At 65.7% G+C, this 224804-nt stretch carries 198 protein-coding genes and 3 pseudogenes (2 of these 201 running past the window's edge); 99 read left to right on the plus strand and 102 right to left on the minus strand.

Annotated elements, in window-relative coordinates:
* Window positions 1-799 carry the 5' portion of an urea ABC transporter permease subunit UrtB gene (gene urtB / locus AC2YJX_RS08935; RefSeq protein WP_057228085.1) on the minus strand. Its footprint begins 116 nt before the window's first position, so the window shows 799 of its 915 coding nt (coding positions 1-799); its start codon is at window positions 797-799; the stop codon falls past the left edge of the window.
* Window positions 800-957: 158 nt separating this feature from the next.
* Entirely contained in the window at window positions 958-2223 is a 1266-nt protein-coding gene (gene urtA / locus AC2YJX_RS08940; protein WP_487255829.1) for an urea ABC transporter substrate-binding protein, read from the minus strand.
* Between the two features lie 245 nt (window positions 2224-2468).
* Between urtA and AC2YJX_RS08945 the strand changes: the two genes are divergently transcribed.
* Together AC2YJX_RS08945 and AC2YJX_RS08950 are read left to right on the plus strand one after the other, a co-directional pair.
* Window positions 2469-5909 carry a hybrid sensor histidine kinase/response regulator gene (locus AC2YJX_RS08945; protein WP_487255830.1) on the plus strand — a complete coding sequence of 1147 codons (3441 nt, stop codon included), beginning with the start codon at window positions 2469-2471 and terminating at the stop codon, window positions 5907-5909.
* The gene (locus AC2YJX_RS08950) at window positions 5906-6817 is read left to right on the plus strand and encodes a response regulator transcription factor (protein ID WP_121507922.1); all 912 of its coding nucleotides are present in this window, start codon (window positions 5906-5908) and stop codon (window positions 6815-6817) included. Before AC2YJX_RS08945 ends, AC2YJX_RS08950 begins: the two co-directional genes overlap by 4 nt.
* A 209-nt stretch (window positions 6818-7026) precedes the next feature.
* Here AC2YJX_RS08950 and AC2YJX_RS08955 read toward each other — a convergent pair whose 3' ends face one another.
* Complete coding sequence (locus AC2YJX_RS08955) at window positions 7027-7488, minus strand: PACE efflux transporter (RefSeq protein WP_199727052.1); 462 nt, start codon at window positions 7486-7488, stop codon at window positions 7027-7029.
* 72 nt (window positions 7489-7560) lie between these two features.
* Here AC2YJX_RS08955 and AC2YJX_RS08960 point away from each other — a divergent pair, with 72 nt between their 5' ends.
* Entirely contained in the window at window positions 7561-8496 is a 936-nt protein-coding gene (locus tag AC2YJX_RS08960) for a LysR family transcriptional regulator (RefSeq protein ID WP_121421883.1), read from the plus strand.
* A gap of 219 nt (window positions 8497-8715) precedes the next feature.
* Window positions 8716-10878: a TonB-dependent siderophore receptor gene (locus AC2YJX_RS08965; protein ID WP_487255831.1), complete on the plus strand. Its 2163-nt coding sequence runs from the start codon at window positions 8716-8718 to the stop codon at window positions 10876-10878.
* Window positions 10879-10927: 49 nt separating this feature from the next.
* On the opposite strand, the gene AC2YJX_RS08970 is transcribed toward AC2YJX_RS08965, so the two are convergent.
* The gene (locus AC2YJX_RS08970; protein ID WP_487255832.1) at window positions 10928-11740 is read right to left on the minus strand and encodes an MBL fold metallo-hydrolase; all 813 of its coding nucleotides are present in this window, start codon (window positions 11738-11740) and stop codon (window positions 10928-10930) included.
* A gap of 114 nt (window positions 11741-11854) precedes the next feature.
* Here AC2YJX_RS08970 and AC2YJX_RS08975 point away from each other — a divergent pair, with 114 nt between their 5' ends.
* The 6 genes from AC2YJX_RS08975 to AC2YJX_RS09000 all read left to right on the plus strand — a co-directional run bounded on the left by AC2YJX_RS08975 (window position 11855) and on the right by AC2YJX_RS09000 (window position 19226).
* On the plus strand, window positions 11855-12844 hold the full coding sequence (locus tag AC2YJX_RS08975) for a GlxA family transcriptional regulator (protein ID WP_487255833.1): 990 nt from the start codon (window positions 11855-11857) through the stop codon (window positions 12842-12844).
* A gap of 127 nt (window positions 12845-12971) precedes the next feature.
* The gene (locus tag AC2YJX_RS08980) at window positions 12972-13376 is read left to right on the plus strand and encodes a GFA family protein (RefSeq protein ID WP_487255834.1); all 405 of its coding nucleotides are present in this window, start codon (window positions 12972-12974) and stop codon (window positions 13374-13376) included.
* Window positions 13377-13429: 53 nt separating this feature from the next.
* Complete coding sequence (locus AC2YJX_RS08985) at window positions 13430-14317, plus strand: PPK2 family polyphosphate kinase (RefSeq protein WP_487255835.1); 888 nt, start codon at window positions 13430-13432, stop codon at window positions 14315-14317.
* Between the two features lie 194 nt (window positions 14318-14511).
* Window positions 14512-15819: a Glu/Leu/Phe/Val family dehydrogenase gene (locus tag AC2YJX_RS08990; RefSeq protein WP_055398770.1), complete on the plus strand. Its 1308-nt coding sequence runs from the start codon at window positions 14512-14514 to the stop codon at window positions 15817-15819.
* 378 nt (window positions 15820-16197) lie between these two features.
* Window positions 16198-17853 (plus strand): class I adenylate-forming enzyme family protein, encoded by a 1656-nt coding sequence (locus AC2YJX_RS08995; RefSeq protein WP_487255836.1) that lies wholly within the window; start codon window positions 16198-16200, stop codon window positions 17851-17853.
* Window positions 17850-19226: an MFS transporter gene (locus AC2YJX_RS09000; RefSeq protein WP_228896934.1), complete on the plus strand. Its 1377-nt coding sequence runs from the start codon at window positions 17850-17852 to the stop codon at window positions 19224-19226. The genes AC2YJX_RS08995 and AC2YJX_RS09000 overlap by 4 nt, the downstream gene beginning before the upstream one ends.
* A gap of 54 nt (window positions 19227-19280) precedes the next feature.
* Here the strand turns inward: AC2YJX_RS09000 and AC2YJX_RS09005 are convergent, their stop codons facing one another.
* Complete coding sequence (locus AC2YJX_RS09005) at window positions 19281-19700, minus strand: BLUF domain-containing protein (RefSeq protein WP_055398776.1); 420 nt, start codon at window positions 19698-19700, stop codon at window positions 19281-19283.
* A gap of 224 nt (window positions 19701-19924) precedes the next feature.
* On the opposite strand from AC2YJX_RS09005, the gene AC2YJX_RS09010 reads away from it, so the two are divergent.
* Complete coding sequence (locus AC2YJX_RS09010; protein WP_055398778.1) at window positions 19925-21013, plus strand: sensor domain-containing diguanylate cyclase; 1089 nt, start codon at window positions 19925-19927, stop codon at window positions 21011-21013.
* Window positions 21014-21028: 15 nt separating this feature from the next.
* Here the strand turns inward: AC2YJX_RS09010 and AC2YJX_RS09015 are convergent, their stop codons facing one another.
* The gene (locus AC2YJX_RS09015; protein ID WP_487255837.1) at window positions 21029-21853 is read right to left on the minus strand and encodes an EAL domain-containing protein; all 825 of its coding nucleotides are present in this window, start codon (window positions 21851-21853) and stop codon (window positions 21029-21031) included.
* 119 nt (window positions 21854-21972) lie between these two features.
* The gene (locus AC2YJX_RS09020) at window positions 21973-23115 is read right to left on the minus strand and encodes a hypothetical protein (RefSeq protein ID WP_487255838.1); all 1143 of its coding nucleotides are present in this window, start codon (window positions 23113-23115) and stop codon (window positions 21973-21975) included.
* A 207-nt stretch (window positions 23116-23322) separates the two neighbouring features.
* Between AC2YJX_RS09020 and AC2YJX_RS09025 the strand changes: the two genes are divergently transcribed.
* Window positions 23323-23970, plus strand: coding sequence for a hypothetical protein (locus AC2YJX_RS09025; protein WP_487255839.1), 648 nt, complete (start codon window positions 23323-23325; stop codon window positions 23968-23970).
* Window positions 23971-23973: 3 nt separating this feature from the next.
* On the opposite strand, the gene AC2YJX_RS09030 is transcribed toward AC2YJX_RS09025, so the two are convergent.
* From AC2YJX_RS09030 to AC2YJX_RS09040, 3 genes are all read right to left on the minus strand, one after another.
* Window positions 23974-24456 (minus strand): hypothetical protein, encoded by a 483-nt coding sequence (locus tag AC2YJX_RS09030; protein WP_487255840.1) that lies wholly within the window; start codon window positions 24454-24456, stop codon window positions 23974-23976.
* 272 nt (window positions 24457-24728) lie between these two features.
* The gene (locus tag AC2YJX_RS09035) at window positions 24729-26129 is read right to left on the minus strand and encodes an SH3 domain-containing protein (RefSeq protein ID WP_487255841.1); all 1401 of its coding nucleotides are present in this window, start codon (window positions 26127-26129) and stop codon (window positions 24729-24731) included.
* 105 nt (window positions 26130-26234) lie between these two features.
* On the minus strand, window positions 26235-27875 hold the full coding sequence (locus tag AC2YJX_RS09040) for an argininosuccinate lyase (RefSeq protein ID WP_487255842.1): 1641 nt from the start codon (window positions 27873-27875) through the stop codon (window positions 26235-26237).
* A gap of 176 nt (window positions 27876-28051) precedes the next feature.
* Between AC2YJX_RS09040 and AC2YJX_RS09045 the strand changes: the two genes are divergently transcribed.
* On the plus strand, window positions 28052-29044 hold the full coding sequence (locus AC2YJX_RS09045; protein ID WP_255577872.1) for a LysR family transcriptional regulator: 993 nt from the start codon (window positions 28052-28054) through the stop codon (window positions 29042-29044).
* A 150-nt stretch (window positions 29045-29194) separates the two neighbouring features.
* Window positions 29195-29506: a hypothetical protein gene (locus tag AC2YJX_RS09050; protein WP_147433788.1), complete on the plus strand. Its 312-nt coding sequence runs from the start codon at window positions 29195-29197 to the stop codon at window positions 29504-29506.
* A 64-nt stretch (window positions 29507-29570) separates the two neighbouring features.
* Here AC2YJX_RS09050 and trhP read toward each other — a convergent pair whose 3' ends face one another.
* The 5 genes from trhP to AC2YJX_RS09075 all read right to left on the minus strand — a co-directional run bounded on the left by trhP (window position 29571) and on the right by AC2YJX_RS09075 (window position 34319).
* Window positions 29571-31010 (minus strand): prephenate-dependent tRNA uridine(34) hydroxylase TrhP, encoded by a 1440-nt coding sequence (gene trhP, locus AC2YJX_RS09055; RefSeq protein ID WP_487255843.1) that lies wholly within the window; start codon window positions 31008-31010, stop codon window positions 29571-29573.
* A 36-nt stretch (window positions 31011-31046) separates the two neighbouring features.
* Entirely contained in the window at window positions 31047-31982 is a 936-nt protein-coding gene (gene ttcA, locus AC2YJX_RS09060; RefSeq protein WP_487255844.1) for a tRNA 2-thiocytidine(32) synthetase TtcA, read from the minus strand.
* A 284-nt stretch (window positions 31983-32266) separates the two neighbouring features.
* On the minus strand, window positions 32267-33331 hold the full coding sequence (locus AC2YJX_RS09065; protein ID WP_436129557.1) for a homocysteine S-methyltransferase family protein: 1065 nt from the start codon (window positions 33329-33331) through the stop codon (window positions 32267-32269).
* A 50-nt stretch (window positions 33332-33381) separates the two neighbouring features.
* Window positions 33382-33852, minus strand: coding sequence for an N-acetyltransferase family protein (locus AC2YJX_RS09070; protein WP_487255845.1), 471 nt, complete (start codon window positions 33850-33852; stop codon window positions 33382-33384).
* Window positions 33846-34319 (minus strand): rhodanese-like domain-containing protein, encoded by a 474-nt coding sequence (locus AC2YJX_RS09075; RefSeq protein WP_487255846.1) that lies wholly within the window; start codon window positions 34317-34319, stop codon window positions 33846-33848. The genes AC2YJX_RS09070 and AC2YJX_RS09075 overlap by 7 nt, the downstream gene beginning before the upstream one ends.
* Before the next feature lie 108 nt (window positions 34320-34427).
* Between AC2YJX_RS09075 and pdxR the strand changes: the two genes are divergently transcribed.
* Window positions 34428-35882, plus strand: a complete 1455-nt coding sequence (gene pdxR / locus AC2YJX_RS09080) for a MocR-like pyridoxine biosynthesis transcription factor PdxR (protein WP_487255847.1) — start codon at window positions 34428-34430, stop codon at window positions 35880-35882.
* Between the two features lie 173 nt (window positions 35883-36055).
* A complete protein-coding gene (gene recQ / locus AC2YJX_RS09085; protein ID WP_431153165.1) occupies window positions 36056-37927 on the plus strand; it encodes a DNA helicase RecQ in 1872 nt (623 codons plus the stop codon).
* A 68-nt stretch (window positions 37928-37995) separates the two neighbouring features.
* Here the strand turns inward: recQ and ipdC are convergent, their stop codons facing one another.
* From ipdC to AC2YJX_RS09115, 6 genes are all read right to left on the minus strand, one after another.
* Entirely contained in the window at window positions 37996-39654 is a 1659-nt protein-coding gene (ipdC, locus tag AC2YJX_RS09090) for an indolepyruvate/phenylpyruvate decarboxylase (RefSeq protein ID WP_487255848.1), read from the minus strand.
* 188 nt (window positions 39655-39842) lie between these two features.
* Window positions 39843-40490: an anaerobic ribonucleoside-triphosphate reductase activating protein gene (locus tag AC2YJX_RS09095; protein ID WP_299146776.1), complete on the minus strand. Its 648-nt coding sequence runs from the start codon at window positions 40488-40490 to the stop codon at window positions 39843-39845.
* Between the two features lie 34 nt (window positions 40491-40524).
* A complete protein-coding gene (gene nrdD, locus AC2YJX_RS09100) occupies window positions 40525-40734 on the minus strand; it encodes an anaerobic ribonucleoside-triphosphate reductase (protein WP_218301327.1) in 210 nt (69 codons plus the stop codon).
* A gap of 98 nt (window positions 40735-40832) precedes the next feature.
* On the minus strand, window positions 40833-42851 hold the full coding sequence (locus AC2YJX_RS09105) for a ribonucleoside triphosphate reductase (RefSeq protein WP_487255849.1): 2019 nt from the start codon (window positions 42849-42851) through the stop codon (window positions 40833-40835).
* Between the two features lie 218 nt (window positions 42852-43069).
* A complete protein-coding gene (locus tag AC2YJX_RS09110) occupies window positions 43070-43498 on the minus strand; it encodes a hemerythrin domain-containing protein (protein WP_055402463.1) in 429 nt (142 codons plus the stop codon).
* 71 nt (window positions 43499-43569) lie between these two features.
* Window positions 43570-45852: a nitric-oxide reductase large subunit gene (locus AC2YJX_RS09115; RefSeq protein ID WP_487255850.1), complete on the minus strand. Its 2283-nt coding sequence runs from the start codon at window positions 45850-45852 to the stop codon at window positions 43570-43572.
* A gap of 238 nt (window positions 45853-46090) precedes the next feature.
* Here AC2YJX_RS09115 and norR point away from each other — a divergent pair, with 238 nt between their 5' ends.
* The 5 genes from norR to AC2YJX_RS09140 all read left to right on the plus strand — a co-directional run bounded on the left by norR (window position 46091) and on the right by AC2YJX_RS09140 (window position 52157).
* The gene (gene norR / locus AC2YJX_RS09120) at window positions 46091-47656 is read left to right on the plus strand and encodes a nitric oxide reductase transcriptional regulator NorR (RefSeq protein WP_487255851.1); all 1566 of its coding nucleotides are present in this window, start codon (window positions 46091-46093) and stop codon (window positions 47654-47656) included.
* A gap of 114 nt (window positions 47657-47770) precedes the next feature.
* Window positions 47771-48970, plus strand: a complete 1200-nt coding sequence (locus AC2YJX_RS09125) for a threonine ammonia-lyase (protein WP_487255852.1) — start codon at window positions 47771-47773, stop codon at window positions 48968-48970.
* 76 nt (window positions 48971-49046) lie between these two features.
* The gene (locus tag AC2YJX_RS09130; RefSeq protein WP_199727054.1) at window positions 49047-49193 is read left to right on the plus strand and encodes a hypothetical protein; all 147 of its coding nucleotides are present in this window, start codon (window positions 49047-49049) and stop codon (window positions 49191-49193) included.
* Window positions 49194-49281: 88 nt separating this feature from the next.
* Window positions 49282-49992: a 7-cyano-7-deazaguanine synthase QueC gene (gene queC / locus AC2YJX_RS09135; RefSeq protein WP_121507950.1), complete on the plus strand. Its 711-nt coding sequence runs from the start codon at window positions 49282-49284 to the stop codon at window positions 49990-49992.
* 293 nt (window positions 49993-50285) lie between these two features.
* Window positions 50286-52157: a phosphoenolpyruvate carboxykinase (GTP) gene (locus AC2YJX_RS09140; RefSeq protein WP_487255853.1), complete on the plus strand. Its 1872-nt coding sequence runs from the start codon at window positions 50286-50288 to the stop codon at window positions 52155-52157.
* A gap of 182 nt (window positions 52158-52339) precedes the next feature.
* On the opposite strand, the gene AC2YJX_RS09145 is transcribed toward AC2YJX_RS09140, so the two are convergent.
* Window positions 52340-52780: a hypothetical protein gene (locus AC2YJX_RS09145; protein ID WP_055397233.1), complete on the minus strand. Its 441-nt coding sequence runs from the start codon at window positions 52778-52780 to the stop codon at window positions 52340-52342.
* 126 nt (window positions 52781-52906) lie between these two features.
* Between AC2YJX_RS09145 and AC2YJX_RS09150 the strand changes: the two genes are divergently transcribed.
* From AC2YJX_RS09150 to AC2YJX_RS09170, 5 genes are all read left to right on the plus strand, one after another.
* The gene (locus tag AC2YJX_RS09150) at window positions 52907-53866 is read left to right on the plus strand and encodes a LysR family transcriptional regulator (protein WP_487255854.1); all 960 of its coding nucleotides are present in this window, start codon (window positions 52907-52909) and stop codon (window positions 53864-53866) included.
* A gap of 34 nt (window positions 53867-53900) precedes the next feature.
* Entirely contained in the window at window positions 53901-54746 is an 846-nt protein-coding gene (locus AC2YJX_RS09155; RefSeq protein WP_487255855.1) for a metallophosphoesterase, read from the plus strand.
* A 111-nt stretch (window positions 54747-54857) separates the two neighbouring features.
* Window positions 54858-55280, plus strand: a complete 423-nt coding sequence (locus AC2YJX_RS09160; RefSeq protein WP_055397239.1) for a universal stress protein — start codon at window positions 54858-54860, stop codon at window positions 55278-55280.
* A gap of 179 nt (window positions 55281-55459) precedes the next feature.
* Window positions 55460-55915 carry a fasciclin domain-containing protein gene (locus AC2YJX_RS09165; RefSeq protein ID WP_121421847.1) on the plus strand — a complete coding sequence of 152 codons (456 nt, stop codon included), beginning with the start codon at window positions 55460-55462 and terminating at the stop codon, window positions 55913-55915.
* A 57-nt stretch (window positions 55916-55972) separates the two neighbouring features.
* On the plus strand, window positions 55973-56911 hold the full coding sequence (locus AC2YJX_RS09170) for a fasciclin domain-containing protein (RefSeq protein ID WP_487255856.1): 939 nt from the start codon (window positions 55973-55975) through the stop codon (window positions 56909-56911).
* A 97-nt stretch (window positions 56912-57008) separates the two neighbouring features.
* Here AC2YJX_RS09170 and AC2YJX_RS09175 read toward each other — a convergent pair whose 3' ends face one another.
* Window positions 57009-57623, minus strand: coding sequence for a TetR/AcrR family transcriptional regulator (locus AC2YJX_RS09175; protein WP_055397245.1), 615 nt, complete (start codon window positions 57621-57623; stop codon window positions 57009-57011).
* 84 nt (window positions 57624-57707) lie between these two features.
* Window positions 57708-58628 (minus strand): LysR family transcriptional regulator ArgP, encoded by a 921-nt coding sequence (locus AC2YJX_RS09180; protein ID WP_055397292.1) that lies wholly within the window; start codon window positions 58626-58628, stop codon window positions 57708-57710.
* A 176-nt stretch (window positions 58629-58804) separates the two neighbouring features.
* Between AC2YJX_RS09180 and AC2YJX_RS09185 the strand changes: the two genes are divergently transcribed.
* Complete coding sequence (locus tag AC2YJX_RS09185; protein WP_121507954.1) at window positions 58805-60148, plus strand: D-amino acid dehydrogenase; 1344 nt, start codon at window positions 58805-58807, stop codon at window positions 60146-60148.
* Window positions 60149-60216: 68 nt separating this feature from the next.
* Here AC2YJX_RS09185 and AC2YJX_RS09190 read toward each other — a convergent pair whose 3' ends face one another.
* Window positions 60217-60921, minus strand: coding sequence for an SDR family oxidoreductase (locus tag AC2YJX_RS09190; protein ID WP_487255857.1), 705 nt, complete (start codon window positions 60919-60921; stop codon window positions 60217-60219).
* Between the two features lie 113 nt (window positions 60922-61034).
* Between AC2YJX_RS09190 and AC2YJX_RS09195 the strand changes: the two genes are divergently transcribed.
* Window positions 61035-61934, plus strand: a complete 900-nt coding sequence (locus AC2YJX_RS09195) for a LysR substrate-binding domain-containing protein (protein ID WP_487255858.1) — start codon at window positions 61035-61037, stop codon at window positions 61932-61934.
* A 40-nt stretch (window positions 61935-61974) separates the two neighbouring features.
* On the opposite strand, the gene AC2YJX_RS09200 is transcribed toward AC2YJX_RS09195, so the two are convergent.
* Window positions 61975-62667: a hypothetical protein gene (locus AC2YJX_RS09200; protein ID WP_487255859.1), complete on the minus strand. Its 693-nt coding sequence runs from the start codon at window positions 62665-62667 to the stop codon at window positions 61975-61977.
* A gap of 88 nt (window positions 62668-62755) precedes the next feature.
* Here AC2YJX_RS09200 and AC2YJX_RS09205 point away from each other — a divergent pair, with 88 nt between their 5' ends.
* Window positions 62756-63415 carry a TetR/AcrR family transcriptional regulator gene (locus AC2YJX_RS09205; protein WP_487255860.1) on the plus strand — a complete coding sequence of 220 codons (660 nt, stop codon included), beginning with the start codon at window positions 62756-62758 and terminating at the stop codon, window positions 63413-63415.
* On the plus strand, window positions 63412-63987 hold the full coding sequence (locus AC2YJX_RS09210) for a flavodoxin family protein (protein ID WP_121421841.1): 576 nt from the start codon (window positions 63412-63414) through the stop codon (window positions 63985-63987). Before AC2YJX_RS09205 ends, AC2YJX_RS09210 begins: the two co-directional genes overlap by 4 nt.
* A gap of 4 nt (window positions 63988-63991) precedes the next feature.
* Here AC2YJX_RS09210 and AC2YJX_RS09215 read toward each other — a convergent pair whose 3' ends face one another.
* Together AC2YJX_RS09215 and AC2YJX_RS09220 are read right to left on the minus strand one after the other, a co-directional pair.
* On the minus strand, window positions 63992-64750 hold the full coding sequence (locus tag AC2YJX_RS09215; protein WP_176887804.1) for a YdcF family protein: 759 nt from the start codon (window positions 64748-64750) through the stop codon (window positions 63992-63994).
* A gap of 113 nt (window positions 64751-64863) precedes the next feature.
* Entirely contained in the window at window positions 64864-65652 is a 789-nt protein-coding gene (locus AC2YJX_RS09220) for an alpha/beta fold hydrolase (protein ID WP_431151468.1), read from the minus strand.
* 94 nt (window positions 65653-65746) lie between these two features.
* Between AC2YJX_RS09220 and AC2YJX_RS09225 the strand changes: the two genes are divergently transcribed.
* Window positions 65747-66268, plus strand: coding sequence for a flavin reductase family protein (locus AC2YJX_RS09225; protein ID WP_055397294.1), 522 nt, complete (start codon window positions 65747-65749; stop codon window positions 66266-66268).
* On the plus strand, window positions 66265-66855 hold the full coding sequence (locus tag AC2YJX_RS09230; RefSeq protein WP_431151467.1) for an MOSC domain-containing protein: 591 nt from the start codon (window positions 66265-66267) through the stop codon (window positions 66853-66855). The genes AC2YJX_RS09225 and AC2YJX_RS09230 overlap by 4 nt, the downstream gene beginning before the upstream one ends.
* An 87-nt stretch (window positions 66856-66942) precedes the next feature.
* On the opposite strand, the gene minE is transcribed toward AC2YJX_RS09230, so the two are convergent.
* From minE to AC2YJX_RS09255, 5 genes are all read right to left on the minus strand, one after another.
* A complete protein-coding gene (gene minE, locus AC2YJX_RS09235) occupies window positions 66943-67209 on the minus strand; it encodes a cell division topological specificity factor MinE (protein WP_010465263.1) in 267 nt (88 codons plus the stop codon).
* Window positions 67210-67212: 3 nt separating this feature from the next.
* Window positions 67213-68031 (minus strand): septum site-determining protein MinD, encoded by an 819-nt coding sequence (gene minD / locus AC2YJX_RS09240; protein ID WP_055397265.1) that lies wholly within the window; start codon window positions 68029-68031, stop codon window positions 67213-67215.
* A gap of 44 nt (window positions 68032-68075) precedes the next feature.
* Entirely contained in the window at window positions 68076-68837 is a 762-nt protein-coding gene (minC, locus tag AC2YJX_RS09245) for a septum site-determining protein MinC (protein WP_431151466.1), read from the minus strand.
* Between the two features lie 165 nt (window positions 68838-69002).
* Window positions 69003-69305 (minus strand): hypothetical protein, encoded by a 303-nt coding sequence (locus tag AC2YJX_RS09250; protein WP_055397269.1) that lies wholly within the window; start codon window positions 69303-69305, stop codon window positions 69003-69005.
* A 207-nt stretch (window positions 69306-69512) separates the two neighbouring features.
* Entirely contained in the window at window positions 69513-70346 is an 834-nt protein-coding gene (locus tag AC2YJX_RS09255) for a hypothetical protein (RefSeq protein WP_487255861.1), read from the minus strand.
* A 242-nt stretch (window positions 70347-70588) separates the two neighbouring features.
* Here AC2YJX_RS09255 and AC2YJX_RS09260 point away from each other — a divergent pair, with 242 nt between their 5' ends.
* From AC2YJX_RS09260 to AC2YJX_RS09280, 5 genes and pseudogenes are all read left to right on the plus strand, one after another.
* Entirely contained in the window at window positions 70589-71530 is a 942-nt protein-coding gene (locus AC2YJX_RS09260; protein WP_487255862.1) for a DMT family transporter, read from the plus strand.
* Window positions 71531-71761: 231 nt separating this feature from the next.
* Window positions 71762-73252 carry a hypothetical protein gene (locus AC2YJX_RS09265; RefSeq protein ID WP_487255863.1) on the plus strand — a complete coding sequence of 497 codons (1491 nt, stop codon included), beginning with the start codon at window positions 71762-71764 and terminating at the stop codon, window positions 73250-73252.
* Between the two features lie 392 nt (window positions 73253-73644).
* A pseudogene (locus tag AC2YJX_RS09270) lies at window positions 73645-74030 on the plus strand (EamA family transporter); the annotation flags it as partial.
* Between the two features lie 190 nt (window positions 74031-74220).
* The gene (locus tag AC2YJX_RS09275) at window positions 74221-75678 is read left to right on the plus strand and encodes a hypothetical protein (RefSeq protein WP_487255864.1); all 1458 of its coding nucleotides are present in this window, start codon (window positions 74221-74223) and stop codon (window positions 75676-75678) included.
* A 295-nt stretch (window positions 75679-75973) separates the two neighbouring features.
* A pseudogene (locus AC2YJX_RS09280) lies at window positions 75974-76369 on the plus strand (EamA family transporter); the annotation flags it as partial.
* Window positions 76370-76471: 102 nt separating this feature from the next.
* On the opposite strand, the gene AC2YJX_RS09285 reads toward AC2YJX_RS09280, so the two are convergent.
* Together AC2YJX_RS09285 and AC2YJX_RS09290 are read right to left on the minus strand one after the other, a co-directional pair.
* Window positions 76472-76984, minus strand: a complete 513-nt coding sequence (locus AC2YJX_RS09285) for a hypothetical protein (protein WP_487255865.1) — start codon at window positions 76982-76984, stop codon at window positions 76472-76474.
* Between the two features lie 55 nt (window positions 76985-77039).
* Window positions 77040-78185 carry an MFS transporter gene (locus AC2YJX_RS09290; protein ID WP_487255866.1) on the minus strand — a complete coding sequence of 382 codons (1146 nt, stop codon included), beginning with the start codon at window positions 78183-78185 and terminating at the stop codon, window positions 77040-77042.
* A gap of 66 nt (window positions 78186-78251) precedes the next feature.
* Here AC2YJX_RS09290 and AC2YJX_RS09295 point away from each other — a divergent pair, with 66 nt between their 5' ends.
* Window positions 78252-79199, plus strand: a complete 948-nt coding sequence (locus AC2YJX_RS09295) for a LysR substrate-binding domain-containing protein (RefSeq protein ID WP_487256096.1) — start codon at window positions 78252-78254, stop codon at window positions 79197-79199.
* Window positions 79200-79247: 48 nt separating this feature from the next.
* Here AC2YJX_RS09295 and AC2YJX_RS09300 read toward each other — a convergent pair whose 3' ends face one another.
* Window positions 79248-80090 (minus strand): PhzF family phenazine biosynthesis protein, encoded by an 843-nt coding sequence (locus tag AC2YJX_RS09300; RefSeq protein ID WP_487255867.1) that lies wholly within the window; start codon window positions 80088-80090, stop codon window positions 79248-79250.
* A 52-nt stretch (window positions 80091-80142) separates the two neighbouring features.
* Window positions 80143-80769, minus strand: a complete 627-nt coding sequence (pssA, locus tag AC2YJX_RS09305; protein ID WP_055397283.1) for a CDP-diacylglycerol--serine O-phosphatidyltransferase — start codon at window positions 80767-80769, stop codon at window positions 80143-80145.
* 258 nt (window positions 80770-81027) lie between these two features.
* On the opposite strand from pssA, the gene AC2YJX_RS09310 reads away from it, so the two are divergent.
* Window positions 81028-82983: an acyl-CoA synthetase gene (locus tag AC2YJX_RS09310; protein WP_487255868.1), complete on the plus strand. Its 1956-nt coding sequence runs from the start codon at window positions 81028-81030 to the stop codon at window positions 82981-82983.
* A 91-nt stretch (window positions 82984-83074) separates the two neighbouring features.
* A complete protein-coding gene (locus AC2YJX_RS09315) occupies window positions 83075-84070 on the plus strand; it encodes a Bug family tripartite tricarboxylate transporter substrate binding protein (RefSeq protein WP_487255869.1) in 996 nt (331 codons plus the stop codon).
* 212 nt (window positions 84071-84282) lie between these two features.
* On the opposite strand, the gene AC2YJX_RS09320 is transcribed toward AC2YJX_RS09315, so the two are convergent.
* Window positions 84283-86358, minus strand: a complete 2076-nt coding sequence (locus AC2YJX_RS09320; protein ID WP_487255870.1) for an acetoacetate--CoA ligase — start codon at window positions 86356-86358, stop codon at window positions 84283-84285.
* Window positions 86359-86672: 314 nt separating this feature from the next.
* Between AC2YJX_RS09320 and AC2YJX_RS09325 the strand changes: the two genes are divergently transcribed.
* The 3 genes from AC2YJX_RS09325 to AC2YJX_RS09335 all read left to right on the plus strand — a co-directional run bounded on the left by AC2YJX_RS09325 (window position 86673) and on the right by AC2YJX_RS09335 (window position 90916).
* Window positions 86673-89057: a LamG-like jellyroll fold domain-containing protein gene (locus AC2YJX_RS09325; protein WP_487255871.1), complete on the plus strand. Its 2385-nt coding sequence runs from the start codon at window positions 86673-86675 to the stop codon at window positions 89055-89057.
* Between the two features lie 111 nt (window positions 89058-89168).
* Window positions 89169-89780, plus strand: a complete 612-nt coding sequence (locus AC2YJX_RS09330; RefSeq protein WP_487255872.1) for a TetR/AcrR family transcriptional regulator — start codon at window positions 89169-89171, stop codon at window positions 89778-89780.
* A 236-nt stretch (window positions 89781-90016) separates the two neighbouring features.
* Entirely contained in the window at window positions 90017-90916 is a 900-nt protein-coding gene (locus tag AC2YJX_RS09335) for an alpha/beta fold hydrolase (protein ID WP_487255873.1), read from the plus strand.
* A 169-nt stretch (window positions 90917-91085) separates the two neighbouring features.
* On the opposite strand, the gene metC is transcribed toward AC2YJX_RS09335, so the two are convergent.
* Window positions 91086-92240: a cystathionine beta-lyase gene (gene metC / locus AC2YJX_RS09340; protein ID WP_487255874.1), complete on the minus strand. Its 1155-nt coding sequence runs from the start codon at window positions 92238-92240 to the stop codon at window positions 91086-91088.
* Between the two features lie 59 nt (window positions 92241-92299).
* On the opposite strand from metC, the gene AC2YJX_RS09345 reads away from it, so the two are divergent.
* The 3 genes from AC2YJX_RS09345 (at window position 92300) to ubiM (ending at window position 95124) form a co-directional block, all read left to right on the plus strand.
* Window positions 92300-93103 (plus strand): AraC family transcriptional regulator, encoded by an 804-nt coding sequence (locus tag AC2YJX_RS09345; RefSeq protein ID WP_487255875.1) that lies wholly within the window; start codon window positions 92300-92302, stop codon window positions 93101-93103.
* Window positions 93104-93237: 134 nt separating this feature from the next.
* Window positions 93238-93654 carry a hypothetical protein gene (locus AC2YJX_RS09350; RefSeq protein ID WP_487255876.1) on the plus strand — a complete coding sequence of 139 codons (417 nt, stop codon included), beginning with the start codon at window positions 93238-93240 and terminating at the stop codon, window positions 93652-93654.
* A 192-nt stretch (window positions 93655-93846) separates the two neighbouring features.
* Window positions 93847-95124 (plus strand): 5-demethoxyubiquinol-8 5-hydroxylase UbiM, encoded by a 1278-nt coding sequence (ubiM, locus tag AC2YJX_RS09355; protein ID WP_487255877.1) that lies wholly within the window; start codon window positions 93847-93849, stop codon window positions 95122-95124.
* A gap of 34 nt (window positions 95125-95158) precedes the next feature.
* Here the strand turns inward: ubiM and AC2YJX_RS09360 are convergent, their stop codons facing one another.
* A complete protein-coding gene (locus tag AC2YJX_RS09360; RefSeq protein ID WP_487255878.1) occupies window positions 95159-96118 on the minus strand; it encodes a class I SAM-dependent methyltransferase in 960 nt (319 codons plus the stop codon).
* Between the two features lie 346 nt (window positions 96119-96464).
* On the opposite strand from AC2YJX_RS09360, the gene AC2YJX_RS09365 reads away from it, so the two are divergent.
* Window positions 96465-96800, plus strand: a complete 336-nt coding sequence (locus tag AC2YJX_RS09365) for a DMT family transporter (RefSeq protein ID WP_121421825.1) — start codon at window positions 96465-96467, stop codon at window positions 96798-96800.
* Here AC2YJX_RS09365 and AC2YJX_RS09370 read toward each other — a convergent pair.
* Window positions 96794-97510: a hypothetical protein gene (locus AC2YJX_RS09370; RefSeq protein WP_487256097.1), complete on the minus strand. Its 717-nt coding sequence runs from the start codon at window positions 97508-97510 to the stop codon at window positions 96794-96796. The genes AC2YJX_RS09365 and AC2YJX_RS09370 overlap by 7 nt on opposite strands.
* 185 nt (window positions 97511-97695) lie before the next feature.
* Between AC2YJX_RS09370 and AC2YJX_RS09375 the strand changes: the two genes are divergently transcribed.
* The 5 genes from AC2YJX_RS09375 (at window position 97696) to AC2YJX_RS09395 (ending at window position 103552) form a co-directional block, all read left to right on the plus strand.
* Window positions 97696-98985: a solute carrier family 23 protein gene (locus tag AC2YJX_RS09375; protein WP_121421824.1), complete on the plus strand. Its 1290-nt coding sequence runs from the start codon at window positions 97696-97698 to the stop codon at window positions 98983-98985.
* A gap of 142 nt (window positions 98986-99127) precedes the next feature.
* Window positions 99128-100669, plus strand: coding sequence for a succinyl-CoA:acetate CoA-transferase ScpC (gene scpC / locus AC2YJX_RS09380; RefSeq protein WP_121422979.1), 1542 nt, complete (start codon window positions 99128-99130; stop codon window positions 100667-100669).
* Window positions 100670-100827: 158 nt separating this feature from the next.
* The gene (locus AC2YJX_RS09385; RefSeq protein WP_121421823.1) at window positions 100828-101979 is read left to right on the plus strand and encodes an ABC transporter substrate-binding protein; all 1152 of its coding nucleotides are present in this window, start codon (window positions 100828-100830) and stop codon (window positions 101977-101979) included.
* 102 nt (window positions 101980-102081) lie between these two features.
* Window positions 102082-102990, plus strand: coding sequence for a hypothetical protein (locus AC2YJX_RS09390; RefSeq protein WP_487255879.1), 909 nt, complete (start codon window positions 102082-102084; stop codon window positions 102988-102990).
* Window positions 102991-103129: 139 nt separating this feature from the next.
* Complete coding sequence (locus AC2YJX_RS09395) at window positions 103130-103552, plus strand: hotdog fold thioesterase (RefSeq protein ID WP_055396185.1); 423 nt, start codon at window positions 103130-103132, stop codon at window positions 103550-103552.
* Window positions 103553-103752: 200 nt separating this feature from the next.
* On the opposite strand, the gene AC2YJX_RS09400 is transcribed toward AC2YJX_RS09395, so the two are convergent.
* Window positions 103753-104322: a cob(I)yrinic acid a,c-diamide adenosyltransferase gene (locus AC2YJX_RS09400; RefSeq protein WP_121421821.1), complete on the minus strand. Its 570-nt coding sequence runs from the start codon at window positions 104320-104322 to the stop codon at window positions 103753-103755.
* 238 nt (window positions 104323-104560) lie between these two features.
* Entirely contained in the window at window positions 104561-105001 is a 441-nt protein-coding gene (locus AC2YJX_RS09405; RefSeq protein WP_121421820.1) for a hypothetical protein, read from the minus strand.
* Between the two features lie 347 nt (window positions 105002-105348).
* Here AC2YJX_RS09405 and AC2YJX_RS09410 point away from each other — a divergent pair, with 347 nt between their 5' ends.
* Window positions 105349-105711 (plus strand): EF-hand domain-containing protein, encoded by a 363-nt coding sequence (locus AC2YJX_RS09410; RefSeq protein ID WP_487255880.1) that lies wholly within the window; start codon window positions 105349-105351, stop codon window positions 105709-105711.
* Between the two features lie 130 nt (window positions 105712-105841).
* Here the strand turns inward: AC2YJX_RS09410 and AC2YJX_RS09415 are convergent, their stop codons facing one another.
* The 10 genes from AC2YJX_RS09415 to AC2YJX_RS09460 all read right to left on the minus strand — a co-directional run bounded on the left by AC2YJX_RS09415 (window position 105842) and on the right by AC2YJX_RS09460 (window position 114249).
* Window positions 105842-106645, minus strand: a complete 804-nt coding sequence (locus tag AC2YJX_RS09415) for an amino acid ABC transporter ATP-binding protein (RefSeq protein WP_255577867.1) — start codon at window positions 106643-106645, stop codon at window positions 105842-105844.
* Entirely contained in the window at window positions 106629-107282 is a 654-nt protein-coding gene (locus tag AC2YJX_RS09420) for an amino acid ABC transporter permease (RefSeq protein ID WP_487255881.1), read from the minus strand. The genes AC2YJX_RS09415 and AC2YJX_RS09420 overlap by 17 nt, the downstream gene beginning before the upstream one ends.
* A 3-nt stretch (window positions 107283-107285) precedes the next feature.
* Complete coding sequence (locus AC2YJX_RS09425) at window positions 107286-107960, minus strand: amino acid ABC transporter permease (protein ID WP_487255882.1); 675 nt, start codon at window positions 107958-107960, stop codon at window positions 107286-107288.
* 72 nt (window positions 107961-108032) lie between these two features.
* On the minus strand, window positions 108033-108854 hold the full coding sequence (locus AC2YJX_RS09430) for a transporter substrate-binding domain-containing protein (RefSeq protein WP_487255883.1): 822 nt from the start codon (window positions 108852-108854) through the stop codon (window positions 108033-108035).
* Complete coding sequence (locus tag AC2YJX_RS09435) at window positions 108851-109648, minus strand: GntR family transcriptional regulator (protein ID WP_228896988.1); 798 nt, start codon at window positions 109646-109648, stop codon at window positions 108851-108853. Before AC2YJX_RS09435 ends, AC2YJX_RS09430 begins: the two co-directional genes overlap by 4 nt.
* Before the next feature lie 213 nt (window positions 109649-109861).
* The gene (locus AC2YJX_RS09440) at window positions 109862-110275 is read right to left on the minus strand and encodes a DUF2752 domain-containing protein (protein WP_242421937.1); all 414 of its coding nucleotides are present in this window, start codon (window positions 110273-110275) and stop codon (window positions 109862-109864) included.
* A 22-nt stretch (window positions 110276-110297) separates the two neighbouring features.
* Window positions 110298-110870, minus strand: a complete 573-nt coding sequence (locus AC2YJX_RS09445; RefSeq protein WP_487255884.1) for a hypothetical protein — start codon at window positions 110868-110870, stop codon at window positions 110298-110300.
* Between the two features lie 100 nt (window positions 110871-110970).
* Entirely contained in the window at window positions 110971-112500 is a 1530-nt protein-coding gene (locus AC2YJX_RS09450) for a carboxylesterase/lipase family protein (protein WP_487255885.1), read from the minus strand.
* On the minus strand, window positions 112497-113495 hold the full coding sequence (locus tag AC2YJX_RS09455; protein ID WP_121421814.1) for a Bug family tripartite tricarboxylate transporter substrate binding protein: 999 nt from the start codon (window positions 113493-113495) through the stop codon (window positions 112497-112499). The genes AC2YJX_RS09450 and AC2YJX_RS09455 overlap by 4 nt, the downstream gene beginning before the upstream one ends.
* Window positions 113496-113562: 67 nt before the next feature.
* The gene (locus AC2YJX_RS09460; RefSeq protein WP_487255886.1) at window positions 113563-114249 is read right to left on the minus strand and encodes a TetR/AcrR family transcriptional regulator; all 687 of its coding nucleotides are present in this window, start codon (window positions 114247-114249) and stop codon (window positions 113563-113565) included.
* 170 nt (window positions 114250-114419) lie between these two features.
* Here AC2YJX_RS09460 and AC2YJX_RS09465 point away from each other — a divergent pair, with 170 nt between their 5' ends.
* The 4 genes from AC2YJX_RS09465 (at window position 114420) to AC2YJX_RS09480 (ending at window position 118766) form a co-directional block, all read left to right on the plus strand.
* Window positions 114420-115844 (plus strand): FAD-binding oxidoreductase, encoded by a 1425-nt coding sequence (locus AC2YJX_RS09465; protein ID WP_487255887.1) that lies wholly within the window; start codon window positions 114420-114422, stop codon window positions 115842-115844.
* 742 nt (window positions 115845-116586) lie between these two features.
* Entirely contained in the window at window positions 116587-117246 is a 660-nt protein-coding gene (locus AC2YJX_RS09470) for a class I SAM-dependent methyltransferase (RefSeq protein WP_055396210.1), read from the plus strand.
* A 184-nt stretch (window positions 117247-117430) separates the two neighbouring features.
* Complete coding sequence (locus AC2YJX_RS09475; protein ID WP_121421810.1) at window positions 117431-117988, plus strand: GNAT family N-acetyltransferase; 558 nt, start codon at window positions 117431-117433, stop codon at window positions 117986-117988.
* A 28-nt stretch (window positions 117989-118016) separates the two neighbouring features.
* Window positions 118017-118766 carry a hypothetical protein gene (locus AC2YJX_RS09480; RefSeq protein ID WP_487255888.1) on the plus strand — a complete coding sequence of 250 codons (750 nt, stop codon included), beginning with the start codon at window positions 118017-118019 and terminating at the stop codon, window positions 118764-118766.
* 185 nt (window positions 118767-118951) lie between these two features.
* Here the strand turns inward: AC2YJX_RS09480 and AC2YJX_RS09485 are convergent, their stop codons facing one another.
* Both AC2YJX_RS09485 and AC2YJX_RS09490 read right to left on the minus strand, forming a co-directional pair.
* Window positions 118952-119296: an antibiotic biosynthesis monooxygenase family protein gene (locus AC2YJX_RS09485; RefSeq protein WP_487255889.1), complete on the minus strand. Its 345-nt coding sequence runs from the start codon at window positions 119294-119296 to the stop codon at window positions 118952-118954.
* Window positions 119293-119637, minus strand: coding sequence for an NIPSNAP family protein (locus AC2YJX_RS09490; RefSeq protein ID WP_010465174.1), 345 nt, complete (start codon window positions 119635-119637; stop codon window positions 119293-119295). The genes AC2YJX_RS09485 and AC2YJX_RS09490 overlap by 4 nt, the downstream gene beginning before the upstream one ends.
* Before the next feature lie 78 nt (window positions 119638-119715).
* On the opposite strand from AC2YJX_RS09490, the gene AC2YJX_RS09495 reads away from it, so the two are divergent.
* From AC2YJX_RS09495 to AC2YJX_RS09510, 4 genes are all read left to right on the plus strand, one after another.
* On the plus strand, window positions 119716-120441 hold the full coding sequence (locus AC2YJX_RS09495; RefSeq protein ID WP_228896999.1) for an ArsR/SmtB family transcription factor: 726 nt from the start codon (window positions 119716-119718) through the stop codon (window positions 120439-120441).
* A complete protein-coding gene (locus tag AC2YJX_RS09500) occupies window positions 120441-120764 on the plus strand; it encodes a YnfA family protein (RefSeq protein WP_487255890.1) in 324 nt (107 codons plus the stop codon). The genes AC2YJX_RS09495 and AC2YJX_RS09500 overlap by 1 nt, the downstream gene beginning before the upstream one ends.
* A gap of 139 nt (window positions 120765-120903) precedes the next feature.
* Window positions 120904-123021, plus strand: a complete 2118-nt coding sequence (locus AC2YJX_RS09505) for a hypothetical protein (protein WP_487255891.1) — start codon at window positions 120904-120906, stop codon at window positions 123019-123021.
* A 380-nt stretch (window positions 123022-123401) separates the two neighbouring features.
* On the plus strand, window positions 123402-125207 hold the full coding sequence (locus tag AC2YJX_RS09510; protein WP_487256098.1) for a hypothetical protein: 1806 nt from the start codon (window positions 123402-123404) through the stop codon (window positions 125205-125207).
* A gap of 51 nt (window positions 125208-125258) precedes the next feature.
* On the opposite strand, the gene AC2YJX_RS09515 is transcribed toward AC2YJX_RS09510, so the two are convergent.
* The 3 genes from AC2YJX_RS09515 to AC2YJX_RS09525 form a co-directional block, all read right to left on the minus strand.
* Window positions 125259-126845, minus strand: a complete 1587-nt coding sequence (locus AC2YJX_RS09515; protein WP_487255892.1) for an ABC transporter substrate-binding protein — start codon at window positions 126843-126845, stop codon at window positions 125259-125261.
* 169 nt (window positions 126846-127014) lie between these two features.
* Window positions 127015-127545 carry a BON domain-containing protein gene (locus tag AC2YJX_RS09520; RefSeq protein ID WP_370641409.1) on the minus strand — a complete coding sequence of 177 codons (531 nt, stop codon included), beginning with the start codon at window positions 127543-127545 and terminating at the stop codon, window positions 127015-127017.
* 34 nt (window positions 127546-127579) lie between these two features.
* On the minus strand, window positions 127580-128062 hold the full coding sequence (locus tag AC2YJX_RS09525; protein WP_487255893.1) for a GNAT family N-acetyltransferase: 483 nt from the start codon (window positions 128060-128062) through the stop codon (window positions 127580-127582).
* Window positions 128063-128298: 236 nt separating this feature from the next.
* On the opposite strand from AC2YJX_RS09525, the gene AC2YJX_RS09530 reads away from it, so the two are divergent.
* From AC2YJX_RS09530 to AC2YJX_RS09550, 5 genes are all read left to right on the plus strand, one after another.
* The gene (locus AC2YJX_RS09530; RefSeq protein WP_487255894.1) at window positions 128299-129363 is read left to right on the plus strand and encodes a ligase-associated DNA damage response exonuclease; all 1065 of its coding nucleotides are present in this window, start codon (window positions 128299-128301) and stop codon (window positions 129361-129363) included.
* The gene (locus AC2YJX_RS09535) at window positions 129360-131057 is read left to right on the plus strand and encodes an ATP-dependent DNA ligase (RefSeq protein WP_487255895.1); all 1698 of its coding nucleotides are present in this window, start codon (window positions 129360-129362) and stop codon (window positions 131055-131057) included. The genes AC2YJX_RS09530 and AC2YJX_RS09535 overlap by 4 nt, the downstream gene beginning before the upstream one ends.
* Window positions 131054-133777 (plus strand): ligase-associated DNA damage response DEXH box helicase, encoded by a 2724-nt coding sequence (locus AC2YJX_RS09540; protein ID WP_487255896.1) that lies wholly within the window; start codon window positions 131054-131056, stop codon window positions 133775-133777. The genes AC2YJX_RS09535 and AC2YJX_RS09540 overlap by 4 nt, the downstream gene beginning before the upstream one ends.
* A 5-nt stretch (window positions 133778-133782) precedes the next feature.
* Window positions 133783-134490 (plus strand): ligase-associated DNA damage response endonuclease PdeM, encoded by a 708-nt coding sequence (gene pdeM, locus AC2YJX_RS09545; RefSeq protein WP_487255897.1) that lies wholly within the window; start codon window positions 133783-133785, stop codon window positions 134488-134490.
* 241 nt (window positions 134491-134731) lie between these two features.
* A complete protein-coding gene (locus AC2YJX_RS09550) occupies window positions 134732-136966 on the plus strand; it encodes an NADP-dependent isocitrate dehydrogenase (protein WP_055395789.1) in 2235 nt (744 codons plus the stop codon).
* 192 nt (window positions 136967-137158) lie between these two features.
* Here AC2YJX_RS09550 and AC2YJX_RS09555 read toward each other — a convergent pair whose 3' ends face one another.
* On the minus strand, window positions 137159-138553 hold the full coding sequence (locus AC2YJX_RS09555) for a hypothetical protein (protein ID WP_487255898.1): 1395 nt from the start codon (window positions 138551-138553) through the stop codon (window positions 137159-137161).
* Between the two features lie 154 nt (window positions 138554-138707).
* Here AC2YJX_RS09555 and AC2YJX_RS09560 point away from each other — a divergent pair, with 154 nt between their 5' ends.
* Complete coding sequence (locus AC2YJX_RS09560) at window positions 138708-139667, plus strand: LysR family transcriptional regulator (protein ID WP_487255899.1); 960 nt, start codon at window positions 138708-138710, stop codon at window positions 139665-139667.
* A gap of 71 nt (window positions 139668-139738) precedes the next feature.
* On the opposite strand, the gene ggt is transcribed toward AC2YJX_RS09560, so the two are convergent.
* Window positions 139739-141616, minus strand: coding sequence for a gamma-glutamyltransferase (gene ggt / locus AC2YJX_RS09565; protein ID WP_487255900.1), 1878 nt, complete (start codon window positions 141614-141616; stop codon window positions 139739-139741).
* Between the two features lie 235 nt (window positions 141617-141851).
* Here ggt and AC2YJX_RS09570 point away from each other — a divergent pair, with 235 nt between their 5' ends.
* The gene (locus AC2YJX_RS09570) at window positions 141852-142313 is read left to right on the plus strand and encodes an Lrp/AsnC family transcriptional regulator (protein WP_055395804.1); all 462 of its coding nucleotides are present in this window, start codon (window positions 141852-141854) and stop codon (window positions 142311-142313) included.
* Window positions 142314-142349: 36 nt separating this feature from the next.
* Here AC2YJX_RS09570 and AC2YJX_RS09575 read toward each other — a convergent pair whose 3' ends face one another.
* The 4 genes from AC2YJX_RS09575 to AC2YJX_RS09590 form a co-directional block, all read right to left on the minus strand.
* On the minus strand, window positions 142350-142862 hold the full coding sequence (locus tag AC2YJX_RS09575; protein WP_055395783.1) for a DUF1993 domain-containing protein: 513 nt from the start codon (window positions 142860-142862) through the stop codon (window positions 142350-142352).
* A 101-nt stretch (window positions 142863-142963) separates the two neighbouring features.
* Window positions 142964-143203 (minus strand): hypothetical protein, encoded by a 240-nt coding sequence (locus AC2YJX_RS09580; RefSeq protein WP_055395781.1) that lies wholly within the window; start codon window positions 143201-143203, stop codon window positions 142964-142966.
* Between the two features lie 72 nt (window positions 143204-143275).
* Window positions 143276-143719: a hypothetical protein gene (locus AC2YJX_RS09585; protein WP_487255901.1), complete on the minus strand. Its 444-nt coding sequence runs from the start codon at window positions 143717-143719 to the stop codon at window positions 143276-143278.
* A 183-nt stretch (window positions 143720-143902) separates the two neighbouring features.
* The gene (locus tag AC2YJX_RS09590) at window positions 143903-145171 is read right to left on the minus strand and encodes an MFS transporter (RefSeq protein WP_121422976.1); all 1269 of its coding nucleotides are present in this window, start codon (window positions 145169-145171) and stop codon (window positions 143903-143905) included.
* Between the two features lie 65 nt (window positions 145172-145236).
* Here AC2YJX_RS09590 and AC2YJX_RS09595 point away from each other — a divergent pair, with 65 nt between their 5' ends.
* The 3 genes from AC2YJX_RS09595 (at window position 145237) to AC2YJX_RS09605 (ending at window position 148751) form a co-directional block, all read left to right on the plus strand.
* The gene (locus tag AC2YJX_RS09595) at window positions 145237-146253 is read left to right on the plus strand and encodes an AraC family transcriptional regulator (protein WP_487255902.1); all 1017 of its coding nucleotides are present in this window, start codon (window positions 145237-145239) and stop codon (window positions 146251-146253) included.
* A gap of 171 nt (window positions 146254-146424) precedes the next feature.
* Complete coding sequence (locus AC2YJX_RS09600; protein ID WP_487255903.1) at window positions 146425-147744, plus strand: hypothetical protein; 1320 nt, start codon at window positions 146425-146427, stop codon at window positions 147742-147744.
* A 368-nt stretch (window positions 147745-148112) separates the two neighbouring features.
* Window positions 148113-148751 (plus strand): flavin reductase family protein, encoded by a 639-nt coding sequence (locus AC2YJX_RS09605; protein ID WP_487255904.1) that lies wholly within the window; start codon window positions 148113-148115, stop codon window positions 148749-148751.
* A 13-nt stretch (window positions 148752-148764) separates the two neighbouring features.
* On the opposite strand, the gene AC2YJX_RS09610 is transcribed toward AC2YJX_RS09605, so the two are convergent.
* Complete coding sequence (locus tag AC2YJX_RS09610; RefSeq protein WP_487255905.1) at window positions 148765-149169, minus strand: tautomerase family protein; 405 nt, start codon at window positions 149167-149169, stop codon at window positions 148765-148767.
* 167 nt (window positions 149170-149336) lie between these two features.
* On the opposite strand from AC2YJX_RS09610, the gene AC2YJX_RS09615 reads away from it, so the two are divergent.
* A complete protein-coding gene (locus tag AC2YJX_RS09615; protein WP_487255906.1) occupies window positions 149337-150278 on the plus strand; it encodes a LysR substrate-binding domain-containing protein in 942 nt (313 codons plus the stop codon).
* 57 nt (window positions 150279-150335) lie between these two features.
* Here AC2YJX_RS09615 and AC2YJX_RS09620 read toward each other — a convergent pair whose 3' ends face one another.
* From AC2YJX_RS09620 to mnmG, 14 genes are all read right to left on the minus strand, one after another.
* Window positions 150336-151460 (minus strand): alpha/beta fold hydrolase, encoded by a 1125-nt coding sequence (locus AC2YJX_RS09620; RefSeq protein ID WP_487255907.1) that lies wholly within the window; start codon window positions 151458-151460, stop codon window positions 150336-150338.
* A 183-nt stretch (window positions 151461-151643) separates the two neighbouring features.
* Complete coding sequence (locus AC2YJX_RS09625) at window positions 151644-152600, minus strand: hypothetical protein (RefSeq protein ID WP_487255908.1); 957 nt, start codon at window positions 152598-152600, stop codon at window positions 151644-151646.
* A 192-nt stretch (window positions 152601-152792) separates the two neighbouring features.
* Window positions 152793-153410 (minus strand): penicillin-binding protein activator LpoB, encoded by a 618-nt coding sequence (gene lpoB / locus AC2YJX_RS09630; protein ID WP_487255909.1) that lies wholly within the window; start codon window positions 153408-153410, stop codon window positions 152793-152795.
* A gap of 42 nt (window positions 153411-153452) precedes the next feature.
* Window positions 153453-153866: a YcfL family putative periplasmic lipoprotein gene (locus tag AC2YJX_RS09635; protein ID WP_055395763.1), complete on the minus strand. Its 414-nt coding sequence runs from the start codon at window positions 153864-153866 to the stop codon at window positions 153453-153455.
* 35 nt (window positions 153867-153901) lie between these two features.
* On the minus strand, window positions 153902-155428 hold the full coding sequence (locus tag AC2YJX_RS09640) for a COG3014 family protein (RefSeq protein ID WP_055395761.1): 1527 nt from the start codon (window positions 155426-155428) through the stop codon (window positions 153902-153904).
* A gap of 327 nt (window positions 155429-155755) precedes the next feature.
* On the minus strand, window positions 155756-156499 hold the full coding sequence (locus tag AC2YJX_RS09645) for a class I SAM-dependent methyltransferase (protein WP_055395759.1): 744 nt from the start codon (window positions 156497-156499) through the stop codon (window positions 155756-155758).
* 6 nt (window positions 156500-156505) lie between these two features.
* Window positions 156506-157861, minus strand: a complete 1356-nt coding sequence (locus AC2YJX_RS09650; protein WP_487255910.1) for a hypothetical protein — start codon at window positions 157859-157861, stop codon at window positions 156506-156508.
* A gap of 237 nt (window positions 157862-158098) precedes the next feature.
* A complete protein-coding gene (locus AC2YJX_RS09655) occupies window positions 158099-159016 on the minus strand; it encodes a ParB/RepB/Spo0J family partition protein (protein WP_010465109.1) in 918 nt (305 codons plus the stop codon).
* A 38-nt stretch (window positions 159017-159054) separates the two neighbouring features.
* Window positions 159055-159351, minus strand: coding sequence for a cupin domain-containing protein (locus tag AC2YJX_RS09660; RefSeq protein WP_121508013.1), 297 nt, complete (start codon window positions 159349-159351; stop codon window positions 159055-159057).
* Window positions 159352-159421: 70 nt separating this feature from the next.
* Window positions 159422-159964, minus strand: a complete 543-nt coding sequence (locus AC2YJX_RS09665) for an RBBP9/YdeN family alpha/beta hydrolase (RefSeq protein ID WP_431151414.1) — start codon at window positions 159962-159964, stop codon at window positions 159422-159424.
* A gap of 34 nt (window positions 159965-159998) precedes the next feature.
* The gene (locus AC2YJX_RS09670) at window positions 159999-160811 is read right to left on the minus strand and encodes a ParA family protein (protein WP_121421778.1); all 813 of its coding nucleotides are present in this window, start codon (window positions 160809-160811) and stop codon (window positions 159999-160001) included.
* 45 nt (window positions 160812-160856) lie between these two features.
* Window positions 160857-161471, minus strand: a complete 615-nt coding sequence (locus AC2YJX_RS09675; RefSeq protein ID WP_487255911.1) for a LysE family transporter — start codon at window positions 161469-161471, stop codon at window positions 160857-160859.
* 197 nt (window positions 161472-161668) lie between these two features.
* The gene (gene rsmG, locus AC2YJX_RS09680) at window positions 161669-162346 is read right to left on the minus strand and encodes a 16S rRNA (guanine(527)-N(7))-methyltransferase RsmG (RefSeq protein WP_487255912.1); all 678 of its coding nucleotides are present in this window, start codon (window positions 162344-162346) and stop codon (window positions 161669-161671) included.
* A complete protein-coding gene (mnmG, locus tag AC2YJX_RS09685; RefSeq protein ID WP_487255913.1) occupies window positions 162343-164322 on the minus strand; it encodes a tRNA uridine-5-carboxymethylaminomethyl(34) synthesis enzyme MnmG in 1980 nt (659 codons plus the stop codon). The genes rsmG and mnmG overlap by 4 nt, the downstream gene beginning before the upstream one ends.
* A gap of 151 nt (window positions 164323-164473) precedes the next feature.
* Here mnmG and AC2YJX_RS09690 point away from each other — a divergent pair, with 151 nt between their 5' ends.
* The 4 genes from AC2YJX_RS09690 to AC2YJX_RS09705 all read left to right on the plus strand — a co-directional run bounded on the left by AC2YJX_RS09690 (window position 164474) and on the right by AC2YJX_RS09705 (window position 166734).
* On the plus strand, window positions 164474-165073 hold the full coding sequence (locus AC2YJX_RS09690) for a Crp/Fnr family transcriptional regulator (RefSeq protein WP_487255914.1): 600 nt from the start codon (window positions 164474-164476) through the stop codon (window positions 165071-165073).
* Between the two features lie 53 nt (window positions 165074-165126).
* On the plus strand, window positions 165127-165654 hold the full coding sequence (locus AC2YJX_RS09695) for an anthrone oxygenase family protein (protein WP_487255915.1): 528 nt from the start codon (window positions 165127-165129) through the stop codon (window positions 165652-165654).
* Between the two features lie 110 nt (window positions 165655-165764).
* Window positions 165765-166376 carry an NADPH-dependent FMN reductase gene (locus AC2YJX_RS09700; protein ID WP_055402197.1) on the plus strand — a complete coding sequence of 204 codons (612 nt, stop codon included), beginning with the start codon at window positions 165765-165767 and terminating at the stop codon, window positions 166374-166376.
* Window positions 166377-166455: 79 nt separating this feature from the next.
* Window positions 166456-166734: a YkgJ family cysteine cluster protein gene (locus AC2YJX_RS09705; RefSeq protein WP_487255916.1), complete on the plus strand. Its 279-nt coding sequence runs from the start codon at window positions 166456-166458 to the stop codon at window positions 166732-166734.
* A gap of 31 nt (window positions 166735-166765) precedes the next feature.
* Here AC2YJX_RS09705 and AC2YJX_RS09710 read toward each other — a convergent pair whose 3' ends face one another.
* Window positions 166766-167134, minus strand: a complete 369-nt coding sequence (locus tag AC2YJX_RS09710; protein ID WP_487255917.1) for a VOC family protein — start codon at window positions 167132-167134, stop codon at window positions 166766-166768.
* Between the two features lie 106 nt (window positions 167135-167240).
* On the minus strand, window positions 167241-167699 hold the full coding sequence (locus AC2YJX_RS09715; RefSeq protein ID WP_228897030.1) for a DUF4087 domain-containing protein: 459 nt from the start codon (window positions 167697-167699) through the stop codon (window positions 167241-167243).
* Window positions 167700-167854: 155 nt separating this feature from the next.
* Between AC2YJX_RS09715 and AC2YJX_RS09720 the strand changes: the two genes are divergently transcribed.
* The 6 genes from AC2YJX_RS09720 to AC2YJX_RS09745 all read left to right on the plus strand — a co-directional run bounded on the left by AC2YJX_RS09720 (window position 167855) and on the right by AC2YJX_RS09745 (window position 174955).
* Window positions 167855-168781 carry an RNA polymerase sigma-70 factor gene (locus AC2YJX_RS09720; protein ID WP_487255918.1) on the plus strand — a complete coding sequence of 309 codons (927 nt, stop codon included), beginning with the start codon at window positions 167855-167857 and terminating at the stop codon, window positions 168779-168781.
* Between the two features lie 146 nt (window positions 168782-168927).
* Entirely contained in the window at window positions 168928-169392 is a 465-nt protein-coding gene (locus AC2YJX_RS09725; RefSeq protein WP_431151395.1) for a carboxymuconolactone decarboxylase family protein, read from the plus strand.
* Between the two features lie 181 nt (window positions 169393-169573).
* Window positions 169574-171193, plus strand: coding sequence for a tail fiber domain-containing protein (locus AC2YJX_RS09730; RefSeq protein WP_487255919.1), 1620 nt, complete (start codon window positions 169574-169576; stop codon window positions 171191-171193).
* A 29-nt stretch (window positions 171194-171222) separates the two neighbouring features.
* A complete protein-coding gene (locus tag AC2YJX_RS09735; protein WP_487255920.1) occupies window positions 171223-172923 on the plus strand; it encodes a tail fiber domain-containing protein in 1701 nt (566 codons plus the stop codon).
* Window positions 172920-173624: an Ig domain-containing protein gene (locus AC2YJX_RS09740; RefSeq protein ID WP_487255921.1), complete on the plus strand. Its 705-nt coding sequence runs from the start codon at window positions 172920-172922 to the stop codon at window positions 173622-173624. The genes AC2YJX_RS09735 and AC2YJX_RS09740 overlap by 4 nt, the downstream gene beginning before the upstream one ends.
* Window positions 173625-174181: 557 nt before the next feature.
* Window positions 174182-174955, plus strand: coding sequence for a class II aldolase/adducin family protein (locus AC2YJX_RS09745; protein WP_487255922.1), 774 nt, complete (start codon window positions 174182-174184; stop codon window positions 174953-174955).
* A 219-nt stretch (window positions 174956-175174) separates the two neighbouring features.
* Here AC2YJX_RS09745 and AC2YJX_RS09750 read toward each other — a convergent pair whose 3' ends face one another.
* From AC2YJX_RS09750 to AC2YJX_RS09765, 4 genes are all read right to left on the minus strand, one after another.
* A complete protein-coding gene (locus AC2YJX_RS09750; protein WP_487255923.1) occupies window positions 175175-175576 on the minus strand; it encodes a hypothetical protein in 402 nt (133 codons plus the stop codon).
* A gap of 9 nt (window positions 175577-175585) precedes the next feature.
* A complete protein-coding gene (locus tag AC2YJX_RS09755) occupies window positions 175586-175993 on the minus strand; it encodes a hypothetical protein (protein WP_487255924.1) in 408 nt (135 codons plus the stop codon).
* Window positions 175994-176305: 312 nt separating this feature from the next.
* Entirely contained in the window at window positions 176306-176677 is a 372-nt protein-coding gene (locus AC2YJX_RS09760; RefSeq protein ID WP_487255925.1) for a hypothetical protein, read from the minus strand.
* The gene (locus tag AC2YJX_RS09765) at window positions 176659-179535 is read right to left on the minus strand and encodes a hypothetical protein (RefSeq protein WP_487255926.1); all 2877 of its coding nucleotides are present in this window, start codon (window positions 179533-179535) and stop codon (window positions 176659-176661) included. The genes AC2YJX_RS09760 and AC2YJX_RS09765 overlap by 19 nt, the downstream gene beginning before the upstream one ends.
* Before the next feature lie 355 nt (window positions 179536-179890).
* Here AC2YJX_RS09765 and gstA point away from each other — a divergent pair, with 355 nt between their 5' ends.
* Window positions 179891-180499: a glutathione transferase GstA gene (gene gstA / locus AC2YJX_RS09770; protein WP_121421762.1), complete on the plus strand. Its 609-nt coding sequence runs from the start codon at window positions 179891-179893 to the stop codon at window positions 180497-180499.
* Window positions 180500-180664: 165 nt separating this feature from the next.
* Here the strand turns inward: gstA and AC2YJX_RS09775 are convergent, their stop codons facing one another.
* Complete coding sequence (locus AC2YJX_RS09775) at window positions 180665-181891, minus strand: YbfB/YjiJ family MFS transporter (RefSeq protein ID WP_487255927.1); 1227 nt, start codon at window positions 181889-181891, stop codon at window positions 180665-180667.
* Window positions 181892-182061: 170 nt separating this feature from the next.
* Between AC2YJX_RS09775 and AC2YJX_RS09780 the strand changes: the two genes are divergently transcribed.
* Window positions 182062-183168: an alkene reductase gene (locus tag AC2YJX_RS09780; RefSeq protein WP_487255928.1), complete on the plus strand. Its 1107-nt coding sequence runs from the start codon at window positions 182062-182064 to the stop codon at window positions 183166-183168.
* A 135-nt stretch (window positions 183169-183303) separates the two neighbouring features.
* Here AC2YJX_RS09780 and AC2YJX_RS09785 read toward each other — a convergent pair whose 3' ends face one another.
* From AC2YJX_RS09785 to AC2YJX_RS09800, 4 genes and pseudogenes are all read right to left on the minus strand, one after another.
* The gene (locus AC2YJX_RS09785; protein WP_121421759.1) at window positions 183304-183891 is read right to left on the minus strand and encodes a hemerythrin domain-containing protein; all 588 of its coding nucleotides are present in this window, start codon (window positions 183889-183891) and stop codon (window positions 183304-183306) included.
* Window positions 183892-184061: 170 nt separating this feature from the next.
* Complete coding sequence (locus tag AC2YJX_RS09790; protein WP_228897296.1) at window positions 184062-184439, minus strand: CZB domain-containing protein; 378 nt, start codon at window positions 184437-184439, stop codon at window positions 184062-184064.
* A gap of 54 nt (window positions 184440-184493) precedes the next feature.
* Window positions 184494-186056: pseudogene (locus AC2YJX_RS09795) on the minus strand (methyl-accepting chemotaxis protein); the annotation flags it as partial.
* A gap of 120 nt (window positions 186057-186176) precedes the next feature.
* A complete protein-coding gene (locus AC2YJX_RS09800; protein ID WP_487255929.1) occupies window positions 186177-188438 on the minus strand; it encodes a heavy metal translocating P-type ATPase in 2262 nt (753 codons plus the stop codon).
* Between the two features lie 167 nt (window positions 188439-188605).
* Here AC2YJX_RS09800 and AC2YJX_RS09805 point away from each other — a divergent pair, with 167 nt between their 5' ends.
* Both AC2YJX_RS09805 and cueR read left to right on the plus strand, forming a co-directional pair.
* A complete protein-coding gene (locus AC2YJX_RS09805; protein WP_228897041.1) occupies window positions 188606-188809 on the plus strand; it encodes a heavy-metal-associated domain-containing protein in 204 nt (67 codons plus the stop codon).
* A 36-nt stretch (window positions 188810-188845) separates the two neighbouring features.
* Window positions 188846-189364 carry a Cu(I)-responsive transcriptional regulator gene (cueR, locus tag AC2YJX_RS09810; protein WP_487255930.1) on the plus strand — a complete coding sequence of 173 codons (519 nt, stop codon included), beginning with the start codon at window positions 188846-188848 and terminating at the stop codon, window positions 189362-189364.
* Between the two features lie 66 nt (window positions 189365-189430).
* Here cueR and AC2YJX_RS09815 read toward each other — a convergent pair whose 3' ends face one another.
* A complete protein-coding gene (locus tag AC2YJX_RS09815) occupies window positions 189431-190270 on the minus strand; it encodes a TetR/AcrR family transcriptional regulator (protein WP_487255931.1) in 840 nt (279 codons plus the stop codon).
* A gap of 156 nt (window positions 190271-190426) precedes the next feature.
* Here AC2YJX_RS09815 and AC2YJX_RS09820 point away from each other — a divergent pair, with 156 nt between their 5' ends.
* The 9 genes from AC2YJX_RS09820 to AC2YJX_RS09860 all read left to right on the plus strand — a co-directional run bounded on the left by AC2YJX_RS09820 (window position 190427) and on the right by AC2YJX_RS09860 (window position 201055).
* Complete coding sequence (locus AC2YJX_RS09820; RefSeq protein WP_487255932.1) at window positions 190427-191269, plus strand: ABC transporter ATP-binding protein; 843 nt, start codon at window positions 190427-190429, stop codon at window positions 191267-191269.
* Window positions 191266-192156, plus strand: coding sequence for a branched-chain amino acid ABC transporter permease (locus tag AC2YJX_RS09825; RefSeq protein WP_487255933.1), 891 nt, complete (start codon window positions 191266-191268; stop codon window positions 192154-192156). Before AC2YJX_RS09820 ends, AC2YJX_RS09825 begins: the two co-directional genes overlap by 4 nt.
* Before the next feature lie 176 nt (window positions 192157-192332).
* Entirely contained in the window at window positions 192333-193370 is a 1038-nt protein-coding gene (locus AC2YJX_RS09830) for a branched-chain amino acid ABC transporter permease (RefSeq protein ID WP_487255934.1), read from the plus strand.
* A gap of 17 nt (window positions 193371-193387) precedes the next feature.
* The gene (locus tag AC2YJX_RS09835) at window positions 193388-194569 is read left to right on the plus strand and encodes an ABC transporter substrate-binding protein (protein ID WP_487255935.1); all 1182 of its coding nucleotides are present in this window, start codon (window positions 193388-193390) and stop codon (window positions 194567-194569) included.
* A 13-nt stretch (window positions 194570-194582) separates the two neighbouring features.
* A complete protein-coding gene (locus AC2YJX_RS09840; protein WP_487255936.1) occupies window positions 194583-195401 on the plus strand; it encodes an ABC transporter ATP-binding protein in 819 nt (272 codons plus the stop codon).
* Entirely contained in the window at window positions 195398-197197 is a 1800-nt protein-coding gene (locus AC2YJX_RS09845) for an AMP-dependent synthetase/ligase (protein WP_487255937.1), read from the plus strand. The genes AC2YJX_RS09840 and AC2YJX_RS09845 overlap by 4 nt, the downstream gene beginning before the upstream one ends.
* 86 nt (window positions 197198-197283) lie before the next feature.
* A complete protein-coding gene (locus tag AC2YJX_RS09850) occupies window positions 197284-198081 on the plus strand; it encodes an enoyl-CoA hydratase/isomerase family protein (protein WP_487255938.1) in 798 nt (265 codons plus the stop codon).
* Window positions 198082-198254: 173 nt separating this feature from the next.
* Window positions 198255-198989, plus strand: coding sequence for a gamma-glutamylcyclotransferase (locus AC2YJX_RS09855; RefSeq protein WP_121422970.1), 735 nt, complete (start codon window positions 198255-198257; stop codon window positions 198987-198989).
* A 200-nt stretch (window positions 198990-199189) separates the two neighbouring features.
* Window positions 199190-201055 (plus strand): type 1 glutamine amidotransferase family protein, encoded by a 1866-nt coding sequence (locus AC2YJX_RS09860; protein WP_121421748.1) that lies wholly within the window; start codon window positions 199190-199192, stop codon window positions 201053-201055.
* A 50-nt stretch (window positions 201056-201105) separates the two neighbouring features.
* Here the strand turns inward: AC2YJX_RS09860 and AC2YJX_RS09865 are convergent, their stop codons facing one another.
* From AC2YJX_RS09865 to AC2YJX_RS09875, 3 genes are all read right to left on the minus strand, one after another.
* On the minus strand, window positions 201106-203037 hold the full coding sequence (locus tag AC2YJX_RS09865) for an acyltransferase family protein (protein WP_487255939.1): 1932 nt from the start codon (window positions 203035-203037) through the stop codon (window positions 201106-201108).
* 114 nt (window positions 203038-203151) lie between these two features.
* On the minus strand, window positions 203152-204237 hold the full coding sequence (locus tag AC2YJX_RS09870; protein ID WP_487255940.1) for an acyltransferase family protein: 1086 nt from the start codon (window positions 204235-204237) through the stop codon (window positions 203152-203154).
* Between the two features lie 213 nt (window positions 204238-204450).
* Complete coding sequence (locus AC2YJX_RS09875; RefSeq protein WP_487255941.1) at window positions 204451-205515, minus strand: recombination-associated protein RdgC; 1065 nt, start codon at window positions 205513-205515, stop codon at window positions 204451-204453.
* Between the two features lie 416 nt (window positions 205516-205931).
* On the opposite strand from AC2YJX_RS09875, the gene AC2YJX_RS09880 reads away from it, so the two are divergent.
* On the plus strand, window positions 205932-206528 hold the full coding sequence (locus AC2YJX_RS09880) for a Spy/CpxP family protein refolding chaperone (RefSeq protein WP_487255942.1): 597 nt from the start codon (window positions 205932-205934) through the stop codon (window positions 206526-206528).
* A 1011-nt stretch (window positions 206529-207539) separates the two neighbouring features.
* On the opposite strand, the gene AC2YJX_RS09885 is transcribed toward AC2YJX_RS09880, so the two are convergent.
* On the minus strand, window positions 207540-212426 hold the full coding sequence (locus AC2YJX_RS09885) for an EAL domain-containing protein (protein WP_487255943.1): 4887 nt from the start codon (window positions 212424-212426) through the stop codon (window positions 207540-207542).
* A gap of 333 nt (window positions 212427-212759) precedes the next feature.
* Between AC2YJX_RS09885 and AC2YJX_RS09890 the strand changes: the two genes are divergently transcribed.
* Window positions 212760-213203 (plus strand): MerR family DNA-binding transcriptional regulator, encoded by a 444-nt coding sequence (locus tag AC2YJX_RS09890; protein ID WP_176887661.1) that lies wholly within the window; start codon window positions 212760-212762, stop codon window positions 213201-213203.
* Entirely contained in the window at window positions 213200-213658 is a 459-nt protein-coding gene (locus AC2YJX_RS09895) for a PaaI family thioesterase (RefSeq protein WP_176887660.1), read from the plus strand. Before AC2YJX_RS09890 ends, AC2YJX_RS09895 begins: the two co-directional genes overlap by 4 nt.
* Window positions 213659-213687: 29 nt before the next feature.
* Here AC2YJX_RS09895 and AC2YJX_RS09900 read toward each other — a convergent pair whose 3' ends face one another.
* The 3 genes from AC2YJX_RS09900 to leuA form a co-directional block, all read right to left on the minus strand.
* Window positions 213688-214788, minus strand: a complete 1101-nt coding sequence (locus tag AC2YJX_RS09900) for a 3-deoxy-7-phosphoheptulonate synthase (protein WP_055393663.1) — start codon at window positions 214786-214788, stop codon at window positions 213688-213690.
* A 167-nt stretch (window positions 214789-214955) separates the two neighbouring features.
* Window positions 214956-215462: a C40 family peptidase gene (locus tag AC2YJX_RS09905; protein ID WP_055393665.1), complete on the minus strand. Its 507-nt coding sequence runs from the start codon at window positions 215460-215462 to the stop codon at window positions 214956-214958.
* Between the two features lie 132 nt (window positions 215463-215594).
* Window positions 215595-217274 carry a 2-isopropylmalate synthase gene (gene leuA, locus AC2YJX_RS09910; RefSeq protein WP_487255944.1) on the minus strand — a complete coding sequence of 560 codons (1680 nt, stop codon included), beginning with the start codon at window positions 217272-217274 and terminating at the stop codon, window positions 215595-215597.
* 412 nt (window positions 217275-217686) lie between these two features.
* On the opposite strand from leuA, the gene AC2YJX_RS09915 reads away from it, so the two are divergent.
* Window positions 217687-218061: a YciI family protein gene (locus tag AC2YJX_RS09915; RefSeq protein WP_487255945.1), complete on the plus strand. Its 375-nt coding sequence runs from the start codon at window positions 217687-217689 to the stop codon at window positions 218059-218061.
* A gap of 6 nt (window positions 218062-218067) precedes the next feature.
* Here the strand turns inward: AC2YJX_RS09915 and AC2YJX_RS09920 are convergent, their stop codons facing one another.
* From AC2YJX_RS09920 to AC2YJX_RS09935, 4 genes are all read right to left on the minus strand, one after another.
* Window positions 218068-219993 (minus strand): putative bifunctional diguanylate cyclase/phosphodiesterase, encoded by a 1926-nt coding sequence (locus AC2YJX_RS09920; RefSeq protein WP_487255946.1) that lies wholly within the window; start codon window positions 219991-219993, stop codon window positions 218068-218070.
* The gene (locus AC2YJX_RS09925) at window positions 219990-220535 is read right to left on the minus strand and encodes a YfiR family protein (protein WP_055393673.1); all 546 of its coding nucleotides are present in this window, start codon (window positions 220533-220535) and stop codon (window positions 219990-219992) included. Before AC2YJX_RS09925 ends, AC2YJX_RS09920 begins: the two co-directional genes overlap by 4 nt.
* Before the next feature lie 3 nt (window positions 220536-220538).
* Window positions 220539-222563, minus strand: a complete 2025-nt coding sequence (locus AC2YJX_RS09930; protein ID WP_487255947.1) for a TonB-dependent receptor plug domain-containing protein — start codon at window positions 222561-222563, stop codon at window positions 220539-220541.
* A 190-nt stretch (window positions 222564-222753) separates the two neighbouring features.
* Window positions 222754-224804 carry the 3' portion of a WG repeat-containing protein gene (locus tag AC2YJX_RS09935; protein WP_487255948.1) on the minus strand. The gene runs 757 nt beyond the window's last position, so 2051 of the gene's 2808 nt are visible here — the last part of the coding sequence; its start codon lies beyond the right edge, outside the window; the stop codon is at window positions 222754-222756.

Genomic DNA, 224804 nt, shown 5'->3' on the forward strand with positions numbered 1-224804 from the left:
ACTGCGTTTGCGCAATCCCGAAGGCCGACACCACAGTGCCCAGCAGGCTGGCCGCGCCGCCAAACGTCACCACCAGGAAGGCGTCCACGATGTAGAGCGAGCCCGACGTGGGGCCGGTGGAACCGATGGTGGTAAACGCCGCGCCCGCCACGCCGGCAATGCCGCAGCCGATGGCAAAGGTCAGGCGGTCGGTCTTCTGGGTGTCGATGCCGATGGCGTTGGCCATGACGCGGTTGCTCACCGTGGCGCGCACCCGCAGGCCCCAGCGGCTCTTGTGCAGGGCCAGCAGCACGCCCCCTGTGACCACCGCCGTCAGCGCCAGCACAAACAGGCCATTGATCGGGATGTCCAGCCCCTCGGCGGGCGCCCACGAACCCAGCAGCCAGTCGGGCAAGGTCGGGCTGACCTCCTTGGGGCCGATGAAGGTGCGAAACGATTGCTGCAGGGCCAGGCTGATGCCCCAGGTGGCCAGCAGGGTGTCGAGCGGGCGTTTGTACAGGTGGCGGATCAGTCCCCACTCCACCAGCCAGCCCGCCACAAACGCAAAGCCGAAGGCCGCCACGATGGCCAGCGGAAAGTAGTACGGAATCATTTGCGGCGCATGGTTGGCCGCGAGGGTGGAGCCCAGGTAGATCGTGTAGGCGCCGATGGTCATGAACTCGCCATGGGCCATGTTGATCACGCCCATCTGCCCAAAGATGATGGCCAGCCCCAGCCCCATGAGCAGCAGCACGGCAAACAGGCTCAGCCCCGCAAAGCCCTGCATCAGGCCGATGTTCATCATTTCGGAAAAGGTCATGTTGCAGCTCCTGCGTGGGCAGCGTTGGAAAACGAACAGCGGTGCCATGGGGCGGCCTCTTGCGAGGGACACCGAGGAAGGGCCGCCCCGCACCGAGGGTGTCGTCCCCCTCCCGCGCAGCGAGAGAGGGGGAAGGCGCGAAGCGCCTCAGGGGGTGTTTATTGATAACCTTTGGGAAATGGATCCGGCTTGATCAGCGCAGGCGACTCAGATACCACCTTGAACGAAGCATCCGGCATGCCCATGGCGATGCGCGACTTGCTCCACAGGTGGTGGTTGGCGTCCACCTTCACATAGCCCTCAGGCGCGGTGGTCAGCTCGATGCCGGGCGATGCGGCCACCACCTTGTCCACGTCAAAGCTCTTGGCTTTTTCGACCGCCGCCTTCCACAGCCAGGGGCCCAGGTAGCCCGCCTGCGTCACGTCGCCGATCACGGCGTCCTTGCCGTACTTGGCCTTGAAGGCGGCCACAAACTTCTTGTTGTTCTCGTTGTCGAGGGACTGGAAGTACTTCATCGACGAGTAGAAACCGTTGAAGTTCTCGCCACCCACGCCAGTCATCTCGTCTTCGGTGACCGACAGCGTGACCAGCAGTTGCTTGTCGCCCGTGATGCCCGCGGCCTTGAGCGCCTTGTAGAACGCTACGTTGGAGCCGCCCACCACCGCCACAAACAGGCAGTCGGGCTTTTGCACCTTGATCTTGTTCATCAGCGAGCCGAAGTTGGTGCTGCCCAGCGGGTAGTACTCCTCGCCCACGACCTTGCCCTTCTGGAAGTTCTCGATGTGCTTGCGCGCAATCTTCATCGAGGTGCGGGGCCAGATGTAGTCGGAGCCGATGAGGAAGAAGCTCTTGGCCTTCTTCTCGGTCTTGGCCCATTCCAGGCTGTACAGGATCTGCTGCGTGGCTTCCTGGCCGGTGTAGATCACGTTCTTGGACTGCTCCAGGCCTTCATAGAACGTGGGGTAGTAGAGCAGCCCGTTTTCCTTTTCGAACACCGGCAGCACGGCCTTGCGCGAGGCGCTGGTCCAGCAGCCAAACACGGCGGCGCAGCGGTCGTTGATGAGCAGCTTCTTGGACTTTTCGGCAAACGTGGGCCAGTCCGACGCACCGTCTTCCTTAATCACCTTGATCTTGCGGCCCAGCACACCGCCCATGGCATTGATCTGGTCAATGGCCAGCTGTTCGGCCTGGATGGAGCCGGTTTCGGAAATCGCCATGGTGCCGGTGGCGGAGTGCAGCTGGCCCACGGTGACTTCGGTGTCGGTGATGGCCAGCTTGGTGGTGTTGACCTGCGCAGTGGGCTGGCCAAACGACCAGGCAGGCAGGCCCGCCACGGATGCGGCGCCCAGCGCCTGCAGGATGCGACGGCGGCCGGGTTCGGCCTGGGCGGAGTCACTAAAGCGGGGGTCGGAAGGGTGGCTCATAAAGACGCTCCTTGCAGGATCGGTGTGAATGAAGGGACGGGACCAAAGCGGGTTGTGTGCGCTGTGGAATGAAGGTTAGGGACAACCCTTGAATGCGCCCATACGTCAATTAACGTAGGGCTGCGTACGCACCCCGGTGCATGCACTGCAAATACACCTGCACATGGACCTGCCCATGGCAATGCGTGCCCGTGCAACGCCCCAACGCGGTGCGCGCCTAGAACGCTTCTTGCTTTGTGCTGGGCATGGCCTCACCACAAGCACCCGATGCCCAGAGCGCACCACAAACGATTTTTCGTTTCCGGCGCGAGTACAACGCCTGGGTGGCCGACGAGACCATGGAGGACTACGCGCTGCGCTACACGCCCAAGAGCTTTCGGCGCTGGAGCGAATTCCGCGTGGCCAACACGGCGTTCGGTTCGCTGTCATTCCTGGCACTGGAGGCCATTGGTGGCGCGATTGCGCTGAACTACGGCTTCAGCAACGCCATGTGGGCCATCCTCACCGTGGGGTTGCTGATCTTTCTGACCGGCCTGCCCATTGCCTACTACGCAGCGCGCTATGGGCTGGACATGGACCTGCTCACGCGCGGCGCAGGCTTTGGCTACCTGGGCTCCACCATCACCTCGCTGATCTACGCAGTGTTCACCTTTATCTTCTTTGCCTTGGAGGCGGCCATCATGGCGTTGGCGCTGCAGATGGTGGTGGACTGGCCGCTGGAGTGGTGCTACATCGTCTCGTCGCTGGTGATCCTTCCGCTGGCCATGCGCGGCATCACGCTGATCTCGCGCCTGCAGGCCTGGACGCAGCCGCTGTGGCTGTTCTTGCTGCTGCTGCCCTTTGTGTGGATTGCGCTGGCCCAGCCGCAGCTGTACCACGACTTTGCGGGGCTCTCGGGCCTCAAGAGCGGCAGCAGCCAGTTTGACCCGCTCATGTTTGGTGCAGCCGCGGCGGTGATCTTTTCACTGGTGGTGCAGATTGGCGAGCAAGTGGACTTTTTGCGCTTTCTGCCCGAGCGCACTGCCGCCAACCGCCTGCGCTGGTGGGGCGCCGTGCTGGTGGCGGGGCCAGGCTGGGTGGTGATGGGCATGCTCAAGATGGCGGGTGGGGCCTTTCTGGCGTTTGCCGCGCTGCAGTTCGAGGTGGGCGCCCAGCGCGCCGCCGAGCCCACGCAGATGTTCCTCGCAGGCTTTCACCAGGTCATGCAGGCGCTGGGCCTGCCGGGGCTGGCGGTGGCGGTGACGGTGGTGTTTGTGGTGGTCTCGCAGATCAAGATCAACCTCACCAATGCCTACGCGGGCTCGCTGGCGTGGTCCAACTTTTTTGCGCGCGTGACGCGCAGCCACCCCGGGCGTGTGGTGTGGCTGGTGTTCAACGTGTTGATCGCCACCTTGCTGATGACGCTCGGGGTGTTTGGCGCGCTGGAGAAAGTGCTGGCCGTGTACAGCAACGTGGCCATTGCCTGGGTGGGTGCGCTGGTGGCAGACCTGGTCATCAACAAGCCACTGGGCCTGTCGCCCAAAGGCATCGAGTTTCGGCGCGCGCACCTGTATGACTTCAACCCCGTGGGCCTGGGCGCCATGGTGCTGGCGGCCACGGTGGCCTGCTGTGCCTATGCAGGGCTGCTGGGCGAAGAGGCGGCCGCGTTTTCGCCCTTCATTGCGCTGGTGCTGTCGATGGCGCTGGCGCCGCTGCTGGCCTGGCTGACGCAGGGCCGCTACTACCTGGCGCGCGCTCCCGGCAACGAGTGGCGGCCCGGCGAGATCGTGCGCTGCGCCGTGTGCGAGAACCAGTTCGAGTCCGAAGACATGGCGCGCTGTCCGGCCTATGCCGCGCCCATCTGCTCGCTGTGCTGCTCGCTCGAATCGCGCTGCCACGACCGCTGCAAGACCGGCTCGCGCGCGGCCGACCAGCTGCGCAGCGTGGTGGAAGCCTTGCTGCCGCAGCGCTGGGCCATCAAGGTGAACTTTCGCCTGGGGCAGTACCTGATGGTGATGGTGTCGCTGTGCGCGGTGATGGCGTTTCTGGTGGGCGTGGTGTATGTGCAGGAAAGCCTGCAGGCGCCGGTGCCCGGCCAAATGCTACAGATGCCGTTTCTCAAGGTGTTTGCGCTGCTGGCGCTGCTGGCCGCCGTGTGCGCGTGGTGGGTGGTGCTGAGCACCGACAGCCGGCGCATGGCGCAGGACGAGTCGGAACGGCAGACGCAGCTGCTGCTGCAGGAGATCGAGGCCCACAAGCGCACCGACGCCGAACTGCAGGCGGCCAAGGACCAGGCCGAGTCCGCCAACCAGGCCAAGACGCGCTACGTGGCAGGCATGACGCACGAGCTGCGTTCGCCGCTGAACAGCATCCTGGGCTACACACAGATCCTGCTCAAGAACCCGCATACCGAGGGCTGGATGCGCGAGACGTTGTCCACCATGCAGCACAGCGGCCAGCACATGCATGCGCTCATCGATGGATCGCTGGAGCTGGCGCGCATCGAGGCGGGGCGCCTGCGGCTGGACATGGCCCCCCTGCCACTACCCGAGCTGATCGAGAACATCGAAGCCATGCTGCGCCCGCAGGCCGAAGCCAAGGGCCTGCACTTTGTGGTGGAGACGCTGGGCACCATGCCGGGCTGGATACGGGCCGACGCCAAGCGGCTGCGGCAGATTCTGATCAACCTGCTGTCCAACGCCGTGCGGTTTACCGAGCGCGGCGAGGTGCGGCTGCGCATGGACTTTCGCCAGCATGTCTCGCGCATCGAGGTGATCGACACCGGCATCGGCATCGAGCCGCAAGACCTGGAGCGCATCTTTGTGCCGTTTGAGCGCGGCAGCGCCGGGCGCCGCGCCAGCGAGGCGGGCACGGGCCTGGGCCTGACCATCACGCACCTGCTTGCCGAACTGATGGGTGGCCAGCTCACGCTAACCAGCACCCCGGGCCAGGGCAGCACCTTTACCGTGCGGCTGTACCTGCCCAGCATTGCGGTAGACCCGGCCTGGACCACGCCCAGCCGCGCCACGCTGCGCCCTGTCATCGGGTACCTGGCGCCCCGGCGCACGCTGCTGGTGGTGGACGACCAGCCCCTGCAGCGCCAGCTGCTGGCCGGCCTGCTGGTGCCCCTAGGTTTTGAGGTGCGCGAGGCCGCCAGCGGGCGCGAATGCATCGAGATCGTGCGCCAGACACCGCCCGACCTGGTGCTGCTCGATATCACCATGGACGACCTTGACGGCTGGCAGACCGCCGCCCTGCTGCGCGAGTTGCGGCCTGCGTCGGAGCTGCCCATCGTGTTCGTATCGGCCAATCTGTTCGAGCACGAGGCCTCACGATTGGCGGCGCAGCAGTGCCAGGCTTTTGTGGGCAAGCCGGTGATCGAATCCGAACTGCTCCAGGCGCTGGAGCACGCGCTGCAGCTGGAATGGGTGCGCGACAACACGCCGCTTGCGCCCAGCCCCGAGCCCGCCGCGGGCCCCTCCAACCCGAACGACACCCCGGCCACGCTGCCCGACGAACTGCGCGAAGACCTGACCCGCCTGGCGCGGTCTGGCCAGGCCGCCGCGCTGCGCGAGCGGCTGCGGCGCGCACGCGGCGACCTGCCCGGCCATGCCGCCACGCTGGCGCTGCTGCAGGCCAGTGCCGACCGCTTCGACTTTGAGACCCTGGCCCACCACCTGCGCGAGCCCGAAGAGGGAACCCTATGAACGACGAATCCCATCCAGGCCAGCAGGTCAGCCAGCGCGTGATTCTGGTGGTGGACGACGCACTCGACACCCTGCGCATGCTGTGCGACGCCCTGGCCGCCGAGGGCTACGCCGTGCTGGCCGCGCGCGACGCCGAAGAAGCCCTGCAGCGCTTTGACCTGACCGTGCCGGACGGCGTGCTGCTGGACGCCGTGATGCCCGGCATGGACGGCTTTGCGCTGTGCCGCCGGTTGAAAGCCACGCCGCCCTGGTCGCACGTGCCGGTGGTGTTCATGACGGGCTTGTCGGACACCGAGCAGATCCTGCGGGGCTTTGCCAGTGGCGGGGTGGACTATGTGGTCAAGCCCCTGCGCATCCCCGAGGTGCTGGCCCGGCTCGCCACCCATGTGCGCAACGCCCAGGCCACGCGGCTGGCGCGCGAGGCGGTCGACGTGGCCGGGCTGGGCGTGGTGGTGCTGGACGGCCAGGGCCGCGTGGCCTGGCGCTCCCCGCAGGCATTGCGCTGGTTGGAAGCCGCCTTTGCCGCCGACCCCGCCCCCGCAGATGCCGCCGCTGCCTGGCTGGTGCGCGCGCAAGCCACCGGCGACCAGACCCTGGCGCTGGCCGACGGCCGCCAGTTGCTGGCCCGCCACCTGGGCGCGAGCGGCCTGGCGGAGTCGATGCTGCTGCTCAGCCGCACCACGCCCGAGGCCACCGCCCCGCGCCACCTGCAGCAGGTCGCGCTGACCCCACGCGAGACCGAGGTGCTGTCCTGGCTGAGCAAGGGCAAGACCAACCGCGACATCGCCGACATCCTGGGCATGAGCCCGCGCACGGTGAACAAACACCTGGAGCACATTTTTGAAAAGCTGGGGGTGGAGACACGCACCGCCGCTGCGGCCATTGCGGGGCAGCTACTGCAGGCCTGAGTTCGGATTTTCCGGATGGGCCACACCTGCCCCGTCCCTGCGAGCTGAGCCTGCCAAAGCCAGGGCCCTTCGACGGGCTCAGGGCGAACGATTCGTCCGATATTCCTGAGCCAGCGCCACATCAGGTGGTTTATGGGTCAAATTGGCATCTGACGCTTGTCTGAAGAGCACTCAAAGCTATTAAATCAATAGCACAATATTTTGCAACCTCAAACAGACACTGGCTCCATGGCCGACGCCGGCAGGCCGAACAGGTGGTCGAACACCCAGTTGAAAACAAAGGTGTAGCAAAGGAAGAACACGATCAGCCCCAGGTCCATCACAAACGCGTGCCACAGGGTGATGTCAAACCACCAGGCAAACAGCGGCACGAGGGTGAAGACCAGCCCGCCTTCAAAACCGATGGCATGCGCCACGCGCCGCGCAACGCTGCGACCGCGCACGGGCTGGCGAGCTTCCCAGCGCTCAAACGCCCAGTTGAAGACGATGTTCCAGACGATGGCAATCACCGAGGCTGCCACGGCCACCACGCTCGAATGGCCCGCACCCTGGCCCGAGAGCAAGGCCAGTCCGGCCGTGGCCGCCGCGATGGCGATCAGCTCGTACAGGCTCACATAGATCAGTCGGCGCTTGAGGCCCTGCAGGCCGAAAAGGGTGGGTTGCTTGTCCATGGCGGTGACTTTATGTGCCTGTAGCTGATATATAAAGTCAGCTTGTTTCAGTTTATTTGATAGACCACACCCATGGCCTTCTCTTCAGACAGCGTGCAGGTGTTCCTGGCAGCGCTGGACCACGGCTCATTTTCGGCGGCGGCGCGGGCGCTGTCGCGGGTGCCGTCGGCCGTGAGCATGACCATTGCCCACCTGGAAGCCGAGCTGGATGTGCAGCTGTTTGACCGCAGCGGTCGCGAGCCCCGGCCCACCGCCGCCGCCCGCGCGCTGGAACCGCAGGCCCGGTTGCTCGCCGGGCAGCTGCAACAGCTCAACGCCCAGGCGCTGGCGCTGACGCAGGGGCTGGAAGAGCGGCTGACGCTGGCCATCGCCCCCGAGCTGCTGGCCGCCCGCTGGACGGGCCCTCTGGCCACGCTGGCGTCGGAATACCCGCTGCTGCAGGTGGAGGTGCTGACCGCCCCGCAGGTGGATGCGCTGGCCCTGCTGCACAGCGGCCGCGCACAGCTGGCGCTGGTGTTCGAGCGGCCCAGCATCGACGGGCGCGAGGGTTTTCAGGAGGTGGGCACCGAAACCCTGGTGGCGGTGATGGCGCCGGATCATGCGGTATTGCAGGGCGCGCGCGCCTCGGCCCTGGCCCGGGGCGAGCCGCCCGAGCGCGCCATGCTGCGCGAAGAACACCTGACCACCACGCGCCAGATCGTGGTGGCCAGCCGTGACCTGGGGCAAACCGACCCCCGTTTTGTATTTGCCCGCCACCACTGGCGCACCGACAACCACCTGGCCGCGCTGGGCATGATCGAAGCAGGCCTGGGCTGGGGCTGGCAGCCCCGGGCGCTGGTGCAGCCGCGCATCGAGGCCGGGCGGCTGGTGGAGATGCCGTTTGAGAACCTGAGCAACGGCACCGCCCTGTGGGTGGATGTGGTGTGGTCGAAGGAGCGGCCGCTGGGCCTGGGCGCGGCGCGGTTTGTGGCGCTGATGGCCACGGCGGCCAAGGCAGCACCCCGCTGAGCGCTCCAGCAAGGCAGGCGCTGCCCGCCCCCATGCGCACCCAGAAGGCAAGGGAGCGTTGCTGCAAAGGCAAATGCGAATTGTTTGCATTTGTATGGATAATGGCGGCCTTTCATTTGCATCCGCCCGTGCCCCGTTCAACACGACCTCTCTCCCGTGCGGCGGTTTGCACGGCGCGCGGGAGCTAGCCCCGCCGTTTTCTCTCTACCGATCTGCACCATGCATCCCTCGATTCCCCGGCCCGCCCGGCCGACTGCTACGGCCCGCGCCACCCTGGCGCTGTGCGCCTTTACCGCCAGCGCCGCCATGGCCCAGACGGCACCCCCTGTTTCATCGGCTCTACCGACCGACGCCGTCCCCACCAGCCCCGCCCTGTCGGAAGTGCAGGTGCGTGACAGCAGCACCACCACCGGCTACCAGGGCGCGCAGCGCAACACCGCAGCCACACGCACCGACACGCCGCTGATCGAAACCCCGCAGTCCGTGCGCATGGTGCCCCAGCAGCTGATGGAAGACCTGGGCGCCACGCGCTTGGCCGACACCGTGGACTATGTGAGCGGCATCACCCGCCTGAACGACTTTGGCGGCACCTGGGACAACTATGCGATCCGTGGCTTCAGCAACACCGACGGCGGCCAGCTGCTCAACGGCTTTGCCTCCAACCGGGGCTATGGCCCGCAGCGCGACGTGAGCTCGGTCGAGCGCATTGAATTTCTCAAAGGCCCGGCGGCAGCGTTGTATGGCAGCAGCGAGCCGGGCGGCACGCTCAACATCGTCACCAAAAAGCCGCAGTTCACTCCCGCGCACAAGGCGGGTGTGCAGGTGGGCGGGCATGGCTACCGCCGTGCCACGCTCGACACCACCGGCCCGCTGGGCACGGACGTTGCCTACCGCCTGAACGTGGCGGCCGAGGACGGCGCGAGCCGTACCGCGCTGGTGGACAACCGCAAGATGGTGGTGGCCCCGTCCCTCACCTGGAACCTGGGCGCCAACACGGTGCTGAACTACGAGTCGGAGTTCATCCGCATCCGCACCCCGCTGGACCGGGGCATCGTGCAGGTGCGGGGCAACGTGGGCGCGCTGCCGTCCGACCGCTACCTGGGCGACCCCAGCCGCGAGAACCTGAATGTCAACGGCGACACACACCAGGTGACGCTGGACCACGACCTGGGCCAGGGCTGGCGAACCCGCGTGGGTGCGTCGTTCCGCGAGACGGACCTGTATGGCGCCGCCGTGGACCTGACCGGCACCCTGGCCGCCGACGGCCGTACCCTGACGCGCCGCGATAGCTGGCGCAGCCTGCCAGCGCGCGATGCATCGCTGCAGGGCGAAGTCGAAGGCAAGCTGCAAGCGGGCGGCTTCAGCCACACCGTGCTGGCAGGTGTGGAGACCTGGCGGCTCACTGCGGCGCAGGACATCCGCTACTCCAGCCTGGCCAGCCAGCCGTTTGCCATCGACATCTACAACCCGGTCTACAACCAGCCCGTGGGCAACCTCACGCCGGGTTTTGACCTGGTGGACCGGACCCGCGCCACGGGCGTATTTGTGCAGGACCAGATCGACCTGACCGAAAAATGGAAGCTGCTGGCGGGCGTGCGCTTTGACCGCTTTCACCAGGACAGCGAAAACCGCTTGGCCGCCACCCGCCAGGAGCAGGCGCATTCGGCCACCACGCCGCGCATCGGGCTCACCTACCTGGTCAACCCCAACACCTCGGTCTATGCCTCGGCCGGACGCTCGTTCCGCCCCAACGCAGGCACGGATGAAAGCGGCAAGGCGTTCGACCCGCAAAAGGGCAAAGCCCTGGAACTGGGCGCCAAGTGGCAGTCGGCCGACCAGCGCCTGAACGCGAGCGTGGCGCTGTTCGATATCCGCAAGACCAATGTGCTCACGCGCAGCCCCACCAACGCCAACTTCAGCATTGCGGCGGGCGAGGTGCAAAGCCGGGGCCTGGAGCTGGATGTGGCCGGGCAGATAGACACCCACTGGCGCATGACGGCCAACATGGCCTACACCGACACCGAGGTGACCCGCGACAACAACCCCGCCCTGCTGGGCAAGCGCCTGCTGAACGTGCCCCGCGTGAGCGCCGGCCTGTTCGCCATCCGCGAAGACCAGGCGCCCTGGGGCGGCCGCTACGGCATCGGCGGCGGCCTGGTGCATGTGGGCGAGCGCACAGGCACCGCTACCGACACCTACCGCCTGCCCGCCTACACCACGGCGCGCATCACAGGCTACTGGCAGATCGACAAGCGCACGCGCCTGACGCTGGATGTGCACAACCTGTTCGACAAGGCGTACTACACAGCCTCGTGGGGCGCACTCACCGTGATCCCGGGCCTGGGGCGCCAGGTTGTGGCGGGGGTGCAGGTGGTTTTTTGAGCCAAATAGGACTCTAGCGCTTGTTTATCAAGCGCCAATAGCTATACATTTAATAGCAATCAACTGCTGCACGACAAGGAAAACTTCTGCTTTCACCATCCTCCGGCACCCAGAGGCGGTCTGCCCAGCCACCGTCTACCGCCAATTGGCGCACCGCTGCGCGCGTGGTGGGGCAATGGTCCAGCGCCTGCAGGTGGTTCACCACCAGCGTGCCGTGGGCCAGCTGCGCGGCTTCGGCCATGTCGGCGGCATCCATGAGGATTTCTGCCCCCACATCGAACCGGGCCCCGCCCGCAGGCAACACCGACACCGTAGGCTGAAGGCGCGCCAGGCAGTCGCGCACCGTGGGCGTGAGCATGGTGTCGCCCGCCAGGTAGACGCTGGGCTCGCCCGGCAGCTCCAGCAGGTAGCCGTGGCCGTGCTCCATGAAGCGGCCCACCCAGCCGGTACCGTGCACACACGGGATCGGCGTGACATGGCCGCCCAGCGCCCACGGCTGGCGCGCTAGCCCCGCCAGCGGCCACACCAGCAGGCCGCGCTGCGTCAGGTAGTCGGCATCGCGTGGCATGCAGATCACCGGAATCTGCCGCTCGCGCAGAAAGCGCTTGCCAGCGCGGTCCAGGTGGTCGAAATGGCCGCGTTGACAGTGCGTGATGAGGGCGTGGGTCACACGCTCCAGCAGCGCATCGGTGCCCCCGGGCAGCTCCACAATGGGATTGCGCTGGCGCCCCGTGCCCAGATAGCGCAGCGCGGGCAGGCTGCCCCGGGGGGCGAGCATGGGGTCCACCAGCAGGCCCACGGGGCGTCCCTGGGATTGGAATTCAAGAAGGACGGTGGCGTTGCGCAATTGGGTGATCTGCATGGTGTGGGCTCCGAAGCCAGTGGGTATGCAGGGGATTGTTGGGAATCGAACGCCCGGCGAGAATGGCCTGGTTTGACAATTTCTTTCCATTTCTAGCCAAACTACCCTGCCACCATGCGCCGTACCACCGCACCACCTGCACCACCCTTGCGCCTGGCACTGTTGCTGTACCCCGGTTGCATGCCCGCAGGCCTCTTTGCCACCGCCGACCTGGCCCGCGCCGCCAACTTGCGTGCGCAGCGCCCGGTGATCACCACCTGCTGGGCCGGCGCAGACCTGCAGCCTGTGCCCACCTGGCAAGGCCCCGCCCTCACGCCCAGCGTCAGTCTGGCGCAGGCCGAGGTGGACGCGGTGCTGGTGCCAGGCCTGTGGCTGTCTTCGCCCGACGGACTGCAGGCGGCGCAGCAGCAACAGCACATCGCACCCGCCATCGCGGCACTGCGCGCCCTGCCCCGCCGCACCCAGGTGTGGAGCTATTGCGCCGGCGTAGCGCTGGCTGCGGCCAGCGGCCGGATGCGCGGGCGCGGCGCCACGGCCACCTGGTGGCTGCGGGCCCCGCTGCAACAGCAGTTTGGCGCGGTGCACTGGCGTTTTGACGAACCTTTGGTGGAAGACGGCCCCATCACCACCGCGGCAGGCGCCAACGGCTACTTGCCCCTGATGCTGCACGCACTGGCAACGCGGCTGGACGCTGAAGCCCTGGCAGATCTGCAGTCGCTGCTGATGCTGCCCCGCCCGCGCACCACCCACCCGGCGTTCGCCGGGCACGACCTCATGGCAGTGGCCGACGCCGAACTGCGGCGCGCGATGCTGTGGGTGCAGCGTTGCCCCGCCACCGCACTGCGCCTGCCCGCGCTGGCCGAGGCGCTGGGCCTGTCGCCCCGCACGCTGGCGCGGCGGGTGCAGGCGCACACGGGGCTTTCTGCCGCGCACTGGATGCGGCGCATCAAGCTGCGGCAGGTGAGCGAGGCCCTGTGCGACACACCCCTGCCCCTCAAGCGCATTGCCGAGGACCTGGGCTTTGCCAGCGAGGCGGGCCTGCACCGCGCTTTTCAACAGGCCACGGGGCAGACGCCGCTGGCCTACCGCATGGCGCACGGGTGAAGGCGCAGGGGGGGTGGAGCCAGCGCACGGGATCGTTCACAAGGAGGATGCCGCCGAGCGCAAAGTTTGCGATCATGCACCCGCTCCCTCTGCATCAACCCTCAGCACCACGACAGGACGAACACCCATGCCTGCTTCCACCTACACCGCTACCTGCCACTGCGGCGCCGTCGAAGTCGAGGCCACGCTGGACCTGGCCCAGCCCACCTACCGCTGCAACTGCAGCATCTGCCGCCGCACGCGCTTCTGGCCTGCCGTGGCACTGCCCGGGGGCTTTCGCATCACCCGGGGCGAAGGCGACCTCACGCGGTACACCTTCGGCAGCCACAAGAACCACCACTACTTCTGCCGCCACTGCGGCGTGCGCGTGTTCGGCCACGGCACCGACACACCGATGGGCGAAATGCACGGCGTGAACGTGGGATGTATCAATGGCCTGACCGACGAAGACCTTGCGCGCCTGGCCATCGTGCGGGTGGACGGGCTGCACGACCAGTGGCAGCAGGCACCTGCGCACAGCGGGTATCTTTGAGGGCCCCGCAGTGTTCCAATAGCGCCACTGCCGCTGCCCTGCCTGGAGTCTCCATGCCTTTTCCGCTTGATCCGAGCAAGTCCTCTTTGATGCAGCGCCTGCTGCCCTGGCAGCCTGCGCCTGCAGAGCCTGCGACCGACGAACGGCGCCGCGAGCCCCCCCGGCACACCGTGTCACTGGAAGACTTCGATCCCGGCGCCAAACCCTTCTCGCTGGGCGACAAGGCCCAGGACAAGGCAGCCGTCGAAGACCTGGCGGTGGAACTGGACGGGCTGCAGAACCTGTTCTACGCCGACAAGCGCTACAAGCTGCTCGTGGTGCTGCAAGGTACCGACACCTCGGGCAAGGACGGCACCATCCGTGGCGTGTTTGGCCGCATGAGCGCCCTGGGCGTACACGCCGTGGGCTGGAAGGCCCCCACCGAAACCGAGCGCGCACACGACTACCTCTGGCGCATCCACCAGCAGGTGCCGCAGGCGGGCGACATCACCGTGTTCAACCGCAGCCACTACGAGGACGTGCTGGTGCCCGTGGTCAACGGCTGGATCACGCCTGAGCAGCACCAGCAGCGTCTGGCGCACATCAACGACTTTGAACGCATGCTCAGCGAGACGGGCACCATCGTGCTCAAGTTTCTGCTGCACATCGGGTTTGACGAGCAGCGCGAGCGGCTGCAAGAGCGCCTGGACGACCCGGCCAAACACTGGAAGTTCAGCATGGGCGACATTGAAGTGCGCAAGCAGTGGGCGCAGTACCAAGATGCCTATGGCACCCTGCTGGCTGCCACCCACACGGCCTGGGCGCCTTGGACCATCGTGCCCGCCAACTCCAAGACGCATCGCAACCTGATGATCGCCACGGTGCTGCGCGAGGTGCTGCAGAAGCTGGACCTGCGCTACCCGGCTGGCGACCCCGCGCTGGCCGGCTTCACGGTGAAATGACCGCTCGTGCGGCACTGCAGCACGCTGCCTTCTCGGCGTTTTCACTGGCCACATTTTTGTTGCAGTGCCGCATTGGGCGGTGTTTTCCCGTGGTTATGCATTAATTGCATAGCACCAAAACACTACGGCCTTAGACAGCGTGCAGCGGCAGGCATAAGCTTCGCAGCCTGAACTGATCCCACAAGGAATTCACCATGTCGCAACCCGTCGGCGCCCCTGCCGCACAATCCCACCCCCTGCCCTCGTACCTGCAGGCCGACCACCTCGGCCCCTGGGGCAACTACCTGCAGCAGGTAGACCGCGTCACCCCCTACCTGGGCAGCCTGGCGCGTTGGGTGGAAACCCTCAAGCGTCCCAAGCGCATCCTGATCGTGGACGTGCCGATCGAGCTGGACAACGGCACCATCGCCCACTACGAAGGCTACCGCGTGCAGCACAACCTGAGCCGGGGCCCCGGCAAGGGCGGCGTGCGTTTTCACCAGGACGTGACGCTGTCGGAAGTGATGGCCCTGTCGGCCTGGATGTCGGTGAAGAACGCTGCGGTGAACGTGCCCTACGGCGGCGCCAAGGGCGGTATCCGCGTGGACCCCAAGAAGCTCTCGATGGGTGAGCTGGAGCGCCTGACGCGCCGCTACACCAGCGAGATCGGCCTGCTGATCGGCCCGTCCAAGGACATCCCTGCGCCTGACGTGAACACCAACGGCCAGATCATGGCCTGGATGATGGACACGTATTCCATGAACACCGGCGCCACCGCCACCGGCGTGGTCACCGGCAAGCCCGTGGACCTGGGCGGCTCGCTGGGCCGCGTCGAGGCCACCGGCCGCGGCGTGTACACCGTGGGCGTGGAAGCCGCCAAGCTGACCGGACTGGCGCTGGAAGGTGCCCGCATCGCAGTCCAAGGCTTTGGCAACGTGGGCGGCATTGCGGCCAAGCTCTTCGCCGAAGCAGGCGCCAAGGTGGTGGCTGTGCAAGATCACACCGGCACCATCTTCAACAGCAAGGGCCTCGATGTGCCCGCGCTGCTGGCGCATGTGAAGACCCGTGGCGGCGTCGGCGGCTTTGCCGGCGCCGATGTGATGAAGGCCGAGGAGTTCTGGGGCGTGGATTGCGAGATCCTGATCCCGGCAGCGCTGGAAGGCCAGATCACCAAGGACAACGCAGGCCAGATCAAGGCCAAGCTCGTGATCGAGGGTGCCAACGGCCCCACGACCACCGAGGCCGATGACATCCTGCACGACAAGGGCGTGCTGGTGCTGCCCGACGTGATCGCCAACGCGGGCGGTGTGACGGTGAGCTACTTTGAATGGGTGCAGGATTTTTCCAGTTTCTTCTGGAGCGAAGACGAGATCAACGCCCGCCTGGTGCGCATCATGCAGGAGGCCTTTGCGGGCATCTGGCAAGTGGCGCAAGAGCACAAGGTGAGCCTGCGCACCGCCACCTTCATCGTGGCCTGCCAGCGCATTCTCCATGCGCGCGAAATGCGCGGCCTGTATCCGTAAGCCCCCCTGAGCGGCTGCGCCGCTTCCCCCGAGGGGGACGCACCCGGTGGCCTGGCGGAGCCAGTTCCACGGGTGCACTGGTGTGAGGGCTGCGCGCCCCGCAAAGGCCACGCCCATCCAGGCGGCAAGTCCCTTTCAAAACCGCCAGCGCCGCGATCCGGTCCTGGCGGTTTTTTGCTTTTCTCCGTGTTGGCACACATTCGCTGTGGCGCTGTGGCGCCGCAGCGACGGTGCCGGGATGCCGTGTGCCGTTGGCTGGTCCAAACCGACCGCACAGCCGCACCAGAAACAACAAGATACGTGTACATACAAATTGTGGCGGCTTGCAACCTGCGCACATGAAAGACTGGCTGGCCATGCCTTCTGTCGGAGACTTCCGTGGCCTTTCCATCCCTGCGCAGCCTGGTGGTGCGCTTTCTGCTCAGCCGCCTGCGCACGGCGCGGTCGGTGGCGCGCCTGGCGTACCGACGCCATGCCCACAAACCCGCGCTCATCGACCGGCGTGGCACCCTCACCTACGCACAGCTGCAAGAGCGCGTGCAGCGGCTGCAGGCCTGGATGCAGGCGCAGGGCGTGAAGAAGGGCGACGTCGTGTTCACCCTGCTGCCCGAGACCGGTGAACAGTACGAAGCCCGGCTCGCCACGTTCGAGAACGGCACCATCTTCGCGAGCTTTCACAAACACCTGCCGGCCGATGCAGCGCTGGCCACCATGGTGCGCGTCCGGCCGGCGGTGCTCATCCACGAGCCGCTGCTGAGCGCGCCCATCCTCCAGGCCGTGCGCGAACAACTGCCAGGGATACACCTGCTGGCGCTGGGCGAAGACTACGAGCAGGCACTGGCGCAGCATGCGCCTGCCCCCGGCACGGCCGCGCTGCACGAAGACGATATCTTTGCGCTGCACATGACCTCGGGCACCACGGGGCTGCCCAAGTCCATCGGCTACAGCAACCGCAAGTACCTCGACAGCGTGCGGCTGATCTCCAAGTCCATCGATTTCCGCCCCCCCGCCAGCCGCCAGGATGTGAACATGCTGGGCCTGCCCCTCACCGGCCCTGGCTCGGGCCTGGTGCTGCCCACCCTGCTGGCGGGCGCCACGCTCGTGATGCCCGAAGACTTCAGCGCCGCCACGCTGGCCGCGTTGATCCAGAAGCACCGCGTCTCGCGCGCCTTTCTGTCGCCCTCGGCCATCATCGACCTGCTCGACGAGCCCACGCTGGGCCAGTACGACCTCTCGTCCCTTACGCATGTGCCCTATGGCTCCGAGATGATGCCGGCGCCCAAGATTGCCGAGGCCATCCGCCGTTTCGGGCCGATCTTCCAGCAAGGTTATGGCTGCCTGGAGGCGCTGCCGCCCATCACCTGGCTGCTGCCTCACCAGCATGTGGACGCGCAGGGCCAGCCACTGGGCAATGACATCCTCTCCACCGTGGGCCGGGTGATGCCCGGGGTGCAGGTGGTCATCCGCGACGAACAGTTTGCGCCCCTGCCGTTGGGCCAGATGGGCCTCATCACCGTGTTGACGCCGGTGCGTTTTGACGGCTATTGGCTCGACCCCGAAAAAACCCAGGAGACGCTGCGCGACGGCTGGGTGGTGATGGGCGATGTGGGCTATTTCGACGCGGCTGGCTACCTGCATGTGCTGGGCCGCAGCGCCGACCGCGTATTGCGCCACGGGCAGTGGCTCAACCCCCGCGAGGTGGAAGAGGTGGCGCACACCCACCCCGCCGTAAAGGAGGCCTGCCTGGTGCAGCACGGTGCCCGTGCTGTGCTGGTGCTGAGCCTGCGCCAGAGCTGGCGCACCGGGCATGACTGGCAAGCGCTGGAGCACGACATTGCCCAGTATCTGGCGCACAAGCTGCCCGCCGACCACCAGCCGGACGATGTACGCATCGTCGAAGAGATCCCGCGCAGCTTCCTCAACAAGATGCTGCGCCGCGAGGTGCGCCTGATGCTGGAGGCCGCCCCGCCCCGCGTGGCCCATGCTCCCACCACGGGGAGCCCGACGGCGTCTCTTTCGGCCGCGCATCCATGACGGGCCCCGCCACCCGGCTCTCGCTGGGCACCAAGCTGGGCTATGCCACCGGCAATGTCGGCCTGCAGATGCAGATTGCCGCCATGAACTTCATGCTCATGATCTTCTACACCGACGTGGCCCTGGTGGCGCCTGCCGTGGCCGGCGCGGCGCTGCTGGTGGGCAAGGTGTGGGACACCATCAACGACCCGCTGTTTGGCTGGATGACCGACCGCACCCGCTCGCGCCTTGGCCGCCACCGGGTCTATCTGATCTATGGTGCGGCTCCGCTCGCCATCGCTGCAGCAGCGGTGTGGATGGTGCCCCCGGGCCTCAGCCCGTGGGCCGCGTTCCTGTGGATCGCCCTGACCTACACCGTGTTCGACACGCTCATGACCCTGGTGCAGCTGCCCTACCAGGCCATGGCTGCCAACATGACCCGCGACTACGACGAGCGCACCAGCCTCACGGCCTATGCATCGATGGGCGCCCTGCTGGGCTTTTTTGCGGGCAGCGTTTTCATGCCCGTGCTGGTGCGCGCAGCCCCGGACGCCCGCACGGGCTATGCGCTGGCGGGCTCGTGTTTCGGGCTGGTCGCGGGCGTAGCCATCGCCGTGGTGGCCTGGCGCGTGCGCGAACCGGCAGAAAGTGTGGCGGAACAGGCGGTGCGGCCTGTGGATGCCGATACCCCCGCAATGTGGGAGTCGGTGCGCGAGACCTTGCGGACCACGCTGCACAACCGCCCCTTCCTGATGCTGATGGGCGCTGCAACGCTGGTGCGCCTAGGCCTCACGCTCGTGCAGGCCTCGCTCGCGTATTTCGTGATCTACCAGCTGCAGGGCGACAAGGGCGACCTGCCGCGCTTCATGGGCACCCTGCTGGGCGTGGTGGGCCTCTCGTTGTTCATGTGGAAGCGCGTGGTGGACCGCTGGGAAAAGAACCTGGCCTACATCCTGGGCCTGGTGTTCTGCGCGGCCGGGCTGGTGGCGCTGTACTGGGTGGGCCCGGGTGACCAGCGCCTGGTCACCGCCATTTTGGTGGTGGTCGGTATCGGCATGGGAGCCCACTGGATCGTGCCTTTTGCCATGGTGCCCGACACCATCGACCACGGCCACATGCAAACGGGCGAACGCAAGACCGGCATGTACTACGGCCTGTACGGCCTGATGGACAAGCTGGCACGCACGCTGGCCACCGTGCTGGTGGCGGGCATGCTGGACGTAACGGGCTATGTGCCCAACGTGGCGCAGTCCGCCACGGCGCTGCAGGGCATCACGCTGATGACGGGCATCCTGCCGGCGGTGTGCCTGGTGCTGGCCATTCCGCTGCTGGTGGCCTATCCGATCACCCGTTCACGCCACGCAGACATACTGGAGCGCAGTGGCAGGCACTGAGCCCCGGCAATCGCCCCGCCCTACACGGCCTGTTGCGGGCCATGGGTAGCCAGGTCATTCCAGCCAGCGTACGTTCTGCAGAATCTCGTCGAAGAAACTGCGCAAGGTGACTGCAGACATGCTGTAGGGATCGAAATCTGCAGTCCCTGAGTATTTCAGGAACAGCTGGCGATTGGATTCGAGTGACGCAATCAGCCCCATCGACCAGCCGGTGAAGCGCCGGCAAGGAATTTCGCTCATGTCCAGGACCGCCGTGTCGCGGTGGCGGCCGTCTTTCAGCAAGCGGTGGTACAGCGCGTTGACTGCAGCCCGGTCACCTTCGAGCAGCTGCAGAAAGATGCCGTTGTTCAGGCACAGGGCGCCCGTGATCCCGGCGCGGGTGTTGTTGCGCTGCGAGGCCCCCAAAATGTCCTTGACGTCTGCAGGCCCCAGCACACGCGAAGACCGGCTCGCGTAGATCAGTTGTATCAACATGTGTGTCTCCAAAACGCCGAGTGTGTCAGCGCTGGCCTTGCCCGGTGGCCCGCTCGGAAAAAACCCCTTAAAACCCATCGCCGAATTCCGCCCGAAGGGACTTCAAACGGACTTCGAATACCCAGGATGGGGCATGGGTGGAGGGTCTTTGCGCGCAAGAGCACCGCAGCCAGAGGGGATCGTGTAACTTTCGGTAGCTCAACTCGGTACCCGGTACGACACCCATGACGGAATTGCCGCCTCCCCTGCCTGCCGACGACGCCCGGATACAGGCGGCGCTCACCGACACGCTGCGGTTGGCTGCGGTGCGCGAAACCGGCTTGCTCGACAGCATCGCCGAAGAGAGCTTTGACCGATTGACCCGGCTGGCCTCCACGATCACTGGCGCTCCAGTCACCTTCATCTCGTTGCTCGACGCGCACCGCGACTTCTACAAAAGCACATTTGGCATGGGCGAGCCGTTGAGCACGCTGCGACAGCTCACCGGGCGGACGTTCTGCCACTACTCCATGGTGTCTGACGGGCCCCTGGTGCTGGAAGATGCCACGCAGTTGCCCGTGTTCCGCGACGTGCCCACCGTGGCCTCGCTGGGGGTGCGCGCCTACGCAGGCATCCCCCTGAAAACCGAAGCGGGCGAGGTTCTGGGCAGCTTTTGTGCGGTGGATTTCAAGGCCAAGCAGTGGACGGAAAAGGACATCGAAATCCTGGTCGAACTGGCCCACTCCACGATGCGCGAGATCCGGCTGCGCCGGGCATTGCGCGACGCCGAGGTGCTCAACCAGCAGCTGGTCGAACAAATCCAGAAGGTGGACGCACTGAACCTGGCGCTCAACGAGCTGGCCCGGACCGACCCGCTCACCGGCCTGCGCAACCGGCGCGCATTTGACGACAGCCTGGAGCTGGAACTGGCCGTGGTGGAGCGCACGCAGTCGCCCCTGAGCCTGCTCATGCTGGACGTGGACCATTTCAAGCAGATCAACGACAACTTCGGCCATGAGGCTGGCGACAAGGTGCTGCGGTCCATCGCGCAGGTGCTCAGCGGCTGCGTCAGGATCATCGACATCGTGGCCAGGGTGGGCGGCGAGGAGTTTGCCGTGATCCTGCCCCACACGGATGCACAGGGCGCCCACGAAGTCGCCCAGCGCATGCGTGTTGCGGTGGCCCAGGCGGGCTGGCTGAGCCAGCCCACCACCATCAGCATTGGTGCGGCCAGCTTGCGGGATGCAGAGAGCGCGTGCAGCCTCTTTGCACGGGCGGATGCAGCGCTGTACGCCGCCAAGAAATCCGGGCGAAACCGCGTGGTGACGGCGTAAATCGCCTGAGGGTGTTCAGCGCGATGCGCTGCCGTACGCCGAAGCGTCCACCATGGCCACCGAACGAAAAGCCGGCTTGGCAAACAGATAGCCCTGCATCAGGTGTATCCCCACATCGAACAGAAAGTCACGCTCGGCCGGTGTCTCGATGCCTTCGGCGACGACCTTGATGTTCATTTCCTCGCACAGCCGCACAAGACTGCGCACGATGGCCTGGCGGGCGCGGTTGGCATCCACGTTGCGGATCAGGTCCATGTCGATCTTGATGATGTCGGGCTGAAAATCCGACAGCAGCTTCATGCCCGCATAGCCTGCACCGAAGTCGTCAATGGCAGTCTGGAAACCGCAGCGCTTGTACTCGCGCAGGATCTGGGCAAACCAGGGGCCGTCTTCAATGCGCTCGCCCTCGGTCACCTCAAAGATGATCTGAGAAAGCGGAAAGCCGTGCGCCCTGGCAGCCTCCAGGGTCGTGCGGATGCACACCTCGGGTTTGTAGATCGCATTGGGCAGGAAATTGATCGACACCGGCTGCGCCAGCCCCAGCTCTGCCGCGCCCTTGATGGCTTTGACCCGGCAGGCCTGGTCAAAGCGGTAGCGGTTGTGGTCGTTGACCTGCGCCAACACGGTCATCGCGCCCTCGCCACCAGGCCCCCTCACCAGTGCTTCGTGCGCAAACACCACACGGCGCTCCACGTCCACGATGGGCTGGTACGCGTAGTCAAACTGAAACCCCAGCCCCACGGCCTTGCCGCAATCCTCGCAGTCCTTCGGAGTGCCGTCCAACGGGACGAAACCGACGGGGAAAGAGGCATTGGTCGGGGAGAGGGGAAGCACGCGCATGGCCAGGATTCTCCGTTCGATTCACCAAACAAGGGGGTTGGGCTGGATTTGACCTCACACAGGCCACTGCTTGCAAATGACCTGTGTGCAAAGAGCTTGATTGGCACCCCGCATTGCCATTAAGCGCTGGACGCCGGGCCCACCGGTTCGGGCGGCAGCACGCCGCGCATTGCCAGGCAAAACGGTTGCACACATTCAGCCCGCGCGGCATAGGGGCAGCCCACCGTTTCGCACAGGCCGGATGCGCCATTGCGCGCACGCTCATCCTCACGCGGCACCTGGCCGCTGGCCTGCAGCACGGCCATCTGCGTCCACGGGTCCAGACGGCCCGTGGCCTGCTGGAGCATGTCGCGGCCGTACACCGTGGCGGCCAGTTGCGGCTGCAGGTCCAGCACCAGCAGCGCACTGGTGCGCGGTGCGGCGGCGTCCATGCCCTGCAACACCAAAGCCATCACGCCCGACTGCAGCGGCTGGCCGCCCCCGGCAAACGGCACCTGCAGCGCGCCGCCTGCAGCACTGGCGTTTGCGCTGGCCTGTGCTGCGGCTGCACCGGTCGCTGGCGACGCCTGCGTCGCCAGCCATGGCACCGGTGCACGCAAGGTCAGCGCCAGCCCGCGCGGCCCCTCGGGTGTCAACACCACGCCCTGACGTACCAGCCAGGTCTGCAGCGGCGGCTGGTCGGCATCCAGCGCCCCACTCTCCAGCGCCTGCGCCATGCCAATGGGCCAGGGCTGCGCGGCCACTACGCGCTGCGGCACCCCGGCCTGGGCCGTGACCTGCGCCACGAGCGCGCTCACCAAACGCTGCAGCGGCGCACCCAGCCCCGTGGCAGGCCAGTCAGCGCCTGACAACGACGCCGCCGAAGGGGTGGACACGGCGGGTGCCGACGTTGGCGCCCCCGCGGGAAGTGGGGGCGGCGCCAGCGGCGTTAACGGCCCACGCGGCGCAGGTCCCGCCTTCACCCCTGAAGCGGCAGCATGGCCCGCTACTTCGCGCCGTGGGTCAAAACCCGCGCCCAACTGCTCGCGCGCCTGGGCTGAAATGCTGGCCTTGTCGGCCGGTGCGGGCAAAGGCCCAGCGGGGGGGCTGGGCGAGGTGGTTGTGGGCGGCGGCGCGCTCGGGTCGGCCGTGGGCAGCGGTGCGGGCGCAGGCGTGGGTTTGTCCAGCCCCAGCAGTGCGCTCTGCCGCTGCAGCGCCGCCTCGGCCAGAAACTGGGCCACGGGCGGAAGCGCGTTGCGGGAGGGGTCGATGGGGAGGGACATACCGTACGTGCAAAGGGATGCCCGATTCTGTAGCGATTCCGCCAGTGTGAACAGGGCGCGCTGCCCACAGCACGGCAGTTCATTAATACGCTATCAAATACATAGCATTTAATACAATACAGTAAAGCGCCAGCGGCCTATTTGATTCAAAATCTTATCGCCCGCCTGCCTGCCCGACGCCAGCACCCCGTGGTTGCAGACCCCGCCATGCCCCAGCACCCCACCCTCCCGTTGTCCGACAACACGCCAGGCCCCAGACCAGCGCCTCACCGCTGGGTCGCACCCGCCCTGCTGGGCGCGGTGGCGGGATTTCTGCTGTTCAGCGCGTGGATCTTTTCACCGGGCTGGGAGCGCGCATTCCGCTCCGACAACTCGCCCGCATCGTGGCTATCGAGCGCGCTGCTGCTCACGCTGTGCGTCACCGCGCTGCGCCTCACGGCCGAACGCTGTCTGCCCTGGCGGCTGGGTGTGTGGCTGGTGCTGGCCTTTGGCGCGCTGGCGCTGGACGAACAGTTCATGCTGCACGAGCTGTGGAAGTTCCGCTGCCACGAATGGATGGATGCATGCCGCTGGAGCGCCGTGCGCGAGGTGCCGATGCTGGCGGTGCCCTTGGTGGGGTTGGTCACGCTGGCCCGGCTGCACCGGGCACTGAGCCACCGCAGCACCCGTGCCCTGCTGTGGGCGGGATTCGCGGTGGGGTTGGCGGCAATTGGCGTGGACCAGTGGCCGGAGGTACAGCCGCATGCGCCCACGCTGCCGGAGTTGCCTGTGCTGCTGGCCACGCTGGAGGAAGCGCTGGAAGTGGTGGCAGAGGCGCTGGTGTTGGCGGCGTTGTTGCGGCAACCGAAAGCCTAGGCCCTACCCTCGGGTTATTCGCGCCCGAACCATATCTTCCACACGCTCTCTCACGACAAACCGAACAATCCGTGACTGGATACTTCCCTGAAGTGCCATACCTGCAAAGACCGGGACAGCTGGTTTCCCAAGACTGCGCGAAATCGCGAAAACAGGTCCACCGCTAAAACCTGAAAACGTTGATAGTGGCGGAGGATTCGGCACAGTCAGCTGGTGAATCCAAGGGCTCTGAGCAGGTCCGATGTAGTTGGCCTCTAGAGTGACAAGCCCTTCCACAACCTCTCCGCGGTCGTAGTCCATATAGGTATGGTCATTAGGAAAGCCCAGCACTCTAAATGGCGAGATCTCTCGGTAGCTCATCCAATCTCGCTCACTGTGGTCAAGGGGAAGAATGGGTGTTTCTCCCAAATCTCTCCCCAGCTTCTGCAGGTTGAGTTCAATTACTGCAATGTCGAAATGGTCCTCGCCGTAGGCTTCGAGGGGCATGTAGAAAACATCAATCAGCTCGAACAGGCGGCCCTTTGGACTGGCGACACACAACGGAGAAAGATCCTCGTATGGGCGAAGTCCGTGCCGTGTAGTGACCAAAAAGCACCTTCGGTTCAAACCGACAAGAAACGAACTTGCCCAAACACGGTGGGGGACTTCCTCGATTCCTGTCTCGGCGACTAGAGGACGGACACAAGACGCCAGGCTTTTACTCAGGATCATTGCGCTGCGGCTTGATTCGTTCTAACACTCACCTTTTGCAGAGTGCCTCACGTGCACTCCTCATCCACCCAGTGCCCCGCCCGGAACCACTGGCCGCCGATATTGAGGTACCAGCGCCATTCAAAGATCGGCTCGAAGCTCATGCCGCCGGGCGAAGGGGTGTCGATGCGCAGGATGTCCGCCACGCCGTCACGGTCCAGGTCGATCTCGTGCACCAGCACGGCAGTGCTCTTGCGCTGGGGCTTGTCCCGGATGGGGGGGTCGGCGGGCTGCATCCAGCTCGTGGCGTATCGCCGGGTCTTCACCTTCACCGCGTCAGGCGGCAGCTTTCCGGGCAGCACCAGGCGGGTCAGCACCTCGGCACTGTCGGACAGCTTGGCATAGCCGCGCACGGGCTGGGCTTCTTCGCCAGGGTCGTTGAACCCACGGCCGGGGTAGTGGCCGCCGCAGTAATGGTCTTCGTTGCTGATGTCCCAATAGCGCTGGCGCACGGTGTGGGCCCCCACCAGGCCCTGGTGGGTGATGGCATAAAGGGTCAGCGCAGGGGCAAAGGCCTGGTCGGCAGAGCCCACGTCCCAGAAGCCGGTGATGTATTCGATTTCAGGCCCATTGTGGCGGTTGAACCGGCCCACGGGCGCCCCGGTAGGAATGACGCTGATGCGGGCGCCCGCCACGGCAGCCAGGCCGTCGGCATCGGTCTCATGCAGCAGGGCCACGCTGGTGTGGCTGCGAAAGTACGACGGGGCAATCGTCGGCAAGGTCGGCTTGGCGGCCAAAGGGGTCACGGCGGGAATGTGGTCCACGGCACGGGTGGCCAGCTTCAGGTCGTCCAGCGGGTTGACGGGGCGGTCCCGGTCGATCTCCTGCTCGGGCCGCAGCACCACGCCAGCGCGCATGAGCTTCTTGGCAGCTTCCCACTCAGCTCGGGTGGGGTACTGCACCGGCATTTCATGTGCGTGGCTCTTGACCAGCGCGGGCAGCTGCAGGGCTGGCGGACGCGGCAGAGCGTTGCCGTAAGCGCGCAGGCGGTTGGGTGACGGCGCAACCCAAAAGGCGCGGGCCGCGTCCTTGCCCGCCTGGGCCAGGGTGAGGGGCTGGTCGGCCAGCAAATTGCAGGCGATGTGAGCCTGGAGCGGCTCTGCCAGCGGGGTCCCCAGGCGGGCATCGCCCGTATAGAGCACTGCACACCAGCCGTCGCGCTCGGTGAGCTGTTGCAGCACGGTGTTGGCGGGTACTTGGGCGACGATGCGGGCCTGGGATTGAGCCGACTCGCGCAGGTTGACCCACGAGCCTTGCACATAGCGCTGCTTGGCGGGTGCTACAGCCGGGGCCGGGGCCTGGGCCCACGCACTGGCGCCCGTCAGCGCGGCAACCGCCGCAGCCGCCATGGCGACCGCTAACGCGGCGGGAACTCGGAAGCGTTGCTGGGCTTTCGATGTCGTGCTCATGTGTGTTGACTCCCTTCGCGATGGGCGTGAGTATCGCCCGCCCGGGAGACCCACTCCGGTCGGGCCCTTCGGCCTGTCTGAAGCACACAGCCCGCGAGCCCACACTCAAGGCAACGACTTCACACCCTCAAACGCCGCATTCAAGGCAGCCTCAGCCGCCAGCAGCCGCTGCCGCGCTTCGCCCGACCACACGCGGTCTTTGGCTAGGGTGTCCTTGGCAACGGTCGCCATGCGCGTGACCTCCTGCGGCTGCGGCCCGCCTGCGCCGGTGCGTGTGGTCACCATGTCTGCGGGCGACAAAGCGCGGCGGAATGCGGCTTCACCCAGCGGCAGGCGCTGGTCCTTGAGGTCGTATTTCTTGCCCGCTTCGCGGTAGATGCGCACGGCTTCGGCGTACGGAAAATCCTTGGGGCGAATGTTGCGCTCCTTGGCAAACAGCACCACATCCGACGCAAAGTGGTGCCCCACCCGGAACGGCACGCCATGGCTGCGTTGCAGCGCTTCGGCCAGCTCCATCGAGGTGGTCCACTCGGATTCGAGTTCGTCCAACGCGCGTGCGGGGTCGATGCGCAATGAGTCCAGCACATCGGCAAACTGCTGCAGCATCTCCACGCCCTGCACAAAGGTCTTGGCGCTGGTCGGGCTCCAGGTGTTCTTGTAGTCGATCATGCCGGGCGTCACGTTATGCGCCCGCCACAGTGACGCCTGGGCTGAGGCCACCACATCGCTGGCCTTGGCCCGCGTGTTCTGGATGATGCCGGGGTTGGCCTTTTGCGGCATGGCGCTGCTGGTGTAGGTCTTGCCGCTGGCCAGCAGCAGCCAAGGCCGCGTCTGGTGGTACTGGGTGTGCACATCCTGCATGAACGCGCCTACGCGGATGGCGGTGGAGCTGGCGATGGACGTGGCCTCGATGGGGATGTCGTAGGTGCTGATCTGCCCCGCGTCCAGCGAGTTCACAATGAGACCGTCGAACCCCAGCAACTGCGCCAGGCGCTCGCGGTTGATGCCCCAGCTGGAGTTGGACAGCACCGCCGTGCCCATGGGGCTGAGGTTGATGCGGGCGTAGGCCTCGCGAATGCGCGCCGAGTCGCGCGCGAACGAGTCGGCCCAGGCCATCAGGTAGTGCCCATAGCTGATGGGCATGGCCTGCACGCCATTGGTGTAGGCGGGCACATAGGTGGCGGTGTGGGCCTGCGCCGTGTTGATGAGCCGTGCGCGCACCTGGTCCAGCGCATCGGCAAAGTCCAGCATCTCCAGGCGCAACTGCGCGGCATTCAAGGTGGAATGGATGTCCTGGCGGCTGCGCCCGGTGTGGATCAGCGTTGCCTCGGGGCCCACGGCATCCGTGATGATCTTCTCGACCTGCAGCACATCGGTGGGGCGCTTGCCACCAGGCGTAGCGGCCTGGGTGATCGAATGCTCAACGCCGCGCGCGATGCGGCCGGCCTGGGCCTTGGGGATGATGCCTTGCTCCATATTCACCACGGTCGATGCCATGTTGATACGGCCGAACCAGTAGAACGTGTCTTGCGACTTTGCCAAGGCGCTGGTGGCGTCCCCTTTGACCACCCCCTGGATCTTGGCCACCTGCGCCTGGCACTCGGCCGTGGTCTTGCACGCGGTGTCGAGGGTATCGGCGGCGTTGGCCTGGCCCATGGCGAAGATGGCCGCCATCACCGGGGCGATGAGGAAACGGGACGGGCGCGAAGTGATCTCGCCCAAGGTGGGGCGCTGCAATGACGGCATGAAGTTTTGTCTCCTGAGTTCCTGCGCACTGGCTTGCACACGGTGCGGGAATAAGATTCGTTAGTTGAATGAACCCCGGGCAGGCTTGCGTCCACCTGAAGGCACGCGATCGTTGCACAGCAGTCACCACAGGGCCAATGCTTCTTTTTCAACAAGATTCAAATTTTGAATACCCCATGCCAGACCTGACGCCCTCCGTCCTGTTCAATCGCATCCTGGGCCGTGTGCGCCTCAAGCACCTGCAGTTGGCGATTGCGATTGCCGATTTGCAAAGCCTGCACCGCGCGGCCTCTGCCATTGGCCTGAGCCAGCCCGCAGCGACGCATGCGCTGGCGGAGCTGGAGAGTTCTATGGGCGGCGCCCTCTTTGAAAGGCACGCCAAGGGCATGCGCCTGACCCGCCTGGGGGAGGCGGTTCTGCCACTGCTGCGCGCTTCGCTGGTGCCCCTGCAAGCGGCTGCTGGCAATGCGGCGCTGATGCAGCAAGGGGCCGCGTCCGCGCTGATCCGCATCGGCAGCATCGCGGCGGGCATCAACGGGTTGCTGACGGCCGCCATTCCGGCCTACTGCGCCCTGCACCCGAGCGCCGCCATCGATGTTCACGAAGTCACCATCGACAACCTGCTGGAGAGCATCCAGGAAGGAACCCTGGACCTGGCGATCTGCCGCGAACCGACCCCGCTGCCGCAGGGGTTCGAGTTTCACGCCGCGCTGCCGGATGAATTCGTCATCGCTTGCCGCCCTGAGCACCCTTTGGCGCAACAGGCAATCGTCACGTCCGCCGAGCTGCTGTCACAACGCTGGCTGAGCCCACCACTCACAGGGCTGGGCCCACAACAGGTGGATAGCCTGTTCGACGATTTAGGCGGGGTGCCGGAACTGTGTCGCGTGTCGAGCCGCTCGACGGAAATCATCTACGCCATGCTGGCGGACAGCGACATGCTCGTCTGCGTGCCAGCGAGCCTTGTGCGGCCCTTGGTGCGGCGCAAAAATCTGGCCGTCTTGTCGTGGAAACCCCAGGACGTGAGCCCTCTGGGTGTGTTGGTGAAAGCGGCGGTGTGGGCGGATAGCTCACATCCCTGTCGTGCATTCATCGAGCATGTGCTCGGTGTGCTTGACGTGTTGGCCATCGGCAAAGAGCCCGAGCCTGGCGCGATGTGCCCCGGCTGAACACGGGCAGGCGATTGCACGCCAGGGCAATTACTTCTATTTTGATAGCAACAAATCCAATACAGTAAAGCGCTAGCAGGTAATTTACCAAAAACCCGCCCCCCCCCGAAGCCCGACCCCACCACCGCGCCACCTTGTGGCGCCCTCACCATGCCAGCGCCTACCCCGTTGAACCTACCCGCCAAGATTTCGATCGCCGCGCTCGCGGTGCTGGGTCTGCTGGGCGGATCGCTGATCGTGGCCCACGCAGGCTTTGCGACATCACCACGGCGCGGCGGGCCGTCCACCTTCGTACCGGCGCCCGAGGCCTACATCCTGTCTGCGGTGATGTATGCGATGTCTTTCCTTGCGCTCTGGGTCTTGCTGCGAGACCGCCAAGCATCCAAGGCCACCACCCTGGCGGCAATGGGCGCCTACGGCGTCATGGCCTGGGCCACGGTGCATGTCATAGTCGCCTGGTAGGCCGTCCAATCTGCTCACACAACGGCAGCAGCCAACGGACAGCAAACAGGAGCGCCCTGGCAGGCTATGCAGCCAGGGCAGGCTCGGCAGCCGCTGGTGCAAGCGGTTGCGCTTCGATCACGCGCGCCAGCAAGGCCCCGCTGTAGCGCGCAGGCAGCGCAATCCACACACGCACGGGGCTGCCCTGGGCTACGTTGACCGGCTGGCCTTCGACATTGCGCATCTCCTGCAGCCGTACGGTGATATTCCCACTCGGGTGGACCACCTCAATCAGGTCTCCCACCGCAAAGTGGTTCTTCGTCTCCACCTGCACCCAGTCCCCTTGCAAGCCCACATCGGCCTGACCCTCTGCACCCAGCACCTCGCCCACATACTGGCTGCGCTGCGTGGCCGAGTGGCCGTTGATGTAGTTCTGGTAGTCGTTGCTAGGGCGGCGCTCCAGCAGGCCGCCGGTGTAGCCGCGGTTGGACAGGCCCTCCAGCTCGATCAGCAGCTCGGGGTTGAAGGGGCGGCCCGCCACGGCGTCGTCGATGGCGCGGCGGTAGACCTGGGCGGTGCGGGCCACGTAGTACAGGCTCTTGGTGCGGCCTTCGATCTTGAGCGAGTCCACGCCGATCTGCGCCAGGCGCGCCACGTGCTCCACCGCGCGCAGGTCCTTGCTGTTCATGATGTACGTGCCGTGCTCGTCTTCCATGATGGGCATCATCTGCCCGGGGCGGCCGGCCTCTTCGATCAGGTAGACCTTGTCGGCCTTGGGGTGGCGCTGGCCGTTGCCGGTGGTGGAGAACGACTGCTCGGCCTTTTGCTGCGCGGCCTCGAAGTTGAAGTCGCCTTCCATCTTCTGCGCAATGGCTTCGCCCGTGGTGGGGTCGATGTCGGCGTCGTGCGTGGCGTAGTTCCAGCGGCAGGCGTTGGTGCAGGTGCCCTGGTTGGGGTCGCGGTGGTTGAAGTAGCCGCTGAGCAGGCAGCGGCCCGAATACGCAATGCACAGCGCGCCGTGCACGAACACTTCCAGCTCCATGTCGGGGCATTCCTGGCGGATTTTTTCGATCTCGTCCAGGCTGAGTTCGCGCGAGAGGATGATGCGCTCCACACCCATCTTCTGCCAGAACTTCACGGCCGCCCAGTTGGTGGTGTTGGCCTGCACCGAGAGGTGCACCACCTGCTCGGGCCATTTTTCCTTGACCATCATGATCAGTCCCGCGTCGGCCATGATGAGGGCGTCGGGCTTGCAGTCGATGACGGGTTCGATGTCGCGCAGGTAGGTGCGGATCTTGTCGTTGTGCGCAATCAGGTTGCTGGTCACAAAGAACTTCTTGCCGCGTGCGTGCGCCTCGTCAATGCCCTGGCGGATCTGCTCCAGGCGGAACTCGTTGTTGCGCGCGCGCAGGCTGTAGCGCGGCTGCCCGGCGTACACCGCGTCGGCACCAAAGTCATAGGCGGCGCGCATCTTGTCGAGCGAGCCGGCGGGCAGGAGCAGTTCGGGGGCTTTGAGGGTGGTCATGGGGTGGCCCTGTCTAAAAATCGTCAGAGGTCAGGTTCAGCGCGGCATCAGGGGCAGGCCCGCGAGCATGCCCACGGCCTGCGCAGGAAGTTCTTCGGCATCAAACGCCTTGTCGCCATCGGCATCCGCCACGCCGTTGGGCACCAGGCCCTTGAAGTCAAACTGGCGCGTATCCATGAAGTGCGAGGGCACCAGGTTGCGCAGCGCCACGGCCATGTTCTCGATGCGGCCGGGGTAGAGCTGCTGCCAGTCGCGCAGCATCTGGCCGATCTGCTTGCGCTGCAGGTTCTCCTGGCTGCCGCACAGGGTGCAGGGGATGATGGGGAAGCTGCGGATCTCGGCCCAGCGCGTCAGGTCGTCCTCGGCCACATAGGCCAGGGGGCGGATGATGAGGTGGTCGCCCCGGTCGCTCTGCACCTTGGGCGGCATGCCCTTGAGCTTGCCGCCGAAGAACATGTTGAGGAAGAACGTCTGCAGCATGTCGTCACGGTGGTGGCCGAGCGCTATTTTTGTGCAGCCCAGCTCGTCCGCCACGCGGTACAAAATGCCCCGGCGCAGGCGGCTGCACAGGCTGCACATGGTTTTGCCTTCGGGGATGTGCTCCTTGACGACGCTGTAGGTGTCCTGCGTTTCGATGTGGAAGGGAACGCCCACCTGGGTCAGGTATTCAGGCAGCACACGGGCCGGAAAGCCGGGCTGCTTCTGGTCGAGGTTGACGGCGATCAGCTCGAACTTGTGGCCGTTGCGGTGCTGCAGCATACGCAGCACGTCGAGCAGGCCGTAGCTGTCCTTGCCGCCCGACACGCACACCATCACCTTGTCACCGTCTTCGATGAGGCCGAAGTCAGTGATGGCCTCCGCGACCTGGCGCACCAGGCGCTTTTCGAGCTTGAGCGCGGCGTGGGCGGCGGCTTTTTGAGCAGCATCGTCGGCAGGTGCCGTGTCGGCGGGCAAGATAGCGTTGTCGATCATGGTGGGCTGCCTGGAACGGCACTGCGTTGCTGCACTTCAGAGCGGCAACAATTGCTATTAATTAGATAGCACCTGGCGCTTGACCATCAAGCGCCAGGTGCCAATTTTCCTACAAACCGTTCATTCAGCGCGAATCTCTCACCCTTGGGTGGGCGTTGCAAAACCCGCAGCGCGCGAAACCGGCGCGGCCCAGACCAAAGGCCGCCGCGCAAGGGCCGCCCCGCCGCGCTGGCGGCGTCCCCCTTGGGGGAAGGCGCCGCAGGCGACTCAGGGGGGCAGCTACTCTAGGCTTCTGCTGGGTAGAACATCTTGCGGGTGGGCACGTTCTCGACTGCCTTGGCGATGGCGCCGATGTGGTCCGGCGTGGTGCCACAGCAGCCGCCCAGAATGTTGACCAGCCCCTCGGCCGCGAACTCATGCACCAGGCGGCTGGTGATTTCAGGCGTTTCGTCAAAGCCGGTGTCGCTCATGGGGTTGGGCAGGCCGGCGTTGGGGTAGCAGCTGATGAAGGTGTCCTCGGCCACGCGGTTCAGCTCCTGGATGTAGGGGCGCATCAGCGTGGCACCCAAGGCGCAGTTCAGGCCTATGGCCAGCGGGCGGGAATGGCGCACGCTGTGCCAGAAGGCCGTGACCGTCTGGCCCGAGAGGATGCGGCCCGAGGCATCGGTGACGGTGCCGCTGATGATGAGCGGCAGGCGCTCGCCGCTGTTTTCAAAGAACTCGTCGATGGCGAACAGCGCGGCCTTGGCGTTGAGCGTGTCGAAGATCGTCTCGACCAGCAGCACGTCGGAGCCGCCCTCGACCAGCGCTTCCACCTGCTCGTAGTAAGCGGCGCGCAGCTGCTCGAAGTCCACATTGCGCGCGCCGGGGTCGTTCACGTCGGGGCTGATGCTGGCCGTCTTGGGCGTGGGGCCGAGGGCGCCTGCGACAAAGCGGGGCTTGTCGGGCGTGCTGTACTTGTCACAGGCGGCGCGGGCCAGCTGGGCAGATTTCAAATTCATCTCGCGCGCCAGGTGGGCCATCTTGTAGTCCTCCTGCGCGATGGTTGTCGCGCCGAAGGTGTTGGTCTCGATCAGGTCGGCGCCTGCAGCCAGGTAGCGCTCGTGGATGTCGCGGATCACATCGGGCCGGGTGATGCTGAGCAACTCGTTGTTGCCCTTCACGTCACGCGGGAAGTCCTTGAACCGGTCGCCCGCCCCATCCGGGCCGTTGTAGCCCTCGCCCCGGTACTGCGCCTCGCCCAGCTTGAAGCGCTGGATCATGGTGCCCATGGCGCCGTCGAGGATGACGATGCGTTGGGCGAGGATGTCGGGCAGTTGCGCGGCGCGCGTGTAGGCAAGCGTTTTCATCCCCCGATTGTAGAAAGCCCCCTGGGGCTGCCGGTGGCCCAGGGGCTTTCTCACCCACACACGAGCGTGTAGCGTTGCTTGGCAAGTCGCGTTGCCCCCAGGCGGTCATAGAAACGGATGGCGCCCTCGTTCCACACGGGCGTCTGCCACTGCATCGCCTCGCAGCCCAGCATTTGGGCGCGGTGCTGCACAGCGGCCATCATCTCTGCGCCCCGGCCGCAGCCACGCGCTTCAGGCTCCAGGTACAGGCAGTCCAGATGCAGGTAAGAGCGCGCGGCGAGAGTCGAATAGTCCAGCGTGGCGCTGGCATATCCCACTGCCTGCTCACCCCAATAGCCCAGCCAGGCGAACAACCGCCCCGCCTCCAGCCCCTGGGCCAGCCGGTGGGCATGGCCGTCGGCGCTGTACGGGATGCGCTCGTACGCCGCGTGGGCGGCGCACAGGTCGGCCAGCGCGGGCGCGTCAGCGGCGCCTGCGGCGCGCAGGGTCCAGCCGATGCGATGCGGCGGATGGCTCAGCATGCGCACTCGACGGCGGGGCCGGCCGACGGCATGGCGCCGCGCTCCGGGCCGGTGGCCACAGGCTGGCCGTCGCGGATCCAGAAGTCCAGCCCGCCCAGCATCTCCTTGACCGTGAAGCCCAGCCGCGCCAACTTGTACGCGCCCCGGGTCGAGCCGTTGCAGCCGATACCGTCGCAATACGTGACGTAGACCTTGCTGCGGTCAAGGTGCGCCGTGCTCTGCTCGTCCATGGTGCGGTGGGGAAAGCTGATGGCGCCCGGCACATGGCCCTGTTCGTAATGCGCCGTGGAGCGGGTGTCGACCACCACGATGGCGTCGATGCCGTTGCGCAGGTCTTCGGCCACGTCCCAGGCATCGGCGTGGTAGCTGAGCTTGGCGGCCATGAAGTCCCGCGACTGCTCGGGGCTGGGCGCGGGGAACGCCAGGACAGCGGAGGCGGGTGCGGAGACGGGGGCGGCGTGGGTCATGGAAAAGTCCTCTCGTGTGGCTGTGTGGTGTTGCGATGGGATGAAGTGTCCGACGATTTGGCCTGATTGATAATGCCAATCCTCCGTCACAAATAAGACCAATTACCGATGAAACCACGGCTGTTGCTCACGCTGCTGGAGGACGCCCACGGAGGCGGCCGCCGGGAGCGCCTGTGCGCGGCGCTGCGCGAGGCCGTGCGCACCGGCCAGGCCGTGCTGGGCGAACGCCTGCCCTCCACCCGCGATCTGGCGCGCGACCTGGATCTTTCACGGGTCACGGTGGAGGCGGCCTACGCCCAGCTGGAAACCGAGGGCTACCTGCACCGGCATGTCGGCCAGGGCAGCTTCGTGGCCATCGACATGCAGCGTGCCGGGGCGGCGCGGTCCACGGGCGCCGCCCCGCCCCGGTCCCGGGCGGGCCGGATGGCCCCAGCGGCGGCACTGCCCGCGCTGTCTCGGCGCGGGCAGCGCATGGTCGATACCGGCGGTTGCGCCGAGCCCGACCGCGCCCGCGCGTTCGTGGCGGGCAGCCCGGACCTTGGGGCCTTCCCGGTCGATCTGTGGCGCCAGCTGATGCAGCGCCGCCTGCGCCAGGACGCCGGGCCCCTGCTGTTCTACGGTGACCCCCAAGGCCTGCCCGCACTGCGCGAGGCCATCGCGCGCTACCTCGCGCAGTCGCGCGGCGTGCGTTGCCATGCGGGCCAGGTGCTGGTGCTGACCAGCTCGCAACAGGCCCTGCAGCTGCTGGCCGCGACGCTGCTGGACGAAGGCGATCCCGTCTGGATGGAGGACCCGGGCTACGCAGGCGCGCGCACCGCGTTCCACGCCAGCGGGGCCCAGGTGGTGGACATGCCGCTGGACGGCGAAGGCGCCCAGCTGGTGCCCACCCAGACGCCGCCACGCCTGATCTACCTCACGCCATCGCACCAGTTCCCCACCGGGCGCGCCATGTCCCTGCAGCGCCGCCTGGCCTTCATCGACCACGCACAGGCCACGGGGGCCTGGCTGATCGAGGACGACTACGACAGCGAATTCCTCTACGACCACCAGCCCACGCCCGCCTTGCAGGGCCTCGACGCGCACGGCCGCGTGCTCTACATCGGCACGTTCTCGAAGTCCTTGTTTCCTTCGGTGCGGCTGGCCTACATGGTGCTGCCCGAACCGCTGGTAAAGCCCCTGGTGACCGCCCGCACCATCTACGACGGCCACCCTTCGCAGCCCATGCAGGCGGTGGCGGCCGACTTCATGGACCAGGGCCACTTTGCGGCCCACCTGCGGCTGATGCGCCAGCTCTACCGCAGCCGGCGCGACGCCCTGCTGCAGGCGCTGCACACCCACCTGCCGTGGGCCGAGCCGCTGGACAGCCGGGGCGGGCTGCAGATGGCCGTGCGGCTGACCGAGGGCAGCGAGCAGCAGCAAACGCGCCGCGCGCTGGCGCGCGGCATTGCAACCCCCAGCCTCGGCGAGCTCTACCATGCAGCGCCTCCCATCGCGGGATGGCGGCTGGGCTTTGCCGCCATCCCGCCTGAGGTGATCGAAAGCGCTGTCCGCGCGCTGCGCTGACCCCCAACCAGCGGCGCAGGCCCGCAGCGCACAATACGGGCCTTGCATCGCACGGTTCGTAGCACGGGCCCGTACACAAATTTTTGGCTTTATTGGCGTCCAGCGCAGGTGGGTCCAGCGTGGGGCGCTCTCATTTTCAGAGTATTCGCTTGGTGTCTCGCCCGTCTTCCGTGTTGTCCCCTGCCCAGTCTGTCTTGCAGGATGTCTTCGGCTACGAACAGTTCCGCGGCCCGCAGCAAGCCATCGTCGAGCATGTGATTGGCGGCGGCGACGCGCTGGTGCTGATGCCCACGGGCGGAGGCAAGTCGCTGTGCTACCAGGTGCCGGCCATCGTGCGCCAGCAGCAGGGGCGCGGGGTGACCATCGTGATTTCGCCGCTGATCGCGCTGATGCACGACCAGGTGGGCGCGCTGCACGAGGCGGGGGTGGATGCGGCGTTCCTGAACTCGACGCTGAGCTACGACGAGACCCAGGACGTGGAGCTGCGCCTGCAGACCGGCGACCTCACGCTGCTGTATGCCGCGCCCGAGCGGCTGAACACGCCCCGTTTCCTGGGCCTGCTCGACAGCCTGTACAGCGGCGGCCACCTGAGCCTGTTCGCCATCGACGAAGCACACTGCGTCAGCCAGTGGGGCCACGATTTCCGCCCCGAATACCGCGCGCTCACGCTGCTGCACGAGCGTTACCCGCAAGTACCGCGCATTGCGCTCACCGCCACGGCCGATGCGCTCACGCGCGAGGACATCGTCGAGCGGCTGCAGCTGGAGGATGCGCGGCTGTTCATCAGCAGCTTTGACCGGCCCAACATCCGCTACCGCATCGAAGAGAAAAAGGACGCCACCACGCAGCTGCTGCGCTTCATCGAGCGTGAGCATGCGGGCGAGGCGGGCGTGGTGTATTGCCAGTCGCGCAAGCGCGTGGAAGAGTTGGCCGCCACGCTGAGCGACGCGGGCATCACTGCCCTGCCCTACCACGCGGGTCTGGACACGAAAGTGCGTCAGAAGAACCAGGATCGCTTCCTGCGCGAGGAAGGCATCGTGATGGTGGCCACCATCGCGTTCGGCATGGGCATCGACAAGCCTGATGTGCGTTTTGTGGCCCATGTGGACATGCCCAAGAACATCGAAGGCTACTACCAGGAAACGGGCCGCGCGGGCCGCGACGGACTGAACGCCGATGCCTGGATGGCGTATGGCCTGAACGACGTGGTCAACCAGCGCCGCATGATCGACGAAAGCCCGGCCGGCGAGGAGTTCAAGCAGGCGCTGCGCGGCAAGCTCGACGCGCTGCTGGCGCTGGCCGAGGCCACCGACTGCCGACGCGTGCGGCTGCTGGCGTACTTTGGAGAGCAGTCCACACCCTGCGGAAACTGCGACAACTGCCTGAACCCACCGGCGGTGTGGGACGCCACGGATGCGGCACGCAAGCTGCTCTCCACCATCTACCGCGTGAACCAGGCCAGCGGCATCAGCTTTGGCACGGGGCACATCATGGACATCCTGCGCGGCAAGAAGACCGAGAAGGTCGCGCAGTTCGGGCACGAAAAAATCTCCACCTTCGGCATCGGCGCGGACCTGACCGAGCCCCAGCTGCGCGGCGTGCTGCGCCAGCTGATCGCCACCGGCGCGTTAGGCCTGCAGAAGGTGATGCTGGACAGCGGCCACAGCTTTGACACGCTGTGCCTCACCGAGGGTTCGCGCGCGGTGCTCAAGGGCGAGGTGCCGGTGCAGTTGCGCGAGTCGGTGTCATCCGCACCGGCCAAACGCACGCGCACCCGCAAGGGCACGGGCAGCGCGCCGCCCGCCGCGGCCGCCAATCTTGGCCCCGATGCGCAGGTGCGCTTCATCAACCTCAAAGCCTGGCGGGCCGAGGTGGCGAAGGAGCACAACCTGCCTGCGTATGTGATCTTTCACGACGCCACTTTGGCCGCGATTGCCGAGCGCAACCCCGGCACGCTCGACGACCTGCAGGGCATCAGCGGGATGGGGGCGAAAAAGCTGGAGGCCTACGGGGCAGACGTGCTGCGCGTGGTGCGCGCGGGGTAGCCCCGCTGCCGCGCTTTGCTGCCCCGCGATGCGATGCGTGCGGGCCTACGTCAACAGATCCTTCGCGCTCAGGCGGCCGACGCTGCCCGCGCCCGCAGCGCCCGGATGCCTTCCGAAAACCGCCGCAGCGTGGGCGTGCTGTCGCCCGGTGGCACCATCAGCTCGATGAGCTGAAAGCGACCGCGCTCGGCAAACGCGGCATCGAGTGCCGCCTTGAACTGCGCCCGCGTGTGCACCCGGTGGCCGCGCCCGCCCAGCGCATCGGCGGCCTGGGCCAGGTGCCAGTCGCCCAGGGCGGCGCAGCGCGATTCGGTCTGGAAGGCGCGGATCATTTCCCAGGTCTGGTTGTTGAGCACGATGGCGATGGGGTCCAGCCCCAGGCGCGGGCAGTTGCCCAGCTCCCAGCCCGTCATTTGAAAGGCGCCGTCGCCCACCAGGATCAGGCTGCGCTGGCCCGTGGCCACCTGCGCACCGATGCCGGCCGGCACGCCGAAGCCCATGGACGCGTAGTAGCCCGGCGCCACCAGCGGGGTGGGCAGCAGCTCCATCGCAGCAAACAGGCAGTCGCCAATGTCCGCGACGATGTTCATGGGGCCGTGCGCGCGGATGCGGTCGTTGAGCGCGCGGGAGAGGTCGGCCGCACACACGGGCGCATCGTCGGCCACCAGGCCTTCGGGGCAAGTGGGCGGGGACGGCAGGGCGCGCGGCGGCTTGGCGCCTGCGGCCGGGGCGCGGGCCAGCAACGCTTCCACCAGCGCGGCCAGCGGGATGTTCGGGTACAGGTGGTGGCCCACGCGCGCCTCGCGGTTCGCGGCGATGAGCGCGCGGCGGAAGTCCATGCGCTGGGCGCTCACGCCAAAGTTGCTGTCCGACAGGATGGCGCCCAGCATCACGGGCAGATCGGAGTCGTCGAGCAGCGCACTGGTCTCGGGCGCGCCCGCCACGCCCAGGTAGGTGCCGTGCAGCTGTACGCCGGAGTGCACGCCCTCCTCCGCCAGCAGGCCCCGGCCCATGAAGGTGGTGAGCACGGGCAGTTGCAGACGGCGCGCCAGCTCGGCCACGCGGGCTTCCAGGCCAAAGCGGCGCACCTCCACGTCCACCACCAGCACGGGGCGCTGGGCTGCCTGGATGCGGGCCATCCATTCGTCGGCGCACTCGGCCACGGCGGCTTCATTGAAGGGGCTGGGCGGCAGCAGGGGCACCTCGGCCATGGGGTGCAGCGTCATGTCGCGCGGCACCTCGATGAGCACGGGCTGCGAGTACTCGCGGCAGCTGCGCAGGACGCGGGCCAGCTCGGCGGGCGCGGTGGCGGGGTCGGACAGGCGCACCTGGTCGCAGGTGATCTCGCGGAAGATGCGCCATTGCGAATCGACATGGCGCACCTGGTGGTGCAGCACCAGGCCCGAGTGCGCCTCGACCTCGCCGGGGCAGCCGGCCAGCACCACCAGCGGCGAGCGCTCGGCATAGGCCCCCGCCACCGCGTTGACCACGTTGAGCGCGCCCGCGCCGTAGGTGACGGCCACCACGCCCAGGCCGCAGTGCATGCGCGCGGCGGCATCGGCGGCAAAGCCCAGCGAGGGCTCGTGGCTGAGCGTGACCAGGGGCAGGATGCCGCTCTCCTCGATCTGCTTGAACAGGGGGAGGATGAAGTCACCGGGGATGCCGAAGATCTCGCGCGCGCCATGGGTTTTGAGCGCGTGCAGCAGCTGGAGGCCGAGGGGGGTCATGGACGTGTTCCTTGCAGGTGGTGCCGTTGTGCGGCGGTGGCGGATGATCCACGCGGCGCATCCGAGGCGGCTCTGACGCGCATCAAACCCAGCGGCTCCTAGCGCAAGTTCGCAGGTTCCTTCTGTTTTCGACTTAGAAGCGCAACAAATCTGCGCGACGTGCCGGACAAACCCGGAGCCCCGCCCGCTCAGGCCCGGCGCAGCGTGAAGGAGGGGAACCACGCGGCCAATTGCTGCTGGTGCGCCGTGGTCAGCGCCCAGGCCGGTGCGCCAGGTGCGCGGCATTCCTGCAGCGCCCAGCGGCGCACGCCGCGCGCGGCCAAGGCCTGGGCCAAGTCCAGCAACTCATCCACACCAAACAGGCCCGCGTGCCAGGTGGTGCGGCATTCGTGGTCGGTGCCATAGGCCAGAAGCACCTCCAGCCCGGCCCAGGCGCGCGCACCGCTGCCGGGCGTGGCGGTGATGGCGTTGTAGCGCTGCGGCAGGGCCTTGATGTCCAGACCCACCCAGTCCAGCTGCGGCAGCAGTGCCGCGAGCCGCTCGGGGTACATGCCGCCGGTGTGCAGCGCGCGCTGCAGGCCCAGGCTGCGCACTGCGATCAATGCCTCGCCCAGGCCCGCCTGCAGCGTGGGCTCGCCGCCCGAGAAAACCACGCCGTCCAGCAGGCCACGTCGGCTTTCCAAAAAGGCCAGCGCCTGCGCCCAGGGCAGCGCCCCCGCAGCAGTGGCGTCCAGCAGTTCGGGGTTGTGGCAATAGCCGCAGCGCCAGGGGCAGCCCTGGCAATACAAAACGGCTGCGAGGCGGCCGGGGAAATCGATGGTGGTGAGCGGTGTCATGCCGCCCAGCCGCAGCGCCGGGGCTGGCGGCGCCTCAGCAGGCGTTGCTTCCACCACGCGTCTGCTCTGAAAAGAAACGGCGCTCGGCGTGCTCGCCCTGCTTGCCCGTGTTGAAGCTGGCCACGGGGCGGTGGTAGCCCATCACGCGGGTCCAGACCTCGCAGGGCTGGCGCTCGTCGTCGGTGAGCTGCACGGCGGCGGCGCTGGAGATGGCGGTGTGTTCGGTGGCGGAGAAATGGCTCATGTCGGATTCCTTTCGGAGGTGGTTGAATTGGTTTGCTTCTGTTTTGATAGCTGCTTGCGCTTGACCATCCAGCGCCAGGGCCACTTTTCGCTCGAAATCTAGGCGACCAGACGCCGCCGCTTGGCGTCCAGCCGCTCTTCGTCGCAGCGCGGGCAGAACGGGTGTTCGCCCGCCAGGTAGCCGTGCGTGGGGCAGATGGAGAACGTGGGCGTGACGGTGATGTAGGGCAGGCGGAAGTTCGTCAGCGCGCGCCGCACCAGCTCGCGGCAGGCCGCGCCGCTGGAAACGCGCTCGCCCATGTACAGATGCAGCACGGTGCCGCCGGTGTATTTGCCCTGCAGTGCCTCCTGCCCCATCAGCGCCTCGAACGGGTCGTCGGTGAAGCCCACGGGCAGTTGCGACGAGTTGGTGTAATAGGGCTGCTCGGATGTGCCCGCCTGCAGGATGGCGGGCCAGCGCTTCTTGTCTTCCTTGGCGAAGCGGTAGGTGGTGCCTTCGGCGGGCGTGGCCTCCAGGTTGTAGAGGTGGCCGGTTTCTTCCTGGAAGGCGGTCATGCGCTCGCGCACGTGGTCGAGCAGGCGCACGGCAAACGCATGGCCCCATTCGCTGGTGATGTCGTGCTGGTCTGCCGTGAAGTTGCGCACCATCTCGTTGATGCCGTTCACGCCCAGCGTGGAAAAGTGGTTGCGCAAAGTGCCGAGATACCGCTTGGTGTAGGGAAACAGGCCCTGGTCCATCAGCCGCTGGATGAGCTTGCGTTTGGTCTCCAGGCTTTGTTTGCCCAGCTCCAGGAGGCGGTCCAGCGCGGCAAACAGACCGGCTTCATCGCCCGCATGCAAGTACCCCAGCCGCGCGCAGTTGATGGTGACCACGCCCAGGCTGCCCGTCTGCTCGGCGCTGCCAAAGAGGCCATTGCCGCGCTTGAGCAGCTCGCGCAAATCCAGCTGCAGGCGGCAGCACATGGAGCGCACCATGTTCGGCTCCAGTTCGGAGTTGATGAAGTTCTGGAAGTACGGCAGGCCGTACCTGGCCGTCATCTCGAACAGCAGCTGCGCGTTCTCGCTCTCCCAGGGGAAATCCTTGGTGATGTTGTACGTGGGGATGGGGAAGGTGAAGACCCGGCCCTTGGCGTCACCAGTCGTCATCACGTCGATGTAGGCGCGGTTGATGAGATCCATCTCGGCCTGCAGGTCGCCGTACGCAAAGGGCATCTCCTGCCCGGCGATCACGGGCACCTGCTCGCGCAGGTCCTCGGGGCAGGTCCAGTCGAAGGTGAGGTTGGTGAACGGCGTCTGCGTGCCCCAGCGCGAGGGCACGTTGAGGTTGTAGACCAGCTCCTGGATGCACTGGCGCACAGCGGCGTAATCCATGGCATCGATGCGCACGAAAGGCGCCATGTAGGTGTCGAACGACGAGAACGCCTGCGCGCCCGCCCACTCGTTCTGCAGCGTGCCCAGAAAATTCACGATCTGCCCCACGGCCGAACTCATGTGCTTGGGCGGCCCCGCCTCCACCTTGCCCGGCACGCCGTTGAGCCCCTCGTGCAGCAGCGTGCGCAGCGACCAGCCCGCGCAGTAGCCGCTGAGCATGTCGAGGTCGTGGATGTGGAGGTCGCCGCTCCTGTGCGCCTCGCCGATCTCGGGCGTGTAGACGTGCGACAGCCAGTAGTTGGCCGTGACTTTGCCCGCCACGTTCAGGATCAGCCCGCCCAGCGAGTAGCCCTGGTTGGCGTTGGCGTTCACGCGCCAGTCGGCGCGCGTGAGGTATTCGTTGATGGAGCTTTCCACATCGACCAGCGTCTGCCGGTCGGCCCGCAGCGTGGCGTGCTGTTCGCGGTAGACGATGTAGGCGCGTGCGGTGGCCAGGTGGTTGGCGGCGATCAGCGCCTGCTCGGCCACGTCCTGGATCTGCTCGATGGTGGGGGCCTCGCCCTGGAAGCGGTGGATGAGCACCTTGGTGACCTGGGCGGTGAGCAATGCCGCTTCGTCGGCGCCGTATTCACCCGAGGCCTGCCCGGCGCTGGCCAGCGCGGCGCGGATGCGTTCGGCATCAAACGGAACGCGCTGGCCGCTGCGCAAAACGACTTCGCGGGGCAAGGTGGCAAGGGTGGACGCCATGGGTTCGACCAATCTGTGGAACGGGTTAAAAACACTACATATGGTGTCCACGATACCCATCAAACACTATAGGTAGTTTGATTCAACACAATCGAGGCGGTAAGCAGGGGTAAAAAAACGCCGGCACAGAGGCCGGCGGAAAGGAAGGTGCCGTCAGGCCCTACCGATGGATCAGAGGTGCATGCGCAGGCACGCAGTGGGGTGCAGGAGGATGCTGCTCAATGGCAGGCGGTGGCTTCTTCCTCCTCGATGCGCGGATAGAAGTCATGGTCCTCGCGCTGCATGCGCTCGAACACACGGCGCAGCACCACGTTGGCCTCGTTGCGAAAGCCCTGGGCATCGCGGCGCACGCCCTCGGCGGTGTTCCAGCGGCGCGCAAACGCATCGTAGGCGCTGGCGATCGATGCCATCTCGCTTTGGTACTGGCGGCCCAGGCGCGCCAGTTCGGCGTTGCCGCCGCGCTGCAGTGCAGGGTACAGCACCTGGTCTTCCACGGCCAGGTGCAGCTTGATGGTGCCGCTCATCGCCACGATGCCCTGCGCGATGGCGCTGGCATTGGCCTCTACGCCCGCCTGGGCCAGGGCGCGCAAGGTGGCGATGCTGCGCAGGATGTCGGTGTGCTGGTGTTTGAATTTGTCGAGGTTCATGGTCAGTCCTTGTGGGCAAACGGTGTGTGAGCGCGGTGGCCGCTTGTGGCAGCCGCCGCGCACAGTGCATTTCAGCGACGGGCCTGTGCCAGGTAGGGGCCCGTTTGCGCCGGTGCGCGCGAGCCGAACAGCCCGCTCACCACCTGCCAGGCCATGGCCAGCGCGCCGACGATGAAGACCACGTCGCCAAAGGTGCGCACCCAGCGCAGGGTCTGCATGAAGGGCTGCTGCATGAAGGCTTCGCCCCGGGCGTACCACAGGCCTTCGCTCACGCTGGCGTGGAACTGGAACAGTCCGATGGGCAGCAGGCTGGTGGCAATCATCAGCACCAGGCCCGCGTTGAGCCACCAGAAGCCCGTCTTCATGAGCCGCTCGCTGAACACCAATTGCGGGCGGATGTAGCGCAGCACCAGCAGCGTGAAGCCCAGGGCCAGGAAGCCATACACCCCGAACAGCGCAGCGTGGGCATGCACCGGCGTGGTGTTGAGGCCCTGCAGGTAATACAGCGCAATCGGCGGGTTGATCATGAAGCCGAAGACGCCCGCGCCCAGCATGTTCCAGAAGGCCACGGCCACGAAGCACATGAGGGGCCACTTGAGGTTGGCCATCCACTTCGCGCGGTGCTGCAGGCGCCAGTGTTCCCAGGCCTCGTGGCCCAGCACCACCAGGGGCACTACTTCCAGCGCGCTGAACGATGCGCCCACCGCCATCACCGGCGTGGTGGTGCCCGCAAAGTACAGGTGGTGGAAGGTGCCGGGCACGCCGCCCAGCATGAACAGCGAGGCCGAGGCCAGGCTGGCGGCCGTGGCCATGCGTGGCGACACGAGGCCGAGCGTCGAGAAGATGAAGGCCAGCGCCGTGGTGGCGAACACTTCAAAGAAGCCCTCGACCCACAGGTGCACCACCCACCAGCGCCAGTACTCCATCACCGACAGGTGGGTACGCTCGCCGTAGAAGAAGCCCGCGCCGTAGAACAGGCCGATGGCCACCACCGACGCCGTCAGCAGCGCCAGCAGGTTCTTGTCGCCGCCGGGGGTGCGCAGCGCCGGAACGATGCCGCGCAGCATGAGCACCAGCCAGAAGGCGATGCCGGTGAACTTGCCGATCTGCCATAGGCGGCCCAGGTCCACGTATTCATAGCCCTGGTGGCCCAGCCAGAAGTTCCATTCGGGCGGCATGATCTGTGCGATGGCCAGGTAGTTGCCGACGAACGAGCCCACCACCACCACGACCAGTGCCCAGAACAGGATGTCCACACCGAGCTTCTGCCAGGCCGGGTCCTTGCCACCGTTGATCAGCGGCGCGAGGAACAGGCCGGCAGCCAGGAAGCCCGTGGCGATCCAGAACAGCGCGCTCTGGATGTGCCAGGTGCGCACCAGCGAATAGGGGAACCACTGCGACACGTTGATGCCGTAGAACTGCTGGCCTTCCACCGTGTAGTGGGCCGTGAAGCCGCCCAGCAGCACCTGGAAGCTGAACAGCACCACGATGAGGAACAGGTATTTGCCCAGCCCGCGCTGCGAGGGCGTGAGCGGCACGCGCGAGAGCGGGTCGTGCTGGGGTGGCGTGGGTTCCACCTCGTCGTGCTTGCGCAGGAAGGACCAGCCCCACACGAGGAAGCCCACGCCCGCCATCATCACGACCACGCTCATCACCGACCAGACCATGTTCTCGGCCGTGGGCTTGTTGCCGATCAGCGGCTCGTGGGGCCAGTTGTTGGTGTAGGTGGCCGTGGTCCCTGGGCGCTCGGTGGCGGCGGCCCAGGCCGTCCAGAAGAAGAAACCCGTCATCTGCGCGCGCCGCTCGGCGCTGGGCAGGGTGTTCTCCTTCATGGCGAAGTGCTCGCGGGTCTTGTGCAGCGCGGGCACGTCGCTGAAAAGCTGGTCGTAGTACAGCGCGGTCATCGCGATCGCGTCGGCCCGCACCGAGGACACCGTAGCCACACCCGTCTCGGGGCTGTAGGTGTTGGTGCGGTACTCGGTCTTCATGCGGTCGCGCAGCACGGCCTGGGCGGCGGCGTCGATGTCCGCAAAAGGCTTGCCGTGCGCGCGCTCAGCGGCCACGTCAAGCCAGTTGAGCAGCTCGCGGTGCAGCCAGTCGGCTGTCCAGTCGGGCGCTTGGTAGGCGCCGTGGCCCCAGATGGAACCCAGCTGCATGCCGCCCACCGACTGCCAGGCGGTCTGTCCGTCGAGGATGCTGTCGTGGGTGAAAAGCACTTCGCCCCCTGCCGTGGCGATCTTCGCGGGGATGGGCGGCGCGGTGCGGTAGACCTCGGCGCCGTAGTAGCCCAGCAGGCTGAAGGTGACGATGAGCACGCCGATCAGCGTGAACCAGAGCTTGCGGTAGCTACCCATGGCGGGCCTCCTGCTTCAACAGAACAACAACGAAGGGGCGGCGCCCGCGTGCGCTGGCGGCGTGGGGTCGGGGTCTTGTGGTCATGGCTTTTTGGAACGAGTGAATCGGTGTCCCTGTCCACATCGCAAGCGCCGGGCCAGGGCTGCAGGCCTATCAAATCAACCACTTACACCGGTCATGGTTTTTTTGACCCTTCTCAAATGGGGTTTAATTCACCCATTGAAGGTAAATATCACCATGGACCATAGCCCCCTGCTGGCCGACCTGGCCACCGACCTGCCCCAGGCTGTGCGCCTGCAGCGGCTGGCCGACCACCTGCGCACCCGCTTTCACTGCGGCGCCGTGGCCCTGCTGCAGCTGGAAGAAGACCACCTGCGCCCCGTGGCCGTGGAGGGTCTGGTGCGCGAGGCGCTGGGCCGGCGCTTTGTGGTCAGCCAGCACCCCCGGCTCGCGGCCATCCTGGCGCGGCGCGAGGTGACCTGCTTCGACCACGACAGCACCCTGCCCGACCCCTACGACGGCCTGCTCGACACCCTGGTGGGCGAGCCCCTGCCCGTTCACGACTGCATGGGCGTGAGCCTGTGGGTGGACGGCAAGGCCTGGGGCGTGCTGACGCTCGACGCGCTGCAAACCGGCACCTTCGGCGAGGCCGCACGCGCCGCGCTGGCCGACTGCAAGGTGCTGGTGGAGGCGGCCGTGCGCATCTCGCGGCTGGAGCGCGAGGTGCAGGCGCTGCGCAGCGCCCCACACACCCGCAGCGCCGACGACGAGCGCACCACCCGCGCGGGCGATGGCGACATGGAGATCGTCGGCCAGAGCGAGCCCCTGCTGCGCCTGCTGCACGAGCTCACGGTGGTGGCGGGCTCGGACCTGCCCGTGTTGTTGCTGGGCGAAACTGGTGTGGGCAAGGAGCTGTTTGCACGCCTGCTGCACCGCCAGTCCACGCGCGCTACCCGCCCGCTGGTGCACGTGAACTGCGCGGCGCTGCCGGAGTCGCTGGCCGAGAGCGAGCTGTTTGGCCATGTGCGCGGCGCGTTCTCGGGCGCGGTGGCCGACCGGCCGGGGCGCTTCGAGGCGGCCGAGGGCGGCACGCTGTTCCTCGACGAGGTGGGCGAGCTGCCATTGGCCGTGCAGGCCAAGCTGCTGCGCACGCTGCAGAACGGCGAGATCCAGCGCCTGGGCGCCGACCGACCGCGCCGCGTGGACGTGCGCGTGATCGCCGCCACCAACCGCAACCTGCGCGAGCAGGTGCGCGATGGCGCGTTCCGCGCCGACCTGTACCACCGGCTGTCGGTGTACCCCGTGCCCATCCCGCCGCTGCGCGAACGGGGCAACGATGTGCTGCTGCTGGCAGGCCGCTTTCTGGAACTGAACCGTGCCCGCCTGGGCCTGCGCAGCCTGCGGCTGTCTGCCAGCGCGCAGGACGCACTGCGCCGCTACCCCTGGCCCGGCAACATCCGCGAGCTGGAGCATGTGGTCAGCCGCGCCGCCCTCAAGGCCCTGAGCCGGGGCGTGAGTCGCGCCGACATCGTGACGCTGGAGCCCGCGCTGCTCGACCTGGACGCCGACGCCGCCAGCGTGGCCCACGCCCCCCTGGATGCCGATGCCCCCGCTGTGGCCACCATGCCGCCCACCCCCACCACCGCCGAAGGCCCGCTGCGCGAAGCCGTGGATGCCTGCCAGCGGCTCGCCATCACGCAGGCCCTGGCCCGCCACCAGGGCAACTGGGCGCAGGCCGCGCGTACGCTGGAGGTGGACGCCAGCAACCTGCACAAGCTGGCGCGCAGGCTGGGGATCAAGTAAGCAGCTTCAAAAACCATAGCTACTAGCGATTTCCAGATAAGCGCCAGAGGCTGATTTGATGCCAAATCACACCTCAACGGACCCCTGCGAACGCCGCTGCGCCACAATCGGCCCATGCTGACCCTTCAAGACATCCGTGATGCCGCCACCCGCCTACAAGGCCACGTGCTGGACACTCCGTGCGTTGAATCCAAAACGCTTTCGCAAATCGTGGGCGCGCAGGTGTTTCTCAAGTTCGAGAACCTGCAATTCACCGCCTCGTTCAAGGAACGCGGTGCCTGCAACCGGCTCACGCTGCTGACGGACGCTGAGCGCGCACGCGGCGTGGTGGCCATGAGCGCGGGCAACCATGCGCAGGGCGTGGCCTACCACGCGCAGCGACTGGGCCTGCGCGCCGTGATCGTGATGCCGCGTTTTACCCCCGGCGTGAAAGTGGAGCGCACGCGCGGTTTTGGCGCCGAGGTGGTGCTGCATGGCGACACGCTGGAAGAAGCCCGCGCCCACGCCTACGCGCTGGCCGATGCGCAGGGCTTGACCTTTGTGCACCCGTATGACGATGAAGGCGTGGCCGCCGGCCAGGGCACGCTGGGCCTGGAGATGCTGCAGGCCGTACCCGACCTGGACACGCTGGTGATCGCCGTGGGCGGCGGCGGGCTGATCTCGGGCGTGGCCACGGCGGGCAAGGCACTCAAGCCAGGCATCGAGGTCATCGGCGTGCAGACCATGCGCTTCCCGGCCATGGTGAATGCCGTCAAAGGAACAAGCCATCCACAGGGCACATCCACCATCGCCGAGGGCATTGCCGTGGGCACGCCGGGCAAGATCACGCAGGAGATCGTCAAGCGCCTGGTGGACGATCTGGTGCTGGTGGATGAGGGCGACATCGAGCAGGCAGTGCTGATGCTGCTGGAGATCGAAAAGACCCTGGTCGAGGGCGCTGGTGCTGCGGGCCTGGCTGCGCTGGTGCGCTACCCCGAGCGCTTCAAGGGCAAGCGCGTAGGCCTGGTGCTGTGCGGTGGCAACATCGACCCGCTGCTGCTGGCGGCGATCATCGAACGCGGCATGGTGCGCTCGGGGCGCCTGGCGCGCATCAAGGTCAGCGCGCGCGATGTGCCCGGCGTGCTGGCGCGCATCACCGCCACCGTGGCCGACGCAGGCGCCAACATCGAGGAGGTGCACCACCAGCGCGCCTTCACCATGCTGGCCGCGCAGAACGTGGAGATCGAACTGGTGCTGCAAACCCGGGGCAAGACCCATGTGGATGAGGTGCTGGGGCAGTTGCGTACGGCGGGCATGCAGGCCGATCTGATCTGAGCGACAGCAGGGTTTTGCGCCCCGAAGGGACAGTCGCAGCTAGAATTGCGCAAGTTTTAAGCATCTGGAGCCCACCATGTCCGACCACAACACCTCGCACGCCCCCGCAACACCATCGAACGACCCCGTGGAAAACGTGGTTCACCTGGTCCCCGTGGTGCTGCCTGTGGTGGGTGGCATCATGATGTTCCTGCTGGCCTTTATTGCCGTGACGATGGCCTGAACGCTTCTGCGGCCGTCACCCAAAGCCCCGCAGCGCGGGGCTTTTTTTCGTCCCGCCCCCCCTTATCCCGTCTGACCTGGAGAACCCCATGAGACCCGGACACGCACTCGTTTTATTTTCCGGCGGTCAGGACTCCACGACCTGCTTGGCCTGGGCGCTGGAAAACTTTGCCCACGTGGAAACCATCGGCTTTGACTACGGCCAGCGCCACCACATCGAGCTGCAGGCACGCCAGACGGTGCTGTCCTCGCTGCGTGCACAGTTCCCGCACTGGGCGGCCAAGCTGGGGGAAGACCACATGCTCGACCTGGCGGTGCTGGGCCACATCAGTGACACGGCGCTGACCAGCGACACCGAAATCCAGATGACCGCCGCAGGCCTACCCAACACCTTTGTGCCGGGGCGCAACCTGCTGTTCTTCCAGCTGGCGGCTGCCGTGGGCTACCGCCGGGGCCTGCACACCCTGGTGGGCGGCATGTGCGAGACCGATTTTTCGGGCTACCCCGACTGCCGTGACGACACGCTCAAGGCCCTTCAGGTGGCCGTGTCCCTGGGCATGGGCCAGCGTTTCACCTTCGACACCCCGCTGATGTGGCTGGACAAGGCCGAGACCTGGGAACTGGCCCGGTCCCTGGGCGGACAAGCGCTGGTCGATCTGATCGTGAACGACTCGCACACCTGCTACCACGGTGTGCGCGACACGCTGCATGCCTGGGGATACGGCTGTGGCACGTGCCCGGCCTGCGCGCTGCGCAGGAGTGGCTACGAACGGTGGAAGGGCGGTTCGGCCAGCGTTTGAGGCGAGGGAGCGGACACAGCCATGCATAACCTCATGTTTTTTTTGCATGGTTTTGACCCCTGTCTGACAGACAAAAGGGCGGCAGGTTCATAAAATTGACATCCCAGCCGACCCGCGGAATCCGTGGAACTAGCCTCCACCCGTGGGGCTGACACACGCTCCCGCCCGCCGACTGAGCACGAAAGCCGTTTTTTCAAAGGCAGCGCTCAGCACCGCAACTGCGCCAGGCCTCGCCGTGACCCGCCCGGTCCGCTTCCTTTGAAAAAACGTTTTTCAACTTAGGAAGCTCCCCGATGAACGCACCCACGATGCAGGGCCTGAACCTCAACGCCCCCGCTTACGTCAAAAACGCCCGGCTGCTTGCCTGGGTGGCCGACATGGCCGCCCTGTGCAAACCCGACACCATTTACTGGTGCGATGGCTCCAAGGAAGAGTACGACCGCCTTTGCCAGCAGCTGGTCGATGCCGGCACCTTCAAGAAGCTCAACCCCGCCAAGCGCCCTGGCAGCTTCCTGGTCTGGTCCGATCCATCAGACGTGGCCCGTGTGGAAGACCGCACCTACATCTGCTCGGCCGCCAAGGAAGACGCTGGCCCCACCAACAACTGGATGGCTCCCGCCGAAATGCGCGCCACGCTGCAGCCCCTGTTTGACGGCTGCATGAAGGGCCGCACCATGTACGTGGTGCCCTTCAGCATGGGCCCGCTGGGCAGCCACATCGCCCACATCGGCGTGGAACTGACCGACAGCGCCTATGTGGCCGTGAACCAGCGCCTGATGACCCGCATGGGCAAGGCCGTGTACGACGTGCTGGGCGTGGAAGGCGAGTTCGTTCCCTGCATGCACACGGTGGGTGCCCCCCTGGCCGACGGCGAGAAGGACACGACGAGCTGGCCTTGCAACCCCAAGGTCAAGTACATCGTCCACTACCCAGAAACGCGCGAAATCTGGTCCTACGGCTCGGGCTACGGCGGCAACGCGCTCCTGGGCAAGAAGTGCCTGGCCCTGCGCATCGCGTCCACCATGGGCCGCGACCAAGGCTGGTTGGCCGAACACATGCTCATCCTGGGCGTGACCAACCCCCAAGGCAAGAAGTACCACGTGGCAGCGGCCTTCCCCAGCGCCTGCGGCAAGACCAACTTCTCGATGCTGGTGCCGCCAGAGGCGGGTTTTGCCGGTTGGAAGGTCACCACCATCGGTGACGATATCGCCTGGATCAAGCCCCATGCCGACGGCAAGATGTACGCCATAAACCCCGAGGCGGGTTACTTTGGCGTGGCCCCCGGCACCAACATGCACACCAACCCCAACTGCATGCGCAGCCTGGACAAGGACGTGATCTTCACCAACGTGGCCCTGACGGACGACGGCGACGTGTGGTGGGAAGGCATGGAAAAGGACACCGGCAAGCTGCCGGACCACCTGATCGACTGGCAAGGCAAGGACTGGACGCCCCAGATCGCCAAGGAAACCGGCGCCAAGGCCGCCCACCCCAACTCGCGCTTCACGGTGGCTGCCACCAACAACCCTGCGCTCGACCCCCAGTGGGACGATGCCAACGGCGTGCCAATTGATGCCTTCATCTTCGGCGGCCGCCGCTCTACCACCGTGCCGCTGGTGACCGAAGCCCGCACCTGGACGGAAGGCGTGTACATGGCTGCCACCATGGGCTCTGAAACCACCGCTGCAGCCTTTGGCGCCCAAGGCGTGGTGCGCCGCGACCCCTTCGCCATGCTGCCGTTCTGCGGCTACAACATGAGCGACTACTTCCAGCACTGGCTGAACATGGAAGGCCAAATCGCCGCCACCGGCAAGGCGCTGCCCAAGGTGTTCTGCGTGAACTGGTTCCGCAAGGACGAAGCCGGCAAGTTCGTCTGGCCGGGTTATGGCGACAACATGCGCGTGCTCAAGTGGATGATCGACCGCATTGAAGGCCAGGCCCAAGGCCAGGAAACCATGTTCGGTGTGGCTCCGCAGTACGCCGAAATCAACTGGACGGGGCTGGATTTCAATACCCAGCAGTTTGCTGCCGTGACCAGCATCGACAAGGCAGCCTGGGCCGATGAGTTCAAGCTGCACGATGCCCACTTTGAGCAGCTGGCTTACCACCTGCCCCCGGCTTTGCTCGCCACCAAGGCTGCGCTCGAAAAGCGCCTGGCAAGCTGATTCCCGGATCTTCTCAGTCCTGACAACCGCCCCTTCTGAAAAGGAGGGGCGGTTTTTTTGCGCTTGTGGATGCGGATACTGGATCAGCGCGATCTGTCCCGCGGCCATGAAAAAAGCCGTGGCGAACACTCGCCACGGCTTCAAAAATCCGATCACTGCACGGCGGACCGTGCATCATCTTCTCAGTAATACTTGCGGATGTCTTCCACGGTGGCAATGCCCATGGCGTGGTTCAGTTCGGCCATGATGCGGGGGTCCTTCACAGCCACTTGCCAAGTACGCTCGTCATCCGCAGCGCGGCGGCGGGCTTCGGCCCAGCCGAGGGCGGCCACACGCAGGGCAGCACCGGCACGGCGTGCGGGGGCGGTCAGCAAAGCCAGGGCCGCAAACGCGACCAGCCACAGCACCATCCAAGCCGCGAGCAGGTGGCCTTCGCTCCAGGTGTCGATGACCTGGTTGGCCACTACCAGCAAGGCCGATACCACGGCCGCGAGCAGAAGCGTGGCAGCGCCACGGGCGCCATCAAAGTTGGCGGCTACGCTCTTGAGGGCGGCAGCGGCGTTTTCGGCGCGGACAACGCCGGGGTGTTCGGTGGGGTACTCAACGTGTGCAAAGCTGGTCATTTCGGTTTCCCTTTTCTAACGCTTGTGGCGAGATTGCCGGGCGATAGGGTGATATTAGGGTTTACCCTTTGCATGTTCAAGTTTATATTTTGAATCATTGATATTCATATTGATGATGAATTGACCATGACCCCCTTGAACTTCCGCTCCTTGGACCTGAACCTGCTGCGTGTTTTCGACGAGGTCATGGCCGAGCGCAGCCTCACACGCGCAGCGCACAAGCTGTCCGTCACCCAGCCTGCCGTGAGCAACGCCATGCGGCGCCTGCGCGATGTGCTGGGGGATGAGTTGGTGGTCCGCAGCGGCCAGGGCGTGGAGCCCACTGCGCGTGCGCTGGCCCTGTGGCCCCCTGTGCGCGAAGCCCTGGCCCACCTGCAGGAATCCCTGGCGCCGGGACACTTTGAGCCCGCTACGGCCGAATCCACCTTTGTGCTGGCCATGGCCGATGCCACGGCCGCCACCCTGGTACCGGCCCTGGTCGAAATCATCGAGCGGGAGGCTCCCGGCATTTCGATCCGGGTATTGCCCCTGACCACGCGCGACCCCCGCCGCCTGCTGGACGAGGAGGCGGCGGACATGGCGGTGGGCTATTTCCCTGCGGTGCTGGCAGACCTGACCGCACGTGCGCAATCCGGGGGCGCAGTGGCCTTTGAGAGCCGCCGCCTGTACGACGGCGAATACGTGTGCGTGATGCGGCAAGGCCACCCTCTGGCCGAGGCGCCCCTGACGCTGGACACCTATTGCGCCGCACGCCACATGCTCGTGAGCTTCTCAGGGCGCCCCTTTGGCTTCATCGACGAGGCCCTGGCATCCCTGGGCCGCGAGCGCAAGGTGGTGATCACGGTCAACCAGTTCTTCACCGCCGGGCGCGTGGTGTCAGGCTCGGACCTGCTTACCGTGCTGCCCCGCCACTTTGTTCCCGTGACCGGCATTGCCGACGCGCTAGTGCAGCGGGCCCTGCCGTTGGACGTCCCGCCCGTGCATGTGGACGCACTCTGGCGCCGGCGTGGGCCTCAGCAGGCCGCGATGACCTGGCTGCTGCACGCCCTGGCGCGCTCGGCGCGCCGGACTTTCCCCGAGGAGTGAGGCGCCCAGCCTGAACCCGTAGACTGCGCCCAGCATGAACATCCAGCTTTTGTCCGATCTGCACCTTGAGGCGCATCCCCACTTCGTCCCCGAACCGGCTCCCGGCGCCGATGTGCTGGTGCTTGCTGGCGACGTGGGCTCCTACCAGGAAGGCTCGCAGCTGAGCGACGAAGACTTTGGCCTGGCCCGGTTTTCACCATTGCCCGGGGGCGCAGGCTGGCCCACCCCCGTGCTTTTTGTGCCCGGCAACCACGAATACGATGCACAGGATTTCGACGCTGCCCACGAGCGGTTGCGCCGCACCTGTGACCGCCTGGGAATCACCTGGCTGGAGCGCGAGACCGTCGAGCTTCAAGGTGTGCGCTTCGTGGGTACCACACTCTGGAGCGATTTCGATGCACTCGCAGACCATGAAGGCAGCAACGACCTTGGCAGGCGGCTGAAACTGCGCGACAAGGCCTTTCGTGCAGCGAACTTCTACCTGCGCAAGACGGGCGGCACCCGCCACGCAGAGCCTTTTCTGGCCGAAGCCATGCGCGACCACGCACTGGTCTGCCAGCAGTGGCTGGCGCAAGCACTTGCGGTGCCTTTTGAGGGCCCCACGGTGGCCGTAACCCACTTTGCACCCAGCCTGCGCAGTGCCGATCCACGCTACGGACTGGTGCCCGGCACTGCGGGGTTCTGCAACGCCCTGGACAGCTTGTTGCCCCACGCGCAGCTGTGGCTGCACGGCCATCTGCACGCCCCGAGCGACTACACGGTGCAAGGTTTTCACGGCAACGGCACCCCCTGGCAGTGCCGCGTGGTGGCCAACCCCCTGGGCTATGCGCGCAAAGGCGAACAGGCGGCTTTCAAGGCGCAATGCTGCATCCCCGTATGATCAAGAGACGGGGCTCTGCCGCCCCGCAGCGCAAAAGAAAAACATGACCCAGGTCAAGACAACAGAAGTCCGCGCACGGTAGTCTGACCCAACCCTATTCCGGAGAACACCATGAACATCCTGCTTGCTGTCGATGGCAGCGCCTACACCAAAAAAATGCTGGCCTACCTGGCTACCCACGAGGAGCTGCTCGGTGGCAACCACCAGTACACCGCGCTCACCGTGCAGGCCCCGCTGCCGACACGCGCGCGCGCCGCTCTGGGCAAGGAAGTGGTGGACAGCTACCACGCCGAAGAGGCGGAAAAAATCCTGTCGCCCGTTTGCAAATTCCTGGCGCGCCACGGTGTGGACGCCAAGCGCGTCGTCAAGGTGGGCGCCGTGGGTGAGAACATCGCCAAGGTGGCTGACAGCGGCAAGTTCGACCTGCTGGTGATGGGCTCCCACGGCCATGGAGCCTTGGCTACCTTGGTCATGGGCTCGGTCACCACACAGGTGTTGGCCCATTGCAAGGTGCCATTGCTGATCGTTCGCTAAGCCGCACCACAAACAGCCCGGCCCACCACCAAAGCCCTGCTCCGGCAGGGCTTTTTTTTGCCCAAATGAAACCAATCGGTTACAACATAACTTGTTGGTTTACTTAACGACCAATTGGTTATACATTCTCGCTGCGCCCATCCTGGCGTGTCATTTCCATCGAAACCGAGGAACGACCCATGAAAAAAACCCTGATCGCATTGGCCCTGACCGCAGGCGCCACCTTCACCGTGATGGCCCAGGACATTGTCGATACCGCCGTGAAGGCGGGTAATTTCAAGACCCTGGTGGCGGCCGTGCAGGCTGCGGGCCTGGTGGACACCCTCAAGGGCCCAGGCCCCTTCACGGTGTTTGCGCCCACCGACGAGGCTTTCGCCAAGATCCCCAAGGCCACCCTGGACGGCCTGCTGGCTGACAAGGCCGCACTGACCAAGGTGCTGACCTACCACGTGGTCCCCGGCAAGGTGATGGCCAAGGACGTCAAGGCCGGAAAGGTCAAGACCGTGCAGGGCCAGGAGATCACCGTGTCCACCAGCATGGGCGTGATGGTGGACCAGTCCAAGGTCATCGCGACCGATGTGGCTGCCAGCAATGGCGTGATCCACGCCATCGACACCGTTCTGATGCCCAAGTAAGCCCGCGGACTAACCGCTCGTCCCTTCCACCACCATCCACTAGCGAGGAGAAGCCCCATGAACACCGCATTCAACCGCCGTACCGTCTTGCTGGCCGCCGCCGTGGGCGCCAGCGCCACCTTGTTGCAGGCCTGTGGCGGCGGCGACGATGAGCCCCAGCGCAACATCGTCGAAGTCGCCCAGAACAATCCTGACCTCAGCATCCTCGTCGAAGCAGTGGTCGCCGCCGGTCTGGCGCCCACTCTGAGCACCGGCATGCTCACGGTTTTCGCCCCGACCAACGCCGCCTTTGCAGCGTTGCTCAGCGAGCTGGGCGTGACCAAGGAGGCCCTGCTGGCCGACAAGCCCCTGCTGACAGCGGTACTGACCTACCACGTGCTCGGCAGCAGGGTCCCGCGTGCAGACGTCCCCCTGGGCAAGGCCATCACGCCCGTGTCAGGCGGCTTCTTCAAGATCGAGTCGGCCAACGGCCTGAGGATCACCGATGGTCGCAACCGCGTTTCCACCATCACGGCCACGGACATCCAGGCCAGCAACGGCGTGGTGCATCTGGTGGACCGCGTGCTGCTGCCAGCCAACAAGGATATAGTCGCCACCGCGTCGGCGCTGCCGGACTTCAGCATCCTGGTGGAAGCCGTGGTGGCGGCCGGCTTGGCCACCACCTTGCAGGGAGCCGGCCCGTTCACGGTGTTTGCGCCGACCAACGCCGCGTTTGCAGCGCTGCTGGCCGAGCTGGGGGTGACCAAGGAAGCCCTGCTGGCGGACACCGCGCTGCTGACCACGGTACTGACCTACCACGTGGTACCCGCGCGCGTGCTCAAGGCCGAGGTCCCTATCAATACCGCCATTGCTACCGTCCAGGGACAAACCTTCACGGTGAACGCAAGCCTCGTGATCACCGACCAGAACCTGCGCACCAGCAACATCACCATGGCCGACGTATTTACCAGCAACGGTGTGATCCATGTCGTGGACAAGGTGATCCTGCCCAAGTAAGCCGTTGGCTGTGAGCCCCGTGAGCCCCACGCAAGAAAGCCCGGCATGCCGGGCTTTCTTTTTTGGGTGCGTACGAAACGCTGGAAAGGAGACGCGACTACCGCGCTGCCAGCCCGTCGAAACAAGTGCGCACCACCAGATCCACGATTTCCGCATCGGAATACTGGCCGCCTTCCTTGAGAAAACTCACCACCGGGTCGCAGGCGCGCGCATACAACGTGTAGAGCACCACCAGCGGCGGCAAGGTGGGGCTGATCACGCCCTGCGCCTGGGCCTGGGTGATCCATTCACCAATCTGGTCGCTCACGGCCACGAGGCCGTTGAGGTAGTCCTTGTTGGCCATCAGCACCGCGCGCAGCGTGGAGTTGCGGCTGGGCAGCAGCGGCATTTCGTTGCTCAGCAGCCGCTCCAGCGACCAGCGCACCAGCGCATGGAGCTTTTCAAGCGGAGGCATTTCAGTGGGCAGATCTGCCAGATAGGCCTGCACACGGCCCAGAATCTGCACCATGGCGGCGCTGCACAGCTCTTCCTTGCTGCAGAAGTGCTTGTAGAGACTGGCTTTGGCAATGCCCACGGCATTGGCCACGTCGTCCATGGTCATGGCATCGAAGGCCTTTTCGCCCAGGAGCTGGCAGGTGGACTGGAGGATGGCATCCTCGCGCGCCTGGTGCATCTGCTCTTTAAACGAAACTTTGGGTTGCGGCGTTTGCATGGCTTGTATTTTATACATTGCAGTAAAAAAATAAATGACTAAGTTGCAATACAACTACGTCGTTCACGTTTTACCCTGCAGGAATCATGCCGCAGGCGCCTCCAGCGTCCGTGCTGCGGTGGCGGTCAGGGCCGCCGTCAGGGCGTCCAGCACGGCCGACTCCAGGTTCCAGCAGTGCCAGTACAGCTGGATGGGCAGGGAGCGGCCCGGTGCCAGATTCACCATGCTGCCGTCCGCCAGCGCCTCACGCGCCATCAGCTCGGGCATCACACCCACGGCCCAGCCTGCGGCCACGGCGCGCATCTGTGCCTCTGAACCCGGCACGAACAGGTGATTGAGTGCCACGCGCTTGAGCCCGAATGCACGCGCCACAAACTCGGCAGCCATGTCGTCCTTGCGGTTGAACGACAGGAACGACACCTCGCGAAAGTTGTGCGGCGTGAGCCCCTGGGGCAGGTACTGCTCCGCATAGCTGGCCGACGCCACGGCCACGTAGTGCATAGCGCCCAGCGGCACCATCTTGCACCCACGCAGTGCCTGCTTGAGCGTGGTCACGCAGCCCAGCACCTGACCAGAGCGCAGCCATTCCTGCGTGAAATCCTGGTCGTCCACGATGATTTCCAGCGGCAGGCGCTGGCGCACCAGCTCGTGCAGCGCGCCCATCGCCCAGGTGGCGATGCTGTCGGCGTTGATGGCAATCGAGATGCGCTCATCCTCGCGCGTGCCGCCCGGGGCGCTGGGCGCCAGCTCGTGCAGGTCGCGCTCCAGGTCTGCGCGCAGCAGGCGCATCTGCTTGGTGTGCTTGAGCAGCAGCTGCCCGGCCGACGTGGGCCGCAGGGGTCGGCTGCGCACGATGAGCACCGAGCCCACCTGCGCCTCCAGGGCGCGCAGGCGCTGTGAGACGGCCGACTGTGTGACGTTCAGGCGCTGCGCAGCGCGCTCGAAGCCGCCCTCTTCAACGATGGCGGCAAGGCATTCCAGGGCGGCGGGATCGTAGGTGCTCATGGTCTCGGGCTCGAACAAAAGAGGGTTGTCTCTACCGCACCGTTTATTAGGTGCGCTGATGTTTTTGGAGTAAGTTTAATTTTGCTTTTAGTTGAATGCAATGTCGCGCACACTGCGCCCCATCGTGTCCCGCACTGGGGCGGGTGGCACGCAAAGGCTCACAAGGCATTCCGCATATGAAAACCATTGTTCTCGGCGCCGGCATCATCGGCATCAGCACGGCGTGGCACCTGCTGGAACGCGGTCACGAGGTCATCGTGGTCGACCGCCAGCCCGATGCTGCGCTCGAAACCAGTTTTGCCAATGCAGCACAGATCTCGGTGAGCTACTGCGAGCCCTGGGCCAACCGCGAGGCGCCGCTCAAGGCGCTCAAGTGGATGTTCGACAAGGAAGCCCCGCTGCTGTTTCGCCCGCAGATGGACTGGCAGCAGTGGCGCTGGGGCCTGCAGTTCCTGGCGCAGTGCAACGACGCCGCGTTCGAGCGCAATGTGCAGCAGATCGTGGCGCTGGGCGCCTACAGCCATGCCGCGCTCAAGGACCTGGTCAGCACCACGGGCATCGAATACAACCGGCTCGAACGCGGCATTGCCCACTTCTACACCGACCAGAAGTCCTTTGACGCCGCCGGCCACGCGGTGGAGCTCATGCGCAAGCACGGCGTGCAGCGCCGCCTGGTCAGCCGCGATGAGTTGCTCAAGATCGAGCCCGCCTTCAAGGCCTACGGCGACAAGATCACCGGCGGCACCTACACCAGCACCGACGAAAGCGGCGACGCCCGCGTGTTCACCCAAGAGCTGGCCCGCCGCTGCATGGCACGCGGCGCGCAGTTCCTCTACGGCCACGATGTGCTGCGCCTGAATAAAATCGGCAATGCTATTGATTCAGTAGCTGTCATGCCAAAACAGACAAGCGCTGGCGGCAAAAAAGACTTCATATTGAAGGCCGACGCCGTCGTCGTCGCCTGCGGCTCGTACAGCGCGCCGCTGCTGCGCAGCGTGGGCGTGGACCTGCCGATCTACCCTGGCAAGGGCTACAGCGCCACGTTCCCGCTGCTCAAGCCCGAGGGCGCGCCCATGGTCTCCACCATCGACGACGGCAAGAAGATCGCCATGAGCCGCCTAGGCAACTACCTGCGCGTGGCGGGCACCATCGAACTCAATGGCTGGGACCTGACGCTCGACAGCTCCCTGGCGCGCGCACGCTGCCACATGCTCTCGCGCCGCATCGAGGCCATCCTGCCCGGCGTGTGCGACACCCGCACGCCCGAACAAGGCGGCGACCCGCAGTACTGGACCGGCCTGCGCCCGGCCACCCCCACCAACATCCCGTTCATCGGGCAGACCCGCGTGGGCAAGCTCTGGGTGAACGCGGGCCACGGCACGCTGGGCTGGACACACGGTGCAGGTTCGGGCAAGGCGCTGGCCGAGCTGATCAGCGGCGAACAGCCCGCGATGAACTTCGGCTTCCTGGGCCACCAAGGATCTGCACGGCGCGCATCGGCCACGGCGCTGGCCGCCTGAGAGCACCCACACAGCCTGCCAGGGTTGGGTGGATCCATCACACACCAACCCGCTCGTTGCGCGGGCACTCAGGTGGCCAGCGCGAGTCCGCCGTCCACCCGCAGGTTCTGCCCGTTGATATAGCCCGCCCCTTCCGAGGCCAGGAACGCGATGGTCGCGGCCACTTCGGCGGCCTGCCCATACCGCTGCAGGGGCACGGCGGTGCGGCGCTCTTCCCACACGGGCAAGGTGTCGATCCAGCCCGGCAGCACGTTGTTCATGCGGATGTTGTGCCGCGAATAGCTGTCGATAAAGATCCGTGTGAATGAAGCCAGCCCGGCGCGAACAAGCGCCGATGTCGGAAACAGCGCGCTCGGGTCCACCGCCCAGGCTGACGACAGATTCACGATCACGCCACCACGCTGCGCTTGCATCAAGGGGGCCACCAGCCGCGTGGGCCGGATCACGCTCTGCAGATAGGTGTCCGTCCCCTGCAGCCACCGCTCATCCGCCAGAGACAACAAAGGCGCGCGCGGTTCATGGCCGGTGCTGTTGATGAGCACATCGACCCGGCCCCAGCGGGCTTGCGCCAGATCCACCAGGCGGCCCAGATCCGCCAGGCACTGGCTGGACCCCGTGACGCCAACGCCTCCGAGCTCCTGGGCCAAGGCCTCGCCTTTGCCCGACGACGAAAGAATGCCGACCTGAAAACCATCCTCTGCCAACCGACGTGCGGTGGCAGCGGCAACGCCGGTGCCGCCCGCGGTGATGAGCACTACTTTTTCTACTGCCATGATCGTCCTTGAATGCCGCACACTGGCACCTGGCAATTGTTCCGCATCATTCTTGTGTTGGACGACCGGACGGAGCAGCCGCCGTGCTTCGATTCAGTAGAAAATCTACACCCATGACCTCCCCGTTGGGCCCCACGCCCTCTCTCAATGCGCTGCGAGCATTCGAGGCCGCCAGCCGCCATCTCAACTTTCGGCTGGCCGGGCTGGAGCTGGGCGTAACCCAGGGCGCCGTGGCGCAGCAGATTCGTGCGCTGGAGGCGGCGCTGGGCCTCAAGCTGTTCGAGCGGCACCCGCGCACCCTGGTGTTGACCCACAACGGCCAGCGCTATGCCACCAGCGTGCGGCGTGCGTTCGAGATGCTCGCCGATGCCACGCAGGGCCTGCGGCCCGAGCCCCTGCATGTGACGGTCAGCGTCACTCCGACCTTCGCCACCAAGTGGCTCATCCCACGGCTGGCGGACTACACGCGCCTTCACCCTGGGGTTGATCTGCGGATCCTGGCGACCGAGCACCTGTCGCACTTTCAGACCGAGGCGGTGGACCTGGCGGTGCGGTACGGCCGCCCTCCATTCGGCCCGGGGCTCACGGCCGATCTCCTGTTCGAAGAGTGCCTGGTGGCGGTAGGCAGCCCGCTGTTGCTGCGCCGCTCGGGGCCACCCGGCACCGCGGGTGACATCGGCCGCTACGTGCTGCTGCACGACTCCCAGTCTCCATGGGCCGACTACCTTGCGCAGCACACGCCGCCCGCTCCCGGGGCTTCAGTTCCCGCACCGCAGGCCATCTGGTTCAACCAGACGACACTCGCGATCGACGCGGCCCTGACCGGCCAGGGGCTCGCGCTGGTGCAGAAAGATTTTGTGGCGCAGGACCTGTCCACCGGTCGGCTGGCCAAGGTGTTTGAGGAAGAAGCACACACGGGCGCCGGCTACTACCTGGTGGCTCCGCGCAAGCAACGCGCACCGGAGGTCGTTGCGGGCGTGAGGGCTTGGCTGCGAAGCCAGGCCGGCGCATAAACCGCAAAGACTGCACGCAGCGCGGATGCTCTGGCCCCCTTCAACCCCGACCTGCGGGCCCGGCCAGGGGGGCCAGGTAACGGGCCGGAATCTCCAGCTCATGGAATCCGCCCGCCAGCAGCACCACCAAACCAACGGCCAGCATCCAGCCCGCCAGCATGGCCCCCACCAACGCTCGCGCCCGCAGAGGCTCTGGCAGGTTCCAGTACAAAGCGCAACCCACGTGCGTGCCCAGCGAGAACACGGCAAAAAAGTAGTACGGGCCAAAGAACCACTGCCAGGGCGGTGTGTGCATGCCCGCCGCTGCGAACTGCAGGTTCGTGTCCACGCCCTGAAACCGGCCCGCCAAGACGGCCGTCACATGGATCAACAGGAACAGCGCCAGGTAGCCCCCCGAGATGGCCTGCATCCACGCCACGCCCCCACGGCGCCGGCCCCGCCCGCGCCACAGCAAGGTAAGGCCGCTGCCCATCTGGAACAGCAGACAGCCAAGCAGCACGCCTTCGACCAGCGGCTGGCGATAGATCAGGCGCAGGGCTTCCAGCACCGACTGGTGCGCTGCCGCTCCGGCCAGCCCCGCCAGGTGGCCCAGCAAGTGGGCCGCCAGGAACGATGCCAGCGCGATGGCACTGGCGCGGTGCACGGCCCGCAGCGCAAGGCGCTGGCGCCATGCCCAGGTGCCAGCCAGGCCGACGGCGGCGGCTCCCAGGGCAAGTTGGCTGGTTTCGTGCATGAAGGTTTTCTCCGGATGTTGCAAGGGACTGGCGGCAGAATAGGCAGCAGCGCCGTCTCCGCCTACTCGCATTGCGCTCAGGTTTTCCATGTCCCCTGCCTCCTCCGCCCCCCGCCGTTCGCCCCGCCAGGAACGCTCGCAGTTCACGGTCGATGCCATCTTCGAAGCCGTCGCACGCATCGTGGCCACCCAGGGCGAGGACGCGCTCACCACCAACCGCATCGCCGAGGTTGCGGGTGTTTCCGTGGGCTCGCTCTACCAGTACTTTCCCAGCAAGGAAGCCATCCTCCTGGCCATGCTCGACCAGCATTGCGACCGGGTGATGCTGGAGCTGGACGCCCTGCTCGCCCAGGCCCGCACCGAAGGCTGGACGCCCGAGCAGCAGGTGCGCGGGTATGTGCGCCACTACCTGCTGGCCTTTGGCGGCGGCCCCCAGGAAGGGCGCGCACTTGCCCGCCTGTCGTGGAAGCTCGACTACCGCGCGTCCGTGCTGATCTCGGTGCGCGGCGCCAGCGAGCGGCTGGCACTGCACCTGCAGCGTGTGGCGCAAGAGCAGCAGATGCCCGCACCCTCGGCAACCCAGCTGTTTGTGCTCACCCGCGCCTTCATGGGCGCGGTGCGGGCGGCATTGCTGGAACAGTCGCCCCTGCTGGACAGCCCCGAATTCGAGCAGGCGCTGGTGGAGCTCTGCATCGCAACCCTGGCACCCGGCGCGGGTCTGGGGGGCGGCGCTACGATGGCACCATGACCACGCCCACCGCACCGCACTACCTCTTCCTCACCACCTCCACCCGCGAACCAGGCCACACCGGCAATACCGAATGGCTGGCGCGCCAAGCCGCCGCCGCACTCCCTGCCGGTACTGCGCAAACCTGGCACCACCTGGCCCGCATGAACCTGCCGCCCTTCGTGGACCAGCGCCACACCTCGGGTACCTATGCACCGCCCGAAGGCGACATGAAGACCTTGCTCGACGCCACGCTTGCAGCCACGCACATCGTCTTTGTGGCGCCGGTTTACTGGTACAGCATTCCCTCGCCGCTCAAGACCTACCTGGACCACTGGAGCGCGTGGATGCGCGTCCCCGGCCTGGCCTTCAAGGAGCCGATGGCCTCCAAGACGCTGGCGCTTGTCACCACCAGCGGCGACCGCACCAAGGCCCAGCCGATGATCGACTCGGTGGCGCTGTGCGCACAGTTCCTGTCGATGACCTGGGGCGGCGCCCTGTGGGGCAAAGGCGGGCCGCCCGGAGCGGTGCAGGCCGATGCGCAGGCGATGGAGGCAGCCAGCCGTTTTCTGCTGACACCGGCCGCAGATTGACGGCTTAGCGATCCAGCGACCCGTGCTGGGCCAGGATGCCCAGCCATTCGTGCAGCGCCAGGCTGCTGTCGGCCAGCGCGGAGGCGCGCGGCAACACCCGGTACAGCTTGCGCGCCTGCCCGCCCTTGAAGCCCATGGGCGCGGGCAGCACCTGCAGACCGGCGCGCTCGAAGGTCTTGGCCGCGCGCACCATGTGCCAGCCGTGGGTGACGAGCGCAATGCGCTCGATGCCAGCGGCCTTGAGCAACACGGCAGATCTTTCCGCGTTGCTGCGGGTGTCAAGGGATTCCACCTCGGTCCACCGCACCCGGCCCCTGAACTCACGCTCCACCACATCTTTCATCACCAGCGCTTCGGCCCGCGTGCCGCCAGTGGAGCCCCCCGTGGCCAGGATGGGAAGCCCGGTCTGCTGCTGCAGGTACACGGCGTAGCGCACCCGCTCACGCGCGCCCCGGCTGAGCACGTCCACGCCGTATTCAGGCGCCACCGTGTCGGCGCCGCCGCCCAGCACGACGATGGCCTGCACCTTTGACGAAGGCAAGTCCTTGGGGACGACCGCCGGATAGCGCTCCAGGCTGCGCACCAGCGCGTCCGACACCGGCGGCCAGGACAGCACTAACACCGACAGCAATGACAGCACCACCACCGTGATGCCCGTGCGGCGGTGGTAGCGCGCGATCCACAGCCCCACCAGCGCCAGCAGGATGCTGGACACCGGGGGCAGCAGCACCGCAGACAGTATTTTTTTCAGGGCAAACCACATAAAACAAGAGGAGCAATCAGACCCGCGCGAACCCGCCCGGTGGCGCCAGGGTATGGCAGGGAAAAAGAAACGTTTGAAGGGCCGAAAAATCGGCTGCGCCGGGTGGGGCGAACTCAGTGCAGCACCCGCCGCTGCGCCAGAAAGTCCAGCAGCGCGGCATCGAAACCCTCCGGGTCCTCCAGTTGCGGCCAGTGCCCGATGTGGGGCAACAACACCGTCTGCGCATCGGGCATCACCTGGGCCAGGGCCTCCAGGGCAGCCGGCGGTGTGCAGCGGTCGAGCTCGCCCCCCACCAGCAGCGCGGGTATGGCCAGCTGCGCCAAGGCAGAGGCTCCGCGATCAAACGTGGACAAGGCCTCCAGCGCGCGCCGGTAGGCCCCTGGATACACCTGGCCCAGCGCGTGGCTGGCCAGCCGCACGCCTTCGGGCAACGCACCGGTGCCGATGAACTGGGGCACCAGCGTCTGCGCCAGCTGCTCCATGCTGCCACCGGCGTCCAGCGCCTTCAGGGCACCCAAGCGGGGCGCCACCCAGTCATCCATGGCCTGCGCATCCAGCGCTGGCCCACCTGCACAGAGCAGCAGGCGGCGCACCTGCGACGGGCTGCGCACGGCGGCCTCCAGCGCCACCATGGCGCCCATGCCATGCCCCACCAGGGTCACGGGGCCTCCCTGCAGGGCATCGATCAAGGCCAGGCAGCTCTGCGCCAGCGCCTTGAAGGTGTACGGCTCCACGGGCGCGCTGCGGCCATAGCCCGGCATGTTCCAGGCCACGGCGCGGTAACCGACCGTGGCCAGCGTTTCCACCTGGGGGGCAAAGGTGAGGTGGTCGCCATCGGCGTCGTGCAGCAGGAGCACGGTGGGGCCGGAGCCCAGGGTGGTGAAGGTAGGTAGCACGGCCATGCGGTGGAAAACCAGTAAACCCCGCAACAGCGCGGTGGTGGGTGGCGCCTGATAATAGTTGCTCCCCCATGCTGCCACCGCTGGCACCGCTTTTGTGAACCCTTCGCTCCCCCGCCCCACCCTCGCCCTGCCACCGAGCTTCTCCACGCGCGAGTTTCGCGATGCGCTGGGCATGTTTGCCACGGGCGTGACCATCGTCACGGCCCGCACGGCTGCGGGCGACCTGGTGGGGCTCACGGCCAGCTCCTTCAATTCGGTGTCGCTGGCACCCCCGCTGGTGCTGTGGAGCCTGTCGCACGGCGCCAGCACCTTGCCCACCTTTGCCGATGGCTCGCACTACGCCATCCACGTGCTGGCCGCAGACCAGAAGGCACTGGCCGAGCGTTTTGCCACGCGCGGCATCGACCGCTGGGCAGGCCTGGAACATCGGCCCGGCATCAGCGGCGCCCCGCTGCTGGCCGGGGCAGCCGCCACGTTCGAGTGCTTCAACCGCAGCCAGTACAAAGAGGGCGACCACACCATCTTTGTGGGCGAGGTCGAGCGCTGCGAACACCGAGAAGGCATCTCGCCCCTGCTGTACCACGGTGGCAAGTTCTACACCGAGCACCCGCTGTGACGACCCCCACCGTGGTCGTGCGCCACGTGAACATCGGCCTGGCCCGGCGCCTGAAGGTGGGCGAGCGCTCGGTGCTCACTGCCATCGGCAAGGCCCCCGTCACCGGCCCCGTGGCTGTGGGCCCGCTAGGGCTGGCAGGCGACGAGCAGGCCGACCCGAGCGTGCATGGCGGCCTGGGCAAGGCCGTATACGCCTACCCCGCCGCCCACTACGCGTTCTGGCAGGCCCAACGCCGCGAACGGGGCGTGAGCCTGTTCGATGAAACGCTGCCGCCGGGTTTCATGGGCGAGAACCTCACGATCGACGGGCCGCTGGAAGCGGATGTGTTTGTGGGCGACGAATGGCATTTCCCCCACTGCGTGCTGCGGGTGAGCGCACCGCGCGAGCCGTGCTTCAAGTTCAACGCCGTCATGGGTTTTGCGCAGGCGGGCCGCACCATGGCCCTGGCCGGATGCTGCGGCTACTACCTTGCGGTGGATCAGCCTGGCACCATCGCCGCCGGAGAGACCGCCACGCTGGTGGCCGGGCAGCGCGGGCTGAGCATCGCCCAGGCGCTGGCGGGCAAGTGGGCAAAACACGCGCGCTAGCCAGGCCCCACTGGATTCATCAATTTTGATAGCTACTGGCGCTTACCAGATAAGCGCCAGAGCCCAATTTGGCTCGAACCCGAGCCTTCAACGCACCGTGTCGGGCAACTCGATCTTGACTTCCAGAACTTCCAGGTTGTCCTGGCGCTCCAGGTGCACCTTGAGGTCTTCGGGGTTGATCTTGACGTACTTGGAGATCACGGCCACCAGCTCGCGCTGCAGTGCAGGCAGGTAGTCGGGCTCGGCGGCGTTGCGGCCGTTGCGCTCGTGCGCCAGGATGATCTGCAGGCGCTCTTTGGCGACGCTGGCGGTTTTCTTCTTCTCGCCGAGCAGGAAGGACAGGAAAGAAGCCATGGCTTATTTGCTCCCGAACAGGCGTTTGAAGAAGCCTGGCTTTTCCGCATCGATGAAACGCAGCGGCTTGTCGGTGGCACCCAGGAAGCGGTCGATCACATCCTTGTAGGCCTCGGACACATCAGTGCCCTGGGCATGGATGGCGGGCGTGCCCTGGTTGGACGACTGCAGCACCACTTCCGACTCGGGGATCACGCCGATCAGCTTGATGCGCAGGATGTCCTGGATGTCTTCCAGGCTCAGCATCTGGCCGTCCTGCACGCGGCTGGGGTTGTAGCGCGTGATGAGCAGGTGCTCCTTGATGGGCTCGCCGCCTTCAATCGCACGCTTGGTCTTGCTGCCCAGCATGCCCAGGATGCGGTCGGAGTCGCGCACCGAGGAGACTTCGGGGTTGGTCACCAGCAGCGCCTCATCGGCAAAGTGCATGGCCATGAGCGCGCCGCTTTCGATGCCGGCAGGCGAATCGCAGACGATGTACTCAAAGCCCATCTCGGCCAGGTCCTTGAGCACCTTTTCCACGCCGTCTTGCGTGAGCGCATCCTTGTCGCGCGTCTGGCTGGCGGCCAGCACGAACAGGTTGTCGCACTGCTTGTCCTTGATGAGCGCCTGGTTCAGGTTGGCCTCGCCGTGGATCACGTTGATCAGGTCATACACCACGCGGCGTTCGCAGCCCATGATGAGGTCGAGGTTGCGCAGGCCGACGTCAAAGTCGATCACGGCAGTCTTGTGGCCGCGCAGGGCGAGGCCGGTGGCAAAGCTGGCACTGGTGGTGGTCTTGCCCACGCCACCCTTGCCGGAGGTCACGACGACGATTTTGGCCATGTGTTGCTGATTCTCTGTGGGGTTGGTACGAATGAAATGGGAACTCAGGCCAGCGGCTCGATGATGAGCTTCTCGCCGTCGAGCCGCACCTGGGCGGGCTTGCCACGCACATCGGCGGGCAACTCGGTCTCGGTGGTGCGGTAGATGCCCGCGATGGAGACCAGCTGCGGCTCCAGGCAGGTCGAAAAAATACGTGCTTCGGTGTTGCCCCGCGCGCCAGCAATCGCACGGCCGCGCAGCGGGGCATAGACGTGGATGTTGCCGTCGGCAATGACTTCGGCGCCAAAACTCACCACGGCCATCACCACCAGGTCGGCGCCGCGCGCATACACCTGCTGGCCGGAGCGCAGGGGCTTGTCCACCACCACGGTGCCGGGGCCGGGCATGGGCACTTCGCGAACGACCTCCACCTCGCGCACGACTTCGCGGATGACCTCGCGCACCTCGGGGGCGGGGGCCTCCGCACGGGCAGGCGGTGCATCGGGCGCTACCGCCAGCCCTGCGGCGCGCGCAGCGTCCATCTGGGCGGGGTTGCCGCCGCGCACGGCCACGGGCAGGGTGCTGCGGCTGCGCAGCTCGGCCACGATGGCGGCAAAGTCGATGGGCGCCTCGGCCTCGCGCACGGCGGCCAGGTCGATCAGCACGGGGTCGTTGTCAAAAAAGCCCGGGGCGTCAGCCACGCGCTCGGCCAGGTCGGCGGCGAACTGCGCGGCGTCGGTGGTCTTGAGCACCACGGCCACCACGGGCAGCGAGGCGCTCTTGAGGTCAAAGCTGGTGCGGGACTGCGCCGCCGTCGTAAGGGCCATGAATGGGGTGTGGAAAGGAGCGCGGGAACCGTTTCAGAAGGCGCAAAGTGTACCGTGGGGCCACGTAAGCGCTTGTTCACGGCGTGTTTGCACTGTTCGCGCGCCCTCACCCACAAAAAAAGCCGGGCGTACCCGGCATTCTTGCTATTGCCAGGGTTCCCCGGCTTAGTTGCGGTCAGCGCGCATGGGGCGGGTTGTCGCGCCGCCGGAGCCCGACATGGTCCTGTCTGTGGTTACGGGGGCTGCAGCGGCAGGTGCTGGAGCGGCTTGCGTGGTCGCCGTCGCGGCGCCCCCACCGCCAACGCCCGTGGTGCCCATCGGCGTGCCTTGCGAGCTTTGCTGGCCGGCGCCCGTGGCAGCGTTGGGGCTTGCGGTGGTGGGTGGTGTGCCCTGCGCCATAGCGGTGCCAACAACGGCGACGGTAGCCAGGCCCGCGAGCAATGTCTTGAGTGTGTTCGATGCAGTCATGTGGAGACTCCTTGGTGTGTGGTGAATTTGGAAATCGCCAGCAACATCGCCAGCTGTACCCAGGCTAGTTGTTTGCGGCTTGCGCCACGTCAGCTGGAGACCGGAGCGCGTGTCGGACAGGGACGGGCCTGCACGGTGTGGGTCTTGCCATCGCAGTCCGAAAACACCCTGTTCAACAAGCCCGCACACACCGTGGGTCAATGGGCATCACTGCGCAGGCAGGTCATAGGCGCCAAAAAGTGCGGCGGCCGGTTGTGTCTCGGGCAGCACGTACACCACAGCGCCCGTGCCACGCACCAGGGGGCTCAGCACTTTTTCGTAGAAAGAGACTGGAAGGTTGATGCAACCGAAGGAGATACGGTTGTCTGCGGCGGTGCTGGAGGCCAGCCGCTCCAACCGACGCTCGGCTTTGACGTTGGCCCGCACTCGGTGCATGGAGACCGCCGCGTCGTAGTCCACCCAAACCACGTCTTCGCCATTGGCGTTCAAACCGGTTTCGGCAACGAACCGGCCTGCGGGGGTGGTGCGCTCTTCGGGCAGTACCTGGCCGACGGGCTTGTCCCCCACGCCGGGAACGGTGTGGTCGCCGATGGCCGACCCCATCAGCGCCGGGGCCGCGCCCTGGAGCGCACCGTCGCGGTCAAACACATAGACCTTTGCGTGCATTTTGTCGACCACCACGACCGCGCGGTTCTGGTTGTCACCCGAGTGCAAGGCCCACGCCGCGATCTGGCGGGCTTCGGCCGAGGCGGGCTCCTTACCGAACTGCGCCCTGCGCGGTACCTGGGTTGGCTGCGGCGCTGGCGACGCGACCTTCGCGGGTGATGTGTCTACAGGGTTCGCCAAGTCGGCGCCCAAGAACAGCGCTCCTGTGGTCTGCGATGGCTGCTGCATCGCTGGCCACAGCCCCATAAACCCCAGCAGCAGGACGACCAAAACCAGCAGTGCAGCGCCGGACAGCAGCCGGTCCTTGCGCCGTCCATGCCTTTGCCCTTCGCTCCTTGGCGTGGCGCGGTCCGGATCTGTGTGGGATACGTTCATGTTGGATCTTTGAAGGGCAAAGGCAAGGGCTTTCGCCGCAGGGGGGTGCAGAGTTGGTGCGTACCCGAAAGCCACACACTAACCAGATCACCCGCCTGGCAGCGTCCGCCAAACGCGCAACCGCTGTAGGACCAACTACCCACGCTTAGCGTTGCCTGTCGTCGCCGCGGCGCTGCGCAGGGCCAGAAGGTCACGGCACACAGGCGATCTGAAGCGCAAGGCTTGCCTTTCATAATCGACCGATGTCCCTGTCTGCCCGCAAAACCCATATCGACGCCCTCGCCATCTCCCTGCTGCTCGCGTGCTGCATGTTCTGGGGCTTCCAGCAGGTGCTGGTCAAGGCCACAGTGGCCGAGGTGGCGCCCGTGTTCCAGGCCTTTGTGCGCTTTGCGCTGGCCACGGTCGCGGTAGCGGCCTGGTGCTTGTGGCGTGGTGTAGGCCTTTCCGGCGCGGGCGAGCCCGCCGGGGCCACGCGTGCCGGGCTGTTGGCGGGGGCGCTGTTTGCAGGCGAGTTCGCGTGCATCTATCTGGGCCTGCAGTACACCACCGCCTCGCGGCTCACGGTGTTTTTGTATGCGTCGCCCTTCTGGGTGGCATTGCTGCTGCCGCGTTTCATCCCCGGTGAGCGCCTGCAAGGCTGGCAGTGGCTGGGCCTGGCGGCTGCGTTTGTGGGCGTGGGGCTGGCGCTGGGCGACGGGCTGCTGGGCCATGCCAGCACGGCGCTGCCCAAAGGCTGGCTGGGAGATTTGCTAGGACTAGCCGCAGGCCTGATGTGGGCGCTGACCACGGTAGTTATCCGCACCACGCCCCTGGCACGCGTGGCGCCTGCCAAGCAGCTTTTCTATCAAGTGGCGGTGAGCACGGCGGTATTGCCAGTGCTATCGCTGGGCCTGGGTGAGGCCTGGGTATGGCAGTTCAGCGGCTTTGCCTGGGGTTCGCTACTGGTGCAGGCGCTGGTGGGTGCGTTTGTGAGCTACCTCGCCTGGATGTGGATGCTGGCGCACTACCCTGCCACCAAGATCTCGGTGTTTGTGTTCCTCACGCCGGTGTTTGCGCTGCTATTTGGCGCGCTGTGGCTGGGTGAGCCCGTGACGCCCGGGCTGGTGGCGGCACTGGTGCTGGTGGCGGCGGGCATTGTGCTGGTGAACCGGCGGCCTGCGTCAGGCATAGGGGTGCAACATTGACGCATAGAGCAATTGAGTCCTAGTCAATGATCAAAACGTTGTCAGCTGCATTTTCCATAGTAGCCAGCACCAAGGCGTGGTAGAGCGCTATCAAGTCTCTGAGATAGAGCAACGCAAAGGCGGAAAGTAACAAGACATTGCGCTGGTGGTGATTTCTCTCTATCTCGCTAGAGTACGCGGCATGCGGCCACAAATCCCGCGTTCTTTTTATGACCTTAAGAAAGAGCATGCATGACTGACAACGTTTTCTTCCGCCCCTCCCTTCAACGCTCTCCAATTGAATCACAACAAGGCTGGCGCCACGCGCTGGTCTTGGGAGTCGCGGCGCTGGTCCTCACGGGCTGCGGAGGGGGTTCTGACTCTGAATCAACACCTCCCGCACCAACTCCCTCCGCGCCTGCAGCACCCGAAAACTTCACCGTCGGTTCGTCCCTTGATTTCTCCTGGACACCTACTGCGACTGCGACACGTTACGAGCTTTTCGTAGACCCGGACGGCTCGGGCCCTCTTGCGGAAACACAGCGTGATCCCCAAAGGTTCAGCTACTCACTCGCTTCCGACGGCAGTCGAGTCACCGGTTCGTTCGGCGCCTATGTCAATTTTCCTGAAGCCCTCAACGCCAGCTACCGCCTGCGAGCATGCAATGCGGCCGGTTGCGGGAGCTTCTCGGACACCAAGGCATTCGACATCACGAAGGGCATAAGCCACGAATTTCCTTCGGGCTCTGTTCCCCTCGTCCAATATGCAAGTGCATATCTCTCCACGGGCATGCTGTCCAAGGATGCTCTCACTCTAGTGCTCACCGCAGCAAGCTATGGCTCGAATACCACAATGCTCGTTTTCGCACGCAGCGGCAAAAATCAGCCGTGGCTGCAGCAAGCGTCACTGCAATCGGGTGCCTACTACGTCGGTGGGGCCGTGCTGTCGGCCGACGGGAATACCTTGGCAGTGCGATCCATGAAACAAATCTCGACCAGCACAGGCACCCGCGTCGTGACAGACGCGGTGTATATGTACCGGCGCAACGGCAGCACATGGAACGAGCAGGCCCGGCTAGACACCAGCACCGCACCGTCAACTTGCGCCCAACCCTGCCAAGCTGAGATCGCCGATCACATGGCGCTTTCAGCGGACGGCAACCTGCTGACTGTTTCTGCTGTCATCTCCTCGGGCACCACATCCTCCAGCGCCGTTTTCACATACACCCGCACTGGAACCTCCTGGGCACCCCAGACCTCGTTGAATACCGAAGGCACCTTCATCGCGAGCATGGCCCTGTCGGCCGACGGCAGCACCTTGGCCGTGACCGACCGTGATCTGTTGCAGACAGCCACCACTCCTGTAGTCATCGTCTTCGCGCACGATGGCAACGGTGCTTGGTCCCAGCAAAGTCGGATTCCAGCCACGCTCTACACCTACACGCCTCCGCTCTCTGGCGGAAGGGCGTACGGCTCCATGGTGTTCTCAAGCGACGGCAATACCCTCGCCGTGAATACCGCCAAAGTGCCCGGACAGGCGGCATGCGGCGCCCCGGCGACCTACTCTGGCGAGACGCAGCGCATTGCACTTTATTCACGCAGCAGTGACACATGGACTCTTCAAGGGCAGGCCGTGAGCGCTGCTCAGCCGCTGACCCCGTGGGCCTTTGCCAACGACGGGAGTGCGTTGATCTATGGAAACACGCTGTTCACACGAAGCAATGGCACATGGGCCTGTAACTGACCTAGCAAAGGCGAGTAATTGACACGGTGGCTGTGGGAATCTTGCGGTTGAACGTCACCCCGCAGCCACCCCAAACGGGCACGCGTGCAGACATGCCTGAAACTAACGCATTGCACGAACCATCACAGCTCCGGTAGCTTGATCCGACTGATAGTCAACGCCCCGAGATCGCAAACAGCGGCGTCAGGAGGCGAGGTGTGTAACCGCTGACGGGCGGCTTGTCTAGCAATCATTTCTCGCCGGACGATTTTGACGGCGTCGCATGCGTGTGAACCTCACCCGCATGTTGTAGCACCCGCCCCTGCTGGACGCGGTCCGGGCCTTTGTTGCGACGCTATGGCACCAGAGCTTGACCCACGCCGCGCTGGAGCTGCACATCCAGCCACATCGCCCTCGTGTGGGCGCTGACCAGAGTGGTCATCCGCACGACGCCTCTGGCGAGCGTGGCCCCTGCCAAGCAGTTGTGTACTAGATGGGCGTGAGCACGGCGGTGCTGTCGCTGGATCTGGGCGAGTCCTGGGTCTGGCAGTTCAGCGCGTTTGCCTGGGGCTCGCTGCTGGTGCAGGCCCTGGTGGGCGCATTTGTGAGCTACCTGGCCTGGATGTGGATGCTGGCGCACTACCCGGCGACCAAGATTTCGGTGTTTGTGTTCCTCACACCCGTGTTTGCGCTGCTGTTTGGCGCGCTGTGGCTGGGCGAACCGGTCACGCCGGGGCTGGTGGCGGCACTGGTGCTGGTGGCGGCGGGGATTGTGCTGGTGAACCGACGGGCGGGTTGAGCATTTGTATCAAATAGTGCCATAGGGCTACCTGCGTAGTGATGGCAGCTATCATTTTCATGACACTCGCTGTCGAAGATTCCTGGTCCAGGTGTGTGGGAAGAACACACTGGGACGGTCTGAATCACCGCTGCGAAGTACCGCCACCGGTACCCGGGCACCATTTCACGCTTTCTTCAAAAAGGTATCCATGCGTCACGTCACACTGACCTTTGCACCCGAAGCCGTTCACCAGTGGGCCCCCCGGGCCTTGCCGACCTTGCGAGCCACGCTGGCCCTGGGCTGTGCCGCACTGGCCTTGGCAGGCTGCGGCGGCGGCTCAGGCTCCGCAGAGCCTGGCCAGCCCCCCGTCACCAGCACGCTGCCCGCCCCCGAGAACTTTGAGAACAGCGGGGCCCTGAGTTTTGCGTGGAGCGCCACACCGGGCGCCACGCGCTATGAGCTCTTTGCCGACATGGATGGCCCAGGGCCTCAGACGGAAGTACAGATGGGCGCGGCGCAAGGCCTCAGTTTCTACTCCACGACGCAACGACAGTTTGGCCACCTGAATCTCGCCCGAATCCCTGATTTCATCAACGCAACCTTCCGCCTGCGGGCTTGTAACAGCGATGGATGTGGAGCCTTCACCGCAGCAAAGGCGCTGGACCTTCCCAGCCGCATCAGCTACGAATTCTCCTCGGGACGTGCCCCCCTCAAATCCTCATCAAGCAATTTCGACCCCATATCCCAAGACGGCCTGACCCTGGTCCTTCGCAGCTACAACGGCTCGACGAGCACCTTGTTGGTGTTCGCGCGCACGGCCGCTGGCCAGCCATGGCAGCAGCAGGCGGAAATCCCCACCAGTGCGTACTGGATCGCGCTTTCAGCGGACGGCAACACGCTGGCCGCCAGCGAAGAGTCCAAGGTACAGATTTACCAGCGCAGCAGCGGCACCTGGAGCCAGCCAACCACGATTGCCTCGACCCAGACGCCCGCTGCCTGCCCCCAGCCCTGCCAGATAGTCCCCGACCGGCTGGCACTGTCGGCCAACGGCAACCTGCTGGCGGTCACGGGGCGCTTTGGGGCGGCAACCAACGACTCCAACGCCGTTTTCACCTATGTGCGCACGGGCACCACGTGGGCCGCGCAAAACCATTTCGCGCCAGGCGACAGCATCGTGGGCACAGCCCTCGCCCTGTCGGGCGACGGCAGTACGCTGGCACTGAACAGCGGCGCCATCACCCGCGGCGTGAACTTCACGCCACCGCACGTGCATATCTACGCGCAGAACGGGGTCGATGGATGGACCGAACAAGCGCGGCTGCCTGTGGGCATCGTGAATTTCCTGGACATTGCCGCATCGCGGTACAGCGCCATGACGCTCTCCCACGACGGCAACACCATGGCGGTGGAAGCCCGGAACGCGCCCAACGCGCTACCGGCGGAATACCACATCACGGCCGCAGACCTCACGTGCGCAAGCCCGGGCACCGGAAGCACAGCACCGGGGTGGCACATCGCCCTGTTTGCGCGCGACGGCGCAGCATGGCAGCGGCAGGCTGTCATTGCACGTGAGACTGCCGCCTCATGGGCACTAGCCAACAATGGCAATGCTCTTTTTTACGGCGAGCTTTTCAACCGCCGCAACGGGGTCTGGGCCTGCCCCTGACCCCTGTGCACCCGGCCTATATAGCCCGTTGGCCGGGTTCACCGCCTCAGAATCAGATTCCGGGGATTGCCGACAACGGAACCTAAAGGCGCAGCATGCAGCCTCTGACAAACGACTTGCCAAACGACCGTTTCACGCCAGACGATTTCGCGACGTCCCACGCGTTTGAAAATCGCCAGCATGCCACCCAGCGTGCCCCTCGCTGAACGCGGTCCGCGCCATTGTGGTGGCGGCGCGGCAGCGGAGCTTTGCCCGCGCCACACTGGAACTGCGGGTCACCCACAGCGCCAACACGTGGGCGCTGACCACGGTGGTCATCCGCACCACACCGCTGGCACGCGTGGCCCCGGCCAAGCAGCTTTTCTATCAAGTGGCGGTGAGCACGGCGGTACTACCGGTGCTGTCGCTGGGCCTGGGTGAGGCCTGGGTCTGGCAGTTCAGCGGCTTTGCCTGGGGTTCGCCGCTGGTGCAGGCCCTGGTGGGTGCGTTTGTGAGCTACCTCGCCTGGATGTGGATGCTGGCGCACTACCCTGCCACCAAGATCTCGGTGTTTGTGTTTCTCACACCCGTGTTTGCGCTGCTGTTTGGCGCGCTGTGGCTGGGCGAACCGGTAACGTCGGGGCTGGTGGCGGCACTGGTGTTGGTGGCGGCGGGCATCGTGCTGGTGAACCGGCGGCCTGCGGTGGCGTAGTACCCGTGACAAAAGGGTTTGCATAAAAATACGGCCTAGCGCTTTATTAACAAGCACTTAAAGCTACTATTTTTATAGCAATTCTTTTGCAGGCGGGTGTCGTCAGCCCACCAGACTCAGTGCATACCGCGTATCCAGCAACACCTGAATGCGCGCACCCAGCGCGGCGCCTTCATCGTCCTCCAGCCGCGTGAACTGCTGGGTCCAAGCCTCAGACTGCGCAAAATTCGGGAACCGGGGTGGTTCGCCCCACAGCCAGTCCGGGTGCGTGGCCCGGGGGCTTCGTCCAAACACATGCAGGTGCATCTTGCGGTGCAGCGCGGGGGTTTTCGGCCCCTGGGGATGGGCCAGTGGGTTCAGCGCGTTGTTGCCCGCCTCCCAGTAGTTCAGGCAGCCACCGGCAAGCTGCGGCAAGGTGTCGAGCATGGCCCGGCCCGTTGCGGCCACCAGGCACGACCAATGCGCCAGCTCTTCGGGCGTCAGCTCGCTGCGTTCCCAGACGGGACGCGGCGGGTGGACCAGCACATGCCCGCCATCGCCGCGGTGGTTCATGGGCCGCGCAGGGAGGTCGACCGTGCCACCGGCACAGCGGATCAGGGTGGTGTGAAGGTTCAAGGGCAATTCTCCAAAGCAGAGGTTTGTGAAAAGGGGGCGGTGGCCGCTGCGTGCCTTATCCATCGCCGCGAGGCGCCCAGCAGGCGATGGCCGTGGCCGAGAGCAGCAAGGCTGCAACGCCATACACCCAGGCGGACGGCGCAATGGGCAGCAGCACACCCGCCAGCACCGGGCCCGCACCAGCGCCCAGGTCCCGCCACACCGACCGCGTCGCCAGCGCCTGGATGCGCCCCGGCCCCGGTGTGCGGCGCGCCACCAGCGGTGGCAACAGCGGCAGCAGCAGGGCCCGCAAAATCACGATGGCCAGCGCGCTGGTCCACAGCCACCCCAGCCCAAAACCCACCAGGGCCAGCGACGTGAGCACGGCGAAACCCACGAGCAGCACTTCGGCGCCGTAGTGCTCGGCCAGGCCGCCACCCACCGCACTCAGCACGATCTCGGCCAGGTAGCGGACCGACAGCAACAGCGCCGCCACGACTACCGGATGGCCCGGCAGCACATCCCGGCCCAGGTACGACAGGCCGATGATGAACAGGCCGTCCAGCACCAGCCCCTCGACGAAGGAAAAACGGTCCAGGCGGCCCGGCAACTTGCCCCAGCGCTTGGGCGGTGGCGGCAGGGCATGCGGCTGGGCGGGCAAGTGCCGCGTGGCCAGCAAGGCGCACAACGCAACAGCCGCAAACACAAAGAAGATGGCCCGGGGCTCCCACCAGAGCGCGCAGACACCACCCGCGGGCAGGGCCAGCATAGGTCCCAGCGCTGCAAAGGCGCGCGACTGCCCGGCGCGTCGCGCTGCGCCCAGAGGCTCGGCCGTGGCCAGCGCCTGCGTGGCGAGGTTCAGCGCCGCAAACGCCAGGCCCCACAGCAGCCGCAGGCCCAACAAGGCGATGAAGCCGCTGAGGATGGCGTACCCCAGCGCACACGCGGCGGCGGCCAGCACGGCCAGCGAGCAGGTGAGGCGCTCGCCATGGCGGGCATAGAACCGCGCCACCGCCCCGTAGCCCGCAATGCGCACGAGGCGATTTGCGGCCAGCAGAATGCCCGCTTCAAACAGGGTGACGCCAAACGCCGGGGCAAACATCGGCAGCAGCAGGTAGAGCACCGTATCCCCGGGGAGTGACAGGCCCAGCGCCAAGGCGGCGCGGCGCGAGTGGAGGTCTGAGGCAGAGGGGTTGGCTGAAGGCTGTGGCATGGCCCGCATGGTGCGCGGCGGTGCCCGGCGCGACAAACGATATTGCTGCGCGCCATGCGTGACAAAATTGCACGCATGTCACCCCGCCTGCCCCCGCTGAATGCCGTCCGCGCCTTTGCAGCGGCGGCGCGCCACCAGAGCTTTACCCGCGCCGCGCTGGAGCTGCACGTCACCCACAGCGCCATCAGCCGCCAGATCAAGGCGCTGGAGGAGCACCTGGGTGTGGAGCTGTTCGAGCGCAAGACGCGGCAGGTGCTGCTCACGGCGGCAGGGCATCAGTTTCACGCGCAGGTCGGGCCTGCACTCGCGCAGATCGGCGCCGCCGCCCAGTCGCTGCGGGGGGATGCCGGGCTGCGCAGCGTCAAGATCAACGTGCGGCCCAGCTTTGCGGTGCGCTGGCTGATCCCCAGGCTGCCGGGTTTTGTGGCCCAGCACCCGGACATCGAGCCCCAGGTCATCACCAGCACGCTGGCACCCGACCACGCGGCCGAGGCCTTCGACCTGGCCCTGCGGCGCGGCCCGCGCGGGTGGCCACCAGGCATGCAGATCCACCCGTTTCTGGAAGACGAAGCGCTGGTGGTGGGGTCGCCGGCGCTGTTCGCCCAGCGCCCGGTGACGCGGCCCGAGGCGTTGTCGTCCCACGTGCTGCTGCTGTCCAAGTCGCGCAGCAAGGACTGGGAAAGCTGGAAGAAGCAGGTGAACCTGCCAACACTCCAGCCCGCCAGCTGCCTGCAGTTTGACCATCTGCACTTTGTGCTGCAGGCCGCCGTGGATGGGCTGGGCTTTGCGATGGCCCCGGTGTCGCTGATTGCCCACGACCTGGCCTCGGGGCGGCTGGTGTCGCCCCTGCCCAGCTTGCGGCTGCCGCTGACCCGGCACTACTTCGGCACGGCCCCGGACCCGTCGCCGGAGACGCTGTGTCTGGTGCAATGGCTTCGGCAAGAGATGGACGCGCTGCCAGGTGCGCTGCCGCCGTCAGGGCCGGGGCGCACAGCGCAACATTCAAGTCAAAACAAGCCCTAGCGCTTTACCATCAAGCGCTAAAAGCTATATTATTTGTAGCAAGAAACGTTATTCGCCGTCGCTCATCCACCGTGCCGTGCCCGACACGCGGATGGAGCTGCCCGCCACCGGCCCGATCTCGGCGCGCAGGCGCGAGCGCATGCCCATGTCCTCGCCCTGTACCACATCGATGGCGCCGCCATGCGGCCAGCCCAGGTCGCGCAGGTAGCCCGCCAGTGCGGCCGTGGCGGCGCCCGTGGCCGGGTCTTCCAGCACGCCGCCCGAGGCAAAGGCATTGCGGGTGTGCAGCAGCCGGTCCGACTCCACCCACACCAGCACGATGGTCACCAGCTTGGCGTTCACCATCAGCGTGCGGCCGGCGTCCAGCGCGTAGTGCATGGCCGCCAGCGCCGCACGGCTGCGCAGGGCCAGCACCAGGTGGTCCGCACCGCCATGGATGAGTGCGGGCGGGATGCGCGGGTCCAGATCGGCCGCGCTGAGGCCAAACAGGGCGAGCGCGTCGGCCAGCAACGTGGCAGGCACAGGCCCGCTGCGTGTGGGGGGCGACTGCAGCGCCGCCTGCACCAGATCGCCCTGGCGGCGGCCTTCGACCGTGATCTCGGCCTGGCTCAGCGACAGCGCAAACACGCCGTCGCCCTCGCGCTGCGCAAGCGCGGCGCCCAAGGCAATGGTGGCGTGGCCACAAAAGGGCACCTCGCTCTCGGGCGAAAAGTAGCGCACCTTCCAGCGGCCATCGCCCAGTGGGGCGGCAAACGCGGTTTCAGAAAAGCCGACCTCGGCAGCGATGCGCTGCATATCAGCGGGGGCGGGCAGCTCGTCACCGATCCACACACCGGCGGGGTTGCCCCCCACAGGTCCATCGGAGAAAGCTGCGATTTTTTGAAGTGCCATGGTGTTCAATATCCAGAACGACAGGACAGGAGATGGCAGGGCAGCCAGTGGCTCAGAGCTTGGGAATGCGAATCCGGCTGATCATCAACGAGCCCGACACCGCAAACAGCAGCACCAGCGGGTGCAGCGTAAAGCCGCCAATGAGCACCTTGCCAAACCACAGGCTCTCGCGCACAGCGCCCAGGTAGGCGGCCAGGGCCATCAACGCCACCAGCATGATGGAGGTGGGAATCGGCGTGCCTTCAAAGTACTTGACCTTGCCGTCGTCGCCCGACAGGGTTTCGGCCGTGACGTTGTAGCGCGCCAGGCGCGACACGCCGCAGGCCACGAAGTAGGCCAGCACGATGCGGTCATACAGGCCCTGCATGCCGCAGCCGTAGGCAATGATGGCGGGCGCTACGCCGAAGGAGATCACGTCGGCCAATGAATCCAGCTCGCGGCCCATGGCCGAACTCTTCTGGCGCCAGCGCGCGATGCGGCCGTCCAGCACATCAAAGATCAGCGCGGCCAGCACCAGGGCGCACGCAAAGTACACATGCAGCACGTCGTTCGTTTCCAGGTACGACATGACCGAGAACAGCGCGCCCACGCCGCAGACCGCATTGCCCAGCGTGAACCAGTCGGCGAGGTGGAACTCACGGATCATCGAAAAACGTTTGGGCGGCTGCGGAGTGTTCATGGAGGGAAGGCGCGCGGCGGGGCGCGCAGTGGCAATCAACAAGGTCCATTATGGGTGTGCCGCAGCACCACCCGGCGCTGAGAGCTTGCGGACGGTCTCGCAGGGGGGTCCTGAACCCTCTCTGACATCTGCGTGACTGCTTTTGCGCCGGCACACAGACAGACTGTGGCCACGCGGCGGGCGCAGGCGGGTAGGACGATGCCGCATCCGCCCCCCGCCGGTGACCGACCCGCAGCCCCATCAGACCCGAGACCCGCCATGCGCCTCCCACAGATGCCCCCGCTCCACACGCCTTTCTCCCCCGGTGCCCCGGTGCGCAGCTTGCAGGATGTAGAACGGATTGAAGCCCGCCCCCTGACCGAAGCGCTGCCAGTGCAAAGCACCTACGAAATCTTTGTGAATTCGGCAGCGGCGTTTGGCGACAAAACGGCGCTGAGCTTTTTGCCCACAGCCGACCCGGCGCACGAACCCATCCGCTGGTCGTATGCGCAGCTGCTCACCAGCATCCACCAGACGGCCAACCTGCTGCACCACCTGGGCGTGGGCCCACAAGACGCGGTGGCCGTGCTGCTGCCCGGCTGCCTGGAATACCACCTGGCCCTGTGGGGCGGTGAGGCGGCGGGCATCGTGCAACCGCTCAACCCCATGCTCACCGACGAGAAGATCGCGGCCATGATGACCCTGGCACGCGCCAAGGTGCTGATTGCCTACGGTGCCGCAGGCGATGTGGGCTACTGGAGCAAGGCCCAGCGCTTGATGGGCATGGTGCCCACGCTCACCACCGTGCTGCGCGTCGCCCCCCACGATGAAGCCCCTGGCGCGGCAGGCCCGCTGCCCGACGGCGTGGTGGACCTGGCCGAGCGCCACCAGCACCCCGGCGACCACCTGGTGAGCGGCCGCCACATTGCCGCCACCGACATCGCTGCGTACTTCCACACCGGCGGCACCACGGGCGCGCCCAAGCTGGCGCGCCACAGCCACGGCGCGCAGGTGTTCACGGCCTGGGGCTGCGTGCAGATGCAGGGCATCACACCCGAGGACGTGGGCATCAACGGCTACCCGCTGTTCCATGTGGCGGGGGTGCTTCCGGGCTCGCTCGCGGCGCTGTCGGCGGGGGTGGAAACCATCATCCCCACCACCGGCCTGTTCCGCAACCGGCAGGTGATTGCCAACTACTGGCGGCTTGTGGAGCGCTACCGCTGCACCTACCTGTCGGCCGTGCCCACGGTGCTGGCGGCACTGGCCAATGTGCCGCTGGGCGGCGCCGATATCTCCACCCTGCGCTACTGCCGCACCGGCGCGGCCATCCTGGCGCCCGAGCTGGCGGCGCGGTTTGAGCGCCTGTTGGGCCTGCACATCCACGAAAGTCTGGGCATGACGGAGATGGCGGGCATCTCCACCATCACACCACCCGGCGTGAACGCGCCCGCAGGCTGCGTGGGCTGGCGGCTGCCGTACACCCAGCTGCGCGTGGTGGCGCTGGATGCACACGGCAATGCGTCGGACCAAGACATGCCACCCGGCCAGCCAGGCATGGTCCTTTTCCAATCGCCCAACCTGTTCTCAGGGTTCCTCGACGCAGCCGACACGGCCAAGGCGTTCACCCACGACGGCTGGCTGGCCACGGGCGACCTGGGCTTTGTGGACGAGCAGGGCCGCCTGCACCTGAGCGGCCGCTCCAAGGACCTCATCATCCGCAGCGGCCACAACATCGACCCCAAGGTGATCGAAGACGCGCTGGGCGCCCACCCCGCCGTGCAGCTTGCTGCCGCCGTGGGTGCGCCCGACGCCTATGCGGGCGAGCTGCCCGTGGTCTACGCCACGCTAGTGCCCGGTGCACAGGCCGTGACCGAGGCCGAACTGCTGGCCTTCACCGCCGAACGCGTGGACGAGGCCGTGGCCCGCCCGCGCTGGGTGCAGGTGCTGGAGACCATGCCCGTGACCAACGTGGGCAAGATCTACAAGCCCGAGCTGCGCCAGCGCGCCGCCTGCCACACGGTGCAGGCGCTGGTCGATGGCGTGTGCGCCACCGAAGCCCCGGTCCAGCCCCGTCCCCAGGTACTGCCCGAAGGCGACAACGCAGTGCGTGTGACCGTGGCCCCCGGCGCGCAGGCAGACGCACTGGCAGCACGTCTGCGCGAGGTGCTCGCGCCCCTGCCCCTCACCGTGCGCATCACCACCGCCCCCGCCGCAGGGAGCCCCCAAAACGCATAAGCCCATGGCGTGACAGCCAGGCACCGGCCCGCCACCATGCATGGCGCAGCCCGCTGAGTGAATTTTGATAACCATGACAGGAGACAAACCCATGCCCTTCCACCCCCTGATGTCCCGCCGCACCTGGCTCGGCGCCGCTGCGCTGGCCGCTGCCCTCACCGGCACGTCGGCATTTGCGCAGGCCTACCCCAACAAGCCCATCAAGATCGTGGTGCCCTTTGCCGCTGGCGGCGCCACCGATGTGCTGGCGCGTGTACTGGCCGAGAAGATGGCCGTGGGCCTGGGCCAGCCCATGGTCATCGACAACAAGCCCGGCGCGGCCGGCATCATCGGCACCGACGCGGTGGCCAAGGCCGCGCCCGACGGCTACACGCTGCTGCTGGGCCTGAGCAACTCCATGCTCACCAACCAGTTCCTCTACACCAAGCTGCCCTACAGCCCCGAGAAGGACATCGCGCCCATCTACCAGATCGCGATTGCCCCGCTGGTGCTGGTGGCCCACCCCAGCGTGCCCGTGGCCACCGGCCCCGAGCTGCTGAAATATGTGGCCGCGAACAAGGGCAAGGTGGCCTACGGCTCGTACGGCACTGGCGCCTACCCGCACCTGGCCGGGGCGTACATGAGCCTCACGCAGAACGCCGACATGAGCCACGTGGCCTACCGGGGCGAGGCGCCCATGGTGCAGGACCTGCTGGGCGGCCAGATCCAGATCGCGTTTGCCAGCGCGCTGCAGGTCAAGCCCCACATCGAGGCGGGCAAGCTCAAAGCCATTGGCGTGAGCGGCGAGCGCCGGATGGGCACCCTGCCCAATGTGCCCAGCCTGGCCGAACAGGGCCTGAACGACGAGGCCTACCGCGTGGCGGGCTGGCTGGCGTTTGGCGCCCCCGCAGGCACGCCGCCCGCCATCCTGGAGCGCATTGCCGACGAGGTGCGCAAGACCACGCAGCTGCCCGATGTGGCCCAGCGTATTGCGGCAATGGGCTTTGATGTGCAGAACAGCTCGCCCGCGCTGTTTTCCGCCGCGATTGCCAAAGAGCGGCCGGTGTGGGAGCGCTTGATCAAGGCGTCCGGCGCGAAACTTGACTAACCCCCTGAGGCGCTGCGCGCCTTCCCCCTGAAGGGGGACGCCGCCAGCGCGGCGGGGCGGCCCTTGCGCGGCGGCACTGGCATGGCGTCACGCCCTGAGGCGAGCAGTCAGGAGAAACAGGGCGGCTGGAACCAAGGACGGCCAGGCACCCCACGGATAGGACAATTTCAAATAAAAACAGGCTCCTGCGCTTTTCCCCAAAGCGCAGGTAGCTATGTTTTTTGCATCGACTTCGCCCGCTGCGCCGCAAACGCCACATACCAGTCCAGGCACCCAGGATTCGCCATCGCGTCCTTGTTCACTACCTTTTCGATCGGCTGGCCCAGCAGCAGCTTCTTGATGGGCAGCTCCTGCTTCTTGCCGCTCAGCGTGCGCGGCACCTCGGCCACGGCAAAGATGTCGTCGGGCACAAAACGCGGGCTTAAAGCGGTGCGCACGGCACCGTTGATGCGCGCGCGCAGGGCATCGTCGAGCGCGTAGCCCGGGCGCAGCACCACAAACAGCGGCATGTAGCTCTCGCAGCCCAGGTATTCCAGGTCCACCACCAGGCTGTCGAGCACTTCGGGCAGCGATTCCACCGCGCTGTAGATCTCGCTCGTGCCCATGCGCAGGCCGTGGCGGTTGATGGTGGCGTCGCTGCGGCCGTAGATGACGCAGCCGCCGTTGGTGCCGATCTTGAGCCAGTCGCCATGTCGCCACACCGCGCCCATGCTCGCGGGGCCGTCGCCACCGCCGGGCCGGCGGCCGTGGCCTGCGGGGTACATGTCGAAGTAGCTCGACAGGTAGCGGCTGCCGTCCTTGTCGCCCCACAGAAACAAAGGCATCGACGGGATGGGCTGCGCGCAGACCAGCTCGCCCACGGCGTCCTGCACGGGGCGGCCTTCGGCGTCCCAGGACTCCACCGCCGCACCCAGCATGCGGCATTGCATCTCGCCCGGCACCTGCGGCATCTCGCGGTTGCCGCCGATGAAGGCGCCGCAAAAATCCGTACCGCCCGAGATGTTGTTCCACCAGATATCGTGCGTACCAATGGCCTCGAACTGCGCCGTGCCCCACTCCTGCACCTCGGGCGACAGCGGCGAGCCGGTCGTGCCCAAAGCGCGGATGCGCGTCAGGTCGCCAAAGTCGGCCAGCGTGATGCCCGCCTTCATGCAGTTGGCAAAAAACGCCGCGCCCGCGCCGAAGAAGGTCACCCCCGTCTCGGCCGCAAAGCGCCACAGCACGCCCCAGTCGGGGTGGTCCTTGCTGCCGCCGGGGTTGCCGTCGTAGATAACGCAGGTGGTGCCCGACAGCAGGCCGCTGAGCTGTGCGTTCCACATCACCCAGCCCGTGGAGCTGTACCAGTGGTAGCGCTCGCCAAAGCTGTTGGCCTCGTAGCTGCAGCCGATGTCGTTGTGCAGCACCTTGAGCTGCAGCGCCACCAGCACCGTGCCGCCATGGCCGTGCACGATGGGCTTCGGGAGCCCCGTGGTGCCGCTGGAATAGACGATCCATAGCGGGTGGTCAAACGGCAGCCACATCGGTTCAAACGCTGCGGTTTCCGCATCATTTTGTGCCGTAGCGCTTGTCCAGCCTGCGCAACCAGCTATCGAAACAGAATCAGTCAGATTACCCAGCAACACCACATGCTGCACGCTGGGCAGGTCGGCGCGCAGCTCGGCCAGCACGCCAGTGCGGTCGTGGTCACGCCCGCCGTAGGTCACGCCGTCCACGGCGATCAGCACCTTGGGCTCGATCTGGCGGAAGCGGTCGAGCACTGCGTGCGTGCCCATGTCGGGCGCGCAGATGCTCCACACCCCGCCGATGCTGACCGTGGCCAGGAAGGCGACCATGGCCTCGGGCACGTTGGGCAGGTAGGCGGCCACGCGGTCGCCGGGCTGGATGCCCTGGGCCTTGAGGTGCAGCGCCAGCGACGCGACCTGGCGGCGCAGCTCGGGCCAGCTCAGCTCGCGGTGGTTGCCTTTTTCATTGTGGCTGATGATGGCGGGCAGACCCGCTGCGTGCGCCGCATCGACATGGCGCAGCGCCTGGCGCGCGTAGTTGACCTGAGCGCCAGGAAACCACTGAGCGCCGGGCATGGTGTTTTTGCCCAGCACGGCGGTGTGGGGGGTGGGCGATTCGATCTGGAAGTAGTCCCACACGCTTTGCCAGAACGCATCCAGCTCGGTGGTGGACCAGCGCCACAGGGTGTCGTAGCTGTCGAACTGCAGGCCGCGCTGGTCGTGCAGCCAGTTCTGGAACAGGCGGATCTGGGGAACGTAAGGCGGGGATTTGGTATTTGTCTCCATGGCGACGCAGCGTAGCAGCGCATCCGGGCGCGGACCAGCCATATCCGTCCCCGGCTTGACACTTGCAGTCAACGGCGCAAAGGCGTTCGATCCCAGCCCATGGCAAGCGAGCTGCGCGTTATTAATTACTTTAATGACAATATTGGACTAACCAAATTGTTCATTTCCCCGTTCTTGCCTGTGAGCGCTGGGCATAGAACCCGGCACACCGCCCATTTTTCGTAGGGCGCCCTGCCTGGCACAACGATTGCCTGGAATCGCCGATGGAACGACCAAAAGGCACGGCACTCCGCCCACCCCAATCCCCCAAAGCAATGGACCAAGAACTGAACAACGGCACGAATTTCACGGCCCGGCGCCGGGTACTCAAGGGAATGGCCGCCATGCCGCTGGCCGGCACGCTGGTGGCCTGTGGTGGCAACCCGGCCGACGCCACCAACACACCGCCCACCACCTCCGCGCCCATTGGCGGGGACACCCCGCCTCCCGCGCCAACGCCAGGTACCACGCCCCCCACAGCACCACCGGCGCCGGCAGTGCCCCCCACCGTGCCGCCTTCCCCCGCGACGCCTCCCTCCACACCGCCTGGCACCCCGCCTCCGCCTTCGACCCCCCCACCCCCTGCAGCGCCACCGCCTCCCCCCGCAGCGCCACCACCACCACCACCACCACCTCCTCCTCCTCCTCCTCCACCTCCTCCACCGGCCCCCAGCGCCTTTGTGCACCCTGGCGGGCTGCACACGGACGCTGACTTTGCGCGCATGCGTACCAAAATTGCCGAGAACGCAGCGCCTTGGGTGAGCGGCTGGAACGCGCTTCAGTTTTCGGGGCATTCCTCACTGAACAGCGATATGTGGCCCCACCCGCTCACCGTGGTGATCCGTGGCGGCGATGGGCAGAACTTCGGCACCATGATCAAGGACATGCAGCGGGCCTACCAGCTGGCGCTGCGCTGGAAGGTGTCCCAGGACAACGCCTATGCCGACCGTGCCGTGGCGTTCCTGGATTCGTGGTCGAGCACCATGACCACGCTCACCGGCAATGCGGACCGCTACCTTGCTGCTGGCATCTACGGCTACCAGTGGGCCAATACGGTGGAACTCCTGCGCAGCTACCCCGGCTGGTCGCCCGAGGGCCTGGCCCGGTTCCAGAAACTGCTGCTGGAAGTGTTTTACCCGCTGAGCCACCGCTTTCTAGAGGAACACAACGGCGCCAACATCACCAACTACTGGGCCAACTGGGACCTGTGCAACATCAACGCCATCATGGCCATCGGCATCTGCTGTGACCGGCGCGACCTGTACAACGAGGCGATCAGTTATTACAAGAACGGCCGGGGCAACGGCGCAGCCGCGCACAACGTCTACGCCATCCACCCCGGGCACCTGGGGCAATGGCAGGAGAGCGGGCGCGACCAGGGGCATGCCACGCTCGGCATGTCGCTGTGCGGGGCGCTGTGCGAGATGGCCTGGTCGCAGGGCGACGATCTGTACGGCTACTGGAACAACCGGCTGCTCTCGGCCGCCGAATACGTGGCGGCCAGCAACCTGGCCGATGCGGGTGGCGCGTATCCGGCGCTGCCGTTCTCACGCTATGCCAACCGCCAGGGCATCTTCACCGGCGTCTCTCCTGCGGGGCGGCCACACCTGCGCCAGTGCTGGGAGCTGCTGTACAACCACTACGTCAACCGCAAGGGGCTCTCTGCGCCCTACACAACGGCCATGGCGGCCAAACTGCGGCCCGAGCAGCGCGGCACCGGGGACGACCCCGGCATGGGCACCTTGACCTTCTCGCGCGCGCCGATTGCAGCCGGGGCCGCGCCCAGCGGCCTCACGGCCTACCTCGTCAACGGTCAGGTGCTGCTGTCGTGGTGGGGCAGCGCCTACGCCACGGCCTATGAGGTGCAGCGCGCACCCGCAGCGTCGGGCCCGTTCACCACACTCACCACCGTGGGCGAGGAACGCACCCATACCGACACACCTGGCACGGGCACCTGGCACTACCGCATCGTGGCAGTCACCCCAACGGGCCGGCTCACGGGCGCCGAGATCCGCAGTGTTGCCACCACGCCGCAGCTGATGCTGCATCTGCCCTTGAACGAGGGCAGCGGAACGTCGGCCACCGACCAGAGCGGCAACGCGCTGCATGGCCGACTGGTGGGCGGCACGTCCTGGGGCGCTGGCCGCACGGCGGGCAGCAGCGCCGTAGCACTCGACGGCGCCAGCGGCCACGTGGCCCTGCCCACGGGCATCATGAAAGACTTGGCCGACTTCACGATCGCAGTCTGGGTCTACCGGCAAAGCGCCAGCGCCGGGAACGCCCGCGTGTTTGACATCGGCTCCAGCGACATCGCCTATCTGGCCCTGCTCGGCAACACCAGCACGCTGCGCTTTGCCTCCACCGGCACCACCTATTTCGGCGAGGAAAACGTCACGTCCTCGGTGGCGCTGGGCACAGGCCGGTGGGTGCACCTGGCGGTGACCCGCCGGGGCAACACCGTGACCCTGTTTGTGGACGGGCAGGCCACCGGCACCTTGGCCGACGCGCCCTTTGCGCCCCACCAGCTGGGCGCCACCACGCAGAACTGGCTGGGCCGCGCGCAGTACGGGGCCGACCCGTACTTTGCGGGCCGCATGCAGGATTTCCGCCTCTACAGTGGGGCGCTGACTTCCGTGCAGATCACGGCCCTGGCCCAGTGACGCGCTGCACAGCCCCGGCGGCACACCGGGGCTGTGCCCGATACCGGCTTTCAAAACACTGCTGGCAACACGGGTAGATTTATTTCGCACAGTTGTGCTAAATTTCGCCCCATGGATGCCAAGACCCAGAAATCAGAACTCACCCGCGCGGCCATTGTGGGCGCAGCGCTGGACCTGGCTGCGGCCGAAGGGCTGGAGTCGATCACGCTGCAGGCCGTGGCCGACCGCGTGGGTCTGTCCAAGAGCGGCGTGTTCTCGCGCGCCGGCTCGCGCGAGGCGCTGCAGAAGGCGGTGATCGAGGAGTTTGGCCGCCGGTTCCTGGCCGATGTGTTTGTGCCCGCCATGCAGCACCCCAAGGGCCTGCCGCGCCTCAACGAGATCGTGCGCCGCTGGATTGCCCGCACGCGCGATGTGGAGGCTTTCACCGGCTGCATCTACACCGCAGGGGCCTTCGAGCTGGACGACCGCGAGGGCGAGCTGCGCGACCTGCTGCATTCAGAGATCACACGCTGGCGAGCGGCACTGCGCCGTACGGTGATCCAGTCCATCGAGGCCGGCCACCTGCCCGCCGACACCCCGCCCGACCAGCTGGTGGGCGAGATCTATTCCATGATCATGGGCTTGTTGCACGACGTCCGCTTCCTGCGCGATCCGCAGGCAGTGTCACGCACCGAGGCGTCCTGGGCGCGCCTCGTCAAGAGCTACCTCCCTTCCCCCTCCTGAGACGCGGTGGTGTGCCAGGGAGACCTCTTGTTTTTTTATGCCCCAATTTCGCACAACCGTGCGAAGAAAGGAACCACCATGTTGATCATCCTGGGCATTGCCGCCATTGCGGCCGCAGCGGGCGCCATCCGGTCGCTGCGCAGCACCCTCACCAGCCTCCCGCGCAGCAACCGGGACTGGGTCTTTTTCTGAGGTGCGCGCCGCGCGCCCCACTCCATCCCTTCAGGAACCCCACCATGAACACCTCCTCTTCATCCACCGCCCTGCGGGCCACGTCCAGCTTCTACGGCGAGCACCCCGCCATGCGCCTTGTGCGCCTGACCCTGGGCGCCACCGAGCGACTGTGGCCCGCACTGGCCGTGCGCGTGGCTGCGCGCCTGTTTGGCACGCCCCTGCCCCTGCGCAAACCCGGCCGCCAAGCCGTGCCGCCCGGCCACTGGCGCACAGAGCGCTGGCCGTTTGAAGACGCCGAGATCACGCTGTACCTGCCCCAGGCCCAGCCGCATGGCCCCGCGGTGCTCCTGCTGCACGGCTGGGGCGGGCATGCGCGCCAGATGCTGCCGCTGGCCGACGCCCTGACTGCCCGCGGCCTGCGCCCGGTGCTGGTGGACCTGCCTGCGCACGGTGGCAGCCGGGGCCGCGTGAGCAACCTGCCCCAGTTCGCCCGCGCCATCGAATACGCCACCGCCCGCCTGCACGTGCAGGACTCGGCGCCCCATGCCGTGGTGGCCCATTCGCTGGCTGCCAACGCAGCGGCGCACGCGGCCAGCCGGGGCCTGGCCACCCAGCGGCTGGTGCTGCTGGCACCGCCCGCGTCGCCGCACGAATACACGCGCCTGTTCGCCCAGGTGTTCGGCCTTTCGGAGCGCACGCGTGCCGCCCTGCAGCGGCGCATCGAAGCCCGAGAAGGCATCCTGATGCGCCAGTTCGAGCCCCCGGCTGTGGGCCCACGCATCGCGCTGCCCACGCTGGTGGTGCACGACCGGGGCGACCGCATCAACCGCTTTGCCGATGGCGAGGCCTATCGCGACCACATCCCGGGCGCCACGCTGCTGGCCACCGAGGGGCTGGGGCACCGCAAGATCCTGCAGCAGGTAGAGGTGCTTCAGTCGGTGGTGGACTTCGTAGCGAGCTAGTGTCCCGAATTGGAAATTCGTTTCATAAAGACGTCGAGAATCCCCGCCATGCTGCGTTGCAGATCCTCGCGATAGCACCGGCTATCGCTGTGGTTTGCGCCTTGCCTGACGTCGATTTCGACATCTTTATTTCATCAACGAACTTCCAACTCGGGACACTTGGTGCCGGTCAGCCCAGACCGCTGAGCGCTTGTGCCAAGTCCGCGCGCAGGTCGCGGGCGTCTTCCAGCCCCACATGCAGGCGGACAAGGCGCCCCTCGTCCGGCAGCGTTGCCAAGTGGCGCTGGTCATAGGGCACAGCGGGCAACACCAAGCTTTCGTACCCGCCCCAGCTGGTGCCCAGGCCAAAGAGCGCAAGCGCGTCGATGAAAGCCGCAAATGCGGCTTCACTGCAGGGCGCCAGCTCAAAGGTGAACGGCCCCGCGGCGCCCGAAAACTGCGCGCGCCAAAGCGCGTGGCCCGGGTCGGAGGGGAGCGCCGGGAACAGCACGCGCCGGACCTGCGGTTGCTCTTGCAGCCACTGGGCCGTCGCCAGCGCGGTCTGCTGGTGCCGTTCGAGCCGCACCGCCAGGGTGCGCAGGCCGCGCAGCGCGAGCCAGCACACATCGGGCGCCGCGTGGGCGCCGCTGCGGTCGCAAAAGCGCCGGGTGCTGGCCAGGTCTGCGTGCGAACCCGTGATGAGCCCCAGCATGAGGTCGGAGTGCCCGTTGATGTATTTGGTGGCCGAATGGATGGCGATGTGCACACCCAGGGCGTGGGCGTCAAAAAACACCGGCGTGCCCCAGGTGGCATCCACCGCCACCGGGATGTGGCGCTGGCGTGCCGCCGCGCACACGGCGCGCACGTCCAGCATCTCCATGGTCAGCGACGCGGGGGTCTCGATGTAGACCAGGCTGGTGTTGTCCCGCAGGTAGGGCGCGATGTCGGCGCCTTCCGGAAAGTACTCGACGGTGGTGCCCTGCGGCACCAGTTCCTGGTCGCAGAAGATGCGCGTGGGCCCGTACACACCCTGGTTCAGCAGCAGGTGGCGGCCCGGCCCCGCATGGGCACTGAGCACGGCCACGATGGCCGCCAGTCCGCTGGCTGTGGCCAGGCAGGTTTCTGCGCCCGACAACGCGGCCATGCAGCGCTGCAGCTCAAACGTGGTGGAGGTGCCCGAGCGGCCGTAGCGCGGCGAGTCGAACACGGTCTGGTGGTGCGCGTGTTTGTAGGCAGCCAGGGTGTCGAACACGACGGTCGAGGCCCGCACCAGCGGCGGGTTGATGGCCTGGGCGGCGCGGGCCGTCTGGCGGCCCGAATGGACAAGGAAGGTGGTGGTGTGCATGGGCTGGGGGCGGGTTCCGGGGAAGGAGTGGGGAGGAGGTGGTTTCATAATAGGACGGCATGTCAGCACCAGAACGCCAACAAACATCGCCAGGGCGCCAAGACGCCGGCCTGTGGGCCACGCTGGCAAAAACGCACGCGGCCGGCACGCTTTTGCCAGCGCACCAGCACCGCAGCGGCCAGCTGGTGTTTGCCACGCGGGGCGTGATGCTGGTGGAGACACCCCACGCGCGCTGGACCGTGCCGCCGCAGCGGGCGCTGTGGGTGCCCCCGCACCACACCCATGCGATCGAAATCCTCTCTGCCACCGACCTGCGCACGGTGTACTGCCAGCCGGCGCTGGTGGCGCAGTGCGCATCGTTTGCGCGCCGGGACGAGGTGCACGCAGTGATCGCGTCGCCGCTGATCCAGCAGCTGGTGCTGGGGCTCTTCAACGGCGGGTTCGACCACCCCACGCGGCAGCTGATGGTGTCCCTGCTGCTGCATACGCTGCAGCACACGCCCTGTCTGCCCACCCACCTGCCGATGCCTGCCAGCGAAGGGCTGCGGCGCGCGCTCGCGCTGTTGCTGCAGGCCCACCAGTGGCAGCTCTCGCTGCACGAACTCGCGGCCGAGGCCGCGATGTCCGACCGCACCTTCACCCGGCGCTTCACGGCGGAAGCGGGCCTGAGCTTTCGCGCCTGGCGCCAACGTGCGCGCATCATTGCCTCGCTCGATCTGCTGGCCTCGGGCCGCCCGGTCAAGGGCATCGCTCACGCCCTGCAGTTCGAGAGCCCCGCCGCGTACATCGCCTCGTTCCGCACGCTGCTGGGCTGCACACCGAACACCTTCCGCCAGGGACAGCACGGCGACACGCACCCATAGCCACCGTACGGGCAGACCCTGCCCTGGGGCCGCGCTGGGTGCCGGGAGCCTCCTCTATCATTCGCAGTCCGCAGCCCTGGCGCTGCCCGACACACTCTCCGATCCGCCCCCACATTCTTCCGATGCATCTCCTCATGTCCGCCTGGCCTGTCCTGGCCCTGCTGCTGCCCGCCCTGGTGCTGGTGTCGGCCATCTACTTCCTGGCCAAGGGCGACCGCAGGGCGTTTGCGCAGCTCCTGGCCCTGCTGGCCTGCTGGGTCATCGGTGCGTTGCTGATGGAGTTCTTCATCTTCATGGCGGCACGCATGGCACGTTCGGGCAGCGCGGCCATGCCGGTGCTGGGCACGGGCACACGCCAGCTGCTGGAGACCATGGCCAGCCCGCGCTCCATCGCCGCACCACCGCTGTCGCTGGCCGCCATGGCGGCCTACAGCGTGCTGGCGGCGTACCTGTGGGTGCTGGTCACCTGGGGGCTGCACCTGCGCGGCAAGCCAGCGGGTGGCGCCCGCAAGAAGCCCGCCAAGGGCGCGCGCAAACCGGCACGCTCGTAACGCACCATAATTTTTGATGTTTTAAGGCCCTAGCGCTTATCCTGCATCATTTTTTAGCTATTTAATTTATAGCATTCAGGCACCCTGCCTTGATGCAGGGCAAACCGCCGCGCGGAGTGCCCGCCCACAATGGCAAGCCCCACCCCACGGTTGCAGGGTGGATGCCGGGCTGCTTCGCCCGGTCTTCTTGCCATGACCTCCTCCTCACACAGCGACGTTCTCATCGTCGGCGCGGGCCCTGCGGGCCTGTCGCTGGCCATTTCCCTGGCGCAGGCCGGGTTCTCCACCACCGTGGTCGAACAGCAGTCTGAGGCCACGCTGGCCCACCCCGCGCCCGATGGCCGCGAGATCGCGCTCACCCACCCCAGCGTGGCCACGCTACAGCGGCTAGGCACCTGGGCCGGCCTGGCGCCCCACGAGGTGGGCACCATCCGCGAAGCGCAGGTGCATGACGGCCCGCTGGGCCAGCGCAGCGCCCTGCAGCTGGGCACCCAGGGTACGGGGCTGGAGGCTCTGGGCTTCATCGTGCCCAACCACGCACTGCGCCGCACGGCCTATGCCGTCGCGGCACGCACACCGGGTATCCGCATCGTGACCGGCGCCCAGGTGGTGCGCGTGGCCACGCAGTCCACCCATGCCGAGCTGGAGTACTTGCCCCAGGCTTCCGCCGGTGCCCCCAGCGATGGCCCTGCGCCATCGCCACAGCGCCTGCAGGCCCCGCTGCTGGTGGCGGCGGACAGTCGCTTCTCGGCCACGCGGCGGCAGCTGGGCATTGGCGCACGCATGACGGACTTTGGCCGCACCGTGATCGTCTGCCGCATGCGCCATGCCCAACCCCATGGCGGCGTGGCGCACGAGTGTTTTGGCTATGAACGCACGCTGGCGGTGCTGCCCTTGCCCAATGACCCCCAAGAGGGGCATGCGCTGTGCTCGGTGGTGGTCACGGCGGGCACTGCCGACGCAGGTGCGCTGATGGCCCAGAGCCCGCAGGCCTTCGCCGCTACGGTGCAGGCCCAGCTGGGCGACCGCCTGGGGCCTTTGCAGCTGGAGGGCGAACGCCACGCCTACCCGCTGGTGGCCGTGTATGCACAGCGTTTTGCAGACCACCGCTGCGCGCTGCTGGGCGACGCCGCCGTGGGCATGCACCCCGTGACGGCGCATGGCTACAACCTGGGTCTGGCCGGTGTGGAACGCCTGACAGCCGCCGTGGTGGCGGCCCGCAGCCAGGGCCACGACATCGGCAATGGCGAAGCCCTGGCCACCTATGCGCGGGCGCACCACCGCCACGCATGGCCGATGTACGAGGGCACCAATGCCATCGTGCGGCTGTATACCGACACGCGCCCCGTGCCGCGCCTGCTGCGGCAGCTGGTGCTGCAGGGCGCGCGGCGGCTGCCGCCGCTGCAGGCCGCCATCGTGGGGCAGCTGACGGGCAAGGCGCCGGTGTGGGCGCAGCTGGCGCGCTCCTAGGAGCGTGCTGCCAAGCAGCCACCGGCGAGCAGCTTTACGCGCCGTCCACGCCGAGGGTCGCCATGCCATACAGCGGCGCCCCCAGCCACGGCCACCACAGGGTCTCCAGCACCACACCCGGCCAGCCATAACACTCCGACACGCTCTGCTGGCGCAGCAGCGCCAGGCGCGGGTGTGCGGCGGTCAGCTCGTCCATGCTGCCCACGCCCCAGTGGAACTCCGCCCCCGTGGGTCCCACGCTGGCGTGCTGCGCCGCGCGGCCCACGGCACGGTGCGTCATGACATCAATCACCAGGCGCGAGCCTTCCGGCGCGCACTGCGCAAACTCGCGCAGCACGGCCTGCACCTGCGCGGGCTGCAGGTACATGAGCACCCCTTCGCAGACGATGAACACCGGCTGCACGCCCGCGCCATCGCCCTCCCCTTCCTCCTTTGGCAGCCCCAGCCGCTGCCACCAGCCAGGCTGCGTGATGTCCACCGTGGCATGGCGCGTGCGCGGGCAGCGCACCGGCAGCAGCTCGCGGCGCAGGTCCATGACCTCGGGCAGATCAGCATCGAGCCACTGGTTGGCGCCCGTATCGAGCCACTGAAAGTGGTGCGACAGGCCACAGCCCAGGCTCACGCCGCCAGCCTTCGGGTGCGCAAGGAAGAAACTGCGGCCCGCATCCTTGATGGCGCGCGTGCGCCACAGTACGTTGAGCACCGTGGGCAAGTCGTCCAGGCACGGTTCCACATCGGCACCCAGGCGCTCCACCAGGCTGGTGGCCACCACGTCGTTGCAGGCCAGCCAGGGAAAGTAACGGCTCCCGCGCGCGCGCGCGGCCAGCGGGATCAGGAGGGTGCTGGGCACGGCCCGCAGGTGGGCGCGCTGCAGCAGGCAGGGGGTAGCGGAGTCGGAGGCGGCGGCGCCATCCCCCGCGTTCTCAGGGTTGCGCTGCGCCGGGGCGGCGGCGGTGCGGGCACGGCGTCGGGTTGGGGGCGGATGCGGCTGCAAGGTCCTCTCCTCCTGTGGCCACCGGGTGCCACGGCTGGTTGGTTGTTTGCGACGGGGCCCACCAGAACACAGGCCTGCGCCATTGTGAACGGGTTGGAGTGTGGTGCGGGGGATGGGCTGGGTGCGTGAAGGGACACCATCACGCCCTCCATCCGGCGCTGCCGCTGTGTCAACGCTCCATGATCCGCGCAAACGCAAGTGGCCGCCAGAGCCTGCGTGGGGTGTTCTTGATGGATCGCAAGGGCGTGGCTACACTGCGGCCCTTCACCATCTGGGTACCGCTTCATCGTACTGCCCGTGTCACTCGGTACAAGTGACAAACGGGCATGTTCGGCCAAGGTGCCCCATGAATCCAAACCTATCGGCCTGGCTGCTCGTCGCAGCCAGCGTCATTGCAGAAGTTGCCGGAACCGTCGCGCTCAAGTACTCCGATGGCTTCTCCAGACTCCTCCCGTCAGGTATGGCAGCTGCGTGCTACGCACTCGCCATCTGGCTCATGGCCGTGGCCATGCGCCAGCTCGACATGGGCCTCACCTATGCAGTCTGGGCGGCCAGCGGCACGGCGGCCGCAGCCGTGGTGGGGATGGCGTTGTTTGGCGAGCCAGTGGGTGTCATCAAAGTAGTGGGTCTGGTGTGCGTGGTGGGAGGCGTTGTCATGCTCCACCTCGGAAGCCCTCAGTGATGGCTTCTGGTGTTGATCAAGGCCCACACCAATTCCACCCCGGCCGTCAACAGATCGCCCGTGAATGAGCTGTCGCTCGCATCACTGGTGCTGGTGAACGCGCGCTTTTGCCGCTCGCGTTCGGCGCGGCTGCGGTCGCGCTCCAGGGCCACCAGGGCGTCGCCGATGTCCACCGGGGGGGTGGCGTGGGTGGTGCGCTCGCTGCTGGCCTTGGCGTAGCCCTCCATGGCGCGCACCACGGCGTCGGGGTCGATGAGGGAGAACGCGGCGCGGCAGTAGGGGCAGGCGTGGTCCTTGCGGATGTCCACGGGGGCGCCGCAGCTGGTGCAGTAGATGGCGCCCACGCGTTTGGCCAGGTCGTCGATCTCGGGGCGCGTCATGTGGCGCACAAAGCCTTTTTCGACCATGAAGGACGAGAAGGTGCTGAAGCGGCCATGCAGGCGGGCGCAGCGGTAGATCATGTAGCGGCCGCTGCGCACCACGTCGAAGCCTTTGGCCAGGCTTGTGTTGCAGCGCGGGCAGGCCATGCGTTCTGCCAGGGGCTGGTGCTGGTCGGTACGGTGTTCGTGCAGCAGGCGGAACAGCTCGACCACCGACTGGGGCGCGAGCTTGAGGTTTTCGTGCCGGTCAAACCACAGGCCCTGGCAGGCAAAACAGATGTCCAGTTCCAGCGAGTGCCCCTGGTTGCTGGTGAACCGGTGGGCCTGCATGGGCTGGCGGCAGTTGGGGCAGGACGGCTGAGAGTGCATGGCGGCGGTGCCCACAAGGGGCAGAGCGGGGTAGGCCCAAATGCTAACCCGGGGCACGGCTGACGCCCGGCGAAAGAGTTGCAGCTTCGCGGCATTGCCTCACCCATCCACTAGCATTCGCGCCTCAACAACAAGGAACCGACAAGATGGGATTCATGAACTGGCGCACAAAAAGCGCTGAGGTGCTGCAACAAGGTGGGGTGATTGGGCCCGATGAGCGGCTGCCCTGGCCGCAGACGGCGGTGATGGGGGTGCAGCACGTGATTGCGATGTTTGGGGCCACGGTGCTGGCGCCCATCCTGATGGGCTTTGACCCGAACGTGGCGATTTTGATGAGCGGCGTGGGCACGCTGATCTTCTTCCTGGTCACGGGCGGCAAAGTGCCCAGCTACCTGGGGTCGAGCTTTGCGTTCATTGGCGTGGTGATTGCGGCCACGGGCTACGCGGGCAAAGGTGCCAACGCCAACATTGCCGTGGCGCTGGGCGGCATCATTGCGTGTGGCCTGGTCTACACGCTCATCGGCGCGCTGGTGCAGGCCATTGGCACGGGCTGGATCGAGCGCTTCATGCCGCCCGTGGTCACGGGCTCGGTGGTGGCGGTGATCGGGCTGAACCTCGCGGGCATTCCCATCAAGAACATGGCGGCCAGCAACTTTGACAGCTGGATGCAGGTGGTGACCTTTGTGAGCGTGGGCCTGGTGGCCGTGCTCACGCGCGGCATGGTGCAGCGCCTGCTGATTCTGGTGGGCTTGATCGTGGCGAGCATCATCTACGCGGTGCTGACCAATGGCCTGGGGCTGGGCAAGCCCATGGACCTGTCCGCACTGGCCAACGCCGCATGGTTTGGTTTGCCCAACTTTGCTGCGCCGGTGTTCGAAGCCAATGCCATGCTGCTGATTGCGCCCGTGGCCATCATCCTGGTGGCCGAGAACCTGGGCCACATCAAGGCCGTGACGGCCATGACGGGCCACGACCTGGACCGCTACATGGGCCGCGCGTTCATTGGCGACGGCGTGGCCACCATGGTGAGCGGCGCTGCTGGCGGCACAGGCGTGACCACCTACGCCGAAAACATTGGTGTGATGGCCGCCACCAAGATCTATTCCACCGCCGTGTTCTTGCTGGCGGGCGTGTTTGCGCTGGTGCTGGGCTTTTCCCCCAAGTTCGGCGCGCTGATCCAGACCATTCCGCTGCCGGTGATGGGTGGTGTGTCCATCGTGGTGTTTGGCCTGATCGCGGTGGCGGGAGCCAAGATCTGGGTGGACAACAAGGTGGACTTTTCGAAGAACAAGAACCTCATCGTGGCGGCCATCACCCTCATCCTGGGCACGGGCGACTTCACGCTCAAGTTCGGCCAGTTTGCGCTGGGCGGCATCGGCACCGCCACGTTCGGGGCGATCCTGCTGTACGCGCTGCTCAACCGCAAAGCGGCGTAATCTGCGGGTATGGGGACGCCGGACCGCATTTGTAAGGGTTAACCCTTAATTTGTAAGGAACGAAGGCTAGCATCCTGGGTTTTGTCCACAGGGCCATCCGCTCACCGGGCGGGTGGCCTTTTTCTTTTTGCGGAGTTTGTTCATGTCCCTGGCCGATCGGGTGCTGTACCCCGACTTTCTCTCCCGCACCATGTCCGCCGATGAAGCGGCCGCCCTGATCCCTGCCGGCGCCCATGTGGGCATGAGCGGATTCACCGGCGCGGGCTACCCCAAGGCTGTGCCGGGCGCGCTGGCCCGCCGCATCGAAAGCCTGAACGCGCAGGGCCATGGCTTCAAGATCGGTCTGTGGACGGGGGCCAGCACCGCGCCTGAGCTGGACGGCGCGCTGGCCCAGGTGGACGGCATCGAGATGCGCCTGCCCTACCAGTCCGACCCGACGGTGCGCCGCCAGATCAATGCGGGGCAAATGCAGTATGTGGACATCCACCTGTCGCACGTGGCGCAGTTTGTGTGGTTTGGCTTTCTGGGCAAGCTCGACGTGGCCGTGGTCGAGGTGGCGGGCGTGTTGCCCGACGGGCGGCTGATCCCCTCGTCTTCGGTGGGCAACAACAAGACCTGGCTGGACCAGGCCGACAAAATCATCCTGGAGGTGAACGCATGGCACCACCCGGGGCTCGAAGGCATGCACGACATCTACTACGGCACCGATGTGCCGCCGCACCGCAAGCCGATCCCGATGACACGGCCCGACGAGCGCATCGGCGAGCCCTATCTGCGCTGCGACCCGAGCAAGGTGATCGCCGTGGTGATGACCAACCAGCCCGACCGCAACAGTGTGTATGCCGCGCCGGACGACACCTCCAACCGCATCGCAGGCCACATCATTGAGTTTTTGCAGCACGAGGTGAAAAAGGGCCGCCTGCCCAAAGACCTGCTGCCGCTGCAGTCGGGCGTGGGCAACATCGCCAACGCGGTGCTGGCGGGGCTGAACAACGGGCCGTTCGAGAACCTCACGGCGTACACCGAGGTGCTGCAGGACGGCATGCTGGACATGCTGCGCTCGGGCACGCTGGCGAGCGCCTCGGCCACCGCCCTGTCGCTGAGCCCGGCGGCCATGCAGGACTTCAACGAGCGCATCGACTATTACAAGCAGCGCATCGTGCTGCGCCCGCAGGAGATCAGCAACCACCCCGAGCTGATCCGCCGCATGGGCCTGATTGCCATGAACGGCATGATCGAGGCCGACATCTACGGCAACGTGAACTCGACCCACATCATGGGCTCGGCCATCATGAACGGCATCGGCGGCTCGGGCGACTTTGCGCGCAATGCCTACCTGTCGATCTTCATGACGCCGTCGCTGGCCAAGAACGGCCGCATCTCCTGCATCGTGCCCATGGCCTCGCATGTGGACCACACCGAGCACGATGTGCAGATCCTTGTGACCGAGCAGGGTTTGGCCGACCTGCGTGGGCACTCGCCCTCGCAACGGGCGCAGATCATCATCGACCGCTGCGCGCACCCCGACTTCCGCCCTGCGCTGCACGACTACGTAGCCCGCGCCAAGCGGGGCGCCGTGGGCCAGCACACACCGCACCTGCTGAACGAGGCGCTGTCGTGGCACCAGCGGTATGTGGAGACGGGCAGCATGCGCGCGCCAGCGGGCCCTGGCAGCACTGTGTAAAGAGGACACCCCCAGGCCTGCCAGGCCTTTGACAGCCAATTGCCAGCCTGGGCAGATAAAATCAGGGTTAACCCTAGGTCTATCGACCTCCCCCAGTCCACCCTCCACCAGCCCCCATCCGGGGCTGGTGGCTTTTTTGCCTGCGAGTTTTTTTGACCATGCAACGCCGTCAGTTCACCCAATCCCTTGTGGCCGCCAGCACCGGCCTGCTGCTTGCCACCTCTTCGCGCGCCGTGGGCGTGCAGGACCCCATGGACGCCAAGAGCGTGACCATTGGCTGCTCCATCGGCATGACCGGCGCACTGGCCAGCCTGGGCAAGGAATTGAAGCAAGGGCTGGATGCGGGAATTGCACAGGCCAACGCCAAGGGCATCCATGGCCGCGAGATCAAGCTGCTGGCACTGGACGACGGCTACGACGCCGCGCGCTCCGAAGACAACGTGCGCAAGCTGATTGCCGACGCCAACGTGGTCTCGCTGATCTCCTGCATGGGCACGGCCAACAACCAGCGCATCCTGCCGCTGGTGGACGAGGCGCAGATCCCCTATGTGGCCCCACAGAGCGGTGCCACGTCGCTGCGCAAGGCCGAGTACCGCTCGGTGTTCCACGTGCGCGCCAGCTACGCCGACGAAGCCCAGCGCCTGACGCAAAAGCTGGTGTCCATGGGCATGAACGACCTGGCCATCGTGTACCAAGACACGGCGTTTGGCCGCGAGTTTCTGGCGGACGTGAACAAGGCCATGGCAGCCGCCAAGCAACCAGCACCCAAGGCTTTCAAGCTGGATGCACAGGGCACGCAGGTGCCCGATGTGGTGGGTAAGGCCGTGGCCGCCAAGGCCGCCGCTGTGCTTCTCGGAACCGCAGGTGACGTTACCGCCACACTGATCAACGAGTTCAAGAAAGTGTCGTCCAGCACGCCGCTGGCCGCCACCAGCGTGGCGCTGTCGGGCGACAACCTGCGCCAGCTGGGCGGCAAGGCCTCGGGCATTGCGCTGTCGATGGTGCTGCCTGACGCGGCCCGCACCAGCGTGGCCGTGGTGCGCGACTACCAGAAAGCCATGCGCGCGCTGGGCTACCAGGAGTTTTCGGCCCGCAGCTTTGAAGGCTATGTGAATGCCCGCGTGCTCACCGAAGGCCTGGAACGCGCCGGACGTGAGCTCACCCGCGCCAAATTGCGCAGCGCACTGGCCGGTATCCGCAGCAGCGACCTGGGCGGCCTGTCCATCGACTACGCCGGCGGCGCGCCGTATGTGGGCTCGCGCTTTCTGGACCTGGGGGTGATGGGCGCCAACGGCAAGTTTGTGGGCTGAGGATTGATCGTCCGAACCATGCCGTGTCAGCTGTGCTAGGCGTCTGTAACGCCCTTTCCTTGGACCGACTATAGAGGGTTGTTGTCTGGCAATTGCTTCTGCATGCACAGCATCTCTCCGCTGCGCATACTGCACAATGCCCCGGCCGAAGAGAGGGAGAAACTTCGGCTCCACACAAGCCTCTGTGGTGTGTCACCGCCGAGGCCACGACCATCTTCAGTGATCGATTGCATGAAAAATCTCGCATTGTTGACCTTGCCTCGGATGATTGGGGCCGCCCTGGTGGCGTGCAGCTTTCAGGTGTATGCGCAGACTCCCATTGACGTAAAAATCCTGGGCGTGACTTTTATCGAGGCCCCTCCTGGCAGAGACAAAAATCTGGTTCCGTTTGCTGCCACCGGCGACATGGAAAAGGTGGAGGTCAACGCTATTGCCACCACGCGCTCCGGTCTTTTCACCCAGTGGACGAACTCGTTCTTTGACAAAGGCGACGTGCGAGTGACGGCGGTGTTCCCCGACAAAACCACCCAGAGCCTGGGTCAGGCGGACATCGCCAGCTTTCCGAAATTTTCAACCGACGCTCGCTCACGCAGCTTCGCACTGACCCTCAACCGGCTGCCCGACAAGGCGGTGACCGGACTGATCTTCGAAGGGACGGTCCCCCTCAGCGTGGCCAAGCGGACCACAAAAGCGGCCCAGGCTTTCGACCCGGAACGCCCAGGCCCCATCAAGCTGGGCGGGGCAGACATCAAGCAGTTCAAGGTGGATGGAAAGAGCGTCCAGTTCCAGGGCAATGACACGCTGTTGCGCATCAAGACGCTGTCCTTCAAGCTCTCCTCCGGCCAAGTGGTGCAAGCCGAGCGCGGCGCGTGGGCGCGTATGAACAACGAACACCAGCAAACATGGAGCATCGACACAGCCTTCACCCGCGGCGAACTGCAGGCCGAGCTGTACGAAGACATGGAGACCGTGCGCCAACCCGTGCGTTTTGTCATCGGCCGCCCCTGGTAACGCCGCTTGCGTAGTGAGCGCACTGACAGAGGGCATACAGCAAAGCTGAGAGCGTACATAGGAAGCTCCACCTGCTCACCGCGGGCCATAGGCACAATCGCGGCTCGTACTGACCCGGCTCTGACGCCCGTTGAACACCATGCCCATCTGGAAAAAACCCATCGACCTGGCCCTGCTGGAGGCCGCCAACCGCAACACCGCCGTAGAGCACCTGGGCATTGAATTTGTCGAGGTGGGTGACGATTTTCTGCGTGCACGGGTGCCCGTGGACCACCGCACCGTGCAACCCTTTCGCCTGCTGCACGGCGGGGTTAGCGTGGTGCTGGCCGAGTCGCTGGGCTCCACCGGCGCCTACTACACCCTGCCCGAGGGCTACCGCGCCGTGGGCCTGGACATCAACGCCAACCACCTGCGCTCTGCCACCAGCGGCTGGGTGACCGGTACGGCACGGCCCGTGCACATTGGCCGCACCACGCATGTGTGGCACATCGATATGCACAACGAAGCGGGTGAGCTGACCTGCGTGTCGCGGCTGACGATGGCGATCCTGGCACCGAGATAAGGTACATCCCCCTGAGGCACTGCGTGCCTTCCCCCCTTCTCTCGAATCGCAGGCGCGATTCGAGAGAAGGGGGACGCAGCCCTCGCTGCGGGGCGGCCCTTGCTCGGCTGCCCTGGCCTGGCGCGCGCCAGTTGCAAAAGGCAGTGAAAATATGAGGAAAACTGGCCGCTACCGCACGACCATCAAGCGCAAGCAGCTATCTATTCAGTAGCATTCTGCTGCGCCAGGCGCTCGCTTTTCCAGTACACGTCATCGCCACCGTCCATGCGGTTGAGCACGCGGGCGAGCACGAACATCAGGTCGGACAGGCGGTTGAGGTACTGCCGGGGTGCGTCGTTGATGGCCTCTTCGTTGCCCAGCGCCACCACCACACGCTCCGCGCGGCGCGCCACTGTGCGGCAGACATGGGCTTGCGCGGCGGCGCGGGTGCCTGCGGGAAGGATGAACTCCTGCAGCCGGGGCAGCGCCGCGTTGTGGTGGGCCAACGCCTCGTCGAGCGCCAGTACCGCCTCGGCCTTGAGCAGTTCGTAGCCGGGAATCGACAACTCGCCCCCCAGGTTGAACAGCTGGTGCTGCACCTCGACAAGCAGCTCGCGCACATCGGCGGGAACGCGCTCGCACAGCAGCAGGCCGATGTGGGAGTTGAGTTCGTCCACGTCGCCCAGAGCATGGATGCGCAGGCTGTTTTTGGAAACGCGTTGGTTGTTGCCCAGTCCGGTGGTGCCGGCGTCGCCGGTGCGTGTGGCGATCTGTGTGAGTCGGTTACCCATGGGGTGCCTCGGTAAGGTGGAGCGCAGGTGGCAGGGGCGCCGCATGCGGTGGAAGAATTCGCAGATTCTCCGCCACCCAGGTCCACTGCGGTGGGAGGGGACCTATCACCCTGCTCTCCGCACAAGAAGCCACATTACGATATGTCTTCACCGTGCTCCGCGCTGCCCAGACAGACCAACGCCCCTGCCATCACATGCAGGGGCGTTGGTTCGAACCCGTTGGCTACGCACGGCCCGATCAGTGGGTCATGGGGGTGCGGTTGAGCTTGTCAATGTCGGCGGTGGATACGCCCGTGTTCGTGGGCTGCAGGGTGTTCCAGGCGTTCGCATGGTAGGTGTCCCACTCCTTGCGCGACACCATCCCGTCGCCATTGCTGTCCATCAAGCGTGCATTGACACGCGTCTGTGCGGTGGCTGCGGCCTTGCCGCCTGCTGCACTCGGGTTGATTTCGGCCACAGGGGCGGCACGGCCGTCACCCGCGGTGGGGTTGGCGGGTGCTGCGCTGCTCTGGCTGCTGCGCATGTCCACCTTGTTCTGGGCATTGGCAGCCGCAGCGCCGCCCGATGCGGTGGGGTTGACTTCTGCAGGCGGACGCGCGGTGACATTGGCGGGGGCTTGTGCCAAGGCGGCGGTGCACGCCAGTGTGGCCAGAGCGGCGAGGATGGTTTGCTTTTGCATGAAAGGCTCCTTCGATAAAACACCAGAACAAGCGAATTGCTTGGATTCATTGTTTTGGCGCGCACGCCCGTCGCTTGTAGGACGTACACGGGCCTGCCGGTCATCCTGCGCATAAGCGCCGCAGTGGGGCATGCCGCCCCAAGCCTCTCTCTCCGTTGCCAGGGCTGCAGGCAACCTGTGAGCTACTTCTGGCTACATCCGCCCACAAAAACTACATGTGCCGGTACTGCCGGGTTACACCACGCTGGGAAATGTTGACCTGGGCAACAGCAGGCAAGAGTGCTGGCCTTCACCACCGTGCTGCGGTGCAATGCAACCCTGTTCAACTTCGAAGGAGCTTAGCTTCCATGAAAGCACTGCAACGACGCACCTATTCGTTCGACACGCGCAGCGTGATGCTTTTCGCCGCCATCTCCCTGGGCGGCGCGGGCGCATTGCAAGCACAGACCACTTCGGCATGCCCCCAGCCCGCCCCAGCCAGTAAAACGGCACCCCAGGCGGACTCCAAATATTCGTATGGCCCCGGCACCGGCAACCCGTCCAGGGCGGCCACCACGGCATTCAACCGCGCAGACCTCGACAAGGACGGCCAGCTGACCGAGAAGGAAGCGACCCAGCTGCCGGCCATCAGCCAGCGCTTCAAGGAACTGGACAAGGACCAGAGCGGCGCACTGTCACCCTCAGAATTCGAGAAGGGCCTTCTGTCCTGATTTTTTGTGAGGCGCCTGGACCTGGCACGGTACCAGCCTCCGGGTGGCCTCTGGGATGTAGCGGGCCATTGGGGCCTGCGGACCCGCCTGCCCTGGAACTCTCCAGACCGTAGGCGGGCTTTGTTTTGGGTCAGTCGTGCAGCGACGACAGGAACTGCTGCAGCTCCGGCGTCTGCGGGTTGCCAAACAGTTCGGCGGGCGCACCTGTTTCATGCACACGGCCCTGGTGCATGAAGATCACGCGGTCACTCACCTTGCGGGCAAACGCCATCTCGTGTGTGACCATCATCAGTGTCATGCCTTCAAGTGCCAGCGACTCCACCACGCGCAGCACCTCGCCCACCAGCTCTGGATCCAGCGCCGAGGTGATCTCGTCGCACAGCAGCACCTGCGGCTCCATGGCCAGCGCGCGCGCAATGGCCACGCGCTGCTGCTGCCCGCCCGAGAGCTGATCGGGCATGGCGTCAAACTTTTCGGCCAGACCCACACGTTCGAGCAGCTTGCGCGCCTGCGCTTCTGCCGTCTTGGCATCACGCGCCTTCACCAGCGTGGGCGCCAGCATGATGTTGCGGCCCACGCTCAGGTGGGGAAACAGGTTGAAGCTCTGGAAGATCATGCCCACCTGCTGGCGCAACTCCCGCATGGCAGCGGGGCTGTCGTGCATGAGTTTCTTGCCGTTGACGCTCAGAGCGCCTTCCTGAAAAACCTCCAGCCCGTTCACGCAGCGCAGCAGCGTGCTCTTGCCCGAGCCGCTTTTTCCGATGATGGCAATCACCTCGCCCTTTTGCACTTTGAGATCGATGCCCTTGAGCACTTCGTTGGTGCCGTAAGACTTGCGCAGGGCCGTGATGTCCACGATGGGTGGATCGCTCACCACGATGCCATCGTGGGCGGGAGTGGGGGTAGCCGTGGTGGCTTCAGCGGCGGTTGCCATGGAGTTTCCTTTCAAGCAATTGCGCCACCAGGCTTACCGGAAAGCACAAAACAAAATACAGCAGGGCGACACAGGCGTAGACGAGGAAGGGCTGGTAGGTGGCGTTGGAGATCATGCTGCCCGCCTTGGTCAGCTCGACAAAACCAATCACCGAAGCCAGCGCCGTACCCTTGATCACCTGCACCAGAAAACCCACCGTGGGCGGCACCGCAATGCGCAGCGCCTGCGGCAGCACCACATGGCGCAGCTGCTCGCCAAAGTTGAGTGCCAGGCTCTGCGCGGCCTCCCACTGGCCCTTGGGGATGGAGGCCACACAGCCGCGCCAGATCTCGGTGAGGTAGGCGCTGGTGTAGAGCGTCAGCGCCACGGCCGCGGCCGTCCATGGTGAGGTCTTGATCCCAAAAAGTGCAATGCCGAAATACGCCAGAAACAGCTGCATGAGCAGCGGCGTGCCCTGGAACACCTGCACATAGGCACCAATCAAACGCTCGGTGCCACGCACCTTGGACAGGCGCAGCACCAGCAGCAGCAGGCCTACCAGGCCGCCGCCGATGAAGGCGATGAGAGACAACGAGACGGTCCAACGCGCCGCCAGCAGCAGGTTGCGCAGGATGTCCCACAAGGAAAAGTCCACCATGGCTTATCTCCCCACCAGAAAACGTGCGCCGATCCACGTCAGCAATCGGCGCGTGGCCATGGACAGCAACAGGTACACGGCAGTGGCCAGGATGAAGGCCTCGAACGCGCGGAAGGTGTTGCTGGAGATCAGGTTGGCGGCGTAGCTCAGCTCGGGTGTGGAGATCTGCCCGCACACGGCCGATCCCAGCATCACGATGATGATCTGGCTGACCATGGCGGGCCACACCTTTTGCAGCGCGGGCGGCAGCACCACGCGCCGGAAGGTCTGGCCCGGCGTCAGCGCCAGGCTGTGCGCGGCTTCGATCTGGCCGCGTGGCGTGGCCTCGATGCCTGCGCGGATGATTTCGGCGGAATACGCGCCCAGGTTGATCACCATGGCCAGCACGGAGGCGAACTCGGGCGAGAGCTTGAGCCCCAGCGCGGGCAGCCCGAAGAACAGGAAAAACAGCTGCACGATGAAGGGCGTGTTGCGCACCAGCTCCACATAGCTGGCCACCGCCCAGCGCAGTGGCAGTGCACGCGGCCCGAGGTTGCGGGCGCGTGCCCAGGCACAGGCCGTGCCCAGCAGCAGGCCCAGCACGGTGCCCACGATGGTCAGGCCAATGGTCCAGAGCACGCCGCGCACCAGCAACGGCCACGAGGACAGCACGGCAGAAAAGTCAAGCGCAATCAGCATGGTGCGAATGCCCTGTGGCGCTTGTCACGCCACGGTCCTGTTCGGTTCTTTCAGCAGGGGCGACAACAGCGATTACAGGGGCAGATCGCCCGCAGGGCGGCCCAGCCACTTGCTGGACATCTTGTCGATGTCGCCGGATTTGCGCGCCTCGGCAATGATTTCGTTCACACGCAGGCGCAGCTTGTCCTCGCCCTTGGCCACGCCGATGAAGTTGGGACTGTCTTTCAGCAACAGCTTGTATTCGGTCTGCAAGTTGGGGTTCTTGACCATGATGGTCCCGGCCGTCGATGCGCTGGTGGCAATCGCCTGCGTCTGGCCCGACACGAAGGCGGAGATGCTGGCCGCGTGGTCTTCAAAACGCTTCACGTCCACACCGGGGGGCGCGACCTTGGCCAGTTCCTGGTCCTCCATGGCGCCACGCGTCACGGCCACGCTCTTGCCCGTGAGGTCGGCAAAACTCTTGATGTTCAGGCTCTTGCTGGCGAACACGGCCTGGAAGAACGGGGCATAGGCCGCAGTGAAGTCGATCACCTTTTCGCGCTCGGGGTTCTTGCCCAGCGTGGAGATGACGAGGTCGGCCTTCTGCGTCTGCAGGTAGGGGATACGGTTGGCGCTGGTCACGGGGATCAGCTCGACCTTCACGCCCAGATTGGTGGCGATGTAATTGGCCATCTCGACATCCAGGCCCTGGGGCTTGAGGTCCGTGCCGACAAAGCCGTAGGGCGGGTAGTCGGTGGGAATGGCAATCTTGATTTCCTTGGCCTTGAGGATGTTGTCCAGCGCGTTCTGCGCGTGGGCGGCAGGCGCCATCAGGGCGGCAGACAGGCCTGCGGCGGCGAACACGCCCAGGGTCAGGCGGCGGGTGGACGAGGTGACGGTGCGGACGGTGGTCATAGCAGGGCTCCTAGGTAGGTGGATGCGTCGACAGGGGCGTCTGGGTCAGACGCTGGGGGGGTGGAACTCTTGGGGGCAGCGCGGGGCTTGCGCGCGCGGGCTGGTGGGGTGGCTTGTGCAGGGCTCTTGCGCACCGGCGCCAGTGCGTCGCGCAGCCCCGCCAGCGGGTCGCTGCTGGCCTGCAGGCGCAGGGCCGACTGCACCGTGCCGATGTGCTCGGACATCAGCGCTTCGGCGCGGGCAATGTCGCCTGCCTCCAGCGCCTCGACGATGCGCACGTGGTCGGCGCAGCTCTGCGCCGCATCGTGCGACGACTGGTAGAGCATGGCGATGAGCGTGGTGCGCGCCGTGAAGTCGCGCAGCGTGTCGGCCAGCAGGCTGTTGCCCAGGCATTCAGCCAGGCATACGTGGAAGTCGCCCAATAGAAAGCTGCGCATGCCCACGTCGGTGCCCGCCAGCGCGGCCTTTTCGCGCTGCAGATGGCTTTTGAGCTGGCGCAACGCGGCCTTGTCCACCACCTTGAGCTGGTGCAGCAGGCCCAGTTCGATCACGCGGCGCGCCTCGAAGGCCTCGCGCGCTTCATCCTGCGAGGGTTCGATCACATACCAGCCGCGCCGGGCGCTGACGGTGACGATGCCCCGCGTGGCCAGCCGCGTGAGCGCCTCGCGCACGATGGTGCGGCTGCAGTCGAACAGCATGGCCAGTTGCTGCTCGCCCAGGCGGGAGCCGGGCGCGAGTTTTTGCGCCATCACGGCTTCGATGATGCGGTTGCTGATCTCGGTGGCGGTGGTCATTGCCTGCGGTTACGCAGGTTCCGTGCCAACTGGTATACAAGCCGAATGCACCAGTCTGGCGCACGGAGGCTGTGCACCGGGCGGTTCCCTGGCACCACGGACACGCTGCTTTGCATGCAAGTGGTGCGCGCACATCACAAGCGGTGCACGCGCGTGCCCGAAAAGTTGGAAAGGAATAGAGAAAGAAGAACGAAAAAGAAGGAGGGCACCCGGCTACGCGAGCCCCGCGAGGCGCAGCAGCCAGGGCAGCAGCAATCCGCCGCCCACCGCCACCAGCACTGCCGGATGCCACCACGGCCAGCGCACCGTGCGGCGGTGGCCCAGCGTGCCTTCCACCACCGCCTGGCCCGCCAGCAGCACCAGCCACACCAGCAACAGCACCGCGCCCGGGTTGGCGGCCCAGGCGGCCGCCCAGTCGCCCTGCACCAGCGCCGCACACGCATGTGTGCCGCCACACAGCGGGCAGGGCATGCCCGTCAGCGCGCGAAACCCGCAGCCCAGGCCCAGCCCGCCCTGCCCCAGCCACCAGGGCGTGGCGGCCATGGCCAGTGGCCAGCCCAGGCCGAACGCCAGCCGCAGCCGCCGAGCGTTCCCGTCCAGCGGCTGCCAGGCGGGCGATCTGCTCACCGGCACCACTACAGGCCCGGGGTCAGAGGGGAGGGAGCGCCACCGGTTCATCGCCCACCAGCTGGCGCGCCATGTAGTAAGAGCCGATGGTGGACAGCGGCAGCGTCAGCAGCGCGCCCACGCCGCAGAGCAAAAAGCCCAGCGAACCCACGATGCCCAGCACCAGTGAACAGAAAAACGCCGAGCCCAGGTTCTTCGTCACGATGCTCCAGGCCTTGTTGAAGGCGGCCACACCATCGCGCTCGCCGCGCGCCACGAGGAACAGCGCCACCGGGGGCAGCGCCATGACCAGCAGGCCGGGGATGAAACACAGCATGAAGCCCAGCGACACCACCAGCGAGCTGATGAGTCCGGCCACAAACGCGGACACAAAGTCGTCAAAACCCCGGAAGATGTCGCCGATCTGCACCGCCTCACCGCGCGTCTCGCGATCGATCATGCGCATATAGCCCACCACCATGGGCCCAGCCAGCAGGCCCGCGCTGATGCTGGCCACCACCATCACCAGCAAGGTGCACACCACATGGGTGATGGCGTTGTTCTTGAAGATGCCCCAGGCACCCGACAGGCAATCCCCCACATTGGCTGAAGCCATGGCAACCCCCTCTGTTTGAAGTCGTCAGAAAGACGCCAAACCAGTGTAGCGAGCCACCGCTCCGGCATCTACCTCTGCAGCCACCTCGGCGGCTACTTTGTTAAAGAAAACCGTCCCACAGCGAGAGCCGCACAGGCTCCGGGTGGGGAGCGCACGCAGGCGACGCCACACCGAACCGCTGAACCAGCGGTTGCGCGCCCGCGTACGGCGCCCATCCGGGGTCGCCCCTTTGTGCAAACGCCACCCAGCCCTGGTGCATGGTCGCAGCCAGCGCGGTGGGTGGCCTGGGCCCTGTCAGTTCCTGCCCCGTGGTGGTGTGGAGGTTGCCGAACACAAACGGCAGCTCTACCCCATGCGCCGCCCCCAGGCGCCCCCGCCACTGCGGCGAAGGCCAGGCGAATTCATAGGCATGGGCACTGCGGGCCCAGCGGCTGGCCAGCGCTGCAATGCGCTGGGCGGGCACGCGGTAGTAAAAGTCGGACTGCAGGGCACACAGCAGCTCGCCGGGCGTTTGGTGTGTGGGCGGCAATGTGGCGCGCAGGGCCTGCACCGCGTCCGCGCCCAAACCCACCTCCTGCGCAAAAGCCAGCACCTGCGCCTCGGTCACGCGGTCCATCGCGCCGCCCGGCACGTGGTACAGGCGCATCTCCTCGGCATTGCTGCCTACCAGCACCTGCAAGTCTGGCGGGTGCGCCGCCCACTGCTGCGCCAGCGCCTGCAGCGGCGGCGCAACAAGCACCTGCCCGTCCACCACGGGCCGCAGGGGAAAGAAGTTGCGGATGCCCAGGCCGTGTTGCTGCCGCAGGGTCGGGTCTGCCGCGAGGCGGTGCACCGCGTGCAGCACGGCTGGCCGGGCTGCCGCACCCAGCGCAGCCAGGGAGGGCGCCACCCCCACCAGCGCAGCCACAGCGCGGCGCGCAGCGGCGGCCTCTTGCAGCGTCTGGCAGGCCACGCTCGGGCTTTGCAAGATGGCGCGCTGCAAGAGCTCACGCGATGCGGGCATGCCCAGCACACAGGCCAGTGCGCCCGCACCGGCCGACTGGCCGAACACCGTGACCTGCGCCGGGTCGCCGCCCCAGGCGGAGATGTGCTCGCGCACCCATTGCAGCGCGGCCAACAGGTCCAGCAGGCCGCGATTGGCGGCCGCTGCACCGCCTGGCGAACCAGCCTCAGCCTCGTCCTCGAAATGCAGGAAACCGTCGATGCCCAAGCGGTACTGCAGCGACACAAACACCACGCCCTGGCGCGCAAACGACGCCCCGTCGTACAGCGGCTCGCTGGCCGCGCCGCGAAAGAACCCGCCGCCATGCACCCACACCATCACGGGCAGGCGGGCGCCGGGCTCTGCAGGCGGGGCCCATACGTTCACGGCCAGGCAGTCGTCGCCCCCCAGCATGGGCGCATCCGCACGCGCCGTGCGGGGCAGCTGCGGTGCCATCGGCGCAAACTCGGTGGCATCGCGCACGCCAGGCCACGGTAGCGCGGGCACCGGCGCCGCAAAGCGCAAAGTGCCGCGCGGCGCCTGCGCATACGGCACACCCCGGAACACGCGCACGCCCTGCTCCCACAGGCCGCGCAGCTGCCCGCCGTGGGGCAACGTGACCAGCGGCGCCGCCGTGCCCGCCGTCATTCCGTGGCCAGGCCCAGCTTGTCGATCAGCGGGCGCCACACTGCCGCATCGCGGGCCGCCCAGGTGCGGGCATCGCCGGGTGTGGAAGTGGTCAGTGTGACGTTCATGGCTTCCAGGCGGGACTTGTACTGCGCATCACCACCACGGCATCTTTCGGTGACGGCATTGAGCCGGTTCAGCAGCTCGGGCGAGGTGCCGGCCTTGGCCACCACCGCAATCCACGCAGGCCGCGCCAAGTCGCTGGCGGCGGGCAGGGCCTCGGCGATGGTGGGCACATCGGGCAGCAGCGCCGAGCGCTGCGCACCAAACAGCGCCAGCGGCACCAGCTTGCCCGCCTTGACCTGCGCCGCAGCCGTGCCAATCACCAACGTCATCGCATGGATCTGCTGGCCCATGAGCGCGGTGAGGCCCGCACCCTCGCCCACAAAAGGCACATGGGTGCCGGGCACACCCAGCTTGTCCACCAGCGCCGAGGTGAGCAGGTGCGCAGGGCTGCCTTTGCCCGGTGAGCCAAAGTTGATCCCGCCGGGCGTGGACCGCGCCAGCTTCTGCAGGTCAGCCAGGCTGGCGATGCCCATGCCGGGCGGCACGGCCAGCACCAGGGGCGATGTGCCCAGCACGGCCACACCGTCAAAGTCGTGTTGCGGGTCATACGGCGGCTGCTTGTAGACATAGGGCGTGATCGTCATCTGCGACATGCCGATGCTCAGCAGGCTGTAGCCGTCGGCCGGCTGGGACTTGAGGTAGTTGATGGCCAGGATGCCGTTGGCCCCGGGCTTGTTCTGCACCACCACGGGCTGGCCCAGCTCGCGCGCAGCGCAGTCGGCCCACACGCGCGTCATCGCGTCCGAGCCGCTGCCGGGCGGTTGCTGGGCTATGAGCTGGATGGGCTTGGTCGGATAGCCGCCCGGCTGCTGCGCCAGGGCGCCACCGGCCAGGCAAGCGAGTGCGGCGAGCGCGAGGAGGCGCGGAGCGCGCGTGGAAGCCGAAGTCATGGTGTGTCTCCTGGTGATTTTTTAAGCGAGGGATGCCTGATCGGCGCGGCGTGCAGGCAAAGACGGGTCAGCGGCGGCGCGTGCGCACCTTCGCGGGCGTGGCCGCAGAGGCTGCTGCGGCCTCGCACCGGGTGGCGATCCAGTCGGCCAGGCAGGCCAGCTGCGCCTGCTGGACAGCATCGGGCGCTGATGGCTGTGCTGGCGCAAACAGTTGCAGCATCCCCAGCCCGCGCAACGACGACAGCACCAGGCCCAGCAGGCCATCGCGGTCGGGCTCTGCCGCCAACTCGGGGAAGGCCGTGAAGAAGCCTTCGTGCATGCGCGCCTGCACACTCTGGCGCAGCTCGGCAATGTGGCCCAGCACCTCGGGCTGGTTGCGGCAGCCCAGGTAGATATTCCAGGCCACGATGAAGCGCGGCTGCGCATAGACCAGGCTCCACACCGCCTGCACAAACTTCGCGGCCCGTTCGCGCGCGGGCAGCGCGGGGCTGGGCCAGAGTTCGCCCGAACGCACGGTGGACTCGATCAGCTCGCTCAGCACATTCATCATCAGCACCGCCTTCGACTCGAAGTGGTGCTGCACTGCGCCCGATGTCATGCCCGCCGACTTGGCCAGCTCGTGGATGGACATCTCCTCCAGGCTGCGGTGCTGGATCACGTCGATGGCCGTGGCGATCAGGTGCTGGCGGGTGGCGGCGCTGCGTTCGGCATGGGTGCGGCGCACCCCGGCCTTGGGGGAAACACGGTGGTTCATGGCGCTTTCACAATATACATTTCAAACGTAATGTATTTATGCAGGCGCCGACCCACAAGCCCGTGAATACCCGCATCCCCGCACAGGCCCAAGTTGGATCACCCAGAACCCTTGCACGGGGCCGAACCTAGAATGCTTCTCACTGACCGCACCCACCGGAGACACACACCATGAACGCCCCCACCGCTGCCGCCCACCTGCTGCCCGAAATCAAGCTGCGCGACGTGCCCCAGGCCCTCATCGATGCGCTGCAGGCCCGCTTTGGCGCGCAGTGCTCGCTGGCCCAGGCCGTGCGCGAGCAGCACGGGCGCGACGAGGGCTCGTTGCAGGCCCCGCCGCCCAGCGCCGTGGTGTTTGCCGAAAGCACGCAGGATGTGGCCGACGCGGTGAAGCTGGCCAGCCAGTACGAAGTGCCCGTCATCCCTTACGGCGCGGGCTCGTCGCTTGAAGGCCACCTGCTGGCCGTGCAGGGCGGCATCAGCATCGACGTGAGCCGCATGAACCAGGTGCTGAGCATCAATGCCGAAGACCTCACGGTGACCGTGCAGCCCGGCATCACGCGCAAAGCACTGAACGATGCGATCAAGGACACCGGCCTGTTTTTCCCCATCGACCCCGGCGCCGACGCCAGCATTGGCGGCATGGCCGCCACCCGCGCCAGCGGCACCAACGCCGTGCGCTACGGCACCATGCGCGAGAACGTGCTGGCGCTGGAGGTGGTGACCGCCAGCGGCGAGGTCATCCACACCGGCACCCGCGCCAAGAAGAGCAGCGCGGGCTACGACCTGACCCGCCTGCTGGTGGGCAGCGAAGGCACGCTGGGCGTCATGACCGAGATCACCGTGCGCCTGTACCCGCTGCCCGAGGCCGTGAGCGCGGCCATCTGCTCGTTCCCGAGCATCGAGGCTGCCGTGCGCACCACCATCCAGACCATCCAGATCGGCGTGCCGATTGCGCGCGTGGAACTCATCGACCACCACACGGTGCGCATGGTGAACGCGCACAGCAAGCTCAATCTGCGCGAAGAACCCATGCTGCTCATGGAGTTCCACGGCTCGCCCGCCAGCGTGAAAGAACAGGCCGAGATGGTGCAGGACATCGCCAGCGAATTCGGCGGCCAGGCCTTCGAATGGGCCAGCACGCCCGAAGAACGCACCCGCCTGTGGACCGCCCGGCACAACGCCTACTTCGCGGCCGTGCAAAGCCGCCCCGGCTGCCGCGCCATCAGCACCGACACCTGCGTGCCCATCAGCCGCCTGGCCGACTGCCTGCTCGAATCGGTGGACGAGGTCGAAGCCAGCGGCATCCCCTACTTCCTCGTCGGCCACGTGGGCGACGGCAACTTCCACTTCGGCTACCTCATCGACCCCAACAGCGCCGAAGAACGCACCAAGGCCGAAGCCATGAACCACACGCTGGTGGCCCGCGCCCTCAGCATGGGCGGCACCTGCACCGGTGAGCATGGCGTGGGCATCCACAAGATGGGCTTTTTGCTGGACGAGATCGGCACGGGCGCGGTGGACATGATGCGCGCCATCAAGCGGGCACTGGACCCGAAGAACATCCTGAACCCGGGGAAAATTTTTGCGCTGTGAGTGGGCCGCCTCGTGAACGGGCTCGCTGGTTGGCGCGGCTCAAATTAGAGGTATTTTTGACAGCTGGCGCTTGTCTGACAAGCGCGAAAAGCTATCATTTTTATAGCAATTGTGGGTGCACGGCTCGCTTTCACGCCGCTCGATCTGTCCCAGCGCTCCGCCCCGCTCCCATCGGTTGCTGGAAGCGGCACGCTGGAACCGTGCAGTGTTGGTTGGCCGCATGAAGAGCTTGCGCGCCGCGGTGCCGGTCGTGCTGGTCGGTATCGGTTTCTCGGCGGCTGTCGGCGCGTTGGCACTGTGGGGTCCTGCCGCCTGGATGGGCTTCGACCACCTACCTGTGGCCCGGCATCCAAACGGCTGCACTCCTTGTCCACATCACTCCCACTGCGGTGGTGTACTGGCTCGTGCCCGAGGGCGGGGCCCCGGCCTACCTCCTGCACGTACTGACCGGAGCTTTCGTCTCGTGGGCCGTGCTCTTTGCGCTTGCGGCGTTTGCAATTCGGCGTGACGCCAGGGCGCTCCTCATGCGCAGATCACAGGCTCCTAGAATGAGGCAATGATCAAGTACTCCTTCCCAGCTGCGCCGGTGACTTACAGGCCTCCAGCAAACACCCCCGCAGTCCTGGCCAATGAGTTGATCGACTACCAGGCATGCCCGTTGTGCGAGAGCAAAGCCTTTCGTCCGCTGCGCAGTGCGGACTGTTCCCACCACCCTCGCTACAGCCAAGAACTCTCTCGCACCATGCATTGGAGCCAATGCGCGGCGTGCCAGCATGTTTTTCGCAGCGGCTACTACACCGAAGCAGCGCTGAATATCGTTTTCCGTGGCACCAACGAATCCCAGGTGGTGGGCTATGACCTGGAGCGGCAGCGCTATGTGTCTGCGCAGATGATTGAGAAAGTGCTGCCCTACCAGACCGGCGGCACGTGGCTGGACGTGGGGTTTGGCAATGCATCGCTTCTGTTCACGGCGCACGAGTACGGCTTCGAGCCTGTGGGCCTGGATCTGCGTCCGCAATCGGTGGAAGAGTTGCGCCGATGGGGCGTGGCAGCCCATTGCCAGGATGTCAAAGGGTTCGAGCTGTCGCGCCCCGCCAGTGTGATCAGCATGGCAGATGTGCTGGAGCACATGCCGTATCCCAAGGTGGGCCTGCATGCCGCCCACCGACTGTTGCAACCGGGTGGCGTGCTGCTGATCTCCATGCCCAACTCGGGCTCCATGGTCTGGAAGGCACTGGACGCCGGCAATGCGAACCCGTACTGGGGTGAAATCGAGCACTATCACAACTTCGACCGCGACCGCCTGTATGCATTGCTGGCCGAATGTGGCTTCAAGCCCGTGCGCTATGGCATCAGCCAGCGGTACCGCGTCTGTATGGAAGTGATTGCGGTGAAAGCCTAGGCAGGCGGTACACACAACGCACGCCCACGGTCGGCATGGCCCAGGGAAGTCCTGACCAACTTTCCCCTGCGCGAAGCACGCCGCAGGGCGTGTACCGACTGTGATGCGATGGCCATTGGACACGCAGGAGGGGCCAGAATGCGCGGCTCGTCCTGTTGCAGACGCTTCCTGGTGAGAAAACCATATGCAGGCCCCCCATCCCACAAAACACCGCTTTCGTATTGAGCTGGTCGCCGAACACCAGCATGCATCACTGGTCGACCTGCTGTGCGAACTGCACGCCTTCTACAACCAAGGCGCCACACCCCCTCGGCAGGTGGTGATGGAGCATCTTCGCCAGAACCTCTTGGCGCCCGGCTCCGCCCAGCGTTTGCTGGTGGCTTCGCGCAGCGATGGCGTTGTGGTGGGCCTGGCGGCGTTCTCGCTGGTGTATTCGTTGGTCGAATTTGCAGAGGACCAGCGCAGACACTGCCAGCTCAAAGAGTTGTATGTAAGTTCGGCCGCAAGAAGCCAGGGTGCGGGCCGGGCGCTCATGCACGGGCTCGCCCGATATGCCATGGAACACGGCTGCCGCCGCATCGACTGGCCTGTGAAGGCTTCAAACGCCCGGGGAATCCTGTTCTACGAAAGCCTGGGTGCCGAGCGCGTGGCCGAACGGCTGAGCTACCGGCTCACGGAGCCCGCACTGGGCCGGCTGGTACTCGAAAGTGGATGTGCCGACGTGCGGTCTGCGCAGAGCTAAGCTGCACTGAACATCGGAGACCTCCACCTTGTTTCGCTCTTTCGTACTTCTGCTGTCCCTGCTGGGCAGCGCCGCCTTCGGCGGGTTGCTGCTGGTATCGCTGCTGCAACCTACCTGGATTGAACACGGTGCGCGCGAGCTGATCCGCCAGCAGATCGAGCACAAGACGGGCGAAAAGCTCCGGGCCCTGGACGAACGCTTTCTGAGCGCCCAGGCGCGGGTCTTCTTGCGCGGCAAGGAGCAGGAGATCGACGCCGCTCGCAAGGCGCTGTCTGCGGGCCTGCCCGCCCGGGTCGCGGCCATTGCGGCCGAGATGGGGATTCCGGCGTGCGAGTGCCGCAAACGGCGGCAACAACGGCTGGAACTGCAGATTGGCACCGCACAGCAGATGCAGGCCCAGCTCGATGCGCTGATCCGCAGCGCCTACATGGACACGGCCGAAAAGCTGTTGCGCGAATTGCGCATCTTCAGCGGTGCCAATGCCCTGGCATTCGCCCTGCTGGGCCTGGCCGCATGGCGGCCACCCCACGGCGCCGGTGGGGTATCGCTGGTACCGACCACCGCCACCCTCCTTCTGGCCACACTGGCAAGCAGCGCCATCTACCTTTGGGGCCAGAACTGGCTGCACACCGTCGTGTTCGGCAGCTACGTGGGCTGGGCGCAGCTGGCATACATCGCGCTGGTGTACGCGTGGCTGTGCGATCTGCTATTGAACCGGGCGCGGATCAGCCTGCACCTGTGCCAGGGCAGCATGAGCGGCGCTGTGTCACCTTGCTGAAGGCTTGCCCCTCCTGCGGATCTCTCCCGTCTCCGCATCCGCCGCCGGTGGGCGCTGACCCAGCAGCACATCTGGGTGGCAGCCCCCTTTCTCCTGCGCTTGCGCAGACCACCACAGTTCGAAACGCGGCCATGGCGAGGCTTGCCCGGCAGCACGGCCGTCGTAGCCGGGAGCGCAGGCTCCCGTCAGGTGTGCACTGATCGTGAATCTGCGGGAGCCTGATTGCGGTCGTGCATGCCGTAGTCGCGCACCACGGCGGCAACGCGCAGGCGGTAGTTGTCGAAAACCCGCTCGCGGCCTGCTTTCTGCGTGGCGCGGTGGGCTTCCATCTGGCGCCATTGCGCCACTGCCTCCTCGTCACGCCAGAACGAAAGCGACAGCAGTTTGCCGGGAGCACTGAGGCTCTCGAACCGTTCGATGGAGATAAACCCGTCGATCTGCTCCAGCAAAGGCCGCAACGCAGCGGCAGCGCCCAGATAAGCGTCCTGCTGGCCCGGAGCGGGCTGTACCTCGAAAATGACGGCCATCATGCACTGATCTCCAGTGGGTGTGCGGGCAGGTCCAGCGTGCCTTCCACGCCCTGCGTGAACGTGCGCTCCTCGCGCAGGATGAAGCGCTTTTCCTGCGCCATGGCGAAGTTGGCACGGCCTTCGGGGTCGGAGCGCAGGCGGGCGCGGTAGGCTTCGTAGGCAGCCAGCGACTCAAAGCCGATGAGCCCCCAGGCCTCGTAGTTGCTGCCCTCGTGCGGCAAAAAATAGCCGATCAGGTGGCCCCCGCAGCGCGGGATGATCTGGCCCCAGCGGCGCGCGTATTCGGCAAACAGCTCGCGCTGGAAGGGGTCGATGTCGTAGCGGATAAAGCAGGTGATCATGGTGTTCAGAAGTCGTTGGTGGACAGGGCTTCACGATAGGCGGTTGACGCCCTTCGATGGTTCGCCCAAGATCGAACCATGAAAGATGGCCCCCACATCGCGCGCATTGCCGCGCTCATTGGCGACAGCGCGCGCGCCGAAGTCCTCACGGCCCTGATGGCCGACCGCGCACTCACGGCCACCGAACTGGCGGCGGTGGCAGGCGTGACCAAGCAGACCATCAGTGCCCACCTGGCCAAGCTGCTCGATGCCGGCCTGCTGACCGTCGAGCACCAGGGCCGCCACCGCTACTTCCGGCTGGCCGATCGCGATGTGGCGCACCTGCTGGAATCGCTCATGAACGTGGCCTTCCGCGCCGGTGCCGTGCGCCTGCGCGCAAGCCCCCGGGAGCCCGCGTTGCGCCGCGCGCGCATGTGCTACGACCACCTGGCCGGTGAAGTGGGCGTGCAGTTCTACGAAGCCCTGGTGCGCCAGGGGCTGCTGCACGCCACGCCCCAGGGTGCAGCGGTGACGCCCGCAGGCGCGCAGTGGTTTGCCCAGGTGGACATTGACACCACGGCACTGGCGCAACAGCGGCGCATGCTGTGCCGCCCTTGCCTGGACTGGAGCGAGCGCCGCCACCATCTGGGCGGCGCGCTGGGCGCTGCGTTGCTGCAACGCCTGTTCGACGGCGGATGGGCGCACCGGGCACAGGGCTCGCGCGTCGTGCACTTCACCGCCAAGGGCGAACTGGCGCTGCGCCAGTGGCTGGCAACCAGCCCAGAAGCACCACCATCCACCGCCCTTCGCGGCCCCGAACAATGATGAAGACCTTGCTGCTCTTCATCGCCACCGCCCTGGCTGAAATCGTGGGTTGCTACCTGCCCTGGCTGTGGCTCAAACAGGGCAAGCCGATGTGGCTGCTGATCCCTGCAGCGCTGAGCCTCGCCCTGTTCGCGTGGCTGCTCACGCTGCATGACACCACAGGCGCGGGGCGCGTGTATGCGGCCTATGGCGGGGTCTATATCGGCGCGGCGCTGGCCTGGCTGTGGGTGGTCGATGGCATCCGGCCCACACCCTGGGATGCGGCGGGCGTACTGGTGGCGCTGGCGGGCATGGCGATCATCATGCTGCAGCCCGCGCGCTAACGCCCGCGCACTCTGCGTGCCCGCAGTGCTCGGCGCTCACAGCTGGCACGCGCGTCACTGCAACTCCTGGTAACAACCTCCACATTTGCAACCGGGGTGTTTTATAAGCAGTCATTTCTCAACTTTCACAAGACTGTCCATGCGCACTTCGACCGAGAAGGTTTCCTCTGCCCTCACTCGCCGCCACTTTGCCCTGTGGATGACGGCCTCTGGTTTGTCGGCCTGCGGCGGTGGCGGGGGAGAGGTCGCCCCCGCGCCAGCCCCACCGCCCGGTCCCGCACCGGGGCCAGCCTCTCTCAGTTTGATGGCGGGCGCATTGGGCGGCTCAGGATTTTTGCCAGGCGTGTTGACCGATGCACGTTTGCCCCCAGTGATGGCCGGGCATGCCTTCAACAGCAAGGGCGATCTTTGGTTCGTTGGCAGGTACGGCCGTGAACAAAAAGTAGGAAGGATCACCGCAGAAGGTACGCTGTCGTACTTTGCGTTCAACCAACAGATGCCCGTCACTCTCGGGGTCGTTGATGCGCAAGACCGGTACGTGATCGCCCATGCTGCGTTGGGCGATTCCAGCACTGTGGTTTCGTTCTTCGACAATGAAACGCTGGTGACGCTGGCAGGCCAACCCAACGCCACCACCATGCAGGATGGCAAAGGCCCTGCGGCGCAGATCCTCTGGTTCGGGAACCCGCTGCTGGCGGGCGATGGGCTGGTGTACTTTCTGGACCGCGATACTGGCGCCGCCAACTACACGCTGCGAACTTTGGCCCCCGATGGAACCGTGGTTTCCTTGCTGCCGGTGCCCAATAACAGCCGCTTGATCGCCTCCCCCACTGGGGCAGTGCGCAGGTTTACCGATGATTTTCAGAACAACCGCGTGCAATGGGCGGAACTGGCGAGGGCCTCGTCAGGGCAATACTTCTGGGAAGTCCTGCCGAACAACTGGCGAAGTGTGGCCCACGCCGAACCCTTCGCGCCCGTCAAAGGCAGCAACGACATGTACTGGGGCTTTGACGCTGCGTTCAACACGATGGCCCACTACGCGCTGGATGGCACGCGTACGGACGTCTGGCAGCTGCCAGGGCGGGTGGATGCGGCGGTGTCCAACCCCCTCACCGGACACTTGGTGGCGCATGCGTGGCGGGGCCCTCTGGACCAATCCTCCCTCGAGAGCCCCGGCGTGCTCTTGGTGCTGGACAGGGTGAAAACACCGACCGCTGTGCCGCAGCCCTGGGTCGGCCTGGCCGATCAGCGCGGGCACACGGACGGCCAGGGCGATGCAGCACGGTTTGATTTTGAACGCGGTGCTCGCGCCACCTCGGAAGCATCGGGCCCGCTGTATGTGGCAGTGGGGGCTCAGATCCCACTGCCCGGTACGCCGCCGCAGTCGGTCCCTACGCCGCTGCGTACCGTCACACCGGCAGGCCAGGTGACTTCGATGCCTGTCACATACCCATGGGGATACCAGCTGCTGTCCAGCGCGTACGGCTACCTCTTGGCCTACGACAAGGAAAACCAAACCCTGCTGCGCGCACCCAAGGCGGGGAGCACTGCCTGGGAGCCTTGGGTAAGGAGCGAATACTTTGGCGCAAACCCGGGGTTCTCAGGCATGTGCGTTCTGCGCGCCGACACCACAGGCCTGCTATGGTTTGCGACACGGACGCTGCCCATCACCCTGGATTGGCTACCTCCCGGTTCAGGAACTTCCCTGATCGGCACGATATCCGCCACGGGGCAAGTGCAGGTGGTGGTAGGCGATCCACAGCTCGTCCATACTGCCGCCAACTATCCCCCGCTGGATCAGCGCCCCTGGTACATGGATGTGACAGATATGGCGTTCGAAGGAGGAAGCTCCCCAATCTCCTGGGTGCTGTGCAACCGGGCCATCTTGAGCCCCGACAGGAAGCTCTTGGGCTATGCACCAGAGCTGGTGCGCCTCGAAGGTGCCACGCGCCAGTCCTTCGCCCTGCCCTCCGCGAACGAGACCGACTACGCCTCCATGCACTACAACCAGCTGTGCGTTGTATCCGGCCGCCCGGGGGAGGTCTTCCTGTGCAGCGCATGCGGCGTGTACCGATGGACGGTAGCCAAGGGCCTGGAGTTGCTGGCTGGGCAGAACCAACCCACGCCAGCTGGCGTGCGCCTGGGCGCCCTGCCCACCAGCCTGAACGTGGTGAAGTTCATCAGCCCCGGCCCCGATGCCAACAGCCTGTACGTAGGCAGCGAAAACAGCGTACTGCGATTGGGTCTTCCCGGTTGAGACGGCATGCGCGCGCATCCGCCGCTGACTGACCGCACCCCCTGTTCACACTTCGGAGATTCTTCATGAACCCACCTGACGAGACAGCCGCTTCCGCTCTCACACGACGTCACTTTGCCTTGTGGATGACTGCTTCCGGGCTTACCGCCTGCGGCGGTGGCGGGGGCAGCGAAGTACCCGCCCCACCCCCTGCACCGCCCCCTCCGGCGCCAGGCCCTGCTTCACTCAGCCTTGTGGCGGGCGCGTTGGGTGGGGCGGGATCAATGGCGGGAACCTCCACCGACGCCCGCTTGCCAGTAACGGCAGCAGGGCATTCGTTCAATAGCCAGGGGGAACTTTGGTTCACTGGGTATTCCGGCAACGAACCTGACGCAGGAAATATGGTGGGGCGGGTGTCCGCGCAGGGCACCCTGTCGTACTTTCCCCTCGCACTTGCGGCTAGCTCAGGGGTCTTTGACGCGCAGGACCGCTACCTCGTTGCGCAGTTCCGCTCTGGTGACAGCGGATACGTGGTCTCGTTCCTGCAAGACGGAACACCAGTGCCCCTGGCCGGTGGATTCGGCGCCACCGTGCCGCAGGACGGCAAGGGCTCGGCCGCCCGGATCGCTTCTTTCGGAAGTCCCGTGCTCGCGGGTGATGGCCTGGTGTACTTCCTGGACAGGGTGGTATCTGATCCGAACGGGATGGACACCCTGCGTACCCTGGCCCCCGATGGAACTGTTACCTCACTACTATCCACGCCCCGAAACAGCCTTTTGGTCGTCTCCCACGCCGGGGCCATTCGGCGGTTCACGACCGAATCACCGAGCAACTTCGTGGAATGGGCGGAACTTGCCAGGTCGCCCTCGGGGGAATACACATGGAACATCCTGCCCCACAGCTGGCCAGCCAATGTCACGCCCGTTGCTCCGGTCAAGAATGACAGCAACAGGTACTGGGGGGTGAACGCTACGTCCGGCACAGCGGCACATTACGCGCTGGACGGAACACGCCAACTGGAATGGCAATTGCCAGGGCGCGTGAAAACAGCCATAGCCCACCCCCTCAACGGCAACCTGATCGTCAGCGTTTCGAGCGTGAACAGTGCATACGGTGATGCGCTCTACCGCCTGGACCTTGTCAAGTTCCTCAAATCCGTACCTGAGCTGTGGGTGGGCCTGGAGGACCACCGTGGGCATAGCGACGGCACTGGCGATTCAGCCCGTTTCGACTTCGAAAGCGGTGTTGATGCGTGTACGGATACCTCGGGGCTCTTGTATCTGGTCACGGCCGAAGCAACCGGGTACGGTGCGCCCGCGCCCATCCGTACCGTAAGCCCTACCGGGCAAGTGGCCTCGCTATTGCTCAAACGCCCACCAGCCTACCGACACCTGGCAGAAGCATACGGCTACTTTCTGACCTACGACCCCGCTACCGACACGGTTCTGCGTTCGCCCAAAGGCGGCGCCAGCAATGCCTGGGAACCCTGGGTCCAGAGTACCTATTTCCATCACTTCCCACCCGTACCACGCTCTCCCCTACCGACGTCCGGCCCGCAGGTTCTTCGCACCGACACCACGGGCCTGCTGTGGTTTGCGACGCGGGTGGTGCCGCTCTCCGGCATTGCCGAACTACCTCCGGCCTCGGGCGTCTCCGTGATCGGCACCATCAGCGCCACCGGGCAGGTTCAGGTGGTCGCTGGCGATCCGCAGCTGGTTCATTCCGCCGCCAACTACCCACCGCTGGAGCAGCGCCCGTGGTACATGGACGTGACGGATCTCGCGTTCGAAGGCGGCAGCTCACCTGTCTCGTGGGTGTTGTGCAACCGCACCGTGGCCACCGCAGAAGGCAAGCTGGTGCGTTACGTACCTGAGCTGGTGCGGCTGGAAGGCGGCACACGCCAGTCCTTTACGCTGCCATCTGCAAATGTCACCCATGCGTTCTCTCTGCACTACCTGCAGTTGTGCGTGCTGCCCAGCCGCCCTGGCGAGGTCTTCCTGTCCAGCGCATGCGGCGTCTACCGCTTTACCGTGGCCAAAGGCCTGGAATTGCTGGCAGGGCAAAACCAGCCCACACCGGTCGGCGTGCGCCTGGGTGCGCTGCCCGCCAGCCTGAACCTGGTGAAGTTCATCAGCCCCGGCCCCGAGGCCAACAGCCTGTACGTGGGCAGTGAAAACAGCGTGCTGCGGCTGAATCTGCCAGCGTAAGAGCCCCGCGAAAGGCCGTCCGTCAACGGACGGCCTTTCGCCCCCTTCCCGTCAGTTCACCTTGATCAACCGCCAGTCAATCCGGTTGTCCGGCCGCTGCACCAGCTCCACGTTTTTCTTCATGGCCCAGGCCAGCATCTGGTTGTGCAGGGGGATGTGTGCCACGGTGTCGTTCTGCAGCTGCAGGCCTTCGGTGAGCAGGCGGTTTCGCACGGGCAGGTCGGTTTCGGTCTTCACACGGTCCACGATGTAGTCCATGCGTTCATTGGTGTAGCGGCCCAGGTTGTAGTTGCCGTCGCCGCCCGTGGTCTTGGTGCGGACGAGTGACTGCAGGGTGTACAACGCATCGAAGGTGGGCACGCCCCAGCTGAGCAGCGCAATGCTGGCCTCGTGCCGCTGTGCCATGGGGTAATAGGTGACCGCTGGCAGCGTGCGCAGCTTGGCCTTCACGCCGATGCGCGACCACATGGAGGTGATCGCCTGGCACAGCTCTTCGTCCTGCACGATGGCGTTGTTGCTGCAGGCAAAGTCCACCTCGAAGCCGTCTTTGTAGCCTGCCTCGGCCAGCAAGGCCTTCGCGGCATTGGCGTCAAAGGGCAGGCGCTTGTCCACGGCTTCCGTCCAGCCATTGACCAGCGGCGACACGATGGCTCCGGTGGGTTTGGACATGCCGCGCATGGTCACGCGCTGCAGCGTGGCGCTGTCGATGGCCTGGTAGAGCGCCTTGCGCACGCGCAGGTCCTTGAGCGGGTTCTTGCCCTTGATGTTGCTGCCCACCAGCTCTTCGCGGAACTGGTCCATGGCGAGGTACACAGTGCGGTTCTCCACCATCTCCATGACCTTGAGGGCGGGGTTGGCCTTGATGCGGGCGAGATCCTGAATGCTGGTGTCGCGCACCATGTCCACCTCGCCCGACAGCAGCGCGGCGATGCGCGTGGCTTCAGACTTGATGGGGGTGTAGGTGATCTCCGTGACGTTGCCCTCGGCCTTGCCTGCATTCCACCAGTGGGGGTTGGCCGCGAACACGATCTTCTGGTCGGGCACCCATTCCTTGAGCACGAAGGGGCCGGTGCCCATGGCATTGCGGTGCGAATAGGTCTCGTCCTTGGCCTTGATGTCCTTGGGCTCGACCGAGTTGTTCTTCTCGGCCCAGGCCTTGCTCATCACGCGCAGCTCGGTGAGCTGGTTCAGTACCACCGGGTTGGGGTTCTTCAGGAAGATGTCAATGGTCTCGCCGTCTACCTTGGCGATGCGGTCCATGCCCTGGGTGTAGATGGAGTACGTGGAGGTCTTGCTCATCGCGCGCTGCAGCGAATAAACCACGTCATCGGCCGTCATGGCCGAGCCGTCGCTGAACTTCACCCCCTGTCGCAGCTTCACGCGCAGCTGCGTGGGGCTGACCTGCTGCCACGAGGTGGCCAGCAGCGGCTCGACCTTGAGCGTGCGGCTGTTGAACATCACCAGCGACTCATACACAGCCGCATGGATGCCATTGCCCAGGGCGCTGTTTTGCGAATGGATGTCCATGGTCTGGATGTCGCTGGAGCCTGCCCACTTGAACGGTTTTGCCGACGCGGTGGGAGCAACGGTTGCCAGGGCCAGGGTAGCGGCCGCAAGCAGGGAACGCTTGAATTGCATGGCGAAATTTCCTTGATGAAATAGGAGAAACGGCAATATGCAGCAGGAAACAGGCCAGCCCAAGCCCCCACGCGCCATGTGTGGCACCGGCGATGCAAGCCCCGTGTCGGGACCGATTGCGCGCCGGGTGCGGCTGGGATAAAAGGGCCGTGGCAGGCCGGTGCACCGGCTACGGCACTGACCGCACCGGGTAGCGCACGCCATCGCGCTCAACGCCCACCTGCAGCAGGTTGATCACCCCCATCACGTCGTCCACCAGCCACACGGCTTTCTCCAGCGCCTCGGCCTGCGCCTGCGACTGCACGCAACCCATCAGTGTCACCAGCCGCCGCTCGCCCAGAACCCACACACTGGTGTCGTCAAAACGCCCATCCTGCTGGATGTAGCGCTGCACGCGCGGAATGATCTCGGCGTCGTACAGGTAGGAGTTGGGCAACCGGCAGCGCCCCACACGGTGGCAGCTGCCGCCGTGCTGCGAGCGCACATGCGCCAGCTCGCGCACCTCGGCCTCGGTGTAGAGCGGGCCTTCGGGCACGGGGCAAGCCGGGATGGCGCTGGTGACCTGCACAAAGGGGTCGTTGAAGGCATTGGTGCGCGGGGCGGGGTTGCCAGCCACCTGGGCAGTGGTCAGGAATGGGGCCATGGCGACGGCCACCAACAACGCCATGACGAACCGGCGGAACACACAAACACGGCGCATGAATCGTTCCTTCCTGAAGATGGTCACAGCGCGGCTACAGCACGATCTGGTACCGCGCAAACTCTCTGCTGCCTTTGCGCACACAGTCGTTCAGGGTAAAACCAAAGCCCTCATACAGCCTCCGCAGCGGTTGCCGGTCGGCCACGCAGTCCAGCCGCATATAGCGCAGGCCCAGGCTGCCTGCGTGCTGGCACCCAAATGCCAGCAGTGCCGTAGATACCCCCTGCCCCGCCCAAGCACGCCGTACGGCCAGCTTGTGCAAGAACGCGGAGGTGCCCGGTTCAGCGTCCGGCCAGAAGACTGGGTCTTCGCGCTGGAAGCGCACCACCCCCACTACCGCTTCGCTCGCTTTGGCGACCACATACAACCCGCCATCCACATCACGCTGCACGCTGTCATCTGTGAAATCAGACACGAGCCAGAGCGGAATTTTTTGATCGACCAACCACTGCGCGGCCTCGCGCAACACGGCAGCAATGGCAACGGCGTCTGACGGGCGGGCGATTTCGGTGCGCATACAAAAGCGGTGTTGGCCTGCAGACAGGGTGAAGCTGCACAAGATGATGGGACGAGGCGTTGACTGCGCTGACGGAATGAATCACGCCCAGCGCGATTGCTCACATATTTATAGCTGCCAGCACTCATCATATAAGCGCTGGCAGCCATTTTTATTCAAATTTTAGTCGTGAAGCGTCGTCACGCAATCCCCAGCCCGCGCCCCGGCTTTGGCCCGCCCCCTACGATGTCCCGACCATGCCCGCAAGCGACCTGATCGTCCACCGCCCCGAAGGCCTGTACTGCCCGTCCGGCGACTTCTACATCGACCCCTGGCGGCCGGTGGAGCGGGCTGTGATCACGCACGCCCATTCAGACCACGCACGCATGGGCTCGGCCCACTACCTGGCGCATACCGACAGCGCGGGCACGCTGCGCAACCGGCTGGGGGCGGACATCGCACTGCAGACGCTGGCCTACGGCGAGGTCATCGACCACCATGGCGTGCGCGTTTCGCTGCACCCGGCCGGGCACGTGCTGGGCTCGGCCCAGGTGCGCGTCGAACATGGCGGCCAGGTGTGGGTGGCCTCGGGCGACTACAAGCTCGAAGACGACGGCACCTGCACGCCGTTCGAACCCGTGCGCTGCCACACCTTCATCACCGAATCGACCTTTGGCCTGCCGATCTACCGCTGGCCCTCGCAGCCCACGCTGTTTGCCGACATTAATGCCTGGTGGGCGGCGAACGCAGCGGCGGGCAAGGCCAGCGTGCTGTATGCCTATGCCTTCGGCAAAGCGCAGCGGCTGCTGCATGGGGTGGACGCCAGCATCGGGCCCATCGTGGTGCATGGCGCGGTGGAGCCGCTCAACGCCGTGTACCGCGCGGCGGGAGTGGACCTGCCGCCCACGCTGCGCGTGACGGACCCGGGCCTCACCAAGGCCGACCTGAAACGCGCGCTGGTGCTGGCGCCGCCCTCGGCCGCTGGCACCCCTTGGCTCAAGCGCTTTGGTGATTTTTCTGACGCGTTTGCCAGCGGCTGGATGCTGGTGCGCGGCGCACGCCGACGCCGGGGCGTGGACCGGGGCTTTGTGATGAGTGACCACGCCGACTGGCCCAGCTTGCAAAAAGCCATTTGCGCCACGGGCGCGGAGCGCGTCATCGTGACGCACGGCAGCACGGCCGTGATGGTGCGCTGGCTGCGCGAGCAGGGGCTGCACGCCCAGGTGTTCGCCACCGAATACGGCGCCGATGACAACGAGGACGATGCAGGGGAGGCGCCTGAGGTGACAGGTAGCACACCCACACCTGAGGCAGCCGCATGAAGGCCTTTGCCCAGCTGTTCCAGGCGCTCGACGCCACCACCGCGCAGTCGGCCAAACTCGCGGCACTGGTGGCTTACCTGCGCGTGGCACCGCCCGCCGATGCAGCCTGGGCCACCTACTTTCTCGCAGGCGGCAAACCCCGCCAGATGGTGCCCACCAAGCGCCTGAAAGCGCTGGCACAAGAGGCTGCGGGCCTGCCCGAGTGGCTGTTTGAAGAAAGCTACCAGGCCGTGGGCGACCTGGCCGAAACGTTGGCGCTGCTGCTACCCCCGCCTGCCCAGCCCACCGAACTGACACTGGCCGAATGGATGGCCCAGCTGCTGCCCCTGCGCACCCTGCCGCAGGGTGACGCCGATACCCGTCTGCGCACGCAATGGGACATGCTGGCACCTGAGCAGCGCTTTGTGTACTTCAAGCTCATCACCGGCAACTTCCGCGTGGGGGTGTCGCGCCTGCAGGTGACGCAGGCGCTGGCCACGGTGAGCGCGCTGGACCCCAAGCGCATCGCCCACCGGCTGATGGGCTACACGCAGATCGGCCGGCAGCCCCAGGCCAGCGACTACCAGGCGCTGATCGCGCCGGTGGACGACGATGCCAGTACGCAGGATGCTGCCGATGCAGGCCAGCCCTACCCCTTCTTTTTGGCCCACCCGTTCAACCAGCCCGTGGCCGACATGCCCGCACTGCTGGGCACGCCCGGCGACTGGCTGGTGGAATGGAAGTGGGACGGCATCCGTGCGCAGATCGTGCGGCGTGCGGGCGCGGTGTGGATCTGGTCGCGCGGGGAGGAGCTGGTGACCGACCGCTTCCCCGAACTGGCCGAGGCCGCGATGGCGCAGCTGCCCGATGGCACGGTGGCCGATGGCGAGATTCTGGTGTGGCTGCCCGATGAGCCCCAGCCCCGCCCCTTTGCCGACCTGCAAAAGCGCCTGGGCCGCAAGACCCTGGGCCCGAAGCTGCTGCGCGAACTGCCCGTGGTGCTGGTCACCTACGACCTGCTGGAGCACGCTGGGCAGGACCTGCGCCAAGAGCCGCAACAGGCCCGCCGCACGCTGCTGGAGGCCATGCTGCAGCAACCCGATGACACCGCCATTGCTCCCCCGCCCCACAAGGCCATGCGCCTGAGCGCACTGCTGCAAGGTACCGACTGGCAAGACCTGGCACGCCAGCGCGAGGCCGCGCGCAGCATGGGCACCGAGGGCTTCATGCTCAAGCACCGCAGCGCGCAGTACGGCGTGGGCCGCACCAAGGATGTGGGCGTGTGGTGGAAGTGGAAGATCGACCCCATGAGCGTGGACGCGGTGCTCATCTACGCCCAGCGCGGCCACGGCCGCCGCGCCAGCCTCTACACCGACTACACCTTTGCCGTATGGACCGGGCCGCAGGACGACCCGGACCGGCAACTGGTGCCTTTTGCCAAGGCCTATTCGGGCCTGACGGATGCCGAGATTGCGCAGGTGGACGCCATCATCCGCAAGACCACGCGCGAGAGCTTTGGGCCCGTGCGCAGCGTGGACGCGACGCTGGTGTTTGAGCTGGGCTTCGAAGGCATTGCGCGCAGCCCGCGCCACAAGAGCGGCATTGCGGTGCGCTTTCCGCGCATGCTGCGCTGGCGGCAAGACAAACCCGTGGCCGAGGCCGATACCTTGCAAACGCTGATGGCACTGCTGCCGGGGCAGGACGCGGCCATATGAGCACGACACGCCGCCCGCGCAAGCCCCTGCCCCCGGTGGCACCGAGTGCCGCAGCCGCCTGGATGGCGGCGCGCGGGTGGCAGCCCTTCGGCTTCCAGCAAGACGTGTGGCGCGCGATGGGCGAGGACCGCTCGGGCCTGCTGCACGCCACCACGGGCGCGGGCAAGACCTATGCGGTGTGGCTGGGCGCGCTGCAGCATCTGGCGCGGGCCGATGCAGCACCAGCGCCCGAAGAAGCCCCCAACGCCCGCACCGCGCTGCGCACGCGCCGCGCTGCGGCACCACCGCTCACCGTGCTGTGGATCACGCCCATGCGTGCACTCGCTGCCGATTCGCTGCGCGCCCTGCAGGCACCGCTGCCCGAACTGGCCCCCACCTGGACCAGCGGCCTGCGCACCGGCGACACCGCCAGCAGCGAACGCGCTGCGCAAGACCGCCGTCTGCCCACGCTGCTGGTGACCACGCCTGAAAGCGTGTCGCTGCTGCTGGCCCGCGCCGATGCGCGTGAGCGCCTGGCCAGCGTGCGCCTGGTGGTGGTGGACGAATGGCACGAACTGGTGGGCAACAAGCGCGGCGTGCAGGTGCAACTGGCGCTGGCGCGCCTGTCGGGCTGGAACCCGGCGCTGCAGGTGTGGGGAATGTCGGCCACGTTGGGCAACCTGGAGGAGGCCCTGCACACCTTGCTGCCGCAGCCCGTGCCCAGCACGGCGGAAGCGCCACAGCCACCGCCCGCCGTGCTGGTGCAGGGCCGCATCGACAAGCGGCTGGAGGTGCAGGTGATGCTGCCCGCGCGGGCCGACCGCTTTGCGTGGGCGGGCCACATGGGGCTGAGCCTGCTGCCGCAGGTGGTGCAGTCGATCGAAGCGGCGGCGTCCACCTTGGTGTTCACCAACACCCGGTCGCAGGCAGAGCGCTGGTACCAGGCGCTGCTGGAGGCACGGCCCGACTGGGCCGGCACCATTGCGCTGCACCATGGGTCGCTCGGGCATGAGGTGCGCGACTGGGTGGAGCGAGGCCTGAAGGCCGGGCAGCTCAAGGCCGTGGTGTGCACATCGAGCCTGGACCTGGGCGTGGACTTTTTGCCGGTGGAGCAGGTGCTGCAAATCGGTTCGGCCAAGGGCGTGGCGCGGCTGGTGCAGCGTGCAGGCCGCTCGGGCCATGCGCCGGGGCGCAGCTCCAGCATCACGCTGGTGCCCACGCACAGCCTGGAGCTGGTGGAGGCAGCCGCTGCGCGCCACGCACTGGCGCAGGGCCGCATTGAAGACCGGCACACGCCGCGTGCGCCGCTTGACGTGCTGGTGCAGCACCTGGTCACCGTGGCGCTGGGCGGCGGCTTTGTGCCCGATGCGCTGCTGGCCGAAGTGCGCCGCGCACCCGCCTACGCGGCCTTGGCCGATAACGACTGGCAATGGGCGCTGCAGTTTGTGCGCCAGGGCGGTTCATCGCTGGCCACCTACCCGGACTTTCACCGCGTGGTGCCAGACGACGAGGGTGTGTGGCGCGTGCCCGATGCGCGCCTGGCGCGCCGCCACCGCAGCAACATCGGCACCATCGTGAGCGACGCCGCCATGCAGGTGCAGTTTGTGAGCGGCGGGCGCCTGGGGTCGGTGGAAGAGAGCTTCATCGCCCGGCTGCGCAAGGGCGATGTGTTCATGTTTGCAGGCCGGCTGCTGGAGCTGGTGCGCACCCAGCAGATGACGGCCTATGTGCGCATCGCCCCCAGGGGCAGCGCCGCACTGCCGCGCTGGAGCGGCGGGCGCATGCCGCTGTCGAACACGCTGGCCGATGCGATGCTGGAACAGCTGGCGCAAGCCGAGCGCGGCCAGTTCACCACGCCCGAGATGCGCTGCGCCCAGCCGCTGCTGGAGCTGCAGCAGGCCTGGTCGGCCCTGCCCACACCCAGCCGCCTGGTGGCCGAGACCCTGCACACGCGCGAGGGCTGGCACCTGTACCTGTACCCACTGGCAGGCCGCCTGGTGCACCTGGGCCTGGCCGGGCTGCTGGGCTGGCGCGCGTCGCAGCAGGTGCCCAACACCTTCTCCATCGCGGTCAATGACTACGGGCTGGAGCTGCTGTCGGCCAAGCCCGTGGACTGGCCCGCGCTGCTGCCGCGCCTGATCGGCGAAGGCACGCACACCACCATCGGTAGCGGGCTCGAAGACGAAGTGCTGGCCAGCCTGAACGCCACCGAAATGGCGCGCAGGCGCTTTCGCGAGATCGCGCGCATTGCGGGCCTGATCTTCCAGAGCCACCCCGGCGAGCAGCGCAGCAGCCGCCAGCTGCAGGCCTCGTCGTCGCTCTATTACGACGTGTTTGCGCAGTACGACCCCGACAACCTGCTGCTGGCCCAGGCCCGTGCCGAGCTGCTGGCGAACGAGCTGGACATGGAGCGACTGGCCCGAACGCTGCGCGGCATGCAGGCGCAGACCCTGTCCATCCATGCCCTCACGCGCCCCACCCCGTTTGCCCTGCCGCTGATGGTGGAGCGCTTTCGCGAGCGCCTGAGCACCGAGACCCTGGCCGACCGGCTGGCGCGCATGGTGCAAGCGCTGGAGCAGGCGGCCGACGCCACCACGGGCACCCACCTGGCGCAGCACCCTGTGCAATCCACGGACATGGCGTGGGACCTCCCTGAAGGCTCCGCGACCTCGGCACGGCGCACGCGCCGAGACCCGGCCGGGGACAGCCCTCGTCGCGCCCGCAGACGCCACGGATTCTGAGCACCATGACCTCGCTGGCCACCCCCACGCACACCATCGGTGCGCACGCCATCACCCTGCCCTGCGGCACCGCGCTGCAGCTGCTGCCCCAGCGCGCCCTGTGGTGGCCCGCTGCCCGCATGGTGCTGGTGGCGGATGTGCATTTCGGCAAGGCAGCCACCTTCCGCCGCGCGGGCCAGCCGGTGCCGCATGGCACCACGGCCGACAACCTGGCGCGGCTGGATGCGGTGCTCGCTGCCACCGGCGCCGACCACCTGGTGTTTCTGGGCGACTTTCTGCACGCACGCAGCGGCGCGGCCGATGCGCTGTGGCAGCAGTTGCTGCCCTGGCGCCAGCGCCATGCCCGTGTGGCGATGACCCTGGTGCGCGGCAACCACGACCTGCATGCGGGCGACCCACCGGCCACGCTGGCTCTGGCGCTGGTCAACGAGCCCTGGTTGCCTTGCGCCCATGTGCCGGTGCTGGCCTGCCACCACCCGCAGGCCGTTGGGGGCCACACGGTGATTGCCGGGCACCTGCACCCCACGCTGCGGTTGCGCGGCCCGGCGCGGGATGCGCTGCGGGCGCCGTGCTTTGGGTGGGGCGATGGACAGTTGATCCTGCCCGCCTTCGGGGCCTTCACCGGCACGGCGCCCGAAGCCCTGCCCGCGCACTGGGCGCAGTTTGCCGTCCTGCCTGGCCGCGTGGTGACTGTTCCAGGGGGCCTTTCATAGGGTGTACAGGGGGTGGCGCGCTGCCGCCAACGCGGTCAAACTGCAGAGCGCCGCAGGGTGATTACCACCTATTTGGTGAAAAAAAGTGCCCCGGGCTTATGATAATTTTGCATTGTGAGATTCGATTGCAAAAACAGCGGGCGGTGACAGCCCCGAGCAAGGAGAATCAGAGAGCATCCGCGTTTGGCCCCGCTGCGACGCAGCCGGGGGCACCTACCTACTCTGTTTCGTGAGACAAGCCATGACGACCCAGCAACCGACCATCATCTACACCCTGACCGACGAAGCACCCCGTCTGGCCACGGCCTCCTTCCTGCCCATCGTCCGCACGTTCGCGGCGCCCGCAGGCATCAATGTGACGGAGAGCGACATCTCCGTGGCCGCCCGCGTGCTGGGCGAGTTTCCCGAGTTTTTGAAGGAAGACCAGCGCGCTCCCAACACCCTGGCCGAGCTGGGCAAGAAAACGCTGCAGCCCGACGCCAACATCATCAAGCTGCCCAACATCAGTGCGTCCGTCTCGCAGCTCAAGGCCGCCATCGCCGAGCTGCAGGCCAAGGGCTACGCCCTGCCCGACTACCCGGACCAGCCCAAGGACGACAAGGAAAAAGAGATCAAGGCCCGCTACGGCAAGTGCATCGGCTCGGCCGTGAACCCCGTGCTGCGCGAAGGCAACTCCGACCGCCGCGCGCCCAAGGCCGTGAAGGAATACGCACGCAAGAACCCGCACAGCATGGCCGAGTGGAGCCAGGCATCGCGTTCGCACGTCTCGCACATGCACGCTGGCGACTTCTACCACGGCGAAAAGTCCATGACGCTGGACCGCGCCCGTGACGTGAAGATGGAGTTGATCACCAAGAGCGGCAAGGCCATCATCCTCAAGCCCAAGGTCAGCCTGCTCGACCGCGAAGTGATCGACAGCATGTTCATGAGCAAGAAGGCGCTGCTGGAGTTCTACGAAAAGGAAATCGAAGACGCGCGCAAGACCGGCGTGATGTTCTCGCTGCACGTGAAGGCCACGATGATGAAGGTGTCGCACCCCATCGTGTTCGGCCACTGCGTGAAGATCTTCTACAAGGATGCGTTCGAGAAACACGCCAAGACCTTTGAAGAACTCGGCGTGAACGTGAACAACGGCATGGTCGATCTGTACACCAAGATCGAGACGCTGCCACAAAGCCAGCGCGACGAGATCAAGCGCGACCTGCACGCCTGCCACGAGCACCGCCCCGAGCTGGCCATGGTGGATTCGGCCAAGGGCATCACCAACTTCCACTCGCCCAACGACATCATCGTGGACGCCTCCATGCCCGCGATGATCCGCAACGGCGGCAAGATGTGGGACGCCAACGGCCGCCTGAAGGATGTGAAGGCCGTGATGCCTGAATCGACCTTCGCCCGCATCTACCAGGAGATCATCAACTTCTGCAAGTGGCACGGCGCGTTCGACCCCAAGACCATGGGCACCGTGCCCAACGTGGGCCTGATGGCCCAGCAGGCCGAGGAATACGGCAGCCACGACAAGACCTTCGAGATCGCTGAAGACGGCGTGGCCAACATCACCGACCTGGCCACCGGCGAAGTGCTGCTGAGCCAGAACGTGGAAGCTGGCGACATCTGGCGCATGTGCCAGGTCAAGGACGCCGCGATCCGCGACTGGGTGAAGCTGGCCGTCAACCGCGCCCGCAACTCCGGCATGCCCGTGGTGTTCTGGCTCGACTCGTACCGCCCGCACGAAAAGGAACTCATCACCAAGGTGAAGATGTACCTGCACGAGCACAACACCGTCGGCCTCGATATCCAGATCATGAGCCAGGTGCGTGCGATGCGCTACACGCTGGAGCGCGTGATCCGTGGCCTGGACACCATCAGCGCCACCGGCAACATCCTGCGCGACTACCTCACCGACCTGTTCCCCATCATGGAACTGGGCACCTCGGCCAAGATGCTGTCCATCGTGCCGCTGATGGCCGGTGGCGGCATGTACGAAACGGGCGCGGGCGGCTCGGCTCCGAAGCACGTGCAGCAGCTGGTGGAAGAAAACCACCTGCGCTGGGATTCGCTGGGTGAGTTCCTGGCGCTGGCCGTGTCGCTGGAAGACCTGGGCCTGAAGACCGGCAACGGCAAGGCCAAGGTGCTGGCCCAGACGCTGGACGCTGCCACGGGCAAGCTGCTGGACAACAACAAGAACCCAAGCCCCAAGACCGGCCAGCTGGACAACCGTGGCAGCCAGTTCTACCTGGCGCTGTACTGGGCGCAGGAACTGGCCGCACAGACCGAAGACGCCGAGCTGGCCGCCAAGTTTGCGCCCCTGGCCAAGCAGTTGACCGACAACGAGCAGACCATCGTGGCCGAGCTGGCGGCCGTGCAGGGCGCACCTGCCGACATCGGCGGCTACTACCTGCCCGACGTGGCCAAGCTGGACGCCGTGATGCGCCCGAGCGCCACGCTGAACAAGGCGCTTGCCTCCGTCAAGTAAGCAGAGGCGGCGGTGCGGCCCCGGCCGGGGCTGCACCCGGCGTGAGAAGACAGGTGCTCTGACTGTGATTTTTTGGAGATATTGGCACCTGGCGCTTATCTAGAAAGCGCAATCAGCTATGAATTTTGTAGCACCTTGACACAAGGCCCCGCTGTTCCAGCGGGGCCTTTGTTTTTTGCGCTAGCGGCTGGTTTACGGCCGCTCGCGCTCAGCCACCCGGCTGGCCAGCGGCGCAGGCACATAGCCGGGCAGGAAGGCGCAGCCCTTGCCAAATGGGGGCTCCATGCCTGCGCACTGCCGCGCAATGCCCTCGGGCGTGGGCTTGTCGCCCGTGTCCACCCAGCGCAGCAGCGCCGCCAAAAGCGTGGGGTAGGTCGGGTCGCTCAGGTAGCTGTGGGTGTTGTGCTGGGTGAAGGTCTGCACCAGGCGCGCCGCGCTGCCGCCCTGCGCCATGGTGGCCTTGAAGGCTGCATCCAGCTCGACGAAGGCGGTGGGGTCGTCCACGCCTTTCACGGTGAGCACAGGCACGGGAATGCGGCCGGTCAGGTCCGTGTCCTGCGCGAAGCGGGCCACGGCCGCAGGGTCGGCGCGGTAGCGCAGCACGGCCGCGTTCAGGGCGGCATCGTCGGGCGAGCCCCGGTACAACACCCCCCGGTTGCCAAACGGACTGGCGCCGCCCGTACGGTGCTGCACCACGTCGCGGAAGTGGAAGGTGGCCCAGTTCATGTGGCCCTGGATGGAGCTGGCCGGGATGCGGATCACATCCACGATGGTTTTGACTTTTCGCTGCTGCTCGGGCGTGCGCTCGGCCACCGGCTTGTTCAGCGCCAGGCATTCGTTCACGCGTGCGGCCAGGTCCGCCTGGGTCATCGCCGCATCGGCAGGCAGGCCGATGTTCAGCGGATACTGCACCTCGGTGGGCCGGGGGTGGTTGTTGCACAGGTACTGGTAGACCACGCGCAGGTCGGTGCGGAAGTCGTAGGACCGCGTGCCGCCTGCCAGCACGCCGCTGGTGAGCAGCACGGCGTCGTAAGGGCGCTTGCCATTGGCGGTGGTCTGGAACATCTCGACCCCCTTGGCTGCCACGCTGGCGCCCCAGGACTGGCCGTGCAGCACCGTGCGCTGCGGCTGCGCTACGTGCTGCACAAAGATCTGCCGCAGGCGCTCGGTGTCCTCGGCCGCTGCGCGCACCTCCACGCCGCCCTGGCGGAAGGTGCTGCCCGCCCAGGCGTAGCCCGCACGGACCATGATGGACCAGCGCGTGAGGTCTTCGACCGACCGCTCCATCCTGGGCGCACCCAGCGCGGGGCCCCCGTGGGCATGCAGCACGAGGTGGCCGTTCCATCGCTGCGGCATGGCGATCAGGTAATACGCACCCGCCGAATCCTGGCCCGACAGGCAGCGGGCGATGGGTGCCAAGTCCTTGGGGCAGGCCGCAGCCACGGGGGCGGCCTCGGCCTTGGCAGAAACCGCGCTGGCCGCTGGTGCACTGCTGGGTGCCATGGGCGCACAGGCGGCCACCGCAAGGCACGCCAGGCCCAGCAGGGCCAGGCGGGGCAGAGGCAAATGGGGTTGCGGGGCAGTCATGGTGGATGTGTCTCCTTGAGGATTCTTATGGGCCGTTTCAAACCGGATGCCGCTGCATCGTAGAAACCGGCTTTCAATACGTCAAATAGGCAAAAATGCTCTAGGCGATACGATTTGCATATGAACATCCTGCCATCTGCACCCGACCTCTGACATGGACATCCGCCAGTTGCGCTACTTTCTCGCGGTGGCCGAAGCCGGGCACATGACCCGCGCGGCAGAGCTGCTGGGCATGGCCCAGCCACCGCTCAGCCAGCAGATCAAGGCCCTTGAAAACACGGTGGGTGTGGTGCTGTTCAAGCGCCATGCCAAGGGCGTCACGTTGACCGAGGCGGGGCAGACACTGCAGGCCGATGCCGCCCGCCTGGTGCATGACTTCGACGCACTGCAAAGCCGCATGCAGCTGCTGGCCGAGGGCAAGACCGGCCGGCTCGTGATTGCCTTCACCAGCTCGGCCGCTGCGCACGAGTTCACCCCGTTCGCCTTGCGGGAGTGCCGCGCCCGCCACCCCGGCCTGGTGCTGGAGATTGGCGAGAACAACGCCGCCGAAATCACCGAGGCCGTGGCCGATGGCCGCCTGCACTGTGGCCTGCTGCGCGTACCCGTGGCGCGGCCTGCGGGCCTGGTGTTCGATACGCTGCAGCACGAGCCCGCCATGGTGGCCCTGCCCATCGACCACCCACTGGCACAACGCCAGCGGCGCGGCAAGCCGCTGCCCATCCAGATTGCCGACCTGGAGGGCGAGCCCATGATCCTGGTGCGCCGCCCGGGCGCGCCCGGCCTGTATGCCAACCTGCTGGCGCTGTGTGCCGAGCAGGGCGTGCGCCCCCGCGTGGTGGCCGAGGTGGCGCGCATGCTGACCAACCTCAACCTGGTGGCTGCGGGCACGGGCATTTCCATGGTGCCTTCATCGATGCTGGGCGTGCACCGCCACGCCATTGCCTACCGGCCGTTGGTGGATGGCGGGCGGCTGGATGTGCCCCTGACGCTGGTCTATCGCGCCGAGGACAACGTGGGCCCGACAGCGACCTTCACCCGCTTGCTCCAGACACTGGCGGGCGAAAAGCACCCGGCGGCCACCACGGAGCACCCCCAAAAAAAGGCTGCCCGGTAGTCCACCCGGCAGCCTTCGTCAGTATCAGCGCAGCCCCTGCTCTGGAGCCGCCACCGATCACATTGCGCAGCTCAGTTGTTGCCCAGCGCAATCCCCTCCCGGCGGGGATCGGCGCCACCGGCATAGGTGCCCGCTCCTGGGTTGCGCGACAGCAGGCCCGCATTGCCGTTGGACCGCACACCGTTGAACACCGCTCCATGCAGGCCGCTGGTGAAGGAGTCGGTCTGCGCCACGGCGTGGCCGCGCGCCTTGAGTCCGTCGCGGATGGCAGCGGTGTCGATGAGCGAGCCCTTTTCGATGGACGTGGTGGCGTTGGTCTGCGCACCGAAGTTCGGCAGGTTGATGGCCTGCTGGACGTTCAGGCCCCAGTCCGTCATGCCCAGGATGGTCTTGGCGGTGTACTGGATGATGGCACTGCCTCCTGGCGAGCCGACCACACCTTCGAGGTCGCCCGTGGTGGCGTTGAAGATGATGGTGGGTGCCATGGAACTGCGGGGGCGCTTACCGGCCTGCACGCTGTTGGCAATGGGGTTGCCTGCCGCGTCGGTGGCCGTGAACGAGAAGTCGGTGAGCTGGTTGTTCAGCAAGAAGCCGCGCACCATCTGCAGGCTGCCGAAGCCGTTCTCGATGGTGGTGGTCATGGACACCGCGTTGCCCGCGTTGTCGATGATGGACATGTGCGTGGTCGATGGCAGGGCCAGTGAGCTGTCCTTGCCCGTGGCGCCCGTGACACCCGGCGGGATGCCAGCCACCGGCACGCCCATGCTCTTTTGCAGGCTGATGAGCTTGGCGCGCTCCTTGAGGTAGTCGGCATTGATCAGGCCGGCCTGGGGCACGTTGACGAAGTCAGGGTCGGCCACATACAGCGCGCGGTCGGCATAGGCCAGGCGGTAGGCCTCGGACACCACGTGCACGGAGTCGAGCGTGTTGGGCTTCATGGCCGCCAGGTCAAAGCCCTGCAGCAGGCCCAGCGTCTGCAGCACCGCGATGCCGCCGGAGCTGGGCGCGGGCATGCCACACACGCGGTACTGCACACGGTAGACGCCGCACACGGGCTCACGCACCTTGTGGGTGTAATCGCTCAGGTCATCGAGCGCGAGCTTGCCGGGGTTGGTGGGATGGCTGACCACCTTGGCCACGATGTCCTTGGCGATGTCCCCCTTGTAGAACGCATCGGCACCGCCCGCTGCAATGGCCCGGAGGGTGGCTGCAAATTCAGGGTTCTTGAGCAGCGTGCCCGCCGCCTTTGCCGTGCCGTCGGCGTTGAGGAAATAGCTGGATCCGGGCTCGCCCTGGGCCTTGATGCGCGCGGCCGACCCGGCAATGGACACACTCATGCGCTGCGAGATCGCAAAGCCGTCTTCGCTGAGCTTGATGGCGGGCTCGAACAGGTCCTTCCAGGGCAGCTTGCCGTGGGCCTTGTGCGCGGCTTCGAGCATGCGCAGCACGCCCGGCGTGCCCACCGACAGGCCGCCGTCCACCGCCGCCAGAAACGCCAGCGGCTTGCCATCGGCGCCGATGAAGAGGTTGGGCGTGGCGGCCTTGGGCGCGGTCTCGCGGCCGTCGTAGGCCAGCAGCTTGTTGGCGCCCTTGTCGTAGTGCAGCATGAAGGCGCCGCCACCAATGCCCGACGACTGCGGTTCCACTAAGTTCAGCACCATCTGCACCGCAATGGCGGCATCTGTGGCCGTGCCGCCCTTGGCCAGGATGTCGACACCTGCCTTTACCGCCAGCGGGTTGGCCGCCGCCACCATGTCCTTGTTGGCATAGCTGATGGTTTTGGGCGTGTAGCCCGAGGGCGGCTCGGGCGGCACGTACTGCTCGGCGGGCTCAGGCGTGGCCACCGGGGTGGTGGGGCCGTCACTGCCGCCACAGGCGGCCAGCACGGCCAATGCGGCAATGCTCAGTCCCAGGGCGTAGGGGTTGCGTCGAAAAACAGAAAGCGACATGGATGAGATCCTTGAAAAAAGGGCGACGGGAGGGGCCAGGAACGGCGTGCCATGGGGAGACAGCGCACCACGCACCGGGTGGATGCACGGTGCGAAATTACGGGGACTTGACGCAGATTCCGTGCCAACGATGCCTTGACAGTATGTAACGACAGCCCTGAAAAAACTTTGCTTTTATGCCCTGATTAACGCCCAATAAGGGAAACGATTTCTCACATATCCCTTGAAACAGAATCTGGATTCCATTGACCGCCAGCTGCTGGCGATGCTGCAACACAACGCCGAGACGCCACTGGCCGAGCTGGCCGAGGCCGTGCACCTGTCCAACACGCCCTGCTGGCGGCGCATTCAGTGGTTGCGCGAGAAGGGCTACATCACCCGCCATGTCGCCCTGGTGGACCCGCGCAAGGTGAATGTGGGTGTGACGGTGTTCGTGGCCGTGAAGACCAACCAGCACCACCAGCAATGGTTTGACACCCTGCGGGATGCCGTGATGGGCATCCCCGAGATCGTCGAGTTCTACCGCATGAGCGGGGATGTGGACTACCTGTTGCGCGTGGTGGTGCCCGACATCCGCGCCTACGATTCGGTCTACAAGCGGCTCACGCAGGCCGTGGCGCTGTCAGACGTGAGTTCGAGCTTTGCGATGGAAGAAATCAAGTTCACCACGGCGCTGCCGCTGAACTATGCGCAGTAGCGGCCACCGAGGTGACCGTCTGCGCACAGGCACTGATCAGTACTTGCCCATGTAGTCGCGTTTGCCCAGCTCCACGCCGTTGTGCCGCGCAATGGCATAGGTCGCGTTCACGTGGAAGAAGAACTGAGGCAGACCGTAGTGCAGCAGGTAATGCTCGCCGACGAACTGTTTTTCGCGCGGGGTGCCGGGCTGGATGGTGATCTGGCGTGTGGCGGCATCGGCAAACGCAGCCTCTGGCAGGCCTTCGACAAACGTGAGCACGGTGTCGATGCGTTCATTCAGGTCGGCAAAACCGGGACGCTCGGCGTCGGGGAAGGACGGCACCTCCACCCCGGCCAGGCGCGCCGCCACGCCCTTGGCAAAGTCGCAGGCAATCAGCACCTGGCGCGCCATGGGGAACATGTCGGGGAACAGCCGGGCCTGCAGCAGGGCATCCGGCTCGATCTTGCGCGCCGTGGCATGGGCCTCGGTCTTGGCCAGCACGTCTTTCAGGGAGCCCAGCATCTGGCGAAAGACGGGGATGCTGGCGTTGTAGATGGGGTGGGTCATGGGGTGTCCTGGAAATGGTGTGAGGCAGCAGCAGGGGCCACTTGTTGCCCCATCGCCGGGCCGCATTGCAACACACCCCACCCAGGCTTGCAGCTGAAAGGTCAAGCAGGCCGCGACTGGGCCAGTGCAATGGCCGCCTGGATCGCTGCGCGGGCCTGGGGGCTGTTCTTCCAGCAGGTGGAGCCCACCATGGCCGAGGCCGTGGAAACAATGTCCAGGGCATTGGCCTTGCCCAGATGCGCCAGCGATTCAAAGCCCATCTGTTCAAGCCGAGCGACGACGGTCGGCCCCACGCCCTTCACGTTGAGCAAGGCGCGGCGTTCTTCAAGGGGAAATGGCATGGCAGGAGTATGCGGGAGCCTAAGAGTTGTCGGACTGAGAGATCGTCGGCTGCAAATCGACCGCGACGATATTTAACGTCCACCCCCGCCCCTGCGCCTCATCGCCAGCACTCCGAAAGCCACCGCCACACCAAAAACCACGTGCACCACCAGGCTCGGCAGCACCACGGCCAGCCCCAGGCTCCAGGGCAATGGATCACCAAAGTAGATCGGGCGCGCCAGCGAGTTGACGGTTGCGTAATAAAGTGCACCGTAGACAGCACCCACACCCAGCGCCCCGCCTGTGACCATACGGTGCAGTGGCAACACTACCAGGGGAAGGGCAGACACCCAGCCTAGAACCAGGTGCTGAACGAATAGCGCGACGGGCCCGGGCTGCGCAAGGTACAGGGCCGCAAACTTGGGGCCGTAGTGCCCGACGCGCATCTCCAGCAGCCGAAAGAGCCAGCCCGCCGGCATCATGGCCAGCGCAGCGAAGGTGCCCGCCGCGATGGATTCCAAAGCAATCTTGCGCATGGGTGTGTACGAACAGGGCAATGAAGGGTTGGTGACCAAAAGCAGCAAGCTCCGTTGCGGCCAAGCCCCGGCTGGGGCTACCGGCGCGGGGCGCGCGTTCAGCCTGGCATTAGAACGCGTTCGACCTGTCTCTCGACAGCCTCGCCAGCGCGGCGGGAGTGCCCGTAGCTGCCCCAGCGTCCTTCAGACCGCCGTCGCCAGGGGCCTGGCAGCCCGTGCCGCAACCCCCACCCCCACCAGCGCCGCCGACACCACACTCAGCGCCAGCGTAAAGGCCGAGCCGTAGAAGATGCCTGAGGTCATGCCGTGGTCCAGCATGGCGCCAAACACCGGGGCGGCCAGGCAAAAGCCCAGGTCCAGACCCGAATACACGGTACCGTACACACGGCCCGTGGCGCCCGGGGGCGCAGCGCGCTTGATCAGCATGTCGCGCGAAGGGCCGGCCAGGCCTGTGCCAAGGCCAGCCACCGAAGCCACCACCACGGCTGCCATGGCGGGCAGGAGCCCCAGGCCCACCACCACCAGCAGCGCGGCCGAGCCGAGCAGGCACACCGAGATGATCTTCTCCAGCCGCTGCACACGCCCCACCAGGAAGCCGCCGATCAACATGCCCACCGCGCCGCACAGCATGTAGCCGGTGACCACCATGGCCGTGATGCTCAGCGGCAGGCCATACATGGACTGCAGCGCCGGGCTGGCAAAGCTCTGGATGGCACTCAGGGCGCAGGTGCTCCAAAAGAAGAACGAGAAACACAGCCACACCGAGGGCAGCTTGAGGAAGGCCATGGGGTGCTCGGGCTTGGCAGCCCCTGCCCCGCCCTTGGCCTGGTGCGCCCAGGCGCCCTGGCGGTCGTCCAGCGCATCGCGGTTCCAGACCATGATGGCCAGCACCACCAGGGCGAACAGGCCCCCGCACAGGCAGGCCGTGCGCCACGAGCCCGTGGCCGTGGCAATGCCCGCCATGAACACCGGCGCCGTGGCCCAGCCCAGGTTACCGCTGATGCCGTGCACCGAAAAGCCATGCCCCAAGCGCTGGGGCGACACGCGCTTATTGAGGATGGTGAAGTCCACCGGGTGGAACGGCGCATTGCCCAGCCCGGCCAGCGCGGCCGCCAGCAACAGGCCCCAGTAGCCCTGCGCCGTGCCCGCCGCCAGGCCCGCTGCCGCAAAACTCGACAGCGCAAAAAACATCACCGGCCGCGCGCCCACGCGATCCACGATGAAGCCCGACAGCGCCTGGCCCACGCCCGAGATCACAAAAAACACCGACACCAGCAGGCCGAGCTCGGAATAGCTGAAGCCAAACTCGCCGATCAGCCACGGGAACAGCGGCGGCAGCAGCATGTGGAAGAAATGCGAGCTGCCATGGGCCAGGCCAACGAGGCCGATGGTGCGGGCGTCCTGCCGCAAGGGCACGGGGTTGGCGGTGGCGCCGGAGGATGAAGCGGTCATGGGCTTGATCTTAGGCACGCAGGCTTCGGCAGGTTTACGATAGGCGGCCAACTTCTATCGCAAACATGCCAAACCCCGCCGCCGCACCCGCCCCATCCCCCGAGCCGGTGGTGGAGCACTTTGCCGCCCAGGTCGTCCCCCGTCCAAAGGCCGGGAGCTCGCGCGGAGCGGGGCGCGGGATGTCGTACGTGGGCTCGCTCACGCCCGAGCTGTTTGTGCCCACCCCCGCCCGCCCGGTGCGCGCCAAGCTGCGCTGGCTGGCCGCCGACACCCAGGTGATGCCCCACAGCCACCCCTGGGCGCAGGTGGCGATCTCCACCACGGGCGTGATCCGGCTCACGGTGAACCACGGCACCTACATCGTGCCGCCCTCGCGCGCGCTCTGGATTCCACCCGGCGTGGAACATGCCGTGACCATGGTGGAAGACGCCGACCTGCGCACGCTGTACTTCCACCAGCCGCGCGGCCGGTGCGGGCCCGGCGCCCTCGGCGGCGATGGCGCCGGCCCCAGTCATCGCGGCGATGGCCCGGGCGCCAGTCATCGCGGCGAAGACGATTCGGCCGCCTGGCGCCAGTGCCGCGTGCTGGAGGTGTCCGACCTGCTGCGCTCGCTGGTGCGCGAGATGCCAACCACGCCCGACGGCGGCCCCGCTCTCACGCCCGCCCAGCGGCTGCGCGAGCAGCACCTGAGCGCCCTCATCCGCGATGAACTGGCCCGCGCCGCCGCCGTGAAGCTGGGCGTGGACCTGCCCCAGGACAAGCGCCTGCGCCACCTGTGCGAGGCCGTGCTGGCCGACCCCACGCGCCATGAAACACTGGCCGACTGGGCGCAGGACACCGGCGCCAGCCCACGCACCGTGGCGCGGCTGTTCCGTTCCGAACTGGGCAGCACCTTCACCCAGTGGCGCCAGCAGGTCATCCTGGCCAAGGCCGTGTCGCTGGCTGCCGGGCGCATGCCCATGGGCCAGATCGCCGCCGAGCTGGGCTACAGCCCCAGTGCGTTCAGCGCGATGGTGCGCAAGTCGGTGGGGCAGCCACCGGGGCGGTTTCTGGGGCAGCAACACCCGGCGCCTGTGCAATAGGGGCTGTGCAAGGCTGCACCACCGGCCTACGCACGCGTGAAAGGGCTCAAAACGGCGCGCTCCTGACGCGCCAACGGCGTCTTGTCCTTCGAACTTGTCGCTGCCCGCCTACGTTTGGAAACATGTGTTGCACCCACAGTGAGTTCATCCCTAGCACCAGGTTTGAACCCCATGACAAAACAGATTCGCCACCATGTGGCAGCCCTTTTCCTGCTTCTTCCCGTCGCCAGCGCCCTGATGGTCGTTCCAGGTACGGTCATGGCGCAGCCCGCCGCTCCTGAGTTGCGATCACTGCAGGTGGCGACAGACGACGGTCTGCGGGCCGGCGCCGACCTGCAGTTCACGGTAGAAGGCACACCGCGGGGCAAGGTTCAGCTCCGTGTGGCTGGCGTGCCCCGCGCCATCGTGCTGCAGGAAACCGAACGGGGCGTATACACGGGCAGCTACACAGTCCGCCGCCAGGACCGGCTCAACGAAGGCAGCGCCGTGCGCGCCACGCTGAAGGTGCGCAACCGCACCATCACCAGCAACTACACGCTTCCGGCCAACATTGGTGACCGCAACGTGGTGGCCGCACCGCCACCCGGACTGAAGATCGACCGTTTCTCGGTCGCCCCCATCGACAAGATGGAGCCCGGCGCCGAATTGCGCTTTACGCTGAACGGCGCGCCCGGAGGCCGGGTGGATTTCGACATTCCAGGTGTCATCGACAACGTGCCGATGCGCGAGGTATCGCCCGGTGTGTATGAGGGCGCGTACACCATCCGCCGCATGGACAACCTGGCGCCATCGCGGCCCACGGTTGCCACCTTGCGTGTCGGGGACCGCACGGTTTCATCGACCCTGACCCAGCCTTTGATCGCCGATGCCAAGCCGCCGGTGATTCGCCACGTGTCGCCGCGCGACGGGGAAACGGTCCCGCGCAATGCGGCCACTTCGGTGTCCGGCACGTTTGATGATGTCGGTGGTGTGGGTGTAGACCCCAAGAGCGTTCGCATCGTGATCGCGGGTCGCGATGTCACGTCCGCCTCGCAGGTCACGCCGCAGTTTTTCACCTACCGCGCTGACCTGCCCACCGGCCGGTATCCGGTCGAAGTGACCGCCCGGGACCTGGTGGGCAACGGCATGCGCCAGAACTGGACCTTCAACATCGCTTCGCAAGTGAACGCCGCGCCCACCACGGTGCAGCTGCAGGTGACCAGCCATGCCAACCATGCCACAGTGGACAGAGGCGCCGTGGTCGTGCGTGGCCGCACCGTGCCTGGCGCGGTGGTGGATGTCAAGGTGAATGCGGTCGGCACGCTCGTCGGTGCGTTTGGCCTGAACCAGGAATTGCTGTCGCAGCGTGTGCAGGCAGATGGCAACGGTGACTTCTCGTTCAGCTTCACATCGCAAATACCGCTACCCGGCACACGCTACGAAGTGACGATGAACGCCGAAAGGGGCGGCATGGCCCCGACAGAGACCCAGCTGGTGCTGTTCCAGAAATAAGGCGTTGCCGGCACCTCGGCGGTGACCGGAAATCGCCGACTACCCATGGACCCTCGCGGGTCCATTTTTTTTTGGGCGTAGCCTTTGCTGCCTGCCACCCGGGCATGGGGGCGGCTGATAGCCCTGCCCTTCGGTCTTGCATGTTGATCACCGCCAAAGCCACTGCTCCAGTGGGCGCCACCCCTTTTGATAGAAGTAGCCCCTAGCGCTCAACCATAAAGCGCTTTTAGCTATCATTTTAGTAGCGTCCTTGAAATCCCGGTGACTGCCTCCCGCAGAAGCCGGAGGTAATGTACGACCCGGAGACTGCACGGTGAAAGGAACACCCGCTGCAGCGTGCACATCCCCATCCACCTCACTGCACCCCCATGACCACCGCCCCACCCCGCCGCGATGACATCCACAGCTACGAGCCCCGCCTGGGCCACGGCCTGCCGCACGACCCGTTCAACGCCATCGTGGGACCGCGCCCCATTGGCTGGATCTCCACGCAGAACGCAGCAGGTGCCACCAACCTGGCGCCCTACAGCTTTTTCAACGCCTTCAACTACGTGCCGCCCATCGTGGGCTTTGCCAGCATTGGCTACAAAGACACGGTGCGCAACGTGCAGGAGACCGGCGAGTTCGTGTGGAACCTGGCCACGCGCGAGCTGGCCGACGTGATGAACCAAAGCTGCGCCGCTGTGCCGCCCGAGGTCAGCGAGTTCGCGCTGACGGGCCTCACCCCCCTGCCCTCTACCCGTGTGCGCCCGCCGCGCGTGGCAGAAAGCCCGGTCACCTTTGAATGCCGCAGCACGCAGATCCTGCAGCTGCAAGGCGCGGACGGAATGCAGGTGGACACCTGGCTGGTGCTGGGCGAGGTGGTGGCCGTGCACATCGACAAAGCGCTGCTGAAAGACGGCGTGTACGACACAGCGAACGCCGGCCACATCCTGCGCGGCGGCGGCCCGGCGGACTATTTCACGGTGGGGCCGGAGCAGTTGTTCAGGATGTTCCGGCCCCGGTAGCGAGCGCCACGGCTCAGGCTGCCGCGCTGTTTTGCACCAGGTCCATCGCAAACCGCCCGTGGCCCACGGACCAGTCGGAATAATCGTTTTCGTGCATGAAGATGAACACGTCGGCCGGGGCCACGCCCGCCATGGCCTGCAGGTTGCGCGCAATGGCAGCGTAGAGGGTGCGCTTCATCGCGTCGCTGCGCCCGCGCCGCAGCGTGATCTCGACCACCACCACGCGGTCGGAGCGCGCCACGCCGTTAAAGGTGGGGCTGCAGGCAAATTCGCCGGGGGCGTAGCCAGCCACCAGGTTGAACAGCTCGTCCGGCGGCATGCCGATGGCGCCCACCAGGGCCTGGTGAATGCCTTGCACGATGGCATCGCGCGTGGCGGCGGGGGTGTCCTGCGGAACGTTGGTGCGGATAAAGGGCATCAGTTTTCCTATGTTCATTCAAATCAAATAAAGACATTCAAACCAGCGCTTGCCAATTTGCAAGCATTTCAAGCAGCCATCGCTTGAAATTCCATCCATTTTTGCTATCAATTTCTTGATTGAAAAGCGATGATTTGGCTAAATTTATGTGCTCTAGAATCACATAGATGAGCCACCGCCTGCCCCCACTGAGTGCCCTGCGCGCGTTCGAGGCCGCCGCCCGGCTGGGCCGCATGACGGCGGCCGCGGACGAGTTGGCAGTCACGCCCGGCGCCATCAGCCGCCAGGTGCGCCAGCTGGAGCAGCACCTGGGCGTGGCCCTGTTTGACGGCACCAAGGCCCGCCCTACCCTCACCCCGGCAGCGCATGTGCTGCAGCCGGTGCTGACCACCGCCTTTGCCCACATCGCCGATGCGGTGCGCGAGGTCAGCGACACCCGCCGGGGGCCGCTGGACGTGGCCTGCTTCAGCACCTTCACCGTGAAGTGGCTGATCCCCCGGCTGTTCGACTTCCAGGCCCGGCACCCTGGCATCGAGGTGCGCCTGCGCACCACCGACGCTGGCACCGATGCCAAGCGCCAACACGGCGATCTGGTCATCACCGCCGAGGAGGCCACCGGAGCGCTGGATGCCAGCAGGGAGCAACGGCTGTTTGCCGAACACCTGGGCCCGGTGCTGAGCCCCGAACTGGCGCAGCGGGTGGCGCTGCAGCAACCCACCGACCTGGCGGACCTTGCCCTGGCGCCCCTGCGCCTGCACACCCGCACGCGGCGCAATGCCTGGGCCATGTGGGGGGCAGCGGCGGGCGCTACCGTGCCGCTGCCCACGCCTTCACAGGCGGGGCCCGAGTTCGAGCACTACTACTTCACGCTGGAGGCCGCCGTACGCGGGCTGGGCATTGCCGTCGCCCCCTGGCATCTGGTGATGGACGACGTGTTGGCGGGGCGGCTGGTGGCCCCGCTGGGTTTTGTGGCCTCCGGCTATGACTACGTGGTGCGCCGCCGCACCAGCGGCCCCCTGCCCCGGCTGGATGTGTTCTGTGCCTGGCTGCAGGCGCAGGCCCTTGCCAATCCCGTCCCTCCCGGGCCGCAAGGGCCACCGTCGGGCTGAGGGTCCGTTTTTTTACCGCATCGGCAGCAGCGGAGCTGGCTGCGGTGCGATCCTGGCTCAGGGAACGCCCACTGATGGCAACAGCATCAGGGGCCGGTCCAGCAGCGGCGCGCACAGCCCTGAGGCCGGGTTGCGCGCCCATTGCTCGATCCAGGCCCAGACCAGCTGCACGCCGTCTGTGAGCGGCCCCGCACCGCGCTGCAAGCCGTGGTTGGCGCCGTCCAGGCGGCGCGCGCAATAGGGCACGGTGCGCAAGGAGGCCAGCTCTGCAAAACGCTCGTAGGCCGCAAGGGGCACCAGCGCATCGTCGCCACCCCACACCTGCAGCAACGGCCAGGGGCTTCGCACCAGCGGCAGGGTCAAGGACCAGTTCCACAGGTCGCGCCAGTAGCCCAGGCTGCGGCCCTGCGCTACGGCACTGTCGGGGCGGCGTCCAGCCACCATGCGGCCCAGTTCCTCCCAGTCGGCTTGCGCCCCCAGGCGCTGGGCTTGCAGGGCTCCCGCCTCCTGCGGATCAAGGCCACTGGACGCCAGCACCACCAGGCCCGCGAGTTGCGGAACCTCGGGTGCCAGGGCGGGCAGCAGTTCGGCGCCTTCGGAGATGCCCACCAGCAGTTGCGGCAGCGCGGGTGCGCCTTCGCGCGCGCGTTGCTGCGCATCTGCCACCAACGCCGCACGGGCGTGGGCCAGCCAGCTGGAGAGGCGGTCTTGCTGCACGAAATCGCGTGCGCAGTCTGCGGGCGCCGTGCGCGCCTGCGGGTCCACGCCGGGCTTGTGCAACACCAGCACCTGGGCATGCAGCAGGCCGGCAAAGTAGCGGTCGGCAATCGGCCCCATGCCCGCGCAGCCGGAGCCGGGGATGACGATCACGCGGTAGCGCAGCGAGGCGGTGCGCTCGCTGCGCGTAAGGGCCAGGAGCGTGGCGCCATCAGCGCCTGGCAAGGGCCGCAGTGCAAAGCGCTCCGCAGGGGGTGGCGTCTGGGTGGCTGCAGGAGCTTCCTGTGCATTGGCCTGTGCAGGCGCCGTGGGCGTCTCTGTGGAAGCCCCTGGCCCGTACACATTCACCAGCGATTCAGACGCTGCCGCCGCATAGAACGGCGGGGGCGAGGCGCAGCCACCCAGCACCACGGCAATGGCCGTGGCGACGAAAAACGCCAGCACCGGGTTGGCCAGGGGCCGCAAAGGTGCAGTAGAAGCAGAAAGGTGTTTTACGTTGAGCACAGGCCACAGTCTGGCATGACTGCGACCACCCCGGGCGCTGCACCTGCTACGGGTGGCCGCCCAGCGCGAGATGCCGAGCAAGGGGCTGCAGCCCCCGGCGGTCGGCACCGAGTGGCAGCGCCTCTGGGGGTTGCCGCTCCCCTGCTACTTCAAGATGAGGACTTGCTCAGGCTGCTGGGGCTGCGGCATGGGCTGGCCGCCCTGTTGGTAGACCACGGGCGGGCGCACGCCGCGCGACAGGTTGGCGTCGGTGTAGCCCAGCTGCATGGCGAGCTGCTGGTACACGTCCTGCGCCAGCGACAGCGAGGTTTCGCGCATCACCTTGGCGCGGTTGGGGGGGGCGATGTCGCCACGGATCGACAAAATCTTGGTGTCGTTGCCTTCGCCCTGGGCGGAGAACGCGGCCTTGATCTCGTAGGTCTTGGTGTTGATGAGCGAGAAGTCGGCCAGAAGCTGCAGGCCGTACTGGCGCGTTGCGCTGGTGGTGCCTTGCAGGGGCGAGAGCGCGTCTGTGAAGTCGATGCTGGAGACCACGCCGAACAGCACGTAGTCGGCGCCGTTGAACTCGCCCTTCTTGATGCGGCTGATCACGTCGTTGACCTGGGGCTGAACCTGCGGCGTGGCCATCTTGCCGCCCTGCACCTGGTTGAGCACCTGCTCGGCCTTGCTCGGCTGGGGCTTGCCTGCGTCAAAGCCCTTGCCCTGGATCAGGCGGAAGTACGTGCCCTGCAGGATGGCGCCCTTGATGTCGTTGGTGTAGCCGCCCAGCTCGCGCTGCTCGATGTAGCTGTAGCGCCCGGCCACGTAGGTGCCGCTGGCCTGCTCGGACGCCTGCATCGAGTGGCTGCCCGAGTGCGAGCCGCCACCGCCATAGGGGCCGTGGCTGTAACCACCGCTGTGGCTGCCGCCTGCGCTCATCTGGCTGCTGCGCTGGTAGGTACCGGCCACAAAGTATTCGGACACGCGCTGGGCATAGGCCAGGTCGGTCACGGCGATCTTGGGCGCCGCGCCGGGCTGCTGCGCCTGGGCGCCCGTGCCCCAGGCCATGGTGGTGGCGGCGATCACGGCCAGGGCCGTGTGCAAAGTGGTTCTGCGTTGCATGGTGTGCTCCTTGTGAGCTAACGGGAATTCATGAATCCATCGAGCGATGTGGCCTTAGCGCCCACATCCTTCGAAACTGGCGCGGCCCAGGCCAGCGGCCGCCGCGCTAGGGCCGCCCCGCCGCGCTGGCGGCGTCCCCCTTCCCGCGCGCAGTGCGAGAGAAAGGGGGAAGCGGCGCAGCCGCTCAGGGGGTTACCTCTTACTCGTCTTCCGGATTTCCTTTTCGTCCTGCCACTCGATCGTGCCTTCCTGCACATCAAACAGCTTGAGCGTGAACTTGTAGTACACGTCCTTGGTCGCGTTGTTCTGCTTGACGATGCTGGTCAGCTCGCCTTCCATGCTGTACTTCGCAGCCGTCATCTGGCCGACCTTGGCGGTGGTGCCTTGCTTGTACAGGCCGCTCTGGTTCTGGCGCTGCAGCTCGTCCACACCGGCCTGCATCTCGTTGATGGAGCGCACGAAACGCACCTTGCCCGACTTGACCAGCGAGGTCTGGATCGAGTTCATCACGTTGGTGGTGTCGATGTATTCGCTGGTCTTGTTCTTCACGGTGGAGATCGTCACCGTGGGGCGGCCCTGGAAGATGCCGGTTTCGAGCAAACCGCCGGTCATCTTCTCGGCAATCATCTGCAGGTCGGTGGAGCCGAATTCGTTGGTCACCAGCTCGACGGCCTTGACATCGCCGTAGTTGACCTGGCGGTCAAAACGCACGGTGGGCGAGGACAGGTTCTGGCAGGCCGACAGGGCCAGGGTGCTGGCCGCAAAGGCCAGGACCAGCGCGCTGCGCTGGATGCGGTTCTTGGTGTTCATGTTGGTTTACTCCTCACTCAAACAGGGATTGGCGCGGCGCGATCAGCGCGGCTCCACATTCATTTCCAGGCGCAGATCGACAGCCGCAGAGGTGGGCGCCACGCTCTTGACGGTCTGCTGGCCCAGGCCGAGCACGCTCATCTGCTTCCAGGATTCGCCATCGCCCACCTGGTTGCCCACGTTGTCCAGCCACTTGAAGCGGTAGAACACGGTGCGGTCGGTGCGGCCCATGTTGGCCATGTCGGCCTGCACGACCAGGATGTCGTTCTTGCGCACGATGCGCATCTCGCGCACGGCGATGCTGTTGGCTTCGCCACGCAGGGCGACCTTGGACGCCACGGCCAGCGGGGTGGCCGGGTCGTGCAGCTGGGCGCGGGCAGCGGTGGCCAGGGTCATCGCGAGGACCGCGCACGCAACGGCGGGTGCGGCGGCGGCAAGGGCAAAACGGGTTCTCATGCCAGAGGCTCCTTGAAAATGGGACATGTTCGGTTTCAGTTCTTGGCGGCAGGCGTGGCCGAGGTGGACTTGACCGCCGACTTGGGCACCGAGCGCGTGCGGGTGGTGGTGGTCGTCGTCGTGCGCACGGTGGTGGCAGGCTCTGCGGCGGGCTGCGGTGCCGCCGCCACGGTGGGCAGCTGGCCGAGCATGGCCACGTCGCCGGTCAGCACGCTGTTTTCATACATGCGCAGGGGCACGAGGGCGTACTGGCCGTCGATCTTGATGGGCTGGGGCAGCTGGCGGCCATTCACGCTCACCACATGCTCGCCGGGCGGCAGGTAGCCACGGGCCACATACACGCGGCCGGGCAGCATGCGCCACATGCGGTCGTCGGCCTGCTCGGTGGCCACCGAGGCGGCCGCGCCGATGATGCCGCCAATGAGGCCGCCGCGCTTTTGCAGTTCGTTCTGCAGCACGCCCTTGGCCACGGCGCGGGTGAAGCCACGCAGCACCATGCCGGGCATTTCGTCCTTGAGCGCGCGGCGCGCCATCACGTTCACGTCCACCACTTTTTCCAGCTTGAGGTCGGTGCCAGCCGCGGAGATGGTGGTCAGCAGTGGATCGGAAGACGGCTCGATCACGGGGTAGGAGATGCTGGCCGTGACCAAACCACGGCCCGTGGGCACGGGAATGGTGAAGGCCTTGGGCTTGCGCGCCGGGGCGTCACCGGCTTCGACGATGAAGAGCACGTCGGTCATGCGCTGGCGGCGCTTCCAGGTGAAGCCCGTGCGCGTGTCCAGGCCGCGCAGGCCTTCTTCGAGCACGCCGGTTTCGGGCTTGAGCTCGATGGCCTTGCGGTAGCCGGGCGCGGCCAGGCCGGGCTCGTTGAGCATTTCGTACAGAAAACCGGCCAGGTAGTGCGAAAGCGCATTCTGGTAGCCGTTCTTGAGCGCCAGCACTTCGGGATCGTTCAGCGTCTCGACGGGGTAGCCGTTGAGTTCCTTGCCGCCAGAGGTGGCGCCCTTGGACTTTGCCTCTTCTTCAGCGGCCAGGGTTTCCTTGGCGCGGAACTCGGCAATGATGGCTTCGCGCTCGTGGGTGCGCTTGATGTCCACACGGGCGTTTTCAAAGTCGCCCACGGCCATGCGGTTGAGCGCCAGGCGCGTGGTCACCCACACCTTTTCATAGTCCTGGCCCTCGTAGACCTTCAGGCGTTCGCTGATCAGCGCAGCACCCACGGTGCCCATGAGTTTGCTGGGGTTGGTCTTGGCGGTTTCTTCCCATTCCTTGACCTTGTTGTCGGCCAGCAGGAAGGCGTTGGTGCTGTCGGGGTAGCGGCGGTCCATGCGCAGCAGCTCGCCGCGTTCCATGTTGTAGAGCAGCGCGGTTTTTTCTTCTTCGGTCTTGGCCGTGCTTTCGAGCTGGGCGATGGCTGCGGGAATGCCGCCGCTGCGGCCGGCATTCTGCATGTCGGTCGCCAGCTTGTCGTGGCTCTGCATGGTGGCGCAGCCCGTGAGGGCGGCACTCAGGGCCAGCACCCACAGAAGGCGCGGGCGGAAACGGGATGGATGGGCGGTCATGAATGCTCCTTGCAGATCGGTCGGTGGTGCACCAGAAAACCCCGGCCATGTCCACGCGCAAGACGGCACCGCACTGCAGGCACACCCGTCAGAGTGGTGCGCCGCAGAGGCTGGTGGGGCCTGCAGGATGGGAAGTCCGGACAAGGAAGGTGCTGGCGGCCGGTGCGCCCCCTCCCGGCGCGTTCACGTGCTGCTGGCAGCCCCCTCTGGCTGTGAGTTTCTTGGTAGTTTTGTATGGGGTTGTAGCCAGGGACGCAATGTAGCAAAAGCTTGTATCTTTTCTGTAACCGTGGCGAACGGCTCAAATCGCAATCCAACAGTGCCATTTCATGCCTCGACGCGGTTCAGGGGCATGCGGTACAGCCACACCACGCGGCCACCGGGCGCACGCAGCTGTGCACAGGGCAGAACGCCGGGTACCGCAAATTCCAGGCTCACCAGCCATGCCCCGGTTGCGAGCTCGGCCTGGGCCTTGGCGGCGGCGCGGGCCATGCTTTCGGGCCGTTGGAACAGATAGACCATGCGGTAGGGGCTCCAGTCCTCGGCCCACATGTCGGCGCGCCGCACCTGGGCCCAGGGGCACCGCAGGGCGCACAGCAGGCGCAGGGGCCAGCTCCATTCGATGCCCTCCAGCTGCGCGGCCGGGTACGCATGGCGCAGCGCCTTGAGGCCATCGCCCACGCCGCTGCCCGCATCCAGCACGCGGGCACCCAGCGGCAGCGGGGCCTGCGAGGCCAGCGACTGCAGCGCATGGTGGGGCGTGGGAAACAGCGGTGCATCGCGCCAGGCGTTCAGGGGGTAGACCAGCAGCAGCAGCGCCAGCGGCACCAGCCACGCCCAGGTCGGCAGGCTGGCCGCACCCAGCAGCGCCAGCGACAGCGGAAAGCCCGCCGCAATCAGCCCGCGTCGCCACCAGCTGTCGCCCAGGACACTGGCCGCTGTCCCCAGCAGGCAGGCGACCAGCAAGGCAGCCACGGGCGGAACCGCGCGCTGGAGCGCCACAAAAATCAGCCACGCGCACGCCCACGCGACCAGCGCGGGCAGGGGCCAGGGCATGCGCAGGGCCAACATGGGTTCTTAACGGCCCAAAATGCCGCGCAACAGGTTGACGGGGTTCACCACGTTGCCCGCGTTGCCGGAGTCCGCACCGCCGTCGCCAGCGGGCTGCTGGCCGGTCGGCGCACCGCCCATGCCGCTCGAATAGGCACCGCCCGAAGCGGCCGGCGGAGCAGCCCCCATGCCCCCGCGCCGCCCCTGCATCTCTTCGCCCAGCATGGCCATGGTGTGTGATTTCGCACGCACGCGCACGGCCCATTCGGGCTCCCACGCGGCCTTGGGGTCCGCCGGGCGCGGGGGATGCACGATGTGGCTTTCGCCGCCATAGGCCATCATGCGCAGCATGGGCGTGGCGTCGCGCCCGCCGCCTGCAAAAATGCCCTGCGGAATGGCGCACTGCGTGGTCTCGGGCTGCAGCAGCACGCGCTCCTTGAGCCAGCGGTCGATGGTGGCGGGCGAGAGGTAGTCGAACAGGCCCATGCCCGTGTCGGGCGTCTCGGCGCTGGACCACATGATGAGGTCGTCCCCACTTTGCGACATGGCATGCAGGTAATAGGCGCGCGCATTGCGCACGGGCTGCCAGCTGGTGCCCATGCTGTCCTGCGGCTTGCCGGTGGTGCGCAGGTCGATGGCGGGCATGAGGTCTTGTGCCGCACCCAGCGTGAACTTCATGGACGCAGGCACACCGTCGCCGCGCACCTGGTGTTCGCCCACCAGCGAGCTGTCCCGCGACAGGCTCACCTGGTTGCGTTCGTTGGGGTACAGCGCATAGGCCGGGCCCACGCGCGGCCCCCGGTCGGGCACGGCGCGGCCGGCAAAGGCCTGTGCGTAGTCGGTCGGCTTGGCGCGCGCCAGATCGATGACGCGCGGCTGGCCCGCACGCACCGCGGCGCCGCAGCCCCAGTACAGCAGGATGCGGCCCTTGGGCTGGTGCTGCTGGTATTCCTGCGGCACCTCGCCCGGCTCGGTCTGGGTGGGCTGGGCACGGGGCGGGATCAGCGGAAGGGATTCGCCCATGCGCATGCCAGGCGGTATGGCCTGGCTGGCTTCGACGCCGGGGCGCAGGGTGTTGTGCAAGGCGATGTCGATGACACGCGGCGGCATGATGGACATGGCGCGGGCGTGGCCATAGGACGTGTTACCACCACCCGCCCTGCCCTGCGCGCCACCGCCCATCCCCCCCATCAGGCCGCCGAGCATGCCGCCGCCACCGGGCAGGCTGTCCATCTCAGGCATGCCCGCCATGGTGCCGGTGGAGACATCCATCCACAGCTGGACTTTGGGGGCCTTGGTGGTTTGGGCCTGGGCGCCCAGGCTGGCGATGCACAGGCCAACGGCCAGGCAGGCGGGGGTCAGGACGAAGCGCAAAGAGGTCATGGGGGTCTGCTCCAGGAGATACATGGATCACCCGGCAAACCATCGTGGGCCACAGGGCGGCACCTTCGCCGCCCTGTGAAGAGGCCTTGCGGTCAACCCGGGTGTGTTGAACGCAGCGCAGTGTAGGCCCCGCACAGACGCATTTTGCCTGTGCAAGTTACCTGTGGAAACCGTTTGTGTGCGCTATTTCACGCATGTTTGCGCGGTGACAGCGCCGCGCCCCGGACCAGCGGTCGATCAGCCGCGCAGGCGGTCGATCAAGCCATTCAAAGCTTCGAGCGAGCCGAACTGAATCGCCAGCTCGCCCATGTCCTCCACCCGGCCATGGCGCTTCACGCGCTTTTTCACGCGCACCTCGACCTCGGCCATGAGCAGGTCCGAGAGTTCTTCTTCCACGCGCTTCAAGTCGCGCGACTTTTCCTTCTGGGGCTTTTGCGGCACCAGGCTGAACTCGGCGCCGATCTTCTTGACCAGGGCCTCGGCCTCGCGCACCGACAGCTTCTTGGCCGCGATCTGGTTGCCCGCCGTGATCTGCGCAGCGCGGTCCAGCGACAGTAGCGCGCGCGCATGGCCCATGTCGATGTCGCCCGCCATCAGCATGGTCTGCACGGGCTCGGCCAGGTTCAAGAGGCGCAGCAGGTTGCTGGCCGCGCTGCGCGAGCGGCCCACGGCCTGCGCGGCCAGCTCGTGCGTGAGGCCAAACTCCTTGACCAGGCGCTGCAGGCCATGGGCTTCTTCCAGCGGGTTGAGGTCTTCGCGCTGGATGTTCTCGATGAGCGCCATGGCGGCCGCCGACTCGTCGGGCACGTCGCGCACCAGCACCGGCACCTCGGCCAGGCCAGCCAGGCGCGAGGCGCGGAACCGCCGCTCGCCCGCGATGATTTCGTACTTGCCCGCGTTGTCCCCACCCGTCAAGCGCCGCACCAGGATGGGCTGCATGATGCCCTGGGCCTTGATGGATTCGGCCAGCTCGTACAGCGCACCCTCGTCCATGCGCGTGCGGGGCTGGTACACGCCGGGCACCAGCTCGGACAGCGGCAGGCTGCTGGGCAGCCCGGCTTCGGCCGCCTGGGCCTGCTCCACTTTTTCTTCGACCTTGGGGCCCAGCAGGGCTTCCAGGCCTCGGCCGAGGCCCTTGGGTTTTTTGGTGACCATGAAATGCTTCTCGCGAAAAGGAATGGGGGAAAGATTCTTCAGCGGTCGATGATGACCAGCGTGCCATGGCTGCCGGGCGCGACGGCGTGGGGCACCCCCGCGGGCACGATGAACACCTCGCCCGCATTCACCTCGGTGACCTGCCCTTGCAGGTCCAGACGCATGCAGCCGTCGAGCACCAGCAGCGCCTCGTCAAAGTCGTGCGACTCGTCGGGGTAGGCCGCATCGTCCATGCGCAGCACCTTGACGTTGGCGCCTGCCGCCTGGCCCACGACCGTGGAGTTCCAGGCGCGGGGCAGTTGGTCGGCGATGGCGGACAGGTTGATTTTGGTCATGGATCGGTTCACTGAGAAATTCGGTAGCTGACGGCTACACGGCGCACCACGCGCCACAAGGCCCAGCGGCTCATGCCGGGTTGGCCAGCTGCATCAGCCAGCCGTGCCCCTCGTCCCAATCGCCCAGGCCCGATTCGGCATTGATGTGGCCGCGCTCGCCGTAGTCGATGAAGCGAGCGCCCCAAGCCTGCGCCAAACCCTCAGCGCGCTCCAGGCTGCAATACGGATCATTGCGGCTGCCCACCAGCAGCGCCGGGAACGGCAGGGGCTTGCGTGCAATGGGCGCCCAGCCGTGGATCTGCGCGGCCAGATCGGGCCGCTCCACATCGCCCGGTGCCACCAGCAACGCACCCAACACGCGGTGCGCGTTGGCCGAATGCGCAGCCCACCACGCGGTGAGAACGCAGCCCAGGCTGTGCGCCACCAGCACCACGGGGCCGTCGGCATCGACCACGGTCTCTTCCAGCCGCGCCGACCAGTCACCGCGCAGCGGGCGCATCCAGTCGTGCTGCTCCACGCGCTGGTAGCCGTGCACAGCCTCCCAGCGGCTTTGCCAGTGGTCGGGGCCGGAGTTCTGCCAGCCGGGCAGCAACAGGATGTTGGATGCCTTCATTACTATCAATTTAATAGCTGTTAGCGCTTTTCCATCAAGCGCCAGGTGCCATTTTTGCCATGGAAGATGCAGCAGCAGGCATGTTTTTCACGCGGTCCACCATCTCTTGTGCAAACTCGACAAACGCCTGGCTGCCCTTGGCCGCCGGGTCAAACACCACGCCGGGCAAGCCGTAGCTGGGCGCTTCGGCCAGGCGCACGTTGCGCGGGATCACGCTGTTGAACACCTTCTCGCCAAAGTGGCCCTTAAGCTGGTCGCTGACCTGCTGCTGCAGGGTGATGCGCGGGTCGAACATCACGCGCAGCAGGCCGATGATCTGCAGGTCGGCATTGAGGTTGGCGTGCACCTGCTTGATGGTGTTGACCAGGTCGGTCAGCCCTTCGAGCGCGAAGTACTCGCACTGCATGGGCACGATCACGCCGTGGGCGCTGCACAGGCCGTTGAGGGTGAGCATGCTCAAGCTGGGCGGACAGTCGATGAGCACGAAATCGAAGTCGGTATCAGCCTCGGCCAGCGCGGCCTTGAGGCGCTTTTCGCGGTGCTCCAGCGCCACCAGCTCCACCTCGGCACCCGCCAGCTCGCGGTTGGCGCCCAGCACCCAGTAGCCACATTTTTCCGACAATACGGCTGCCTCTTTGACCGAGGCGGATTCGAGCAGCACGTCGTACACCGTGAGGTCGAGGCTGCGCTTGTCCACGCCCGAGCCCATGGTGGCGTTGCCCTGCGGGTCCAGGTCCACCATCAACACGCGCTGGCCGATCTTGGCCAGGCCCGCAGCAAGGTTGACGGTGGTGGTGGTCTTGCCAACGCCACCCTTTTGGTTGGCAACGCAGAAAATTTTGGCCATGTGGGTGTTGCAGTCCGAGTTGTTGTTGTTGTCGTTGTCGTTGTTTTATTTGGAGATGGCGAGCTTGATGCCAAAGCCGATCAGAAAGACGCCCGCCACCTTCTCCAGCACGCGGCCGATGCGCGGGTTGGCGCGCATGCGCTCGGCCAGGTGGTGCGTGAGCAGCACGGCGACCAGCCCGTAGATAAACGTCAGCACCGCCACCGTCGCCGCCATCACGCCAAAGGTCAGCAAGCCCTGGTGCCGGGCCGGGTCCACAAACAGAGGGAAGAACGCCATGTAAAACACGATGGCCTTGGGGTTGAGCAAGGTGATCAGGCCGGCCTGTTTGAAGTAGTGGCGCGGCTGGATGTTGAGGATGGGTTGTGCGCCGGGTTTGGCCGTGAGCATCTTGAAGCCCAGCCAGGCAAGGTAGGCCGCGCCCAACCACTGCACTGCATTGAACGCTGTGGGGTACGTGGCCAGCAGCGTCGCCACACCGGCCACCGCAGCCCACATCAACACCTGGTCACCCGCGATCACCCCCATCGTGGCCGCCAGGCCGCCCCGCACGCCGCCCTTGCTGGTGGAGGTGATGAGCGCCAGATTGCCGGGGCCCGGAATGAGCAGGAACAACACAATGGCGGCGACAAAGGCGCCGTAGTCTGCGATGCCGAACATGCTTAGGACTTTCGCAAATAAGGATGCAACGACGGTACGTGCTCTTGTGGCAGGAGGCACGCCCGATCCGGTTTTGCGTAAGTCATGATGATCTCTCCCGGTGTGCTGGACGGGTGCGCAGATGGATGCACCCGAAGTGAGGTGCCGAGTTTACGCGACCACCCCGCCCCGGCCGCTGACAAGCTAGCGGCCGACGGTCAGACCGGCTTCATCCAGATGATGCAGCGCTCGGCGTCGAGGCCTGGTACGGTGAGCTGTTCCACGTGAAACACCGACACATCGGTGGGCAGGGCCGTAATTTCATCCTCGGGATGCTTGCCCTTCATGGCCAGCCAGACCCCGTGCGCCGCCACCAGCGCGGCGCGTGACCAGGTCACAAAGTCAGGCAACGAAGCAAATGCGCGGCAGCTGATAATGTCGAAGGGCGTGGTCAACGTCTCGACCCGTGCGTGCACGCCATGCAGGTTGCGCAGCTTGAGAGCCACCGCCGCCTGCTGGATGAACGCAGCCTTTTTGCCCACGGTGTCTACGCAGCTCACATCCACATCCGGGCAGCAGATGGCAAACACCACACCGGGCAAACCTCCACCCGAGCCGACGTCGAGCAAGCGCACAGCGTGGTGGCCCTCCCCTGCAAGCACAGCAACATGGCGGCGCAGCGGCGGCACAGCGGCCAAGCTGTCCAGCAGATGGTGCGTCATCATCTCCTGCGGATCGCGCACCGAGGTCAGGTTGTAGACCTTGTTCCACTTCTGCAGCAGGGCCAGAAAATCCATCAACAGGGTAATCTGGGCGTCGGTCAGACCCAGGGCCATTGCATCGGCCCCTGCCTGCAGCTGTTGGCGCAAGCTGTCGTTTGTCACTGCCATCGTCATGCCGCCACTTCCCCTTCTGCCTTGGCAGCCGCAGCCACCGCAAACTCCTTGAACCCGCCCTTCTTGAGATGCACCATCAGCAGCGAGATCGCCGCCGGTGTGATGCCCGTGATGCGCGAGGCGTGGCCCAGGGTTTCGGGCCGGTGGCGACTGAGCACCTGGCGTGCCTCGATGCTCAGGGCGGTGACCTGCATGTAGTCCAGCTCGGCTGGCAAGCGCAACTTTTCAAAGTGCGCGGCGCGCCCCACCTCATCTCGCTGCCGGTCGATGTAGCCCGAATACTTGGCGGCAATCTCCACCTGCTCCACCACGGGTTCGCTCAAATCGCCCAGCGATTCACGTGAAACATCGTTGGTCGCGTATTTGCCACCATCCATGGACATCAGGTCGGTGTAGTTCACATCTGGGCGGCGCAGCAGTTCGAACAGGTTGTATTCATGCTCGATGCTCTTGCCCAGCACCCGCTCGGATTCGGCCGCAGGCAGGCTGCGCGGATTCACCCACGTGGCCTTTAGGCGTTCTGTTTCACGTGAAACAGCATCGCGCTTGCGGCTGAACGCATCCCAGCGGGCGTCATCCACCAGGCCCATTTTGCGACCGGCTTCCGTCAGGCGCATGTCCGCGTTGTCCTCGCGCAGTTGCAGGCGGAACTCGGCCCGGCTGGTGAACATGCGGTAGGGCTCGGTCACGCCCTTGGTGATCAGGTCGTCCACTAGCACGCCCAGATAGGCCTCGTCGCGGCCTGGCAGCCAGTGTGCGTCGCCCCGGCACTGCAGGGCGGCGTTGATGCCAGCGAACAGGCCCTGGGCCGCCGCCTCTTCATAACCCGTGGTGCCGTTGATCTGCCCTGCAAAGAACAGGCCCTGGATCTGCCGCGTCTCGAAGCTGCTCTTGAGCGAGCGTGGGTCAAAGTAGTCGTACTCAATGGCGTAGCCGGGGCGCAGGATGTGCGCGTTCTCCAGCCCCTTCATGCTGCGCACCAGCTCGTACTGGATGTCGAATGGCAGGCTGGTGCTGATACCGTTGGGGTAGAACTCGTGCGTGGTCAGCCCCTCGGGCTCCAGGAAGATCTGGTGGCTGTCCTTGTCGGCAAAGCGGTTGATCTTGTCTTCCACGCTCGGGCAGTAGCGCGGGCCCACGCCCTCGATCTTGCCGGTGAACATGGGGCTGCGGTCAAATCCGCTGCGGATGATCTCGTGCGTGCGTTCGTTGGTGTGCGTCACCCAGCAAGGCATCTGGCGCGGGTGCATTTCTGCGTTGCCCATGAAGCTGAACACGGGCACCGTGCCCTCGTTCACACCACCGGGCATGCCGTCGCCGGGCTGCTCGGTGCACTTCGAGAAGTCGATGCTGCGCCCATCCAGCCGGGGCGGCGTGCCGGTCTTCAGGCGACCCTGGGGCAGCTTCAGCTCCTTGAGGCGTGCCGACAGCGACACGGCAGGCGGGTCACCCGCCCTGCCCGCCGCGTAGTTGTTCAGCCCCACGTGGATCTTGCCGTCCAGGAACGTCCCGGCGGTGAGCACCACCGTGCGCGAGCGGAACCGGATACCCACCTGCGTGACGGCACCCACCACGCGGTCGCCCTCCACCATCAGGTCGTCCACCGCCTGCTGGAACAGCCACAGGTTGGGCTGGTTCTCCAGCATGCGGCGGATGGCCGCCTTGTACAGAATGCGGTCGGCCTGCGCCCGCGTGGCCCGCACGGCGGGGCCTTTGGAGCTGTTGAGAATGCGGAACTGGATGCCGCCCTCGTCCGTGGCCAAGGCCATCGCACCGCCCAGCGCATCCACCTCTTTCACCAGGTGGCCCTTACCGATGCCGCCAATGCTGGGGTTGCAGCTCATCTGCCCCAGCGTCTCGATGTTGTGGGTCAGCAGCAGGGTTTTGCTGCCCATGCGCGCAGCGGCCAGCGCGGCCTCGGTGCCTGCATGGCCACCGCCGACAACGATCACATCAAATTCCTGGGGGTACAACATGGGGAACACTCCGGGGCCTGGCGGGCCCGATAATCAAAACATCCGGTGCACTAGGGCGCCCTGTAAAGGGCGCCGCATACCGGCCCTGCTGGTGGTGGGCGCACTTGGCGCCCCAGCAGGCAACCCGCGATTTTCCCACTTTGCGCAGACCGTGTCTGTTTCTACGCCCCTCACCCTCTTCCTGACCCAGGTGCTTGGCCCGCCACCGACAGCCGTAGAGACCTGGTGGACCAGCGCTCAGTGCCTGCAACTGCAACGCGGCCAGCCCCTGCTGCGAGCCGGCGAGCACTGGCGGCACCTGTGGTGGGTGGAGCGCGGCGCGCTGCGGCTGTACTACCTGGACCGCGACGGGGCCGAATCCAACAAGAACTTCTTTCTGGACGGCGCCCTGTGCTGGCCCATCACCCTCACACTGCGCCAGCAACCCGTGATGTTTCACGTGGAACCAATGGAAGACAGCGTGGTGTGGGCGCTGCCCTTGCCCACCCATCCCAGTGACCCTCTGCCCAGCGCGGGCTGGGCACCGTGGACTGCGCTGGAGCACCGGGTGCTCTGCGCCCTGCTCGATGGCAAGATGCAGCGCGAACAGGAGTTCTTGCAACTCAGCGCCCGCCAGCGCTACGCCCGTTTGCTGGAGCAACACCCGCAATGGACCGAGCGCATCGCCCTCAAACACCTGGCCTCGTACCTCGGCGTGACCGACGTCTCGCTGTCGCGCCTGCGCAGCGAGATGGGGCTTATCAAAGGATAAGGCGCGGGGTGCGGGGCATCGGCAGACTGCGGGCATCGTTCTACATGCCCGCCATGACCACCATCCCACGCCCCCACAACCCGCCGCCTGCCCTGCTCGTCCTCATCCCGCACGCCCTCGCCGTGTTGTGGCTCGGCCTCATGGCCGGGTTCTTCGGCACCTACAGCGCCAACGTCAACCTGGCCATGTTGCAGATGGACGGCGCCACCTACGCCACCGTGCAGTCCGCCTTCAACCGCAACGTCCGGCACGCCCTGTTCTTTGCGCTGTTCTTTGGCCCACCGCTGTGGTGCGCGCTGGCCGTGGCTACGGCCTGGCGTGAACACCGCGCACTGTGGTGGCGCCTGCTGGCCGTGGTCGGCGTGGCCTACCTGCTGGGCATTGTGTTCTTCACCCAGCAGGTCAACCTGCCCCTGAACTACACAACAGAAGCCTGGAACCCCCAGGCCCTGCCCGCCGACTGGGCCAAAGTGCGTGACCAGTGGAATGTCGCCAACCTGTGGCGTGCGCTGCTCAGCCTGGGTTGCTTTGCCACAGCGCTGGGGACGCTGGTGGGGCGGCTTGCCGGTCGCGGCACGTAGATCGCTACATCCGCCCCGAACACCGTGCAGCCACACCACGGAATAACCCTGCCCGGCCTGCCTCGCTTGCAGGATTCCTGCCGCACGCCTGTGATTCAATCGCAGGCACCATGCCACACACCACTCCCTCCCTCCTCATCTTTGCCGGCAGCACGCGCCAGCAATCCTTCAACCGCAAACTGGCCCACGCCACAGCCGCCATCGCACGCGACGCGGGCGCCACCGTCACGCTGCTGGAGCTGTCCGAGTTCGACATCCCGCTGTACAACGCCGACCTCGAAGCCCAGGGCACGCCCGCCAACGTGATCCGGCTCAAGGAAATCCTGTGGCAGCACCCCGCCTGGGTCATCTGCTCGCCCGAGTACAACGGCAGCTACACCGCCCTGCTCAAGAACACCATCGACTGGGCCTCCAGCCCGGTCAAGGGCAACCCTGACTGGCAGGACGGCGGCAAGAGCTTTCGCGGCAAGGTGGTGGGCATGCTCAGCGCGTCGCCGGGGGCACTGGGCGGCCTGCGCTCGCAAAGCCACCTGGCCCCCTTGCTCATCAACGCCGAATGCTGGCTGGCGCCCAAGGCGTTTGCGCTGGGCTCGGCGGGCAGCGCGTTTGACGACAGCGGCGCCCTCATCCAGCAAGCCCACCGCGACCGCGTGCGCGCCGTGGTCGACCAGGTGCTGTGGGCATCCAGCCGCCTGCACGGCGACGCTGCCGCTGGCCAGTGAACACCAAAATTTGAGTCAAATTGGCCTCTAGCGCTTGCCCGACAAGCACCAGAAGCTACAAAAACAATAGCAATCACCCATGAACTGCCGCCCCGGCTGCGGCGCCTGCTGCACCGCCCCCTCCATCAGCTCGCCCATCCCGGGCATGCCGCAGGGCAAACCTGCGGGGGTGCGGTGCGTTCAACTGGGGGACGATGCGCGCTGCCGCATTTTTGGGCAGCCTGAGCGACCGGCGGTGTGCGGCGGGTTGATGCCACAGGTGGAAATGTGCGGAACCAGCAATGGGCAGGCCCTGGCGTATCTGACGCAGCTGGAGCGGCTGACGCAGCCCGGAAGTATTGACGAGCCGGTGGCGTAGCCGGTCCTCCTTCCATCGGGCGAGGTACCCACTACTTCATCGAGTGCAGCCCGACTTTGTTGCCCTCGGTGTCCACAAAATGGGCAAAGAAGCCAAAGTCATTGCCAATCTCCGTCTTGGGCACCACCACCGCCCCACCCGCCTGCTCCACGCGCGCCAGCATCGGGGCCAGGTCATCACCGCCGTTCAGGTACACCATCGTCCCGTTTTGCGACGGCACGCTGCCCTCGCCCTGCACGAGGGCGCCACCGATGGCGGTAGGGTCGGTCGACAACATGCCCATTTTGGTCGTGCCCATTTCCATCGGCGCAATGGTGATGCCCAACACCGTCTCGTAGAAAGTCTTGGCGCGGGTGAAGTCGGTCACGGGAATCTCGAACCAGTTCAGGGCGTGTGGCATGTTGCTCTCCTTGGGTGGGTGAAATTGGGAACCGCAGTCGGATATTTGCGCAGAGTGGCGCAGCACCACAAGCATATTTTTTGGGGGCATCCGCTTACCGACTGCCTCAAGGCTTCGGCAAAGCCCTATCTTGCCGACACGCCTTCAAAGGCTTTGCCGTGGCTGATGCAATGCGCAGCACCCGCCCGTCGCTGCGGTCCACCACCACCTTCATGCACGCACACCCGTAGCCATAGTGGCCATTGGTTTTCTTCCACTGCGCGTCGGTGAACACGGGCCAGTCGCCTTCGGCACTGTCTCCACCCTGGGTGGAGACCACCCACTCGCCATCACGGTCGGTCAGGGTGGCGTTGTTGGGGGTGGGGTTGTGAAACCAGCCGCAGCGGTTTTCCAGCGGCTGGGCAACACCAGCGGCGGATAGCGGTGTTTGCGTTTGGGCCTGGACTGGGGTCGCCCACGGCACCAGCGCGAACAAGAGCATTGCCACCGCCGCCTTCGCGCCGTTCCCCATCCGGCCCACGCGCGGGGTTGCTTGCGCGCGCTGGGTTGCGTACAAAGCGGCCATCTCTGCATCCTTTCCATTTCAGATCAAAAGTGCTTCTAGCGCTTATACAGCAAGCGCTGGCAGCTATCAAAACAAAAGCGACTGCGGAGACCTTGTCACAAGACAGCGACCTCCAACGTCTATCAAAGACCCACAGGTCTCTCACGTACACCACCATGACCACACAGCCCGCATCCGCCGCCCCACCCGCCACCGACCCCTTCACCACCCTGCGCCCCCGCCTCTTCGGCATTGCCTACCGCATGCTGGGCGTGCGCGCCGATGCCGAGGATGTGCTGCAGGACACCTGGCTGCGCTGGAGCCGCCAGGACCCCACCGCGCTGCAGTCGGCCGAGGCCTGGCTGGTGACGGTGGTCACGCGGCTGTCCATCGACCGGCTGCGGGCACTGAAGGCCGAGCGCGAGGCCTATGTGGGCTGGTGGCTGCCCGAGCCGCTGGTGGAGCTGCATGACAACCCCACCGGTGATGCGTCGCACCACAACACGCCGGAGGCAGCCGCCGAGCTGGCGGGCGAGCTGTCGGTGGCCTTCCTGTACGTGCTGGAGCGCCTGGGGCCGGAGGAGCGCGCTGCATTCTTGCTGCGCCAGGTGTTTGACTACGACTACCCCGAGATTGCCGCACAGCTGGGGAAAACCGAGGCCAGCTGCCGCCAGATGGTGCACCGCGCCAGCGAACGTGTGCAGCAGGCGCGCACACGCTTTGAGGTGCCCCACGCCGTGCACCACCAGCTGCTCCAGCGTTTCATGCTGGCCGCCAAAAGCGGCGACCGCAACGCCATCGAGGCGCTGCTGAGCGAAGACGCGCAACTGATTGGCGACGGCGGCGGCAAGGTACCGTCCTTCCCCAAGCCGCTGGTGGGGCCGTTTCGCATTGCCAACCTGTACTGGGCGCTGTTCCGCCGCCTGGGTGCGCAGGTGGCGTACCGCATGGCGCTCATCAACGGCGAGCCGGGACTGCTGCGCTATGTGGATGGCCACCTTGAATCGGCGCAGGCATTTGTGACGGACGGGGAGCAGATAGTGGCCATCTACGCCGTGCGCAATCCGGACAAGCTGGCGGGCATTCCAGCCACGCTGGGGTGAAATCTCTTTGGGGATTTTGGCGCCCCGTGTCACAGCGGCAGACCCGGCAACGTCTAACCAGTATGAAAGGCAGCAACACCACCGCCGCCTTCATGCCCAAGGTTTATCTACCCCGGACCATTGCCACCAACATCCAAGGAACCGCCATGTCATCGACCACCCAACACACCGCCCGCCTGCCCTATCACAAGCTGTCTTCCAAAGCCTTCATGGGCCTGGTGAGCCTGTCGGAAACCATCAAGAAGGGCCCGCTGGGCGCGCGCCTGGCCGAGCTGGTGTTTCTGCGCGTGTCGCAGATCAACGGCTGCGCATACTGCATGGACATGCACTGGACCTACCTGGTCAAGGACGGCATGGACCCGCGCCACCTGAACGCCGTGGCAGGGTGGCGCGAGGCGCCGTTCTTCGGCGAACGTGAACTCGCCGCGTTCCGCTGGGCCGAGATCATCACCGCCACGCCCCACAGCGATGCGAGCGATGAGGAATACGCCAAGCTGCAGGCGGTGTTCAACGAAGCGGAAATCTCCGAACTGGGCTTTGCCATTGGCGTGATCAATGCGTGGAACCTGATCAACGCGGGCATGCGGGCGCCGATTCCGCAAGCGGGCTGAGCACAGGCGCAGGGCTTTTGCGCAGCGCAACCCCTGGCAATTACTCGATTGACGATCTGGCATCGCTCGGCCAGACTCGTCGCCATTGATGGGCCGCTGGTTCTGCGGGCGGCAACGCCGCGATGCAGCAATGGCCATATTGGCGCCCTGGGCAGCCCATGCCCACCTTCGAGAAAGCCCCATGAAACCCCTGCACCGAGCCACCATCGCCCTGATGGCAACCCTCGCGGCTGCCACCTGTGCTGCCCAATCCCCGGCCCAGGCCATCTCCACCACGCGCCAGGCTGACCGCATCACCTGGACGGCTGCGGCCCCCCACGGCGCTGCCAAGCTGCGGCTGGCCCGCCCGGATGGCACGGTCAGCGACCTGCCGTTTGCGCGCGGCCCCGTGGTGCTGGAGCCCCAGCGTGCAGGGCTGGCCGATGGCCGCTATTTTTATGAATTGAGCCTGGAGCCCCCTGCGGCCATGGACCCCGCCCAGGCCCAGGCCACGATGCAGCAGCGCATCACGGCGGGCTCGTTCGTGGTCATTCAGGGCCAGTTGGTGGTGGATGCGACCGAGCCAGGCGCCCCTGTGCTGCCCACCAAGACCGGCAGCACCTTCACCACCAAGGACCAGGTGGTGGCCGACGACCTGATCGTGCAGGGCAGCCTGTGCGCGGGCTTTGATTGCGTCAACAACGAATCCTTTGGCTTTGACACGCTCCGGCTCAAGGAGAACAACCTCGGCATTCATTTCGACGACACCAGCGTTGGCACCTTTCCGGCCAACGACTGGCGGATCCGTGTCAATGACACCGCCTCGGGCGGGGCATCGTATTTCACGGTCGAGGATGCCACGGCCAACCGCCAGGTCTTCACCGTCAGTGCTGGCGCCCCCAGCAACAGCCTGTACGTCAGCTCGACGGGCCGGCTGGGCCTGCGCACTGCCACGCCGGTGCTGGACGTGCACACACTGACCGGCAACACCCCCGCCATTCGGCTGGAGCAGTCGTCGGCAGGCGGCTTCACGGCGCAGACCTGGGACATCGGCGCCAACGAGGCCAACTTCTTCGTGCGCGACGTCACCAACGGCTCGCGCCTGCCCCTGCGCATTCGCCCCGGCGCGCCCACCAGCAGCCTGGACATTGCGGCCTCGGGCGCAGTGGGCATAGGCACCGCTTCGCCCGGCGCGGCGCTGCACGTCCGGCGCACCGATGGCACGGCCCAGGTGCTGGTGCAGGAAACCAGCGGCACAACGGCCCCGCGCACGCTGCTGAACCTGGCCAACAACGGGCCAGCCGTCTTGCGCTTTACCACGGCACCGGCCACGGGCTGGGACATGACGTCAGGCACCGCGCTCACGCTGGCGACCCAGGGCGCTGGCACCCCCCAGTTCACGCTGGCGGCCAACGGCAACCTGGCAATCACCGGCACGCTGAGCACAGGCTCCAGCCGCACGCTCAAGACCGGCATCGAGCCGGTCAATGGCACCGCCCTGCTGGAGAAGGTGCTGGCCCTGCCGCTCTACCACTGGCGCTACAAATCCAGCCCCACACAAGAGCGCCACGTCGGCCCCATGGCCGAGGACTTCCGCAAGATCTTCCAGCTGGGGCAGGACGACAAAAGCCTGGCCCCCGGCGATCTGGCCGGCGTGACCCTGGGCGCCGTGCAGGCGCTGGCCCGCAAGGTGAACGAGCGCGAGGCAGACATCGCCGCGATCCGGGCCCGCATCTCCCTGCTCGAAGCGCAGATGGCCCCAACAGGCGCTCCGGGCGCTTCGGGCGTGCCCACCAAGACCACCACGCCCGCAGCACGCTAGGGATTGCCAACATGCCTGCCCACCATTGCTTGCCCCTCCTGACCAGGCTGCGGCCGCGCGCTGCCGCCCTGGTTGCCGCCACCCTGGCATCCCTGCTGAGCCCACCCCTCGTGCACGCACAAACCGGCAGCGAAGTGCAGCCCCCCGCCATTGCGGCACGGCTTCAGGCCACCCGGCTGGAGTGGACCCCCACCGCACCCCATGGCCGCGCCGTGCTGCGCATCGCCCGCGAGGGCGATGCGCCCCAGGACCTGGTGCTGTCCGGCCCGTTGGTGTTGTCGCTGCAAGACCATCCCTTGCCCGACGGACGCTACACCTACGAGTTGACGCTGGCCCCCACCACCGCTGCCGTGCGGCCCGACGATGCAACCCCCGTGGCGGCCAACCCCGTGGGTGCCTCCAGCGCTGCCGGGCCCAGGGGCGCCATGCTGGCCGGCAACGTGTCGGTGGCGGGCGGTGCGTTTGTGCTGCCACCCGCACTTTTGCCCCCGGGCGAAGGGGATACAGCCGACGGCCCCGCCGCGCAGTCCGCCCCATCTTCAAAGGCCGTCCGCACCCTCCGCCTTGCCACCAAAGACCAGTTGGTCGCCGACGACCAGATCGTGCAAGGCAGCATCTGCATGGGGTTTGACTGCGTCAACAACGAGAGCTTTGGCTTCGACACCCTGCGCCTGAAGGAAAACAACCTGCGCATCAAGTTTGAAGACACCAGTGCGGGCGCGTTTCCCGGCAACGACTGGCAGATCATCGCCAACGACAGCGCCAGCGGCGGGGCCAGCTACCTCGGCATCGACGATGTCACAGGCAGCTTGACCCCCGTGCGCTGGCTGGCCGGAGCGCCCGCCAACAGCCTGGTTGTGGACCCGCAAGGGCGCGTGGGGGTGGGCACCGGCGTACCCGTGCTTGATCTGCATGTGCTGTCCTCCAACACCCCGGCGCTGCGGCAAGAGCAGAACAACACTGACGGCTACACAGCCCAGACCTGGGATGTGGCGGGCAACGAAGCCAATTTCTTCGTGCGCGATGTCACCGGAGGCTCCCTCCTTCCCCTGCGCATCCGGCCGGGGGCGCCACATGCCAGCGTTGATATTGCGGGCAACGGCAGCGTGGGCCTGGGCACGCCGCGCCCTGCTGCCCCGTTGCACCTGCGGCGCGCGGACGGCAGCGGAGCCCTGCTGGTGGACAACACCAGCGCCACCGCCCTGCCCCGCGTGCAGATGGAGCTGCAGAACAACGGCGCCATCGCTGCGCGGCTTGCACATGGCACAGGCACCGCGTACTGGACGCAACACGCTACGGCTTCGGCCTTCAGCCTGGCGCCCAGCGGCAGTGGCAGCAATGCGCTGTCGATGCAGGCAGGCGGCGGCCTGGTGGTGGCCGGCACGCTCAGCCAAGGCTCCAGCCGCACGCTCAAACACGACATCAGCCCCGCCCCGGTCCATGCAGTCCTTGGCGAAGTGTTGAACCTGCCGCTGTATGCCTGGCGCTACCTGAGCGATCTCAACGCCAGCCTGCACCTGGGGCCCATGGCCGAGGATGTACACCAGCGCTTTCAGGTGGGCGCCAGCCCCCGGACGCTTGCGCCCAGCGATGTCGCCGGCCTTGCGGCCGCCACGGTCCAGGCCCTCCACCAGAAGCTGGCCGCCAAGGATGCAGAACTCATGGCCCTGGCCGAACGCCTTTCGGCCCTGGAGCAACAGCTCGCACGCAAAAACGGGAGCGCGCGATGATGGCCCGCGCAGCGCAGGCACTGCGCCACGGCTTGCGCCGCTTCACCACATGGCTCGGCGTTGCCAGCCTGGTGCTGTGGGCCGCCAGCGCCGCCGCGCAGGACATCACCGTTACCCCGTCCAGCATTCCCACCCCCGCGCTGGGCGTGCCCTACAGCGTGACCTTTGTCGGCAGCGATGGTGTGGCGCCCTACCAGTTCCTCGTCAGCGCAGGGCTTCTTCCGGCGGGCCTGAGCCTGTCGGGCACGGGCGATCTCACGGGCACGCCCACCAGCTCGGCGCCCTACAGCTTCACCATCACGGTGTCCGACGCCCTGGGGCGCGAGCTGGACCTGCTGGGTGCAGGCACCGTGACAGGTGCGCTGACCATCACCCCTCCGCCCGTGCTGGTCGCGAACACCGCCTACAGTGGACAGATTCAGGTCACCGGCGGCACCGGCCCCTACACCTTCACCGTGAACTCCGGCCCCCTGCCCCCGGGCATGACCTTGGGGCCCAACGGCCTGCTGAGCGGAACACCGACCACACCGGGACTCTATGTCCTGGTCATCCAGGTCACGGACGCCAACGGCCTGTCCTCCACCATCACACTGAACCTCCAAGTGATGGCCCTCTCCACGGGGATTCCGGTGAACGATCCATGGATGCTGGTGCTGGCGGCCCTGGGAATGGCCTGCATAGCCCTCGCGAGGCGGAGGTAGTGCGGATCGGGATGGGCTACAAGGCGTCTTTTCTTGCCAATAGCCGGCTATTGGCAAGAAAAGCAACGCAGCAGACCGCCCGAGACCGCGCTATCACCGACCGCAGGGAGTTATGCAGGACATTCCTGGAGGCTGTCGGACTTGGAGCGTCGAAGCGAAAATTGGCCCCAGCGAGGACAGTTTTTGCCGGATTTGCAGCCCCATAGCTCGGCTATGGGGCAAAAAGACGGTGTTCTCGAAGAGCGGCGAAGCCAAAAATGGACCGCTGTGGCCGATTTGCTGCCGACGATTTCCAAGTCCGACAGCCTCTGAGCTGGGCTGGCTGGGGCGGCGCCAGATGCGGCAGCAGCAAGGGCCCGGGCGCTGATGGCCGGGCAGGGCCAGGGCACGAAAATTCAACAAAATTCGGCCTTAGCGTTTTGTGGACGGGCGTAAACAGCTATATTTTTTATAGCAATCCGCAAAAATGCAGCACCTGTAGCCTGCCTGACAGACCAGGGCGCCCCATCGCCCTACAGTGGCGTTTCCCATTCCTCAAAAAACGGAGACACCACCCCATGCTCAACATCCCTTCGCTGCAAGAAAGCGTCAGCCCCGAAGAATGGCAACTGCGCTGCGACCTGGCCGCGTGCTACCGGCTCGTTGCGCTGTACGGCTGGAGCGACCTGGTCTTCACCCACATCAGCGCCAAACTGCCCGAATCGGTGTCGGGTCCGGGCGAGCACCAGTTCCTCATCAACCCCTACGGCCTCATGTTCGACGAGATCACGGCATCGAGCCTGATCAAGGTGGACATGCAATGCAACAAGCTGCACGACTCGCCCTTCCCCGTGAACCCGGCCGGTTTTGTGATCCACAGCGCGGTGCACGAGGCCCGGCCCGAGGCCGGCTGCGTGCTGCACACCCACACGCGTGCCGGTGTGGCCGTCAGCGCCCAGAAGGGCGGCGTGCTGCCCATCAGCCAGCAAAGTACCTTCGTGCTGGGCTCGCTGGCGTACCACGAATACGAGGGCGTGGCCTTCCGCGACGAAGAAAAGCCACGCCTGCAGGCCGACCTGGGCGAGGCCAACTTCCTCATGCTGCGCAACCACGGCCTGCTCACCGTGGGCAAGACGATTGCCGATGCGTTCCTGTCGATGTACACCTTCGAGAACACTTGCCGCATTCAGATCGACGCGCAGGCAGGTGGCGAGTTGATCGCCGTAAACCCCCAGATCGTGAGCGGCGTGGCACAGGCCATGCGCGTGCAGACGGGCGGCCTAGGCGGCGCCTTTGCCTGGCCAGCACTGCTGCGCAAGGTGCAGCGCGAAATGCCAGGCTGGAATACCTGAGACGTCCTACAGCCCCCGACAGCGGGTGCACCAGAAGGCCTTAACGGTGTCTACGCTGATGCCGAGGGTGACCACAAGGCCGATCTGGTTGTGCGAGTTGAGCGGGAGGGTGCCCGGAAAGATGGGCCACCCTTTGCCAGTTGGGCCGTTGTGCAGGAGCGACCATATGATCGTCCGGGACGCGACATTTATGCAACAGAGTCGCTCGGAACCGAATGCCTACTGTGCACTTAGTCGAAATACATAAAAGTCATCAGGAAAGTACTGCTTCTCAGGCGTGATATAGAGGATTAGTAACTTCGCAATCTCCGCCTGCTCCTCACGAGAGAGCCCAACAAGGCTTACGTGGCATATAAATCCACCGACATCACTTGACTTGGAAAGTCCAACATAAATGTCGTCATCACCTCGCCACCACTGCACGCCCAAAGGCAATTCAATATCTGCAATTGATCGCACTGCAGATGGATCAATTTCAATCTCTCCGTCACTCCATAAATGAATTTTACCAGATCGATTGTTCGTTAGAGAGAAGTTCAATTGATCAAAGACAAACCGAAATTGATTAATCAACGCCGGCAAGGAGAGATTGGACCAAATTGTGTAGGTAAACGAAGCCATAACAAAATTTTAGGGAATAGGCTTTACAAAGCCGGGGCCGAGCACTTTGGTCGCCGCATCAATCACCGTCTGAGGCGTATTTGGCGCATAGTAAAAATACGCGCTAACCCCCCGAGCGGTGGCGGTTTCAGAATACACCATTAGTCCTCGAACAAAGTTCCCGAGGTTATCTGCTTTGGCTGGCCCTCCCACCGCAATGAGGTTGCCAGCTGGGTCCGTCACATCAACATCTGTCTTTCCGCGTGTGGTTTTAATAATCTCCCCAGAACGAATCCCTCCAACGGCATCAGCTACAGCTTGTTCTCTTGTAACGCCAAGTGTTTGAACGGCAGCGCCGCCACTTGGACGACCTTCAGCGCCCCCGACCACATTGTCAACGCTGCCACCGGGTTGGCCTTCCAGCGCTAGCTGGTTCAACGCCTTGCTGGGCTGGGGTGCGCCGAGTAGACCGAAGCACCGCCAAGTGTTTTGAGCATCGAATGAACCGGACGGCTCGAATGACGACGGTTACCAATGGCTGCCTCCCATCTACGGTACGAGACCGCTCCACGGATGGGATGGAGTCAGTGCTGGGTGCGCGCAGCCGTTCTCTCAAGTCGAATTTTTCAAGATGTGCCGTTCTTGCGAGGGGGAATCACTAATTTATTTCAGTGGATTGCTTGTAGCACTCATGGTTCTGTATTATTTAAGAAAATCCCCAGCCTTTGGATTTTTGTGCGTTTCACGGACTCAGGGGCCAAATTTGTAGAAATCTCTATTCGCCCATTCATCATGGTATGCAGAGAGGATTTTTTCGTGCGACCGGCCTGTGGCAATCGCCGTAGGGTCGTGAGTGATCTTTAGCTCCAAATCTTTTCGCACATTCGGCCACCTCAAAACATGCATCAAATACGCCAATGGTTCATCGCTAATCACCTTCTCAAAGTACATCTTCAACAGCAAATCTTCAAATTCCTTTTGATACGCAGGGGCATGTTCGATGATTGACAAACATTTGCGGTAGTGTGGTTCTGCTAGCTCAAATGAATACTGCGTATCAAGCACATGCTCTGCTTGGACAAGCTGTTCATAGAGATCACTGATCAATTCTTTTTTACCCATGCGCCTCCCCGTGGCAGAGTTGGATCTGGCACCCAAACCTTGGGCACAAATTTTCCCGTTGCGTTTAAACCAGCTCTATCGAAAGCGGCCTCTGCCACTGAACCAATGTTCGATGACGGTTGGTAATGTCCAGAAGCATTATCAATCCATTTTACATTGCCGTTGTATAGCTGAATTTCGCCAGCGGCTTGGACTGGTGCGCCACCTGTCAAACTGGTATGACCACTCCTGCCAATAACAAGATTCCCATTTTCAGTGATTACATAATTGAAGTTTCCACTGATGCCGCTGAGCCTTTCATTAGGTACGATTTTGGCGGAATCAATGATGTGCTCTGGATACCTGTTTTCAAATAGCGGCTTGGTCGCTCCCCCCGTATTCGCCTTATGGGGCAAAACCCCCCCGGCGTCAGCAGCCTCGACCACATTGTCAACGCTACCACCCAGCCTATTGCCAATACCTCGACCCAGCACACCACCTATCGCCACCCCCGTCTGTGCATGCAGCCCTTCTTCCGTCGCAAAGCCGGTGATGTCATTGATCACCTCTTGCCCCCATCCGCCGCCTGCTGCAGCGTCCAACGCTGCGGCTCGGGTCCACAGGCCGTTGTAGATGCTGTCCCGCCGGAAGTCCTCTCCCATGCTCGCTCGGTACTGCGCGGCGGCGTCCCGGTACTCCTGGGCACTGTAGCTGTCGACGGGGCTGTGGGACATCTCCACCAGTTCCGTGAAGCTGTACTGTGGTGGTTGTACCTCTGTGCTGTTGCGATACTCGATCTCTTGTCTGCGAAAGTCCTCTGGCAGCATCGGCTGCGCAGTCTCCCGCACCTCGGTCTCCGCCAGCATGGGCTCGCCGTCGCTGCTTTGTGCCAGCGTGCTGGTGGTGCCGTCAGGCCAGATCAGTTGGGCGGGCTCTATGTAAGCACCACTGTCATCAAAGTAACCCGCATCACCCACTGTTCCGATGGGGGCTGACGCGACCTGGATGCCTTGCGACGATGGCAATGCAGCCGGGTTGGCAAATGCCTCAACCCACTGCGCCGTCTGCGCATCCACCTCACTGGCCCCCAGGTTCCTCACCCAGTCGCTGGAGGGCCTGTCTCCCGGCTGTGCAGCTTGTCCCGGTTGTCCCTCATTCCCCACCTGGCTCTGTTCCTGCCCTTGCCCCGTTCCTTGCGCCCCCTGGAGTCCGTCGCCCAGCACTCCGCTCAGAAACTCGCTCGCAAACCCCGCCGCCGGGTCGTTGGTGCCCGCGATCTTCAATGCGCTGCTGGCAGCTTTGCTCAGGAGCTTGAGCACGCTGGCCTGCTCGGGGCTGATGTCCTTGAGCTCGCCGATCTGCTGATTCAGATGATCTCCCACCCCTTGCGCGATGCTGGCCAGGGCGCTGTTCATGAAGCCGTCTTTGAATTTGCCGCCCGTGGCTTCTTGCAATAACCCCGTGAGGCCCGCCTTGCCCAGGTGTGCCAGGCTGCTCTTGGCCAGGTCGGCGCTGTCCAGCATGTCCTTCAGGCCTGTGTATTGCATGACGCTGCCTGCAATGCCTCCCGTCAGGGCCGAGCGCAGCAGGTTGCCGAAGTCGATTCCGCCGGTCATCACCGTCTGGGAGATCGCGCTGCCCATGGCCCCCATGGCAGCGCCTTGAACGAAGGTGCCTGCCCCTGCCTGTGACAGCAGGGTGCCCACAGGCGGCAAGGCCACCATGCACATCAGTGCGCTGAATGCGACGGGCAGGACTTTGTCCAGAAAGCCCGTTGGGGCCTGGATGTTGTCTGCGCTGGTGCTCCAGCCGTTGACGGGGTCAAACCACAGGTATTCCTTGTTGATCAGGTCTGCGCTGTGTTCTGGGCTGAGTTGGGTGTAGTCCCGCAGCACGCAGGCGTCAGGCAGGCTGGGGTCGCTGCCGTAGGGCTGGCCCTGGGCGAGCCTGAAGGGGCCTAGTGTGTGGTAGCTGGGTTCGCTGTGGGCGTCACCTTCCCTGCCCTCATGGAACACCAGGGGGTCTTGGCCGTGCAGATCGGCAAAGACCCGTTGGGCCAGGCTGTCGCCTTGGGCGTAGTGGCGCGAGAACGCTGTGGGGTCCAATGTCCAGTGCCCAGGCTCGGCGGTCTCGCCTTGCCCGGTGCCAGGGACCCATTGACTGCCCGGGGTATCGGGGCCGGGGTTCTGGGTGGCTTGGTCGAGTGCGTGCAGGTATTGGTTGCGTACGCCATCTTGGGCTTCTTGCAGTTGGGTCAGCCGCGCGCCCAGGTCGGGGCCAAAGCGAGCGAGGATGCCTTGGCCGACGTTGGTGTCGGTGTTCAGGGGGCGCAGGGGCGGGCCGAACTGGGCAATGATCTCCTGGTTGGTGGGTTCGGCCAGCAGCAGTTCCAGGGCGGCGATCTCGGTGGGGCTGGCGTTGGGGGCTGCTGCCTGGGCGCCGACAGTGCCAATGGCTGGGTTCTCGGGAGTGATCTGCAGGGGTTTGGTCTGCACCAGGTCGATGCCGAGACCTGCTGCGTTCTCCGGGGTGACCGTGAGGGGCTTGGTGCTCACCAAGTCGATGCCCAGGCCCGCTGCGTTCTCAGGGGTGACCAGCAGAGGCTTGGTCTGTGCCTGCACCATCAGGGCCAGTGTGGTGCTGGGGGTGTGGTCGGTGGGGGCGAAGAGGGAGGTGCTGGCTAGGGTGGGGTCAGCGTGGGGGTTCTGGTGGGACTGAGGATCGGGCTGGGCGTAGCCGCCTGGGCCGCTGTCGGTGAAGGCGCCAGCGTTGTCCTGGGGTTGGTCTGTGTAGCTGTTGAATGCGCTGCCAGGGGCGGGCGGGCTGGCCAGGTCGCCAGGGGCGGGAGCGTAGGTGGAGGCTGAGGGGGCGACTTGCATGGCGCGCGACTGTGCCTACAGGCATCAGCGCGCGAAACTGGGAAGGCTCCTAGCTAGGAGTGTTCCTAGCTAGGAATGACACCTACATGGGGCAGGCCAGTGGGAGCCGTGGGGGATGAAATGAATATGGCTGCAGGCGACGTGGGGATTACGCAAACAGCTACTGAATCAGGAGCGCCCTGCGCGCGGGGAATGCAGGAGGTGGGCTACGCGGGTTACAGACTTTTACCGGGGTGAGGGCTGCAGAGGAATGACCGAGGCCACCACGCACTGTCGGCCGACACAAAAACAGCGAAGCGCATAGCATCGACAGCTTCACCGTTTGTCACTCTTTCACGAATTCAAGGACCGATCCATGAAGCTCTACTACTCCCCCGGCGCCTGCTCCCTGTCTCCCCACATCGCCCTGCAAGAGGCCGGCCTGGCCTACACCCCCGTGCTGGCCAGCACCAAGAGCCACAAGCTGCAGGATGGTACCGACTACTACACCATCAATGCGCTGGGTTACGTGCCCGTGCTGGAGCTGGACAACGGCGAGCGCCTGCGCGAAGGCCCGGCCATCGTGCAATACATCGCCGACCAGGTGCCCGACAAGCAGCTGGCCCCCGCCAACGGCACCCTGGCGCGTTACCGCCTGCAGGAGTGGCTGACCTTCATCGGCACCGAGCTGCACAAGGGCTTCAGCCCCCTGTTCAACCCCGCCACCCCCGAGGACTACAAGCCCATGGTGCGCGAGCGGCTGCTGCAGCGCCTGCAGTGGGTCGATGGCCAGCTCGCCGGCAAGCAATACCTGATGGGCGACCAGTTCACCGTGGCCGACGGTTATCTGTTCACCGTGACCAACTGGACCCAACCCACCAAGCTCGACATTTCCGGCCTGGCGAATCTGGCGGCCTACCGTGAGCGCGTAGGAGCCCGGCCTGCGGTGCAGGCGGCCATGAAGGCAGAAGGCTTGCTGAAATAGGGACACCCCCCTGAGGCGCTGCGCGCCTTCCCCCCGCTCTCGCTACGCGGGCAGCGGGACAACACCCTCGCTGCGGGGCGGCCCTTGCTCGGCGTTTCTGGTCTAGGCCGCGCCAGTATCGATTGGGAGCACGTAGCTCGACGCGCGGCCAAAACCCCAGTTGCGCTACAGCGGCTTCTGCCGCCACGCCACCAGCGCCCCCACCCACAACGCGCAGGCGGAGAACACCAGCCCGCGCGCCAGGCCTCCAGGGCCATCGGCAATCCAGCCCACCACCGTGGGCCCCACGATCTGCCCCGCCGCAAACACGATGGTGAACGCGCTGATGCCGCTGGCCCACAGCGCCTGCGGCAGGTTGTGCCGCACCAGCGCCGTGGTCGATGCCACCACCGACAGGAACACCCCGCCAAACAGCAGCCCCGAGGCCAGCACCACCGGCCACGCGCCCGTGATGGCGGGCAGGATGGTGGCCACGCCCAGCAGCGCATTGAGCCGCGCCAGTGCCTCCCCGCCCCGGCTGCGGTCCAGCAACCCAGCCCAGATACGTGACGACAACACCACCGCCAGACCCAGCAGGGCGTAGAACAGCGTCACCTCGCCCGCACCCCGGCCCTGCTCGCGCAGCAGCGCCACCACAAACGTCATATAGCCGATGTAGCCCACGCCAAACAGGCCATAACCCAACAGCGCAGGGGCCAGCGCCCGCCAGCGCACGCGGTCGGGCACTGCAGCCTCCGGTGTGGTCCCGGGCGCGGCGGCCACGGGTGCAGCCAGCCCGTTCAACGCCCGCGCAGGCCACAGCAGCACCGCCGTGGCCGCCATGCAGGCCAGCGCCAGCACCCACCACGCCCAGGTCCAGCTGTGCGGCGCAGGCGCCACGCCCAGCACCGCAGGCACCAGCCAGGCCGACAGGCTGATGCCCCAGCCCGTGCCGCCGTAGTACAGGCCCAGCAGCAAACCGCTGCGCCCCGGCACCTGGGCGCCGAGCCGTGCCGCCAGCAGGCCCCCCGCAATGAACACCAGCGCACTGGCACCACCGGCCAGCAGGCGCTGCACCAGCAGGGGCGCTGCCTGCGTGAAAAATCCGCTCAGGCCCATGAACACCGTGGCCATCACCGCACCTGCCACCAGCACCGTCCCCGGGGCCACGCGCCTCAACAGCAATGGCGTGGCAAGAGCCCCCAGCAGATAGCCCAGCGCGTTCACCGTGTTCATGCCGCCCGCCAGCGTGTACGACCAGCCCAGGTCCTCACGCATGGGCGGCAACAACAAGGCATAGGCAAACCGCGTGATACCCAGCGAGATGGCCGCACCCATCGACAAGGCCACGGCCAGCCACAGGCTGCGCAACGGGGAGACGGAAAACGATGCGGAAGGCGGTGGCAAGGGCATGGCGGTCCATTCTCGTGCAACGGCCCCCGCGCCGCTGGCACGACAGTCAGAGGACCGGGCTAACACAAAACCTGTGCCCTTGTTGACGCAAGTGTGCTGCACGTTTTGCGCTGCAGCATTAAGCTGAATGGCTGCTTTTCTTGCACACAGCCCCTCAGGACACCCTCACCATGACCTCTTTGTTTGAACCCACCCGCGCGGGCGACCTTCAGCTGGCCAACCGCATTGCCATGGCGCCCCTGACGCGCAACCGCTCGCCCGAGGCCATCCCCACCGACCTGGTTGCCACCTACTACGCGCAGCGCGCCAGTGCCGGCCTCATCATTTCCGAGGCCACGGCCATCAGCCCACAAGCCCAGGGCTATGCCGATGTGCCCGGTCTGTACGGCACCGAGCAGCTGGATGGCTGGAAGAAGGTGACCCGCGCCGTGCATGACGCCGGCGGCAAGATCGTGGTGCAGCTGTGGCACGTGGGCCGTGTGTCGCACACCGACCTGCAACCCGGCAACGCAGCACCCGTGGCGCCCTCGGCCGTGCAGGCCAACACCAAGACCGTGCTCATCAAGGACGGCGTGCCCACCTTCACACCCACCTCCATGCCCCGCGCGCTCGATGCCGAAGAGATCCCCGGCATCGTGCAGGACTACCGCCACGCCGCGCGCAACGCCATTGCGTCGGGCTTTGACGGTGTGGAGATCCACGCGGCCAACGGCTACCTGATCGACCAGTTCCTCAAGACCGGTGCCAACCAGCGCACCGACGACTACGGCGGCAGCATTGCCAACCGCGCCCGTCTGCTGCTGGAAGTGACCCGCGCCATCGTCGAGGAAATCGGCGGTGGCCGCACCGGCATCCGCCTGTCGCCCGTCACCCCCGCCAACGACATCGTGGACGCCGACCCCCAGCCCCTGTTCGACCACGTGGTGCGCCACCTTGGCCCACTGGGCCTGGCCTACATCCACGTCATCGAAGGCGCCACCGGCGGCCCGCGCGAGGTGAAAGGCCGCCCCTTCGACTACGCCGCCCTCAAGGCCGCCTACCGCGCAGCCGGTGGCAAGGGCGCCTGGATGGTCAACAACGCCTACACCCGCGAGCTGGCCGATACCGCCCTGGCCCACGGTGCCGACATTGTTGCCTTTGGCCGCCCCTTCATCGCCAACCCCGACCTGGTGGCGCGCCTGGAGAGCAACGCCCCGCTGAACGAAATCAACCGCGCGACGCTGTACGGAGGCGGTGCTGAGGGGTACACCGACTATCCAGCCTTGGCAGCGGGCTGAACAGCCCTGTCCACCAAGCGGCAGTCTCGCCACACAACGGTGGATACCGGCGCGCCCCAAGCCAGGGCCGCCGCGCAAGGGCCGCCCCGCCACGCTGGCGGCGTCCCCCTTGAGGGGGAAGGCGCCGCAGGCGACTCAGGGGGGGCTTCCAAGCCCTATCGGGCTGGGCGCCCGCATCACGATCCGGGTGAACAACCGGTCATACGCCGCATCGCGCGGCTTGCCCGGGGCCAGCGGGTTGGTGTTGCTGGCAAAGGCCGCATCAATGGCCACCCAATCACCGGGCTGCAGGCACTCCTGCGCCGCCGGCAGGACCACGGTTTCCTCGGTGCGCATGTGCTCCAGGTAAAAGCGCACATAGCGCTGCAGCGCGTCGGCGAAGGCCTCGCGGCGGCCATCACCCATCAGCTCCCAGCCCAGCAGCAGGTGCTGCAGCTCCCGCACCGCTGCCTCGCCACCTTCGTGGTCGCGCTCCAGCTGCGCAATGGCCTCAGCGGCCTGGGGCGCGCGCTCGGCCACTTTGGGGAAAAGCCACTGCGACTCTTTGGGGTGGTGCTGCCTTTCGGGAAACTCGTCGATGTAGAACAGCATGGCCCGCATCACGTCAAAGAACGCGGCAGGCGCATCGCCCGGGCCCTGGTCCAGCATCAGGCGCAAGGAATGGAGCACCGCCGCAAGCGACGCATGCTCTTCGCGAATGGTCCGCAGGCTGATCGACGGCATGGTGCACTCCCCAGGGTGATACGGGGTTTCAAGATTGCCACGATGCGCGCCTACACCGCCTGACGCAGATCAAGAGATACCGGGGCTGCCACGCCGGGGGCCCCAAGACGCCTCACCCATCCGAGGCCAGGATCATCCGGTCCGTCAGCTGCGGCCCTGATACCCGATCCTCAAAGGCTGTTGCGCAACTGGATGATGGCGGCACCGACCGCGCTGGAGGCCTGCGAGAACGGGGTATTGCCCGCCAATGCCTGCTCGGCGTCCGCGTAGTTGCCCCGGTTGATGGTTTGGGCAATGGCGCCTGCCACTTCATGGAAGTCGCGGTGCTTGTCCACCAATGACTGGAAGGCAGGCAAGGCGCCATATGACCCCTGTCCTTTGCCATGCAGCCAACGACCCAGCTCGCAGCAGTCATCGCGCCTGATCGTGTCGGCATCAAGCTGCTGATGCTTCTTGGCGGCATCGCGCAACTTGGTGCGCCACTGCGCATGGGCCTTGATGGCCGAATCAAGGTCAACACCCTGGACGGATGGAGCCGCCAGCGCCATGGATGTACCGTGCTGTAGGGCGACGGTCTGCCGCACGCCGACGGAATGCTGGTCGTCGGCCAGATGGAACTGCTGCACCACCTGCGACAGCCGCGCGGCCTGCTCGCGAAGTGATTCGGCGGCAGCGGCGGACTCTTCCACCAACGCCGCGTTCTGCTGCGTCATGCGGTCGATCTCGCCCACCGAGCCATTCACCTGGCCGATGCCGGCCGACTGCTCGGACGCCGCTGCCGTGATCTCGCCAATGATGTCGCCCACGCGCTGCACACTGCTCACGATGTCCTTCATGGCCGTGCCCGCTTCTTCCACGTGGCGCACGCCACCGTCCACGGCCGTCACGCTGTTCTGGATCAACCCCTTGATGTCGCTGGCTGCTGCGGCAGAGCGCTGCGCCAGGCTGCGCACTTCGCTGGCCACCACCGCAAAGCCCCGGCCCTGTTCCCCCGCGCGGGCGGCCTCGACGGCAGCGTTCAGCGCGAGGATGTTGGTCTGGAACGCAATCGAGTCGATCAGGCCGATGATGTCGCCGATCTTGCGGCTGGAGGTGGAGATCTCGTGCATGCTGGCCACGGCCTGCTGCACCACGCCACCGCCGTGCGTGGCCATCTGCGAGGCCGAGGCCGCCAACTGGTTCGCCATCTGCGACGACGACGCCGTCTGCTGCACCGTGGCGGTCAGCTGCGACAGCGAAGACACGGCCTCCTGGGCGTTGCTGGCCGTCTGCTCGGTGCGCTGCGACAGGTCCTGGTTGCCCGTGGCAATCTCCTGGCTGGCTGTGGCGATGTTGCCGCTGGCATCGCGCACCTGCGCCACCAGCGCGCCCAGGCCCTGCTGCATGTCGCGCAGAGCGCGCTGCAGGTCGGCCACTTCATCCTTGCCCTCGGCCGCAATGTGCTGCGAGAGGTCGCCCCCCGCAATCGCCTGCGCCATCCTGCGTGCGTCTTCCAACGGGCGGCAGATGGAGTTCATGTTCATCAGCGTGGTGGGCACCACCACCACCACGGTGATCAGCACGGCCAGCACAAACAGCCACTTGGTCTGGTCAGACACCTCGCCCTGCTGCTCCACCGACTTGGCCACCTCGGCGCGTAGCACGGAATCAAGCTCCGCCATCAGCTTGTCGGCCTCGGCAAACTCGGCCACGGCCTTGCCGCTCATGCGGTTGGCAATCGTGGCCGTGTCATAGCCGCTGGCCTCCAGCTGGCGCGCCACGTGCGCGAACAGCTCGCGGTAGCTGTCCAGGCGCTTGACGATGTTGCGCACCACAGGGTTGTCAGAGTCTTCCTCGCCTTCCAGGAACTTGTTCGCAATCTTCTTGGCCTTGTCCTGACTTTCCAGCCATTTGGCGTGCGCCGCTTTCACCGCCTCGGGCTTTTCATAGCCAATGATCATGTCCTTCTCGAACTGGCGAATGGCCCCCATCTCGCCACGCAGCTCGGCCATGTAGCCCACCTCGGCAAACGAGTGGTCCATGAAGTCCTGGCTCATGTTGTGGATGCGGAACATGCCCAGCATGCCCGCGCCCCCCAGCAGCCCCAGCAGGCCCAGCACCACGCCAATGGCCCCCAGCATGCGCAAACGTATGGTGAACTGCCGCATGAGCGAGAAGATATTCATGATCTGTCGTCCTTCATATATTGGTATGCCTGTGCGCCCGTCGCACCTCCCCCGAGGCCACGGATTCGCAACAAATCGTTGCAGTTTGCCAGACATCGATGACCGTGTTGTACGTATTTATCACATGCGCCACCGCTTGAGTAAGAGGGCATTCGCCATCACGCTCACCGAACTCAGCGCCATCGCAGCCCCCGCCACCACCGGGCTCAGAAAGCCCAGGGCCGCCAGCGGGATGCCCGCCACGTTGTATGCAAACGCCCAGAACAGGTTCTGCCGGATCTTCATCACCGTGCGGTGCGAGATATCGAGCGCCGCTGCCACCAGCATCGGGTCGCCCCGCATCAGCGTGATGCCCGCCGCGTGCATGGCCACGTCGGTCCCATTGCCCATGGCCATGCCCACATCCGCAGCCGCGAGGGCTGGGGCATCGTTAACGCCGTCGCCCACCATCGCCACTTGATGGCGCTTGCCATCAGGCCCTTGTTGCAATGCCACCACCTTCGCGGCCTTGTCACCCGGCAGCACCTCGGCCATAACCTCGCCCGCGTCGGGGTCCAGCCCCAGGCGCCGGGCCATGGCCTCGGCCGCGCCGCGGTTGTCACCCGAAATCATCACGGTGCGGATGCCACGCGCCTTCAGTGCCGCCAGCGCCTCGTGCGCACCGGGCTTGGGTTCATCACCAAAAGCCATCAGGGCCCGAAGCGCTAACCCTTCCGTCACGCGCTGGGCCACAGCCGATACGGTGGCCCCCTCGTTCTGCAGCTGCTGTGCCCGCACCGCGAGCGCACCCAGGTCCACCCCCAGCTCCTGCATCCAGCGCAGGCTGCCCACCAGGTAGCTCTGGCCGTCCACCTCACCCTCGGTGCCGCGCCCAGGCACGGCGCGCACATCCTGCGCGGTGGCCACGCTGATCTGCCGCTCGCCCGCAGCCGCCACCACGGCACGCGCCAGCGGGTGTTCGCTGCCGCTTTGCACCGCAGCCACCGCCGCCATCACGGCCGCATCGTCGAAGCCTGGCACCACCTCAAACGCTGTCAGCCGAGGCTGGCCCACGGTCAGCGTGCCGGTCTTGTCAAAAGCCACCACATCCACCTTGTGGGCCAGCTCCAAGGCTTGCACGTCCTTGATCAAAATGCCGTTCTTGGCTGCCACGCCCGTGCCCGCCATGATGGCCGCCGGTGTGGCCAGCCCCAGCGCACAAGGGCAGGCAATCACCATCACGGCCACGGCGTGGATCAGCGCGGCCTCCATGCCCACGCCCATCCACAGCCAGCCCAGCAGGGTGACCACCGCCACCACCAGCACCACGGGCACAAACACGGCCGACACCTGGTCCACCAGCCGCTGAATCGGCGCCTTGGCCGCCTGCGCGTCTTCCACCAGCCGGATGATCTGGGCCAGCACCGTCTCGGCGCCCACGGCCGTCACCGCCATCACGATGCGGCCATCACCATTGATCGAACCGCCCGTGAGCGCCGCGCCCACATCGCGCGCCACCGGCAAGGGCTCGCCCGTCAGCATGGATTCGTCCACCTGCGTGTGGCCCTCGTGCACCGTGCCATCCACGGGGATGCGCTCTCCCGGCCGCACCACCAGCTGGTCACCCACCAGCACCTCGGACACCGGCACATCCACCTCGCCCTGCTGGGTCAGCAAATGCACCACATCGGGCCGCAGCGCATGCAGCGCGCGGATGGCGGCCGTGGTCTGCCGCTTGGCGCGCGCCTCCAGCCACTTGCCCAGCAGCACCAGCGTGACCACCACGGCCGAGGCCTCAAAGTACAGATGCGGCACATGCCCCGGGTGGTCCGTGGGGGCCGTGAGCCACAGCCACATCGACAGGCCCCAGCCCGCACTGGTGCCCAGCGCCACCAGCAAGTCCATGTTGCCGTTCAGCGCCTTGGCCGCATGCCAGCCCGCCTTGTAGAAGCGCGCACCCAGGATGAACTGCACCGGCGTGGCCAGCACAAACTGCACCCAGGCGGGCAGCATCCAGTGCTGGCCAAAGAGGTCACCGATCATGGGCAGCACCAGCGGCGCCGACAGCAGCAGGCCAATGCCCACGGGTAAAAAGCCGGCCCAGGGCGACAAGTCCTCCGGAGCATCCTCCTGCCCCGCCGCACGCGGCTCGTAGCCCGCATTGCGCACCGCGCGCCGCAGCACGGCCTCCATGGCAGCGGCGTCGGCGCCCACCTGCGTGACAAAGGCAATGCGCGCAGACTCGGTCGCCAGATTGACCGAGGCCTCCTGCACGCCCGGCACCTTGCGCAGCGCGCGCTCCACACGGCCCACGCAGCTTGCGCAGGTCATGCCAGAAATGCCCAGGTCCAGCGAGTGCACAGACCCGGGCGCGGTGTTGGGGGGGGTGGTGATGGTGTTCATGGCCGGGATGCTGATCCTTGACGTGATGGCAAGGTCAAGCATTGATATTGATCAACCCTCACACCATGAGTGTCTTGAGCGGTGTTTGACTCTGCCACGATGTCAAGCTTCAACATTCACTTCGGTCGCTTTAACGGCCCTCTTGAAAATCAACCCGAGGACACCCCATGACAACCACCACTACTTTCCAAGTTCAAGGCATGACCTGTGGCCACTGCGAACGCGCCGTCACCCAGGCCGTGCAGCAGGTAGACCCCGACGCCCAGGTCCGCATCGACCGCGCCAGCGGCAAGGTGGACGTGGACAGCAGCGCCCCACGCGAAGCCCTGGCCGCCGCCATTGCCGAAGAAGGCTACACCGTCGCGGCCTGAGCGCCGCGCCACCACGCACCCAGCGAGGGCCACACCATGACCACGCCCCATTCCCCTGATACAGCACAGGCCCCGCGCACCCGGTCCACAGCGCCCCGCCCCATCGCCTGGCCCGTGCCCATCGGCGTCGCTGCCAAGCGCGCAGGCATCTCGGCGCGCATGGTGCGGCACTACGAATCGCTGGGCCTCATCAACGGCGTGGCGCGCACCGACAGCGGCTACCGCCAGTACACCGAGGCCGACGTACACGCCCTGCACTTCATCCGCCGCAGCCGCGACCTCGGATTTTCGATGGAAGAAATCGCCGAGCTGCTGGGCCTGTGGCACGACCGCAGCCGCGCCAGCAGCCAGGTCAAGCGCATCGCCCAACAACACATCGACGACCTGAGCGAACGCATCGCCCAGATGCAGGCCATGCAGCGCAGCCTGCAAACGCTGGTGTCCTGCTGCAAGGGCAACGACCGGCCGGACTGTCCGATATTGGATGACCTGGCGGCCGGGCAGGCGGAACACCATGCCCCCAGGGCACCGCGCAAAACGCTACCCAATCAGTAGCAGTTAGCGCTTATCCATCAATCGCGAAAGGCCGATTTGGCTTGAATTCCGACCCACCGAGACGCATCAGCCCGCGCTGGGCCGAACAGCGGTCTTGGCTTTGCTGCTCGCCGCCCTGCGTTTGGGGGTGGGCACGGCGGCGGCGTCCAGCGCAGTGCTGTCAGCTGGCCGCCGCAACACACCGTCACACAGCGTCGCAATGCACTGCTGCGCGACCTGCTCGGCCGTGTACTCGCCGCCGGGCTGGTACCAGCGGCCGATCCAGCTGAGCGCACCTGCAATCACAAAGGCCGTGATCTTGGGGTCGCAGGGCTGGATCGAGCCCTCGGCCACGCCCTCAGCCACTAGGCGGCGGAACTCCTGGTCGATGGCGGACTTGAGGCGGCGCAGCTCCTTGCGGCTTTCGGGGGGCACCTGCTCGTCGCCCACGCGGATCAGGCACATGCCGAAGTCCATGGTGACGATGCGCGCATACACCTGCATGCAGGTCATGAGCTGGTCGATGGCCTTGCCGCCTGCGGCGCGGGATGCGTCGATGCCTTCGAGCATCATCGCCAGGCCTTTGCCCACGCACTGCAACAGGATCTCGTCCTTGTTCTTCACGTAGTAGTACAGCGTGGGCTTGGTCACGTTCAGGCGCGCAGCGATGTCGTCGAGCGAGGTGGCGTGAAAGCCGCGCTCGTTGAACAGCTGGGCCGCCGCCTGCAGCACGGCGTTGCGCTTGGCCTCACGCTGTCGTTCGCGGTGCGAGACAGGAGCCCAGGGCGAAGCGGCGTCGGGCGCGTCTTCGGGCCCGGGGGCCGGGGCTGCGGATGAGGGCTTGGGGGCCGCGCGCTGGGGGCTGCTGCCGCTGCTCGTGCTGCTTTTGCTGCTGCGTCGGGTCGATGCCGCTTTGGCCTGGGGCATGGGGGGCGATTCCTCGGGAAAGTACGGATGCTGAACGGGGTGGCGGCTTCCAGAATCTACTCACGAGTAAACAGTTTACGCACAAGTAGGAAATTTCTGCAGGGTTCCAGAGAAATTTCTGTTCAGAAGCTGCGAACAACCCGTATTAGAAAGCCAATGGAGACAACCCCTTCCGGCCCCGCTGCTGCCACGCCCCTGCTGCAGGTGCAGGGCGTGACCCTAGCGTTCGGTGGCGTGAAGGCGCTGACCGGCGTAGGCTTTGACGTGCAGCCCGGCTCCATCACCGCCGTCATCGGCCCCAACGGTGCGGGCAAAACCTCGCTGTTCAACACCATCTCGGGCTTCTACCGTACCAGCCAGGGGTCCATCCGCTTTCAGGGGCAGGACATCACCCGCGTGACCGCACCGCAGCGCGCCAAGCTGGGCCTGGGCCGCAGCTTTCAGAACATTGCGCTGTTTCGCGGCATGACGGTGCTCGACAACATCAAGCTGGGCCGACACGCGCACCTCAAAACCAACGTGCTCGACGCGCTGCTGTACTTCGGCCGCGCGCGCCGCGAAGAGGCCGAACTGCGCCGCGACATCGAGGAGCGCATCATCGACTTTCTCGAAATCGACCACATCCGCCACGCACCCGTCTCGGCCTTGCCCTACGGCCTGCAAAAGCGCGTGGAGATGGCCCGGGCCCTCGCCATGCAGCCGCAGATCCTGATGCTGGACGAGCCCGTGGCCGGCATGAACCGCGAAGAGACCGAAGACATGGCGCGCTTCATCCTCGACGTGCGCGAGGAGTGGGGCGTGACGGTGCTGATGGTGGAGCACGACATGGGCATGGTGATGGACCTGTCCGATCACGTGGTGGTGCTCAACTTCGGCCAGGTCATCGCGCAGGGCACGCCTGCGCAGGTGCAGGCGGACCCCGAGGTCATCCGCGCCTACCTGGGCGCGGGCGACGTGGGCGACCTGCGTGCCAAGCTGCAGGGAGTGACCACCGCATGACCGGCAACTTCGACTGGGCCTACCTGTTTGAGATCAGCCTCACCGGCATCGCCGGTGGCGGTCTCTACGCACTGGCCGCACTGGCTTTCGTCATGGTCTACAAGGCCACCCGCGTGGTCAACATTGCCATTGGCGAGCTGCTGATGGTGGGCGCGTACCTGTTCTTCACCTTTGCATCAATGTTTGCGCTGCCGCTGTGGCTGGCCATCCCCGCCGCCGTGCTGGGCACGGGGCTGCTGGGCGCGGTGATCGAGCGCACCATGATCCGCCCGCTGCTGGGCGAACCGCCGATCTCGGTCTTCATGGTCACCGTGGGCCTGGCCTCGGTGCTCGTGGGCCTGGTCGAGATGATCTGGACGGCCGACCAGCGCCGCCTGCCCGACTTCATGCCCACGCAGCCCATCATGGTCGGCGACGCGTTCCTGGCGCCCAAGGTGTTCTGGGGCGCGTTGATCGCGGTGGTGTTCATCGCAGCGGTGCTGGTGGTGTTCCGCTTCTGGCGCGGCGGCGTGGCCCTGCGCGCCACGGCCAGCGACCAGGCGGCCGCGTATTCGGTGGGCATCAACGTGCCGCGCGTGTTCTCGCTGGCCTGGGTGGCGTCGGCCATGCTCGCGGCCATCTCCGGGATCATCGTTGGCTCGATTGGCGGCATCTCTTCCAGCATGGGCGTGTTCGGACTGTCGGTGCTGGTGGTAGTCATCGTGGGCGGGCTCGACAGCGTGCTGGGCGCGCTCGTCGGCGGCATCCTCATCGGCCTGATCGAGGCGCTGGCTGGCGCCTACCTGGGTGGCGAATACAAGCTGCTGGCCACGTTCATCGTGCTGGTCGCGGTGCTGCTGGTGCGCCCGTACGGCCTGTTCGGCACCCACGAAATCGAAAGACTATGAAACACCCCCTGCGCCGCTTCGCGTCTTCCCCCTCAAGGGGGACACCGCCGGTGGCCCGGCAAAGCCGGTTCCACGGCGGTCACTCGCATGGCCTGCTCCGCGGCCTTTCGCACAAAGGCTTGGCAAATGTCAGGCCGACGATGCCAAAACACATCTGCGCCTTGGAGGCTTGATCCATGCGCATCGGAACCCTCAAGGAAACCTACATCGCCGACGCGGCGCTGTTCGACTCGCGCACGCAAAAGGTGTGGCTGGCTGTGGGCACCGCGCTGCTGGTGCTATTCCCCTTCATGGCCAGCGACTACTGGCTGTACCTGGCCTGCCTGGTCAGCATCAACGTGGCAAGCGCCACAGGGCTCAACATCCTCACGGGCTATACGGGGCTGGTCAGCCTGGGGCAGGCCGCCTTCATGGGCCTGGGTGCGTACACCGTGGCCGTGCTGGAAACCAAGGTGGGCACCCCCTTTGTGCTCAACCTGCTGGCCGGTGGCTTGGTCGCGATGCTGGGCGGCATTGTGGTGGGCATCCCTTCGCTGCGCGTGAAGGGGCTGTACCTGGCGATTGCCACGATCGCCGCATCGTTCATCGCACACTTCATCTTTGCCAACTGGAAGTTCACCGGCGGCACCGGGGGCCTGAGCGTGCCGCCCGCCAAGCTGTTTGGCATGGCGCTCGACACCTCGTTCCGCCTGTACTGGCTCATCGTGCCGGTCACCCTCCTCATGCTGCTGGGCGCGGCCAATCTGTTCCGCACGCGTGTCGGCCGCGCGTTCATCGCGATTCGCGACCGCGACATCTCGGCCGAGGTGCTGGGCATTCCGCTGCTGCGCTACAAGCTGCTGTCGTTCGGGCTGTCGTCGTTCTACGCGGGTGTGGCCGGTGGCCTGTGGGCGTACTTCTTCCGCGTGGTCACGCCCGAGAGCTTTCCGCTGCTCATGTCCATCTTCTTCCTCGCGGCCATCATCGTCGGCGGCATGGGCTCCATCCTGGGCGGCATCCTGGGCGCGGTGTTCATGACCATGGTGCCCGAGCTGCTCAAGCTGGTGGTCGGCCTGCTGCCCGGCGGCACCGAACTCACGGTGTTCCTCTCGCCCGTGCGCACCGTGATCTTCGGTCTGCTCATCATCGGTTTTCTCGTCTTCGAGCCCCATGGCCTGGCCGAAGTGTGGCGGCGCATCCGCCGTTTCTTCCATCTCTGGCCTTTCCGCAACTAAATCATTCAGGAGACAACATGGACACACCACACACTTCCCTCCAGCGCCGCCACCTGCTGCTTGGTGCCGCTGGCGCCGCCGCACTCACCAGCCCGCTGTCGGTGCTCGCTCAAGGCGCTGAAGACATCGTGATTGGCGGCTCCATTCCGCTCACGGGCGTGTTTGCGTTTGCAGGCGTGGGCATCAACGCGGGCATTGGCGACTACGTGAAGATGGTCAACGACGCGGGCGGCATCAAGGGCCGCAAGCTCAAGTACGTGCCCGAGGACACGGGCTACAAGGTTGATGTGTCGGTGGCTGCGTTCAAGAAGATCACCAGCCAGAACAAGGTCAACCTGTACTACGGCGACTCCACAGGCTTCTCCAAAACCATCAACCCAGAGCTGGACCGCAACGGCAACATCCTGATGGCGGGCGCGTCGTTTGCCACCGAACTCAACGACCCCAAGAAGTACCCCAACCAGTTCCTTGTGGGCCCCGACTACACCGAAATGTTCGGCATCCTGCTCAAGCACATCGCCAAGGAAAAGCCCGGTGCCAAGGTGGCCTTCGTGTACTCCGATTCGGAATTCGGCCGCGACCCCATCGAGTCCAGCGAAGCCATGGCCAAGCAGTTGGGCCTGTCGGTGCCCATCAAGATCATGACGCCCGCCGGCAGCGTGGATGTGTCCACCGAGGTTATCAAGCTGCGCCGCGCGGCTCCCGACTACACCATCTTTCACGGCTACATCCTCGCGCCCATCCCTGAGTTCATCACCCAGGGCAAACAGCAGGGCATGACCAGCAAGTGGATGGGCACCTTCTGGACCATGGACAGCTCCACCGTCATGAAGATGGGCGACGCCGCCGACGGCTTCATGGGTGTGATGCCCTACCGCTACTACTACGACACCGAGAAGGCGCCGATGCTGGAGAAGATCCGCGCGCTGCGGCCCGAGTACCAGAGCACGGCCTACATCCAGGGTTTTCTGGCCGCGATGCTGTTCACCGAGGCAGCCAAGCGCACGCTGGACGCAGGCAAGCCCCTCACCGGCCCCAACCTGAAGGCTTCGCTCAATTCCATCAAGGACTTCGACACGGGCGGGCTGATCGGCGTGCCGATCACCATCAGCGGCAATTCGATCCCCGTGGGGCGCGTGTACCGCGCCGACATGAAGGCGCAAAAAATGGTGGCCGCATCTGACTGGATCAAGCTCTGACCTCGCCTTTGCCATGACCCAGCCAACCCCGGCCCACGTCCTCGAAGTCAACAACATCGAGGTCATCTACAACAAGGTGGTGCAGGCCCTGCGGGGCCTGTCGCTGGCCGTGCCACGTGGGCAGATCGTGGCGCTGCTGGGCAGCAACGGGGCGGGCAAAAGCACCACCCTCAAAGCGGTGTCGGGGCTGCTGGCGCTCGAAGATGGCACGGTGGAGAGCGGCAGCATCCACTTCAATGGCCAGCCCACAGCGGCCCTGGCGCCGCAGCAGCTGGTGCGCAACGGCCTGAGCCATGTGATGGAAGGCCGCCGCGTGTTTGAAGACCTCACGGTCGAAGAAAACCTGGTGGCCGCGACCTATGCGCTCACGGGGCGGAAAGACGCAACACCGGATTTCGACCTGGTCTACAGCTACTTTCCACGTCTGCATGAGCGACGCAAGGGCCTGGCCGGTTATCTGTCGGGTGGCGAGCAGCAGATGCTGGCCATTGGCCGCGCGCTCATCGCACAGCCCCAGCTCATCCTGCTCGACGAGCCCTCGCTGGGCCTATCCCCGAAGCTGGTGGAGGACATCTTCACCATCATCGCGCGCATCAATGCCGAGCGGGGCACCAGCATGCTGCTGGTGGAGCAGAACGCCACCGTAGCACTGGCGGTGGCGCACCGGGGCTACATCATGGAGAACGGCAAGATCGTGATCGACGGCACGGCCGAGCGCCTGGCCAACGACCCCGATGTGCGTGAGTTCTACCTCGGCATGGGCGGTGGTGGCGAGGCCAAGAGCTTCAAAGAGATCAAGCACTACAAGCGCCGCAAAAGATGGCTGTCATGACGCTCCCCGACCTCACCCTGCCCCAGATGCTGCGCGAGCGCGCGCGTACCGACGCGCAGCGCATCGCCATCCGGCAAAAGGACTTCGGCATCTGGAAACCCTTCACCTGGGCGCAGTACCACCAGCGCGCCAGCCACTTTGGCCTGGGCCTCAAGGCACTGGGCCTGCCTCCGGACGGGCATGTGGGCGTGATCTCCGAGAACCGCATCGAATGGGTGCTGGCCCAGATGGGCGCGGGCCTGGTGGGTGCCGTGACCGTGGGTGTGTACCCCACCAGCCCCACCAACGAGGTGGCCTATGTGGTGGGCCATGCCGACATCGAGATCATGGTCTGCGAAGACCAGGAGCAGACCGACAAGCTGCTGGCTGCACTGCCCGAGCTGCCGCGCCTGAAAAAGATCGTGGTCATGGAGACCAAGGGCCTGCGCAGCTTTGCGCCCGAGATGCGGAAGTTCATCACCACGTTTGACGAGGTGGAACAGCTCGGCGCGGCATCGGGCCAGCAAGCCATCATCGACGACGCCCTGGCGCGCCAGCGGCTCGACGATGTGGGCCTGATGATCTACACCTCGGGCTCCACCGGCAAGCCCAAGGGCGCGATGATTTCGTACCGCAACATCCGGGGCGTGGTGCCTGGCATCGTGGACCGGCTGGAGCTGTCGCGCGAGACCACCCACCTGTCGTACCTGCCGCTGTGCCATGTGGCCGAGCAGATGCTCACCAGCTTTGTGCCCGTGTACATCGGCTCGCAAGTGAACTTTGGCGAGTCCATCCGCACCGTGCAGGAGGACCTGCGCGAGGTCGCTCCCACCATGTTCCTGGGCGTGCCCCGCATCTGGGAGAAGCTGCACGCCGCCATCCACATCAAGCTGCAGGAAACCGGTGGCCTGCGCCGCGCGCTGTTCCACAAGGCCTACAACGCCTGCAAGCCGCTGGCCGAAAAGCCGCGCAGTGCCTGGAGCGCTGCCGACAAGCTGACCTTTGCTGGCAGCTACTGGCTCGTCTTCCGCGCGCTGCAGAACTTCATCGGCCTGCGCAATGCCCATGTGGCGCTCACCGGCGCTGCGCCCATTCCGCCCGATGTGGTGCGCTTCTTCCGCGTGCTGGGCGTGCCACTCATCGAGGTGTACGGCCTGACCGAATCCACCGGCATGGTCACAGGCCACCGGTTGGACCACGTGGTGGTGGGCACCGTGGGCGTGCCCACGCAAGGCGTGGAACACCGCATTGCCGACAACGGCGAGCTGCATTTGCGGGGCGACATGGTGTTTGCGGGTTACTACAAGAACCCCGAGGCCACGGCCAGCAGCATCGTGGATGGCTGGCTGCACACCGGCGACGTGGTGCGCGAATCGCAAGGCCAGATCCAGATCGTGGACCGCCTCAAGGACATCATGATCACGGCCGGTGGCAAGAACCTCACGCCGTCCGAAATCGAGAACACGATGAAGGGCAGCCCCTTCATCAAGGAATGCATCATCGTTGCCGAGGCGCGCAAGTTCGTCGGCGCGCTGGTGATGATCGACTACGAGACCGTGGGCAAGTGGGCCGAGGCGCGGCGCATTCCGTTCACGCACTTTCGCTCGCTGGTGGAGCACCCCGAGGTGCGTGTCCTCATCGATGCGGAAATCAACCAGGGCAACCAGCGCCTCGCGCAGGTCTCGCAGATCCGCAAGTTCCACCTGCTCACCAAGGAGCTGGACCACGACGACGGCGAGGTGACCGCAACCATGAAGGTGCGCCGCTCCAGCATCTACAAGACCTATGCGGCCGAGATCGAGGCGCTGTACCACTAGCCCGGGGCTCACCACTTGCCGCGTAGATTACTATCAAAACAGGAGCTATCTGCGCTTATATAGCAAGCGCTAGAGGCCAATTTGACATGAAAACCACCGCCGCCGACCCGACCGCCCCCCTGCTGCTGGAACGCAACGGCGCCATCGCCACGCTGCGTTTCAACCGGCCCGATGCGCTCAACGCCATCGATGTGCCCATGGCCAACGCCTTCCTGGCCGCCGTGCAGACCATTGCCGCCGACCCCAGCGTGCGCGCCGCAGTGCTGTGTGGCAACGGCCGCGGCTTCATGGCCGGGGGCGACCTGACCACCCTGCGCGCCGACCCGGTGCAGGGCGCCATCGACATCCTTACCCCGCTCAACGCAGCGCTGCAGCTGCTCACGCAGATGAACGCGCCGGTCATCGCGCAGGTACATGGCGTGGCGGCGGGCGCGGGCCTGAGCCTGCTGCTCATGGCCGACTACGTGATCGCCGCCGAAGGCACACGCCTGAACCTGGCCTACATCAACCTGGGCACCAGCTGCGACGTGGGCGCCTCGTGGGCGCTCCCACGCATTGTGGGCCTGCGCAAGGCGCTGGAGATCGCGCTGCTGGGCGAAGCCTTCACCGCCGACGACGCGCTGCGCCTGGGCCTCATCAACCGCATCGTGCCTGCCGCCGAACTGGACAGTGCCACCACCAACCTTGCCCAGCGCCTGGCCGCCGGACCTACCGTGGCCTACGGCGCAATGAAGCGCCTCATGCGCGCATCGATGGACCGCACTCTGCCCGAACAACTGGCGGCCGAAAAAGACGCCTTTGTGCATTGCGCGGGCACCGACGACTTCCGTGCGGGGGTGGAGGCTTTTCACCAACGCCAAAGCGCGCAATTTGTGGGCCGCTGACGGCCCTCGCCACGGCGGCGCCCCCTTCTTTCATGGCCTCTGCCGTAACACATCACCGCGCGCCGCCATCAACACCATGGCTGGAACACTGAGTTGTCAGTCGGCCCATTGATCCAACCGTTCTCGGACCACTACAGTAGAGCTTGCCCCACGATCTCCTGCAGTCCCAGCACATGACGCCCCCTGCCTTTGTGCACCTTCCCGAACTTCAAGGACGGCTCATCCCCGCCCACGCCTGCGGACTGCGGTTGACCGACGAGGTCCTGGCGGAATGGGACGCGCAGGCGCGCAGCCAGGGCCTGCCCATCGATTGGCGCCTGCCCGACGGCGACGTCGAGCGCTCGCGCCGCCAGGTGCTGGCGGGCGTGTCCGAACGCCGGGACGACCTGTGGGTGTTTGCATATGGCTCGCTGATGTGGAACCCCGGCCTGGAGTTTGCCGAAGTCCGCAGGGCGCACCTGCCGGGATTCGCCCGGCGCTTTGCGCTGAGCACCACCATCGGCCGGGGCACACCGGATTGCCCCGGCCTCGTGCTCACGCTGCAGCGCGACGCAGCGCAGTCTTGCGACGGGCTGGTGTTCCGCATTTCGGCCTGTGCGGTTGAAGAGGAGTCACGCCTGCTCTGGCGTCGCGAGATGATCACCGGCGCCTACAGCCCCGCCCTGCTGCCGTTGCAGACGCCACAGGGTGCTGTCAACCAGGCGCTGGTGCTGACAGCCAATACAGCCCATCCACACTACCGGGGCGACCTGTCCATGCAGGCCACCGCCGCCACCATAGCCAGCGCCTGTGGCCGCATCGGCAGCAACCGCGAATACCTCGATCAGCTGGTCACGCAATTCGGCGTGCTGGGCATCGAAGACCCCTATGTGCATGCGCTGGCGGAGATGGTGCAGACGGCCTGCTGAAAGGGCTTCCGAGCAGGTGGTGGTGCACTACCACCCCGCGCCGGTGTAGCGCAGCACAAGATCAAGGTATTCCTGTTGTTCATGGAACAATGGAATGGAAATCCCTCTTGTTGCCAGCGCTTCGACAGCCCAGCGAGGGGCGCATTTTGTGAATCCATGCAGCCCAACGCCTCCTACGGAACCCTTCTTCCAGCGCTTTCATGAAAAAAATTCTCCGCATTGTCGCCCTCCTTGTTTCGCTGGTTGCGCTGGCCAGCCATGCAACCCCACCTCCACCCGCCCCTGTCTCCAGCACCATCGTCATGCCCTGGGAGTTGAATCACAACCAGAACCTGCCCCGCGAACTCAAGGCCCAGGGCTTCAGCCACGCCACCTTCTATCTCAACTGGTCCGACATCGAGACCAGCAAGGGCCAGTACGAATTTGCCCACTACCACCGCCATCTGGACGCCATCGTCAACAGCGGCCTGTCGCTGCTGCTGGTCATTGACATGGGTGGACGCACTTTCAAGGACGACCCCAGCCAGTTGATGCACAACATGTCCTCGTTACCGCTATGGATCATTACGGGACATCCCGAAACGGCCATGCGTGACTTCTCGGGTGAGCCCACCTGGCAGCCCGACTTCACCGATGCGTCGATCAGGAAGTACGCTGAACCGTTCATTGCACAGACTATCGATCACTTCTCAAAGCGCTATCCCGGCAAGATCCTGGGCTACGCCATCGGCCTGCAAGAGGAGCACGAGATCAAGTACGGGCAAACGAACTACCAGTGGCGGGACTACAAAGACTCCACCCAGGCTGCGTTTGCCAAAAAGTACAACGCCAAACAGCCCATCATCAACTACAACACCCACATCGCAGCAGGTGTGCCAAAAGCAGAGCCCTTGCTGCACGCCCACAAGGAGTTCCGGGAAACCCGGCTCCAGGAAGCCACCTGCGCCTACGCCAATGTGATCCGGAGCAAGGGGGCAGAGGCGATTGGCTACTTCGCAGAAACCTTCACATCGCACGACGCAATCTATGCCACGGGCATTGTCGAAAAGCTGGCCCCGTGCATCGACATCGCGGTCATCGACTTCAACTTCTACGACGGCTACAGCCTGGTGCCAGACGCTGAAGTGCTGCCCACCCTGGCCAACTACATGGGTTCACTGGGCTACAAGAAAGTCATGGTGGGTGCCTACGGTGAATGGTGGGAGTCCGCCAAGAAGACCCCAGAGCTGGTGCCCATCATCCGGCAAACAGTGGTGCAATCGCTGACCCAGCCCCATGTGATCGGCTACGAGATCGGGGGCTTTCGCCACCAAGCAGGTGGGGGTGCGCTGGCTGGTCTGCAGCTCAATCAGCTTCACGCCCGTATTGCCAAACAAGGCCACGCCACGGCGGCAAGCGCAAAACCACAGATCAACATTGGAATCCTAGGCTCTACCACCAACTTCCACGTGTGGCACGGTGAGAGAAGCACAGGCAGAAACATCCACCGCGATGCACTGTTCGCGTCTTACAAGATCCTGAGCAACGAACCCGGCGTGCAGGTCCACATCATCGGCGAAAAGAACCTTCTCGCGGACGACCCCATCATCGGGCAGCTGGATGCCATCCTGGTGCCCCACCAGGCAGCCATGCCGCAGAGCATCAAGGCTAAGTTAACCGCCTACTGGAAGAACGGCGGCGCACTCATCCAAGACATGCGCCTGGGTGAGTTCGACGAAAACGGCAAACCCACCTTTGACTGGATGCATGAGGTGTTCGGCATTGCCAATGTTGAGTGGAAAAACCGCGGGGGCGTTTTCCTGATCGACGGCAAGGTATACCGGCTCAAGCCTTCAAAGCGCATGTACACGAACTATGCCTCCATGACGCCCCGCCCCGGCTACAAAGTGCTGGCCACTGAACCCCTGCAAAGCGGCCACGGCATCATGGTGCGTGGGGATCGCACGCTGGTCTTCGGCTTCATGCCCCAGCTGATTGAAGACCAGGGCAAAAACGACTGGCGAAAGCTGTTCGTTCGCGAAATCATGGACGTGGTGCCCAGAAAGTCAGGACCTTCCAGCCTCTGACAGGTTCAGCAGACCGGTACCGGGACGGTGTAGCCAGCGCCACAGCGCTTTCACCTCCCTAGCGCTTCTTCGACTTTTCGTGCGAGGGCAGCACCCATGATCTGGCTGCCAGCCGTAGTGAAATGCCCCGAGTCAATGTACATCTGGACCCCATCGCGGTTGATGTAGCAATACTGCGCATCGCAAAGCTCATCCAACGTATTGAAGACATACACGCCTTGGAGCCCAGCGATCAAACGGTCCACCATGGCGTCGTACTCTCGTCTTTCTGCCTCGACAGCATCTCTGGAACGCACGCACTCAACGGGTTGCCGCCGCCAGGTAGGCCGGACCTCATCCAGGCAGCCAGTCACATTGAGCAGCACCGAATGGGTGGGAATGGACTTGACCAACACCACCTTTTTCTGCCCTGCCAGCAGGCGTTGCACGGTACGCTGCAGCCCCCGTTCATAAGCCTGGGTTGACGTTTCGTCCGGCCCTGCTCCCTGGATGCTGCGCAGGCTGTTCCCCACGAAATAAATCCGGTACACATTGGACAAGATAACTAACCGAATCTCAGGATCGGACTCGATGCGGCGCAACACCTGCTCGGTCATCTCCGGAGCGCCCACATGCTCTGGATGACGAGTGTGTCCATCGCGGTACTTGACACCATCAAAGTATGGCCAGCCGGGTGTGGCAGTGACGTCAAGCCGGTCTCCGAAAAGCACCGAAAGGCCATACGAAAAGTGCCCGGCATTGCTGTCCCCCAGCAAAGCCACGCGGCCCTGGCTTTTCACCTCAGGCTTGTCATAGGCCACCAAAGCCGCATTCGGATACGGTGCTGCAGTCAGTGGAATCTTGCCACTGGAGCCCATCCAAGCGAGCGCTGTCACCACGGCCATCAACAACACCAGACTCAAAGCGAGCAGGTTCTTGCGGCCCACCCGCTGGACCAGCGGTCTTTCGACACCGTGGTGTGTCAGTACCGCCAGGACCACCGACGCTGCGACGGCCAGATTTCGATGGGAAGACGACCACTGCCCGTCACCGACCAGACGTGCAAAGACAAGCAGGGGCCAATGCCACAGGTACAACGGATAGCTGAGCCTACCCACATAGACCAGCGCGGGATGCGCCAGCACTTTGCAGTTGAACCAAGCGTCCGGCCCCGCCAGTATCAGCAGGGCCGCAGCCAGTACAACAGCCACCGCGTAGAAGCCCGGGAAAGCGTCGGCATTCATCGACGCACCCTGCGTGGCCGCCAACAACGCAATGCCCGACCATCCCATCACGTTCCGGACACCCAGCCCCTGGATTTCGCCATTGGACCCGCCGCCGGACTCCTGGCGGCGATTCCACTGGATACATGCGATCAGCCCACCCGAAGCCAGCTCCCACAGCCGCCCGAACGGCAAATAAAACCCAGCAGCCTGGCTTTTGCTCGTAAGCAGCAGATTGACAACCAGCGAACCAAACAACACCGCCAGCGCCACGGACACCATCGAGCGCTTGGTGCGGTGGGCCCACAGCAAGATCAACGGCCACACGAGGTAGAACTGCTCTTCCACCCCTAGTGACCACAGATGCAGCAGCGGCTTGAGCTTGCTCGCCACATCCCAATAACCCGACTCCATATAGAAATGAATATTGGCTGAGAACAAGGCACTGAAAAGCGCCGACTTGCTCATCTGCCCATACTCGCCCGGGTACATCAACGCGGGGCCTATCAACATGCAGAAGAGCAGTACCAAGGCCAGTGCGGGAAAAATCCGGTTCACCCGACGAACATAAAAATCGCGAATGGAAAATCGGCCCTCTGCCAATTCTCTGCATAGGATGGCTGAAATGAGATAGCCGGAGATGACGAAAAACAGGTCCACGCCTACATACCCATTGGGCAGAGTGAGCGGAGAGGCATGAACCGCAAGCACCATCAGCACCGCAATAGCGCGCAGGCCGTCGATGTCTGGTCGATATTCTAATTTATTATCAAGACTCACAATTTCCCTGCTGCGCGACCTGTCAATAGCGATGTTGCTATTTCTACTGGATGGATAAATTGTTACATACAATCCGATGGCTTGACAAAATTATTTAAAACCTCAGCAACACAACTATGCAATCGAATCTGCTGCCTTGCCTTTCAGCATAGAATTTTCTGATTTGCGTTTCGCCATTCTCATAAATGGCTGTTCAATCCATCGATAGCTCAAATACGAAAAACCCAGAGTGGCAGCAATCGATATGATTACCACCAGGGCGTCGTTTTCTATTTTTTCCGAAACGATGGTAATTATCGGGAAATGGATCAGATAAAAAGAATATGATATTTCCGACAAAAACACAACATAATTTTTATTGATGTATTCCATATCCTTCAGAATAAGAAAAAGAGCCGCAATTCCAAAACCGGTGATAAATATTGGATCTGGAAAATGGACTTTCCACGCAGACGACAAGACGACTGTCACCAAAAAGATGCATGCCAGTCCCGCTTTATCAAAGCGAGGATTCTTTACAGCGATGTACGCGCCAAAGAAAAAGAAAGGCAGCTGGTTGATAAAATTATTATTGACAAAGAAATATTTCAATCCAGGCTCCATCGTCGCCTGAGACGGGAAGTACGACGAGCCCCAAAATATCCAGACGTATGAAAACATCATGAACAGCAAGGTAATACCAGCTGGATGTTTCTTGAAACGGGCCGCACATAAAAATGCAACAAAATACCAGACCAACTCTATGGTCAAGGTCCAGCTGACGTGTAGAGAATCGTATTTGAAATACTGGCCAGGAAACAGATGCTGCAGAAAAGTCAGGTGAATCAGCAAAGCTTTAAAATCGATATCCATCCACACAAGTTGATTGAAAAAAATTGCAAATCCAATGAACCAGAACAAGTATGCAGGGTATATTCTAAAAACTCGATGAATTACGTAATCTTTTGCTGAATAGCGCAGTGCGCTCAGAATTATCAAATAACCACTGATTACAAAAAATATTTGCACTCCCACCCAACCACCGAAGTGCGCAATATAAGGCAGTGTAATATTGGCTATAGAATGGAGATGATGAATAAACACCAAAACCACAGCCAAGGCCCGCAAAGTTTCAATGGAAGGGTGCTTCAATTTTGAAAGGCTGTTCATTTTTTCCTGATGCAACGCGTGGGCATCGTGATGATTTTTTAAAATTTTCACGGCACATACTAAAAGCGATGCTTATTAAAAAATATTCATAAAGAGTGCGCAACTACCAATTCTGGTAGGGTCACTCTGCATTCAGGATTGTTTACAACTTCATCTTCGCGTTCAATCCGATTTTCCTGGATCAATATAGAGAAGCTAAGCGCAGATTTTTGATCAGGGGTATTTGCAAGACGCTTATCCCATCAGAGACTTCCGCTCACGCCCTCAAAACGGCGCCGACTCCGGATCCGTATCCACCGGGACTTGCGCAGGGCCCGTCACCACGCCACCAGCGCCACTCTTTCGCGCAGGCGCTGAATTCGTGGGGGCGCGTGATTCCACAGAAGGAGCTGGCATGCTGGCCCCCTCTGAAGCCACCGCAGCTGCCGCACTGGCCACGCCACTCTCCGCCTCTCCGCCCAGCGCCTCGATCAAGTCCGGGATCAGCTTCACCAGCTCGCCCGTCGCAATCGCCACATCGGTGTCAAACCCGCCGTCATCCGCTTTGGTGCCCTCGAACACGGTGTCCAGGAACGACACTTTTTTGAGCTGCAGGCCTTCGGTCAGCATGAAGGACACGCGGTCGTCCCAGGTCAGTGCCAGCTTGGTGGGCAGCTTGCCGGCGTCGATGTGGGCCTGCACCTCCTCGATATCCAGCGGGTGGCGGGCGTAGCGCACCACGGCTTTTTCCTCGTTGGCGCTTTTGAGTTCGCACTCGCGGTCCACCGTGAAGCCCACGGGCGGTTCCTGTTCCTTGAGCCAGTGGGCCATGGCGGCCTGCGGGCTGGTCTGGGTGTTCAGCAGCGACACCGACAGGCCGGGCAGCGCCTCGACCAGCAGGGTGACCACTTCGTCCGCGCGGCCCTGGCTGGAGGTGTCCAGCACCAGCAGGCGCGAGGTGGTGTCGATCCACACCCACATCGAGCCCTGCTTGGTGAAGGCCATGGGCAGCAGGTCGAGCTTGGCCTCGTCTTTCAGCTCCTTGCTTTCCTTCTTGCCGGGCTTGCGGCCGGTTTCCTGCTCGATCCGCTCGGCCTTTTCCTTCACGCGACGGGCCAGCACGCTGCCGGGCAGCACTTTGGATTCGACCATGAAGCGCAGGATCCACTGGCCCCCGACCGACTCGGCCAGCGGGCCGTGTGCATCACCGCGCGGGGGCACCCAGCCCAGGGACTTTTCCTGGGTGGCACCACATTCCATGAAGGGCGCCTTTGCCAGGGCTTCTTCTACTTGCGTCAATTCAACCTGCCATTGCGGGGCAATGCGGTACACGATCATGTTCTTGAACACAGATAACCTTTTGTTCGGGAGCGTTGGTGGTGAAGCGCTTTCAGCGAGAGCACTTTCTCTATCGGTGAAGCTGTTGCCAACGGACGATCGAGCGATCGAACCCGTGAGCAAAACAGCCCGCCCGACACGGAACATGCCATTGTCGGTGGTCGTTGGCACGCAGCCTTCGGCCGAAGTGCACAAGCAACGATGGTCGCCTGAATTAGCTATAAATATAATAGCTACTAGCGCTTTATGGATAAGCGCTAGCGGCCATTTTTTATCAAAACCATGATCGCGCAGGCCTGCAACTTCTTGGCACAACTTTACACAGCGTCATCCAACGCGCACGGCCGCGATACATGCGGGGCGGACACTGACTCTCAATCGCCGGAACGGTCGTTCCAGCGAGCCACCCCCGTAAAAGGACCCACACCATGGCTTTCCGCTTCCAACACCGCCTTGCCGCCACAGCTGTTCTGGCCGCGCTGGCCCTGCCTGTTCTGGCCCAGCCAGCCCCAGCCACCCCACCCGCTGCTGGCGCCCCCACAACCGAAGCCGCCCCGCGCTACAAGGCCGGAGAACGGCACGAACGCCAGCATGGCGACCGTGCAGAAAAACGTGCCGAACACCATGCCAAACGCCTGGCCGCCCTCAAGGGCCAGCTCAAGCTGACCGCCGCGCAAGAACCCGCGTGGACAACGTTCACTGCGGCCATGCAACCGGGCGAACGCCCTGCCCGTCTGGACCGCCAGAACATGGACAAACTGACCACCCCGGAGCGCATCGACCGCATGCGGGCCATGCGCGCCCAGCACGCCGCCGAGGCCGACCGCCGTGGCGAGGCCACCAAGGCCTTCTACGCGGCACTGACGCCCGAGCAGCAAAAAACCTTTGACGTCCAGGCCCACCACGGCCACCGTATGGGAGGCATGGCAGGCATGAAGGGCGACGGCGAAGGCCGACACGGGCACCACGGCATGCGGGGTGGCGAAGGCCGCCATCAGCAACCGCAGGCAGCACCCGCGAAGTAAATCCCCCTCCTGGGACCGCCCTGGCGCAGGGGGCGGCTCAGAGGTGGGCGGCGGTTCCCTCTCTTCTTGCCTGACAAAGCCCGGAGTCCTCCACGGACCCCGGGCTTTGTGCTTTGTGGGATGGAAAAGGTTGCCGACGGGCACCCGTTGTGGATAACACTGGGAACAGTTCTGGCACAACTGGACAGTTATCCACACAAAGCGGCGATGGCCCCAAGTTGTTGTCTGCGAGCCCCGCCCTTTGTGCAGACCGCCACACAGACTTTGCAGCTGCGCAACCCCGCGCCAACATTGAACAAATTGGCCTTGTCCACAGAAAGTGGCTTGCTCTACTACTACTGCTATTTATATATAGAACTATAGAAGAATAACCAGAACCCTTCGAAACACCATTCCGCGGCGCACGCGCGTTCTGGTGGGCTGCCCCAGAAAGGGGTGATGAACAAGACCTGGGTGCGGACCTCCGTTTTTGGGCACCGCTTTGCTGAGGTGGAGGTGGAGCGGCACTTGCTGCACGGCTCCTGCAATTCATGTTTGCTATCAATAAAGTAGCTAATAGCGCTTATGCAACAAGAGCTACAGCCAATTTTTGGCACAAATTCATGACGAACCAGCGCCGGTGCGCAAGACTGGGGATAGTTCTGGCACAACCACGTGGTTATCCACAGAAAAAGACAGGCGCTGTGTTTTGTCCCCGTTCCCGTGACAACGGCAAGAGGGATCGGTGCACAGGGTTGGCGCACCTGCAAGTGCGCGCTGCGGTTGGGAAAAATGCGGTTGTCCACATTCCGTGCCGCCTTCTACTACTACGACTATGTATTTATAGACAACATAAGAAGAAGACAGAGGGACAACTTGGGGCACACCCGAGGGCAGGGGTTGCCATCTGGACGGGGCGATGTTTGGGGGCGCACGGGACACAACCCCAGGGAGAAAACCGCAGCCGACCACCGTGCACGGGGGCCGGTTGTGGCAAGGCGATCGGGGAAAACGCGGGGCCGTGCAGGCCGTCTACGCAGCCGCAGGGCGCAGGAAGGCCCCCAGGAGGTCCGCAGACAGGGGGCGGCTGAAGAGGTAGCCCTGGTAGAGCTGGCAGCCCGCGCGGGCCAGCAGCTCGCGTTGCTCGGGGGTTTCCACGCCTTCGGCGATGACTTCCAGGCCCAGGCTGCGCGACAGGCCGATGATGGTGTCCACAATGGCGGCGTCGTTGGGGTCGGTCAGCAGGTCGCGCACAAAGCTCTGGTCGATCTTGAGCTGGTCCAGCGGCATCCGCTTCAAGTAGCTCAGCGACGAATACCCGGTGCCGAAGTCGTCCAGCGAGAAGCCCACGCCGTGCGAGCGCAGCGCGGCCATGGTGGCGATGGTGGTCTCCATGTCTTCCACCAGCAGGCTTTCGGTCAGCTCCAGCTTGAGCAGGTGGGCCGGTGCCCCGGTGATGGCCAGCACCCGGGCCACGTCGTCCACAAAACTGGCGTGGCGGAACTGGCGCGAACTCACGTTCACCGCCATGGTCAGGTGGGCCAGCTGCGGGTCGGCCTGCCAGGTGGCCAGGAGCTTGCACGCCGTGTGCAGCACCCAGCGGCCCAGTGGCAGGATGAGCCCGGTTTCCTCGGCCAGCGGTATGAATACGGCAGGGGGCACCATGCCGCGCTGCGGGTGGGCCCAGCGCACCAGGGCCTCTACGCCCACACAGCGGCCCGACTGGTGCATCTGCGGCTGGAAGTGCAGCAAAAATTCCTCCTGCGCCAGTGCGGCACGCAGGTCGGTTTCCAGCCCGGCGCGGGCCGTCACCACGGCCTGCATGTCGGGGTCGAAAAAGCGCAAGGTGTTGCGCCCTGCCGTCTTGGCCTGGTACATGGCCAGGTCGGCCTGCTTGAGCAGCTCGCCCACGCTGGTCAACTCGCCGGTGAAGGGCGCGATGCCGATGCTCGGTGTGCTTCGGTATTGGTAGCCTGCCAGCGCGTAGGGCACGGCCAGCATGGCCAGGATCTTCTCGCCCACCCCCCGCGCGTGCAGGGCCAGTTCGTGGGATTTGGGGCTCAGCTCTTCCAGCATCACCACAAACTCGTCGCCGCCCAGCCGGGCCACCGTGTCCACGCTGCGCACGCAGGTGTTCAGGCGCTGCGCCACCTGCTGCAGCAGCAGGTCACCCTGGTCATGGCCCAGGGTGTCGTTCAGGGTCTTGAAGTTGTCGAGGTCGATGAACAGCAGCGCCCCGCCCTGCTGGCGCCGCTGGGCATTGGCCAGCGCATGGGCCATGCGGTCCATGAGCAGCATGCGGTTGGGCAGGCCGGTGAGCGCGTCGTAGAACGCCAGGCGCTGGATTTCGCGCTCGCTGGCCTTGCGTTGCCGGATGTCGGTGTTGATGGCCAGGATGGATTGCGGCTGGCCGTCATCACCGCGCACCAGGGTCCAGCGGCCCTCGACCTCGATGGTGCTGCCATCGCGGTGGCGCTGCACGATCTCGCCAGTCCACTCGCCTTGCTCCAGCACCGACTGGGTGGCATGGCGAAAGTGGGCGGGGTCGTCGTAAAGCAGGGTCTCGATGGACTGGCCCAGCGCCTGCAGCTGCGACCAGCCGTACAGGCGCTCGGCGCTTTTGTTCCAGAAGATGATGCGGTGTTCCAGGTCACGCACCAGGATGGCGTCCTGCGCCTTGTCCAGCAGCGAGGCCTGGTGGCGGATGCGGGCGTCGGCCAGTTGTCGGTCGATCTCGGACGAAGCGCGCGCGGCAAAGATCTGCAGCGTGGAGGCGATGAAATCCGTCTCCGCAATGGCCTGGCGGAACAGCACGAACACAATGCCCACCACCTCGCCGTCGGCATTGCACAGCTGTTGTCCTGCGTACGCCTGCGCGCCCACGTAACGGAGCACGGGCGCATCCGGATAGCGCTGCTGCACCTTGTCGGCCACCACGTACTCGCGCTGCGTCAGCAGCATGAGGCTGGGCGTGCCCTCGAGACTGTATTCGTCGTTGGGCAGCATCTGGCCGTCCAGCACCGCCGCCAGCGTGACCACCCGGGGTGGTTGCCCTTGCGCATGGGGCAGCAACCGCACCACGCAGCCGCCCTGGGCCCCCAGGGCATCGGCCATGTTGCGCACCAGCTGCACAAAAAACTCGGTGCCCGTGCTGGCCGACACGGCCGCCGCCACCTTGAGCACCGAGGCCTGCAGCCGCTGCTGCGCCTTGTGCGCGCGCAGGCTGGTGATGCCAAAGGCCAGGTCGTTGGAGAGTTCCTGCAGCAGGGCGGCCTCTTCAGGGCTGATCTGCAGAATGTCCGGCGCGTAGAGGTACAGCAGGCCAAAGGTACGGTCGCGGTTGCGATCACGGTCTTGCAAAGGCAGGCAGATCACACCGTGGAAGCCGTGGTCCAGCATGCGCTCGGTCCAGTCGGCAAAGTCGCCTTCGGTGCGGATGTCCTGCACGATCACGGGCTTGCCCGAACGCACGGCCATGCCCGCCGGCCCCCGGCCGTAGGGGTCATCGGCCGACCAGGAAAGCTGCAGGTTTTCGAGGTAGTTCTGGTTGTAGCCCGCGTGGGCTACAGGCTGGATGGACTTGCGTTCGTCGTCCAGCGCAAACCCCACCCAGCCCATGCGGTAGCCGCCAATGTCCACGGCAATCTGGCAGATGGCCTGCAGCAGCGCGGTTTCGGAGGTGGCGCGCACCAGGGTTTCGTTGCAGGCGCTCAGAAGGCGCTGCGCACGGCCCATGCGGGCCAGTTCGCGCTCGGTGCGCAGGCGTTCGGTCACGTCGGTGGCCAGCACCTGGCGTGCCGGGCGGCCATTGAAGCTGATGCTGCCAGCCGTGATCTCCACATCCATGAAGCTGCCGTCCTTCTTGACGTGGCGGCTGATCACTGGCTTGTTGCGCTGGTCGATCGCAATCGCATGCAGGGCCTCCCGGATGGTTGCGTGCCGCTCGGCGGGCCACAGTTCGGTCATGTCCATGGCCAGCAGCTCGGCCTCGGTGTAGCCGTAGTGGGTTTCCATCGACTGGTTCACAGCCTGCAGGCGCAGCGTTTCCTTGTCGTACACCCACATGGGATGGGGATGCTCGTTGAACAGCATGCGGTACTGCTGCTCCGACGCCTTGAGCTGCCCGGCCACATGCCGCAGCTGCACCATGGCCCCAAGGGATTCGGTAAGGATCTCCAGGTGCGCCACGTCGCGCCGCGAGAACGCGTTGGGCTTGTCAGACGTCAACTTGAGCGAGCCCACCACCCCCTGCGCCGTGCGCAGCGGCACCGCCATCACGGAGCGCACGCCATGGCGGTGGGGCAGCGAAGCCATGTCCCAGCCCTCGGCCTCGGTGTCGTTGCACACCACGGTGCGCCCTTCACGCAGTGCGGGCCAGAGCAGGCTCTGGTCCACGGCCAGCAGGTGCCCCACGGGCCGCACATGGTCGCCTGCCGAGGCCTGCGCCACCAGCTGGTGGCCCTGCAACAGCTCCACCAGCGCGCCCCGGGCCAGCGTCTGGCGCAGCACCGTGTCGGCCACCAGTTGCAGCACGTCGGGCAGGGGCATGTCCAGCGACGAGATGCGCTGCTGCACATGCAGCAGCTCGGCATGGTTCTGCGCATCACGCTGCGCGTCGAGCTCGGTCAGCTTCTGTACGCTGATGTCGGTCATGCCGCCCACCATGCGCACGGCCTTGCCGGAGGAGTCGCGGATCAGGAAGCCCCGGTCCAGCACCCAGGCATACGTGCCGTCCTTCCGAAGAAAGCGGTACTCGGCCGACCAGTGGTTGTCGGTGCCATCAATGGCTGCATGGATGCTGTGGAGGATTTCCTGGCTGTCGTCGGGGTGCAGCCGCAGGGTCCAGGAGGTGCTGTCGGGGGGCAGCTCGTCCAGCGGCACGCCGAACAGGTTCTGCATGCCCTCGTTCCACCACATGGCATCGGTGTGCAGGTTCCAGTCCCACACAGCATCGGCCGTGGCACGCGAGACCAGGTGAAAGCGTTCTTCGCTTTCGCGGCGTGCCTGCCGCGCCTGGTGCTGGACCGAGATGTCCTGGAAGGCGCCCTGGATGCGGATGATCTGGCCATGGGCATCACGCGCCGCCTGTCCTGCTGTGCGCACCCAGAATCGCCCGCCACCAGGCATGGCCACCTCAGCCTCGACGTCGAAGGGGGTGCCATGGTGCATGCATTCATCAAAGGCCTTTTGCATGAGCACCCGGTAGGGCGGGGTGTACAGCTGCAGCACCTGGGCCAGGCTGCCTACGCGGTGGGTGAGCCCGTAGGCGGCAGCGATCTCCTGTGACCAGGTCAGTTGGAGGCTGGGGAGCTCTACCGTCCATCCCCCGATGCGCGCAATCTGTCCTGCCACACGCAGCGCATCGCTCTGGGCCAGCATCTCCGCATGCATCTGGTCGCGCTCTTGCACCAGCTGGGCCAGCAGGCGCTTCTGGCGGCGCAGCTCCAGCTGCACCATGGCCTGGCCTGCCAGGATCTTCAGACCGTCGAGCTGCTCGTCCCCCAGCGTGCGGGGCACGGTGTCCAGCACCGCCAGCGTTCCCAGTGCAAAGCCCTCCGGCGTAACAAGGGGCACGCAGGCATAAAAACGAACACGGGGTTCGCCCACCACCAGCGGATTGCCCGCAAATGCGGGGTGCTGGCGGGCGTCCGGCACCACCACGGCATCGCGGTTGCCATCCAGCGCATGGACGCAAAAGGCAATGGCACGGTCGGTCTGCGCGAAAGGCACGCCCACAGCTGCCTTGAACCACTGGCGCTCGCTGTCTACAAAGTTGACCACGGCCATGGGGCAGCCGCAGACGCGCGCGGCCAGCGTGGCCAACTGGTCAAACGCGTCTTCCGGGGGGGTATCCAGGATGGCGTAGGACTGCAGTGCGTGGAGCCGCGCGGCCTCTTGGGGTGCGTGCGCAGGCGGCATGGTGGTTACGCTGGGGCCAGGCCCAGGGGCACGCATCCGACCTCCAGGCGCCTTGCTGCCTGGGGAGGGTTGTAGGAGGGCCGGAGTTGCGTCAACAAGGAAGTGGAGCGGTAAGGCGGCACATGCCGGACGGCCCAGCCGCTGCAGGAAGTCGCAAACGCCGGGGCCACAACTTGTAATAAAGCAGCAATGCTACACCGCACAGACCCATGTTGACGCACCGCAGCATGCGGGTTTGCCCCAAAGGGGAAACCGGCCCAGCGACCACGGGCAGCGCGGAAACAGTCGCCAAGGCAACCTTCGCGCAGCATCAGGCTTGCTAGCCTGTGTGCCATGCAGATCTCCGAACTTGCCCGCCAGGCCTCTGTGTCCGTCCACGCCCTGCGCCACTATGAACGGCTGGGGCTGATTCGCCCGCACCGCCGGGCCAACGGATACCGGGACTATCCCGCCAGCATCAAGCGCGAGGTGGTGTTCATCGCCATGTCCCGCCAGCTGGGCTTTGCGCTGCCGCACATTGCCCGGCGGCTTGACGACTACCGTGCCGGCACGCTGGGCATCGACGACATGGTGCTGGCCCTGCAGGAACGCGTGGCCGCGCTGGAGCAGCAGATCGGCCAGTTGCAGGCCCAAAAGCAAGTGGTGCTCGACCACCAGGCGTGGCTGCAGGCGCAACAGACACGCAAGCGAGAGACACCCCGCGCCTGGCCGCGCGTGCGGCCCAGCACATCCACCAAGTCCCCCTCCCAAACCCCAACCTCCAGGAAAACGCCATGACTTTGTCTTCGCCATCCCCTTTGCCCACGGCCTCCATCGCCGCATTGCAGGCCTTTGTGCTGGCCATGCCCATGGCCCGCACGCTCGGGCTGCGCTTCGTCCACGCCGAACCGGGCCGGGTCGAGATGGAGATTCCGGTGAGTGAGGCCTTCAGTTTTCGCCCCGGCCAGTTACAGGCCACGGCTGTGTTTGCCGTGGCCGACTTTGCGGCGGTGGCGGCAGCGGGCAGCGTGTTGCCGCCAGGGTGGACCAATGCCACGGTGGACGCGACCGTGAAACTCGTGGCGCCTGCCCGGGGCGTTTGCCTGCGCGCGCGCGGGCGTGTGGTGGATGCGGGGCGGTTACTCACCGTCTGCGCGTCCGACGTTTTTGCGGTGGACGGGAACGGCCAGGAAACCCTGTGCGCCACGCTTCTGGCTACGGCGCGCAATATCGATCCCGCCGCTGCGCGGTAGGTGGCGGGCCGTCCCGTTCTGCGGTGGGATTACGCCCGCGAGCGCCGCGCTCGCACGGCGGCCGCCAACCCTTCAAGCACCGGCACGGTCTGCGCCAGGCTGATGCAGGCGTCAGTCACCGACACGCCGTGTTGCAGCGGCTGGCCGGGCACGATGTCCTGTCGGCCTTCGTTCAGATGGCTTTCGATCATCAGGCCGGTGATGCGCGCATCACCGGCTGCAATCTGCTCGGCCACTTCTGCCGCCACCGTGATCTGACGCTGGTGCTGCTTGCTGCTGTTGGCATGGCTCACGTCGATCATCACCTGCTCGCGCAGGCCCGCCGCCTTGAGCATGGCGCAGGCAGCATCCACATCGGCAGCGCTGTAGTTAGGCTGCTTGCCGCCGCGCAGGATCACATGGCAGTCCTGGTTGCCGCGCGTCTCAAAAATGGCGGCCTGGCCCATCTTGGTCATGCCCATGAACGCGTGCGATGCCTGCGCGGCCTGGATGGCGTCGCTGGCCACCTTCACGCCGCCATCCGTGCCGTTCTTGAAGCCCACGGGGCACGACAGGCCACTGGCCAGCTGGCGGTGGCTCTGGCTCTCGGTGGTGCGCGCGCCTATCGCGCCCCAGCTCACCAGGTCGCTGATGAACTGTGGCGAGAGCAGGTCCAGAAATTCGGTGCCCACCGGCAGGCCCGTGGCCAGCACATCGAGCAGCAACTGGCGCGCCAGCTCCAGCCCTTCGTTGATGGCAAAACTTCCATCCAAGTGCGGATCGTTGATGTAGCCCTTCCAGCCCACCGTGGTGCGCGGCTTTTCAAAGTACACGCGCATCACGACGAGCAGGTCGGCCTGCAGCGCATCCGCCTGTTGCTTGAGCTGGCGCGCGTAGTCCATGGCCTGGTCGTGGTCGTGGATGGAGCAGGGCCCCACCACCACGATGAGCCGGTCGTCCTGCCCGTGCAGGACGCGTGAGATGGCGGCGCGGCTCGATTCGACCAGCGCCTGCGCCGCATCGGGCGCGGGCAGCCACTCCTGCAGCAACGCAGGCGTAATCAGCGGGCGCACGGCCTTGATGCGCGTGTCATCAATGCGTGTGGTGTCGTGGGTGGAAATGGGGTTGGCGGAGCGGTGTGCGTGGGTCATGGTGGCCCCGATTGTCGCGGAGCCGCTGTTGCCTGCTGGTCAAGGAGGTGGTCACACGGCTCGGAACTGGCGCGGCCCAGGCCAGTGACGCAGAGCAAGGGCCGCCCCGCAGCGAGTGCGTCGTCCCCCTCAGGGGGAAGGCGCCGAAGGCGACTCAGGGGGAGCCTCTATGGCCTGCGGAACGCCGCGTTCTGTCGCGACCAATGGCGCGACTGCAAATGGTCGAGCCGCACCGTTCCGCCCGTAGAGGGCGCGTGCACAAAACGCCCTTCCCCCACATAGATGCCCGCATGGTTGGGCTGGCGGCCGGTGCCAAACACCACCAGGTCTCCGGCGCGCAACTCGCCACCGTCGATTCGGTATCCCCAGTTGTTGAGCTGCGCCACCGTGCGCGGCGGCGGTGTGCCGACCTGATTGCGGTACACGTAACCAATCAGCCCGCTGCAGTCGAAACCCGAGTCGGGCGTGTTGCCGCCGTAACGGTACGGCGTGCCCACCAGGCCCAGTGCGTGGATGGCGATGTCGTGTGCCTGCTCGGCGGTCAGGGGCGGCGTGGTGCGGATCGGGGCGGACGAAGAAGAAGACGTCGAAGGCGGCCGTGAGGTGCCACAGCCGCCCAGGGCCAGCAGGGCGGCTGTGCAGGCGGCAAAGGCCAGGCTGTGAAAAACGCGCATGGACCGAAGGGTAACGGATGGAGCCCGGCGCATGCGCTGACCCCGTTCCTGCCTTGGGGATATTGGTCAAAAATGCCACCAACGCTTGTGCATCAACCGTTGGCAGCTATCTTTTTTACAACACTTGGGAGCTCATGCCGTCGCACTGATTTCGGCCGCCTGGCGCCGCAGCAGCAACCGGTTGGCTACGCTCACGATGGCCTGTACCGACGCCGTCACGATGTTGTGGCTCGCGCCCGCGCCAAAGGTGGAGCCCGCCACGCCGTCCATGGCCGCTTCCACAATCGCCAGCGCCTGGGCGTTGGCGCCCGTGCCGGTGGCGCGCTCTTCATAGTGGTCCACGCGCAGCGGCAGGCCGAGGGCATCCACCGTGGCGGCAATCGGCCCGTTGCCCTGGCCGCGCAAATGCTGGCGCGTGCCGTCGATGGTCACGTCCAGCTCGATGCCCTGCCCGTCTTCATCGAGCTTGTGGCTGTGGCAGGTGATGGCGGCGTGCGCAGGCGCTTTCAGGTACGTGGTCTGGAACAAGTCCCACAGCGCCTCGCCGCTCATTTCGCCCTCGCTCGCGTCCGTCTGCCGTTGCACTACTGCGCTGAATTCGACCTGCATGCGGCGCGGCATCACCACGCCGTGTTCGCGTTCGAGCAGGAAAGCAATGCCGCCCTTGCCCGATTGGCTGTTCACGCGGATCACGCTGTCGTAGGTGCGGCCGAGGTCCGCCGGGTCGATGGGCAGGTACGGCACTTCCCACAAGGCGTTCGGGTCTTGCGCTGCAAAGCCCTTTTTGATCGCATCCTGGTGCGAGCCCGAGAATGCGGTGAACACCAGGTCGCCAGCATACGGGTGGCGCGGGTGCACGGGCAGCGAGGTGCATTCCTCGGCAATGCGCGCGACCGAGGTGATGTCCGAGAAGTCGAGGTTGGGGTGCACGCCCTGCGTGTACATGTTGAGCGCCAGCGTCACGATGTCCACATTGCCGCAGCGCTCGCCGTTGCCGAAGAGGCAGCCTTCCACGCGGTCGGCGCCGGCCATCATCGCAAGTTCTGCCGCCGCCACGCCCGTGCCCCGGTCATTGTGCGGGTGCACCGAGAGCGTGATGTGCTCGCGCGGGCTGAGGTGCCGGTCCATCCACTCGATCTGGTCGGCGAACACGTTGGGCGTGGCGTTCTCCACCGTGGTGGGCAGGTTGATGATGATGGGACGGCCGGGGCCCGCGTTCCATGCGGCAATCGCGGTCTGGCAGGCCTTGAGGGACACGCTGAGTTCGGTGGCGCTGAAGGTTTCGGGCGAATACTGCAAGGTCCACTGCGTTTCGGGCTGTGCATCGGTAAGCTGCTTGAGGTAGCCCACGTGGTGCGCGATGAGCTGCATCACCTGCGTCACGTTCATGCCGAACACGATGCGCCGCCATGCGGGGGCCGTGGCGTTGTAGAGGTGCACGATGGCGCGGGGCGCGCCTTTCACGGCCTCCACGGTGCGCGCAATGAGGTCCTCGCGCGACTGGGTCATGACCATGATGGTCACGTCATCGGGGATGAGGTTCTCGTCGATGAGGCGGCGCACAAAGTCGAAGTCCGTCTGCGATGCTGCCGGAAAACCGACCTCGATCTCCTTGAAGCCGATGCGCACCAGCTCTTCAAAGAGCTTCATCTTGCGCTCGCCGTTCATGGGCTCGAACAAGGCCTGGTTGCCGTCGCGCAAATCGGTGGACAGCCACACGGGCGCGTGGGTGATGCTGCGAGTGGGCCACTGGCGATCGGTCAACGCGACCGGGGCAATGGGCTGGTACTTGGTGGCGGGTTTGGAAATCATGACAAAGGCTCCACGAACGGTGTGTGCGGTGTGAAAGACACGGTGCACAGGTCAAACGAATCTAGAAACGAATGACATCCCCTGCAGCCCTTTGCGTGTGCAAAGGCTGGTTCGCGGGCCGGGGTCAGGGGGAGATCAGGTGTTGCGCTGAGCGGATCAGGCAACGGTGGCGAACGCAGGCAGACCCCGGCCAGGCACTAGGCCTAGCGATAGGGTGGATAGGAGCATGCTGCGTTGCATAGGGGGCAAAGATAGCACAGGCTTGCTGCGGTGCGCAATAATTTTGATGAAAATTGCCGCTAGCGCTTGATGGATAAGCGCTAGTAGCTATCAAAATAATAGTGAATACTGCTGATAGGATGGCGCCTTTCGCTGTGTGTCCTCCCCATCTGTTTCGTCAGGAGATCTTTTCATGGCCTACATGCTGCTCATCATGGAACCCCACGGCCAACGGGCCGAGCGGGGGCTGGCGGGGGGCCAGGAGGCCTATGCGCGCATGCTGCGTTTTGGCGAAGGCCTGCAGGCCCGGGGCCTGCTGCGTGCCTCCGAATCGCTGGCCTCCACCGAGCAGGCCGTGCGCCTGCAGGTGCGCGAAGGCCAGGCCCGCATGGTCGATGGACCCTTTGCCGAGACGAAAGAAATGGTGGGTGGTTTTTACCTGCTCGACTGCGCCACGCGCGAGGAGGCTGTGGCCATTGCCCGTGAATGCCCGGCCGCCGAATGGGCCACTGTCGAGGTGCGCGAAGTGGCGCCGTGTTACCACGGGCTTTGTGATCCGGGGCGCTGACGCTTTTCACACTCCCCGGCGCGCAGTGCCTTCCTGAAGCTGTGCCTGAAACTCCCCCACCGGCATGGGCCGCGCAAACAGGTAGCCCTGCAGCACATCGCAGCCCTGGCGCACCAGGTAGTCGGCCTGCTCGGGCGTTTCCACCCCTTCGGCTGTGATTTGCAGCCCCAGGCCGTGGGCCAGCGCCACGATGGCGGTGACGATGGTGCGGCTGTGTTCCTGGCCGGGCAGGTCCTTGACAAAGCTGCGGTCGATCTTGAGGCGCCGCATCGGCAACTGCCGCAGGTAGGCCAGGGAGGAGTAGCCGGTGCCAAAGTCGTCAATGGCCAGGTGGATGCCCAGCTGGCTCAGGCGGTGCAGGGTGTGCGCACCGGCCTCCATGTTGTCCATCAGCACGGTTTCGGTGAGTTCGATTTCGAGCAGGTGGGCGGGCAGGCCCTCTTCGCGCAGGATGTCCATCACGCGCTCCAGAAACTGCGGGTCGCCCAACTGCCGGGCCGAGATGTTGACCGACACCCGGAGCGGCCCGCCCGCCTGCCACCGGGCGGCATCGCGGCAGGCCGTGCGCATCACCCAGTAGCCCAGCGGCACGATGAGGCCGCAGTCCTCGGCCACCATCACGGCCTCCAGCGGCGAAACGTTGCCCAGCTCCGCATGCGACCAGCGCAGCAGCGCCTCGGCACCCACCAGGGCGCGGTCGGTGGCGGCAAAAAGCGGCTGGTAGTGCAGCGCGAGGCCCTCGCCCTGCTGGAGCGCGGCGCGCAGTGCATGCTCGATGGCCTGGCGCCGGACCACCGCCTGGTTCATCGACGCGTCAAACCGCACACAGCGGTTCTTGCCCATTTCCTTGGCGCGGTACATGGCCGTATCGGCATTGCTGACCAGGCCGTCCATGTCGGCCGCATCACCCGGAAAGGTGGCGATGCCCGCGCTGCAGGTCATGGTCATCTGCTGGCCGACTTCGGTGAACGAATGGTGGAAGGTGCCAACAATCCGCTGGCCATAGGTGTTGAGCGCTGCGTCGTCCATGTCCAGCGGCAGGATCACGGCGAACTCGTCGCCCCCCAGGCGCGAGATCGCATCGGCGCTGCGCACCACGGATTGCAGGCGCCGCGCCACCTGGCGCAGCAAACCATCTCCGGCCGCATGCCCGAAGGTGTCGTTGAGCGTCTTGAAATTGTCGAGATCGATGTACACCAGGGCCACGCGGGTGCCTTGGTCCCGGGCGGCTTCGATCGCTGCGGCCAAGCGTTCATTGAAGGCGTGCCGGTTGCCCGTGCCCGTGACGGCATCGGTATGGGCGAGCGCGTGCAGCCGGTTCTCGGCGTTGCGCACGGCCGCCTGGCTGCGCAGCACCATGGCGGCGGCCATGGCCATCACACACCCGGCAATCAGCAACGCGCTGACAAAACGAATGGCCAGGCGCGAGTACACCGCACGCATGGACTTGCGAAAGTACAGGGTTCCCTCTGCCACGCCCGCCGTTTCAACCGGCCGGGCAATCTCCAGCACGCTCACCCCCGCACGCTCGGTCAACCCGCCCATGCCAGCGGCCGCCAGCGTGGCGGGGAAGCTGTCGCCTGGCCCGCGTGTGTAGTGCGCCAGCAGCAGGCCCTGCGCGTCGTACACCCCGGCGCCCAGCACCATGGGCGACGACTTCAGCGCCGCGAGCATCTCGTTGGCCGTGCGCGCATCTCGGAACATGACAGCGGCCGCAATGTTGTCCGCGACGATGGCGGCCTCCACGCGGCTGTCCTGCAGCATGGACTGGCGCGTGCTCCAGTAGTCCAACCCCGTGAGTGCCAGCACCACCGTCAAAAGCGCCAGGCCCGCCGCCAGGATGCCCGTTACCACCAGCCTGGACGACAGCAGCACGGGCGGCAGCGGTGGCGCCGGGATGGCAATCTGGGGTTCGGGGGCCTGGGTTCTCATCGGTTCACCTTGGCCAGCCGCAGCAGTCGGGAGCTGATCGTGAGACCCGCCTTGGCGGCGGCGTCGGGGCTGATGCCGAACACGATACGCCCTTCCTGCTGGGTGAGAGCGATGACGATCTCCGGGTTGACGAAGGTCAGCTCGTCCGAGACCGTCAACACGCCATGGCCCTGAGACAGGGTTCGAAGCGCTCGCAATGCCTGCTCCACGTCTGCGTTTTGCAGGATGAGCACCCTGCAGTCGCGCAGGCTGGCCATCTCCAGCAGCCTGATCCGCACGGTACGGCCTTTGGCGGCCTGTTTGCCTTCCAGGGCGGTCAGGGGGCGCTTGAGTGGACTGAAGGGCGAGACGCAGACGGTCAGTTCGCTGCCCATGGCGCTGTCGTTGTCAGGCCATTCGATGAACTGGATGAAGTTGAAGATATAGGCGGCCTTGAGGTCGGGTTCTTCCACGGGGTTGGTGGCATGCGCCAGGCCGACCAACCCGCCCAGCAAACACAGGCCGAACCACAGTATCTTGCCCAGGTGGATGGCGTTGTACATGGCTCAGAACGCGTAGGTGAGCTTGAGCCGGTAGGTCCGTCCATCCTGCCGGATCGATTCTTCGCGGATCTCGTACGAGGCGGGGTCTGCATGCCGGTGGTTGAACAGGTTGTAGACGCCCATCGACACGTCCACATCCGCAAAGCGTTGTGTGTAGACGAGGTTGGTGACGATGGTCCCCGGCAGGCGTGCGCCCGAACGGGTTGCGCGCGCGCCCACGCCGATGGCCTCCACGGCATATTGGCCCGGCCTGCCAGCGCCTTGCGTTCCCCACGCGCCCAGCGCCAGGGTGTCCGACCACTGGACCTTGAGCAAGTGCCGGGGAGAGTTCGTCAGCGGCTGGGGGGTGCTGGTGTTGCGTGCCTTTTGCCAGCCATAGGCCACACGCAGGCGCGAGCCGCCTTGCCAGCGCTGTTCCACCTCGGCTTCCAGCCCGTGAACGCGCACGCTGCCGGTGTTGCCGAAGGTCAGTCTTTCCGCTGCGTTCGCATCGCCCAGCGCGATCAGGTCGGTCACCTGCGACCGGAACGCCGTCAGCAGCATGCGGGTGGCGCCGGTGGGGGCATGTTCGAGGGCCAGCTCTGTGGTGCGCACCTTTTCCGACCGAAGCCCCTCCGAGCTGACGATGCCGCCGGGCAGGTCCACGCGGTAGTCGCGTTCGTAGGCATTGGGGGGCCGGTAGGCCGTGCCGTGCAGCAGCTTGAGGGCGGTGGAGGGGGTCCACCAATACACCAGGCCCAGCCGGGGATGGAAGCTGCCCGCACTGCCGGACTGCTTGCCCCAGCGCAGCCCGGTGTGCAGCGTGAGTGTGGGCGCCAGCGCAAATTCATCCTGCATGTAGATGCCCAGCGCATCGCCCGAGCGGCGGGTGTCCAGGTACTGGGCGGGTGGGTCCAGATCGACGTTGAGCTGCTGGATGCGGGTGTCGCGCCGGTAGTCGATGCCCCAGGCGAGCTTGTGGCGTGCAAACGCCGTGCTGACCCACTGCCAGTCGGTGCCCCACCACTGACCGGTGCCGACGTCGCGGTTGACCGTGAGGGGTGGGTAGTCGTACACATAGTCGCCCACGAAGCGGTAGCGCCCGGCGTGTACGCGGCCGGTGAGCGCCAGTGAGGGCGAAATCTGGTGCGTGGTTTCGGCCGCCAGGCGGGTGGTGGTGTCGATGTAGCGCGAGCGTGGGTCGTTGAAGGCCTGCGAGAACGAAGCCGTGGGCGTGCCCTTGGTGCGCTCGCCATGGGCCAGGGTGAGCGTGAGCCCCTCCCGCTGCATGCGGGCAAACAGCTGCGTGCTGCGGTCGAAATCCAGGCGGTGTGCCACACCATGGTGGGTCTCGGGCGCGTCGAACGCCGAAAAGTACTGGTCTGCCCCCCGGCTGCTGGAGCGCGTCACCGCGACGAGCCAGTCGCTGCCCTGGGCATCCACCGTGCCCAGCGAGAAGCGTGCCTTGGCGCTGCCTTGGCTGCCCGCCTCCACGCTGATCTGCGGCCCGGCCAGCTGGCGGCCGTTGCGCGTGATGACATTGACCACGCCAAAGAACGCATTGGCGCCATACACCGCAGAGCCCGGCCCGGGAACGAACTCCACGCGGTCCACCAGGTCCAGGTCGAGCGGGAAATCCGTGCCGATGGTGGCCTGGTCGTAGAGGTTGTCGTTAAAGCGCACGCCGTTGACCAGCAGCAGCACCCGGGTGTTGTAGTCGCCCGGTGTGGCAAAGCCGCGTGTGCCAAGGTAGTGGTAAGAGCGGTCGTACGAGACATACAGCCCGCGCATGCTGCCCAGCACTTCCGCCAGCGTGCGATAGCCAAAAAGCCGGATGTCGTCTGCGGTCACCACGCTCACCACGGCGGGCGCTTCCAGGGCGGTTTGCGCATACCGGCTGGCCGTCCGGACCTCCATCTGCATGAGCTGTTCCAGCGGCAGCTGGGCAATGTCCGCCTGCGCGGCAGCGTGGGATGCAAAGCCACACAGCAGCGCCAGCACCAGCTGCTGTGTCCGCTGGGTTGTATTGGGTTCCGATCCTCTTTGCATGGGTGGTGCACCCGCTGTGGTGAGGGCCCGCGCATGCAGGCCAAGGCGTTCTGGAGGTTCGTGAATCAGTGGGGCGAAAGGTTTACAAAGTGTATCCATCGCCGGGACCGAACAGTCCCTCCGGGGATCGGTGATGACCCCTAGAAAACTGTAAAAAGTGGAGCGGCCGCCCGTGAACCCTTGCCGGAGCTCACTCGACGGGCGTGATGCCCTCACGTGCCGCGTAGGCCAGCCCCACGCGGCGGTACAGGCGGCGCCAGCCGAACACGTACACCACCACCAGGGTGGCTGCAAGCGCCAGCCAGGGGCTCCAGGGGCTGGACGCTACAAAACGCCACGCCCAGTACAGCTCCGCAAAGCCCATCAGTGCGAAGGTGCCCAGCCCGATCCACGGGCCCTCGGCCCGCCAGGCCGCGACCGAGACGAATGCATGGCCCACCAAGGCTGCGAGGCCCAGCAGCAGGTGGGCCGCCAGCGCCAGCACTGGCCGCTGCTCGAACCACCCCGCCATCCCCCTGAGGGTGGGGGGCGTGTCTGACTTGGCGGTCAGTGCTGCCTGCATCACAAACGCTGCCAAAAACCCCTTGTGCTGGAGCCTGCGTGCCGTGGTGTCCTGGCCTCGCAGGGCCGAGCCCACCACGCGCCGGGACAACCAGTCGCCCAGGTCGCCACCCGCGCGTGGCGGGTCTTCTTCCTGTGCGTCCGGGGGTAGCTGGGCCATCGCTTCGCGCGCCTGTGCACGCAGGGATTCGGGCACGTGTTCCAGCGCACTGGGGCTGCGGCGCAGCGCGTGCGCACAGACAGCGACGGTGCGCAAGGTCTCGGGCACCTGTTCCAGGTGCCAGCCACCGTCCTGCACGTGGGCGATGCAGGCGTCCTCGCTGAGCATCCCGGCCGGTATTTGCGCAAAGCTCTTCACACCCTGCCGCAGCGCGGTGGCATAGCGTGCGGGTGTCATGAGCCGCCTGGGCACAAAGCGCACGGTGTCTTCATCGGCGGCCAGCGCGGCGTCCACCATGGCGTGGGTGATGTGTTCACGCGGCACATCGGCCAGCGTACGTGGGTGCGACTGCAGCTGTGCCATCAGCGTGGTCTCGTCGGCGGCTTGGGCCTGGGGTGCTGGCGGTGCAGAACGCGCACGTTGCGCAAGCTGCAGCGCATCCACGCTGGGCGCTGCCATCAGCCACAGCTCCCACCATGCGTCGCCATCGCCGGAATCCGCATGTTGGTACAGCGTGAGCCACTGCTCGCGCGATTCGCGCAGCACTCCGCCATCACCGGGCAGGGGTCTGGCCAGCGGCGAGGCCCAGGCCTGGGTGTGGTCGCCGCTGCGGTGCCAGGGGGTGGCGTGTTCGGGGTCCGGGTCGGCCGGGCCAAAGCGCGCTGACAGGCGCTGCACCATGGCCTCGCGGGCTTCGTTCACCGCGCGGTGGAGGTCGGCAGACAGGAATTCATACGGGCCGTTGTGCGACTCGCTCAGGTAGGCGCGCATGACCCGGCGCACGACCACGGTGCGGTCGGCCTGCACCTGGTCTGGGTCGTCCGCATCTTCCTCGTCGTCGGTGCCGTCATCGTCCTTTTCCGTGCCCGCGCGGTCAGCTTGCAGCATGTCGCCCGCAGCCAGTTGGTGCAGGCGTGTCTCGGCCTGGGCCAGCAGGCGGCTGGCCAGGGGCACGATGCCGTCGAGCGTGTCCAGGCCTTCCAGGTGGTCGGTCAGGGGGGCATGGAAAAAGGGCCGGGGCGGCCAGCAGTTCTCGCGCACGCCGCTGCGCCACAGGGGCGCACCTTCGGCGCCGAGCAAGGCCACCTGCTGGCCGTCATAGTGCGCGCGCCAGATCACAACCCCTTCGCCGTCGATGTACGCCAGCTGACCATCGCGGGTGAGGAACGGCACCAGCGGGGTATCGGGCGTGTTGCCCACTAGCCAGCCATCGCCGTTGGTCAGCGGCTCCAGCAGATGCGCCGGTGCCGGCACGAAACGGCCATCGGGATGCAACAGGCCCCAGGTGGCGCAGGCCGACGGACCTTGCGCGGCGGTGCGCACCACGGCAAAGCCGCTCTCGGCAGAAAAGTCCGAGCCATAGCTCAGGCGCGGGCCGGGCAAGGGCTTGCCTTCGGCCGTGAGAAAACCCGTGCCGTCGTAGCTGTTGGCCACCACGCCGCAGACCATGCGCCGAGACAGGTGGCGGCCACCCTTGACCACCACCTTGCCCCGGGCGTCGAGATAGCCGTGGCCGTTGT

It is taken from the genome of Acidovorax sp. SRI_002, assembly GCF_057586455.1.

Excerpts from the sequence above, each read along its gene's own strand:
- AC2YJX_RS09650 (WP_487255910.1), bottom strand. The coding sequence starts at position 157,861 with ATGACCTCTTTGCGCTTCGTCCTGACCCCCGCCTGCCTGGCCGTTGGC.
- AC2YJX_RS09890 (WP_176887661.1), top strand. The coding sequence starts at position 212,760 with ATGCAGATCTCCGAACTTGCCCGCCAGGCCTCTGTGTCCGTCCACGCC.
- rsmG (WP_487255912.1), bottom strand. The coding sequence starts at position 162,346 with ATGACGATGGCAGTGACAAACGACAGCTTGCGCCAACAGCTGCAGGCA.
- AC2YJX_RS09475 (WP_121421810.1), top strand. The coding sequence starts at position 117,431 with ATGCAGGCCCCCCATCCCACAAAACACCGCTTTCGTATTGAGCTGGTC.
- AC2YJX_RS09385 (WP_121421823.1), top strand. The coding sequence starts at position 100,828 with ATGCAACGCCGTCAGTTCACCCAATCCCTTGTGGCCGCCAGCACCGGC.
- queC (WP_121507950.1), top strand. The coding sequence starts at position 49,282 with ATGAGACCCGGACACGCACTCGTTTTATTTTCCGGCGGTCAGGACTCC.
- AC2YJX_RS09855 (WP_121422970.1), top strand. The coding sequence starts at position 198,255 with ATGACGCCCCCTGCCTTTGTGCACCTTCCCGAACTTCAAGGACGGCTC.
- AC2YJX_RS09005 (WP_055398776.1), bottom strand. The coding sequence starts at position 19,700 with ATGTTGATACAACTGATCTACGCGAGCCGGTCTTCGCGTGTGCTGGGG.
- AC2YJX_RS09395 (WP_055396185.1), top strand. The coding sequence starts at position 103,130 with ATGCCCATCTGGAAAAAACCCATCGACCTGGCCCTGCTGGAGGCCGCC.
- cueR (WP_487255930.1), top strand. The coding sequence starts at position 188,846 with ATGACCACGCCCCATTCCCCTGATACAGCACAGGCCCCGCGCACCCGG.
- AC2YJX_RS09145 (WP_055397233.1), bottom strand. The coding sequence starts at position 52,780 with ATGACCAGCTTTGCACACGTTGAGTACCCCACCGAACACCCCGGCGTT.
- AC2YJX_RS09045 (WP_255577872.1), top strand. The coding sequence starts at position 28,052 with ATGCCAGACCTGACGCCCTCCGTCCTGTTCAATCGCATCCTGGGCCGT.
- AC2YJX_RS09915 (WP_487255945.1), top strand. The coding sequence starts at position 217,687 with ATGGCCTACATGCTGCTCATCATGGAACCCCACGGCCAACGGGCCGAG.
- AC2YJX_RS09015 (WP_487255837.1), bottom strand. The coding sequence starts at position 21,853 with ATGCGCGTGCTTCCCCTCTCCCCGACCAATGCCTCTTTCCCCGTCGGT.
- ggt (WP_487255900.1), bottom strand. The coding sequence starts at position 141,616 with ATGTCGCTTTCTGTTTTTCGACGCAACCCCTACGCCCTGGGACTGAGC.
- AC2YJX_RS09460 (WP_487255886.1), bottom strand. The coding sequence starts at position 114,249 with ATGAACCACCGTGTTTCCCCCAAGGCCGGGGTGCGCCGCACCCATGCC.
- AC2YJX_RS09420 (WP_487255881.1), bottom strand. The coding sequence starts at position 107,282 with ATGGTGGACTTTTCCTTGTGGGACATCCTGCGCAACCTGCTGCTGGCG.
- AC2YJX_RS09125 (WP_487255852.1), top strand. The coding sequence starts at position 47,771 with ATGCTGACCCTTCAAGACATCCGTGATGCCGCCACCCGCCTACAAGGC.
- AC2YJX_RS09470 (WP_055396210.1), top strand. The coding sequence starts at position 116,587 with ATGCATTGGAGCCAATGCGCGGCGTGCCAGCATGTTTTTCGCAGCGGC.
- AC2YJX_RS09010 (WP_055398778.1), top strand. The coding sequence starts at position 19,925 with ATGACGGAATTGCCGCCTCCCCTGCCTGCCGACGACGCCCGGATACAG.
- trhP (WP_487255843.1), bottom strand. The coding sequence starts at position 31,010 with ATGACCACCCTCAAAGCCCCCGAACTGCTCCTGCCCGCCGGCTCGCTC.
- AC2YJX_RS09370 (WP_487256097.1), bottom strand. The coding sequence starts at position 97,510 with ATGCAGGCCCACCGGTTCACCAGCAACCAGGGGCACTCGCTGGAACTG.
- norR (WP_487255851.1), top strand. The coding sequence starts at position 46,091 with ATGGACCATAGCCCCCTGCTGGCCGACCTGGCCACCGACCTGCCCCAG.
- AC2YJX_RS09455 (WP_121421814.1), bottom strand. The coding sequence starts at position 113,495 with ATGACTTCGGCTTCCACGCGCGCTCCGCGCCTCCTCGCGCTCGCCGCA.
- AC2YJX_RS09760 (WP_487255925.1), bottom strand. The coding sequence starts at position 176,677 with ATGGGTAAAAAAGAATTGATCAGTGATCTCTATGAACAGCTTGTCCAA.
- AC2YJX_RS09550 (WP_055395789.1), top strand. The coding sequence starts at position 134,732 with ATGACGACCCAGCAACCGACCATCATCTACACCCTGACCGACGAAGCA.
- mnmG (WP_487255913.1), bottom strand. The coding sequence starts at position 164,322 with ATGTTGTACCCCCAGGAATTTGATGTGATCGTTGTCGGCGGTGGCCAT.
- AC2YJX_RS09415 (WP_255577867.1), bottom strand. The coding sequence starts at position 106,645 with ATGGCAACCGCCGCTGAAGCCACCACGGCTACCCCCACTCCCGCCCAC.
- AC2YJX_RS09670 (WP_121421778.1), bottom strand. The coding sequence starts at position 160,811 with ATGGCCAAAATTTTCTGCGTTGCCAACCAAAAGGGTGGCGTTGGCAAG.
- AC2YJX_RS09425 (WP_487255882.1), bottom strand. The coding sequence starts at position 107,960 with ATGCTGATTGCGCTTGACTTTTCTGCCGTGCTGTCCTCGTGGCCGTTG.
- AC2YJX_RS09185 (WP_121507954.1), top strand. The coding sequence starts at position 58,805 with ATGAAAACCATTGTTCTCGGCGCCGGCATCATCGGCATCAGCACGGCG.
- AC2YJX_RS09640 (WP_055395761.1), bottom strand. The coding sequence starts at position 155,428 with ATGACCGCCCATCCATCCCGTTTCCGCCCGCGCCTTCTGTGGGTGCTG.
- urtA (WP_487255829.1), bottom strand. The coding sequence starts at position 2,223 with ATGAGCCACCCTTCCGACCCCCGCTTTAGTGACTCCGCCCAGGCCGAA.
- AC2YJX_RS09515 (WP_487255892.1), bottom strand. The coding sequence starts at position 126,845 with ATGCAATTCAAGCGTTCCCTGCTTGCGGCCGCTACCCTGGCCCTGGCA.
- metC (WP_487255874.1), bottom strand. The coding sequence starts at position 92,240 with ATGCACACCACCACCTTCCTTGTCCATTCGGGCCGCCAGACGGCCCGC.
- AC2YJX_RS09905 (WP_055393665.1), bottom strand. The coding sequence starts at position 215,462 with ATGCGCGTTTTTCACAGCCTGGCCTTTGCCGCCTGCACAGCCGCCCTG.
- AC2YJX_RS09330 (WP_487255872.1), top strand. The coding sequence starts at position 89,169 with ATGGATGCCAAGACCCAGAAATCAGAACTCACCCGCGCGGCCATTGTG.
- AC2YJX_RS09785 (WP_121421759.1), bottom strand. The coding sequence starts at position 183,891 with ATGCCGTCGATCAGCCTGCGGACCATTCGCGAAGAGCATGCGTCGCTT.
- AC2YJX_RS09290 (WP_487255866.1), bottom strand. The coding sequence starts at position 78,185 with ATGCGGGCCATGCCACAGCCTTCAGCCAACCCCTCTGCCTCAGACCTC.
- AC2YJX_RS09375 (WP_121421824.1), top strand. The coding sequence starts at position 97,696 with ATGGGATTCATGAACTGGCGCACAAAAAGCGCTGAGGTGCTGCAACAA.
- AC2YJX_RS09740 (WP_487255921.1), top strand. The coding sequence starts at position 172,920 with ATGATGGCCCGCGCAGCGCAGGCACTGCGCCACGGCTTGCGCCGCTTC.
- AC2YJX_RS09325 (WP_487255871.1), top strand. The coding sequence starts at position 86,673 with ATGGACCAAGAACTGAACAACGGCACGAATTTCACGGCCCGGCGCCGG.
- AC2YJX_RS08950 (WP_121507922.1), top strand. The coding sequence starts at position 5,906 with ATGAACGACGAATCCCATCCAGGCCAGCAGGTCAGCCAGCGCGTGATT.
- AC2YJX_RS09390 (WP_487255879.1), top strand. The coding sequence starts at position 102,082 with ATGCACAGCATCTCTCCGCTGCGCATACTGCACAATGCCCCGGCCGAA.
- AC2YJX_RS09840 (WP_487255936.1), top strand. The coding sequence starts at position 194,583 with ATGACCCAGCCAACCCCGGCCCACGTCCTCGAAGTCAACAACATCGAG.
- AC2YJX_RS09095 (WP_299146776.1), bottom strand. The coding sequence starts at position 40,490 with ATGACACCGCTCACCACCATCGATTTCCCCGGCCGCCTCGCAGCCGTT.
- lpoB (WP_487255909.1), bottom strand. The coding sequence starts at position 153,410 with ATGAACACCAAGAACCGCATCCAGCGCAGCGCGCTGGTCCTGGCCTTT.
- AC2YJX_RS08990 (WP_055398770.1), top strand. The coding sequence starts at position 14,512 with ATGTCGCAACCCGTCGGCGCCCCTGCCGCACAATCCCACCCCCTGCCC.
- AC2YJX_RS08975 (WP_487255833.1), top strand. The coding sequence starts at position 11,855 with ATGCGCCGTACCACCGCACCACCTGCACCACCCTTGCGCCTGGCACTG.
- AC2YJX_RS09215 (WP_176887804.1), bottom strand. The coding sequence starts at position 64,750 with ATGTGGTTTGCCCTGAAAAAAATACTGTCTGCGGTGCTGCTGCCCCCG.
- AC2YJX_RS09115 (WP_487255850.1), bottom strand. The coding sequence starts at position 45,852 with ATGGGTAGCTACCGCAAGCTCTGGTTCACGCTGATCGGCGTGCTCATC.
- AC2YJX_RS09000 (WP_228896934.1), top strand. The coding sequence starts at position 17,850 with ATGACGGGCCCCGCCACCCGGCTCTCGCTGGGCACCAAGCTGGGCTAT.
- AC2YJX_RS09695 (WP_487255915.1), top strand. The coding sequence starts at position 165,127 with ATGACCACCATCCCACGCCCCCACAACCCGCCGCCTGCCCTGCTCGTC.
- AC2YJX_RS09615 (WP_487255906.1), top strand. The coding sequence starts at position 149,337 with ATGAGCCACCGCCTGCCCCCACTGAGTGCCCTGCGCGCGTTCGAGGCC.
- AC2YJX_RS09040 (WP_487255842.1), bottom strand. The coding sequence starts at position 27,875 with ATGCCGTCATTGCAGCGCCCCACCTTGGGCGAGATCACTTCGCGCCCG.
- AC2YJX_RS09635 (WP_055395763.1), bottom strand. The coding sequence starts at position 153,866 with ATGAGAACCCGTTTTGCCCTTGCCGCCGCCGCACCCGCCGTTGCGTGC.
- minC (WP_431151466.1), bottom strand. The coding sequence starts at position 68,837 with ATGGCCCTTACGACGGCGGCGCAGTCCCGCACCAGCTTTGACCTCAAG.
- AC2YJX_RS09925 (WP_055393673.1), bottom strand. The coding sequence starts at position 220,535 with ATGTACAACGCCATCCACCTGGGCAAGATACTGTGGTTCGGCCTGTGT.
- AC2YJX_RS09320 (WP_487255870.1), bottom strand. The coding sequence starts at position 86,358 with ATGGAGACAAATACCAAATCCCCGCCTTACGTTCCCCAGATCCGCCTG.
- AC2YJX_RS09195 (WP_487255858.1), top strand. The coding sequence starts at position 61,035 with ATGACCTCCCCGTTGGGCCCCACGCCCTCTCTCAATGCGCTGCGAGCA.
- AC2YJX_RS09710 (WP_487255917.1), bottom strand. The coding sequence starts at position 167,134 with ATGCCACACGCCCTGAACTGGTTCGAGATTCCCGTGACCGACTTCACC.
- AC2YJX_RS09165 (WP_121421847.1), top strand. The coding sequence starts at position 55,460 with ATGAAAAAAACCCTGATCGCATTGGCCCTGACCGCAGGCGCCACCTTC.
- AC2YJX_RS09175 (WP_055397245.1), bottom strand. The coding sequence starts at position 57,623 with ATGCAAACGCCGCAACCCAAAGTTTCGTTTAAAGAGCAGATGCACCAG.
- AC2YJX_RS08965 (WP_487255831.1), top strand. The coding sequence starts at position 8,716 with ATGCATCCCTCGATTCCCCGGCCCGCCCGGCCGACTGCTACGGCCCGC.
- pssA (WP_055397283.1), bottom strand. The coding sequence starts at position 80,769 with ATGAACACTCCGCAGCCGCCCAAACGTTTTTCGATGATCCGTGAGTTC.
- AC2YJX_RS09020 (WP_487255838.1), bottom strand. The coding sequence starts at position 23,115 with ATGTCCCTCCCCATCGACCCCTCCCGCAACGCGCTTCCGCCCGTGGCC.
- AC2YJX_RS09255 (WP_487255861.1), bottom strand. The coding sequence starts at position 70,346 with ATGAACGTATCCCACACAGATCCGGACCGCGCCACGCCAAGGAGCGAA.
- AC2YJX_RS09495 (WP_228896999.1), top strand. The coding sequence starts at position 119,716 with ATGAAAGATGGCCCCCACATCGCGCGCATTGCCGCGCTCATTGGCGAC.
- AC2YJX_RS09405 (WP_121421820.1), bottom strand. The coding sequence starts at position 105,001 with ATGCAAAAGCAAACCATCCTCGCCGCTCTGGCCACACTGGCGTGCACC.
- AC2YJX_RS09655 (WP_010465109.1), bottom strand. The coding sequence starts at position 159,016 with ATGGTCACCAAAAAACCCAAGGGCCTCGGCCGAGGCCTGGAAGCCCTG.
- AC2YJX_RS09190 (WP_487255857.1), bottom strand. The coding sequence starts at position 60,921 with ATGGCAGTAGAAAAAGTAGTGCTCATCACCGCGGGCGGCACCGGCGTT.
- AC2YJX_RS09575 (WP_055395783.1), bottom strand. The coding sequence starts at position 142,862 with ATGACCCACCCCATCTACAACGCCAGCATCCCCGTCTTTCGCCAGATG.
- AC2YJX_RS08955 (WP_199727052.1), bottom strand. The coding sequence starts at position 7,488 with ATGGACAAGCAACCCACCCTTTTCGGCCTGCAGGGCCTCAAGCGCCGA.
- AC2YJX_RS09585 (WP_487255901.1), bottom strand. The coding sequence starts at position 143,719 with ATGCGCAAGATTGCTTTGGAATCCATCGCGGCGGGCACCTTCGCTGCG.
- AC2YJX_RS09180 (WP_055397292.1), bottom strand. The coding sequence starts at position 58,628 with ATGAGCACCTACGATCCCGCCGCCCTGGAATGCCTTGCCGCCATCGTT.
- ubiM (WP_487255877.1), top strand. The coding sequence starts at position 93,847 with ATGACCTCCTCCTCACACAGCGACGTTCTCATCGTCGGCGCGGGCCCT.
- AC2YJX_RS09920 (WP_487255946.1), bottom strand. The coding sequence starts at position 219,993 with ATGAGAACCCAGGCCCCCGAACCCCAGATTGCCATCCCGGCGCCACCG.
- AC2YJX_RS09315 (WP_487255869.1), top strand. The coding sequence starts at position 83,075 with ATGCCCTTCCACCCCCTGATGTCCCGCCGCACCTGGCTCGGCGCCGCT.
- AC2YJX_RS08970 (WP_487255832.1), bottom strand. The coding sequence starts at position 11,740 with ATGCAGATCACCCAATTGCGCAACGCCACCGTCCTTCTTGAATTCCAA.
- AC2YJX_RS09835 (WP_487255935.1), top strand. The coding sequence starts at position 193,388 with ATGGACACACCACACACTTCCCTCCAGCGCCGCCACCTGCTGCTTGGT.
- AC2YJX_RS09800 (WP_487255929.1), bottom strand. The coding sequence starts at position 188,438 with ATGAACACCATCACCACCCCCCCCAACACCGCGCCCGGGTCTGTGCAC.
- AC2YJX_RS09155 (WP_487255855.1), top strand. The coding sequence starts at position 53,901 with ATGAACATCCAGCTTTTGTCCGATCTGCACCTTGAGGCGCATCCCCAC.
- AC2YJX_RS09520 (WP_370641409.1), bottom strand. The coding sequence starts at position 127,545 with ATGCGCCGTGTTTGTGTGTTCCGCCGGTTCGTCATGGCGTTGTTGGTG.
- AC2YJX_RS09715 (WP_228897030.1), bottom strand. The coding sequence starts at position 167,699 with ATGGCCGCTTTGTACGCAACCCAGCGCGCGCAAGCAACCCCGCGCGTG.
- AC2YJX_RS09745 (WP_487255922.1), top strand. The coding sequence starts at position 174,182 with ATGCTCAACATCCCTTCGCTGCAAGAAAGCGTCAGCCCCGAAGAATGG.
- AC2YJX_RS09845 (WP_487255937.1), top strand. The coding sequence starts at position 195,398 with ATGACGCTCCCCGACCTCACCCTGCCCCAGATGCTGCGCGAGCGCGCG.
- AC2YJX_RS09780 (WP_487255928.1), top strand. The coding sequence starts at position 182,062 with ATGACCTCTTTGTTTGAACCCACCCGCGCGGGCGACCTTCAGCTGGCC.
- AC2YJX_RS09535 (WP_487255895.1), top strand. The coding sequence starts at position 129,360 with ATGAAGGCCTTTGCCCAGCTGTTCCAGGCGCTCGACGCCACCACCGCG.
- AC2YJX_RS09170 (WP_487255856.1), top strand. The coding sequence starts at position 55,973 with ATGAACACCGCATTCAACCGCCGTACCGTCTTGCTGGCCGCCGCCGTG.
- AC2YJX_RS09310 (WP_487255868.1), top strand. The coding sequence starts at position 81,028 with ATGCGCCTCCCACAGATGCCCCCGCTCCACACGCCTTTCTCCCCCGGT.
- AC2YJX_RS09335 (WP_487255873.1), top strand. The coding sequence starts at position 90,017 with ATGAACACCTCCTCTTCATCCACCGCCCTGCGGGCCACGTCCAGCTTC.
- minE (WP_010465263.1), bottom strand. The coding sequence starts at position 67,209 with ATGGCTTCTTTCCTGTCCTTCCTGCTCGGCGAGAAGAAGAAAACCGCC.
- AC2YJX_RS08960 (WP_121421883.1), top strand. The coding sequence starts at position 7,561 with ATGGCCTTCTCTTCAGACAGCGTGCAGGTGTTCCTGGCAGCGCTGGAC.
- AC2YJX_RS09675 (WP_487255911.1), bottom strand. The coding sequence starts at position 161,471 with ATGTTCGGCATCGCAGACTACGGCGCCTTTGTCGCCGCCATTGTGTTG.
- AC2YJX_RS08945 (WP_487255830.1), top strand. The coding sequence starts at position 2,469 with ATGGCCTCACCACAAGCACCCGATGCCCAGAGCGCACCACAAACGATT.
- AC2YJX_RS09580 (WP_055395781.1), bottom strand. The coding sequence starts at position 143,203 with ATGCCATTTCCCCTTGAAGAACGCCGCGCCTTGCTCAACGTGAAGGGC.
- AC2YJX_RS09510 (WP_487256098.1), top strand. The coding sequence starts at position 123,402 with ATGGTGGGGCGGGTGTCCGCGCAGGGCACCCTGTCGTACTTTCCCCTC.
- AC2YJX_RS09505 (WP_487255891.1), top strand. The coding sequence starts at position 120,904 with ATGCGCACTTCGACCGAGAAGGTTTCCTCTGCCCTCACTCGCCGCCAC.
- AC2YJX_RS09815 (WP_487255931.1), bottom strand. The coding sequence starts at position 190,270 with ATGCCCCAGGCCAAAGCGGCATCGACCCGACGCAGCAGCAAAAGCAGC.
- AC2YJX_RS09025 (WP_487255839.1), top strand. The coding sequence starts at position 23,323 with ATGCCCCAGCACCCCACCCTCCCGTTGTCCGACAACACGCCAGGCCCC.
- AC2YJX_RS09350 (WP_487255876.1), top strand. The coding sequence starts at position 93,238 with ATGTCCGCCTGGCCTGTCCTGGCCCTGCTGCTGCCCGCCCTGGTGCTG.
- AC2YJX_RS09610 (WP_487255905.1), bottom strand. The coding sequence starts at position 149,169 with ATGCCCTTTATCCGCACCAACGTTCCGCAGGACACCCCCGCCGCCACG.
- AC2YJX_RS09160 (WP_055397239.1), top strand. The coding sequence starts at position 54,858 with ATGAACATCCTGCTTGCTGTCGATGGCAGCGCCTACACCAAAAAAATG.
- AC2YJX_RS09450 (WP_487255885.1), bottom strand. The coding sequence starts at position 112,500 with ATGACGGCGGGCACGGCGGCGCCGCTGGTCACGTTGCCCCACGGCGGG.
- AC2YJX_RS09530 (WP_487255894.1), top strand. The coding sequence starts at position 128,299 with ATGCCCGCAAGCGACCTGATCGTCCACCGCCCCGAAGGCCTGTACTGC.
- AC2YJX_RS09075 (WP_487255846.1), bottom strand. The coding sequence starts at position 34,319 with ATGACCCACGCCGCCCCCGTCTCCGCACCCGCCTCCGCTGTCCTGGCG.
- AC2YJX_RS09895 (WP_176887660.1), top strand. The coding sequence starts at position 213,200 with ATGACTTTGTCTTCGCCATCCCCTTTGCCCACGGCCTCCATCGCCGCA.
- AC2YJX_RS09805 (WP_228897041.1), top strand. The coding sequence starts at position 188,606 with ATGACAACCACCACTACTTTCCAAGTTCAAGGCATGACCTGTGGCCAC.
- scpC (WP_121422979.1), top strand. The coding sequence starts at position 99,128 with ATGTCCCTGGCCGATCGGGTGCTGTACCCCGACTTTCTCTCCCGCACC.
- AC2YJX_RS09030 (WP_487255840.1), bottom strand. The coding sequence starts at position 24,456 with ATGCCCCTCGAAGCCTACGGCGAGGACCATTTCGACATTGCAGTAATT.
- AC2YJX_RS09720 (WP_487255918.1), top strand. The coding sequence starts at position 167,855 with ATGACCACACAGCCCGCATCCGCCGCCCCACCCGCCACCGACCCCTTC.
- AC2YJX_RS09775 (WP_487255927.1), bottom strand. The coding sequence starts at position 181,891 with ATGCCCTTGCCACCGCCTTCCGCATCGTTTTCCGTCTCCCCGTTGCGC.
- leuA (WP_487255944.1), bottom strand. The coding sequence starts at position 217,274 with ATGATTTCCAAACCCGCCACCAAGTACCAGCCCATTGCCCCGGTCGCG.
- AC2YJX_RS09705 (WP_487255916.1), top strand. The coding sequence starts at position 166,456 with ATGAACTGCCGCCCCGGCTGCGGCGCCTGCTGCACCGCCCCCTCCATC.
- AC2YJX_RS09275 (WP_487255864.1), top strand. The coding sequence starts at position 74,221 with ATGCGTCACGTCACACTGACCTTTGCACCCGAAGCCGTTCACCAGTGG.
- AC2YJX_RS09605 (WP_487255904.1), top strand. The coding sequence starts at position 148,113 with ATGACCACCGCCCCACCCCGCCGCGATGACATCCACAGCTACGAGCCC.
- AC2YJX_RS09430 (WP_487255883.1), bottom strand. The coding sequence starts at position 108,854 with ATGACCACCGTCCGCACCGTCACCTCGTCCACCCGCCGCCTGACCCTG.
- AC2YJX_RS09140 (WP_487255853.1), top strand. The coding sequence starts at position 50,286 with ATGAACGCACCCACGATGCAGGGCCTGAACCTCAACGCCCCCGCTTAC.
- AC2YJX_RS09820 (WP_487255932.1), top strand. The coding sequence starts at position 190,427 with ATGGAGACAACCCCTTCCGGCCCCGCTGCTGCCACGCCCCTGCTGCAG.
- AC2YJX_RS09130 (WP_199727054.1), top strand. The coding sequence starts at position 49,047 with ATGTCCGACCACAACACCTCGCACGCCCCCGCAACACCATCGAACGAC.
- AC2YJX_RS09880 (WP_487255942.1), top strand. The coding sequence starts at position 205,932 with ATGGCTTTCCGCTTCCAACACCGCCTTGCCGCCACAGCTGTTCTGGCC.
- AC2YJX_RS09205 (WP_487255860.1), top strand. The coding sequence starts at position 62,756 with ATGTCCCCTGCCTCCTCCGCCCCCCGCCGTTCGCCCCGCCAGGAACGC.
- AC2YJX_RS09645 (WP_055395759.1), bottom strand. The coding sequence starts at position 156,499 with ATGTTGGCCCTGCGCATGCCCTGGCCCCTGCCCGCGCTGGTCGCGTGG.
- AC2YJX_RS09435 (WP_228896988.1), bottom strand. The coding sequence starts at position 109,648 with ATGACCACCGCCACCGAGATCAGCAACCGCATCATCGAAGCCGTGATG.
- AC2YJX_RS09150 (WP_487255854.1), top strand. The coding sequence starts at position 52,907 with ATGACCCCCTTGAACTTCCGCTCCTTGGACCTGAACCTGCTGCGTGTT.
- AC2YJX_RS09365 (WP_121421825.1), top strand. The coding sequence starts at position 96,465 with ATGAATCCAAACCTATCGGCCTGGCTGCTCGTCGCAGCCAGCGTCATT.
- AC2YJX_RS08980 (WP_487255834.1), top strand. The coding sequence starts at position 12,972 with ATGCCTGCTTCCACCTACACCGCTACCTGCCACTGCGGCGCCGTCGAA.
- AC2YJX_RS09700 (WP_055402197.1), top strand. The coding sequence starts at position 165,765 with ATGCCACACACCACTCCCTCCCTCCTCATCTTTGCCGGCAGCACGCGC.
- AC2YJX_RS09070 (WP_487255845.1), bottom strand. The coding sequence starts at position 33,852 with ATGCTGAGCCATCCGCCGCATCGCATCGGCTGGACCCTGCGCGCCGCA.
- AC2YJX_RS09560 (WP_487255899.1), top strand. The coding sequence starts at position 138,708 with ATGGACATCCGCCAGTTGCGCTACTTTCTCGCGGTGGCCGAAGCCGGG.
- AC2YJX_RS09525 (WP_487255893.1), bottom strand. The coding sequence starts at position 128,062 with ATGCGCACCGAAATCGCCCGCCCGTCAGACGCCGTTGCCATTGCTGCC.
- AC2YJX_RS09265 (WP_487255863.1), top strand. The coding sequence starts at position 71,762 with ATGACTGACAACGTTTTCTTCCGCCCCTCCCTTCAACGCTCTCCAATT.
- AC2YJX_RS09465 (WP_487255887.1), top strand. The coding sequence starts at position 114,420 with ATGAACGCCCCCACCGCTGCCGCCCACCTGCTGCCCGAAATCAAGCTG.
- AC2YJX_RS09860 (WP_121421748.1), top strand. The coding sequence starts at position 199,190 with ATGAAAAAAATTCTCCGCATTGTCGCCCTCCTTGTTTCGCTGGTTGCG.
- AC2YJX_RS09665 (WP_431151414.1), bottom strand. The coding sequence starts at position 159,964 with ATGAAGGCATCCAACATCCTGTTGCTGCCCGGCTGGCAGAACTCCGGC.
- AC2YJX_RS09110 (WP_055402463.1), bottom strand. The coding sequence starts at position 43,498 with ATGAACCTCGACAAATTCAAACACCAGCACACCGACATCCTGCGCAGC.
- AC2YJX_RS09730 (WP_487255919.1), top strand. The coding sequence starts at position 169,574 with ATGAAACCCCTGCACCGAGCCACCATCGCCCTGATGGCAACCCTCGCG.
- AC2YJX_RS09930 (WP_487255947.1), bottom strand. The coding sequence starts at position 222,563 with ATGCAAAGAGGATCGGAACCCAATACAACCCAGCGGACACAGCAGCTG.
- AC2YJX_RS09400 (WP_121421821.1), bottom strand. The coding sequence starts at position 104,322 with ATGGGTAACCGACTCACACAGATCGCCACACGCACCGGCGACGCCGGC.
- AC2YJX_RS09590 (WP_121422976.1), bottom strand. The coding sequence starts at position 145,171 with ATGACCGCTTCATCCTCCGGCGCCACCGCCAACCCCGTGCCCTTGCGG.
- AC2YJX_RS09555 (WP_487255898.1), bottom strand. The coding sequence starts at position 138,553 with ATGACTGCCCCGCAACCCCATTTGCCTCTGCCCCGCCTGGCCCTGCTG.
- AC2YJX_RS09850 (WP_487255938.1), top strand. The coding sequence starts at position 197,284 with ATGAAAACCACCGCCGCCGACCCGACCGCCCCCCTGCTGCTGGAACGC.
- AC2YJX_RS09200 (WP_487255859.1), bottom strand. The coding sequence starts at position 62,667 with ATGCACGAAACCAGCCAACTTGCCCTGGGAGCCGCCGCCGTCGGCCTG.
- gstA (WP_121421762.1), top strand. The coding sequence starts at position 179,891 with ATGAAGCTCTACTACTCCCCCGGCGCCTGCTCCCTGTCTCCCCACATC.
- AC2YJX_RS09625 (WP_487255908.1), bottom strand. The coding sequence starts at position 152,600 with ATGCAACGCAGAACCACTTTGCACACGGCCCTGGCCGTGATCGCCGCC.
- AC2YJX_RS09790 (WP_228897296.1), bottom strand. The coding sequence starts at position 184,439 with ATGGCGCTGGCGGCTCCATCCGTCCAGGGTGTTGACCTTGATTCGGCC.
- AC2YJX_RS09220 (WP_431151468.1), bottom strand. The coding sequence starts at position 65,652 with ATGGCCGTGCTACCTACCTTCACCACCCTGGGCTCCGGCCCCACCGTG.
- AC2YJX_RS09250 (WP_055397269.1), bottom strand. The coding sequence starts at position 69,305 with ATGACTGCATCGAACACACTCAAGACATTGCTCGCGGGCCTGGCTACC.
- AC2YJX_RS09725 (WP_431151395.1), top strand. The coding sequence starts at position 168,928 with ATGTCATCGACCACCCAACACACCGCCCGCCTGCCCTATCACAAGCTG.
- AC2YJX_RS09600 (WP_487255903.1), top strand. The coding sequence starts at position 146,425 with ATGACAAAACAGATTCGCCACCATGTGGCAGCCCTTTTCCTGCTTCTT.
- AC2YJX_RS09050 (WP_147433788.1), top strand. The coding sequence starts at position 29,195 with ATGCCAGCGCCTACCCCGTTGAACCTACCCGCCAAGATTTCGATCGCC.
- ipdC (WP_487255848.1), bottom strand. The coding sequence starts at position 39,654 with ATGACCCCCCTCGGCCTCCAGCTGCTGCACGCGCTCAAAACCCATGGC.
- AC2YJX_RS08985 (WP_487255835.1), top strand. The coding sequence starts at position 13,430 with ATGCCTTTTCCGCTTGATCCGAGCAAGTCCTCTTTGATGCAGCGCCTG.
- nrdD (WP_218301327.1), bottom strand. The coding sequence starts at position 40,734 with ATGAGCCATTTCTCCGCCACCGAACACACCGCCATCTCCAGCGCCGCC.
- AC2YJX_RS09750 (WP_487255923.1), bottom strand. The coding sequence starts at position 175,576 with ATGGCTTCGTTTACCTACACAATTTGGTCCAATCTCTCCTTGCCGGCG.
- AC2YJX_RS09065 (WP_436129557.1), bottom strand. The coding sequence starts at position 33,331 with ATGAAAACGCTTGCCTACACGCGCGCCGCGCAACTGCCCGACATCCTC.
- AC2YJX_RS09445 (WP_487255884.1), bottom strand. The coding sequence starts at position 110,870 with ATGGCTTCAGCCAATGTGGGGGATTGCCTGTCGGGTGCCTGGGGCATC.
- AC2YJX_RS09295 (WP_487256096.1), top strand. The coding sequence starts at position 78,252 with ATGTCACCCCGCCTGCCCCCGCTGAATGCCGTCCGCGCCTTTGCAGCG.
- pdxR (WP_487255847.1), top strand. The coding sequence starts at position 34,428 with ATGAAACCACGGCTGTTGCTCACGCTGCTGGAGGACGCCCACGGAGGC.
- pdeM (WP_487255897.1), top strand. The coding sequence starts at position 133,783 with ATGACCTCGCTGGCCACCCCCACGCACACCATCGGTGCGCACGCCATC.
- AC2YJX_RS09485 (WP_487255889.1), bottom strand. The coding sequence starts at position 119,296 with ATGATGGCCGTCATTTTCGAGGTACAGCCCGCTCCGGGCCAGCAGGAC.
- AC2YJX_RS09345 (WP_487255875.1), top strand. The coding sequence starts at position 92,300 with ATGTCAGCACCAGAACGCCAACAAACATCGCCAGGGCGCCAAGACGCC.
- AC2YJX_RS09900 (WP_055393663.1), bottom strand. The coding sequence starts at position 214,788 with ATGACCCACGCACACCGCTCCGCCAACCCCATTTCCACCCACGACACC.
- ttcA (WP_487255844.1), bottom strand. The coding sequence starts at position 31,982 with ATGATCGACAACGCTATCTTGCCCGCCGACACGGCACCTGCCGACGAT.
- AC2YJX_RS09540 (WP_487255896.1), top strand. The coding sequence starts at position 131,054 with ATGAGCACGACACGCCGCCCGCGCAAGCCCCTGCCCCCGGTGGCACCG.
- AC2YJX_RS09035 (WP_487255841.1), bottom strand. The coding sequence starts at position 26,129 with ATGAGCACGACATCGAAAGCCCAGCAACGCTTCCGAGTTCCCGCCGCG.
- minD (WP_055397265.1), bottom strand. The coding sequence starts at position 68,031 with ATGGCCAAAATCGTCGTCGTGACCTCCGGCAAGGGTGGCGTGGGCAAG.
- AC2YJX_RS09830 (WP_487255934.1), top strand. The coding sequence starts at position 192,333 with ATGCGCATCGGAACCCTCAAGGAAACCTACATCGCCGACGCGGCGCTG.
- AC2YJX_RS09410 (WP_487255880.1), top strand. The coding sequence starts at position 105,349 with ATGAAAGCACTGCAACGACGCACCTATTCGTTCGACACGCGCAGCGTG.
- AC2YJX_RS09595 (WP_487255902.1), top strand. The coding sequence starts at position 145,237 with ATGCCAAACCCCGCCGCCGCACCCGCCCCATCCCCCGAGCCGGTGGTG.
- AC2YJX_RS09260 (WP_487255862.1), top strand. The coding sequence starts at position 70,589 with ATGTCCCTGTCTGCCCGCAAAACCCATATCGACGCCCTCGCCATCTCC.
- AC2YJX_RS09825 (WP_487255933.1), top strand. The coding sequence starts at position 191,266 with ATGACCGGCAACTTCGACTGGGCCTACCTGTTTGAGATCAGCCTCACC.
- AC2YJX_RS09885 (WP_487255943.1), bottom strand. The coding sequence starts at position 212,426 with ATGCCGCCTGCGCACGCACCCCAAGAGGCCGCGCGGCTCCACGCACTG.
- AC2YJX_RS09105 (WP_487255849.1), bottom strand. The coding sequence starts at position 42,851 with ATGGCGTCCACCCTTGCCACCTTGCCCCGCGAAGTCGTTTTGCGCAGC.
- AC2YJX_RS09500 (WP_487255890.1), top strand. The coding sequence starts at position 120,441 with ATGAAGACCTTGCTGCTCTTCATCGCCACCGCCCTGGCTGAAATCGTG.
- AC2YJX_RS09300 (WP_487255867.1), bottom strand. The coding sequence starts at position 80,090 with ATGGCACTTCAAAAAATCGCAGCTTTCTCCGATGGACCTGTGGGGGGC.
- AC2YJX_RS09660 (WP_121508013.1), bottom strand. The coding sequence starts at position 159,351 with ATGACCAAAATCAACCTGTCCGCCATCGCCGACCAACTGCCCCGCGCC.
- AC2YJX_RS09765 (WP_487255926.1), bottom strand. The coding sequence starts at position 179,535 with ATGCAAGTCGCCCCCTCAGCCTCCACCTACGCTCCCGCCCCTGGCGAC.
- AC2YJX_RS09210 (WP_121421841.1), top strand. The coding sequence starts at position 63,412 with ATGACCACGCCCACCGCACCGCACTACCTCTTCCTCACCACCTCCACC.
- AC2YJX_RS09490 (WP_010465174.1), bottom strand. The coding sequence starts at position 119,637 with ATGATCACCTGCTTTATCCGCTACGACATCGACCCCTTCCAGCGCGAG.